The following is a 222605-nucleotide window of genomic DNA, read 5'->3' as shown; positions in this document are numbered from 1 at the left end:
CTGGTGCAACGACGTGGCCTCGCGTCCGAAGGAGCGCGGCGACGTGCACAACTTCGTCGTGCTCGCGATGCGCCAGCTCGGCCTGGGAGAGCGGGAGGCGACGGGCTGGGTGCTGGACAGGATCGCCCAGCGCTGCGAGGACATGCGCAAGGCGGCCAGGCGGCTGCCGCTGCAGGATCTGGCACCGAAGGCGGCCAGGGACGTCAGCAAGGTCGCCTGCGCGTACCTGGCGGCGCCCCGGGCGCACCTGGACTGGCTCCTGGAGTCGACGCGCTATGTGGGACCGGCGAGCATGTCACCGGCGGGGGTGCGGCGGTAGAGGACCTGCTTGCCGACCCGCATCCCCACCGCGAGCCCGCCGCCGCTGAGCACCCCGAGGTGCTGGCTGACCGCGCCGGGCGTGAGCGACATGCGGGTGGCCAGGGCGGTGGTGGTGCTGGGCTCGGCCAGCGCGAGCAGGATCTGCGCCCGGCTCCGGCCGATCAGCGCCGCCAGCGCCTCGGGCGCGGGCGGCGGGCCGTGCTCCCACAGCGTGCCGACGCCCCGCACGGGGTAGACGAGCATCGACTGGTACGGCGCCGACATGACGGCCACGGACGGCCAGTAGAACGCGCTCGGCACGAGCACGAGCCCGTCGCCGTGCAGCCCGCTCGTCGTGCACCAGGGCCGGTCGATGATCAGCCGCTCCCCCGTCCACTCCACGGCCGGGTCGAGCCCGGCGAACAGCTCGCGCGCCCCGCCCTGGGCGAGCTGCCGCGACCGGCGCAGGACGTCGCGTTCCAGCAGGGCGTACACGCGGGGCCAGTACTCGGCGAAGCACGTCTCCCAGTACGCCTGCAGCGCGTCCGTGACCCTGGCCACGCCGGCCTCGGGATCGGCACTGAACCGTGCGATCACGGCCGGGTCCGTGCCCCTGACCCGCCCGGCCTCCTCGCGGGCCCGCTCGGGAGCGGTGCGCCTGACCCGGTCGAGCTCGGCGGCGAAGTCGGGCATCGGCGTGTCGGGGGGCGGGGTGATGAAGTCGGCCAGGTATCCGGCCGGCGGCACGAGCGCGAGCAGCTCGGTCAGGTCGAGCGCGGCCGCCCGGGGCCTGACCGCCTTGAGCCACGGCAGGTGGATGGACTGCCGGGCGGGCTTCTGCAGGGTGCGCAGGCTGGCCACGAGCTCCCACATCGGGGAGAACGCGAACCGGATGCGCGCCACGTCTTCCGGCCGCAGCACCCACGTAACGGACATCCCTTTAGTGTGGGCTAAATCGTTCGCCCCATCAAAGCGGTAGATATCAATCTTGGTCGCGTGACGAGCGCCATCCATGAGAAGCCATCGTTCCTGCGGTCCCAGGTCGGCGGGCTGCCCCGCCCGTTCTGGGCCCTGTGGGGCGGCACGCTGGTGAACCGGCTGGGCACCATGGTCATGCCCTTCACCGGCGTCTACCTCACTCAGAGCCGCGGCCTGTCGGTGACCGCCGCGGGCCTGGTGATGGGCGTCTTCGGCGTGGGATCGCTGCTGTCGCAGCCGCTCGCGGGCGTGCTCGCCGACCGGATCGGGCGGCGCGCCACGTTATCGGGCGGCATGCTGGCCACGGCCGCGACCATGCTGGCGCTCGGCTACAGCACGTCGCTGCCGGCGATCGTGGCCTCGATGTTCGCGCTCGGCGTGGTGATGGACCTCTACCGGCCCGCGTCCAACGCCCTGGTCGCCGACCTGGTGCCGCCGGCGGAGCGGCCCCGGGCGTACGGGCTGCTGTTCTGGGGGATCAACCTGGGCTTCTCGGTGGGGATGACGGCCGGGGGCTGGCTGGCGGGGCTCGGGTTCATCTGGCTGTTCTGGATCGACGCGCTGTCGGGCGTGGTCTTCGCGGTGCTGGTCTGGCGGGCGGTCCCGGAGACGCGGCCTGAGGGGGCGAGGGAGTCGTCCGGGGGCTTCGGGGTGGTGCTGCGGGACCGGGTGATGGTGGCGTTCACGCTGGTGGTGCTTGGACAGGCGCTGGTGTACGCGCAGACGTTCACCATGCTGCCGGTGGCGATGACCGAGGTCGCGGGGCTGACGCCGGCACAGTACGGGCTGGCCATGGCGCTGAACGGGGTGCTGATCGTCGTCGTGCAGCCGCTGGTGTCCGGGTGGCTGGGCCGCCGGGACGCCTCCCGTACGTTCGCCCTGGGCGTGGCCGTGATGGGGGCCGGGTTCGCGATGACCGCGTTCGTCACCAGCACGCTGGGGCTGGCGGTGACGATCGCGGTGTGGACCGCGGGCGAGGTCGTCACGGCGGGCATCGCGGGCTCGATCGTGGCCGCGCTGGCGCCCGAGCACCTGCGGGGCCGGTACTCAGGGCTGTTCGGTTTCGCCTGGTCGGTGGCCGCGGCGCTGGCGCCGCTGCTCGGCGGGCCGTTGCTGGAGATCGGAGTGGAGGCGCTGTGGTTCACGGTCGGCGGGGTCGGCGTGGTCTCCGCGGCCGGCATGCTGGCGCTCGGGCCGGCGATTCGCCGCCGTTGAGAGAATTTTGATCGGTTGTTGGCTCATGCCCGATAATTTCCACCGAGTTCGGGGTGGAAAGGGCAGGTGGGATGCGCCGCGCGGGATGGCTGAGGAGCGTGGCGATCGGCATCGCCACGGTCGCCGTCGTCCTGGAGCTCATCGACATCTGGGTGACGGCGCAACTGCCGCAGCCGGCGTACACGCCGCTGCCCCTCGCGCCTGAGGACATGGCGGGCACCGCCTTCCCGGTCTTCGGCGCGATCCTCGTCTACAGCAGGCCGCGCCTGGTCATCGGGTGGCTGCTGTGCGTCGGCGGGCTGAGCGCCGCGGCCAACATCCTGTCGGCCAACGTCTTCCAGCTCCTGTACGGCAGCGCGAGCCACGGCAGGGTGATCGTCAACCTGACGTGGCAGGTCCTGGAGCTGACCCTCGGCGTGCTGCTCCCGCTGCTCTACCCGGTCGGATCGCTGCTGTCGAAGCGCTGGCGCCGGGTGATCTGGCTGGCCGTCTCGGGGATGGCGCTCGACTGGGCGGCGCTGGCGATCGGCCAGAAAGGGCTGAGGGACCCGGCGCACTGGATGGTGGCGGCCGCCATGGCATTGGCGTTCGCCTCCATCGTGGTGCGGTTCAAGCGCGGCGGCCCGGTGGAGCGGCGGCAGCTCATGTGGCTGCTGGTGGCGCTGCCGGGACTGCTGGTCCCGTGGATGCTGGGCGGCTCGGCGTGGTGGGTGGCGACGCTGACCATCCCGCTGGTCCCGGCCGCGATCGCGGTGGCGGTGCTGCGCTACCGGCTGTTCGGCATCGACACGCTGATCAGCCGGGCGCTGGTGGGCACCGGCCTGGCGATCGTGACCACGGGCGTGTACGTGGCCGTGAGCGCGGCGGGCAGCGTCTTCCTGTCGGAGGTGGACCGGGTCGCGGGGATCGGGGCGGCGGTGTTCGCCGGGGCGTTCTTCCAGCCGATGCGGCGCGGGCTGCAGCGTGGTGTGGACCGCCTGCTCTACGGCAGCACCGGCGTGCCGAGCGCGCTGGCCAGGCGGCTGCGGTACCGGCTCCAGCACGCCGACCCGGTGCACGGGCTGCTGGCCACGCTGGACGTGCTGCGCGAGGGGCTGTCGGTGACCGGCGTGGCGGTGGAGCTGGACGGCACGGTCACCACGTCGGGAGCGGTGGCGGCCGGACCGGACGCGGGACCGGCGCCACCCGCCGCCAAGACGATCGTGCTGGTGTGGCACGGGGAGCCGGTGGGCCTGCTGCTGATCGGGCCGACCGACCGGCGCAGGTTCGCCGCGGCGCACGACGAGCGGGTGATCGCGACGCTGACGCCGTACATCGCCGACGCCGCGCACGCCGTGCGCCTGACGACGGCCTTGCAACGCTCCCGCGAGCGCATCCTGACGACGCGCGAGGAGGAGCGGCGGCGGCTGCGCCGCGACCTGCACGACGGGCTCGGGCAGTCGCTCACGGGCATGGCCATGTCGATCAACGCCGCCCGGCTGACCATGCGCGCCGCGCCGGAGGACGCCGACCGGCTGCTCGCCGACCTGCGCGCCGGCATGGACGCGGTGAGCGGTGACATCAGGCAGCTCGTGTACGGCCTGCGCCCGCCCGCCCTCGACGAGCTGGGCCTGGCGGGCGCGGTGGAGGAGCTGGCGCGGGCGCCGATCGAGACCTCGGGCGACCTGGACCGGCTGCCCGCGGCCGCCGAGGTGGCCGCGTACCGAATCGTCCAGGAGGCCCTCACCAACGCCCGCAAGCACGCCCGCGCCACCAGGATCGCGGTCGCCCTGCGGCGCGACGACCGGCTCCGCGTGACCGTCACCGACGACGGCGTGGGGCTGCCGGCGGACGCCCGGCCGGGCGTGGGGCTGGCCTCCATGCGGGAGCGCGCCGCCGAGCTCGGGGGCACGTGCGTCGTGCGTGAGGCCGAAGGAGGGGGCACGGTGGTCCACGCCGAGCTGCCACTGTGACTTTTCGCCATGTACCAGGACCCATTCCTCCCTCTACAGTTACGCGTGAAATGCTGACATTCACCGCGCTAGGACCGTTCCAGGCATGGGCGGACGGCGACCCTCTCGACCTCGGCGGCCAGCGGCAGCGGGCGGTGCTCGCCCGCCTGCTCGTGGCGGGCGGCCGCGCCGTGCCCGTGAACACCCTCATCGACGAGCTCTGGCCGGGCAGTCCGCCCGCGCAGGCCCTGTCCACCATCCAGGGTTACGTCTCCCGCCTGCGCCGCGCGCTGGAGCCCGAGCGCGCGCCGCGTGAGGAGGCCGGCGTACTGGTGTCCGCGCCGCCCGGCTACGCCCTGCGGGCCGGGACCGGGCAGGTGGACGCCTGGCAGTTCGAGGGCCTGGTGAAGTCGGAGGGCTCACCCGCGCAGGTGTGGGTGGCCATGGACACCGCTCTGGGGCTGTGGCGCGGGCCGGCGCTGGCCGAGTTCGCCGAGCTGAGCTGGGCCGCGACGGAGGCGGGCCGGCTGGAGGAGCTGCGGTTGATCGCCGTCGAGCGGCGGGCCGGCGCCGGGCTCGCGCTGGGCCGGGCGACGTCGCTGGTGGCCGACCTGGAGGCGCACGCGTCGGCGCACCCGCTGCGCGAGGAGGCCTGGCGGCTGCTGGCCGTGGCCCTGTACCGGATGGGCCGCCAGGGCGACGGGCTGGCCGCGCTGCGCCGGGCGCGCGCGGTGTGGCGCGACGAGCTGGGCCTCGACCTGTCGGCCGGGCTCCGGCGCCTGGAGGCCGACATGCTCGCCCAGCGCCTGGAGGAGCCGCCGCCCGCCGAGGCGGCGCCCCGGGCGGATGGCGCCGGCGAGGACGCGGACGTGCTGCGGGTGCTGGTGGCCGACGACCAGGCCCTCGTACGGGCCGGGGTGCGGGCCATGCTGGACAGCGATCCCGGGGTGACGCTGGCCGGCGAGGCGGGCAACGGCGAGGAGGCGATCGCGCAGGTCCGCGAGACGCGGCCGGACGTGGTGCTGCTCGACATCCAGATGCCGCACCTGGACGGCCTGGCCGCCGCGCGCCGGATCCTGGCCGGGGAGCGGCCGCCGAAGGTCGTCATGATGACGACGTTCGGCAGCGACGAGAACCTTTACGGTGCCCTGCGGGCGGGCGTGAGCGGATTCCTGCTGAAGACGGCGGCTCCGGAGCAGTTCCTGGCCGCGATCAGGGCCGCCGCGGCGGGGGACGCGCTCATCGACCCGGCGCTCACCACGCGGCTGATCTCGGCGTTCGCCGGGCGCACCGACCCCGCCTCTCCCCCAGCGCTGGCCGGGCTGTCCGACGACCGGCTCGACGTGCTCAAACTCGTCGCCAGAGGGCTGACGAACCGGCAGATCGGGCAGACGCTCTCGCTGCCGGAGGAGGAGGTGGCGCTCCTGGTGAAGTCGCTGCTTGAGCACCTCGGGCTGTTCGACCGGGCGCAGCTGGTGATGGCCGCGTACGAGTCCGGATTGGTCACACCTGGCGACAAGGCACACTTTTCGTCGCTTTGACGATAAAAATCATGGCGTACTACGCTTGTCGCGTGGCACAACTCCGGATTGCCCTGGCACAGACGAACCCGACCGTCGGCGACCTGACCGCGAACGCGGAGCGGCTGATCGCGTGGACCCGCGACGCCGCCGACCGCGGGGCCCACCTCGTCGTCTTCACCGAGATGTTCCTCACCGGCTACCCCGTGGAGGATCTGGTGCTGCGCACGTCCTTCGTGGACGCCAGCATCAGGACCCTGGAGGAGGTGGCGCGCAGGCTGGAGCGCGAGGGCCTGGGCGAGCTGCCCGTCGTGGTCGGCTACGTCGACCGGGCCGGTCTCGCGCCCCGCGTGGGCCAGCCGAAGGGCGCCCCGCTGGACGCGGCCGCGCTGCTGCACAAGGGCGAGGTGGTGACCAGGACCGCCAAGCACCACCTGCCGAACTACGGCGTGTTCGACGAATACCGCTACTTCGTCCGCGGGGACCGGCTGCCGATCTTCCGGCTCCACGGAGTCGACGTGGCGATCGCCGTCTGCGAGGACCTCTGGCAGGAGGGCGGTCCCGTGTCCGTCGTGGGGCAGGCGGGGGCCGGGCTGGTGGTGGTGCCGAACGCCTCGCCGTACGAGAAGGAGAAGGACGACGTACGCCTGGAGCTGTGCGTGCGCCGCGCCCGCGAGGCCGGGTGCGGGCTCGTCTACGTGAACCAGGTCGGCGGGCAGGACGAGCTGGTCTTCGACGGCGACTCGATCGTGGTGGACGGCTCGGGCGAGCTGGTGGCGCGGGCGGGGCAGTTCCGCGAGGAGCTGCTGATCGTCGACCTGGACGACCTGCCGGTCTCGGACGCCTCGCCGGGGACGTTCCCGTACGACGCGGGAGACGGTTCCACGATCACCGTCGAGCGCCTGGTTTTGTCGGAGGAGCCGGTCGCGCCCTATCCGGCCGAGCCGGCGCGCATCGCCGAGCGGCTGGACCTGCACGCCGAGGTCTATGCGGCGCTGGTGCTCGGGGTCAGGGACTACGTGCGCAAGAACGGGTTCCGGTCGGTCATCCTGGGCCTGTCGGGCGGCATCGACTCGGCGCTGACCGCGACGATCGCCTCCGACGCCATCGGCCCCTCGCGTGTCAACGTGGTGCTGATGCCCTCCCGCTACTCGTCGGACCACTCGCTGGCGGACGCCGAGGACCTGGTGCTCCGGCAGGGGATCACCTCGCAGATCGTGCCGATCGCCGACATCGTCAACGCGTACGAGAAGGAGATCGAGCTGTCCGGCCTGTCCTCCGAGAACCTCCAGGCCAGGGTGCGCGGCATGATCCTCATGGGGCTGTCCAACCAGCACGGCCACCTGGTGCTGACCACGGGCAACAAGAGCGAGCTCGCGACCGGCTACTCCACCCTCTACGGCGACTCGGCCGGCGGTTTCGCGCCGATCAAGGACGTGCCGAAGACGATGGTGTGGGAGCTGTCCAGGTGGCGCAACGCGCACTCGGACCCGGAGTTCCTGCTCGAGGCCGACCGCCCGATCCCGGAGAACTCGATCACCAAGGAGCCGAGCGCGGAGCTGCGCCCGGACCAGCGCGACACGGACTCCCTGCCGCCGTACGAGGTACTGGACCGGCTGCTGGACGACTACGTGGAGAAGGACATGGGCTCGCAGGAGCTCATCGCGGCCGGGCACGATCCGGAGCTGGTGACGCGGATGATCAGGCTGGTGGACCTGGCGGAATACAAGCGCCGCCAATATCCTCCCGGCCCCAAGATCACGCCGAAGAACTTCGGCCGGGACCGCCGCCTGCCCATCACCAACCGGTGGCGCGAGAACACCGCCTGAGAGCCGCCCGCGGTCTCGGCCTGGGACAGGAACGGCACGGCGGCCCGCACGTCGCTCGTGACGCGCCGGTCGACCCAGATCACGCTCACGAGCCGGGCCCAGGCTGACCGGCTGCCTGGGGAACAGCCAGGCCATCATGCCCGCGCGCCGATCCCACTGCCTTTCCCCGGCTCCTGGAAAATACGTAACCTGTAGGTTACGCTTTATCCGTGGACGAGGTGGCAGGGGCGATCGCGGACCCGGTGCGGCGGCAGATCCTGGTGATGCTCCGGGACGGGCGGCTCTCCGCCGGCGAGGTCGCCGAGCGCTTCCCCATCAGCCGCCCCGCCGTGAGCCGCCACCTGCGCGTGCTCAGGGAGAGCGGGCTGGTGCGCGTGGAGCTCATCGGCAGGCAGCGCTTCTACATGCTCGATCCGGAGCAGTTCACGGAGCTCATCGCGTGGCTCGCCCAGTTCATCCGGCCCTCCGGCTGGGAGCACCGCTTCGACGCGCTGGAGACCGAGGTCTACCGGACGCGCCGCGAACGCCGCTCACGCGACACCGGAGACGACAGAGAGGAAAGCATGGCATGAACCGCTTCCCCACCGGCAAGCTCTTCCGGACCGGCGCCGGCAGTGATCTCGTCCTCACCCGGACCTTCCGCGCGCCCGCCGAGGACGTGTGGGCCAGCCTCACCGAGCCGGAGCGCACGGCCCGCTGGTACGGCCCGTGGGAGGGTCAGGCCGGCCCCGGCCGGACGATCAAGGTCCAGCTGCTGTTCGAGGAGCAGAAGCCCTGGTACGAGATGCGTATCGAAGCGTGCGAGCCGCCGCGGCGGCTGGAGCTGTCCGCGCGCGACGAGGCCGGGTCCTGGCACCTGGAGCTGCTGCTGGCGGAGTCGGACGGCGCGACCGAGCTGCGGTTCGTCCAGCACCTGGACACCGAGGAAGGGATCGGCGAGATCGGGCCCGGCTGGGAGTACTACCTCGACATGCTGGTGGCCTCCCGCGACGGCTCCCCCCTGCCCGACTTCGACGACTACTACCCCTCGATGAAGCCGTACTACGAACAGCTGACGGCGACGGAGTCGTAGACAGCCGGTCGCGATCACCTTTCCGAAGGTGCGCAGGCACAGGGTCAACGAGGTGTGCTTGGGCACGTCGTGCCGGCGGGTGTGCGCCCGGGGCGGGCACGAGGAGCTGCCGGCGAGCGACGACCTCTACCGGGAGCTCGTGGCGGCCCTGCGGATCGCCTCCGGAAAGGCCGTGGCCTGCCGCTGAGGATTGTCGGTGGCGGCTGGCACAGTGGCGTCGTGGCGCTACCACTGAAGGAAATGATCAATGCCGCGTCCGTGTCGGTGCTGGCCGGCGGGCTGGCCGCCGCCTGGGCGGCGTTCCCGCGGGACCGGTTCACGGCGCGGGCCCTGGACGGGCTCGACGGGCTGGAGCTCAAGGACCGGGTCCGGCACGTCGCCGCGGCGATGCACGACGCGCTGCCGCTCCCCTATCCGCAGGCCGCCGAGATCGTGCGCGAGTCCGCCTCGCGGGCGGCGCTGGACATGTGGAGCGGCTGGCCGGCCACCGACCACACGGCCGTCCACGGGGTCGGGCATCTGGACGCGGCGATGGACACGCTGGCCGTGCTGACGCCGCGCTCGTCGGGCGAGTTCGCCGTGCGGCCCTTCCTGGAGCGCTATCGCGACGACGCCATCAAGATCATGTACGGCTGGGCGGAGTCTCCTGACGAGCACCTGCGCCGGCTGGCGTCGGAGGGGTCGCGCCCGCGGCTGCCGTGGGCCACGCGGGTGGGCTGGCTGATGACGCCGGGGCCGACGTTGCCCCTGCTGGACCGGCTGCGGGACGACCCGAGCGAATACGTGCGCCGCTCGGTCGCCAACCACGTCAACGACCTGGCCAAGGACCATCCGGAGGCGGCTCTGGAGCTGCTGGGCCGCTGGCGTTCCGACGGCGGCTCGCACGTGGAGAAGGTGCTGCGGCACGCGGTGCGCGGGCTGGTGCGGGCCGGTCATCCCGGGGCGCTCGCGCTGCTGGGCGCCACGCCGGGCAGCGGCGCGGTGCAGGTGCTGGAGCTGGAGGCGGACACGGTGGCCGTGGGCGGCAAGCTGGGCTTCACGCTCACCGTCACGGCGGACGCCGCCGGGCCGCTGGTGCTCAAATACGCGATCCGGCGGCCGGGCTCGCGCCGCGTGTTCCATCTTGGGCAGCGTGAGGCGGGCGAGGCGGGGGCGGCGTTCACGTTGCGCAGAGCCCATTCCTTCCGGCCGGTGACCACCCGCGCCGAGCCGCCCGGGCCCAGAGAGCTCGACGTGATCGTCAACGGCAGGGTGGCCGCGACCACCGCGTTCACGCTGGTCGAACCCGCTGAGGCGGGCGGCTGAACACCCGCACCCCGGCCGCCGGGCACTGGCTCCCGCCTGCCACCCGCTCCGGCCCGGGGCACCGGGCTCAGCCTCCTGGCAAGGCGTCGAGGCCGCTGTGGAGGATCTCGTGGTTCCAGCGGCCACGGGGCTGTGTGTGGAGGTGCCAGTAGTGCTCGGCGATGGCGTCGGGGTCGAAGGGCGTGCCGGGGGCGACGGGGCCTGCGACGGTGACGGTGGCCACGTGGACGCCCGATGGGCCGTACTCCTGGTTGAGCAGCGCCACCAGCGTCCGCACGCCGCTCTTGCCGAGGGAGAGGCTGGCGTATTCGCGATTGGGCTCCGGCATGCCGCCGGTGATGATGATCGTGCCGTCGCCGCGCCGTGCCATCGCGGGCGCGACGTGCGCGGCCGTGATCAGCGCGCCGACCACGTTGACGGCCCAGGCGTCCAAGTGGGCGCGCATGGTCGCCTCCGCCAGCACGTCGGGGCGGATGACGGCGGCGTTGTACACCACGACGTCCGGCGTGCCCAGCTCCGCGGCGGCCGCGTCGAGCGCGGCCCGCAGCGCCGTCTCGTCGGTGACGTCCGCCCGGTACGCGTACACCCCGTCGAGCCCCAGTGTGCCGCCGGTACGCGAGACGAGGGCCACCGGCAGGCCCTCCCTCGCGAACCGGTGGGCCACCGACCGGCCGATCCCCGGCCCCGCCCCGGCAATCACCGCTCCTGGCATCATCTGCCCCTTTCCGTTGTTGCACCTGACGGACAGGACGGTAAGGCATCACATCGATGTGAAGGTCAAGAAAGCTCATGAAGATCGGCGACCTGGCCCACGAGACCGGGGTGAGCAGGCGGCTGCTGCGGTACTACGAGGAGCAGGGCCTGCTGCGGCCGCTGCGGCTGCCCAACGGCTACCGCGAATACCGCGACTCCGACGTCGCTGCCGTCCGCCACATCCGCGCCCTGCTGGCCGCGGGTCTGCCCACCGCCGTGATCGGCCGATTGCTGCGCTGTGTCCACGACGACGAAGGCGGGCGGATGGTGCCGGCGGCGTGCCCGGGGATGATCAGCCACCTGCGGGCGGAGCGGCGGCGCATGGCCGAGACGATCGAGCGGCTCCAGAACTCCCAGCGGCAGCTGGACACCATGCTCGCCGCCGTCCACGAGCAGGTCTGACAGCAGCGCCGGCGGCCCGGTGCAAGGAGCGTCGGGTGCGCAGAGTGCGGGGATTTGTCGTAGCGGTGGGGCACAATCGTCGCCTGTGAGCGAGATTTCCCCATCAACGACCACACCTCCGGCGGCCGAGGACCTGGATCGGGCACGTGAGGGGGACGATGCCGCCTTCACGCGCCTCGTGGGGCCGCTGCGCCGGGAGCTGCACGCCCACTGCTACCGCATGCTCGGCTCCGCCCACGACGCCGACGACGCCCTGCAGGACGCGCTGCTGCGGGCCTGGCGGGGGCTCGCGCGTTTCGAGGGCCGCAGCTCGCTGCGCTCCTGGCTCTACACCGTGGCCACCCGCACCTGCCTCGACCTCGTCGAGACACGCGGCAGGCGGGCCCTGCCGGTCGACCTCGGCCCGGCCAGCGACCGCACCGTGCTCGACGACGCCCCGAGGACCGACGTGGCCTGGCTGGGGCCATACCCTGACACGGACCCGGACGCGCGAGCCGAGCGACGGGAGGCCGTCGAGCTGGCGTTCGTCGCGGCCCTGCAGCACCTGCCGGGCAACCAGCGGGCGGCGCTGCTGCTGTTCGAGGTGCTGGGCTTCTCCGCCGCCGAGATCGCCGGCATGATGCGCACCACCACCATGTCGGTCAACTCCGCCCTCGCGCGGGCCCGCAAGATCGTCGCGGACCGGGTGCCGTCCCCCTCACAGCAGGAGACGCTGCGCGCGGTCGGCGACGCTCGCGTGCGGGAGATCGTCGCCGGCTACGCCGCCGCGCTCGAACGCGGCGACGCCGACGCCCTGGTGGCGCTGCTCACCGAGGACGTCACCTGGTCGATGCCGCCACTGCCACACTGGTACCACGGCGTGGCGGCCGTCACCGACTTCGCGACCCGGGTGCCGCTGGGCTCGTGCGGCTCCTGGCGGCACCTCCCGGCGCATGCGAACGGCCAGCCGGCCGTCGCCTGCTACCTCTGGGACGAGGCCGCCGGCGCGCACCTGGCGTGGTCGATCAACGTGATGACGCTGCGCGGCGAGCGCATCGCCGAGATCACCTCGTTCATCGGCGCCGGCCATTTCCCGCCGTTCGGGCTGCCCGCGTCACTGCCGTGACGGGGACAGGCCGGTCCTGGCCTCGCCGGTGGCCGGGTCCAGCGGGAACGACAGGTGCTGGTGGACCATCAGCCACGTGCCGTCACTGCGCTCGAACACGCGCGTGCCGCGCGACCACGTGTCGCTCGCCTGCCCGTCCTCCGCCACGACGCGGACGTGGTTGAGGCCTTCGCCGGTGGCCATGGATATGATCCTTCCGGGTCGACTACAACCCGCGGCGGGCCGGGAAATCATCGCGGCAATTCCGCAGGCAGGTCGAAAGCCGCGAAATCCGCCTCCAGGAACGAGACGACCTCGGCGATCCGCCCACCACGTACCACGACCAGATCCAGTCCGGCCGGGACGTAGGCGGCCCGATCGTCGTCCCACATGCACGTGCCGAACGCCGGCTGCCCGTTCGCCCGCGCCGGCAGCAGCTCGGCCAGCACTTGCGGGCCCGCTGGAGGGCGCTGTTGACCGCCGCGACCGTGGTGTCCAGCTGGTCGGCGGCCTCGGCGGCGGCGTACCCGAGGACGTCGCGCAGCAGCACGACGGCGCGCTGCCGGGCCGACAGGTGCTGCAGGGCCGCGACGAACGCCGGCTCCACGCTCTCCCGCGCCATAGCGCGCACCTGGGGGCCCAGCTCGGCCGTCCAGCCCATCAGCTGGTCACGGTACGGCTCCAGCCACGCCACCTCGGCCACCGGCGCGCCCTCCGGGCTCAGGTCGATGGGCAGCTCGCGCCGCCCGCCGCCCGATCAGCGTCTCGACGCCGTCGAGCAGCAGGTCGAGCCCGAAGCGGAAGTCGTCGTCGTCCACCCAGCCCTCGGCGCCGCGCAGCGCGCCCGAGCGCATCGCGGCCGACAGGGCCGGGTAAGTCTCGGGGTCGAGAACCCCGGCCAGCACCTCGCCGTAATCTGCGGCCCCGGCGATCCCGGCCTCCTCCAGCTGCGGGTCCCCGCCGCCGACGCTGTGGACGAGGGCGGCGTCGGTGAGCGCGTAGCCGGTCAGGGCGCTCGCCACGTTGATCTTCTCGCCGTCGTCGAGGCCGGTGCCGTCGAGGGCGGCCAGGGCGCGGTCCAGCCACAGCAGCCGCCGCGGGCCCAGCGGCGGGACGAGCCGGCCGACCGACAGCAGCCACGGGTGGTCGAGCAGGACGTCGCGGTGGGCCCGCGTCCACAGCGCCAGGTATACCCGCCACGACATGCCCCCCGGCTCGGGCGGCAGCGGGGCGGCGCTGTCGGCCATGATCGTGAGGAGGTCCTCCTTGCTGCCGACGTACCGGTAGAGCGCCGTCGCGGCCACCCCCACCCGGGAGGCCACGCCGGCCATGGAGACCCCGGCCAGCCCTTCGGCGTCGGCGATCTCGATGGCGGCGGCGGTGATCGTGGCCAGGTCCAGCCGCGGCCGCGGCCCCCGGCGCGTCACCGGCTCGCGCCCCCACATGCGCTCCACCACGGACGGCAACGACCGCTCCTGCGCCATCGCATCTCCTCCTTGACCCGCTCCTAGGATTGTGCATTACCTTAAAACTATGAACGCCATACACAGTACGCCATTAACAGATGCCATTCGCACCAGGGGCCTGACGAAGTCCTTCGGGGCGACCCGGGTGCTGACCGGGATCGACCTGACCGTGCCCACCGGCTCGCTGCTGGCCCTGCTCGGCCCTAACGGCTCCGGCAAGACGACCACCGTGCGCATCCTGACCACGCTGCTCGCGCCCGACGGCGGGACGGCCACGGTGGGCGGGCACGACGTGACGCGCGAGGGCGTCGCGGTGCGCCGGGCGATCGGGCTGACCTCCCAGCAGGCCACGGTGGACGACCTGCTGACCGGGCGGGAGAACCTGGAGCTGTTCGCCGGCCTCTACCACCTGGGCGGGCGCCGGGCGCGGCGGCGGGCCGGCGAGCTGCTGGAGCGCTTCGACCTGGTCGCGGCCGCGAACCGGCGGGTGGGGACGTACTCGGGCGGGATGCGGCGGCGGCTCGACCTCGCGGCCAGCATGGTGTCGGAGCCGCGGATCCTCTTCCTCGACGAGCCCACGACGGGGCTGGACCCGCGCAGCCGGGCCGAGCTGTGGTCGGTGATCCGCGAGCTGCTGGCCTCAGGAACCACGATCCTGCTCACGACGCAGTACCTGGAGGAGGCCGACCAGCTCGCCGACCGGGTCGCGGTGATCAACGGCGGGCGGGTCGTGGCCGACGACTCCCCCGCCGCGCTGAAGCGCCAGGTCGGCGCGGAGCGCCTGGTGCTGCGCCTGTCGCGGGCGGAGGACGTGCCGCGTGCCCGGGCGGCGCTCCGGACCCACGCCGGCGCGGAGGACGTGCCGCGCGCCAGGGCAGCGCTCCGGACCCATGCCGGCACGGCGGACCTGCCGCATGCCCGGGCGCCGCTCGGTGCCCACGCCGGCACGGCGGAACGGGCGATCACGCTGGCCGTCCAGGGCCCCGACCACCTGCGTCACGCGCTGGACGCCCTGCACCGGGCCGGCGTCGCGGTCGAGCACGTGGAGCTGCGCACCCCCACACTGGACGACGTGTTCTTCGAGCTCACGGCGGCCGCGGCATGAGCGGCGTCCGCACCGCGGCGGCCGATCTGCGCCGCCTCGCCGTCCGGGACCTGCGCCGCGAGGTGCGCATCCTCGACGGCCTCATCGTGAACACCGCCCTGCCCGTGATCATCATGGTGCTGTTCGTGTACGTCTTCGGCGGCGCGATCACCACCGGCTCCAGCGGGCTGGCGTACATCGACTTCGTGGTGCCCGCCGTGCTGCTCATGTCGGGCGGGTACGGGGCCGCGCTGACCGCCGTGAACATCGCCGAGGACATGACGGGAGGCATGATCGACCGCTTCCGCACCCTGCCGATCGGCGCGTGGGCCGTGCCGGCCGGCCACGTGGTCGCCTCGGTGATCCGGAACGTGGCGGCCTGCGGATTCGCCCTGGTCGCGGCCATCGTGATGGGTTTCCGCCCAGATGCCACGCTCGCCGACTGGGCGTTGGTGCTGGCGCTGGTGGCGGGGTACGTGCTGGCGATGTCGTCGCTGGCGGTGCTCTGGGGGCTGGTGGTGAAGTCGGTTCAGGCGGCGGGGGCGTTCAGCTTCGTCGTGCTCTTCCTGCCGTACCTGTCGGACGGGGTGGTGCCGGCCGAGACCATGCCGGGGGTACTGCGCGACTTCGCCTACAACCAGCCGGTCACACCGATCGTGGAGACGCTGCGAGCGCTCCTCCTGGATGTGCCGATGGGCTCGTCCGGGGTGGTGGCGGCGGTGTGGCTGGCGGGCGCGGTGGCGGTGAGCGCGCCGATCGCGGCGCTGCTGTTCCGCCGCCGGACCTCCGCCTGACACGAGGCGTGGGCTCAGGACCAAGAGATCAGCCATTATTACGATAGATTTGCAAATACTTGGCAATGGCAAAAATGACCTGAGCCCAGTACCGTGCTCGTGTGACCAGAGACTTCACCCTGTTCGCGGCCTCTCCAGGCGAGGGGGACGTAGTGGGCGAGATCCACGCGGCGTCATGGAAGGCGGCCTATGCCGGCTTCTTCGCTCCAGAGTTCTTCGCCGAAGCGGTACGGCAGCGGCGCCACAAATGGCACGGCCTGCTCGCCGAGGGCAAGAACACGGCCATGCTGGCCGCACTCGATGGGCGACCGCTGGCCTTCTCCTCCTTCGGCCCCTCGCCGACACGACCGGAGGCAGCGGAGATCTTCGGCTTCTACGGCCATCCGGACGGCTGGGGCACCGGCATCGCCGGCGCCTTGATGAGCGCTTCCCTGGACGAGATCCGCGAGAACGGCTTCAGCCTGGCGCACCTGTGGACGCTACGCGACACACCCCAGTCCCGCCGCTTCTATGCCAAGAGCGGCTTCACGGAGTCTGGCACGGTCCGCGACCACGACTACGGTGACGGCAACCCGATCGCGCAGGTCGAGTACGAGCTGATCCTCCCCTGACGACCCGAGCCTCCACGATCATCGACCCCTGCCCGGCGGCCGGATCGCCAAGAGAGGTCCGGCACGGGCGACCGGGACTCGCTCCCTCCATGAGGCGCTGGTCCCACGCCGCCCGGCGGCTAGGGGGCCATCCCGGCCAGGGCCGCGTCGACGACGCGTTCGGCCAGGTCGGCCGGCAGGTCCCCGGCCGGGCCCCACTTGGTGTGCCACAGCATGGTGCCGGTGATGACCGCCATGCCCATGTCGACGTCCAGGTCCGCCCTGAGCTCCCCGGAGGCGACGCCGCGCTCGATCACGTCCCGCATCGCCCGCTGGCGGGGCTCGATGGCCCGCTTGACGAAGCGCTCCATCAGCCGCGGATAGCGGTCGGCCTCGCTCATCGCGATGTTCATCACGCAGCGGTTACGCGAGTGACCGGCCTCCCTGCGCATCGCGTCGAGGAGGCTGATCAGATCGTCGCGCACGGACGTGCCGGAGAGCGGCGGCAGCGGTGCCTTGAGCGTGGCGAGGGCGTCGGCGACGAGGTCCTCCTTGCTGGACCAGCGCCGGTAGATCGTGGTCTTGCCGACGCCCGCCTTCGACGCGATCGCCTCGATGGACAACTCGGACACGCCCATGCCCTCGGCGATCAGATCGAGGGTGGCCTCGATGATCGCCTTCTCGGCCTTCTCACTGCGCGGACGGCCCGCGGGGCGGGCAGTCCCGGATTCCTGGATCGTCATCGCGGGCCTCACACTACCGCTGGTTCCTTCTTCTCGGCCTGCTGGACAGGCCGAGCCTTGCCGGGCATCCACTTGGCCACCACCGCGACGCCGAGCAGCGCGATCGCCGCCGACACCAGGGCGGTGACGTGCATGCCGTCGATGAACGCGGCGAACGCGGGCTTGATCAGCGCCTGGCCGCGCTCGCCGAGCGTCTCGACGACGCCCATCGTCGCCATGATCGACTCACCGGCGGAGTGCTGCACGTCGGCGGGGAGACCGGCCAGCACCGGCTCCATCTGGCCGCGGTAGCTCGACGACAGGACCGAGCCGAGGACGGCCACGCCGAGCGCGCCGGCGACCTGGCGGACGGTGTTGCTCATGGCCGATCCGACGCCGGCCTTCTCCCGGGGGAGCGACTCCATGATGGCGGTGGTGGCGGGCGGCATGATGTTGGCCATCGCGGCGCCCTGGACGAAGAAGATGACCTCGATCAGCACGACCGGCGTGTTCTGGTCCAGGAACGCGTAGCTGGTCAGCGCCAACGTCACGGTGATCATGCTGACCGTGGCCGACAGCTTGGCGCCGAACCGCTCGTTCACCCGCTGGCTGAGCGGCGCGAAGATGAGCTGCGCGGCGGCGAACGGGATCATCAGCGCCCCCGCCTGCAGCGCCGAGAAGCCGAGCACGACCTGCAGGTAGAAGGTCAGGAAGAACATCCCGCCCATCATCGCGAAGAAGACGATGCCCATCATGGCGATGGCCGAGCTGAACCGGATGTTGCTGAAGTTGCGCACGTCGAAGACCGGGTGGTCGATGCGCCGCTCCCACCACACGAACACGCCGAGCACCGCCACGCCGAGCAGCGTGGGGAGCAGCACTTCGGCGCTGGCCACGGTGCCGAGGAAACCACCGCGGATGATGCCGTACACGATGGCCACCAGGCCGATGATCGACAGCACCACGCCGAACGGGTCCAGCTTCGACGGCTTCGGGTCCTTCGACTCGGGCACGATGGTGCCGATGAGGATCATCCCGATGACGACGATCGGCACGTTGACGAGGAAGACCGAGCCCCACCAGAAGTGCTCGATCAGCAGGCCGCCCGTGATGGGGCCGATCGCCACCGCGAGCCCCACGCCACCGGCCCAGACGCCGATCGCCTTGCCGCGTTCGGCGGGCGGGAAGACGTTGGAGATGATGGCCAGGGTCGCCGGCATGATCGCCGCGCCGCCTATGCCCATCGCCGCCCTGGCCAGGATCAGCTGCGCCGGATCTTGGGAGTAGGCGCTGGCGAGCGAGGCCAGGCCGAACAGCGCCATGCCGATGAACAACATCCGCTTTCGCCCTGTCCGGTCACCGATCACACCGAACGTGAACAACAATCCGGCGAACACCAGCGTGTAGGAGTTGATCGCCCATTCCAGCTCGCTCTGCGTCGCGCCCAAGCCGGCTATGGGGTCGGCGATCGTCTTCATCGCCACGTTGAGGATCGTGTTGTCGAGCACGACCGCCAGCAAGCTGAACACGAGCACGCCGAGGATCGGCCATCGGCGGGGGTGCCCTGAGTTCGGGTCCATGGAAGCGTCCTTAATTTCGATACGTCTGAGTTTCGCAACGCCACCGTATCGCAAGATATTCCGATACGCAACGGTCCCGTTTCGTAAATTCCCGGCGAACTCCGGACGTCGGCCCTGCTTCCAAGCACCCACCGCCGGCCATCCCCGCAACGCGCCCGTAACCGGAAGGGAGGAGCCGGCTCACCCGGGAAGGGTGGTGACCGGCGCGGACGTCGTCGCCCCGGTCTCGGCCTCCTCGACCGGCGCCGGCGGCAAGGCCCTCGGCGGACGACGGCGCCAGAACGGCAGGGCGACCACCACCATGGCGACCCCCACCAGGCCCGCCACCAGGAACGCCCACGCCGGACCCGCTCCGTCGATGACGGCGCCGGCGATGGGGGCGGAGGTGGCGCCGCCGATCAGGAGGGCGGTGCCGTGGAAGCCCATCGCCTCTCCCCTCGCCCCCGAGGGGACCCGGCCGCTGACGGCGTCGACGGTGGACGACAGGGACGGAGCGCAGACGAGACCGGCGGGAAGCAGGGCGAGGACCAGCCACCGCCAGTCTCCGCTCGCCAACCCCACCGGCACGGTCAGCACACCCATGGCCGCGACGAGCGCCAGGGGCGAGAAGCCGTGCGACAGGCCGCCGTACACGAACCCACCCACGAGCGAGTAAACGCACCAGATGCCGACGGCGAGGCCGACCCACGCGGTCTGGTGGGCGTTCGTCATGGTGGCGACCAGGGCGAGCTCGCTCGCGGTGAGCACGAACGTGGCCGCCGCCGTCACCCCGAGCAGCGCCAAGAACGCCGGCGTGAACCACAGCCTCCTGGGCGCCTTCCCCTCCTGCCCCTCGTGCTCCTCCTGTTCCACGGCCGACCGGGTGGGCGGGTTGAGCACGATCAGGCCCAGCCCCGCGGCAGTGATCCCCACCCCGATGGCGGTCAGCGTCACGCCGCCGCCCAGCGTCGTCATGCCGGCCACCGCCAGCGCGGGCCCGGTCATGTACGACAGCTCGACCAGCATCGAGTCGAGCGTGAAACCGGTGCGCCGCTGCGGCTCCGGCACCAGAGCGGCCAGACACTGCCGGGTCACGCTGAACACCGGCAGCGCCAGCAACCCCGCCACCGCCGCCGCCACGACCAGGGCGGGGAACGGCAGCGCCCACGCGCACGCCCAGAACGCCGCCTGCGCCGCGGTGGTGGCGGAAAGTATGGGCCGCAGGCCGTGCTTGTCGACGAGCCTTCCCGACAGCGGGGAGCCGATGGCCATGCCGATGGTGCTGGCCATGGTGACCAGCCCGGCCTTGGCGTAGCCGAGCCCGAGCGCCTCGGCCACGTGCAGGGTCAGCGCCATGCCCGTGGCCGTGGCAGGGACCCGGGCCAGCAGCCCGACCAGCAACAATGTGGGGACGCCGGGGATTTTGAGCAGCCGCCGGTAAGGATCGAGAGCCATTTTTGTTCGTTACCTCCGCCGTCGATTCTGGCAAGAGGCACCGACAGTTTCCCCTGGTTTTCCGGGCGTGCCATCATCGGAAGGAGTCCGGGGACGCCACTGGGGCGCCTCGAGACGTTCCAGGAGGGTTTTCACATGTCCTCTTCAACCACCACGCTGTACGGCGGCGCTTCCGGACGCCGCGTCACCGTCCGCGACCTCACCGCCGCCAAGGAGCGCGGAGAGCGGTGGCCCATGGTCACCGCCTACGACGCGATGACGGCGAGGGTGTTCGACAGCGCGGGGATCCCGGTCCTGCTGGTGGGCGACTCCGCGGCCATGGTCGTCTACGGGTACGACTCCACGCTGCCGGTCACGGTCGACGACCTGCTGCCGCTCACGGCGGCCGTCGTCCGCGGGTCGTCGCGCGCGCTCGTGGTCGCGGACCTGCCGTTCGGCTCCTACCAGTCGTCGCCTCAGCAGGCGCTGGAGTCGGCGGCGCGCTTCATGAAGGAGGCCGGCGCGCACGCGGTCAAGCTGGAGGGCGGCCGCCGGGTCCTGCCGCAGGTGGAGGCGCTGGTCTCGGCGGGGGTGCCGGTCATGGCGCACCTCGGGCTGACGCCGCAGTCGGTCAACGTCCTGGGTGGCTATCGCGTGCAGGGGCGGGGGCAGTCGGGCGACGAGCTCATGGCGGACGCCAAGGACCTGGAACGGGCCGGGGCGTTCTCGGTGGTGCTGGAGTGCGTGCCGGCCGAACTGGCGCAGCGGGTGACGACGTCGCTGGCGATCCCGACGATCGGCATCGGGGCGGGTGCGGCGACGGACGCGCAGGTCCTGGTGTGGCAGGACCTGATGGGGCTGACGCCGCACCCGGCGAAGTTCGTCAAGCGGTACGCGGATCTGGCCGCCGAGATGGACCACGCCGTCCGCGCCTTCGCCCATGACGTGGCCACCGGCGCCTTCCCGGCTCCGGAACACACCTACACCTGATCACCCAGCACCGGGGCCACGGCGAGCGCGGGTCAGGGGCCGGTGAGCGTGGCGGGGTCGGTGTTGGAGCCGCACACCACCACCGCCACCCGCTCCCCCGCCCCCGGCCGGTACACCCCTGCCGGCAACGCCGCGTAAGCCGCGGCCCCCGCGTGCTCGGCCGCCACCCGATGCCGCTCCCACAAGGTACGCCGGGCCGCCACGATCGCCTCGTCGCTCACCAGCACGCTCTCCACCCGCGGCCCGGACAGGATCTCGAAGGCCAGCCCGCCGAGCTGGGTGGCGCCCAGAGCGTCGGCCGCCACCCCGCCCACGTCGACCGGCACCGGCTCACCGGCCCGCAGCGCCGCGTGGAGAGTGGGGATCCGCTCGGGCTCGACGGCGACGATCCGGGGTGAGGCCGCACCCTCGGTCCCCAGCGTGATCCCCGCGGCGAAGCCGCCGCCCCCGACGGCCACCACCACGGTGTCCACGCCCCCGGTCTGCGCCATGATCTCCAGCCCGGTGGTGCCCTGCCCGGCCACCACCTCCGCCTGGTCATACGCGTGCACGGTCAGCGCACCGGTCTCGGCGGCCCGCTTGCCCGCCGCCTCCGCCGCCTCGGAGTAAATGGCCCCCGTCTGGGTGATGTGCGCCCCCAAGGCCTCCAGCCCCGCCACCTTCACGGGGCTCGTCACCTCGGGCACGAAGATCTCCGCGCGCACCCCCAGCGCCTTGGCCGCGTACGCCACCGCCAGCCCGTGGTTCCCCCCGCTGGCCGCGATCACCCCGCTGTCCGGCAGCGCCCCCGCCGACACCATCCGGTTGAACGCCCCGCGCACCTTGAAGGACCCCGAGTGCTGCAGCAGCTCCAGCTTGAGGAACAGCCCGGGCGAGATCTCGAGCACGGGCGTGCGCAGCACGAGCCCGGAGATCCGCTCGGCGGCGGCCAGCACGTCCACATGGGCGACGGCGGTCATGAATTCCCCCTCATCGAAGACAGCGAGCATACTGTTCGGTCACATCCGGGTGCCTGAGCGGCGCCCGGTCCTCGCCCCCGCTGGTGTCCGCACCAACGGGACAGCGTCCGGCGGGGGCGGTGGCCCAAGAGCCGCACTCCATCCAGGAAGGCGGAGTCAGGGCCCCGATAACGCGGGTTCTCAGCCACGGTCCGCCCGGCCCGCCGGACGGACGCGGCGCCGGCTTCCACCGGATCGCTTGCCGGCCTCGGCCGGCAAGCGACGAGGCTACGCTGATGCCCGTTTTGCTCATGTGAACGCAGAGAGCCGAAGACGCTACGCCAGGGCCTGGGACACGTCGGCCCAGAGGTCCTCCGGGTGCTCGATGCCGACCGCGATCCGCACGGTGCCCTCCCCGATCCCGGTCCTGGCCAGTTCGTCGGCGCTGAGCGCCCGGTGCGAGGTGGTGGCCGGGTGCAGGACCAGCGTCTCGACGCCGCCGAGCGAGGGGGCGAGCAGCGCGAGGCGTACCGAGCTCATGAACTTCTCCCCGGCGGCCCGCCCGCCGGCCAGGTCGAACGAGAACACCCCACCGAAGCCGGGCAGCAGCTTCCCGGCCAGCTCGTACGACGGGTGCGCGGGCAGCCCCGGCCAGTGGACGGCCGTGACGGCGGGGTGCCCGGCGAGGCGGGTGGCCAGGAGCTCGGCGTTGGAACAGTGGCGTTCCATGCGCAGCGCGAGCGTCTGCAGCCCGCGCAGCGTCAGCCAGGCCGCGAACGGGTCCGCCGAGGCCCCCAGCTCGATCGCGAAGTGCCAGACCCGCTCGTAGAGGGCGGTGTCGGCGAAGACGGCCAGGCCCCCGACCACGTCGGTGTGCCCGGACAGGTATTTGGTGGTGGAGTGCACGACGATGTCCGCGCCGTGCTCGAGGGGCCGGCACAACATGGCCGTGGCGAACGTGTTGTCGACCACGGACAGGATCCCCAGCTCCCGGGCGGCCGCGCACATCCCGGGCAGATCGGCCACCAGCGTCATGGGGTTGCTGATGGTCTCCAGGTAGAGGAGCCGGGTCTCGGGCCGGACGGCGGCGCGCACGGCGGCGGGGTCGTTCTCCGGCACGTACGTGACGTCGATCCCGAACCGGCCGACCAGCTCCTTGATCATCGCCGCCGTCCCCCCGTACAGGGACCGCTGAGCGATCAGGTGGTCGCCGGGCTTGAGCAGGCAGAGCAGGACGGTGTTGATCGCGCCCATGCCGGAGCCGGTGGCGATGGCGGCCGTGCCGCCCTCCAGCCCGGCGACGGCCAGCTCCAGCGAGCGGACGGTGGGGTTGGTGTAGCGCCCGTACACGAACGGCCCGTCGGGACGCCCCATCGCGTCGGCCATCACGGCGGGATCGTCGAAGACGAACCCGGAGGTCTGGTAGATCGGCACGGAGATGGGACGGCTGTCCTGGACGGGCGGGTGGGGAACGTGTACGACCCTGGTCTCGGGACGGAACTCGGTCATGAGGAAATGATCCCCCGGTCCAGGATCCGATGTCAGAGCCAATCGGGCAGAATTGGTCCATGAATGGGGCCAATCTCGACGACCTCGTCGATCTGCTGGGCCGGTGGGCGTCGGGCCGCGGGCCGCTGTACCTGCTGCTGACTGCCAGGCTGCGGGCGCTGATCGACGACGGCGTGCTGCCGCCGGACGAGCCGCTGCCGCCGGACCGGGTGCTGGCCAGGCGGCTGGCGGTGGGCCGGGGCACCGTGGTGGCGGCGTACGACCTGCTGCAGCAGGAGGGCCGCGTGGTGCGCCGGCAGGGCAGCGGCACCCGGGTGGCCGCGCTGGACCTGCCCGCGACCAGGACCGCCGACGGCGTGCCCGCCAACCCGCTGCTGCTGCACATCCTGCACCCGCCGGACGGGGTGCAGCTGCTGACGTGCGCGGCTCCCGACGATCCGCCGCAGGCGATGTTCGAGGCGTACGAGGAGGCCGCGGCGCGGCTGGCCGGCGTCCGCGACCTCGGTTACCAGCCGGCGGGCAACTCCGCCCTGCGCGCGGCGCTCGCGGACTACTACTGCGCCCGCGGCCTGCCCACGACGCCCGACGAGATCATGGTGACGACGGGGGCGCAGCAGGCGCTCACGCTGCTCGCCGGGCTGCTGGTGGCACCGGGCGACACCGTGCTGACCGAGTCGCCGACGTACCCGGGGGCGCTGGAGGTGTTCAGGCACGCGTCGGCGGTCATCAAGCCGGGGACGCCCGAGCAACTGCGCGAGCGCCCCACGCTGGCCTACTTCGTCCCCACCGCGCGCAATCCGGACGGCGCCGTCATGCCCGACTCCGGGCGCAGGCGGCTGGCCGCGCTCGCCGCCGAGCACGACGTGCTGCTGATCGACGACGAGGTCTGCGCCGAGCTGTGCTTCTCGGGCGAGACGCCGCCGCCGGTGGCCGCGTTCGGGCGTGGCGAACAGGTCGTCACGGTGGGCTCGATGAGCAAGCTCGTCTGGGGCGGGCTGCGCCTGGGGTGGATCCGCGCGGCGGCCCCGCTGGTGTCGCGCCTGTCCAGGCTGCGGGCCGTGCACGACCTCGGGGGCGAGGTCCTCGGCCAGCTCGCCGCCGCGGCGCTGCTGCGGCGCCTGGACGAGGTACGCGGGGCCCGCGTGCGCACCCTGCGCGAGCGCCACGACCACCTGTGCGCCGAGCTGCGCGAACGGCTCCCGTCGTGGTCGTTCGAGCCGGCCCGCGGCGGCCAGACGATCTGGGTACGGCTGCCGCGCGGCGAGGTCGACGCGTTCGCCCAGGTGGCGCTCCGGCATGGCGTCGCGGTGCCGCCGGGCCGGTCGTTCGACCCCCTGGGCGGGCACGCCGACCACATGCGGCTGCACTTCCTGTTCCCGGCGGAGGAACTTTCGCGAGCGGTGAACAACCTGGCCGCGGCCTGGGCATCCTTCGACGGGGCGGGGAGGGCGGCCTCCCGTCACACCCTCATCGTCTGACAGTGTGGGTACGTGGAGACGACCTTCGTACTCGTGCACAGCCCCTCCGTCGGGCCGTCGACATGGGCTCCCGTGGCCGAGTCGCTCGAGCGCCGGGGGCACGCCGCCGTGGTGCCCGACCTGACCGGCATCTCGACGGGCGGGCCGCCCTACTGGCCGCGGGTGGTGGCGGCCGTGCGGGACGCCGCGCCCGCCGGTCCCGTGGTGCTTGCGGCGCACAGCAACGCCGGGTTCTTCCTGCCGCTGATCAAGGAAGGGCTGGGCGATCAGGTGGTGGCGTGCGTGTTCGCCGACGCGCACATCCCGCCGCGCGACGGGCTGATCAGGGTCGCGGAGGAGGAGTTCCTGCCGTTCCTGCGCGACCTGGCCGGCCCGGACGGGGTGCTCCCGCGCTGGACGGACTGGTGGGACGAGGAGGACGTGGTGGCCATGCTGCCCGACCCGGCCACGCGCGTGCGGGTCGCGGCGGAGCAGCCGCGGCTGCCGCTCGACTACTACACGCAGTCCATCCCCGTGCCCGCCGGGTGGGACGAGGTCAGGTGCTCATGCCTGTGGTTCGGGCCGCCGTACGACAAGGTCGCCGAGGAGGCGCACCGGCGGGGCTGGCCCGTGACCCGGGTGCCCGGCATGCACCTGCACCAGATCGTCGACCCGGAAGGCGTCACGGACGCGCTGCTGAAGCTCTCGCGGAAGCCGTGAGATGACGGGTCAGATGTCGGTGATCCGCAGCCCCGCGTGCGCCTTGTAGCGGCGGTTGACGGAGATGATGTTGGCGGTGAGCGCCTCGACCTGGAAGGCGTTGCGCAGCCGCCCGCCGTACACCCCGCGCACGCCCGGGATGGCCTCCGCCAGCGCCTGCACCGTGTCCGTCGCCTCACGGTCGTCGCCCAGCACCAGCACGTCCAGGTCCACCTTGTCCACTGCCGGGTCCATCAGCACGACGGCCGACACGTGGTGGAAGGCCGCCACCACCCGGCTGTCCGGCAGCACCGCCGCGGCCTGCTGCGCGGCGCTGCCCTCCTCGACCGGCAGCGCGTAGGCGCCCTGCTTGTCGAACCCGAGCGGGTTCACGCAGTCCACCACGATCTTCCCGGCCAGCTCGGACCTGAGGGATTCCAGGAGCGCCTTGTGGCCTTCGTACGGCACGGCCACGATGACGAGGCCGGCCTGGGCGGCGACGGCGGCGTTCTCACCGCCCGTCGCGCCCGCCCCGATGGAGTCGGCCGCCTCCTGGGCGCGCTGGGCGCTCCGCGACCCGATCAGCACCGGATGCCCGGCCAGCGCGAACCGCCGCGCCAGCCCCTTTCCCTGGTCGCCGGTGCCGCCGAGGATGCCGATGGAAAGTCCGCTCACATCTGTCATACGGCAGATCATGCCAGCCCTCGAATCCCGCCCTCCCGCCGCCCGCCCCTCTCCCCCGACCGGGGCGGGCGGCGACGGCCGGGCGGACGACGGCCGGGGCCCGGACAGACCGGGCCCCGGCCGCGGAATCGACGGCTAGCAGTTGCCGAACGCCGGCAACCCGAGTATCCGCAGGGTCAGCCACTCGATCGCGAGCGGCCCGCCCTCGATGGCCCCCGTGACGTGGTCGGGCGCGGGCAGCGCGACCCACCGCACGTTCGCCCCGGCCCGGCAGTACTCCGACCGCAACGTGGAACCCACCGCCGGCGGAATGATCTGATCCCCGTTGCCGTGGTACAGGAACATCGGCACCCGCGGCGCCACGCCCCCGAGCCGGTTCTCGCCCAGCCGAGCCTGCCACTTGGGCTGGTTGAGCAGGTCGATCGGGCTCAGATCGGAGAAGCGGAGCCCCGCGAGCCCGTCGAGGTCGCCCACGCAGGCGTCGGCGGCCTCGGCGAGCAGCGCGCGGCCCCGGTCGTTGAGGTCGGCGTCGAGGTCGAGTTCGGGGTAAGCGGCGTCGAGCCCGACGCCGGCCGCCGCGGCCAGCCCGAAGTTCTCGCCGCCGTCCAGGTGAGTCGCGACGGCGTGCAGGTCGGCGGGCACGCCGCCCGCGGCCACGCCCCTGAGCCTGAGCTCGGGCGCGTACGAGGGTTGCAGCTGGGCGGCCCACCCTGCCGACGCGCCGCCCTGCGAGTAGCCCATGACGGCGACGGGCGCCCGGGCCGACAGCCCGGCGCCCGGCACCCGCATGGCGGCCCTGATCGAGTCGAGCACGGCGTGGCCTTGGGAGATCCCGGCCATGTACGTGTGCCGGCCCGGCGTGCCGAGACCCTCGTAGTCGGTCACGGCCACCGCGAACCCCTTGAGCAGGAACAGGCTGATCAGCGCGAGCTCGGCCTCCCTGCCCTCGCTCATGCTGACGGAGGGGGCGCACTGGTCGCCGAGGCCGTGGGTGCCGACGGCGTACCCGATGATCGGGCGCGTGCCGAGCGGGTAGTCGCCCTTGGGCACGAGCAGCGTGCCGGAGACGGCGTTGAGCGCGCCGGTGGCGGAGGTGGAGTTGTAGAGGATGTGCCAGGCGTTGACCGGCACCTCCAGCAGCTTGCCCGGCAGGAGGTAGACGGTGGCGGGCTGTGCTGAGACCACGTTCCCCGGCGTCGCCGCGCGTGCCGGAGCCGCGGTGAAGGACATGATCAATAACAGGATCGCGGACATGCTGACGCGGACACGTAAGGTCATGTGCCGCCCCTCTCCCTGAGGTCCCTGAGGATCACCGACTTGGGACGGCGGCGCCGCGAGCCGATCGTTACCCGAGGGTAACTACATGTCAAGGCCCGAAATGACGGCGAAACACAGCACGTGTCAATACATCACTCGCGAAACAGCTCCCCCGCGCGAGGCACTGGGGCACCATGGACATATGGACTCCGGATCGGTGGCCCTCCTCCGCGAACTCCTCGCCCAGACCGGCTGGCTCGAGCGCGCCCGCGAGTTCGGCCACGCTCTGCGCGCCACCCGATCGCCCGGCGGCCTGCTGCTGGTGGGCACCCCGGACGACGAGCCCTGGCACCTGACCGCGCACCTCAGCGACGAGGCGGAGTTCTCGGGCCTGCCGCAGCTCACGCCCACCCTGGTGCGCTGGACGCCCCCCGCGGATGCGCCCGCCCACCTGCGCGTCGGGCTCGACCGCCTGGAGCGGGCGGCGCGCGGCGAGACGCTGTTCGTGCTGTCGGAAGGGCAGGCGCCGGTGCCGCTGCTGGAGCGGGTGAACGACGCCCGCCGCACGGGCGCGACCATCCTGGCGATCGAAGGCGGCGACGCGGAGCTGTCCGGCCTGGCGCACGACGCGATCGCGGTGCCGCGGGACGGGCTGGTGACGTTCGACGGCGCGCAGCACCTGGTGAGCGCGGCGGCCGGCGAGGTGGAGCGGCGGCTCGGCCTGCGCGGCCGCCTGGCCCGCCTCCTGGAGAAGGTCAGCGGCCCGCAACTGTCCGACTAGAACCCTCCGGCAACCGCCCCGCCTGTCCGCCGCCCGGCCGGGACCCTCCGGCGACGGCCGCTAGGACCCTCCGGCGACGGGCTGCCCGGCCGCTCGCAGGCGTCCGCTCAGCGACCCCTCCAGCGCCGCCGTGGCCTCCTCGATCACGCCGATCACCACGGCCTGCACGGGATCGGGCTCCCCCGACCGCGTACGGCTGACACGGGTCACGGCGTCCAGCCGGCGCGCGCCCACGTCGCGCAGCTCGCTCACCCGTACCTCGCCCTCGGGCACGTCGAGCAGGGCCAGCGTGGGCACGATCGCCACCCCGTGCCCGGCCGCGACCAGCGCCAGCGTGGGCCCGAACTCGGTGATGACGTGCACCTTGCGCGGCTCGAACCCGTGCAGCCCGGCCAGCCGCTCCAGCGCCTGCCCGGTCGCCTGGCTCGGATCCCCGGCCACCCACGGCACCTCCGTCAGGTCGGCGAAGTCACGCGGCGGATCGGGCCAGTCGGGCGGCAGCACGATGCGGTACTCGTCCACGTAGAGCAGCCGCGTGCTCAGCGACGGCTGCGCGAGCGCGGGCATCCCCATGTCCTGCTCGGCGAGCATCACGTCCACCGCGCCCAGCCGCAGCTCCTGCAGCGCGGACGCGCCGTAGATCTCGTGGATGATCGGCGTGATCTTGGGATGGCGTGCGGCGAGCTCGCGCATGGCGGGCACCAGCACGTGCGTGATCACCGTGGGGAACGCGGCGATGCGCACCGGCCCGGCCAGCCGCTCGGTGAACCGGGTCAGCTCCCGCCGGGCCTCCAGCAGCTCCTCCTCCACCCGTTCGGCGTATCCGGCCAGCACCCGGCCGGCCGGGGTGAGGGAGATCCGGCGCTGGGAGCGGTCGAGGAGCGCCAGCCCGACCTCGCGCTCCAGCTGGGCGAGCTGCTGAGAGACGGCGGAGGGCGTGAGGTGAAGTGCCTCGGCGGCCCGCATCACGCCACCGCGGCGGGCCACCTCGTGCAGCACGCGCAGGCGCCGAGGATCGATGTCCATGCAGCTCAGCTTACGTGCATGTTTAGCTTTCTTTATTTGTGCTTTACGACCCAACATCCGGACAATAGGGTGCATGGATCTCCTCCTCGCCGCCATCGGGTGGGCCGGAGCCGCCGTCCTGCTGGCCGGCTACGCCCTGGTCTCGTCGTCCCGCCTCTCGGGCGACGGAGCGGCGTATCAGCTGCTCAACCTCTTCGGCTCGGTCGCCCTCATGGTCAACAGCGCCTCCAGCGCCGCCTGGCCGTCGGCCGGCCTCAACCTGATATGGGCCGCCATCGGCGTGGTGGCCCTGGTCAAACTCACGGGCGTAGGAGTAACGAAATGATCGTCGAGCTCAGCCACCGCATCGTCGACGGCATGGTGACCTATCCCGGCATCCCGGCGCCGAAGCTGGGCGAGCACCTCAGCAGGGAGGACTCCCGCAAGGTGTACGCGCCGGGCACCGAGTTCCACATCGGCATGATCACCATGGCCGCCAACACCGGCACCTACCTGGACACCCCGTACCACCGCTACCCGGACGGCCCCGACCTGTCCCAGGTGCCGCTGACCAAGCTCGCCGACCTCCCCGGACTGGTCGTCCGCGCCCAGGGCGGCGGACGGGAGGTGGTCCTGGACCACCGGCTGGACGTACGGGGGAAGGCCGTGCTGATCCACACCGGCTGGGACCGCCACTTCGGCACGGACGCCTACGCCCACGGCCACCCCTATCTGGCGCCGGAGTCGGCGAAGTGGCTGGCCGGGCAGGGCGCGGCGCTGGCCGGGATCGACTCGCTCAACATCGACGACACCCCGCCGCAGGGCGAGCGCCCCGCCCACACGATCCTGCTGGAGGCGGGGATCCCGCTGGTCGAGCACATGACGGGACTGGCGGAGCTGCCCGACGAGGGCTTCCGCTTCCACGCCGCGCCACCGATGGTCGCCGGGATGGGGACGTTCCCCGTCCGGGCCTACGCGATCGTGCCTTAGTCGTCGTCCTGGTCGGCCTCGTCCCACGCCTTGTTGCGGTCGGCGGCGCGCTGCAGCGCCCCGGCCGCCTCCTGCTCGGACGCGTACGGACCCATCCGGTCCTTGTTGGGGCAGCCCTGTTCGGGCTCGACCCGCATGTGCTTGAGACAGAACCACCACTGGCCATCGCTCACATGGTCAATTCTGCCCCGTAGACTCATGGTTCATGACGACACTGCTCCAGCCAGGGCGAGTTTCGCCCTTGCGGAAGGTCCCCGCCCACATCGAGCGGCCGGAGTACGTCGGCAAGAAGCGCCCCAAGACCGGCGAGTCCGACGTGAAGACCCCCGAGATCATCGAACGCATGCGGGTGGCGGGCAGGATCGCCGCCCGGGCGCTCGAGGAGGTGGGCAAGCACGTCCAGCCGGGCGTCACCACCGACGAGCTCGACAGGATCGGCCACGAGTTCCTCATCGACCACGCCGCCTACCCCAGCACGCTGGGCTACAAGGGCTACCCCAAGTCCCTGTGCACCTCGATCAACGAGGTGATCTGCCACGGCATCCCCGACGACACCGTGCTGCGCGACGGCGACATCGTCAACGTCGACATCACCGCCTACATCGGCGGCGTGCACGGCGACACGGACGCGACGTACCTCGTGGGCGAGGTGGACGAGGAGTCGCGGCTGCTGGTCGAGCGCACCCGCGAGGCGATGATGCGCGCCATCAAGGCGGTGGCCCCGGGCCGGCAGCTCAACGTGGTGGGCCGCGTCATCGAGGCGTACGCCAAGCGCTTCGGCTACGGCGTCGTCCGCGACTTCACCGGCCACGGCATCGGCACGAGCTTCCATTCGGGCCTGATGGTCCCCCACTACGACGACCCGTCGCTGCGGGTGGAGCTGGTGCCGGGCATGACGTTCACGATCGAGCCGATGCTCACGCTGGGCACGATCGAGTACGACATCTGGCCGGACAAGTGGACGGCGGTGACGAAGGACCGCAAGCGCACGGCCCAGTTCGAGCACACGATCGTCGTCACGGAAACGGGCAGCGAGATCCTCACCCTCCCGTAGCCGGCCGGAGGGTCCGGCGCACGGTCAGTCCTTGGGCACCACCCCGGTGATCGTCGTGCCCTCGCCATGGACGCTGTTCACCGACAGGCTGCCCCCGACCTCCGCGAACGCCGCCCGCATCCGGGCGATCCCGCGCCCGGCCGCCGGTGCGGAGAAGCCCCGGCCGTTGTCGCTGACGGTCATGCGCAGCCCGCTCTTGCCGGCGGTCACGGCGATGGACACGGTCCTGGCTCTGCTGTGCCGTTCGACGTTGTCCAGGGCTTCGCGCATCGCGGCCATGACGCTGCGGGAAACGCGGGACGGCACGTCGGTGCCCGGCAGGGCCCAGGTCTCCACGGCGATGCCCGTGCGCTCCGACCATTCGGCGAGGTAGCTCTCGAGCGCCTCGGCCAGGCTTTGCCCCCCGCGCATGCGTGTCTCTTCCGACAATGGTTCTCGCCTTCCTTGGCACCCCGGAGCCTGCGCCGGTCCCCACTCCGGCGCCTCCACTCGCGCTGCGCAAATCCCCCCTCAAGGCCTACGCACGCTAGCTGATGAGGTTATGCCCGTATCCCCTACGAGAAAGGCTACCTGGCGGTACAGAGACGTGTGGTTCGAAGATAGAAGGGGGTGGCCGAACGGCTACTCGCCCTTGTCAGCGCGGTTGAGACGGGCGAGGTAGGCGTTGTAGGAATCGAGTTCCGGATCTCCGGCGCCGGTCCGGTCGGCCCTGCGGTCGGCGCGCCGGGCCTGCCGGTCGTCGTCTTTGTACCACTGCACGGCGATGGCCAGCAGCACGATCAGCGTGGGGATCTCGCCGAACCCCCACGCGATGGCGCCGCCGTCCCGCTGTGTCTGCAGCAGCGTGTCCCCCCAGGTGCGGCCGAGCTGTTCGTACCAGCCGGAGGCGATCACCGTGCCCATCATCATCAGCGCGATGCCGAAGAAGGCGTGGAACGGCATGGTGACGAAGAGCATGAGCAGCCGCCCGACGTACGGGAGCCGGTTGGGCCCCGGGTCGACCCCGATGATGACCCAGAAGAACAGGCACCCGCTGAGCAGGAAGTGCAGGGTCATCCAGATGTGCCCGAGGTGCTCGGTCATGGCGGACTCGAACAGCGACGTGAAGTAGAGCGCGTACGTCGACCCGATGAAGATCGACGTGGCGACGACGGGATGCGTGACGACCTTCGTGAACCGGCTGTGCAGGATCGTCGTGATCCACTCCCGCGGCCCCCGGTCGCCCTTCCTGGCGGCGGGCTTGAGCGCGCGCAGCGCCAGCGTGACCGGCCCGCCGAGGACGAGGAAGATCGGCACGATCATGGAGAGGGTCATGTGCTCGATCATGTGCACGTCGAACATGACCTGGGCGTACCTGGCCAGCCCGCTCTGCGTGGCGAACACCAGCATCGCCACCCCGGCGAACCAGGAGGCCGTGCGTCCCCAGGGCCAGGCGTCGCCGCGCCGCCTGAGCCGGCGCACGCCCACCGCGTACAGCCCGGCGAGGGCGGCGGCGACCGCGGCGAAGAACAGGTCGAACCACCACAGCGCGAACACGTTGCCGAGCGTGATCTCCTCCGGAAGGGGGAAACCGAGCAGCTCGTACGCCCGGTCGGCGGGAATGCTGAACTCGGGCGGCGGGGTGCGCGACAACGCGACGGCCAGCCCGACGGTGGCGAGCATGAGCAGCGTCTCGCCGCCGGCCAGCCGGGTGAACGCGTGCGGCCGGCCGGCCTGGAGCTGGACCAGCGTGCGCTGCCGGTGCCAGTAGCCGACGTAGCCGAGCAGCACGAACGCGACGATCTTCGCCACGGCGATCATGCCGTAGTCGGAGGTCCACAGGTCGGACACCGCGCCCAGTCGCGCGACCAGGCTGAACACCCCTGACAGCCCGACGCCGGCGTAGCACCACAGGGCCATCCGGGAGAACCGGTCGGCGGCCACGTCGAGCTGCGGCTCGCGTCGCAGGGCGTGGGCGGCCAGCACGATCAGGCCGCCCACCCACAGGGCGAGGGCGAGCAGGTGCAGCGACACCGCCGAGGTGGCCAGGTCGTGGTTGGGCGAGGAGGAGGTGTGCCCCGTGAGGGGTGGGGGCAGCAGTGTGACGAGCGCGAGCACCAGCAGTCCCGCCGCGGCGCCCGCGGTGATCGCCCCCCGCGAGAACAGCGCGATCGCCACGCCGAACAGCACGACCAGCGTGAGCGCCACGCCCTGCGTGGTCTGGGTGGCATAGCTGCTGAGGTAGGCGCCGGTGAAGATCTGGGGCACCGTCCGGCCCAGGGAATCGGCGACGCCGAACACGATGGCGAGGAACGCCGCCCCGGCCCAGGTCAGCGCGGCCCAGGAGGCGGCCTTGACGTAGTGGAGCGCGGGCTTGCCGAGCACGCCCTTGTCGTTGGGCAGCAGCGCGGCGGCCATCAGCAGCAGGCCGACGGTGAGCAGGCCGGCCACGTCCATGAGCAGCTTGGACAGTGGCAGCCCCCACCGGACGACCGCGCCGGAGTCGGGCAGCCCCGGGATGATCCTGGGGAACGCCCGGCCTCCGGCGATCATGCCGATCACCAGCGCGACGACCGCGGCCGCCGCTCCCGCGAGCGCGAGACGCGCCGCCCGGCTCATGGCTTGCTTCTCCGCGCGCTGAGCAGGAATCCGATGCCGATGCCGATGAGCGCGCCGACCACGACGATCAGCCAGACGGGGAACGACACATCCTGCTCGGCCGACGCCTGGTCGGTCTCCGGGCTCGTCTGGCCGGCCGGAGCGGACGGCCCGTCCGTCACGGCGGCCGAGGCGGACGGCGCCGGGCTCGCCAAGGCGTCCCCGGAAGGCTCGGGTCTGGGCGAGGGCGTCTCGGCGCCCTTCACCCGGAACGGGATCTCGCCCTCGATCGGGTGACCGTCGGACGACACGACCCGGTAGGCGATCGTGTATTTCCCGTCCGCCAGCGGCTCCTTCACCGCCTGCGTCACCACCGCGCCATCCAGCTCGGGCTTGCCGGACTGCACCTCGGCGCCCCCCGGGCCGCGCACGATGACGAACGGCACGCGCACCTTGGCGGTGAACTCGAGCCTGACCTCGTCGAGGGCCTCGACCTCGGCCCCCTTGGCCGGGGAGCTGCTCTTGAGCGCGTCATGCGCCAGCGCGGGCGCGGCGGTGCCGAACACGAGCAGGGCGGCGGCGACTATCGCGGTCAGGGCCGCGAGCGGGGATCTCTTCATGACACCCCCAAGGCTACCGACGCCACCGCCCGGTCCGGACCTCGCTACACCCCGGCGCAGGCCAGAGCCCGCCGGTACGCCTCCACGGCGCCCTCGGAGTCGCCGAGCTGCTCCATGGTCTCCGCCGTGGCGTACCAGGTGGAGGCCGAGCGGCGGGAGTCGGGCAGCGGCGCGAGCCACCCCTTCACGGCGGCGGTGTGCTCACGTCCCTCGTCCACCCGGCCGACCGCACCGTAGATCCTGCCGAGCAGCAGGTTGGCTTCCGCACCCAGCACGTTGCCGAACTCGGGCAGCAGGTTCCTGCCGGTGACGGCGTGCTGGACGGCCTCGTCCAGGTCGCCTGTCATGTACTCCGAGCAGGCCAGCTCCACGTGGAGGATCGCCCGGTCGATCGTGCTGGTCGAGGTCTGCTCGAACTCGGCGATCGCCGCGCGCAGCATGTTGCGCACGGCCACGGCGTCCCGCGTGCCGGACCGGAGCAGCGTCTTCGCGAGCGCGACCCGCATCCTGGCGATGTTGCGCGGCTGGCCGTGCTCCAGTTGCACGGCCATGGCCCGCTCGGCGAAGCTGACCGCCTCATGGCCGTGGCCGGTGACACGGGCGACGATGGAGGCGTTCCAGTTGGCCGCGACGATCGAGCGCGGTGTGCCGAGCGCGTCGGCGGCGTTGAGCAGCTCGGCGGCGAACTGCCTGGCGCGCAGCAGGTCGGCGCGTTCCAGGTAGGCCGCCAGCAGCGTGGCGCCCAGTTCGACGAGCAGGTCGGTCCAGGCCAGCCGGACGTTGCCGCCCAGCATCTGCTCGCCCACCTCGACGGCTTCGGTGAGCCGCTCGCTCTCCCGGTAGGCGCGGCACAGCGCGACGGCCACTTCGATGCCGCGCTCCGGGGTGAGCTCCTCCTTGCGCAGCTTGAGCAGGATCGAGATCGCCCGGTCGAGATCGCCGCCGGCCTCGGTGGCGAGGGCCAGCCCGAACTCGGCGTCTTGACGAAGGGCCGTCAGACCTGTCAGGTTGCTGTTGCCCAGCAGTTCCTCGAACCGCGTACGGGCCTCGGCGACCTCGCCGTTCTCGAGGGCCAGCCGCGCATAGCCGAGGGCGAGCTCGATGTCCTCCATCTGCTCGGCGGTCACGCCGTTGATCAGATAAGACAGCGAGCAGTCGAGTTTCTGCGCCAGAAGCTCCAGGACGGCGGGCGTAGGAGTACGCTTACCACTCTCGATCAACGAGACGTAACTGTCCGACAACTCGGGGTGCGCCAACTGCGCCTGCGACAGACCGCGCTGACGCCGAACGGTCTTGATACGGAGTCCGACCAGATCAGATGTGGTCACAGTAGTTGCTCCCTGAGAAGATGTGTCCGAGCAACCTCACATAGGCGAGGGAGAACCCCATGCGCATGCGCATTGCCCTGTCCGTCCTGGTTGCCGCGATCGCCGCCGCGGCAACCATTGCGGGTAATGTTACGGCCGCAAGTGCCGACCCGTCTTCCCTCTCTGTTGGGCAGGGAGAAATATTCTGCTGCTAGGAGATCCTCTAGGAGATCGTCGGTAAGAGGGGCAAGGCGGCGCATCGGGCACGTACCGCACTTCGTGTCCACCGCACCACCGCCGGGCCGGAGAGGCACATGTTCACCCATGTGCCCTCTCTTTCCGCCGTCCATCTCCTCCCCCACGCGACCTCGCCTGAGCCGCTGATCAGCCCCGGTTCGTGTAGCCCTGGCCCGCACCACAGCGGATCTTCAATCTAACGACCGCATCTACATTCCTTCTACAGAGCCTTTGGGCCCTTTACGCCCTTGCGAGCGTGATTAGGCTGCCTACGTGAATCTGTTTTCGTGATCACGGGGGAGGCGCATGGCGGCCGGTCTTACCATCCGTCTCTTGGGCCCGGTCGTCGGCGCGCTCGGCGACGAAGAAATCGACTTAGGTCCACCCCGCCAGCAGGCGATCATGGTGATGCTGGCGGCGCACTCAGGGCGAGTCGTCACCATGAGCCAGCTGATCGAGGGTTTGTGGGGAAGCTCACCCCCGCCCAGCGCCGAGCAGAGCGTCTACACCTACATCGCGGGATTGAGGCGTGCGTGCGAGCCGGGCCGCAAACGGCGTGAGCCGTCGAGAGTGCTGGCCGGCGCCGCCGGCGGGTACCGGTTGCACCACGATCTCTGCCGGGTGGACGCCCATGTCTTCGCCGAACGGCTCGGGACGGCGCGCGAGGCGGAGCGGTCCGATGACCTGGACCTGGCGTTGCGGCTGGTCGACGAGGCTCTCGCGGTATGGCGCGGCCCGGCGCTGAGCGGCGTGCCGGGCCCCTTCGCGGACGGTGAACGCGCCCGTCTGGAGGAGCTCCGCCTGACCGCCGTGGAAGCCCGGGCCCACGCGCTCATACGACTCCGCCGTCCGCAGGAGGCGCTCACCGACCTCCAGAACCTGACGCGCCGCCATCCGCTCCGGGAGCGTCCCCGCGAACTGCTCATGCTGGCCCTGCACGGGTGCGGGCGCCAGGCCGAAGCGCTGGCGGCCTTCGAGGAAGCCCGGCGCATCCTGTCCGAGGAACTCGGCGTGGACCCGGGAGAAGGCCTGCGCCGCGCGCACCACGTCGTCCTGTCCGGCGGGCAGGAGACCCAGGCGGTCACCCCTCCCCGGCAGTTGCCCCGCGACCTGATCGGTTTCGTCGGCCGGGCACAGGAGATCGTCCGGCTGAGATCCCTGCTGGATCCCTGGGGCGATGACCTGCCACATCCGTTCGTCGCGATTTCCGGCCCGCCCGGCGTCGGCAAGTCCGCCATGGCCGTCCACGTCGCCCACATGGTCAAGGACCGGTTCCCGAGCGGGCAGCTGTACGTCAACCTCCGCGGCGGCACGCCGAACGTCCCCCGGCTGTCCGCCCATGAGATCTTCAGCCGCCTGCTCCGAGGCGTCGGCACCCCGGACAGCGCCATTCCCGCGGACGCCGACGAGTCGGCCGCCTTGTGGCGAAGCAAGCTCCAGAGCAGACGCCTTCTCGTCCTCCTGGACGACGCCGCCGATCTCACCCAGGTCAGGCCGTTCCTGTCGACGCCCCTCGGCACCGCCGTCATGGTGACCAGCCGGGAATCCCTCATAGCCGGCGACGACTGCGTCCAGCTCCGCCTGGGCCCCCTCTCGGAGTCGGAGTCCACCACCATGCTGGCCAAGCTCGCCGGCGCCGGCCGCGTCTCCGCCGACCTCGGCCAGACCACCCGCCTGGTCCGCCTCTGCGACGGCCTCCCGCTCGCGCTGCGCATCGCGGGTGCCCGATTGACCGACCGCCCGGACTGGACCGTCGGCGCGCTGGTGACGAGGCTCACCGATGAACGACGGCGGCTCCACGAGCTGGAGGCCGGCGAGCTCGCCGTCCGGTCGAGCCTGACGGCGAGCTGGAACGCGCTCAACGGCAGCATGCGCGGGATCGACGGCACGGCCGCGCGCATGCTGGCCCTTCTGGGCCTTCTCCATGTGCCCGATGTCACGGTGGAGGAAGCCGCGGCGCTCGCCGGCTCCTCGCCGTCCGACGCCGAACGCGCCCTGGAACGCCTGTGCGACGCCCATCTTCTCGACGCCGGCGAGCCGGGGCGCTACCACCTCCATGATCTCGTCCGGCTCTTCGCCGGTGAGCTGATCCCCTCCGGCGAGAGAATCGCGCCGCTCACCCGCGTGCTCGGCTACTACGCCGCGTCCGCGCGGTCCGCCGCGAAGATCAGCGATCCCCACCGGGTGCACCCCGCGCACCCGGAGGTCGGGGCCCGGGGCCGCGGATTCGCCGGCGCGGAAGAGGCGGACGCCTGGCTCGGGAGAGAAGAGCCCATGCTGCTCGCCGCCGCTTTCCAGGCGCTGGCGGATCCGGACGACGACGTGGCCCGTCTGGGGGTGGCGATCGGCTTCGCCCTCTGGTGGTACCACCAGAAGGCGTATCGCGTCGCGGATCTGATCTCTCTCGGGGAACGGCTGCTCCGCACCGGACATCGCCTCAAGGACGACGTCATCACGATGGAGGCGCACGCCCACATCGCCACGGGCCTGTACTTCACGGGCGACGACGCCGCCACCGGCCACCACGAGCAGCATCTGCGCCTGGCAGAGCGGCTGGGCGATCGATTCAACCAGCAGCGGGCTCACGGCAATCTGGCCAACCTGCACGTGAAGGGGGAGAAATTCCACGACGCCCTGAACCACGCGCTCGCCCAGCGTGCGATCGCCCGTGAAATAGCGTCGGCTGTGGGGGAACGCTACGCGCTGCTGATGCTGGGCATAGCGTACGCGGGTATCGGCCGGCCGGAGGACGCCGCCACCGCGCTGGAAGAGGGGGCGACGATGGCCCGGCGCGCGGGCGACGTCATGCATCAGGCCATGTTCGGGTGGCGATGGGGACAATCCCTGCTTGAGCTTGGTGAACTCGAGAGAGGTCGCCGCGTGCTCGCAGAGGCGTTGGGAGCGGCGCGCGCCAGCAGGTCGAAAACCGCGGAGGTGGCCTGCCTCGTCTGTCAGGCACGAGCCCACCGCCTCCTCGGCGAGCCGGGAGCGGCCAAGCGAGGCATCGCCGAGGCGACGGCGCTCGCTGAGCGGATGGGCAGCGTGTACTGGCTTGACCGCGCGGCCGAAGAGCTCGAGGCCCTGGGGCTGGCCTGGCGATCGATTCCCTTGTGAAGACCCGCTCAGCGAGGCGGCGAGGTGTCCCGCAACGCCAGGAAGAAGTCCACGCGGTCGGCCATCCTCGACAGGTTCTTGCCGGTCAGCTCCTCGATCCTGCGGATGCGGTAGCGGACGGTGTTGACGTGCACGTGGAGCCGCTCGGCGCAGGCGTTCCACGAGCCCGCGCAGTCCAGGAAGATCCCCAGCGTGCGCACCAGGTCGGACTGGTGCCCGCGGTCGTAGTCGAGCAGCGGGGACAGCAGCCGCGCCGCGAACGAGCGGCGCACGTCGCCCGGGACCGTGGCCAGCAGCAGCGCGTGCGTGTAGATCTCGTCGCTGGTCACCACTCCGCCGGCGCGTGACTCGGCCAGCCGCCTGGCGTGCCCGGCCTCCTCCACGCCGCCCTTGATCGCGGCGGCGCCGGTGAGCGCGCCGCTCAGCCCGGCGCAGATCCGGATGTCGGGCAGTGCGGCCAGCACCTTGGCCCCGGCACGCAGCCGGTCGGCCAGCTCGGCGGTGGTGCGGCCGCGCAGCGGCACCACGGCGACCGCGCCGTCCGCGCCGGCCGCCGCGACGACCTCGCGGCCGAGCAGTTCCTCCACGACCTGGCCGCCCAGCGTGGCGGGGTCGGGGCCGCGGGTGGCGCCCGGGCGGGACGCCGTGGCGTTGACGATCGCGTACGGCTCCGCCGCGTCGATCCCGCACGTCCGCAGCCTGGCGTTGAGCTCGGCCACGTCGGCGTCGGCGAGCGCGGCCACGACGAGCTGCTCGGCCAGGCGGCGCTCGACCCTGCGGCCCTCCTCCATGCGGCCGCGTTCCAGCCCGACGCAGGCGGCCAGCTCGTAGCCGAGGTCGGCGCGGTCGATCAGGTCGCCGTCGCAGGCCAGGATCCAGCCGGCGGCCCGGTGCCCGCGCCCGACCGCGAAGATCGTGCTGCCGCCGACGCAGGCGGGCAGCCGCGGCGCCGAGAGGTACGCCTTGGCCAGGCGCACGGGGTCGTCGACCGTGCCGACGATCACGTGGCCGGACGCGGACAGCACGGCGCCGGTGACGCCCAGCTCGGCCGCGGTCAGCTCGAACAGCTCGCGCAGGTCGGCGCCCTCGGCGATGGCCGCCACGAGCCTGCGGTGCCGGCCGAGCGCGTCGCGCACGTCGCCGGACAGCCGGGGCACGACCAGCTCGGTCAGCGTGCGGAACGAGACCTCGGTCGGCACCTCCAGCAGCGGCAGGCCGGCCGCCCCGCAGGCGGCCACGAGGTCGTCGGGGACATGGCCCAGCCAGGCCGCGCCGGCGCCCAGCGCGGCGACCCCGGCGTCGGCCAGCGCGGCCACGAACCTGTCGGAGTCCTCCGGCGCGTGCCGCCACATGAGCCCGGTCAGCACCAGCTCGCCGCCGGACAGGTAGCGTCCCGGCTCCGGCAGGTCGGTGATGTGGACGGTGCTGAACTCGCGATCGGGGTCGCCGGCGAGCAGCGTCAAGCACAGGTCGTCGATGGCCAGCAGGTCACTGATACGCACTTGGAGGAATATACAAGCCGGATGTTACGTGCTTTGACAGGGATTTCACGTCGCGTGCATTGGACCCGGCGGGCGGCGGTGCTCTACTCGGAGGATGACGGAGACCGCGTACACCACCCTGCACGGCGTGGGCGAGAGTGCCAGACGCCCTGACGCGGCGCTGAAGGTGACCGGCGAGTTCGCCTACGCCTCCGACCTGTGGATCGACGGCACGGTGTGGGGGGCGACGGTGCGCAGCCCGCACCCGTCGGCGTGGATCCGCTCGATCGACGTGGGGCCCGCGCTGAAGATCCCGGGCGTGCTGACCGCGCTGACGCACGAGGACGTGCCGGGCGTGAAGTTCTACGGCCTTGAGCACAAGGACCAGCCGGTGCTGGCCATCGACCAGGTCCGCTACCAGGGTGAGCCGGTGGCGCTGGTGGCGGCCGACCATCCGGAGACGGCGCGCCGCGCGGCCGCCGCGATCGTGGTCGAGTACGAGGTCCGCGAGGCCGTCACCGACCCCCGCCGGTCCACGGACGTCGTGCGGCGCCAGCCGGTGCGCGTGGGCGACACGTTCGAGGCCGAGGTCGTGGTCACCGGCGAGTACGAGGTCGGCATGCAGGACCAGGCCTTCCTGGGCCCGGAGGCCGGGCTGGCGGTGCCGGCCGAGGACGGCGGCGTCGACCTCTACATCGCCACGCAGTGGCTGCACGTGGACCGCGACCAGCTCGCCCCCTGCCTCGGCCTGCCGCCGGAGAAGGTACGCCTGACGCTGTCCGGCGTGGGCGGGGCGTTCGGCGCCCGCGAGGATCTGTCCATGCAGGCGCACGCCTGCATGCTGGCCCTGCGCCTGAACCGCCCAGTCAAGATCGTCTACGGCCGCGAGGAGTCGTTCTTCGGCCACGTGCACCGCCATCCCGCCCTGATGCGCTACGAGCACGGCGCCACCCGCGACGGCAGGCTCGTCTACGTCAAGGCCGACATCCTGCTGGACGGCGGCGCGTACTGCTCCTCCTCCCCCGCCGTGGTCGGCAACGCCGCGTCGCTGGGCGTGGGCCCGTACGAGGTGCCGAACGTGGACGTCGTCGCCACCGGCGTCTACACCAACAACCCGCCGTGCGGCGCGATGCGCGGGTTCGGCGCGGTGCAGGCCTGCTACGCGTACGAGTCGCAGATGGACCGGCTGGCCGAGGCGTGCGGGCTGTCGCCGGTGGAGATCCGGATGCGCAACGCGGTCTCGCAGGGGTCGCGGCTGATCACCGGCCAGTTGATCGACTCGCCGGCGCCGCTCGCGGACATGCTGCGCGACCTGGAGGCCCTGCCGATGCCCGGGCCGCTGCCGGCCGGCGGGCCGGAGCCGGACCTGCGGGACCTGCCCGGCGGCGTCTCCCAGACCACGCATGGCGAGTCGGTGCGCCGCGGCGTCGGTTACGGCGTCGGGATCAAGAACATCTGCTTCTCCGAGGGCTTCGACGACTACTCCACGGCCCGGGTGCGCGCCGAGCTGGTGGGCGGCGAACCGCACGTCACCGTGTACACGGCCGCCGCCGAGGTGGGCCAGGGCCTGGTGACGGTCCAGGCCCAGATCGCCCGCACCGAGCTGGGCGTCGCGAACGTCACCGTGGCCACCGCCGACACGTCGGTGGGCTCGGCGGGCTCGTCGTCGGCGTCCCGGCAGTCGTACGTCACCGGTGGCGCGGTGAAGGCCGCCTGCGAGGCCGTGCGCGAGCGGTTCAAGGGACTGCCGGCGCGTGAGGCGCTGGAGCGGTCCGGGCCGGTCGAGGAGACGCGCGAGTACCGGCACCGGCCCACGTACCCGCTGGATCCGCTCACCGGGCAGGGCGACTCGCACACGCAGCTGGCGCTGTGCGTGCACCGGGCGGTCGTGGACGTGGACGTGGAGCTGGGCCTGGTCAAGGTGGTCGAGCTGGCGGCGGTGCAGGACGTGGGGCGGATCCTGAACCCGCAGGCCCTCGAGGGCCAGATCCACGGCGGCTCGGCGCAGGGCCTCGGGCTGGCGCTGATGGAGGAGATCCAGGTACGCGACGGCAGGGTGCTCAACCCGTCGTTCACCGACTACCTCATCCCCACCATCCTCGACATGCCACCCATGCAGCTGAAAATCCTGGAAAATCCAGACCCTGCGGCTCCGTACGGATTGCGGGGCGCCGGCGAGCCTCCGACGCTCTCCTCCACCCCCGCCATCGCCGCCGCGGTCCGCGCCGCGACCGGGCTCCGGTTGACTCGCGTTCCGCTTAGGCCGGAAGATATCGCCCTGTTCAATAAGGGGTCGATCAACGGGGAGGCATCCGATGGCAAGCGCGCGTGAGGCGGCGGAGGCGGAGTTCAGGCGCTTCGACGCCGACGGTGACGGCCTGCTGACCGCGGCCGAGATCCGCAAGGCCAACGAGGCGCTGGGCGGGCAGGGCGCGTCCGAGAGCGAGATCGAGGCGTTCATCCAGTCCGCCGACCGCGACGGCGACGGCACGATCGGGCTCGAGGAGTTCGTCGGGCTCGTCGGCCACGGGCGGCACGAGAAAGCGTGACCTGGTCTCCGGCCGGGTAGGCAACGCCCATTCCCCCTGATCGGTAAGGGGGGAATGGGCGTTGCTCTTCGGCCTGGAGCCGGCCGTGCCGGCGTCCTGACGATGCTGTTCGCCTAGTTGGTGATGTCGGCGCTGTTGCAGGCCACGCCGTTCTTGTCGACGTCCTGGTACCAGCCGTATTCCTGGTGCGTGCCCTTGTAGTAGGGACCGTCGCCGGCCGCCACGGCGTCCTTGCAACTGGCGTAGCGCCGGTCGGGGGTGGGCCCGGCGTTCGTCACGGGATTCGTCGAACCCGTGGCCGCGGGCGGCGTCGACCCGGTCGTGGGCGTGGTGCCCGTGGGCGTGGCCGGCGGGGTACCGCCTGGCTGGCCGCTCGGCGTGCCTGTGGTGGTGGCGGTGCCGGTCGGCGTCGGGCCGCGCAGGCGGGCCGACAGCGCGTCGGCCTGCTCCTTGGTGAACCCGGTGATGCTCATGCTGTCACCCTCCATGGGCTGGGTGACGATGGGCGCGGCCAGCACGATCTTGGGCTGGTCGGGCTGCTCGGGGGCGAGCACGATCGCCACCTGCCGCTGGTCGACCACCATCTCGTCGATGAGCTGGACCAGCTTCTCCTTGTACGCCGGCGCGATCGCGATGCGCACGGAGTATTGGCCGTCCTTCTCGCGCACCGTCTCGATCTGCTGCACGGCGCCGACCGTGACGCCGTCCTCCAGCAGGTAGCAGGACTTCTGCTCCTCGTCCAGCACGGCCTGGTCGCCGGGGCACGGCGCCGGCTTCGTCTCCCTGACCGGGGCGAAGTGGAGCGGCACGGCCAGCCGCTGCAGCGTCGCAGGGCCTAACAGAGGCGTGTCGGGGCTCCTCGTCATCAGGACGGCGACCGTGCCGGCCACACCTGCGACGAGCACCACGAGGACCAGCGTGACGACCAACACGACGGTGGTGAATCTGCTGGCCTTCGGCTCCCCCGGATCCGCGAGTGGCGGCTCTTCGGGCTTGTCCATCGATGACGATCCCATCCTGATGTTCGGGCTGCGGTGAGCTTATCGAGGACCGGCCGAACCGGGTAATCAAGCGGGGAATCTCCGCCGCCCCCGGACATGCGAGGAAGAATGAGGGCAGGACCATAGATTGGCGGAAGTTTTCGCGCGAACGAGGGTTGTCCCATGAAAATCGGTGTTCCCCTAGAGGTCAAGAACAGCGAATATCGGGTGGCGCTGACCCCGGCGGGGGTGCACGAGCTGGTACGCCACGGCCACCAGGTCTACGTCGAGCGGGGGGCGGGCGAGGGATCCTCGATCCCGGACTCCGACTTCACCGCGGCGGGCGCCGTCATCGTCCCCGACGCGGACGAGGTGTGGGGCGCGGGCGACCTCGTCATGAAGGTGAAGGAGCCGATGGCCGAGGAGTACCACCGGCTGCGCAAGGGGCAGGTGCTGTTCACGTACCTGCACCTGGCCGCCTCCCGGGCGTGCACGCAGGCGCTGCTCGACGCGGGCTCCACCGCGGTCGCGTACGAGACCGTCCAGGCCCCGAACGGCGCGCTGCCGCTGCTGGCGCCCATGTCCGAGGTGGCGGGGCGGCTGGCGCCGCAGGTGGGCGCGTACCACCTGATGCGGTCCGCGGGCGGAAGGGGCGTGCTGATGGGCGGCGTGTCCGGCGTGCGGGCGGCGCACGTCGTCGTCGTCGGGGCCGGCGTGTCCGGCATGAACGCCGCCGCCATCGCCCTCGGCATGCAGGCCGAGGTGATGCTGCTCGACAAGAACATCGACAAGCTGCGCCAGGCCGACCTGATCTACCAGGGGCACTGCCAGACGGTCGCCTCCAGCACGCTGGAGATCGAGCGCGCGGTGCTGGAGGCCGACCTGGTCATCGGCGCGGTGCTGGTGCCCGGCGCCAAGGCGCCGAAGCTGGTGGGCAACGACCTGGTCAGCCGGATGAAGCCGGGCTCGGTGCTGGTGGACATCTCGATCGACCAGGGCGGCTGCTTCGAGGACTCGCGGCCGACCACGCACGAGGAGCCGACCTACCGGGTGCACGACTCGATCTTCTACTGCGTGGCCAACATGCCGGGCGCCGTGCCGCACACCTCGACGTTCGCGCTGACCAACGTCACGCTCCCGTACGCGCTGGCCATCGCCGAGCTGGGCTGGCGGGGGGCCATGCGCGAGGACCCGGCGCTGGCGCTCGGCCTGAACGCCCACGAGGGCCACCTGACCAGCCGCCCCGTGTCCGAGGCGCACGGGCTGGAGTGGACGCCGCCGGAGAACGTGCTGGTCTGACCTCCTCCCGAATCCGCGACCGAGCAATTACGCTTGGTATCGACCAGCTACTGAGCGTGACGATCGGAGCGATGAATGTCCCAGCAGGGCTTTCGCGAGAGCGCGGAGCACAACTTCAACGACCTCGACACCGACGGCGACGGCTTTCTGACCAGATACGACTACATGGCCCTCGCCCAGCGGCGGCTGGAGCAGAGTGGGGTGCCCGCCGGCACGCCCGAGGGGGAGGCGGTCGTCGAGGCGTTCCTCAACGCCTGGGACACCCACGTCCGCGCCCTCGACGCCGACCGCGACGGGCGGATCAGCAGGGAGGAGTACATCCGCTCCTTCGAGTCGCTGGTGCGCGGCGGCGACCTGGAGGCCGTGCTCACGCCGATCTCCGAGGCCACCTTCGCGCTGATCGACCGCGACCGCGACGGCTGGATCACCGCCGAGGAGTTCGCCTCCGTGTGGAGCCGCCCGGGCACCGACCTCACCGCGGTCTTCACCAGGGCGGACGCGGACGGCGACGGGCGCATCTCCTTCGAGGAGTTCGCCCGCGCCCGCCACGGCCTGCTCACCGGCCAGGCGTAGCGGGCGCGTCCGGGGCTCCGCTCGCCGCCCTACTGCTGGGACTGGCTGGGCGACGGGGAGACGGTCGCCGTCGGCTGCTGCTGGCCCGTCGGCTCGGGCGGCAGCGGGGCCTCCTCGGCCGTGGTCCTGATGGCGTCCTCACCGCCGCACGAGGCGCCGCGCTCCGGTGTGTCAGGGCCGCTCTGGTACCGCTTGATGAACGCGCCCAGCTTCGGGTCCGCCGGGTCGTTCAGCTTGAGCTGGTGGCCCCACGACGACACCACGATCGGCGCCGGCAGGTTCGGGAAGGGGCTGACCAGCATGTATTCCTGCTGGCCGGTGGACGACGCCACTTCCTTCAGCTTGTCGATCTGCGCCTTGGGCAGGTCGGGCCGGTAGGTGATCCAGGTGGCGCCGTGCTCCAGCGAGTGCACGGCGTGCTCGGGGTGGATCGGCTTGTCGTAGATCCCGCACTGCTGCCAGTAGTTGTTGTGCTGCCCGCCCACCGGCGGGGTCTCCTTGTACGTGACCGCGGTCCACACGTGATCGCCGCCGTCGTACTTGACGCTGGACACCGCGTCCAGCGAGGTCTCCTGGGCCTGCCTGATCAGGTAGAAGCCGACCACGCCGACGAGCACTACGATGATCAACCCGCCCGTTCCCCACATGAGCAGCGCGGCGCGGCGTTGTTTGCGCTTCTGGTCGGCCCGCATCTTCTGCAGATGCTCGCGCCGCGCCTGCGCCTTCTCCTTTGTCATCGTCCCTCCATCGGCGAATCAATCAGGGGTCACCCTATGCCCTCCGCACGTATGCGGAGAATAAGGGCCGCATAAGCGTCCGATCACGGGCCTTGCCCGCAGATGGGTACGCTGGACGAGCCATGGAAAAGCCCGTCACGAAACAAATCCTCGCCGTCGGCGCCGTGCTGGTGCTCGCCGCGGCCGCCTTTCTGCTCTTCGGCCGCTCTGGCACGCCCGGCGACTCCTCGCCCGAGGCCGGGTTCGCCCGCGACATGGCCACTCATCACGCGCAGGCCGTCGACATGGCCTTCACGATCAGGGACAAGGGCCCCGCCAAGGAGATCAGGAACCTGGCCTTCGACATCATCTACACCCAGGCCAACCAGCGCGGCATGTTCCTGGGCTGGCTGGATCAGTGGGAGCTCGGCCAGGTGACCGACCAGAAGCCGATGGCCTGGATGAGCGGCCACGGGCACGGCGGCGTCACGGTCAAGCCCGGCACGATGCCCGGCATGGCCACGCCGGAGGAGCTGACCAAGCTCAGGGAGGCGCAGGGCACGCAGGCCGAGATCCTGTTCCTGCAGCTGATGATCCGCCACCACGAGGGCGGCGTGCAGATGTCCGAGGGCCTGCTGAAGCTGTCCACGCGCCCCGAGGTGGTGCGCATGGCTCAGAACATCGTCAAGGGGCAGAGCGGCGAGATCAAGCTCATGACGGACCTGCTGAGCAAGCGCGGCGCCCAGCCCTATCCGTCGATACTCACTCCGCGGTAATGGACGCGGACGCCGTCGTCGTGGGCTCCGGGCCCAACGGGCTCGTCGCCGCCGTCACACTGGCCCGCACCGGTCGCCGGGTGCTGCTGCTGGAGGCGGCCGACCGGTTCGGCGGCGGCCTCCGCTCCGGCGAGCTGACGCTGCCGGGGCGGGTGCACGACCTCGGCGCGACCGTGATGGCGATGGCGCTGGCGTCCCCGGCGTTCCGGGCGCTGGAACTCAAGGGCGTCGAGTTCGCCCATCCGGCCGTGCCCGTGGCGCATCCGCTGGACGACCGTCCTGCCGTGCTCGTGCACCGCGACCCGCGCCGCACCGCCGAGGCGCTCGGGCGCGACGCGGGCGCGTGGCTGGCGACGGCCGGCGCGACGGCGCGAGCCGGGTTCCCGCTGGTGGAGCTGCTGCTCAAACCCTTGGGGCCGTGGGACGTGCCGGTGCGGGCGTTCGCGCAGGCGGCCCGGTTCGGGCTCGTCGGCGCGCTGCCGGCCACGACGTTCGCCCGGCGGGCGTTCCGGACCGTGGAAGGGCGGGCCCTGATCGCGGGCATGGCCGCGCACTCCATCCTCGACCTGCGTTCCCCCGTCACCGCCGGCTACGGCCTGCTGCTGGCGTCCCTGGCCCACCTGGTGGGCTGGCCGCTGGTGCGGGGCGGGTCGCAGGTGCTGGCCGACGCGCTCGTGGCCGAGCTGAGGTCGCTGGGCGGCGAGGCGGTCACCGGGCACCGGGTGCGCCGCCTGGCGGAGCTGGACGCGCCGATCGTGGTGCTCGACGTGACGCCCAGGCAGTTCCTCGCCATGGCGGATCTGCCCGCCGGCTACCGGCGGCGGCTCCAGCGCTTCCGCTACGGTCCCGGGGTGTTCAAGCTGGACTGGGCGCTGGACGGGCCGGTGCCGTGGCGGGACCCGGCGGTGGCCGGCGCGGGGACGGTGCACCTGGGCGGGACGCTGGAGGAGATCGCGCTCAGCGAGGCGGAGATGGCCGCCGGGCGGCACTCGCCCCGGCCGTACGTACTGCTCGTCCAGCCGTACGCGGCCGACCCGGCGAGGGGCGGGCACACACTCTGGGCGTACTGCCACGTTCCCCACGGGTCCACGGTCGACATGACGGAGGCCATCGAGAATCAGATCGAGCGGTACGCTCCCGGGTTTCGTGACCGGGTGCTGGCCAGGCATGCCATGGGGCCGGCTGAGCTCGAGGCGGGCAACCCGAACCTGGTGGGGGGCGACATCGGCGGTGGGATGGCCGGGCTGCTCCAGTTCGTGAACCGGCCCGTCTGGTCTCCGGCGCCGTGGCGTACCCCGCTGCCCGGGGTGTTCTTGTGCTCGGCCTCGACGCCGCCCGGGGCGTCGGTGCACGGGATGGGCGGCTGGCAGGCGGCCCGCCTGGCCGTGCGTTCCTGACGACCGCCGCGCGGCGCGACGCGGCGGCGGACAGGACCGGAATCGGGCCGTCACCCCGGCGTCAGGAGCCGGCGGCGGTCATCTCCTCGGCGATGGCGGCCGCGAAGGCGTCCACGTCGGCCTCCGTCGTGTCGAAGGCGCACATCCAGCGCACCTCCCCCGTCGCCTCGTTCCACGTGTAGAAGCGGAACCGCTTCTGCAGGCGCTCGGTCACGTCCCTGGGCAGGACGGCGAAGACGGCGTTGGCCTCGACGGGCCGGGGCAGCCCGACGCCCGGGATGTCGCGGACCGCGTCGGCCAGCCGCCGTCCCATGGCGTTGGCCCGGCGCGCGTTCCGGAGCCACAGGTCCCCCGACAGCAGCGCCTCGAACTGCGCCGACACGAAGCGCATCTTCGACGACAGCTGCATGAACGTCTTGCGGATGTAGTCGATCCCGGTGGCGGCGTCCGGGTTGAGGACGACGACGGCCTCGCCGTACAGGAGGCCGATCTTGGTGCCGCCGAAGGACAGCACGTCCACTCCGGCATCCGTGGTGAGCGCCCGCATGGGCACGTCCAGGGCCGCCGCGGCGTTCGTCAGACGGGAGCCGTCCAGGTGGACGAGCAGCCCCCGTTCGTGGGCGTGCGCGCAGATCGCGGCGATCTCGGGGGGCGTGTAGAGGGTGCCCAGCTCGGTGGTGTTCGAGATCGACACCACGCGCGGCTGGGCGCGGTGGACGTCGCCGAAGCCCCACGCCTGCCGGTCGATCAGCTCGGGCGTGAGCTTGCCGTCGGGCGTGGGGACCGTCAGGAGCTTGATGCCGCCCACGACTTCGGGGGCGCCTCCCTCGTCGGTGTTGATGTGGGCGGTCTCGGCGCAGATGACCGCCTCCCAGTGCGCGGTCATGGCGCGCAGGGAGACGACGTTCGCGGCCGTGCCGTTGAAGACCGGCCAGGCCCGCGCCTGCTCGCCGAAGTGGCGCTGGAAGACGTCCTGCAGAGCCTCGGTGTAGACGTCGTCGCCGTAGGCGATCTGGTGGCCGCCGTTGGCGGTCGCGATGGCCTGGAGGATCTCGGGGTGCACGCCGGCGTAGTTGTCGCTGGCGAACGTCTTGAGCTGGGGGTCGTGCCGGGGAATCAAGAAGTGAGGTCCAATCGCATGCCGTTGATCTCGGCGGCGGGACGGTCGTACAGGCCGCCGATCGCCGCCGCCAGGTCGTTGACGTCGGTGAAGCCGGTGAAGCGGGCGTCCGGCTTGGCCGCGCGCATGGCGTCGTTCACCAGGGCGTTCACGACCAGGATCGTGGCGGCGCTGCCCGTGCCGGAGAGCGCGTCGGCCAGCGCGAGGGTCCACGCCTCCGCCGCCGCCTTGGCCGCCGCGTACACGGCGCCGCCGGCGGCCGGCCGCTCGGCCGCCTTGGCGGAGACGATCACGAAGCGGCCGTTGCCGCTGCGGCGCAGCAGCGGCTCGAAGGCCAGCGACACGTGCTGGAGCGTGCGGATCAGCAGGTCGTGCAGGACGTCCCAGTCCTCGAGGCTGGTCTCGGCGAACGTGGCGGACCCGCGCCACCCGCCGACCAGGTGCACCACACCGTCCACGCGCCCGTACTCGCGGTCGACGCTCTCGGCCAGCTGCCGCACCGCCGCGCGGTCGAGGAGATCGACCTGCTCCTTGTCGACACCGATCACAGTGTGACCATTTTTCCGGAAATATCCGGTTACAGCCTCACCCGTGGGCCCTCCGGCCCCGGTCACCAGAATGATCATGCTCGGAGTCCCTTGGTCGATTCGACGACATCGGCCAGCTTACGGCGCAGCGCCTCGTAGAACATGCTCAGGGGGAACTCGTCCGGCAGCACCGCGTCCACCTTGGCCTTCTGCTCCTCCGGCAGCGCCTCGATCCCCTTCGCCCAGGTGGACGCCGGGTGCGGCGCCACGTACGCGCTCACCAGCTCGTACGCCGCCAGCCAGTGCGCCAGCTTGGACCGGTCGATGCTGTCGCGGTAGAGCTTCTCCACCTCGCCGCGCAGGCCGGCCACCCCGTCCGCGACCCGCTCCCAGCCGATCGACAGGCGGTTGTCCGTCCACCGCACGACGTCGTTGCGGTGCAGGCAGGCGAAGAGCAACTGGCCGCCGAGCCCGTCGTAGTTCCGCACCCGGTCCCCGCTGATCGGGAACCGGAACAGCCGGTCGAACAGGATCGCGTGCTGGACGTACCGGGCGTGCGGCACCCCCTGCCGCTCCAGCTCCACCGCCTCCCCGAACGCGGTCAGGTCGCAGCGCAGCTCCTCCAGCGAGTACAGCCAGTACGGCATCCGCTGCTTGATCATGAACGGGTCGAACGGCAGGTCGCCGTGGCTGTGCGTGCGGTCGTGGACGAGATCCCACAGCACGAACGTGTCCTGCGCGAGCTGCTGGCAGTCCAGCAGCCGGGCGGCGTCCGGCGGCAGGTCGAGCTTGAGCATGGCCACGGCGGCCGCGGACACCCGCCGGAACCTGGCGGCCTCCCGGTCGGCGAAGATGCCGCCCCAGGTGAAGCGGGCGGGCGTCTGGCGCACCGCGACCGTCTCGGGGAACAGCACGGCCGAGTGGGTGTCGTAGCCGGAGGTGAAGTCCTCGAACGCGATCGGCACGAACATCGGGTTGTCGTAGCCGTTCGCCTCCAGCCGGGCCAGCCAGTCCGGCCAGATCGTGCGGATCCAGACGGCCTCGAGGTTGCGGTCCGGGTTGCCGTTCTGGGTGTACATGGGGAACACCACGACGTGCTCCAGGCCGTCCACGCGCTGGGTGTCGGGGTGGAAGAGGTCGAGCGAGCCGAGGAAGTCGGGCACGCCCAGGTCCCCGTCGGCCCAGGCGGCGAGGTCACGCTGGACGGCCTGGAGGTACGCGGCGTCGTGGGGGAAATAAGGCGATATTTCGCCCACGTGCTCGGCGATCCGCCCCACCAGCGCCCTGGCCTCCTCCTTCGCCTCCTGCCGCACCGAGCCGTCCTTGACCTGCAGCGGCCTCAGCTCCTCGACGGCCGCCTTGAGCCGGGCGAACAGCGCGGCCTTGGCCTCGTCACGGGCCTCGTCACGCGCCCCTCCGGCCGCGACGGCGGCCGGGACGCGGGCGGCCCAGGTGACCACGTTGCCCCACAGCCTGCGGTGGTCGTGGTCGTCGATGGAGTCGTCGCCGAACAGGTCGGAGTCGGCGAACACGACGACCCTGCCCTTGCCGTGCCTGACGGCCACGGCGAGCGGCGCGCCCGCCGGGTCGGCCGTGGCGGACGTCCTGAACAGGACCGTCCCCTCGGCGGCCAGGGTCAGCACGCCCGTGCGGTAGAAGCAGGCGGTCCTGACGCCCGCCAGCAGCCCGTCCATGGTGGCGCGCGCGGCGAGCACCCAGGTGGCCACGTCCCGGTGCGCGTTCCCGGGGTCGCGCACGGTGGTGTGCCCGACCCCGACCCCGAAGCGCCCGAGCAGCTCGCGCAGGTTGTTGCCGTACTTGTCCTGCTCCTCCTCGGCCAGCACCACCAGCCCGCCGCCACCGGCGACATAGTCCTCGATGGCGTCCAGCTCGGCGTCGGAGAACACCGGGCTGCCCGCGCCGATGGTGCGTTCCCAGCGCTCCCCCGACGGGTGCGCGATCACCAGGACGTCCTGCCCGGCCAGGACCTCGGCGTCGAGCGGCCCCGAGGTGTGCGCGGCCACGGTGTGCCCCAGGTGCCGCAGCAGCCCGGCCGCGCGGGCGTAGCTGTTGTCGTCGGGGTGCGCGGGGTTGATGGCCTCGGCCACCTCGCGCCGGACCGTCCACGACTCGCTGTGCGCCTCGTCGAACAACACCCGGGGGAACGCTCGCATGAAATATCTCCTGCATCCATGGCCTATTGCAGGAAAATATACACATGAAAGGAGTCGTTTCACCAAACCCTCAGGCGGCTCCGGGCCGGACGACACCGGACTCGTACGCGAACACCACGGCCTGCGCCCGGTCGCGCAGCGAGAGCTTCATCAGCACGCGCGCCACGTGCGTCTTGACCGTCGCCTCCCCCACGTACAGCTCCCGGGCGATCTCCGCGTTGGTGAGGCCGCGCGCCAGCAGCCGCAGCACCTCCAGCTCGCGCGGCGTCAGCTCGCCCAGCATGGGCGAGGGCGTCGGGTCGGCGCGACCGGCGAACGAGGCGATCACCCGGCTGGTCACCGCCGGATCGAGCAGCGCGTCCCCGGAGTGCACCACCCTGATCGCCTCCAGCAGCTGCTCCGGCGGCGACACCTTGAGCAGGAAGCCGCTGGTGCCGGCGCGCAGCGCGGCGTAGAGGTTCTCGTCGGTGTCGAACGTGGTCAGCGTGACGATCTTGGGTGGCGACGGGGTCTCCAGCAGTTCCCTGGCCGCGGACAGCCCGTCGAGTCTGGGCATCGAGATGTCCATCAAGACGATGTCCGGGCGGGTGCGCCGGGCCACGGCGATGGCCTCCAGCCCGTCGGCGGCCTCGCCGACGACTTCCATGCCGGGGTCGCTGTCGACGACCATGCGTAACCCGGCCCTGACCATCGCCTGGTCGTCGGCGATGACTATGCGAATGCCCACATGCCGGAGGGTAGACGCCGGGCGCATGCCTTGAACACCCAGGTCAAGCCGTACACAAGTGAGTTCCAAGTCACGACACGTGGACGCTCTGCCTGATGCGGGTCTGGGTGGCGTCGTCACAGGTGGTCTTGGCGCAGAAGTACATCACGAGCATGGTCTTGGGCTCGCGGTCGATGACGTAGCTCACGAACGCGAGCCTGGCGCCGGTCGCGGGGTCGCGCAGCGAACCGTCGAAGCGGGTGGCGGGGCGGTTGCCGGCCTGGTCCTGCACGGGCTTGCCGACATCGACCTCGCCCGGGAGCATGACCTCCATCTTGGCCTTCATCTGCTCGGAGTCGCCGGCGGGGTCGAGGGTGTCGGAGATCTGCACGTACACGCCGGAGGCCGCGTCGGGGTCCTCGGCGACGATCTGGGAGACCGTCGACCAGTCGGCGCCGGGACCGGCCACGAACAGGGACTCGAACTCCTGGGCGTGCGGCGAGGCCACGGCGAACAGGTCGCGGTGGGTGCGTACGGTCCAGTCGCCCGGATAGTCGAACGTGAGCGGCGCGGCCGTGCTGGTCTGGTAGCGGGACCAGGTGTCGCCGCGGTGGCTCATGATGATGAACGCGACCAGGGCGAGCGCGGCGACGGCGGCGACCAGCGTGGCGGCCACGATCGGGACGCGGCCGGGCCGCTTGCGCCGCCCGGACGGCTGCGTGGGCGGCGCGACCCCACCGGGCGGCTGCCCGAACGGGGCCGCGTGGCCCGGCTCACCACGCCTGGGCCCCGGGTGCGGACCGGACGACGGTCCCGAGTGCGGCACGGGGTGGGCGCCCGAGCCCGGCACGGGATGCGGCCCGGAGTGCGGGCTGGTGCCCGGCCGGGGAATGAGAGGCGCCGCGCCTGCGACGTCGGACGGCAGGAACTCGTGCTGCCCGCTGATCGCGTCGCGCAGCGCGGAGACGAACTCGGTGCAGGTCGCGTAGCGCTGCTCGGGCGACTTGGCCAGGCCGCGCATCATCACGGCGTCGATCGCGGGCGGCAGCTCCGGCCTGATCTGCGACAGCGGCGTGGGCTGCTCGGCCAGGTGCGCCCACAGCAGCGCGATGTCGTTCTCCCGCTGGAACGGCAGCCGCGCCGACAGCGCCTCGTAGACCACGCAGGCCAGCGCGTACTGGTCGCACCGGCCGTCGATGTGCTCCTTGTTGATCTGCTCGGGTGACATGTACCGGGGCGTGCCGATGAACTGGTCGGTCTGGGTCAGCCCGGAGATCGACGAGCGGTGCTTGGTGATGCCGAAGTCGGTCAGGTAGACGTGGTTGTCGGCGAGCAGGATGTTGGCCGGTTTGACGTCGCGGTGGATGAGGTCGTGCGCGTGCGCGGCGTCGAGCGCGGCGGCCACCTGGGCGAAGATCTGGTTGGCCTGGCCGATCGGCAGCGGGCCGCGGTCGTAGATGAGGCGGCGCAGGTCGAGGCCGTCGACGTAGCGCATGGCGATGTAGAGCACGCCGTCGGCGTCCGCGTTGGCCTCGTAGATGGGGATGATGTTGGGATGCTCGATGCTCGCGACCGTCCTGGACTCCAGGATGAACCGCTGCCTGAACCGGTCGTCGACGCTGAGCACCGGGTTGAGGATCTTCAGCGCCACGCGGCGGCTCAACCTCGGGTCGAGCGCCAGGTAGACGACGGCCATGCCGCCCTTGCCGACGATGTCCTCGATGTAGTACCCGGCCACCTCCTGGCCGATGAGCGATCTTTCATTCAATTGCATCACGTCTCGATGGGGTGACCGCAGTAGCCGCAGAAGCGGTGCGCGGGCCCGAGCCTCATGCCGCACGAGGTGCAGTATTTGACCCCCGGATCCTGCGCCGTCATCACCTGCTGCTGCTGCGGGACCACTTGGAACGGCTGGGATCGCCGCACGACCACGGTCTGGTTGGCGCCGTCGTCGAGGTCGAGCGGTGGACCGGCCGCCAGCGGTTGCGGCAATTCTGTCGGTTTATCAGGAGTGCGGCGGCGCCACAACAAATACGCTCCACCGCTGGCGGCTATGAAAAGTATCGCCGCCGCCACGATGAACGGCCACAGCGGCATGGACCCCGCCGGCTCGGCGGCCGCCCGCTTGGTGCCCTGGTCCTCCGGACCGCCGCGCTTGGCCAGCGAGGTCTTCAGCAGGTCCGCGGCCACCACGTTCCCAGGATAGAGCTCCAGCACGCGCTGGAAGCCCGGGGCGGCCTCGGTGAAGTACTTGGTGTGGTAGCGGGTCAGCGCCGCCTCGAACGCCGTGTCGATCGCGCCCCTGCGCGGCACGACCTTGGCCTGGGACAGGATGCCGGTGATCTCCCTGACGCCGATCATCTTGCCTTCTTTGCCGCCGCCGACGAGCAGGCCTATGACGTGGCCGTTCTTGTCGCCGATCACCGGTGCGCCCACCAGCCCCTTGTCGGCCAGGCCGCCCAGCTTGACCGGCTCGTCCACCTTCTTCTCGGGGTCGGCGAACGGCCTGCCGGTCTCTCCCTGGCCGCCGCCCTTGCTCAGGTGGGCGATCTCGACGGTGTGCTGCACGTTCGGCCCCGGCCGGCCGAGGAAACCGGCGATGCCGGCGGGCGAGCCCTCCTGATCGGGCACCTTGTCGGCGAGCGGCGCGGTCGGCATGCCGAGGCTGCCCGCGAACGGGGTCAGCGGCACCAGCACGGCGGGGCTGTCGGGCGCCGGGCCCGCCTTGATGCACTTGACCTTGAAGCCGTCGGTGCTGGCCGGTGACACGTTGGGGAAGGCCGTGATCTCGGTGGTGACGTTGATGATGCAGGTGGCGGTGTCGCTCTTGGGCGGGTAGCACGCCTGCAGGTGGCGGTTGAGCTGGTCGTCGGAGAGCTTGTGCTTCTTGTAGTCGAGGGGGACCTTCACCTTGTGGTGCTCGGCGAAGACCTTGTTGGCAGCGTAGATCGCGACGTCGTTGGGGTTCACCGCCAGGCGCCGGAGCGCGACCATCGTCCCGTCGGGGTTGACCACGGTCGCCGTGCCCGACGCGAACGGGATGTCATAGGACCTCTCCACGTGTTTCAGCTCGCCGATGTGATCGAGCAGAGTGATCTCCACGTGGGACACGGCTTCCACCCGCACCACGGCCGGGGTCACCAGGTCGGTGATCCCGCTCGGGTGCTCGTGAGCCGCCACCGGCATCGCGGTCAGCACCAGTGCCACCGCGACGCCACCGGCCAGAGCTGTGAGGCGCGCCATCTCCGCTCCAAAGAACACAGGAATAGGACAAGGGTCCCAAGCACATGCCGTAAGTCAATAGACCGCTACGTAGACAAGCGCTTGCTAGGCGGAATAACGTACCCGGATGGGCTACGTGATCGGCGTCGATGTCGGCGGCACCTTCACCGACGTGGTCCTTCGCGACACGTCCGGCGCGATTGCCGTGGCCAAATGTTTGAGCACCCCCTATGACCCCATCGCGGGAATCGTCACCGGCGTTACACGCGCCCTCGCTGACCGCGACCCCGCGCAGGTCACGCGGGTGGTGCACGCCACCACCCTGGCCACCAACGCGGTCCTCGAGCGCAAGGGCGTGCGGGTCGCCTACGTCACGACCCAGGGTTTCCGCGCGGCCATCCCGCTCGGCCGCTACGCCCGCGTCGAGGAGGACCGGTACGATCTGCGCTTCTCGCCGCCCCCTCCCCCGGTGACCGCCGGGGACTGCTTCGAGGTGGTGGAGCGGATCTCGGCGCGCGGCGACGTCCTGACGCCGCTGGACCCCGGCTCGGTACGACGGGTCGCCGCGGAGATCACGCGACGGGGCATCGCGTCGGCGGCCGTGTGCCTGCTGCACGCGTACGCCAATCCGGACCATGAACGGCAGGTCGCCGCGATCCTGCGGGAATCGGTCGCGAACGTGGTGACCTCGTCGGAGGTGTGGCCGGAAATCCGTGAATACGAGCGCGCCACCACCACCATCATGTCCGCATATATCGGCCCATTGATGGCTTCTTATCTCTCGCGGCTGCGCGAGCGGCTGGCCGAGGCCGGCATCCACGCGCCCATCCACGTCATGGAGTCGAGCGGCGGCGTGATCTCCGCCGAGCTGGCCGCCAGGCGGGCGGTGGCCACGATCGAGTCGGGCCCGGCGGCGGGCGTGCTGGCGGCGGCCGGGACGGGGTTCGCGAACGTCATCTCGTTCGACATGGGCGGCACCACCGCCAAGGCATGCGTGGTGCGCGGCGGGCGGCCGGAGATCACCCACGAGTTCCACGTGGGTGGCAAGGGCAGCTTCGGCGGGCGGCGGGCGGGCACCGGCGTGCCGATCAAGACCCCGGCCATCGACCTGGCGGAGGTGGGGGCGGGCGGCGGCAGCATCGCCTGGCTCGACGCGGCGGGCGCGCTGCGCGTGGGCCCGCACTCGGCCGGCTCATCGCCTGGCCCGGCCTGTTATGGCCTGGGCGGCTCCGAGCCGACCGTCACGGACGCGAACCTGGTGCTCGGCTATCTCGCCTCGGCCTCCATCCCGCTGTCGCCGCCGCTGGCGGACAAGGCCCTCGACCGGCTCGCGGGGCCACTCGGGGTGTCGCGGGAGCAGGCGGCGTACGCCGTGCACGAGATCGTCAGCGCCTCGATGGCGTCGGCCGTGCACGTGGTGACGGTCCAGCGCGGGATCGACCCGCGCGGCTTCGCCCTGGTGGCCTTCGGCGGCGCGGGGCCGATGCACGCGGCCCGGGTGGCGGAGCGGTTCGGGATCTCCACGGTGGTGGTGCCCGCGTACTGCGGGGTGGCGTCGGCGGCGGGCCTGCTGGCCGGGGACCTCTCCACGGACCGCGTCCTGTCCCGGCTGGACGCCGACCCGGAGGCGGTCTTCACCGAACTGGCCGCGGAGGCGTCGTCCGACCTGGGCGTCTCCCTCGGCGATCCCGGGGTGCGGGTGCTGCGGTCGGTGGACGTACGTTTCAAGGGCCAGTCCCACGACCTGACCGTCGGCTGGTCCCCCTTGCGGGACGTCCTCGCCGCCCGCTTCTTCGAGAGGTACCGCCAGGTGTACGGGATCGCGCAGGAGGGCGAGATCGAGCTGGTCAGCTACCGCATCCGCGTCACCACCCCCGCCGAGCAGCACCGTCCCGCCGCCGGTGCGGCGGGAGGCGGTACGGCGGAACCCGCACCACCACCCTCCACCGCCAGGCGGGCGTACTTCCCGGAGACGGGCGGCTACGTCGAGATCCCGGTGCACACCAGGGACACCATGGACGGCCCGCTCCAAGGCCCGGCGATCATCGAGGACGCCGAGTCCACGATCGTCGTCCCGCCCGCCTGGACCGCCACCCTCACCGGGTCCCGCGCCGTCCACCTGACCCAGGGGACCGCCCCATGACCGACGCCCTCACCGCGGAGGTGCTCAGGAACGCGCTGGTGGTGGCCGCGGAGGAGGCCAGCATCGTGGTGGTGCGCTCGGCGTACTCCACGTTCATCGTGGAGGGCTCCGACGCCTCGGCCGCCGTCCTCGACGCCCGCGGACGCCTGATCGCCCATTCCATGGCCACCACGCTCATGAACAGCATGGCGCTCAAGGTCGCGCTCCCCGAGCTGATCAAGGACATCCCCTTGGAGACGATGCGCCCGGGTGAGGCGTACGTGCTCAACGACGCCTACCGGGGTGGCGTGCACACCAACGACCTGCTCGTCTACCGCCCGGTCTTCGTCGGCGGAAGCCCCGCCTACTTCACCGCCACCATGATCCACGTCTCGGACCTGGGCGGCCTCTCGGCAGGCGGGATGGCCCCGCTGGCCACGGACATCTTCCTGGAGGGCCTGCAGCTCCCTCCGGTCCGCCTGGCGACCGCGGACGGGATCGACCCGGCCATGGAGGCCGTCCTGCGGGCCAACAGCCGCACCCCGGACAAGGTCATGGGCGACGTACGGGCGCTCGTGGCCGGCACGGCGGTGGCCGCCGCCCGCCTTGAGTCGCTGATCGGCGAGTACGGAGTGCAGGGCCTGGCGGCGGGCGTCGACGACTACCTGGACTACACGGAGGCCAGGACCCGCGCCTCCCTGGCCGAGCTGCCCGAGGGCCGGTTCGAGGCGGCGTACCCGATCGATGACGACGGGATAAATCCCGAAAAATCGCATCACATCCGGGTCGCCGTCACCCTCGGCGCCACCGGCGCCGTGCTCGACTTCGCGGGCACGGACCCGCAGGTCCCGGCGGCGATCAACGCCTCGGCCTCGCAGTCCCTGGCGGCGGCCGTCTTCGCGCTCCGCTGTTTCCTGGACCCGACCGTCCCGATGAACGACGGCTGCCTGCGCGCCATCGACGTGCACCTGCCGGAGGGCTCCCTGCTGAACGCCCGCTCCCCCTACCCCTGCGGCGGCCGGTACGTCCCGATCTACGCCGCCATGGAGGCCGTCTTCCAGGCCCTGTCGGACGCGGTGCCCGAACGGGCGATCGCGCCCAGCGGGATCCTGCAGCCGTTCTCGATCGCCGCGGTGGGGGCTCCGTACTGGATCCACCTCTCGTACGACTTCGGCGGCGTGGGAGCCCGGCAGGGGCTGGACGGGCCGGACGCGACGGGCGTGCACTTCGGCATCGGCCGCAACTCGGTGCCGCAGGCGGAGCCGGTGGAAAGCCGCTGCCCGCTGATCGTCGAGTCGATCGAGACGATCCCGGACTCAGGAGGTCCTGGCCGGTTCCGCGGCGGTCTGGGCTCGCGGACGGTGTACCGCTTCCTGGCCGACTGCCATGTGACGACCCGCGGCGACCGCCTCCGCCTGCCGCCCCCGGGCCGGGACGGCGGCCTGCCGGGCCGGCTGGGCGGCTTCTTCAAGCGCCACCTGGACGGGACGGTGGAACGGCTCGCGTCGAAGGTCAACAATGTGCGGTTCGCGGCCGGGGAGGCGTTCATCGTGGAGACCACGGGCGGCGCCGGCCTCGGCCCGCCCGGCGAACGGGACCCGAAGGCGGTCCTGGCCGATCTCGAGGCGGGACGCGTCACGCATCGAGGAGCGGCCGAGGACTACGGGGCCGAGACTCAGTCCTCGATCAGGTCGGCAGGATTGAAGCTGATCGGGTAGGGCGTCGCCAGTGATGCGAGGGTCCCGGCCCTGTGGGCGACGGGTCCTCTGTAGGAGTCGCCGTCGAGGTCGTAGACGTAGAGCGTCGGCCCTTCGTCGAGCTCTACACGCCAGTAAGTGGGAATGCCAACCTTGGCATATGCCTCGACCTTGGTCGCCCGGTCACGTGTCTTCGTGCTCGGACTGACCACCTCCACAGCGAGCAGCACGTCCTCGGGCGTGAACATGAGTTTGACCGACTTGAACCTGCCCTTGGGCACCACGACCAGGTCCGGGATGTAGAAGTCCGTGTCCGACGCGCGCACGTTGACCGTCAACAGCACCTTCAGATGCGACGGCACCGTTCGGCGGAGAATCGTCCACAGCAGAGAGAGCGCGTCCTGGTGCTGGGGGGTGGGGGCAGGGCTCACTACTAGGCTCCCGTTGAAGAGCTCGTAACGGTTCCCGTCGTCGGGGAAGTTGAACAGGTCGTCGACAGTGAACGGCGCGATGGGAAAAGCCATGCGCTCCGTCGGTTCGATCGTCGCCATTGCGGTCACCCACTCAGTATCGGGAGTCTCGCCCTCGCCCACATGCTACTTCCCTGGATTTCCTCACTTTGGGTCACGAGGCCGCCACTCTTCGGCACCTTGTCGCACGACCGCATGCACAGCCCTCGCCACCCGAGCCCCCCACTCCGACCTAGGTCCCCCGAACAGCTCCGGCGTCCCCTCGACCGGCACAGCCACGCACACCGCGTCCGAAGCCGTCCCCGTGCACGGGAACCCGGCCTCGATCAACGCCTGCGACTTCGCCTCCGTGACCGTCATCACGGCGTTGACCAGAGCGGCGTCCGTCATCGGCACAGGTATCACGGCGACGATGTTGACGGTCCCGACCCGCATCGGAGCCAGCTCCGGATCCCGGAAACCCTCCGGGGCGGCCGCCCAAGTGGGGACGCGTAAGCCCACGGTCGCGGCGGCCTCCACGCCGCCGTCCGCCGCCCGCACGTACCGATCGACCGACGCGGCGGTCATCATCCCGACGCCCGGGCCTGCGGGCCCCAGCGAGAGCAGGTGATCGACCGGGTCCATCCGCGAATACCCGGCCACGACCTGCGCGTTCAGCACCCACTCCCGCTCCCCGATGCCCCCGCCGAGCATCGCCGAGGAGATCATCCGCCAGCCCGGCCCGAACTCCCACAACAGCGACCCGAGCCGGACCCCCTCCTCCACCCGATACGTCAGCTTCAAGGCCCTCCCCTGACCAGGTGCACGACGGGCCGGCCGTCCGGCCCAGGCTCGATCTTGACATGGGCGTCGAAGTGCCGTCCCACCAATTCCTCGGTCAGCACCTGGGCGGGCTCGCCGGAGGCGACGGCGCGGCCGTCGGCGAGGAGGAGCAACGCGTCGGCGTACAGTCCGGCCACGGTCAGGTCGTGCATGGTGGTGACGACGGTGAGCCCGTCGGCGCGCCTGAGCCGGTCCACCAGTTCCAGCACCTGCTGCTGGTGCCCGAGGTCGAGCGCGGTGGTCGGCTCGTCGAGCAGCAGCACGGGCGCCTGCTGGGCCAGCGCCCTGGCCAGCACCACCCGCTGCCGCTCCCCGCCGGACAACTCCCCGGCGCGGCGCGTGGCGAGGGCGTTCAGGTCGAGCCGGTCGAGCACGGAGGCGGTGACCTCGCGGTCGTGGCGGCTCTCCCGTCCCAAGTACGGGATGTACGGCGTCCGCCCCAGCAGCGCGTAGTCGAAGACCGGCATGTCGGGCGGCAGCGCGGGCGTCTGCGGCGCGTACGCCAGCAGCCTGGCCCGCTCACGCGGCTTCAGCCCCGCGATCAGCCGCCCGGACAGCGTGACGTCGCCCCGGTGCGCCACCAGCCCCATGACGGCTTTCAGCAGGGTGGACTTGCCGGCCCCGTTCGGCCCGATGATCGCCAGCCACTCTCCCCTGCGCACCCGCAGGCCGACGTCGTGGACGACCTCGCGCTCGCCGAGGCGTACCGACAGGCCACGGGTCTCGATCACGTGACCGCCCGCCTGGTCATGCGCAGGATCCCCACGAAGAACGGCGCCCCGACGAACATCGTGACCACGCCGATCGGCAGCTCGGCCGGGGCGACGACGGTGCGGGCGACGAGGTCGCCCAGCACGAGGAAGGCCGCGCCGCCGATCAGCGACAGGGGCAGCACGATCCGGTACGAGCCGCCCGCCAGCCGCCGTACGACGTGCGGGACGACGATGCCCACGAACCCGATCAGCCCGCTCACCGCCACGGCCGCCGCGGTGGCCAGCGAGGCCGCCAGCAGCACGGTGAAGCGCACCCTGGCCGCCCGCAAACCCAGGCTGGTGGCCTCCTCGTCGCCGACGGCGAGCACGTCGAGCACGCGCCCGTGCAGCAGGAGCAGCACGGAGGAGACGACCGCGTACGGGAGCACCAGCCAGAGCTGGTCCCAGCCGCCGCCGACGTCGCCGAGGATCCACGAGTAGATGCGCTGCAGCTCCTCGACCTTGAACTGCTGCACGAACGTCTGGATCGCGGTCAGGAACGACGTGACCGCCACCCCGGCCAGCACCAGCGTGGCGGTGCCGCCCGCACGCCCGGCCGTGTTGCCGAGCGTGTAGGCCAGGAACACGCCCCCCACGGCCCCGGCGAAGGCGGCGACGGGGATGCTGGCCGCCACGGACGGCAGCGCCACGATGGCGAGCGTCGTGGCCAGCCCCGCGCCGGCGGCCGCGCCCAGCAGGTACGGGTCGGCGAGCGGGTTGCGGAACACCCCCTGGTACGCGGCCCCGGCCATGGCCAGCAGCCCGCCGACCACGGCGGCGACGAGCACCCTGGGCAGCCGCAGCTCGTACAGCAGCCCCTGTTCTACGGGCGCCAGCCCCGAGTCGATGTGCACGAACGGCAGCCAGTCCGCGGCCTGGAGCACGACCCGCCACGGCGGGATGTCGGCGGCCCCGTCGAGAAGTCCGGCGATCATGGAGACGGCCAGCACGCCCAGGGCGCCCGCCACCCAGAGGGGTCTGGCCCTGGACGGGCCGTCCTGCGTCGCCATGGTCAGCTCGCGCCGGCCTTCGACACGGCGGCACCGATGGTCTCGGCGAGCTCCACGATGCGCGGCCCCCACCGGGAGGCGACGTCGTCGTCGAGCAGGATGACCCGGTCGTTCTTGATCGCCGACAGGTTCTTCCAGCCTGGCCGCTTGGCCAGGGCCTCCTTGTTCTGCTGACAACACTTGACGTCCGCCAGGAAGATCAGGTCGGGGTCGGCCTGGGCCACGAACTCGGCCGACAGCTTGGGGTAGCCGCCTGCCGCGTCGGGCGCCTTGTCGGCGATGTTGGTGAGGCCGAACATCGCGTAGATCTGGCCGATGAACGTCTGCGACGTCGCCGCGTACGGCGTCTGGTCGAGCTCGTGGTAGAACGTGAGCTTCTTGTCCTTGGGCGCCTGGGCGGCGAGCTTGTCCATGGCCGTCTTCATGCCGGCGACCACCTCGTCGGCCTTGGCCTTGTTGCCGGTGGCCGCGCCCAGCTCCGCGATCTCCTCGTACGCCTCGTCGATCTTGGTGGCGGCGGGCTCGAGGAGGACGGGCACGTTCAGCTTGCCCAGCTCGGCGACGACCTTGTCGAGATCGTCGGAGACGATGACCAGGTCGGGTTTCTTGGCGACGATGGCCTCGACGTTCGGCTTGAAGCCGGACAGGTCGGTCTTCGGGGCCTCTGGCGGGTGGTTGGACTGATCGTCAACGGCGACGACCTGGGGTCCCGCGCCGATGGCGAACAGCGTCTCGGTGTGGGTGGCCGAGAGCGAGACGATCCGCTCCGGCTTCTTGGTGAGCGTGACCTTGCCGTTGCCCGCCTCGATGGTGACGGGGAAGCCCTCCGCGGCCGGGGCCGCGGCGGAGGAGGTGGGGGCGGAGGTGGGGGTGGCCGTGGTGCCGGTCTGGCCGCATCCGGCCAGCACCAGCGTTCCCAGCAGCGCGCCCGCGAAGGCCGTGCGTACGGGCCTCACGAGAAGTCCTTTCACACTGTCGGAACCGAGAGACCCGCGATGAGCGACGGATCACCCTTTTCCACGAGGGTTGATGGCGTCAGCGCAGAGGCAGGCGACCTGGCTGTGACAGTTGCGGGACAGCGCCGGACTCGCACCGGACTTCGCTGCAACACTGCGCTTTCGACAAACCGTATCAATCTCCCAAATGCCCTGGACGTCAAGGGGCGAGTTGGGCCTCCGCCTCGGCGATGATCCGCTGCAGCCTCAGCCCGTGGGCGGCGTCGAGCGGGTGACCGCCGCCGTTGCGCACCGTCTGGGCGAACTCCTCGGCGACGACGTCCAGCGGGTCGTCGTCGAAGGGCAGGAGGACGGCGTTGCCGGTGCGGCCGTACACGGCGAACGTCGCGGGCGGCAGGTCGCCGACGGCGGCCATGCACAGCGACACCTCGGAGACCGCGCCGCCCTCGTGCTCCAGCAGCAGGCCGGTCCAGCCGAGCGGATTGCCGTGCGCGCGCACGCCGGCCACCGGGCCGAGCGCGGCGTCCAGCAGGTCGATCACGTGCGGGCCGACGTCGAGCAGCGCGCCGCGCTCCAGCCGCCAGGGGGTGGCGAAGGGGTGGTCACCGAGGAGGGCGCCGGAGATGTTCGCGGCGTGGCCGCCGAACGGCTGGATCTCGCCGCACCGGGCGAGGAACGTGCGGGTCTCCACGGCGTAGCGGAGGGTGAGCACGAGCTGGGAGGCCACGCCCGCCTCGGCGATCGCGCCGGCGAGGCGCCGGGCGGCGTCGAGGGATTCGCCCAGCGGCTTCTCCAGCAGCAGCGGCTTGCCCGCGCGGGCGGCGCGGACGCCGAGCGCGGCCTGGACGGCGGGCGGCACGCAGAACGCCACGGCCTCGCAGGCGTCGAACAGCTCCTCGATCCGCTCGAAGACCGGCGCTCCGAGACCGGCGGCCGCCTCGGGCCGCCGGGCCCAGACCCCGGCCAGGCGCGTGTGCGGGCCCTTGGCCAGCATGGGCGCGTGCGCCATCCGGGCCCAGGGCCCCGCTCCGACCAACCCGACCGCCACCGGTTCCATGAGACCTCCCAGGGTCACCTTAGGAGACACGGCGGCGTGATCCACTCAAGGGGGGCATATCACCGCTCTCCCCGCTTTCCGCCCAAGATCTTTGCAGCATTGCGGCCGTCCGGCCTTACCTCCAGTAAAGGCAACGGTGAGATTTGAAACGGGGATTTAATGCGGAAAAGTCTCATTAGCGCGCTTTTGGCGGGTTTAGTGCTCGCCATCTCCACGGCCGGAGCCGCCTCAGCGGCGCCGGACCGGCAGACCGCCGACCCGATCACGGCCGAGCAACTGCGCCTGTTCCTGTTCAGGGGCATGTACGACCCGGCGAGCAGCCGGCTCGAGGTGGCCGCGACCCTGAAGGCCCTCGAGAACGGCCAGGCCGCCGAGCTCCCCTCCACGGCCAGTACCGCAACAACACATGCGCCCGCGACCACATCGAGACGTACTTGACGAGCGTCTTCGGTTCTCTGTGTTTACCCAAGTAAAACGGACATCAGCGTAGTCTCGTCGCACGTCGGCCGAGGCTGGGCGGCGGCCGAGGATCGTCCCGTGTCGGTGACCGGCCGGCCGCTGCACTGATCGGCACGGCTGCACTGATCGGGCACGATGGGCGGGCGCCCCGCGCGGTGCCCGCCCATCGGCGTCATCGGGCGTCGCGCCACCGCTGGATGGCGTGCTGAGGGCGGTGGGCCAGGGTGCCGGAGTCGATGACGAGGGTCTGGCCGGTGACGCAGCGGCTCTCGTCGGAGGCCAGGAACGCCACCAGGTTCGCCACGTCCTCGACCGTGCACGGCCATGGCAGGAGGCGTTCGGCGGCCTTGTCGGCGAGTTGCTCCGGCGACAGGGTGTGCTGGGCGGCCGGAGTCATGACAAGGGCGGGGGCGACGGCGTTGCAGCGGATGCCGCGGGACCCGTACATGGTGGCGACGTAGCGGGTGAAGCCGATCAGCGCCGACTTGGACGCGCCGTACGCGGCATGAACCAGGTCGCCGACCAAGGCGGACACCGACGAGGTGAGCACGATGGCGCCGCCGTCGGGCATGGCGGGGATCGTGTGCTTGACCATGAGCATGGCGCCGCGCAGGTTGACCTCCATGGTGCGGTCCCAGACGGCGACGTCGAGCCCGTCCAGCTCACGGTCGCGGCCGTACACCTCGTAGTCGAGGGCGGCGGCGTTGGAGTGCAGGACGTCCACCCGCCCGAACGACGCCACCAGGGTCGCGACCGCCTCCTCCACCTGCTTCTCGTCGGAGACGTCGCAGGTCAGCGCCGTGGCGGTGCCACCGCGGGCGCGGATGGCGGCGGCGGTGCTCCTGGCGGAGGCCGCGCGCAGATCCAGCACGCCGACGCAGGCGCCCTCGGCGGCCAGCCGCCCCGCGCACGCCGCGCCGATCCCGGATCCGGCCCCCGTGACCAGCGCGACGCGCCCGTCGAAGCGGCCGGTCACCAGGCCACCTGGAGGGACGTCAGGCCCCGGCCGACGATCGACTTCCGGTGGGCGATCTGCTGTTCGGGAACCAGGCGCAGGCCGGGCAGGCGGCGGCCGAGCACGTCGAGCGCGGTGCGCAGTTGCAGGCGGCCGAGCGCGGCACCGACGCAGAAGTGGATGCCGTAGCCGAAGACCATGTGGTCGGCGGCGTTCGGGCGGTCGATCCAGAAGCGTTCCGGGTCGGGGAAGACGGTCTCGTCGTGCGCGGCGGAGTCGGTGGACAGCAGGACGAGGGCGCCCGCCGGGATCGTCACGCCGTGCAGGGAAACGTCGGCGGCGGCGTAGCGGAACGAGCCCAGCGAGGCGCCGTCGATGCGCATGCACTCCTCGGCCGCGTTCCCGGCCAGCGGCGGGGGCACCGGCCAGGCGTCCTCCCTGAGCAGGCGCAGGACGGTGTTGCCGAGCTGGTTCGGCACGGTGTCGTTGCCGCCGAGCAGGATCGTGGAGATCAGCTCGACCACCTCCCTGTGCGTCAGCTCCTCACCGATCAGCGAGGTCATCAGGGAGGTGAAGTCGTCCCGCGGGTCCTTGGCCCGGGCGGCGACCAGCCGGTCCACGTAGTCGAGATAGGTCAGGAAGCTGTCGGCCAGCTCCAGCTGGCGCCGCGGCGGCTGCGGCGCCAGGAAGAGCTGGAACCAGTCCTTGACGTGCGCCTGCACGAACGCCTCGTCGGACTCCGGCACCCCGATGAAGCGGGCGGTCAGCTTGATCGACGGCTCGTGCCCGATCTCGGCCACGAAGTCGGCCTCGCCGTGCGGCTGGATCCGGTCGAGGAGGTCCTCGTTGAGCCGCCGGAACGCGTCCTCCATGGCCGCGACCGCGCGCGGCGTGAACGCCCGCGACACCGACCTGCGCAGGCGGGTGTGGTCGGGCGGGTCGACGTTCGCGACGAAGCTGGACAGGAACGAGCCGTGCTCGCCCAGCTTCTCCCTCGTCTCGCCGGTGAGACCGCGGGAGATCGTCAGCGAGCCCTTGGAGGAGAAGCGCCGCGGGTCGCCGTACGCGGCCCGCACGTCGGCGTACCGGGTGAGCACGTACGCCTGGAGGTGCTCGCTCCAGAACACCGGCGACTCCTTACGGAGGCGGGCGAGGAACTCATACGGGGCGGCGACGTGCCAGTCCGCGTTGATGTCGAAGTCCTCGATCATGCGAAGATCCTCCGCGGGTTGTCGACGAGCATCTGGTGGATCTGGTCGTCCGTGACACCCCGTTTGCGAAGCTCGGGGACGACGTCGCGGGAGATGTGGAGAAGGTGGTAGTTGGGGTGGCGCACGCGGACGACGTCGGCGTCGAAACGATCGTTGAAGCAGTACGAGTCGTGCCCCAGCACCATCTTTCCGGCGTGCCCGCGCTCGCACATCGCGACCACCGCCGACACCCGCTGCTCGAACGAGCTGATCGTCTCGATCCCGAAGCGGTCCATGCCCAGGTAGGAACCGCCGGCGACCAATTCCTCCAGGTACGCCGGGTCGGCCGAGTCCCCGGCGTGCCCGATCACCACCCGGCCCAGGTCGACCCCGAGTGAGCCGAGCAGGCGCTGCTGCTCCAGACCGCCCTTGGAGGCGCTGTGCGAGTGCGTGGTGATCGGGGCGCCGGTCTCCAGGTGCGCCTCGGCCACCGCCCGGAACACCCGCTCGCACCCCTTCGTCATCCCCAGATGATCGGAGGCGCACTTGAGCATGGCGGCCTTGACCCCGGTCCGCCCGATGCCCTCGGCGATGTCCCGTACGAAGAACTCCGCCAGCCGGTCGGGCCCGCCGAAGAGCGATCCCGGTCCCCGGTTGGCGAAGTACGGCGGCAGCGTGTCGTAGGTGTAGAGCCCGGTCGCGACCACGATGTTGACGCTGGTCATCTCGGCCACCCGCTGTACCGACGGGATGTGGCGGCCCAGCCCGACCACGGTCAGGTCCACGATCGTGTCGACGCCCTCGGCCTTCAGCGCGTCGAGCTTGCCCGCCGCCTCCCGCGCCCGCGCCTCCGGGTCCCAGCCCTCCGGGATGTCCGGCCAGTTCCACAGGATCTCCGGGCTCAGCCCGAAGACGTGCTCGTGCATGAGCGTCGCCCCCAGATCGGCGACCGGGCCTCTCACGGTCTCAGGCACGGGAACCTCTCGTGCTCGAACGGCCGGTTGACCTGGAGCCCGAGCCCGTCGGTCTGCTGGTACGGCAGGCCGGTGTAGAGGGCGTCGGCGTCGAAGTAGGTGACCGTGAACGACAGCCGCGGGCTGTCGTGGCGGTTGGCGGGCGCGCCGTGCACGGTCAGCGAGTGGTGCACGGTGGCGTCGCCGGCTTTGAGGTCGAGCGGCGGCGACAGCTCCAGTTCCTTGAGCCACGGATGCTGGCTGAGCTGGTCGTCCCCGGGCCGGGTGAAGCTGCGCCCCAGCAGGCCGAAGCGGTGCGAGCCGTCGTAGAACCTGAGCGAGCCCATGCCGGCGGGCACGTCGGCCAGCGCCAGCCACACGGTCAGCATGGCCGAGCGGTCCATCGGCATCCAGGGGAAGTCCTGGTGGAACTCGGTGGCGCCGTGCTCGCCGGCCTCCTTGACCAGCAGGTTGGTGACCTGCACGCGGACTGCGCGGACGCCGCGCAGCAACCGTACGGCGTTGCGTCCCATCTGGGGGCTCATGGTCAGCGCGCCGAACAGCTCGTCGCTCGCCGCGATGTCCCTCGACTGCCCGAATGCCTGGTCGACCAGCGTCCGCTTGCCCTTGGCCCGGCCGCTCAGGTAGCCGGTGGCCCGCTCGCGCAGCTCGGCCACGGTGCCGGGGTCGACGAGCCGGCCGAGCCGCACCCAGCCGTGCTCATGGAAGAACGCCACCTCGTCGTCGGTGGTCTGGCGCACCGGGATCTCCATGGGGCCAGTCTCGCACCTAAAGCAAGCGCTTGGTAAGACTTGAATCGAGCAGCCCCGTACTCATGCGCGCGCCGCCGCCGTCATCCTGGCGCCGCCGATCGGCACGGACACCGACGCCGCGATCCACGCGGCGGCCTGAGCCCCGCGCCGAAGTTCTCGGCATAAGGTTGCACCCAAGCGCTTGCTCAACTTGCTGGGAGGACACGTGCGGCCGTTCAGGTTCGGGGCTGTGGTGCGGGAGGCGGAGTCCGGGAAGGCGTGGGCCGAGAAGGCCAGGCGGCTCGAAGGGGCGGGCTTCGACGTGCTGCTGGTGCCCGACCACCTCGTCGGCCCCCGGTTCGCGCCCATCGCGGCGCTGACCGCGGCCGCCTGCGCCACCGACCGGCTGCGTGTCGGGACGCTGGTGTTCGCGAACGACTTCCGGCACCCGGCGGTGCTGGCCAAAGAGGCGGCGACGCTCGACCTCCTGTCCGGCGGGCGGCTGGAGGCCGGGATCGGGACCGGGTGGATGGCGGGCGACTACGCGGGGGCCGGGATGGCGCTGGAGACGCCCGGGGTGCGGGTGGAGCGGCTCCAGGAGGCGATCGCCGTGCTCAAGGGACTCTGGGGGGACGGGCCGTTCCAGTTCGAGGGGCGGCACTACCGGATCGACGGGCTCGATCAGTGGCCCAAGCCCCTGCAGCGGCCGCATCCGCCGCTGGTGCTGGGCGGGGGCGGGCCGCGGGTGCTGCGGCTGGCGGCCGAGCAGGCCGACGTGGTCAACATCGGGATGCGGGTGAAGCGGGACGGCAGCGGGCCCGACAGGAAGGACGGCGGACTCGAGGCGTTCCTGGACAAGCTCCGGCACGTCCGCGCGGCCGCCGGCGACCGCTACGCCCACCTGGAGCTGGGTACGAGCGTGGTCCAGATGGGCGGAGCCCGGAAGGCGGAGGAGTCCTGGAGCGCGGTCGACAGCTCGTCGCTGGACGAGACGCCCCAGGTCCTCCTCGGTACACATCACGACATAGTCGACAAGCTCCGCTATTGGCGGGATGAGCACGATATTTCGTACTTCGTGGTGCACAACGAGCGCGACCTCCCCATCTTCGGCCCCGTCGTCGAGGAACTGGCTACGGCACGAGGATGACCTTGCCCATCGTGTTCCTGCTCTCCAGGGCCTCGTGCGCGTCAGCGGCCCGGGCCAGAGGGAACGACTGGACGGCGGGCGTGAGCGACCCGTCCGCGACCGCATCCAGGGCCCGGGCGCACAGGTCGGCCATGCCCCCGCGGCCGAGCAGATGGCCGATTCCGTCGTACACGGTCACGCCCCGAGCCGCCGCCTCCTCCGGCTCCGGGAAGAACCACTCCCCCGCCGCCGACCCGAACACCACGTGCCGCCCGCCCCGCCCGAGCAGCCCGTACGCCGCCCGCCCCAGCTCCCCGCCGACCCCGTCGAAGAGCACGCTCACCTCGCCGAACGCCTCCCGCACGGCCTTGTCCCAGCCCGGCCGCAGATAGTCCACGGCCAGGTCCGCCCCGAGCTCCTCGGCGCGAAGCACCTTCGCGGGCCCGCCGGCCGCCCCGACCACCCGCGCCCCGACGGCGCGCGCGTACTGCACGAGCAACGTCCCGATGCCCCCGGCCGCCGCCGTGGCCAGCACCACGTCCGAAGCGCTCAGCGGCGCGAGCTCCAGCAGGCCGAACGTGGTGGCGCCGGTGGTGTTCATGGCCACCGCCGCGCCGTAGTCCACATGATCGGGGAGCGTGGCCAGCGTATCGGCGCCCGCCACGGCCAGGGAGGCGTACCCGCCGGAGGTCACGTCGGATGTCACCACCCTGCGTCCCACGAGGTCGGCGGGCGCCCCCTCGCCCACGGACTCCACCACTCCCGCGACCTCTCCGCCCAGGACGGCGGGCAGCGGCGGCGCCGGGTGCGGCCCGACCGGCTTCCCCTGGCGGAGCAGGGTCTCGATGAAGTGCAGCCCGACGGCGTGCACGGCGATGCGCACCTCATCCGGCCCGGGCACGGGATCGGGCAGGGTTTCAAGGCGGAGGTTCGCGGCGGGGCCGTAGGCGTGCAGTCTGATCGCTTCCATGCGGACCACTCTGCTACCTCAAGTTAGATTGAGGTCAAGCGTGGCCCATGATGGAGTCCATGGACGAGATGCTGCTGCTCCGGCACGGTGAGACCGAATGGAGCAAGGCGGGCAAACACACCGGACGTACGGACCTGCCTTTGACGGAGCACGGCGAGGACCAGGCCAGGGCGCTGGCGCCCCTGGTCAAGGAGCGGGAGTTCGGCCTGGTGCTGGTCTCCCCCGCCCAGCGCGCCCGGCGCACGGCGGAGCTGGCCGAGCTGGCGGGCTACGAGGTGGACGCCGACCTGTGGGAGTGGGACTACGGCGGCTACGAGGGCATCACCACGCCGAAGATCCGCGAGACCCGGCCGGGCTGGTACCTGTGGCGCGACGGCGTGACCCCCGGCGACGCCGCGCACCCCGGCGAGAGCGCCGCGCAGGTGGGGGCCCGGGCCGACCGGGTGATCGCGCGGGCCAGGGCGGCCGGCGGGCGGGTGGCGCTGGTGGCGCACGGTCACTTCCTGCGCGTCCTGGCCGCCCGCTGGCTGGGCCTGGGGCCCGAGGAGGGCAGACTGCTCAAACTGGACACGGGCACCTACTCGCGGCTCGGGTTCGAGCACGCCGAGCCGGTGCTCCTGGCCTGGAACGCGCCCGTCAGCTGACCTTGGCCCGCAGGGCCGACTCGTGCAGCGCCCTGCTGACCAGCCAGCCGCGCAGCGAGCCGAAGGCCGGGTCGTACGCCAGGGGTTGCTCCCACAGGGCGACGAACACGCTCTGGGTGATCTCCTCGGCGTACTCCTGGCTCTTGGTGACCTTGACCGCGACGCCGTACACGTGCGATCCGTGCTGGTCGTAGACGTCGGCCAGCGTGTCGAGGTCCCCGGCGGCGAGTCGTGCGCACAGCTCCACGTCGCTATTCATCGGCCTCACTCCGTGAGGCGGGCGCGGTCGCCATCAGTCACACCCCAGGGTCGCGGCGGCACGGATCAGGTCGCGGGCGAGGGCGTTGTCGCCCTCGGCGGCGTACGGGAACGCGTCCGGGAGCCATCGGTTGGCCAGCAGCCGGCAGAAGTCCACCGCGTCGGCCGAGATGAGCACGGCGACGTGGTCGGAGGTGGGCGAGAGCGGGATCGTCCAGGTGCCGCCGCCCGGGCCGGCCAGCACCACGGTCGCCGAGACGTCGCGGCGCGGCTCCCGCATGGCGCGCGGCAGCAGCGCCAGGCCGAACTCGGCGATCATGTGCACGTGCTCCTCGCGGGGCGCGGCTCTGGCGCGGTCGGTGGCGGCCCTGATGTCGTCGGCGTGCGTCCAGGTCTCGAACGTGCGCTGCACGAGCGCCTGGCGCAGCGGCGCGCGGGCCGGCCGGGTGCCGGCCAGCGCCACCTCGACGCCGAGCAGCACCTCGCTGCTGGAGGAGACACGTTCGAGCAGGTTGCCGGCCTGCTCGCGCCAGCGCCGGTGCGGCGTCATCCCGCCGGTGACCGGCACGCCCATGAAGCGCGCGATGGCGGCGTCGTTGGCCACCAGATGCTCCAGCAGGCCGGTGACCGTGCCGTGCCGGGCGATGGGGGCGTCCCACTGCGACCGGCTCAGGTCGGCCAGCAGGTCGTCCATGAGCGCGATCTGCTCGGCGTACGGCACCGCCACGGTGGCCACCCCCACCACGGCCGGGCTCCGGCGGCGGCGCGCCTTGGACAGCACCGCCTCGCGCAGCGTGGGCGGCGGCGCCCCGGCCGTGCCGGGCTGGTCGAGGAGCGCGATGGCCGCCGCGCAGTCGGGGCAGGACGCGACGTGGTCGTCGGGGCTCTGCCCGTTGTAGAGGTACGAGTCCGTCATGGACACCTCCGCAGCCGAACGCTAGCCCGGCGAAGCCCCTGGGGCCAGGCGGCAGCCGGGGAACGGTGCCAGAAGCGTCTCACGCCAGGGGCCGTCAAGGTAGTCGCGCGCCCGTTTTCCCCAGTCCAGTAGCCGGGAATCGGGCGCAACCTCGTCGTCGAGGCCCAGGGCGGCGTCGCGGGCTCGCTGGGTGGCCAGGTGGTCGTCGAGCGAGACGGCCCAGAGGGTGACCACCTCGGTGTCGCAGAACAGCACCTCGTACAGGCCGGCCAGGGTGTGGCCGTGCTCGGCGAGCACCGGGGCGCGCTCGGCGTGGACCGCGGCCAGGTAGTCGAGGGCGGCGCCGGGGCGGACCCTGGCGCTCTCGAAGAGGTAGAGCTCGGCGGCGGGCGCCTCGGCCAGCGGCGGGCAGCCCGGCACGGCGCCGAGCGGCCGCGAGAAAGCGGAGAAGCGCAGGTCGTCGATGTCGGACAGGAACAGCTTGGCGTCGACTCCCTGGTAGATCTCCATCATCTGCCGCCACCCGCCCTCCCAGCCGCCGTGGCAGTCCCAGAGCGTGACGGCCTTGAACTGCGGGTGGCCGGTGATGCCGACGGCGTAGAAGGCTCCGACGAGGTCGATCTCGCGGGACCTGATGGACTTGCCGGAGGTGAGCGCCGGAGCGGTGCGCGTCTCGTCCTCGCGTTTGTAGTCGGTCAGCCAGGTCAGGTACTCCAGGGGCCGCCTGGAGTTCATCGGCCTGAAGTCGACCTCCTCGATCAGGTGGATCGCGCGACGCACCACGCCTCCTCTACCAAGCGGTTGCTTGGCTTGAGGATAGCGATCAGGTCAGCGCTTGGGAAGGCTGGGGTCCGCGGCCGGTGAGCCACTCGAGCACCCTGCGGTGCCCCGAGGTCGCGTCCTCGTAGTGGCCCCAGTGCCAGTACCGCGGCTGGTCGCGGATGCCGGTCACCCACGTCCGGTAGGAGACGGTGGCATTGATGGTGGCGGGCGCCACACCATAAGTGCGGATCACGACCTTGCCGCCCGGCGCGAACAACACGTCGTCGGCGATCGGATACAGGGTCATCTGATCGAGCATGACCTGAATCCTCGCCGCAGGACGAGGCCGGGCGGTTACGCCTCCGGCGCACCCCCGTTAAGCAGGCGCGCCGGAGGTTAACACGGCGTTAATTGAGCAGACCGTCGAACTCTCCGTCCTTCACCCCGAGCACCAGGGCCCGGATCTCGTCGCGGGTATAGATGAGGGCAGGGCCGTCGGGGAATCGCGAGTTGCGCACCGCGATCCCGCCGTCGGGAAGCTCCGCGAGCTCCACGCAGTTGCCCTGCGAGTTGCTGTAGCGGCTCTTACGCCACGCGACCTGAGTCAGGTCGGTCGCGGGCATGCCGTTGTAGGTCTGGTTCATCTACATCTTTCTGAGAAGACCGCCGATGAGCTCGACAGTGCCCCCTGGCGTGGTGCTCTCCACGCACAACTGCTCCATGGCGGTGAGGTAAGGATCGACATCCTCACGCTTGTCCAGGTACAGGGCACCCCAGAGCTGCTCGACGTAGACAACGTCCGACAAGTCGGACTCGGGAAACCGCAAGATGCTGAACGCACCCCCTTCGGCGGCGTGCTTGCCGAACCTGAAGGGCATCACCTGGATGGTGATGTTGGGCAGGGCAGCGACCTCCAGCAGATGCTGGAGCTGCTCGCACATGACCTCCCGCCCACCGATGGTGCGCATGAGCGCAGCCTCGTCGATGACGGCCCACAACCGGGGTCCGTCTTTCTGGCTGAAGCGCTCCTGGCGCTGCATGCGCATATGCACACGGCGCTCGATTCTGTCCGGGCTCGCATCGGGATTGCCCAGCTCGAAGACCGATCGCGCGTACGCGGCCGTCTGCAGCAGGCCGGGCACGAACTGCACCTCATAGGTGCGGATCACACTGGCGGCCTCCTCCAGGCCCACGTAGGTCGTGAACCACGAGGGCAACTCGGCGGAGTACTTGTGCCACCACCCGGGGGTGTTGGCCTCGCGAACCATCTCCAAGAGGGCTCGGCGTTCGGCATCGTCGACGACGCCGTACAGGGTGAGCAGGTCTTCTACGTCACGTGTCTTGAAGCCGACGCGACCGAGCTCCATGCGACTGATCTTGGACTCGGACGCCCGGATGTGAAATCCGGCCTGTGCCCGGTCGAGACCCTTGCGCTCACGCAGGCGCCTGAGACTCGCCCCCAGCATGATGCGCCGAACGGTCGAACCGGAACCGGGCGGATCAATGGACACGTGCTGCTCCTTGGTCGTTTCCTTGCGACACAGTCTGTCACTTCACGGCCGATAGATCATGGCCGCGGACAAGATCCCCTTTCCCCCATATCAACCATTTGGTGGCAACGGTAGCGCTTGCACGGGTTGTCTGCACGTGCATTCGCTCTTGCACCTGCACGAGAGTTTCCCGCAGAATGATCTATGTGCAATCCACTACGGCGCCCAGCCAGTGGACCGCGTTCGATTGGTGGCCCCCGATCGGCTGGTGGCCGGAGGCGGCTCGCGATCTGCTGGTCCCCGGCCCGTGCGCGAGCGCCACGTTCGTGCTCCCGCCCACCCCGGCCTCGGTCCACTCCGCCCGCAGCTTCACCGTGGGCGCCCTGACGGGATGGGGCCTCGCCGAGCTGATCGACAACATGGAGCTGGTGGTCTCGGAGCTGGCGACCAACGCGCTGCGGCACGGCCTGCGCCTGGCCGAGCCGCGCCGCGAGTGCCCCGTCCACATGTCCCTCGTCCGGCGGGGGCCGCTCGTGGCCAGCGCGTTCACCGATCCCGGGTCATCGGTGCCGGTGCTGCGATACCCTGGCCCCCTTGACACCGGCGGCCTCGGACTCCACATCGTCGAATCGCTCAGCCTCCGCTGGGGGTGGTCCGCACTCGCACCCCACGGAAAGATCGTCTGGGCAGTCCTCTCCTGACCGGGGGTGATCTGCATTACCGTGGATGGTCATGGCTCACGGTGAGTCCCGCGCGCGACCCCATGAGAGTGCTGACAGATGGAAGATCACCTGCTCGGCTGGCTGCGAACACTAGACGAAGACAGGCTTGCCCGCATCCTGGCCAACAGGCCCGACGCCATCGCCGCGCCCTGGCCGCGGCGGCTCGACACGCTCGCCCAGCGGCTGGGCAACGGCTTCGCCGTGATGGAGACCCTCCAGCGGCTGCCGCTGCCGTGCCTGCAGCTGGCCGAGGCGGCGCTCGCCATGCGCGACCCCACCGCCGAGCGGCTTGCGGCCTTCGTCGACGCGCCGGCCGACGACGTGATCCGCTGGCTCGAGCGCCTCTACGACCACGCGCTGGCCTGGCCCGGCGACGACGGCGTGATCCATCTGGCGGACGGCGTCGCGCGCTGGTGGACCGCGCCGCTCGGCCTGGGCGAGCCGCTCGACCACTACCTCAACTCCTGGACGATCAGCAATGACGCGCTGCGCGCGCTCGCCCGCAACCTCGGCCTGCCCGCCCAGGGCCACAAACGCCGCACGATCACCCGCGTGGCCGAGGCGCTCGGCGCCGCCGAGCGGATCAGGGCGCTGACCGCGAGCGCGCCCGAGGGCACGCTCGCGCTGCTCGACCGGTTCGCCTGGGAAGGGCCCGCGCTGCCCGTGGACGGCGGCAGGTTCGTCGCCCACGGCACACCCGAGAAATGGTGCGCCGACCACGGCCTGCTCTTCCGGCCCAGCTGGCACGTGGCGGAGATCCCCCGCGAGGTGGCGATCTGCCTGCGCGGCCCCGGCTACCACCCGCCCTTCACGCCCGTGGCGCCCGAGGTGGCCACGATCCCGGTCGACCCCGAGGAGGTCGACCACCTGATGACGCTGGCCGCGCCGCACGTGGTCGAGCGGTGCGCGGCCCTGCTCGACAACGCGTCCAAGACGCCGCTGCCGCTGCTCAAGACCGGTGGCGTGGGCGTGCGCGAGGTGCGCCGGGTGGCCAAGGAGACCGGCTGCGACGAGGACGAGACGCGCCTGCTGCTGGAGATCTGCGCGGTGGCCAGGCTGCTGGCCTGGGACGAGCCGTCCGGCGGTCTGATCCCCACCGAGCGCTTCGACCGGTGGCGGCTGGACGAGGGTTCGGCCCGGCTGCGGGTGCTGCTGTCGGCGTGGTGGCGCATGGAGCGCTCCTCGCTCCGCAAGACCGACGGCAAGTACGGCACCGTGCTCGGCGACGACCCCGCGGGCAGCGCCGTGGCCCGGGTGCGCAGGTCGGTGCTGTCGGTGTTGTCCTGCCTGCCCGCCGGCACGGCGTTCGCCGACCGCGACAGCCTCATCGCCGGCGTCCACTGGCACGCGCCGTTGCTCGACCGGCAGCTGCTGATGGACTGCGCGCCCGCCGTGCTCGACGAGGCCAGGCTGCTCGGCCTGCTGGCCAACGACGCGCTCACCGACCTCGGCCGGGCGCTGGCCGGCCTCACCGCCAAGCCCGGGGACGAGAACGACGACTCCGTCCCCATGGTCGAGCACGACCCGGTGCTGGTAGATGTGTCCACGAGGGCGCTGGCGAGCGTGCGCAGGAGCGCCCTGTTCGGCCCCGACCTGACCGCGGTCGTCACCGGGCCGCCCTCGGCCGAGCTCGCGGCCCTGCTCGACCGGGTGGCCGAGCGCGAGTCGCGAGGCGCCGCCTCGGTGTGGCGCTTCACCCCCGACAGCGTGCGCCGGGCCCTCGACCGCGGCCACGACGCCGACGATCTGCTCGACGAGCTGGCCGCGGTGGGCGTCATCCCGCAGCCGCTCGAATACCTGGTGCGCGACACCGCGCGCAGGCACGGCGAGGTGACGGTCACCACGGTCGGGTGCGTCATCCAGGCCGGCGACCCGGCCCTGCTCGCCGAGATCGCCGCCCACCGGCGGCTGGTCCGGCTGGGCCTGCGCCTGCTGGCCCCCACCGTGCTGGTCAGCGCGGCCGGGGCCGAGCGCACGCTGGGCGCGCTGCGCGAGGTCGGCTACGCGCCGGTGCCCGTCTCCGACACCGGCGAGATCACCATCCGCCGGGCCAGGAGCGCGGAGCTGTCCGCGAGCGAGGAGCCGAACAACGGCAAGCTGATCCTGCTGCCCGGCGGCCAGGTCGCCGAGCTCTCAGACTATCCGGGCGGCCTGGAGGCGCCGGCCCACCTGTTGGCCGAGCCGCCCCCCGATCCGCGCGAGCACGCCCGCCGGCTGATCGCCGCGAGCCGGGCCGACGCCGAGACGAGCGGCCGCACCTGGGCGATCATCGGCAGGATGGCGACCAGGCTGCCGACGGCCCAGCAGTCGCTGCTGGGCTTCGTGGTGGACCGGGGCGTGCGGGCCGGGATCACGCTCACCGACGGGCTGACGGCCACGATCAGTCACGGGGAGCTCAAGGGCGCCACGCTCGACGCCTGGTGCGAGGAGGCAGGCGACTACCTGGAGTTCCCCCTCGGGGAGATCGTCGAGGTCAGGGGAGCTTTTTAGCCTTCTTCAGGTTGGCCACGAGGCCTTCGAGGAAGGTCGCGTAGCCCTGGTAGCTGTAGGGGGCCTCGGCGTTCCACGGGTAGAGCTGGCCGGCCTCGACCGCGGGGAGCTTGGCGAAGGTGGGCTTCTTCAGCATCTCCTCGGGCTTGAGCGCCTGGGTGCGGGTGTCGTAGAGGATCACGTCCGCGTCGTACTCGTCGGCGTTCTCCCAGCTCAGGGTCTGGAAGAAGCCGCCCTCATCCACCTTGGACGGCTTGACGACGTCCAGGCCCGCGTCCATGAGGTGCACGATGTCCGGGTACTCGGGCGGGTTGACCACCCACATCGCGTCCGCGCCGCCCGACATCAAAAGGATCTTGAGGTCCTTGAACTGGGCGAACTCCTTGGTGGCGGCCTCCATGCGGGCCTTGGCCTCGGGCACGCCCTGCATGTCGGCGCCGAGGGACTTGGCGAGCTCCTCGTACTTGCCGATCACCTGGGTGGCGCTGCGGCCGGTGAGCATGATGCCGGCGGTCGGGGCGACCTGCTCGATGGTGTCCTTGGACTTCGCGGGGACGTACCAGAGGTCGCCCTTGATGTACATGCTGCTGACCAGGAGGTCCGGCTGGAGCGAGATGTACTTCTCGACGTTGAACTCGTCCCACACGTTGCCCAGGCCCTCGACCTTGGTGATGTCGACGTTGCCGGCCTGCGGGTCCTTGCTGCCGTCCTTGAGCTTGTGCGGGCCGAACACCGCGATGGGGCGCACGCCGAAGTCCCACAGGGCGGCGGCCGCGCCGACCTGGGCGACGATCCGGGCGGGGACCTTGGGCTGCTGGAGCTTCTTGTCACGGTCGTCGGTGAACGACCAGCTCTGCGCGGCGGAGGATCCGGCGGGGGCGGGGGTCGCCTGGGTGCCCCCGTCGCCGCACGCCGCGAGTGTCAGGGCCGCCGCGAGTCCCGCCGTGGCCGAGAGGAAGCCTCTGCGCGCCAGTACCGGTCCCGGCATGTCCATCTCCTTAGGTTAGGCTTGCCTTGCTATCAGGCCATTAGATTAGCTTTACCTAAGCTTGACTGCGACGAGAGGGGGGTCGGGTGCGCCCGGCTGAGGACACGGCGGCGCCCGCTGTCAGGGCGGAGGAGGCCGTGAAACGGCCGGTGTGGGCGCGTCCCGCCGTACTGACCGCCGGACTGGTCGTCACGCTGGCGGTGCTGGCCCTGGTGGCGATGGCCAGCGTGGCGCTGGGTGCGCGGTCCGTGCCGTTGTCCACGGTGATCGACGCCTTCCTCGCTCCCGACGGCTCCAACGACCACACGGTGATCCGCGAGCTGCGGGTGCCGCGTACGCTGCTCGGTCTCGGCGTGGGCGCCACGCTGGGGCTGGCGGGCGCGCTCATGCAGAGCCTGACCCGCAACCCGCTGGCGGACCCGGGGCTGCTGGGCATCAACGAGGGCGCCGCGCTGGGCGTCACGCTGGCGCTGGGCCTGTTCGGGCTGAGCGATCCCGCGATCTACGTGTGGTTCGCGTTCGGCGGGGCCGCGCTGGCCTCCGTCATGGTCTACGCGCTGGCCTCGGCGGGCCGCTCGGGCTCCAGCCCGGTACGCCTCACGCTCGCCGGCGTCGCGCTCGGCATGGTCGCCACGGCGCTGGCCTCGGCCATCCTGCGCATGGACACGCAGACCTTCGACCGGATGCGGTTCTGGCTGACCGGGTCGCTGGCCGGGCAGACGGCCGACGTGCTGGTGCGGCTGGCGCCGTTCATGATCGCGGGTCTGGTGCTCGGGCTGCTGCTGGCGCGGCCGCTCAACATGCTCGCGCTCGGCGACGAGGCGGGCAAGGCGCTGGGCGTGGCGGTCAACCGCACCCGGGTGCTCACCGGGGTGGCCGTCACGCTGCTGTGCGGCGCGGCCACCGCCGCGGCCGGGCCGCTGTGGTTCGTGGGGCTGATCGTGCCGCACGCCGTACGCGCCCTGGTGGGGCCCGACCAGCGGTGGGTGCTGCCGTACTCGGCGCTGGCCGCGCCGGTGCTGCTGCTGGGCGCCGACGTGGTGGGCCGGCTCATCGCCCGTCCCGGAGAGGTGCAGGTGGGGATCGTGTGGGCGGTGATCGGCGCGCCGATCTTCATCATGCTGGCCAGGCGGAAGCGGGTGGCGGCGCTGTGATCGTTCGTGTCGGCCCCTATTCCCTGCGTCTCGCGCCCCGAGCCCTGCTCGCCGGCCTCGCCCTCGTCCTGGTCGCCTGCGCGGTGGCCGTGGCGGCGCTCTCGACGGGCGAGTTCACCGTGCCCGTGCCCGACATCGTCACCGCGCTCTTCGGCCGGGGCACGCCGGTGGCCGAGCTGATCGTGAGCAAGCTGCGGGCGCCCCGCGTGGTGACCGGGCTGCTGGTGGGGGCGGCGTTCGGGGTGAGCGGCGCGATCTTCCAGAGCCTCACCAGGAACCCCCTGGGCAGCCCCGACTTCATCGGCTTCACCGCGGGGGCCTCGACGGGCGGCATCATGGCCGTGGTCGCGGGCGGCTCCGCCGCGATGATCGCCGGTGGCGCGCTGGCGGGGTGCGTGACCACCGCCGTGCTCGTGTACGCGCTGGCCTTCCGGGGCGGCGTCCAGGGTTACCGGCTGGTCCTGGTCGGCATCGGGGCGAACGCGCTGCTGCTGGCGGTCAACTCGTACTTGCTGACCCGGGCGAACATCAACGACGCGGCCACCGCCGGCGCCTGGCTCACCGGCAGTCTCGGCGGGCGCGGCTGGGACCACGCGATCCCGGTCGCGCTGGCGCTGGCCCTGCTGCTGCCGGTGTGCCTGTACCTGGCGCGGCCGCTGCGGATGATCGAGATGGGCGACGACGCGGCCAAGGCCATGGGCATCAGGATCGAGCCGGTACGCGCGGTGGCCATCGCGGCCGGTGTGCTGCTGTCCGGCGTGGCCACCGCCGCCGCGGGCCCCGTGGTCTTCGTCGCGCTCGCCGCGCCGCAGCTCGCCCGGCGGCTCACCCGCTCCCCCGGGGTGACGATGGGCGCGTCCGCCCTGATGGGCGCCGTGTTGCTGACCGGGGCCGACCTGGCGGCGCAGCGGCTGCTCGCGCCCACCCAGTTGCCCGTCGGCGTGCTGACCGCCGCCATCGGCGGCACGTACCTCGCCCTGCTCCTGCGAAAGGACCGTCACTGATGCCCGATGTACGTTTGTCCGGCACCGGCCTGACCCTCGCCTACGACCAGCGCGTCGTGGCCACGGACCTAAGCGTGGCGATCCCCGGCGAGTCCTTCACCGTGATCATCGGCCCGAACGCGTGCGGCAAGTCCACGCTGCTGCGGGCCCTGGCCAGGATGCTCAAGCCCAAGAGCGGCGCCGTCCATCTGGACGGGAGCGTCATCACGTCGCTGCCGTCGAAGGAGGTGGCGCGGCGGCTGGGACTGCTGCCGCAGACCTCGATCGTGCCGGACGGGATCACCGTGGCGGACCTGGTGGCCCGGGGGCGCTACCCGCACCAGCGGCTCATGCGGCAGTGGTCGCGGGCCGACGAGGCGGCCGTGGCCGAGGCCATGCGGGCCACCGACGTGGCGGAGCTGGCGGACCGGATCGTGGACGAGCTGTCCGGCGGGCAGCGGCAGCGGGTGTGGCTGGCCATGGCGCTGGCGCAGGAGACGCCGATCCTGCTGCTGGACGAGCCGACCACGTTCCTGGACATCTCCCATCAGATCGAGGTGCTGGATCTCTGCGCGGACCTGCACGAGGCGGGGCGGACCATGGTGGCCGTGCTGCACGACCTGAACCAGGCGTGCCGGTACGCGACCCATCTGATCGTGATGCGGGCCGGGGAGATCGTGGCCGAGGGCGATCCGACCGAGATCGTCACCTCCGAGCTCGTGCGCCAGGTCTTCGACCTCCGCTGCGAGATCATCCCCGATCCGCAGTCCGGCACCCCGCTCATCGTCCCGGAGGCCCGCCGCCGCGTCTCTCCGGCCTCCGCCTGACCCCTCAGCCTGACCTTGGAAGGCGAGATCGTCCGGGTCCGCCGATGCCGATGATCTCGACCGTCAGGCGGAGCCGGAGGTCAGCCACCGCAGCGGGTTGTCGCGGGTGATGAGGCGGATCGTGTCCTCGCCGGTCCCCGCCTCGCGCAGGCGCGGCAGCAACGCGTGGAACAGGTGGGCGTACCCGGGGCCGCCGTACCTGCTCAGCTGGCCCACCCGGCTCAGCCCGGTGCTGATCAGCAGGCGTTCGGCGTGGCCGTCCTCGATGAGGCCGAGCGCGATCCTGGCCGCCTGGTCGGCGCCCAGGCCGAGGACCCCCAGGCTCACGTACGCCCCCGCTTCGGCGATCTTGCGGGCGGCGCCGGCGTCGGTCCCGGCGTAGCCGACGGCCACGCGCGAGCCCGGCAGGTTGTGGCCGAGGAGGATCTCCAGCAGGGCCAGGGTGTTCCTGCCGTGGGTGGCGACGGGCAGGCGGGACTGGAGCGCGGCGCGGGCGGCGGCGACCAGGCAGCGTTCCTCGACCGGCGTGGGCTCCGGGCCCCAGCAGCCGACCTCGCCGATGACGCCGGGGAACACTCCCGTGCCGTCCACGCCGCTGGAGATGTCGTTCATCAGCCGCTGGGTGAGCGTGTCCACGTCCGCGTCACGCGCGTCCGTGAACGGCTCGGCGAACAGTCCGGTCGACGCGATCACCGGCACCCGGCCGCCGGCCGCCACGCGGGCCAGCGCGGCGGCGTCGCGGCCCATGCCCATGCAGGTCAGGTCCACCACCAGGCCGAGGTCGTCGGACTGGCGCAGCTCGCGCAGTTCGGCGGTGACGGCCGGTTCCTCGTCGAGCCACCGGTACGGGTCGGAGTCGATGCCGACCGCCCAGCGCATGTCGGTACGCAGGTGCTCGTGGGGCAGAACGGGGCCGGTGACGGCGGCGGCACGGACAGGGCCGGTGACGGTGCGGAGCAGGACCTCGGGCATAGCAGACATTAACCGATGTTTACCGTAAGAAGGCTGATCCGGCGGAAATTTTACGCTGTGTCGTGTTTGGTGATTTGCTAGCCGACTGCAAGTCGCACGGAAGACGGGGCCGTATCCTTGGGTGCACACCGACTGCCGGGGGGAATTGTGCAGCTTCAGAACTCCGAAACCGGCGACGCCGACGTGATCAAAGGGGAGGCCGCCGACCACTCCCGCATGCCCGGGCGCCGGGAGGGCATCCAGGGATGGCTCGACGGCATCAGGTCCACCCGCACGGGCGCGCTCACACTGAAGATCGTGATCGGCGTGATCGGGACGGTCATGGTGGTGGGCGGGCTCATCATGGTGCCGTTCCCCGGTCCGGGCTGGCTGGTGGTCTTCGCCGGGCTGGCGGTGCTCGCGACGGAGTTCCACTGGGCGCACAAGGTCCTGGAGTTCGGCAAGCGCACGCTGCACGCCTGGACGCAGTGGTACAAACGGCAGGGCTGGACGGTCCGCATCATCATGCTCGTCGTGACCGTGGCCGTCGCCGGTGTGATCGTCTACTTCGGCCTGCGCACGCTCGGCTTCGACGTCATCGAGATCGCGCGGCGCTACATCTAGACCCGGTCGTTATGGCCGCCCGGAATCGGGTGGGCGGCTGTCTAGTGTGCGGGGCGTGATCGCCGAACTCCGCGAAATCGCCCTCGCGCTGTCCCTGACGGTTTCCGCCCCGGTCGTGGCCCAGGCAGACCTCGCGTTGCCGGGCACCGGTGGCGTGAAATATCGCGAACAGACCGGCGATCCCGTCCAGCTCACCGCGTACGGCCTCGGCACCAGGCGCGCGTACCTCAGAGCCGCCAAGGGCGACGCCTTCACCTGGGAGAAGAGCCTGTCCGAGGTGTCCGTCGCGCCCGGCGGCCGGCTCGCGTCGGGCGTGCCGTCGGCGTACCGGTCCGGCTACGACGCCCTCGTCGTCACCGACCGCACCACCGGCACGTCCACCAGGATCCGCACGGTCAGGAAGCCGCTGACCGCCTCGTACGCCTCCTGGTCCCGCGACGGCACGAAGGTCGCGCTCACCGTCGAGCGGAAGGTGGGCGGAAAGTGGCAGGTGGCCGGCTTCACGGTCGTGGACGTGGCCGCGAAGAAGGCCCGCACGGTGCGGATCTCGGGGCTGAGCCCGGAGGCGGGCTTCTGGTGGAGCCCCGACGGCAACCTCGTCTCCAGGCACGGCACCGGCCTGCGCCTCTACCGGTCGTCCGACGGCGCGGTCGTGCGGACGCTGGCGGGCGTCGGCCTGCCGACCGGCCCAGAGGACGCGTTCTCGCCGTCGGGCAGGCGCCTGGCCACGTGGTGCCCGTCGCGGTTCGAAGAGCAACTGTGCCTGGTCGACCCCATCGCCGGCCGGATCGCCCAGCGGGTGAACGTACGGCCCGAGGCCCTGTTCGGCTGGTGGGACGAGAGCCATGTCATCGCGGTCATGGCGCACCGGGGCGCCTACCGCCTGTCGGTCGTCGACCTCAAGGGGAAGGTCACGCGCGTGCTCGCGAGCGTGCCGGCCAGGACGTGGGCCGCGGAACTGTGGCTCGCCTTCACCCGGACGTCATAGATAGAGACCGGTGCCGTGGTCGGTCTCCTGCGTGGCCACCGCGTGCAGGTCGCGCTCGCGCATCACCAGGTAGACCTGCGCGTGCACCTCGACCTCGAACTGGTCCTCCGGGTTGAACAGCACCTTGTCGCCCACCTTGACCGAGCGCACGTTCGTGCCCACGCCGCACACCTCGCCCCAGGACAGCCGGTTGGCCATCTTGACCGTCGCAGGGATGACGATGCCGGAGCCGCTGCGCCGCTCCTCCGCCTCCTGCTCCAGCTTGATCATGACCCGGTCGTGCAGCATCTGAATCTCGAACTTGGGCTGTTCCACAGGCCAAGTCTACGAGTCACGGCACCCGCGGACCTCCCGTATGCCGATCACGGCAGCCTGAGCTCCGCGAACACCGGCCGGTGGTCGGTGCGCCGCAGCGACAGCACCTCGAACGCGCGCACCGCCATCCGCGAGTCCGCCAGCACGTGATCGATCGTCACCCCCGGCGACTGGACCAGAGGGCCGTTCTGCGGCCAGGTCGCCACGAACCCCTTCCCCATGACGTCGGCCGCGTCCCGGTAGCCGGCCGCCAGCAGGTCGCGCATCGGCAGGTGGTCGAGCGTGGCGTTGAAGTCGCCGGCCAGCACCCGCAGCGCCTGGCCCCCGCGCGGCAGCGCGTCCAGCCCCGCCTGCCAGCACGGCTGCCGCCCGAGCCGTTTGGGCGCGCACGGGTGCACCGAGACGATCTCGATCCGTGCCCCGCCGGGATGGCTCAGCCAGGCCCTGGCCTGCCCGAACGCGCCCAGCTTGATCATCTCTCCGGCTGTGAGCGGGTGCCGCGCGTACACGGCGGACCCACCGACCCCCGGCAGGGGCCGCGTGACGGCGTGCGGCAGCATCTTGCGCACCCCCGCCTCGTCCAGCCGCTCCATGGCGGCCGGCGTGAACTCCTGCAGCGTCAGCACGTCGGGCCTCAGCCGGTCGACCAGCCGCATCAGCTCCGCCGTGTCCGCCTGGCCCACCAGCAGGTTTGCGGCCAGCACCCGCAGCACCGGCCCCTTCGCCTCCGGGTTGCCGTCGGTCAGGGCCCGCGGCAGCACGACCGGGACCAGCCCCAGCACCGCCACGAGCGCGACGGTGCCCGCCACCCGCCGCCGCAGCAGCACGGCCAGCAGCCCGCTCAGCGCCGCCGCCACGGTCGCGTACGGCGTGTACGCCACCAGCGGCACCCACGGCCAGTCCGGCTCGAACCCGCTCAGCCGCACGGCCGCCCACAGCGCGAAAGGGGCCACCGCGATCCAGCTCATCCATGTCCGCACGTCCTGTATCGCCACAAGCCCTAACATCGGTTCACATGCGTGATGTGGAAGCCCGTGTCCTGGACGCCATCGACGAGGCCGAGACCGTGAAACTCCTGGCCGAGACCGTGCGGACCCCCAGCGTCACCGGCACCGACGCCGAGTCCGAGCTGCAGCACCGCTTCGCCCGCCTGCTCACGGAGGCCGGCATGGACGTGGACGTCTGGAAGCTCGACCTCGCCGACCTGACCGGCCGCCCCGGCTTCCCCGGCGCCGAGGCCCCCAGGACCGAGGGGTACGGCGTCGTGGCCGTCACCGGCGGCGAGGGCCCGCCCGCGCTCGCGCTCCAGGGCCACGTGGACGTCGTGCCCGTCGGTGACCTGGCCAAATGGGAGGGCAGCGATCCGTTCGCGGCCAGGATCGGCGGCGACGTGCTCTACGGCAGAGGCGCCTGCGACATGAAGGCCGGCCTCGCCGCCAACCTGGCCGTGGCCAGGGCGATCCACCGGGCCGGAGTGCGGCCGGCGCGCCCGCTGGCCGTGCACTGCGTGATCAGCGAGGAGGACGGCGGGCTCGGCGCCTTCGCCACGCTGGCCAGAGGGCACACGGCCGAGGCCGCGGTCATCACCGAGCCGACCAGCGGCACGGTCATCACGGCCAACGCGGGGGCGCTGACGTTCCGGCTGGAGATCGCCGGCCGGGCCGCGCACGGCGCCACCCGGTACGAAGGCGTCAACGCGATCGAGGTGTTCTGGCCGGTGTTCGAGGCGATCAGGCGCCTGGAGGCCGAGCGCAACCGGGACGTCCCCGGCCTGTTCCGCGGCAACGCGATGCCGTACCCGATCGAGGTCGGCACCGTGCGGGCGGGAGACTGGGCCAGCACGGTGCCCGACCTGCTGATCGCCGAAGGGCGGCTCGGGGTGCGGCTTGAGGAGGACCCTGCGGACGCGCGCGCCGCGTTCGAGCAGGCGGTCGCCGAGGTCGCGCATCCCTGGCTGCGCGACAACCCGCCCGTGGTGACGTGGCCGGGCGGCCAGTTCGCCAGCGGCCGGCTGCCCGCCGGACACGAGCTGCTCGACGAGGTGGGCCGGGCGGTCGCCGACACGACCGGCGCGCGCCCGCCCGAGTCGGCGGCGCCGTACGGGAGCGACCTGCGGCTGTACGCCGCCGGCGGGATCCCGACGCTGCACTACGGACCCGGGGACGTGCGGTTCGCGCACGCCCCGAGGGAGCAGGTCAGGCTGAGTGAGCTGCGCGAGGTCACGCGGGCACTGGCACTGCTGGCTGTGCGCCGCTGCGGAGCACTTTGAGCAGCGAGCCGGGGCTCATCAGCGACGGCGGCGGGTCGTAGAGGTTCGCCACTCTCAGGAAGCGCAGCGCCAGCTCGGGATCGTGCGCGGCGGCCGCGAGGTAGCGCTCCAGGTAGGCGTTCACCATGCGGGTCTTCGGCGTCATGACGCCCTCGACGCCGGGCATCCTGAGGTCGCCGCCGACCGTGATGTCCCACGGCGCGTCCACGATCTTGGCGATGCGCCGGAAGAACGCCTGCGGCCGCAGCTCCGCGCCGAGCAGCACCCCGGCCTCCAGCGCGGCGACCGTCATGCCCTGCCCGTAGAGCGGGTTGAACGCGCACACCGCGTCCCCCGTCACGAGCAGCCCCTCGGGGAAGCGGGCCAGCCGCTCGTAGCGGCGCCTGACGGCCGCCGGGATCCGGTACGCGCGCGGCTCGCCGATCGGGGTGGCGGTGCTGATCAGCTGGTGCAGGTCGGGAGCCGCCAGCGTGGTCGCGTAGCCGGCGAACTCGCTCAGGCCGGGCCCGGGGCCCTCGCCGTACCCGCCCATGGTGACGATCCAGCGGTCGTCCTCCAGTGCCAGCGCCACCCCGGCGCGCGGCGACTCCGGCGTGGGGCCGATGATGGTGACCAGGTCTCCGCCGAGGTCGTCCGGGCCGCGGTGGAACTCGCGTGTGCCGTACCGCACGTCGATCGGCACCCGGTCCTCCCGCGGCGGATCGTAGCCCAGCTCGCCCAGCCAGAACGGCGTGCGCGAACCCCGGCCGCCCGCGTCCACGACGAGATCGGCGGGGATCGGCCGCCCGTCGGCCAGCCGCACGCCCGTGACGCGGCCCCGCTGCGACAGGAGTCCGGTGACGATCCTGTCCCCCAGCACCCGCACGCCCGGCAGCGCGCTCACCCGGCGGCGTATCTGTCCTTCGAGCAGCGGGCGGCTGACCAGCAGACCGTCCAGGCCGCTGGCACCGCGGGCGAGCCTCTGCCCGGAGTGGATCTGCCGGGAATGGCGTTGGATGTCGCCCTTGATCGCCCCCTGCGCCACGAGCTCGGCCGAGAGGCCGGGCAGGAGCTCGTCGATGACCTCGCGGCCCCTGGCGAGCAGGCCGTGCGCGTGGCGGCTCTGCGCGACGTTCCTCCGGTGGGTGTCCACGGTGGGCAGCGTGTCCCGGTCGAGCACCGTGACCTGGGCGAACAGGCGGTGCAGCGCGGCCGCGGCCAGCAGTCCCGACATGCTCGCGCCGATGACGACGGCGTGGTCCATTGGTGTCCCCCTGTTTTCGTATGACTTCGTCTGGCAGAGGGTCGCCTGCGCTCCGGATTCCTTCCAGGTCTTTTGGCGCGTTCCACGAAAAGGGCCCGGCCGCCCGGCCGGGCCCTTTTCGCTAGACGGTCTCCCTGGACTCCACCGGCAGGCCGGCCTGGACCCAGTCCTCGATGCCCTCGACGTACCTGCGGACGTTCGTGTAGCCGAGGGCGATCAGCCGGGCCGCCACCGCCTTGCTGTTGGAGCAGGACGGGTTGGTGCAGTACGTCACGATGGGGGCGTCCTTGTCGGGGAGCCGCGTGGGGGCGTGCTCGGCGACCTCGCTCTCGACCAGCGAGATGGCCCCCGGCAGGTGCTGCTGGCCGTAATAGTGGCCACCCAGGGTGTCGACCACCGTCACGGCGCCCAGGGCGGCGTGCAGTTCGTCGCGGGTGATGACGTTCATGGTGCGCTCCGAAAGAAAATGGACTACAGTCCGGTTTGTGGATGACGGGAAATTTAGCGGACCGAGGTCCGGTTCGTCAACGGAGCCGCTGGAGCTGTTGCGCGCACGTCCGCCGAAGGAGCGCGCCGACGCGGCACGCAACCGGGAGAAGGTGCTGGCCGCGGCGGCCAGGCTGTTCGCGGAAAAGGGCGTGGAGGCGGTCTCCATGGACGCCATCGCCGCGGCCGCCGAAGTGGGCAAGGGCACGCTTTTTCGTAGATTCGGCGACAAATCCGGCCTGGCCGTGGCGCTCCTGGACACCCGCGAACGCGACCTTCAGCAACGCATCCTGTCCGGCCCGCCACCCCTGGGGCCCGGCGCGCCCGCCCGTGACCGCCTGGCCGCCTTCGTCGCCGCGTACCTGGGCTACCTCTTCGACCACCTGGACCTGGTCCGCATGTCGGAAACCGCCAGCCCGGGCGCCCGCTACCGCATCGGCGCGTACCGCTTCTGGCACCGCCACGTGTCCATCCTGCTGGCGGAGTCCCGCCCGGGGATGGACGCCGACGTCCTGTCACATGTGCTGCTGGCGGCCGTGGGCGCCGAGGCGGCGGGCGTCCTGAGGGACGAGTACGGCCGAGACCGCGCGATCGACGGCATCACCGCCCTGGCCCTGGCCGTGGTGAACCCGCCCTGACTCCGGCCGGGTCGCGGCCGCCCCGGCGGCCTCTGCCCGGCGAAGTGCCGGAACCCTGCGAGGTGCCGGCCCGGGATGAGATCCTTGTCGCGGGGACCAGGCCGGACAGACACGATCGCCGGCCGGGCCGTCCCGGTTTGCTGGGATAGCTCTTAGGATCGGGCTACGACATTCTTCTTCGCCCTTGGGGGCCCAGGTGGGGGACAGTGGCTGAGCATACGGAGCGTGGCAGCCGATTGCGCGGGCCGCTCGCCGCTCTGTCGCGCCTGAACCGGTTGGGTGACATCCCGGTCGTGTTCATGCTGGCGTGGGCCGGCTGGCTGGCCGTCCCCTGGTCGTTCAGCGGCCTGGCCCAGGCCCGCGCCGCCGCCGCGGCGGCAGCCGCGGATGCCGAGCCGCCCCAGCTGTCCGCGGGCGCGGCCACCACCCAGCAGCCCGGGCTCCAGCCGGGTGCGGCGGCGGCGTTACGGGTCGCGCCCGCATCGGCGGCACGGCCCGGCACGACGGCGGAAACGCGGCATGACGGCACCAGCCGGGTGGCATGGGGCCTGCCCGCCGCACCTGCCGCTCCCCTGAAGACGGTGCGCTCTGCGGCCGGCGCGGACGCCGTCGCCTCGGAGCGGGCCAGGATCGCGGGCGAGGTGCACGACGCCGCGGGGCATGGGCTGGCGGCCATCGCCATGCAGGCCGGGCTCGCGCTGGTCACCCTCGACGACGACCCCGAGCAGGCGCGGGCCTCGCTGCAGGCGATCAGGGAGACGAGCACGACCGTGCTCGCCCAGTTGCGGGCGGCGCTCGACGGGATCGACCCGCCCGATGGCGACCTGACGAGCCTGATCGACGGCGTCCGGGCGGCCGGGCTGCCGGTGGACGTCCAGCCCGCCGAACTCCGCGTCCCCCACCACCTGCACGGGACCGTCTACCGGGTGGTGCGCGAGTCGCTCACCAACGTCCTGCGCCACGCGGGCCCGACCAGGGCGCTCGTCCGGGTGGCGAACGATCCCTGTGAGTTCGTGCTGGAGGTGGCCGACCGGGGTGTCGGCCGGCCGGGCGCGGCCGAGGGACGCGGGCTGTCCGGCATGCGGGCCCGGGTCACCCAGGCGGGCGGCTTCCTCGTCGCCGGGCCGCGCGAGGGCGGCGGTTTCCAGGTGGTGGCCAGATTCCCGCAGGTCTCGGTGTGAACGGTCGTGAGGTGCCGGGAGAGGTCGTGCGGGTGGCGATCGCCGACGATCAGGCGGTCGTGCGGATGGGGCTGCGGGCGTTGCTGGAGCGGGAGCCCGGCATGGAGTGCGTGGGCGAGGCGGGTGACGGGGCGGCGGCGCTCACGTTGATGCGGCGCGTCCGCCCCGACGTGCTGCTGCTGGACATCCGCATGCCCGGCATGGACGGCCTGGCCACCCTGCGGGCCATCGCCGAGGATCCGGAGCTGCGGGGCACCAGGATCGTGGTGGTGACCACGTTCGCCATGGACGAGTATGTCTTCGCCGCCCTCCAGGCCGGCGCCAGCGGCTTCGTGCTCAAGGACAGCGCCCCCGACGAGCTGGTCAACGCGGTGCGCGTGGTCGCCGCCGGCGAGGCCCTGCTGTCCCCGGCGATCACCAGGAAGGTCATCGGCCTGTTCGGCCGGCACGGGACGGAGCCGGTCGAGGGCATCGAGACGCTCACGCGGCGGGAGCGCGAGATGGTGGCGTGGGTGGCCACCGGCAGGTCGAACGAGGAGATCGCCAAGGAGCTGGTGATCAGCCCCGACACCGTGCGAACCCACGTGAGCCGCGCCATGGTGAAGCTGCGGGCCAGGGACCGGGCCCAGCTGGTGGTGTTCGCCATGCGGGCCGGCCTGGCCGGCCCGCCCTGACGGGACGGCTACCGCAGGAAGCCCTGGTAGTTGCGCTGCTGGAGCTGGGCCTCGATCTGCTTGACGGTGTCGAGCCCCACCCCCACCATGATCAGCACGCTGGTCCCGCCGAACGGGAAGTTCTGCTGGGTGGCGGGATCGCGCAGGATCGCGAACGCCACCAGCGGCAGCAGCGCGAGCGCCCCCAGATAGGCCGCCCCGGGCGCGGTCAGCCTGGACAGCACGTACGCCAGGTAATCGGCGGTCGCCCGTCCGGGCCGGATGCCGGGCACGAACCCGCCGAAGCGCCGCATGTTGTCGGCCACCTCCACCGGGTTGAACGTGATCGACACGTAGAAGTAGGTGAATGCGACGATCAGCAGCACGTACACGGCCATGTAGAGCGGGTGCGTCCCCGTGGCGAGGTTCTGCTGCACCCACGCCCCCACGTGGTCCCCGAGCAGGGGCGCCGCCAGCGTCGGCAGGTAGAGCAGGGACGTGGTGAAGATGACCGGCACGATGCCCGCCTGGTTCACCTTCATCGGGATGTACGTGCTGCCGCCCCCGTACATGCGCCGCCCCACCATGCGCTTGGCGTACTGCACGGGCACCCGCCGCTGCGCCTGCTCCACGAACACCACGGCCGCCACCAGGAACAACCCGGCCACCGTCATGACCACGGCGCCGACCGGCGTCAGCACGAAGATCCTCGACATGTACCCCGGGAAGACGGCCACGACCTGGGTGAACATCAGAATCGACATGCCGTTCCCGATCCCCCGGTCGGTGATCAGCTCGCCGAGCCACATGACCGCGCAGGCCCCCGCCACCATGGTGAGCACGATCACCATCACCGGCAGCAGGCCGTCGTCCCGCAGCAGCGGCCGGGGGCAGCCGGGCAGCAGCTGCCCGGTCCGGGCCAGCGCGACGACGGTGCCGGCGTTCAGCAGGGAGAGCCCGACGGTCAGGTAGCGCGTGTACTGGGTGATCTTCACCTGGCCTCGCTGCCCCTCCTTCCTGAGCGCGTCGAGACGGGGCACCAGCACGGCGAACAGCTGCATGATGATGCTGGCGGTGATGTACGGCATGACCCCGAGCGCGAACACCGACAGCTGCAGCATCGCGCCCCCGCTGAGCATCTGCGCCAGGTCGAAGAGCCCGCCCTGGGCCGAGCCCACGCATTCCCGCACCGTCACCACGTCCACCCCCGGGGCGGGCACGATCTGCCCCAGCCGGAACAGCGCGATGAGCGCGAGCGTGAACAGCAGTTTCTTGCGCAGCTCCGGAATGCGGAAGGCGCGGGTCAACACGGTCAGCATGAGCAAGGAGTCTGACCGGCCCGGCGGGCGGGGTCGTCCGCCCAGGCGAGGCACCCGTATACGCAAATCCGCGTAGGCGCGGCGCGAGCGCCGCTGCCCGCGGTGGACCGCTGAACGCGGCCCGCCATAGGTTGATCTCATGACCGCGGTGTGGGTGATCAGCGGCCCGCCGGGGGCGGGCAAGTCCACGGTCGCGGCCGCGCTGCTCGCCCGCCTCTCCCCTGTGCCCGCGCTCCTGGACAAGGACACCGTGTACGGCGACTTCGTGGCCGAGGTCCTGAGAGCCCACGGCAGGCCGGACGGCGAGCGCGAGGGCCCCTGGTACGACGCGCACGTCAAACGCCACGAGTACGCGGGGCTGACCAGGCTGGCCAGGCGGATCCGCGACCACGGCTGCCCCGTGATGCTCGACGGCCCGTTCACCACCCAGGTCCACGACGCCGCCAGGTGGGCGGAGTGGGTGACGGAGCTGGGCGGAGCGCCGGTGCGGCTGCTCTGGGTCCGCTCCGACGGACCGACCCTGCGCGAGCGCCTCCTGGCCAGGGGGTACGCGCGGGACGCGGGCAAGCTGGCGGCGTTCGAGGACTACCTGAGGAACATCCGGGTGGACGAGCCGCCGGTCGTGCCGCATCTGGAGATCGACAACAGGCGCGGCGCGCCGCCGGTCGGCGAGCAGCTCACCGAAGCGGGCATCCCGCCTCAGTCCACCCGGTAGTCGTCGTCCCTGACGTCCAGGATCGCCATGTGGCCCGGCAGGTGGCCGATCGCGTACTCGACCCCGCTGGCCATGATCGCCGCCTGCGGCGTCACCCCGCACGCCCAGAACAGCGGCACCTCACCGGCCCGCACCTCCACCGGGTCGCCGAAGTCCGGGCGGGCCAGGTCGCGGATCCCGATCGCGGCGGGGTCGCCGACGTGCACCGGCGCCCCGTGCACCCGCGGGTACCGGCCGCTCACCTCGGCCGCCGTCTTCACCAGCTCGTCGGGCACCGGCCGCATCGACACGACCAGCGGCCCCGACAGGCTGCCCGAACTCTCGCAGGGGACGTCGGTGACGTACATCGGCACGTTCGTCCCCAGCTCCAGGTGCCGCACCGGCACCCCGGCCGCGAGCAGCGCGCGCTCGAAGGTGAAGCTGCAGCCGATGAGGAACGGCACGAGGTCCTCGCGCCACTCGTCCACCACCTCGTCCAGGTCGGCGACGGGCACCCCGTCCCGGTAGAGCCGGTATCCCGGCAGGTCGGTGCGCAGGTCTCCGGAGAACAGCGCGGTGGACCAGGCGCCCGGCTCGCCCACGTCGAGCACCGGGCACGCCTGGGGATTGTGGTGGGCGAACAGCAGCAGCTCGTAGCGGAGCCGGGCGGGCACGGCGATCAGGTTGGCCTGCGTCCAGCCCCGGCACCAGCCGGCGGTGGGCACCCGCTCACCGCCGCGGAAGCGCTCCCGCGCCTGCGCGGGGCTCAGGTCGGCGACGTCCACAACACGACATTACGCCTTCCATGTGATGTCGTGATTTCTCGGGGTAGCGGCGTCTCCGTGCGACTCGACGTCAACCTCCTCGACTACGTCCTCATCGCCATCTACTTCGCCACCGTGCTCGCCATCGGCTTCGCCGCCCGCAGACGGATCAGTTCGAGCCTCGACTTCTTCCTGGCCGGTCGCGGGCTGCCCGCGTGGATCACCGGGCTGGCGTTCGTGTCGGCGAACCTGGGCGCGATCGAGATCCTCGGCATGGCGGCCAACGGCGCCCAGTACGGCGCGATGACCGTGCACTACTACTGGATCGGCGCGGTCCCGGCCATGGTGTTCCTCGGCATCGTGATGATGCCTTTCTACTACCGCTCCAAGGTGCGCAGCGTGCCCGAGTTCCTGCGCAGGCGCTTCAACGGGGCCACGCAGCTGCTGAACGCGATCATGTTCGCGGTCGCGCAGATCCTCATCGCCGGGGTGAACCTGTACGCGCTGGCGCTGGTCATGGAGGCCCTGATGGGCTGGCCGTTGCCGGTGTCGGTGGTGATCTCGGCGGTGATCGTGCTGTCGTACATCACGCTCGGCGGGCTCTCCTCGGCCATCTACAACGAGGTCCTGCAGTTCTTCGTCATCCTGGCGGGCCTGATCCCGCTCACCGTGCTCGGGCTGATCAAGGTGGGCGGCATCTCCGGCCTGTTCGACCGGGTACGGCAGAGCACGCTCGGCGAGGGCGGCCTGCACACGTGGGCGGGGACGGCGGGCGAGAACCCGATGCAGGCGCACTGGATCGGCATCGTGTTCGGCCTGGGGTTCGTGCTGTCGTTCGGTTACTGGACCACGAACTTCGCCGAGGTGCAGCGGGCCCTGTCGGCCAGGAACACGAACGCGGCCCGGCTGACGCCGATCATCGCCGCGTACCCGAAGCTGTTCATCCCGCTGGTGACGGTGCTGCCCGGCATGATCGCGCTGGTGCTGTTCGGCGACCTGGGCAAGGGCCAGGCGTACAACAACGCGATTCCGCTGCTGATGCGCGACCTGCTGCCGAACGGCGTGCTGGGGATCGCGGTGACCGGACTGCTGGCGTCCTTCATGGCGGGGATGGCGGCGAACATCAGCGGGTTCAACACCGTGTTCACCAACGACATCTGGCAGTCGCACCTGGTGCGGGACCGCGAGGACGGCTACTACCTGCGGGTGGGCCGGATCGCGACCGTGGTGGGCGTAGGGCTGGGGGTCGGGACGGCGTTCATCGCGGCCGGCTACTCCAACATCATGAACTACCTGCAGGCGTTGTTCTCGTTCTTCAACGCGCCGCTGTTCGCGACGTTCATCGTCGGCCTGTTCTGGCGGCGGATGACGCCGTGGGCCGGGTTCTGGGGGCTGCTCGCCGGCACGGTGGCGGCGTTCGCGTCGTACTTCTCGTACAAGGCCGGGTACGTGAACTTCGGCACCGAGCTGAACGCCAGCTTCTGGGGTGCGGGCCTGGCGTTCGCCGTGGACGTGGTGGTGTCCGTGGTGGTCACGCTGTTCACCACCCAGAAGCGGGAGGAGGAGCTGCGCGGGCTCGTGTACGGGCTCAGCGACGTCGACCTGGAGGACGACGCGCTGGCCGGGGACGCGAAGTGGTACCGCTCGCCCATGCTGCTCGGCGTGGGCGCCCTGATCCTGGCCGTTGCGCTGTACGGAGTGATCATATGAGCGACATCAGAATGGTGATCGGCGGGTTGTTCCTCGTGTACGGCGTGATCCTGATCGTCGCCGGCCTCGTGGGGAACAGCGTGAACCTGTGGACCGGGCTGATCATGGCCGTGTTCGGCGGCACGTTCGTGGTGTGGGCACGGGTCAAACGGATCTGACCGGCTCCGCGACGGCCTTCTCATAGGCCGCCGCGCGATTTGACATCCGGCCGCGCGTCAACCTACGCGAGCCGGCCGCCTGGCGCGCGGCCGGGGTGACCTCGCCCGCCGACGCCAGGCTGTGGCGCACCGCCGCCGCCGGCCCCGAGACGGTCATCGCCTGGCAACGCGCAGGCATGACGCCGGCGGAGGCGGTGCGCTGGCATGAGCTGGGTGTCGCCCCGCACGACGCGGCCCGCAGGCATCTGGTGGGCGAGCGCCCGCATCGCGTCCCGTGGTTCGCCCGGCTGACCGCGCCCAGCCCGGCGGAGACGCCCGCCCCCGCCTGGGCGGAGACGATGCGGCGGCTCCTGCGGGCGGGCGTGCCGGCCGACGTGGCCCGCGCCTACGCCGACGCCCGGTGGGACGGCGGCGAGGCGGAGAATTGGGCGCGGCGGCGGGTGGACCAGGGGGACGCACGCGTGTTCCGGGCTCTGGGGTTCACGGCCGAGGAGGCGGCGCGTATCCGGCTGAGCGCGGTCGAGGTCATGGCCGCCTGGTGGGGAGCCGTCCCGCTGGAGGAGGTGGCGGCCTGGTGCGCGGCCGGTTTCGCCCCGGGGGAGGCGGCCGGGCAACGGGCGGCGGGGGTCACGGCGGAACAGGCCGACGTGATCCGTGCGCTGTCCGGCTGACCTGACGGATCAGTACTCGACCTCGAACGTGTGCGGCCCCAGCCCGTACCCATCGCCCTTGGGCACGACGTACCCGTGCTCGATCAGCCTCGCGAGGCTCTTGCGCAGCTCGTCCTCCGCCAGCCCCGACGCCCGGACCAACAGGTCGAACCTGGCGCCGCCCGACTCGACCGCCTGGGAGGCGACGGCCTCGTACACGTGGATGTCGACGTTCGACAACGCCTGCACATCGTGGCCCTCGGACATCAGCGCTGCCTCGCTCCTTCCCTGAGCCGGAGGGGGTCCACCTCGCGGTCCGGGTAGCGGCGGAGGTATTCGGACTCGAGCTCGTTGGTACGTGACGTGTGCGTCGCCAACGCGTCGTCCGAGCCATGGAAGAAGGTGTCACTCCGGGTGGCGTGCAGTTGCCGCAACTCGCGTACGACGTCTTCGTCACTGAGCTGGGCTGGATCGATTCCCATCGTCGTCATGAGGGTTCCCCTACCCCAGAGTCCCTCGACAATATCTGTCACATTTCCTGACATATAGGGATTGTCTGTAAGATGTCCGAGCTTTACCTTCCCGTTATGGACCTCGAGCTCAGGCACCTCAGGATCGTCCGCGCGGTCGCGGACGCGGGAAGTGTGAGCAAGGCCGCCTCCCTGCTCGGGCTGGCACAACCGGCCCTCACTGCCCAGCTCAAGCGCATCGAGAGGGTGCTCGGCGGCGCCCTGTTCGAGCGCGACCGCCACGGCGCCAGGCCCACCCGCCTCGGCGAACTCGTGCTCGCCCGGGCACGGGTGCTCCTCCCTGCTGCCAAAGAACTGCAGGAGGAAGCCGTGCGATTCGCCAACGCCCCCTCCCCCGGCTACCGCATCGGCTCCACCAACGGGCCGATCCTCGGAGGGCTGGTCGACCGGCTGGCCGCGGAGCGGTCGGTCAGCACGTACACGTCCTGGTCGGCCCACGAGCTGACCAGCATGGTCGAGCTCGGCCGCCTCGACTACGTGCTCACCGGCGCCTGCGGCGACTCCGGCACTCCCACCGGCACGCTCGTCTGGGAGACGATCAGCCTCGACCCCGTGTTCTGCCTGGTCGCCGAGGCCCATCCCGCCGCCAAGGAGAAGGAGGTGGAACTGGCCGACCTGGCCGGCGAGCAATGGGCGGTGACGCCCGGCGACGGCTGCTTCGCCGACTGCTTCGCGATGGCGTGCGCCCGCGCCGGGTTCACGCCCGGCACGATCTACGAGACGGATGTGCCGACGTGCACGCACCTCGCGCAGGTCGGCCGTGCGGTGGTGCTCTGCCAGGCAACCCACCAGGCCGCCCAGGGCCTGGTCATGGTGCCGCTGGCCGGCGCGCCGCTGCGCTGGCGGCAACTCCTCGGCCGCCACCCCACCGCACCCGACGCCACCTGGGTGGTGGCGCAGGCCAAGGAGGCACATAGGGACGCGGTCCGCCGCAGCCCGGTCTACCAGGACTGGCTGGTACGAAATCCCGGCTACGGCACCGGGCCATAACACCGGGATAGGGGCAAAGACGTACTCCGCCACGCCCGGGCCCACGCCGTCACCGTGACGGCACCCCCAGCAGCGAGGAGACAGACCACGCTCCGCCCCGGCGCTGATCGCCATCGCCATCAGCACGTCAGTCGTGACGGCGCCCCCTACCGTCTCACCAGCACCTTCCGCGCCTTCGGTGCGTTGGATGCGTCGAATGCGTCGAATGCGTCGGGGACTCCTCGGCGCCCCCGCAACGGCGCGAGCACGCTCATCGTCATCCGCCGTGGCGGAATCGGTCTCATAGACGATCATGACAGCCATGCAGCGACCGTCCCCGGGCACAACCCGGCCTCCTACGCCCTAAGAGAACCGCGCCCACCCCAGACCCGCCGGTCCCCGCCGTACGAGAAGAGCCACCCCAGCGGATGCGCGGATATGATCGGCTTAAGCTCCGACAACACTGCGGGGCATGGAATGATGTCGGCGGAGACCCGTCTCCCGTTCGGTCGTCAGCACAACCGGATCCGATGCTCTAGCCTTAGCCATGCACGAGGCTCGGCATGATCCGCAGAAGGCCGAGCCGCATGTCACACAACTGAATCCAGGGGCGGTAGCTCAGCCGGTCAGAGCATCGGACTCATAATCCGTGGGTCGTGGGTTCAAGTCCCACCCGCCCTACTCACAAAACCGCTATTCGACCTGGGGTTTCTCGGTTTCGGTACGCTCGCGATCGAGTAGTTGATCATGTTTGGTTGCTCGCGTGCTGCTCTTGGGCGCGGACCGGGCGGATCGGTAGATCATTTAGTCGGCCAGTGTCAGTTCAGACCTAAAGAACGACCATCAGAAGGTCAAGACTGAACCCTCTATGGGCCACCCGGTCAGGCGAGGCCATGCAGCCGGTCAAGCTTCCGCCTTCCCGCCGCTCCGCCGCTCCGCAGGCATCGGAGACCAGCAGATAAATGGTCCGCTAGTGCTCGCCGTTCATGCTCTTCAGGACTAAGCCACAGGAGCCGGACCCGAGACACGACAACACGGACCCGGCCCTGGTTCCGGTGGTCAGGTGCTGGTTCCGGTCCGAGTCGGCAGGGCGATCAGACGCGCCTGGCGGGTGGCGTCTGACGTGGTGGAGATGAGGGCGGCGGTGGACTCGGCAGCAGCGCGAGCAACCTCGGGATAGACGCTGGTGTAGGTGTCGCGGGTGAAGGTGGAGGAGACGTGGCCGAGCGTCTCCTGCACGATCTTCAAGTCGACTCCGGCGGCCAGCATCAGCGATGCTGCGCCATGACGCAGGTCGTGCAACCGGACCGGCGGCAGCCCCGCCGCATAGGAGAGCAGGTAGAACAGGTCACTGACCTGTTGTGGGTGCAGCGGCTGGCCGATCTCGTCGGTGAAGACGAACCCGCTGTCCACCCATATCTCCCCTGCCGCGAGGCGTTCGGCGGCTTGGGTCTTGCGGTGGGCGCGAAGGGCGGTGACGGTATCGGCGTCCAGGGCGATGGTGCGGTCGCTGGCTTCCGTCTTCGGCTTGCCCTGGATGGTCTCCCAGCCGAGCTGGGTGATCTGCCAATGCACTCCGACAGTCCCGGCGTCCAGGTCGATGTCCTTCCAGCGCAATCCGACCGCCTCGCCCCGGCGCAGCCCGCGCAGAGCGATCAGCCGATACAAGACGAACAGGCGATGACCGGTCGCTTGGGCGAGGAAGGCCGAGGTGTGTGCTGGCGTCCACACCATCACCGGCGACGGACGGGGCGTAGAGATATAGACGTTGATCGGGTTGACGCGAGTGCTGCGGCGCTGCTGTTCGGCCGCCAGCCGTCGCTGGAGGTCCTGGCTCCAGTCGGCGACCCGTTCGTCGGTCCACACCAGTGCCTTCGGCCGGTCGGCGTCGGGAAGTTCGACGACCGCAGCCGGGTTGAAATCGATCAGTCGGTCCTGCTTGATCGCGATGTTCAGGGCGTGGCGGAGGGTGGCGCGGATGCGGTGCATGGTGCTCGGGCCGACCGGCCGCCGATACCGTACCTTCGCCCGCTGCTCCAAATCGTCGCTGGCGCGGGCGGTGGTGATGACGTCGTTGAACTCCTCGATCGCATCCAACATGCCCGCGATGTCGGAGACCCGCAGCCGGTCCAGCCGGATGTGACCGAGGTAGGGCACGAAGTACAGACGGATGTGCGCCTCGTAGGAACGACGCGTGGTGGCGTCGATCTTCCGCTTGCGCCGCAGGAACTCTTCCATCCACTCCGCCACGGTGACGGTGGGGTTGAGGTCTTGATGGGTGCGGACCTTACGCCGGACCTCTTCCACCGGTGGCAGGGCCTTGGTGTCTTTGAGGGTGGCCAGCATCAGCTCGCAGATCTTCCGCCGCACGTGTGAGTCCTCATCCAGCGTCAGCAGTGCGCGGGCGTGCTCGAGTTCCGCCTCGGCCTCTTTCAAGGAGGAGAAACCGCCGCGCCGTAGCGGGTTACGCCGCCTGCCGTCGGCGTGGGGCGGAAGCTCCAGCTGGTAGGCCCATTTGCCGTGGCCGTCGTTCCAGCGCTCCCCCGCAGCTCCGAGCCGGCGGAGTTTGGGGCAGTTCTTGCCCAGCCGCTTGCCGGTGTCGGCGTCTTTGCAGGCGCAGGTCTTGTAGGTGGATCCGTTTGCCACTACTCGGTCATCCCTTTCTCGTGCTCGTCGTGGGTGCGACGCTCCTCGTCGCGGTAACCCAGCAACGCCCGCAGCCCGCGCACCGGGACGGCGTACCGGCCACCGATCCGCAATATCGGACACGGGAACCGGCCGGTCCTGGCCAGGCGATAGGCCGTGGTGCGGCCCATTCCCAGTAGCCGCCCGGCCTCCACCAGCCCGATCACCAGCCGCCGATCCAGCGCCTCGGTCGCGGGTTGGGCCGCCGTTTCCCGCGGGACGGCCTGCCGGGCGCGGCGGTTCCGAGCGGATGGCGCCAGTCCGGATGTCTCGCTCATGATCACCTCCAAGAAAATCGGTTGACACGTCCTCACAGTCCAGAGGCCTGGTCCGACTGGGTCGGCGGGCGGGCGGCCCCGCAGATGTCGCCGCGTGGGCGGCTCCTCCGGGGGCCTGCCGCGGGCGCTGCGCCCCGGCTTCCCGTCCCGCGCCCTCGATGGGACGCCGGGGCCACGCCGCATCATCGACAGGGCGGCCCCAGCGGCCGCAGGAACACGCGGGAACCGGTCGGCCGGTAGCGCGAGAGGTATCGACGCCCACCTCCGCCCCGCCCGTCAAGCGAAATCCCCTGGTCAGCATCACCCGTCGCACCCCGAACCGACCCGGCCTTCCCTGCTCGCCGAACGTCTCGGTGACAACCGAGTCCCCGTGCATGCAAGACGCTCGGAGAGCAGAAGGTCAGCAGGTTTGCGGCACCATCGTGTGGGGTGGCAGCTCGCCGGCCGCTCTTGCGCGTTGTGCAGCGGCCAGAACGAGGCCCGGTTCAGCACCCGGCCTGGCACATGTATGAGGGCGAATGGCGTTCACAATGGTGTGGCCCGATCGCCTGGCCACCTGATCCCTGTCACTCATCAAATACCTGCGCCACAACCCAATTTCAGACATCGCCGCTGGTAAAGACTTAGTTGGATCCGCCCGCCAGACAGATCGAGCAGCCCCACGCCGACCTGCGCCCTATCGGTACGCAAGATGAGGTCGCGTTCTGGGTGTCCGTGGCCTTGCGCCTCTTGCCCACCGTGAGTGCCGTGACAACCAGCTCACCTCAAGTGCGGCTGTTGCTCTGGGGACCTACGTCCCCTCGTACTCTGCCAACGTGCTGTCACATCAAGCCGTATTCCCGCAGGTCATAGCGGTTTCGGACAAGTTTAGGACAATCGATGGACATGAGTGAGTGCGGGGGAGGCGCGGTGGTCACGTCGGCGCCTTTAGCACGCCAGGATCAAGACACTGAGACGCTGATCCCACCGCGAATCTGACAAGCACAGCATTCGAACGCCCCGTCGGATTACAAGAAAGATCTTTTAAAGGCTGCGCAGTGCCGCTTGGTGATAGTTCGTGCCGCCTCTGCGCGCTTTGTGCGTTCGGCAGTGCCGGGTCCTGACGGGGCGTACGAGCACGCACCGACCACGCCCACCATGCCGCTGACCACCCACACTGTCCCGTAGGAAGGCGCAACTCGCTGCGCCAAAACGACCGGTATCACCGCGCAGGCAGTCAGCCAGCGGCATGCCCCTCCACGTGGAGCGAGCCAAATGCTGTCTGGGCGCATGGCCGACAGCGGGCTACATTTGGTGAATGGTGCCTTCGACGCTGCTCAGCGTGGTGTCGCCTATAGTAGCCATTGCTATCGCGATCTGGGGATTCCGCCGTTCCACAAAGGCCGACAGATTGCGTGCCTTTTTCGAGGTCCAGGACCGCTACCTGGCTCCGACCGTCCGGGACGGGAGAAGAGTCCTCCACCAGGCTGTCGCGCACCGCAAGCCACATGAAGTGGCTGCCCTTGACAAGGCGTCGCTCAACAGTGCGGGATACACGCTGGCGGTGATGAATTCAGTGGCCATCGCCTGCGAGGGCGGCTATGTAGAACGTGATCTGATCCTACGTACCATGGGTCGTTCGTTCGTCAGCGCGGTAAAAGCCGCCCGGCCACTCATCGATCATGTCGAGAAGGTCCGTGGCTACCGCCCCTACCCGGCGGCGGAGCGCTTGGCGCAGGAGCTGGCCATTGTGTTGGGACTCCCAACATCACCGACGACCTCCATCCCACCAGGGGACGATCATGTCGACGCCAGCTAACACTCGCTTGCGCTTGGCCGTCGTTCAGCTTGATCGCATCCCATACTGCTTTACCGGTCAACAGCTCTGGATGCCTGTCGAGCCACTCAGCGGTCCTCACCCACTCCTTCCCGATTTATCAGTGAATCACCTTTTCGCGGTACAGCGACCAGACGTTTATCGTGAAATCGAATCCATGGCCGTCCAGGCGGCGGTTAAGAGCCTGCGTGAACTGCTTGATTTCCTCGAAACCCAGCAGGTGGACGTCGCAGTCTTTCCCGAATATCTGCACCCCGCGGCGTCCCTGCAAGACCTGATGGAGTTCTCCGCCGGGCGCGTGGTCGTGGCGGGACTGGAGGAGGTCCGCAACAACGAGCTGGCCGAGCAACTCGCGCAGGCTGACGAGCGCTCGACCGCTAGGTTGCTGCTCAAGCGAAATGTCTCGACGCTGATCGCGGATCGCAGGGTGCGTTTCATTACCAAGCGCTACCGCGCCAACTCGGAGTCGGCAGCCTCCGGTGCCGGGCCGGTCACGGTGGAGGCCGTCATACGCGGCCGCACCATACGCATCGGGGTGGCCGTCTGCCTCGACTACCTCCGGGCGGAAGATGAGGTGCGGGAGGCGAATGCCGAGATTCTATGCGTGCCCGCCTATACACCGACATTGAATGACTTCTATCCTGCGGCGCCTCGCGACCACGTACGCCTGCTCGCCAACTGCGCCCTGCACGGTGGGTCCCGCATTATGCTGCCCGGCTTGAAAGGCAGACTGGTCGACGATCTGGGCGTCCGGCCGCTACCCAAGGGTGCTGAAGGCGTAGTGATCGTCGACTACGACCGCTATCCCAGCCGTCCTTCTGGCTACAAATCTCCTGACAATACTCTTTACCTCCGAGCGGAGGTGATCGAGCGGTCCAATCAGGTCTGTTTGAACCTAATCAAGGAGTTGGCGAACGACCCGTCAGTCGAACAACTCACAGCGCTGATCAACCGGGTCCCACACCCAAGTCCTCTCCGCGACCTCCTGGTGGAATACCGACAGGCCAAAGCCGGGGATGCCCCCGACCCGGAACTGCGCAGGATGGTGCGTGACCATCCAATCGTAGGATCAGGGGCTCGCTCCGCCGCCGTTCGCCATCGCCAAGCAAAGCACGTTGTGGGCGCGCTGTCCTCCATGACCCCGGATCGGGAGATCAGTGTCGGTGCGGCGACTGATGCCTACCGCCGCCTGATCGATACACTGCCTGCCGGCTCTGAGCCCGCCGCATCCGTGGAGGACCAGGACGAGTGCCCGCTTGAGACGGAGCCGGAGGTTCCTGGCCAGGAAAGGCAACTTCTGGAAGATGTGCCCGATCTTGAGGCGGAGGGGCTTATCGCCGCTCTCGAGAGGCAACTGCTGGAAGACTTGATCGATAGAGCCGACGCTTTGTGGTCGAGGACACGGGCAGTCCGGGCGGCGCCCACCGCGCGCGAGCTATTGCGCAGATCTTTGTCCGCACAGGACACTCTGGCCGAGCTCACTGATCTGGTCGACAACGTTGTTCGCTTGTCGGAATCTGGTTCCGGCTTCACCTGGCACAACGAGCTGGGACACGTGAGAAGACAGCTTGGCGCGCTGCGCAATGGCCTGCCGACAGACCATCTCGCGGCTCGTGCGGCGATGAGAGAAGTTAGTCGCAGGCTACTGGTCGATGCCGCGGAGGCGCTGTACAACGCTCTGACCCGCCTGCGGAGGCCCGCGCCGTGACCACAAGCGGGCCCGACGTGGCCCGTTCGCTTAGATCCCTGGACACCGAACTGGAAACCGCCCACAACAGCATCGTGGACCGCACGATCGAGATTGAGGGCGTAGAAAAGATGCGCACATCCTGCAACAAGGCACACCAGTTGCTATATCAGCTAAGGCTGGGCAAGTTGAAAATCAACATAGATGACGCGGTTCTGCTCGCTCGAGTCACCGAGGCACTCGCTCTGCTGAAGCGAACGCGTGAGGCCATGGGGCGGCTGATCGAGGTTTTGAAAATCCGTGATAACCGACCGAAGCACAAATTACCCGCTGACTTCGAACGCAGGCACGGCGCGGTCGAGAGCGAGATCGAGGACTTGCGCCCCATACTAATCGATCTAGCCAAGAGTTTGGACCCCGGCCACCCGAGCCAGGGAGCACACAGCTACACCAACCCCAGGGTGTCCGTCAGAATCCCCCTTGACGAAGGGGGACATTGAGGCGGAGGGACTCCAATGTCGTTTAGAGGCTCTTCGCAGCTCGCCCGGGCGCGGGTTGTCAGTTAATCACCTTGGGTGATCTCGTGAGGTGACGGTCAGTCACGGGGCAGAGCGAACGAGGTCGGGAAGACGAAAAGGAGAACCCGTGGTGGTGGATCATGTCCTCGCCAAAGAATAAAGATCACAGCCACACGGGTGCATGGAGCAGCATACGGGTTCGGCCTGCTGGGGGCTGATAAGTGTGTCGGTGTTCGAGGTGGAACACGACGGGGACGGCGGCCGGGTGGTGCACGTCGTCCCGAAGCGGTCTGGGCCGCCGATATGCCCGGATTGCGGTCTTCCTGTAGGTCGGGCCAAGGAGTGGGTGGCGGCGCAGGCGGCGCATGTGCCGATCGGGCTGAAGCCGGTCACGCTGGTGGTGCATAAGCGGCGCTGGCGCTGTGACACACCGTGGTGTGAGCGGGCCTCATTCACCGAGCAGGTGCCGCCGATCGCCTGCAGCGCCCGCATCAGCGAGGCGTTGAGGAGTTGACTGAGATGCGGACCACACGCATAACGCTGCGCCCGAAACCGGCCACCCGTCCTGGGCCGGGAGTCGACCTGCGGACGCCTTCCGGACGCACGTTGCCGTACTGACCACCGCTCAGCGGAACAGCGCGTCGCCGATGGTGAAGCGGATGAACTCGCCCTCGGCCCACCGCGCCGTCCCCGGCCACCAGCCGCCCCGGATGCCCGCGGGCAGCGTGAACCCGTCGAACGTCGTCTCGCCCTCACACTCGACGCCAAACAAGTGCTCTCTGTACGGACCCTTGTCCGGTTTGCCCCAACGGCTCATGGTGACGCCCTCCAATCGGCCGTCCGCCGCCACGGCCAGCATCACCTCATAGTCCTCGCCACCCACCGGGAACCCGGCCATCGCGTGGCGCTCGTCCAGCGGCTTCCACCGCACGCGCGGGTCGAGCGCGGCCGCGGGAGACAGCACGAACTCGCAGGCCAGCCGCCCAGCGGCGCTCCTGGTGATGTCCGGCCCCATGCCCGACATCACGGGAAAGGCGTCGAGCAGCCGCCACCGCATCTCCCCCGTCCCCGCGCGATAACGGTCGTAGCCGTGCACCGGCAGGAGTCCGAGATACGCGCTCGCGCACCAGACGAACCCCTCCAGCGGCAGCAAGACTTGCGTGGCGTGGAATCGCCGCCAGGACCCCAGCCTGATCGTGCCGCGCATGCTCAACACGACCGCGCGCCGCAACGGCGTGCCGGGCGCGATCGTGCGCAGGATCCAGCGCCGCGCCGGTTCGGGCAGCAGGTCGGCGGCGGCCGGTTCGAAGGGGGACGCCGCCGCGGTCTGCCGTTGCAACAGTTCCCAGTCGTGCCGTGCCTGTTCTGTGAGGTACGGCGGGGCGAGGATGACGGTCATGCCCGCCTCCCCAGGGCGGGCACCACCGCTACCGGGCACCGCGCCCGATGCAGCACCCCGTGGCTGACCGAGCCGAGCACCATCCCCGTGAACCCGCCCAGCCCACGCGTGCCCACCACCACGAGATCGGCGCCTTTCGACGCCTGGACCAACGCGGGAACCGGGTGCCCGTCGACGATCGACTCGATCACCTCGGCATCCGGATATTTCTCCCGCCACGGCGTCAGCCGCGGCCCAAGTTCGGCCACCTCTCCGGCAGGTGACGGCCCGTACCCGGCGGGGTGCGGAGCAAGGACGGGATACCGGCGGGCGTGGAGAACACGAACCCGGGCTTGGCGGGCGGCCGCCTGATCCATGGCATATTCCAGCGCCAGATCTGCATGTGAGGAGCCGTCGTGGCCGACCACGATCTCTCCGTTGCCCTCATGCAGGGGCCTCCTGACAACGACCAGCGGGCAGCCCGCGTGCCCGGCGAGGCCGAGCCCGACCGAGCCGATCACCAGCCCGGCGAACCCGCCCAGTCCCCTGCTGCCTATCACCAAGGTGTCGGCCGTTTCGGACTCGGTCTTGAGCCGCTCGATCACGGCACCGGTGACCAGGGCGGTCGAGACTTGTACCCCTGGCGCGAGAACGCGGGCCCGCTCCGCAGCACCGGCCAGCAGCCCCTGGACCCGCTCGGTCAGGGTCTCCTGGTCGCCGGACGCGGTGAGCGGGTGCTCGGCCAGCCAAGGCTCGCGCACGTGGACGATGCGCAGCGGCAGGCGCCTGCGTCCAGCGTCGCCGGCCGCCCAGACCAGCGCGGACCTCGCGGCCTGCGACCCGTCGATCCCCACGACGATCGTTCTGTTCATCATCAACCTCCTCGGGAGGACGCCGAGCCGGGCAGGCGCCCCGCCCGCGCTCGGCCGGGCGTCAGTGCTCGACGGCGATCCGCCGGCCTTCCGCCTTCTTTCCTTCGGCCAGCCCCACGCTGACCTCCAGGACACCGTCCTTGTAGACGGCCTCGACGTCGTCGGTCTTGGCCGTCGCGGGCAGCGTCACCGAGCGGGATAGCGATCCGTAGGCGAACTCGGAGCGGCGCGGCTCGGTGGTCTTCCGGGTCTTCTCCGCCCGGATGTGCAGGACGCCGTCGTCCACGGTGACCTCGACGTCCTTGTCGGGGTCGATCCCGGGCAACTCGGTACGCAGGACGTACCGGCCCTCGGCGATGTAGTCCTCGACCCTGAGGATCTGGCCGAACGGCCGGAACCCGAACACTGGGTGCTCCAGCCACTCGAACAGCTCCGTGAACGGGAGCCTCATGTCCCGCCGCTCAGGCAGGCTCATCGCAGCCTCCTTCCATGGTCCCGATTCCCACACCTTCAGCACACACCCGACCGGCCCGCGCCCACAGAGGACGAAGTCCCTCATGACCAGGGACCATCGGCCTGTGCGGCGGTGAGGGGACGGCTGGGATAGAGAAGTATGAGAATTTCCGTCCTGGGCGCCGGTTCATGGGGCACCACGGTGGCGGCCCTGGTCTGCAAGCGGCACGACACTGCTGGTCTGGATCCGCGATCCCGGCATCGCCGAAGAGATCAACGTCAGACAATGCAACCAGGTGTATCTGGGGTGCTACCTGGCCACCCCACGGCCGCACTGATCGGGCCGAACCTGGCCAAGAAGATCCTGGCCGGGAAGGCCCTCGGCCGAAGTCATCGCCACCGGGAACGAGACCGTGGCCACAATGCTGCAGGAGATCTTCCAGCGTGGCCTGCTACGCGTCTACGCCAACGGCGACGTGACCGTCTGCGCGCTCGGCGGCGCGCTCAAGAACGTCGTGGCGACCGCGGCAGGGGTGGCCGAAAAGGCTGGGCGTGGGGGACAACACCAGGGTCGCTGTCATCACCCGTGACCTGGCCGAGCTCACCCGGCTCGGCGCGGCCATGGGAGGCGATGCGGCCGCGACCAGCACGGGCTGGAGCCGCCGATCTCCCGCACCATCCATCGGGTGCTCCCGGCGAGATCACCGCCCGCGACGCCTATTCGGGCCTGCGCCACTCGCCCACCGCCACGGAGTCCGGCCCGTGGTGAACCGGTTCGTGGTGAACCAGCCCGTAGTGAAACAGGCGCACCAGCGCGGCCCCAGTGAGCACCGCCACGGTGGCCGCCATGACGACCCCGCCGAGCACCCCGATCGCGACGATCAGCCAGGCCGGCTGCCCCTCCTGCCATAGCGGCGTGGTCACCAGCGCGAACACGCCCAGCGCGACCAGCCATGAGCCCGCGGTCGCGAGCACCCACCAGAACGCCCCGCGCACGTGCCGCCGCAGCAGCTGCCACTGCAGCAGCCCCATGGCCGCCAGCAGCATCAGCCCCAGCAAGGCGAGCACCACGGGAGACCATTGCAGAACGCGCTCACCTATCACGATCGGCAACGCGCCGACGGTCCACGCTATGGCGGCCCCCCACGCCGTCGCCCGAACCCAGTCACGGGTGGCGACCTCGGGAAGTGCCGTCCGGAGCGCGTACGCCTGCGCCAGGCCGAGGAACATGCCCTCCACCGCCCCAGCCAGGACGATCATCGCCGCCTGCAGCAGCGGTCCGATGCCCAGCATCCCCCACCCGGGTGCGGCCACCCAGGCCCCCGCCACCGCCGGCACCATGAATCCGACGATCTCCCCCAGCGTGACCGCTCTCGTCCAGCGCCACCACAAACCGGCGGACTCCCGTGGCAGGGCGGGCGCCTCCACCTCCACCGCCGCCTCCAGGCGGATGCTCACCATGGGCGATGGATCCCGGCGGACCTTCGCGTAACCCTCTCGGGCCTCGCCCTCCAGGACAATTCGCACCGGCGCGCCGCCCTCGAGGTTGCGCCACCACAGCCGCCGCGAGCTGCTCACCATGGTGAGCATGTCTCCGTCCTGCTCGTACTGGACGGGCAGGCGGATGGCGGCGCCGCTCCTGCGGCCGGTGACGGTCAACAGCGCGATCCGCCGCGACAGCAGGTCATGCAGCGGCGTGCGGAGCACCCAGGCGACGACCGGGTTCACCAGGCGGGTCTGGAACCGATCCAGAGCCTTCCAGATCATGATCGCCGCCCCCACAGCAGGTACGCGATGGGACCCACCGGCTGGACGAAGATCGCCAGCCACCACAGTCCCTTGCGCCCTCGCACGTCCCCCCTGGGCCGGAAGCAGAGATCCACCGCGGCGGCCGCGGTGAGGGCAACCTCTATGGACGTCAGTGCGATGAGCGCACCCTGCTGCTTATTCGACATCTCGTCCCAGCGCATCGGCGGACTCCCTTCACTCGCCCGTCGCCACCAGGGTGCCGACCTCCCCGGGGGCCGGTCAGGGGCAAAAGTCACACGTCCAGAGTCATTGGCCCTTCTTTCTTGCAGTTGGTGTTCATCACCTCGCCAGGTCGGAACTTCGCCCGCAGGCAGCCGTGCCGGGCGGTGCTGCGCTGGAAGGATGAGTACCTATCCCGTACGGGTCGAGGCCCGGCTCGAGGGAGCCGCTCAACCGGGGCCTCTGGATCGTCAAGTGGCTCCTGGCGATCCCTCACTACATCGTGCTGAGCCTGCTGCGGATCGCCTTCGCGGTCCTCACCGTCATCACGTTCTTCACGATCCTGTTCACCGGCCGGTTGGAGGGACTGATCGCGGGACTCGTCATCGCCACAGCGGTCCAGCTGATCATCGGAACCGCGCTCGCGTCATCCTGGTCACGCTCCAAGCACACCGCCCGCGTCCGTTCCGGAGCAGTGCCGTGCGATCCCCTCCCTGCGCGAGGCGCCGCCGTTCAGCGGCACGAGAGGACGAAAGCCCGCTACGCCACCGTCTTTCGGCACTGTCCCGCGCCACGCCCCCTTGATGCGATCGAGGCATGACGAGAACGCGCAATGCCGGAAGGCGACTACGACGGGCACTGCTGGGACAGGCGGCCGGGCTCGTGGCCTATGTGATGTTCGTGCGCCCGCGGCTGCTCCGCTGGGGAGCGACCCGGGAGGAGGTGCACGGCGCGCTTCCAGGCGACGCCGTCATTCCCCTCCCCCACATCATCGCGACCCGCGCCATCACCATTGACGCGCCGCCGGAGGCAGTGTGGCCCTGGCTGGTGCAGATGGGCGGATACACCCGGGCGGGATGGTACGGCTACGACGCGATCGACAACGGCGGCATGCCCAGCGCCCGGCGCATCGTCCCCGAGCTGCAGAAGCTCGAGGTGGGCGACCTGCTCCCGACCAGCCGCTCGGGCACCGGCTACCGGGTCGAGCAGGTGGAGCGCGAGCGCACGCTCGTCCTGGCGATTCGGGTGTTTCACGTCACGGAGACGTGGACGATCGTCCTGCGCGACCTCGGCGGGCGCACGAGGATGTTGTTCCGGCTCCGCGTGTTGTGCCGCCCCGGCTTCTTGGGCCTGATCTATCTGCTCCTGTCTCAGTCGGCCGACTACTTCACGGTCAAGAAGCAGATGACCACGATCAAGGCTTTGGCCGAAGGCGGGTGGTCTCCGGCCTCGCAAGACACGCCGTCGGCGTACTGGTCAGAGCATGTCGCCTCGTGAAGGGGGAAGGCATGCCCGTCGTTCGGCGAAGCACGCGGCGCTCGCTGCGGCTGTGGAGGCCGCTCGCTGGACGCCCTTCGCATACAGCACTCAGCCTTGTAACCTTCTCCGTGTCCGGTGAGGAGATCCCCCTTAGGGCCGACTCGGGCCAGGAAGCTCCAGGTCAGCGACGTGTCCGGGCGCGAACTGTCGATCAATTGTGGCACTGCCCTGTTCACCATGCGAACCGTCCTGCTGTACGAGGGATACGAGCCGGTGGTCCGAACCCTTCCCGACACCGACAGCCCGTCCCCGCTCGCCATCATCGCCCCAAGTGCCGAAGTCCGGGCCGATGAGCACACGTGGGCTCTCAGCGGCGAGATCGAGCGGCGCCGCACCCACCGGACGGACTTCGCCGACGTGCCGGAACCTGAGCGGCTCGTCGAGTCCCTCGTCAAAGGGGCGTCGAGCGAGAAAGCCAAGCTCACATCGATCCGCTCCTCATTGGCGGTGAACGTGCTCGCCGCGCTCACCCAGGCTGCACAGGACGTCCAGGCTCAGGATCAGAGGGTTCGGCCTGGAGTTGATCCGCTGGGCTCGCGATCCGGCGAGCATAGGCCAGGATGGGGTGCCGGTCGGGGAGCAGCCAGGGGCGACTGCGCCACCCGCGGAGTCACATTTCTCGCAGCGCGACTACTCCTGGCGGCACGGCTGGCCCGCTTCGGCCGGAGCAACCGCCACGGCCACGGCCGGCGTCGTGGCCGTGCTCATCACCAGCGCGGACACCCGCCAGGACTGGCTCGCCGCCGGCCAAGCCCTGCAACGTGTCCTGTTGCATACCGCCGCCCATGAGGTCATCGACGCCAAGTGCAACCAGCGCCGACGAGAGAGACCCTGCGTGGGCCGGCTGCCGGAGCCGCCTCCAGCAGATTACCGCTGATCGTGTGCCACGCGTGGAAATGCTCCCACCGCGAGTTCTTCCGGCGAACTAGTCCCGTTCGAGTTGGAACGTCGTGCGGCACTACGGCTGGTCCGAACGGCGGCAGACTAGGCGCCGCCCTCGGCACGACCATCACCGCCGCCGCAGACGACGACCCCACCATCCGGCAACTGGTCCGCAACCTCGACGCCGACCTCTCAGGCCGCTACGCCGTCAAGCTGTCGCTCCCGTAGTACGCGGCCCGCATGAGTGCTTGCATGTCGTCGAGCATCGGCATCCGCGGGTTGGCGGGCGCGCACTGGTCCTCGTAGGCGTTGCGCGCCTGCTGAGGGAGCGCGGTCAGGAAGGCGTTCTCGTCGATGCCGAGGGCCTGGAACGACGGCTCGATCAAGGCGGCGTCCCGCAGCCGCTCGACTGCGGCGGCCAGCGACTCCACGCCTTCGGCCGGGGTGGCGGCGGGCAGGCCGACGGTCTGGGCGATCTCCTGGAACCGTTCTGGAGCGCGGTAGTGCTCGTACTTGGGCCAGCCGGACAGCTTGGTCGGGGCCGTGCCGTTGTAGCGGATCACGTGGGGCAGCAGGACCGCGTTCGTCCGGCCGTGAGCGATGTGAAAAGTTGCGCCGAGCGTGTGCGACATGGCGTGGACGATGCCGAGGAAGGCGTTGCCGAAAGCCATGCCGGCGATGGTGCCCGCGTTGTGCATCCGCTCGCGCGCCCGCGGGTCCCCGGCCCCGTGATGGACGGCGCTCTCCAGGTTCGCGAAGATCAGCTTGATCGCGTGCAGGGCCAGGCCGTCGGTGTAGTCGCTGGCGTAGACCGACACGTACGCCTCGATCGCGTGGGTGAGGGCGTCGAAACCGCTGTCGGCGGTGACGACCGGAGGCAGGTCCGCCGCCAGGTGCGGGTCGACGATCGCGACGCTCGGCGTCAGCGCGTAGTCGGCCAGGGGATACTTCTTGCCCGTCACGGTGTCGGTGATCACCGCGAACGGCGTGACCTCCGCGCCGGTGCCCGAGGTGGTCGGCACGCAGACCAGGCGGGCCAGGTCGCCGAGCGGCGGGAACTTGAAGGCGCGCTTGCGGATGTCGAAGAACTTCTGCCGCATGTCGGCGAAGACGACCTCGGGGTGCTCGTAGCGCAGCCACATCACCTTGGCGGCGTCCATCGCCGACCCGCCGCCGAGGGCGATGATCGTGTCTGGCCGGAACTGCCGCATCAACTCGGCGCCCCGATCCACGGTCGCCACGGTCGGCTCGGGCTCCACGTCGTCGATGATCTGCAGCGCCACCCGCTCGGGGCGGCGACTGAGGACCGTGATGATCCGGTCGACGTAGCCGAGCCGGGTCATCGTCGGGTCGGTGACGACCGTCACCCGGTGTACGTCCGGCATGTCGGCCAGATAGCGGATCGCGTGCGGCTCGAAGTAGATCTTCGCGGGGATCTTGAACCACTGAAGGTTGTTGGTGCGCCGCCCGATCCGCTTGATGTTGAGCAGGTCGACGGCCGAGACGTTGTGGGAGACCGAGTTGCGGCCATAGCTGCCGCAGCCGAGGGTCAGCGACGGGATGAAGGCGTTGTACATGTCGCCGATGCCGCCCTGCGACGACGGGGCGTTCCAGATGATCCGGACCGCCTTGACGCGCCGCCCGAACTCCTCGGCCAGCCGCTCGTCCCGGGTGTGGATCGCGGCGCTGTGGCCCAGGCCGCCGAACTCCACCATCCGCTCGGCCAGGACGATCCCCTCCTCACTGCTGCCCGCGCGCAGCACGGCCAGCACCGGGCACAGCTTCTCCCTGGTCAGCGGCTCGGCCGGGCCGACCTGGGTGACCTCGGCGAGGATCACCGAGGTACCTTCGGGCACCTCGAACCCGGCCCGTTCGGCGATCCAGCTCGCGGGCCGGCCGACGACGTCGGGGTTGAGCCTGGCCTGAGAGCACGACTCGCCGGATGCGGTGACGCCGAACAGGAACTCCTCCAGCTTCCGCTTCTCCTCGGCATCGGCCCGGTAGGCGTGCAGCGCGCCGAACTCGGCCAGCGCGTCCTCGTACACCGTCGCGTCGATGATCGCCGCCTGCTCGGAGGCGCAGATCATGCCGTTGTCGAACGCCTTCGACAGCACGATGTCGTTGACGGCCTGCCGCAGGTCGGCTGACTGCTCGATGTAGGCGGGCACGTTGCCCGCGCCGACGCCGAGCGCCGGCTTGCCCGCCGAGTACGCCGCCCGCACCATGCCGTTGCCGCCGGTCGCCAGGATCGTGGCCACCCCGTCGTGGTGCATCAGCGCGCGCGTGGCGGTCAGCGACGGCTCCTCGATCCACTGCACGCAGTGCTCCGGCGCGCCCGCCGTCACCGCGGCGTCCCGGACGATCTTCGCCGCGGCGGCGCTGCTCTCCTGGGCGGCCGGGTGGAAGGCGAAGACGATGGGGTTGCGGGTCTTCAGGGCGATCAGCGCCTTGAAGATCGTGGTGGAGGTCGGGTTGGTCACCGGGGTGATCCCGCAGATGACTCCGACGGGTTCGGCGATCTCCACGATTCCGCTGATGTCGTCCCGTGAGATCACGCCGACGGTCTTGAGCGTGGCCATGCTGTTGGTGACGTGCTCACAGGCGAAGATGTTCTTCACCGCTTTGTCCTCGAACACCCCTCGCCCTGTCTCCCGCACGGCGAAGTCGGCTAGCGCCGCGTGCTCATCGAGCGCGGCGACGGACGCCTTCTTGACGATGTGATCGATCTGCTCCTGGCTGAAAGCGGCGTATTCGTCCAGTGCCTTGAGGGCGTTCCCCACCAGGGGGTCGATCATTTCCTTGACGGAGGTCGGCACGTCCGCGACCGTGTCGCTCATCTGGGTCACCTCGGGGACTCGTCGTGTTGGTCGCCTTCCAGCATCCCGATCCTCCGGTCACCACACCGGAGCGTTCCGACCCTGATCATGAGGCCGAAAGACACCGTGATCCTGGGACCTTTGGCTGTACTGAGTCGCTCCCGAATGGTGACTTTCAGCACTTCCCTGGTTCGGCGCCAGCCTTCCCGGGATGGGCAAAGCAGTGATCATCGGCCACGCCAGCCGCGCCGACGTCGCCGTTGACGTCACGGCCTCCGGGCTGGCGCTGACGGTGGCCGACAACGGCGTCGGCATGGCCGCGGGCGAGCAGGGAAAGCGCAGCGGCCTGCACAACATTGACGAGCGCGCCGCCCGGCTGGGCGGCACCGCCGAGCTTGAGACCCCGCCCGGCGGCGGCACTTGGTGCGCTGGCAAATCCCCCTCTCAAACGGGCAGATTCCTCTGTGAACTGCCATGATCGCGTTCCCGGGCAGCAGGCCGTGGTCACCTCGACGCGGCGCGTCATGTCACGTGCCCGGTCGCCGGCCGCCTCCAGCATCCCGGTGCAGTACCTTGTCGTGCCTTCATCGTTCGACCACTGTCCGCACATGTGTGCGACCCGCAGTCCCAGCCCTCTTCGCTGGGTGTCGGCGGCGACCCATTCCATGGCCGCCGTCGCCGGTGCGGATCCGTCCACGCCGACCACGATGTATCTGGCCATCACGCACCTCCGCCACTTTTACTTCCAGCCTTGCGCACAGCCACCAGCGCCGCCCGGAGACGAAGTCCCACATGCGACGGGCGTTGGTCCTCACCTGGCCTGATGTGCTGATAGTCGGCAAAGGGCGATGCCCGCTCGTCCGGCCGAGAGTGTCATTGGTCCTGCCCTGGGCTGCTGTTGGTCCCGGCCTCAGGTGTCGGAAGACCCTGCCCTCGCCGAGCGGGCCGGTTCAGGCTGGGTCACGAGGGACCCAGCTATCAGCGGTCATGTAAGCAAGGGGGCCGAAAATGAGACGGTCAATGATCGCAGGGATCGCCGCCGGATCGGTGCTCGCCACCGCCGCGGTGACCGGCGTCGCCGTCGCCGCAGGCAACGCCCAGCCACCACAGGCCACCGGATGGCATCGGAACGGACAAAACTACGGTCCGATGAGTGACATGTGGTCAATGGGCCGGATGCACGGTTCTCGCATCGGCAGTGAGTTCGACTACCTGTCCGAGATGGTGGCCCACCACCAGGAGGCCGTCACCGCAGCCGGACAGCTGCAGCGCTCGAGCCGGGCAGAGATGCGCGCCCTGGGTGCCTCGATCGTGAAGATCCAGACCGCCGAGATCGCCACCATGAACAAGTGGCTGGCCGCCTGGTACCCGGGACGTTCGACGGCGGTCGACTACCAGCCGATGATGCACGATCTGCCCAAGCTTTCGGGCGATGAGCTGGACAAGGCGTTCCTGCAGGACATGATCCACCACCACATGGTGGCGGTGATGATGTCCCAGCAGCTGCTCATGCGCGGGCAGGCGGAACACCAGGAGGTCAGGGCGTTCGCGGCCAGTGTGCGTGACACCCAGCACACCGAGATGTTCCAGATGCAGCAGTACCTGAGCAACTGGTTCGGCACCGACCGGTGGAACATGCCAGGCATGCGCGGCGGGATGGGCTGGTGACGACCCGGCGGGCCGAAAGTCCCGGTCTGGATCGGCACCGTCGCTCGTCCCTGCCCCAATCCGTAGAGTCCGCCCTCTCGCATTCTCAGGCGGTAGTTCCGCGATGGCCTAAATCGGCGAACTGTAGGACGTTCGCCAGTGTCGCCGAGCCATGGTGGCGTTCACGCTGGAATCAGGAGCACTCACGGGGAAAGAGATGATCATCATGCTCCCGATCCGCCCCCTCATCGCCACCGCGGTAGCCGCCTCAGCCACGGGACTGCTGGCCGTACCCGCGCAGGCCGCCCAGCAGGCCGCCATCTCCACGCTGGTGAACATCAGGGCCGCGCACCACTATGGCCTGGACCGGCTGGTTTTCGAGTTCCGCGGCCAGGTGCCGGCCCAGCGCGATGTCCGCTACGTGTCCAAGCTGATCGCCGACGGCTCCGGCCACACCGTCAACGCCGTCGGCAGCGCCCTGCTCCAAGTGCGCTTCAGCCACGCTGACGGCCATGACGGCCGCGGCAACGTGACCTACGGGACGACCCGCAGGACGTACGCGCTGCCCGGCGTCCTCCAAGTCGTCAACACCGGGGACTTCGAGGCGACGCTGACCTTTGGGGTCGGACTCGCCAAGCGGGTGCCCTTCCGGGTCTACACACTCGCCCGGCCGAGCCGCGTCGTCGTCGACATCGCCACGCCTTACCGGACCGTGCCGGTGCGCGACTACTTCCTCAACACGGCCAACTACAACCTCGGCCGCAGGCCATACACCACCGCCGTGCAGCGGCCGGTGATCCCCCCGGCCACTTCCTTCGGCGCGCTGCAGCGGCTGTTCGCCGGCCCCACCCAGGCCGAGCAGGCGCAAGGGCTGCGTTTCGTCAGCTCCAAGGCCACCGGCTTCAGCAAACTGACCGTCAAGAACGGCATTGTCAGGGTCTACCTGACCGGCCCCGTCACCAGCGGAGGATCGACGTTCACCATCGCCAACCTGATCAGGCCGACGCTCAAGCAGTTTCCGTCCATCAAGTGGGTGAAGATCTACGACGCTGCAGGCAGGACCGAGCACCCGACCGGACCGTCGGACTCCATTCCGCGGTCGCTGGAGCCATGAGCTCATTGAGCTCCGCTCCACACAGAACGGAATGATCAAGCTCGGACATATGCCGGGATCGGCGTCGGCCGTGACGGTCAGCGTGCCGGCTACCGAACGCTGGCGAGGCGGCCTGGCCGCCCTGCCAGACCGGGGCAGGTCGCGCAAGCCCTCCGGTCATCGGGTGGCTTGGACGACCCGCGCCTCGGGCCCGGGGAAGACGAGGCTTTCGTGCCCGTCGTCCAACCAGCGCACCAGGTAGGGCGGGGAACCATCCGCGTGAGCCACCTCCAGGATGAACCCCTCGCGTCGGGTGCTGTTGCCGCGCGTGCCCTCCACGATCAGCCGGTCTCCTACTGCAGCCTTCATCGCGGTTCCTCACATCTCCTGGGTGAAATCCTCCGTCCCTCCCACCCTCCAAGAGCCGGCCCCAACGTGGCAGGGCCAGAGGTCCCCACATCGGGGGACCTTCGGCTCGCCGACATGTCCCTGGTGATACCAGCGGCTGGCCGGTCTGTGACAGCGCATCGCAGGCTGAGCGCCTCGGGCTCGGCGAGTGTCAGTGGAGCGCCACGTCAGCGAGGCGCCAGGCGTATCGCCGTGGACCGCCGACCCTGGCCTACCATCGCGCGCTGCCTGTCCTTTCAGCCTGCGAGTGCCGAAGCTTACGCGGAAGGTCCTGAAGTGCGGCGCGTTGGTGCTCTCCGGCGCGCTGGGGAGTGGTGACGGTGCCGGTCAACGCTCTGACCAGGAATGGGCAAAGTCTTCAAGACGAAGCCGTCGTGGCCTGTCGTACGGCGCTGTGGTCTGCCAAGAGTGGATATGTGAACGAGACAAGGGGCGTGGTGATCGGCTACGACGGCTCCGACCACTCGGTGCAGGCCCTGGACTGGGCGATGGACGAGGCCGAGCTCCGCAAGCTTCCCCTCATCGTCTGCCACGCGTGGCAGTGGCCGTACGGCGACGGGGATCCGGCGGCTCGTGACTCGCTGCGCCACGCGGCCGAGCACGTGCTGTGGCACGGCGCCGACTGCGCGCGAGCCAGTTCCCCAGGACTGGATGTGCGCCCTGATCTGTACGAGGGTTCGGCGACCGGGCGGCTGGAGGAGCTGTCGGCTGATGCCGGACTGCTCGTGGTCGGCTCCCGCGGACTGGGCCCGGTGGCGCGATCGGTGACCGGCTCCGTGGCAGCCCATGCGGTGGCCCACGCGCAGTGTCCGGTCATCGTCGTCCGTGGCAGAGGCCCGCTGCCGCGAAGGCCCCACCCGGGACCGATCGTGGTGGGCCTGGCGGACGACGGCAAGGCCGATGCGGTGCTCGCCTTCGCCTGTGCGGAAGCGTCCGTGCGCGGCCTGCCGTTGCTCGTGGTGCACGCCTGGCACCAGCCTCCGGTGGCCTGGGGAGGGATTACGTTCCCAGCCCTCGACCCCCTGGCCGTTCGAAACGCGGCCGACAACTGGCTGGCGCAAGTGCTCAAGCCGTGGAGAGAGAAGCAGCCGAAGGTCGTGATCGAGGCGCGTACGACACAGTCACGGGCAGGCGAGGCGCTCGCCGCCGTCACCGACGCGACCCTGGTGGTCGTCGGGAGCCCGCACGGACGGTTCGGCTCCGTGACGGCGGCCATGTTGCGGCATGCTCCATGCCCGGTCGCGATCGTGCGTTAAGAACCGGCACTGCTGTAGCGCCGGCCTGTGGGAAAGCCTTGACAGTGAGAGCCACCGGCGCGATCGTCCAGCGGATGCTGGGCGGCGTCAACTACCCGGCATTCGGGCCGCTGGGCATGGTTGGCGTGGGGTGATGGCCGATCTGCTGGTTCCGGGTGCCGCCCGTCACCGACGCCGCACACATGATCGGCGAGCTGCGCTGCGCCCCGCTGCTGCACGGTTACCGCGGCTCGCCACCGGCCGACGTCGGCGCCCTAGCCGACCAGATCACCCCGAATCGGCGGGCTGCTCGACGACCTGTCGCAGGCGGCTGAGCTCGACTTCAACCCGGTCATCGTCACCCCGGACGGCGCGACGACGGTGGACGCCCGGATCAGGATCACCTCTGTGAGCCGCCACCCTCGCCGCTGCTGCGCCGCATGCGCTGACCAACGACTGCGCCGCTTGGGACTTCCGGCCCTAATCCTTGTCTCCTTCGCGAGATGTGATGAAAGCAACCGAACGGACGTCTTCCTGCTGGAGCCAGAAAAGAGCTGACCGCCATGCGCATGACCGTCGCAGACGTGATGACGAGGAAGGTCGTTTCCGTCACCGCCGCCACCCCGTTCAAGGACATCGCCGAAGCGCTCATTACTGGCAGCATCAGCGCCGTGCCGGTCACTGGCGACGACGGCCATGTGATCGGCATGGTGTCCGAGGCCGATCTGCTGTGCAAGGAGGAGTTCCGCGAGGAGTTCTACCGCGAGGGCTACCGTCCCCCGTTGCGCGCCCGGCTGCGCCACCCCAAAGGCAAGCAGAAGGCCAACGGCGACACCGCCGCCGACCTGATGACCAGTCCCGCGATCGCCGTCTCCCCCACAGCCTCGGCGGTCACCGCCGCCCGCCTGATGGACGCCCACGACGTCAAACGACTCGCCGTCGTCGCCCCCAACGGCCGCCTGGTCGGCATGGTCAGCCGCCGCGACCTGGTCAAGGTATTCGTGCGCAGCGACGCCGAGATCGCCGTCGAGGTTCGCGACGACGTCCTGGACCGCAGCCTGTGGGTGGACACCTCCGGCGTCACCGTCTCGGTGGACAACGGGGTGGTGACACTGTCCGGGCAGATGGACCGCCGTACCGAAGCGGGGATCGCCGCCCGCATGACCGGCCGCGTCAACGGCGTCGTCGAGGTGATCAACAAGCTCACCTGGAAACACGACGACTCCGCTTGGGAGGCCAGATAGCCATGCTTGTACGCGAGGTCATGAGCAGCCCGGCCATTACGGTCCGCCGTACCGACCCGGTGCGGCAGGCCATCCGGATGCTCCACGGCCACAACATCACCGCCGCCCCCGTCGTCGACGACAGCGACCGCCTCGTCGGCGTGGTCAGCGAGCTCGACCTGCTGCGCGGCGAGTTCGAGCCCGACCCCCGCGCAACCGTGACACCCGCCCCTCCGCTGGCTGAGTCTCCCCCTCGCCGGGTCATGGAGGTCATGACCAGCGAGGTCGTCACCGTCACCGAGACCACCGACGTCACCACTGCCATCGACCTCATGGTGGGCAGACGGATCAAGAGCCTGCCCGTCCTCCGAGGCGATCGAATCGTCGGCATGGTCAGCCGCCGCGACCTGATGGCGATGCTGGCCCGGCCCGACGAGGAGTTGCGCGAGGCGGTTGCTGCCGTACTGCGTGAGCAATATCCCTCGGGCCCGAGCTGGGACGTCGCCGTGCACAACGGCGTGGCCGAGCTGTCCGGGCCACCCCACGAGCACGCCGACCACATCGCCGGCCTGCTCGCCCGCACCGTGCCCGGCGTCATCCGGGTCAAGCACCTCAGGAGATCACCATGAGAACCATAGTTCAGGACGTGATGACCACCGACGTGGCCGCAGTCAACCAGAACGCCTCCTTTCACACCGTGGCCGAGCTGCTCATCAACCGAGGCGTCAGCGGCGTGCCCGTGCTCGACGACGACAACCGCGTCCTGGGCGTGGTGTCCGAGGCCGACCTGCTGGCCAAACAGGAGTTCAAGGAGCGCTACTACGGCGACGGCTACACCCCGCCGCTGCGTGCCCGCATCCGCCACACCGTCGGCAGTGAGGGCAGCGGTTTCTACAAGGCGCTCGGTGAGACCGCCGGCGCGCTGATGACCTCGCCGGCCCACACCACCAATCCCGACGTCGCCGTCGTGCTGGCAGCGCGGCAGATGGACAAGCACGGCGTCAAGCGCCTGCCCGTGGTCGACGCCGAAGGCAGGCTCGTCGGCATCGTCAGCCGCCGCGACCTGATCAAGGTCTTCCTCCGCGCCGATACCGACATCGACCGCCAAGTGCGGGATACCATCCACAGCGACGTGCTCGCCATAGAGGTCACGGTGGCCGACGGCGTGGTCACCCTGAACGGAACGCTCCCCGAGCACAGCCAGGCCATCACCGCCGTCCGCCTGGCCGAGAACCTCGACGGCGTCGTGGCCGTACACGACAACCTCGCCTGGAAACACGACGACATCGCGAACATGCCCATGTGGGGTGGAGCATGACATGGAACCGGCCATCCTGGACTCGCTGGACTCGCTGGACCCGCTGATCAAGGCACCGCGCGAGCGCGGGTACCCGTCGTGGGCCCGGCGGTCCGCGACGGCATGATCCGCTTCGCCGAATTGGACTCGGCCGCTGACCTCCCACCGGCTGGACCTACGAGCAGGCGCCGGGCGCTTACCGGCTGCGAGAGCCCAGCCCCAGGACGCGTCACCCGGCGAAGCACCGCGCGACGGTGAGCTGGTCTTCGGTTTCGCGGCGAGCCCCGACTCCGTCAAGCGTTACACCCATCCCGCCGCGTTCCACGCTGTTTCGCATGCGTGACGGCGTGCCGGGAGGCGGTTCCCGTGGGGGCGCCCAAGGTGGCGCCGTTGGGCGTGCGAGGGCGCGGTCCCGGGCGGACGTGCTTCTTCGCCTCCATGGGCACCGGTCCGCGCGCGACGTCCGGTTGCCCGACCTGCGGCAATTGCACGATGGTGTGCCCGGCCGCCAGGAAGGCATCCACTGACGCCGGCGGCGTCCGGAGCAACCAGGGGGCGACGACCGGGTTCACCAGGCAGATCTGGAGACGATCCAGCATCTTCCACGGCGAGATCACGTGCATGGCCGTCGTCGTCCCCACAGCAGGTAGGCAATGGGTCCGAAGGGCTGAACGAAGCTCCCCACCCACCACAGGCCCTTCCGTCCACGTACGTCGTCCTGAGGGCGGAAGGAGAGATCAACCACGGCAGCCGTAGTCAGCGCGACTTCCACGGACGCCAGCGTCAGCAGCATGCCCTGCTGCCTCTTCGACATCTCGTCCCAACGCATCAGCGGACCCTCTTCTCTCGTGCCCTTGGGCACCAAGGGTGGCGCTCTCACCGACCGCCGTCCGGAGAAAGAGGTCCCAAGTCTGAGGTCCTTGGACCCTTCCTTCGCGGCTGGTGTCCATCGGCGCCCAGATCGGGACCTTCGCCTCGAGGCATTTGCGCGGAATGGTGGTGCGCTCGAAGTATGAGTACTTATCCCGTAAGAGTGGAGGCCCGGCTCGAGGAGCCGCTCAATCGAGGCCTCTGGATCGTCAAGTGGCTCCTGGCGATCCCCCACTACATCGTGCTGAGCCTGCTGTGGATCGCCTTCGCGGTCCTCACCGTCGTCGCGTTCTTCGCGATCCTGTTCACCGGCCACTACCCCCGCGCGCTGTTCGACTTCAACCTCGGCGTGCTGCGCTGGACCTGGCGGGTGGCCTACTACACCTACGGCGCGCTGGGCACCGACCGCTACCCGCCCTTCACCCTCGGCCCGGCCCCGGACTACCCGGCCACGCTGGAGATCGACTACCCCGAACGGCTCTCCCGCGGTCTGGTGCTGATCAAGTGGTGGCTGCTGGCCATCCCGCACTACCTCATCGTGGGCCTGTTCACCAGCGGCAGCATCATCTCCTGGCGGAGCGACCTGCCCGACGGCGGCGGCGTGCTCTACACGCTCGACTGGGGCGGCCTCATCGGCCTGCTGGTCCTCATCGCCGCTCTCTTCCTGCTGTTCACCGGCCGCTACCCGCACGGGCTCTACGACCTCGTGCTCGGCATGAACCGGTGGGCGCTCCGGGTGGCCGCGTACGCCACCCTCATGACCGACACCTACCCGCCGTTCCGGCTCGAGCAGGGCGGGCACGAACTGCCGCGGATGCAGGCGCCGCCCGAGCCGCGGCACGCGCCCGTACAACACGGCGCCAGCTCGATCGTGGCGATCGTCGTAGGCGCGCTGCTGGCGTTCGGCGCAATCGGCACAGCGGCGGCCGGCTCGCTCTCGGCACTGCTCGCCCAGTCCCGTGCCGGCACCGGCTTCATCAGCACCACCAGCGAGCGGATCGCCACTCCGGCCTACGCGCTGACCACGGACGAGATCGCCATTGGCGGCCAGGGCGTGGAGTACCTGCGCGGCTTCACCGGCAAGGTCCGCGTCGAGACGGCCACCAGCGGCACCCCGCTGTTCATCGGCATCGGTCCGCGAGCCGACGTCGAGGCGTACCTGAAGAACGCCGGCCACGATCGCATCACCCACCTGGCCTTCGGCCCGGGCCCCAACGACATCTCCTACGCGCGGCACCCGGGCGGACAACCGGCCACGCCTCCTGCCACGCAAACTTTCTGGACGGCGACGGGGTCTGGCAGCCTCGAATGGGACATCGAGCCAGGCGACTGGACCCTCGTGATCATGAACCCGGACGCGAGCCCCACGATCTCGGCCGACCTCCGGCTGGCAGCCACGCTCCCGTGGCTGGACGGGCTGACCGCGGGGCTGTTCGTCACCACCATGATCCTGCTGATCTCCGGCACCGGGCTCATCCTGCTCGGCGTCCGTCTCACCAGAAAACCCGTCTCCGCCACCACGCATGCCGCACCGACGCCCCGGCCCTGAAAGACAATCGCTCACACAAGCAATGACGGATTCCCTACCGCGCCCATGGTCCCTCGCCCGATCACACCGGGTTCCGGGACCTTGGGCGGGACGTTCGTCCCTGGCGCGGGCGGCCCTGTCGACGTGGGCTGAGAGTGTCAGGCTCGATGGAAGGAGGCCATCATGGATTGGCCTGTCGCGATCGTCATCATCTCCGTGATCTTCGCGGTCACGGTCATCATCACGTCGTTTATTGCCCGCCCAAGGAGGTAGCGCTGGAAGGCCGCTAGGACGGGCAGAGGCGTGAGGCCGGAGGCAATCACCTGCCACCGGCCTCCGGCCTCGAACACAGTGGTCTTCTGGGCCAGCGGCCTGGCAGGAGCGGCGGCAGCGCGCGAACGGCCCGGAGCGTCGGCCCCGCGTGGAGGATCCCGCTGTGGCTCGAACCTTACGCGGGTTCCTTGTGGGGCTGGCGTACGACCATGACCGGCCGGTGGGCGTGGTGCAGGGTCGCCATGGCGACGCTGCCGGTGAGGATTTCCCGCGCCACCGAGCGCCCCCGTGATCCGAGAACCAGCGTGGCCGCGCCGCGACTGCGGCCGCAGGCGTCGAGCGCCTCGGCCACGGCGCGCCCCGGGGTTCCAGAGCCGCCGGTGACATCGAGCCGGTCCACGGTGATGCCGTCGGCGGGCGGCAGGCTGTCGGTAGGCGGCGGGATCTCCCCGCCGTCCACGGACACGATCACCATGTCCCGTCCCGCAAACAGCCGCCCCGCCGCCGCGAAGGCGGCTTCGGCTCCGGGCGAGCCGTCCCAGCCGATGAGCACCGGCCCGCTTGCCAGCGCGGTCTGCTCGGCGCTGAGCAGGGGGTGTGGCACGACCATGACAGGACGTGGCGTGTAGTGCACCACCATGTCCGAAACGCTGCCCAGGACCGCTCGGGCGCCGCCGAGGCCACGCGAGCCGACCAGGACCAGGTCGGCGTCCAACTCCTCCGCGAGTTGCGCGAAATACAGGCCTTCGCCACCGTAGGCGCGCCGCACCAGTGGCTCGGCGTCCCATCCGGCGGTGCGTGCGAGCCTGACACCTCTGTCGGCAAGCCGACGGGCCTCGGCTTCGCCTTCACGCTCGATCGCCTCGATGAAATGGTCGAGGTCGGCGGCGCCCGTCCACAGCCGCCGGCGCAGGCTTTCGCTGGCGAACGGCGGGGTCCATAGGTGAGTGATCCACACGTGTGCCTGCGGGAACAGCGCCGCACCGGCATCGATCGCCGCAGCGGCCGCCGGGGACCCGTCGTAGCCCACAATCACATCGATCGCCATCTTCGAACCTCCTTGGCATCCTGTTGGCCGCGGAACCGGAGTGTGCCCTCAGAAGGGCGCCACCAGCTTCACCGTCAGCATCACTGGAGCCAGCTACCCACAATGGGGGCGTTGGACATGTTTTGCCTGCCATTGGTCCTTTGCGTCTCGCGGCCCGACCGGTCAGCCAGAGGTGCGCTCGCCCTGATGGGGCGGTTGCCCGGCGGTGACGTTCCACAGGAAATGCCCGCCTGCGGTGAATGATGGCTGCATGGATGTGAACGAGGTGCTGTTGCCGGGCGTGGGCCTGCGGTATGAGTTCACCACCCAGGCGGGGGAGCGCATTGGTGTGGTGGCCCGGCGTACGGGCGAGTTCGAGGTGGTCGGCTATCTCGGCGGCGATCGGGACGAGGGCAGGCCGCTGTTTCGGCTGAATGAGGAGGAGGCCGAGGCGTTGGCCCAGATCTTGGGCGCGCCACGGATCGCCGAGCGGTTCGCCGACTTGACACGGGAGGTGCCCGGCCTCAGCTCTGAACCGGTGCGGGTGGCGCCGGGTTCGCCGTATGTGGATCGCCCGCTGGGCCACACGCGGGCGCGCACCCGCACCGGCGCATCGGTAGTGGCGATCGTGCGCGGCGCCGACGTGATCGCCTCCCCCGGCCCTGACCAGGTATTGCGGGCCGCCGACGTGCTTGTGGTGGTGGGCACCCGGGAGGGCATCGACGGCGTCAAGCGGATCATCCGGGACTGAGCGGGTGCACGTCTCGATCGCGCTGCTGCTGGAGCTGGGCCTTATTCTGGCTGTCCTCAGCGTGGTGGGTTCCTTGGCACGCCGCGTGGCCCTGTCACCGGTCCCGCTCTACCTGCTGGCTGGTCTGGCGCTCGGGCAGGGAGGCGTGCTGCCGGTCCCGGCCGCTGAACAGTTTGTCCAGGCCGGGGCCTCCATCGGGATCGTGCTGCTGCTGCTGGCGCTCGGTCTGGAGTTCTCCATCGCCGAGTTCACCACGAGCATGCGTCATCACCTGCCATCCGCCGGTGTGGATCTGCTGGTCAACGCCGTCCCCGGCGTCGTGGCCGGTTGGTTGCTCGGCCTGGACGGCGTCGGCGTTCTGGCGCTGGCCGGTGCCACCTACATCTCCTCCTCCGGGATCATCGCCCGGCTGCTGGGCGACCTGCGGCGGTTGGGCAACCGTGAGACCCCTTCGGTGTTGTCGGTGCTGGTGCTGGAGGACTTCCTGATGGCCGCCTACCTGCCGGTGCTGGCCGTGCTGGCCTCCGGTGGCACCTGGTGGCAGGCCACGACGGGCGCGCTGGTCGCGGTGGGTGCGGTGCTGGCCGCTTTCGCGGCCTCTTCCCGGTGGGGGCACCACATCGGCCGGCTCGTGGAGCACCCGGACAACGAGCAGCTGATGTTGCGCATGCTCGGGCTCACCATGGTCGTGGCGGCGCTGGCCGAGCTCGTGCGTGCCTCGGCGGCGGTGGGCGCCTTCCTCGTCGGCCTGGCCTTGACCGGGCAGACCGCCGAGCGCGCGCGTGCCGTCATCGCGCCGCTGCGTGACCTGTTCGCCGCGGTGTTCTTCGTGGCCATCGGCCTTTCGGTGGCTCCCGCCGCGCTGGTGCCGGTGCTGCCGGCCGCGCTGGCATTGGCCGTGGCCACCGGGCTGACAAAGATGTTCACCGGCCGGTACGCGGCCTCCCGCGACGGGGTGGGGCGGCGCGGGCGGCTGCGTGCGGGCGCCGCGCTGATCGCCCGCGGAGAGTTCTCCCTCGTCATCGTTGGTCTGGCCGGCACACAGCTCCCCGTTCTGGCGCCGCTGGTGACCGCCTACGTGTTCGTGCTGGCCGTCTCCGGGCCGCTCATCACCCGCCTCACCGGCACCCGGCCCGCACAGCGACCTTCTGACCAGTTGCAAGGGACTTAGGTCCGTAAGCCGGCGCCGCACAGGCTGTGGACTGGCGGTATGACGCAGACCGCCGTCGTACGCCCCGAGAACACCGCCCACCACACTCTGGTCCGCACGAAGTGGTGCTCCTGCTGGAGTCCGATCTGCACCACGGCCTGAGCGAGGAGGCCGATCTGCGGGGGCAGGACCACTGTACGGTCCCGCCCCGTTCCTGCGTTTCCGGACTGAGCCGGGCGGAGCAGCTCGGCCTTGCCGGCAGGGTGCTCATTCACCGCCTCCCCAGGCGACAGGCAGGGCTCGGAGCACGAGCGCGTCAGCCGCCATGGTGGGAGTGCGACAGTGGTCCACGTGTGGCGAAGGCGTCACGGCAGTGAGTGGAGCAGAACCAGTACGTGGTGCCGTCACGTTCGATTGACTCGGCGGCGGTGGCGGTGTCGACCTGCATGCCGCAGACGGGATCGACGGCCTGCTCGGTCTCGTTCCCGGTCTCGACGATGACGGCGAGGCTCGCCGGGACCTCCGGCGCGGGGCGCAGGCGCGGCGGGGAGAAGCGGCGCAGCCGGTTGGCGTTGCCGACCACCGACAGCGAGGACAGGGCCATCGCGGCGGCCGCGATGATGGGCGAGAGCCGCAAGCCCAGGAACGGGTACAGAACGCCGGCCGCGATGGGGATGCCGACCACGTTGTAGACGAAGGCCAGGAACAGGTTCTGGCGGATGTTACGCATGGTCGTGCGGGAGAGCCGGACCGCGGTGACGATGCCCTCCAGCGCCCCGGAGATCAGGGTGACGTCCGAGGCCTCGATCGCGACGTCGGTGCCCGTACCGATGGCGAAACCGACGTTGGCCTGCGCCAGGGCGGGAGCGTCGTTGACGCCGTCACCCACCATGCCTACCCGGCGGCCCTCGCCCTGCAGCCGGGCGATCTCGGCGGCCTTGTGCTCGGGAAGCACCTCGGCCAGCACACGCGTGATGCCGACCTGGCGGGCGATGGCCTCGGCGGTGCGCCGGTTGTCGCCCGTGATCATCACTACGTTGAGGCCGAGCCGGTGGAGCGCGGCCACGGCGTCGCGGGAGTCGTCCTTGACGGTGTCGGCCACGCCGAGCACCCCGGCGGGGTCGCCGTCCACGGCCACCATGACCGGCGTACGGCCCGCCGCGGCGATCTGTTCGGCGCCCGTCTCCAACTCCGCCACCTGTACTCCTTCAGCGGACAGCAGCCGGCGGCCGCCGACCAGCACGCGGTGGCCGTCGACGACGGCGGAGACGCCCTGGCCGGTCACCGACCCGAAGCCGGAGGGGTCTGCGAGCGCCAGACCCCGTTCGGCCGCGCCGGTGACCACCGCCTGGCCGAGCGGATGCTCTGAGGAGCGTTCGGTGGAGGCGGCCAACCGGAGCAGGTCTTCCTCGGTGCGCGCCCCGACGGGGAGCACGTCGGTCAACGCGGGCCTGCCGCGGGTGATGGTGCCGGTCTTGTCCAGGACGATCGTGTCGAGCCGATGCGCGGTCTCCAGCGCCGCCGCGTCGCGGATCAGGATGCCGGCCTGGGCGCCCTTGCCGGTGCCCACCATGATCGACAATGGAGTGGCAAGGCCGAGCGCGCAGGGGCACGCGATGATCAGCACCGCCACCGCCGCCACGAGGGCGAGGGTGACGGCGGGCGAGGGGCCCGCGACGTACCAGACCGTGAACGTCACCACGGCGATGGCCATGACCACCGGGACGAAGTAACCGGACACCAGGTCGGCCAGGCGCTGAATGGGCGCCCTGGACGCCTGAGCCGCCTGGACCAAGCGGATGATCTGGGCCAGCACCGTCTGGGCGCCGACCTTCTCGGCCCGGAAGGTGAAGGCGCCGGTCTGGTTGACGGTCGCGCCCACCACCTGGTCGCCTGGCTCCTTCTCCACCGGGATCGACTCGCCGGTGACCATGGACTCATCCAGCGTCGAGTGGCCCTCGACGACCACGCCGTCCACCGGAACCTTCTCGCCCGGCCGGACGATCACCAGATCGCCGGGCAGGACCTCGGCGATGGGGATCTCCCGTTCGGCGCCGTCGCGGCGGACCCTGGCGGTCCTGGCCTGCAGCCCGATCAGCTTGCGGATGGCCTCGCCGGTGCCGGCCTTGGCACGCGATTCCAGGAGGCGGCCGAGCAGGATCAGCGTCAGGATGACGCCGACTGCCTCGTAGTACACGTCCTGCAGTTCCGGTGGCAGCAGCCCAGGGGCTACGGTGACCAGCAGGCTGTAGCCATAGGCGGCGGTTGTGCCGAGAGTGATGAGGCTGTTCATCTCCGCCGCCCGGTGGCGCAGGCTCAGCCAGCCGACTCGGTGGATGGGCCAGCCCGCGTAGACCATCACCGGTGTGATCAGCATCAGCTGCACCCAGCGGTCAAGCAGGAGCGCCGGCACCCAGGCGGCGCCGAAGAACTCGTGCGCCATCACCGCCAGCGCCACCGGTGCGGTCAGCACCGCCCCGATCAGCACCCGGCGCGACAGGTCCCGGATCTCCGCCCGCCGCTCGGCCGCCTCGGCATCGTCCCCACCCTCCGAAGCGGCGGGGCTCGGCACGTCGATCCTCTCCTGGCCTGATGCGTTCTCGACGCGCCGGCTCACGGTCGCCTGGCCACGTGGAGGCTCAGCGTCTGTGCCTGGTTCGATGATGAGACGGCCGCGCACCATGTTCATGCCGCACGCGAAGCCGTACTCGCCGGCCTCGGATAGGGTCAGTTCGACGGCGGTGCGCTGGAACGCGGGCAGCACCCGGTCAACCCCGAAGTCGGGGAAGACCACGTGTGAGGTGCACTCACCGCCTTCCCGGCGGTCGAAGACCAGGCGCAGTGGGACGCCCTGGCGGGCGCGGATCACGTCGGGCGAATACCCGCCCTTGACGGTGACCTCGACCTCCTGCAGCCCCTCGTGCAGATCCGCGAGCCGGCTCTTTCTCGGGCCGAAGAAGTACCAGGCGATGAAGGCGAGCAACCCCGCTGAAGCGGCGATGACCACCCAGTCGGATGCGGTCACGACACATCGGTTCCCTTCACGTTCCGGGTTCGGTCGTCCTCAGGCGTCTGCTGGTGCTGGTGGCCGGCCTGGTCGCCGCCCATGGACCGCATCATCAGCAGCATCATCAGCGGGCACGCCAGAAGAAGTGCCACGAGGAGGACCGTGCTCACCGGTGCGCCGGCCCAGACGGCCACGACCGCGGCCACGGCCGCGACGGCAGCCAGCGCGAGATGTTGTTTCATCATGGTCTCCACCCCTTCTACTATTGGAAGTAGGAGTCATGTTGAGTGTGTTCGCCGGCGGCTCCCGATGGAACGGCAGAAAGTACCTAGAGGCAGGGCCAAAGGTCCCACGGGCAGCGCCTCCCCGAAGGAGATCCATACCCCCTCTCGCATGAGGCGGCCGGGCTTGCCGATGAGCCGTCCAGCGCGACCATGACTCGTGGCTCCGCGCAAGTTGTGGACGTGGGGCGCCGCCGTTCGCGTTCATACAGGCCACCACCTGCCTTGACACACATGCTATCCCCGGCTCCAGACGTGACATGAAGCGTGCCTGTCCACCGGCGAGGTGGTCCTGAGATCCGCAGCAGCAGCGGCGGACGAGATCGATGATCTTCGTTGGCGGTTGCCTTTTGCGGGCAGAGACAGGTGCATCACAAGGCCCGGAGAGGTTCTCCATGATCGCGGATTCTGGCCGTGGATTCCGCACATCCTCGTTCTTCTTTCCAAAGCCGCTATTCGTCGTAGTAGATGGAATAGTAAAGCTGGACCTCTCGGCCACCGAGCTTCCTAGAGCTGGCGAAGGTCGAGGGACGCTGTACCTGGGCCAGGGCTCACCACGCCGGGATTCAGTCCTGAAAGGCGGGGCAACGCAGTCGTCGCAGTAAGGACGTCGCCGGCCATGTTGATGAACCGAGTAGAAACCTTCGGCATCATCCATCGCATCCCCGACTGGCGAGCGACTCTGACCGAGATCGTCCGCGTCCTGGAGCCCGGTGCCAGTTGTTCTTCGAGGAGGTCACGGCGGTCGCTCTGGCGCATCCCACCTATCAGGGTCTCTTTGATCACCCTGCGGAAGACCGATTCGCCGCTGGTGAGTTCCCGGCCAAGCTCGCCCGCCACCATCTTGAGGTGGGCGACCGCTGAGTCACCCGCGTCGGCGGCGATTTCTTGATTGGCGTTGCCCGGTGCCGGAAATTCCCGGTGGCCTCGCGCACACTGAGTAACCCCGCAGGCATATTTCCAGCCGGCCGGAACGCGCCCTCCACCGGAGCAGGACTTCGGGTCGGCAGTCCGGTCTGGGGCCGGCGGACCTCCCATCCTGCCGGTCAGAGCAGTGGGGTTACCGTGGACGTAGGTGTCGGATCGGCGTTTGGGGGAGACGCATGAAGCGACGCTCTACGAAGACCAGAATCGCTGCAGGGGCATTCCTGGCCGCCATCACCGCAGTCTCGGGAGGCACCGCGGCGGCCCTGGAGTCTCCGCCGATGCCGTCCCCGAGTCCTTCTCCTACAGGTATGCAGCCGACGTGCCCGGGCATGGGGCCGATGCATCCCGTCACCAGCGAGTACGACTACCTGTCGCAGATGGTGCCGCACCACGAGGATGCCATCACCGCGGCGCGGCAACTGCAGCGTTCCGAGCGGTCCGACATGCGGCGGCTCGGGCAGTCGATCGTCACAACGCAGACTGCCGAGGTCGGCAAGATGAGGGGTTGGTTGGACCAGTGGTACCGGCGGAGCCCGACGCCAGGCCCGCGCCAGACCACGATGCCCGACCTCTCGGGGCTTTCGGGAGATCAGCTCGATAAGACGTTCCTGCAGCACATGATCCCGCACCACATGATGGCGATCATGATGTCGCAGCAGCTCCTCATGCACGGTGAGGTGCAGCATTCCGAGGCCGCCGACTTCGCCCGCACGGTGCGCGACGACCAGTGGGCGGAGGCACGCACGATGCGGCAATACCTGGTCCAGTGGTTCGGAGAGCAGAGCATGCCCTGCATGCCGCACATGCCTGGCATGCCTGACATGCCCGGCATGACGCCAGGGCCCCATATGACGGACATGACACCGGGGCCGCATGACACGGGCAGGCCCGGCCGGCCCACGCCCACGGAGCCCTCGCCGACGGGCACCTGATTCAGCGGACATCGTGGTTGGCGATGCGGTGGCGGTACCTCACACGGGTGCTCTGGCTCCTCGCTTGTGAGCCAGCGTTCCGACGTGGGTACCACGTCGGCGTGCCGCATGGGCCTGCCATCAAAGGCCCGCCACCCGCTGATCCGACCGGAATGCACGTCAAGACACGTCAGCACAGCGCGGCGCCCACCTCCGGTGGCCGGAGGTGGGCGCATGGCCGTTCGCATTACTTCAGGTACGGGTTGCGCTGGACGATCGGCAGGTTGCCGAGTCCGAGGGTGGTGCCCGCGTTGGCGAGGGCGAGACCGATGAGCACGATCGAATAGATGATGTGGTCGTCCATGAACGGGTTGTTGGCCAGGGGCAGCTCGGCTGCCCACATCAGGATCAGCATCAGGCTGCCGGTGACGGCGGCGATGCGGGTGCCGACGCCGAGGATCAGCGCGAGACCGATGCCGAGCAGGCCGGCCATGAACAGCCAGTCCACCCAGGCCTGGCCGGCCAGGGCGCTGAAGAAGCCGCCGAGCGCGTTCTCGCCGGTGCCCTTGAGGAAGCCGGTCGTGGGGCTGCCGCCCTCGATCCAGGCTCGGTTGGCCGGAGTGGCGAAGCCCCAGCCGAAGGTCTTGTCCAGGAACGCCCACAGGAAGACCCAGCCGATCGAGATCCGGGCGATCGCCCAGACGTAGTCGACCGGGTGCTTACCGGCGGTGGTGGCGGCGGTGTGCCTGGCGGGCGTGTTGATGGTGGCGGCCATGTCGGCCCCCTTTCGCTGCGGATGCGTCGTCCTTGTCACACCTCAAGCACACCGTCTGCGGCCTTTGAGGAGCAGTGCCGTACGGCCCTCAGCATCAGGACCTTCGTCCCGTCTATGCGTGGGGAGGAAGGGCGGCACAATTCAGCGGCGCGAGAGGATGAACGCCCGGTACTTCACCGTCTCTCGGCACTGTCCCGCGCCCCTACGATCAGCGGCAGCCTTCTGACGGCGGCTTCGGCAGCGCCCCATTGCAGGGCCTCTCTCGCCGACGGCGAACTTCAAAGCCCACAACCAGGCCGAATTCGTTCTTCATCGTCACCTCCGCCCGATCGTTCTCCCTTCACCGACTTCCTGACAGACTGATCCTCTAAGGGGCGTCCATCACGTTTTCATGGGAATTCGGTCCTATTACACGAAAATGGACGGGCGCCGGTCGGATGCGGGTGCCACTCGCGCCGGTAATCACGGCCGCGAGCTCGTTCAGACCCCCGATGATCGCCGGTCGTCCGGTGGCCCGGGTGAACGCGCAGACTGCCTCGATCTTCGGCCGCATGGAACCCGCCGCGAAGGACATGGCCTCCAACTCCTCCGGGGAGGCCAGCACGAGGGGGCGCTCGCGCGGGGTGCCGTAGTGGGCGTACACGTAGGGCACGTCGGTCAGGATGACCAGCAGGTCGGCCCGGACCTGCTCGGCGAGCAGCGCGGCGACCAGGTCCTTGTCCACGACCCCCTCCACCCCGGTCCGGTCGGCCGCGACCGGTGCTCCGCCTCCCCCGCCGGCGATCACCACGCAGCCGGCGTCCAGCAGCCGGCTGATGATAGGCAGCTCGATGACCCGGATCGGGCGCGGCGAGGGGACGACACGCCGCATGCCGTGCTCTTCCTTGGTGAACTCCCAGCCACGCTCATCGGACAGCCGCTCGGCCTCCTCCGTCAGGTAATAAGGCCCGATGGGTTTGTCCGGGCGGTCGAAGGCAGGATCGGCGGCGGACACGACGACCTGGGTGACCAGCGCGCCGACCGGTGTGTCCGGCAGGCGGCGGCCGATGCTCTGCGCCAGCCAGTAACCGATCATGCCCTGAGTCTCGGCCACCAGCGTGTCCAGCGGGTAGCCGCGTTCCAGCGTGGGGTCGCGCTCGCTCTCCTCGGCCAGCATCCCCACCTGGGGACCGTTTCCGTGCACGATGAGCACCTGGTGACGCTCGGCGACCCAGGCGATCTGCTCGGCGGCGGAGGCGACGTTGCGCAGCTGCGTCGCGGCGTCGGCCCGCTCACCGCGGTGCAGCAGCGCGTTCCCACCGATCGCGATGACGATTCTCACAGCGCGCCTGCCAGGTCGCGGTTGAGCAGTGCCTCGAGCACGGCCTGGGCGGTGGGGAGCCGGTTGGCGGCCTGGCGGAACACCTGAGACCCGGGGCCGTCGATCACCTCGGCGGTGACCTCCTCGCCGCGGTGGGCGGGCAGGCAGTGCAGGAAGATAGCGCCTGGCTTGGCGGCGGCCATCAAGCCGGTGGTGACCCGGTACGGGGTCAGTGCGGCCACGCGAGTGGTCTTCTCCTCGGGCCGGTCGCCCATGGACAGCCACACGTCGCTGTAGACCGCGTCTGCCCCCTTGACCGCTTCGTGCGGATCGTCTGTGAGCAGCAGTTCCCCTCCGGTGGATAGCTTCCTGGCCACCGCTTCGACGGCCGGGTCGGACGTGTACGCGGCCGGTGTGGCGACGGCGATGGACAGCCCGGCCAGGGCGGCGGCCTCCATGAGGCTGTGGGTGACGTTGGTCGCCGCGCCGACATAGGCGATCTTCCGTCCCCGCAGGTCGCCGACGACCTCGCGCAGCGTCATGAGATCGGCGAGCGCCTGCAGCGGGTGATGGCCGTCGGTGAGCGCGTTGATCACCGGTACGTGGGCCGCACGGGCGAAGCTTCTCACCTCCTCGTCGTCGAAGGTGCGGATGACCACGGCCGCCGTGTACGAGCTGACGACGTGGGCGGTGTCGGCGATGGTCTCACCACGGCCGAGCTGCAGCTCGGCGGGGCCGACGGTGAGCGGTGTCCCGCCGAGGCGGACCACTGCGGTCTCGGCGGAGATCCGGGTGCGGGTGGACGGCTTGGCGAAATAGAGCAGGACGGTCCGGCCGCGCAGCAGCTCCTTCGCGTCGGCTGGATGCCGTTGGAAGTGGTCGGCGCGGTCGAGCAGGTGGGCGAGATCGTCCGGGGTCAGGTCGGCGATGCGCAGCAGGTCTTTCACAGAGGGTTCCTTTCGATGGGGCAGCTCATGCAGCGCGGGCCGCCGCGACCCCGGCCCAGTTCGGCGCCGGCGATGGTGATGACCTCCATGCCGTGCTTGCGGAGCATGGTGTTGGTGGTGACGTTGCGTTCGTAGGCGATGACCACGCCGGGGGCGATGGCGAGCACGTTGGTGCCGTCGTCCCACTGCTCGCGCTCGGCCGCCCACACGTCCTGCTCCGCACGCAGCACGCGGGACGCGCCGAGAGCCGTGAACAGGTCGTCGTTCTCGCGCACGCGCAGGCCGGGGGTGAGGGTGAACGAGCGCAGCGGTGGCAGTTCCGGGTAGGCCACGAGGACGCCCCGGTCGACCATGGTCATGACGGTGTCCAGGTGCATGAAAGCCCGCTTCTTCGGCAGGGCGGCGACGACGACGCGCTCGGCGGCCCCTGCCTCGAACAGGCGACGGGCCAGCAGCTCGATCGCCTGCGGCGTGGTGCGCTCGCTCATCCCCACCAGCACCGCGCCGTCGCCGACGACGTGGATGTCACCGCCCTCGATGCTGGCCGGCTGCTCGGCCTCCGCCGGGAACCACACCGGCGCCCGCCCGGCGAACATCGGGTGGAAGGCATACACGGCCGCCACGTGCGTGGTCTCGCGACGGCGGGCCGGTTTGGCCATCGGATGCAGGGACACCCCGCCGTAGATCCATGCCGAGGCGTCGCGGGTGAACAGGTGGTTGGGCAGTGGCGGCAGGATGAAGTCGTCGTCGCCCAGCCCGGCCAGACGCAGGCTGTCCGTTGCCAGGCCGAGCTCGCGCTTCGTCAGCCCGCCGATGAGATGGCGGGTGAGGACGTCTACCGGCATTGACTCCAGCGCCTGCCGGAGTGGCGGGGCGAGCGTGGGGCCGAAGGCGGGTTCCGTGACCACCCGGTCCAGCACCCACGCGCGGGCCTCGTCCAGCTTGAGTGTCTCAGCCAGCAGCTGGTCGAACAGGTGGACGGTCACGCCGCGTTCGCGCAGGGTGTCGGCGAAGGCGTCGTGTTCCTGGCGGGCGCGCTTGACCCAGAGCACGTCGTCGAAGAGCAGCTCGTCGCAGTTGCTCGGTGTGAGCCGCTTCAGCTCCAGCCCGGGGCGGTGCAGGATGACCTGCCGCAGCGTGCCCACCTCACTGTCGACGTGAAACACGCTTATGCCGCCTTCCTGTCGATGCTGACGGTGTCGTCGCGGTCGCGGTACTTCAACCACACGTAGACCGGAATGCCGGCAAGCATCAGCAGCGTGCCCTTGTAGACCACCTCGTAGCCCGATCCGGCGATGGTCCACAGCGCATAGGCGAACGCCACGACGGCGATCGCGCCGTCAACCGTCAGCCGCTTGCCGGAGAACCGCTCCCGGTCGGTGATAGCCAGCATGAGCTGCGCCGCCGCCGCGTACGCGTACGGGATCAAGGTGGTGAGCGTGGCCAGCAGGATCACGAAGTTGAACTGCTCGACCAGGCCGGCGTTGTAGTTCAACAACATCAGCCCGGTGACCAGAACACTGGAGACGACCAGCCCCACGGCCGGCGTGCCCCAGCGCGAAGTCTTGGCGAACACTTGCGGGAACAGTCCGTCGCGGGCGGCGGCCATCGGCACCTGGCCCTGCAGCAGGATCCAGCCGTTGAGCGCGCCGAACGCGCTGACGATCGCGCCGATCGCGACCGCGGTGCCCGCCCAGCCGCCGAACATCGTCTCGGCCGCGTCCGCGAACGGCGCCGTGGACTCCGTCAGCAGCGCACGAGGCACGGCGGCGAACACTGCGACGGTGCCCAGGATGTAGACGGCCGCGGTGACGATCGTGCCGATCACGGTGGCGCGCGGGATGGTCCGCTCCGGGTCGTCGACGTCCTCGGCGGGCACGGTGGCCGACTCGATGCCGATGAACGCCCACAGCGTCAGCGCGGCGGCGGCCGTGACGGCCCCGAACGTGCCCTGGCCGCTCGGATTGAAGGGGGTGAAGTCGGCGGCGTCGATGAAGAACGGCGCGGCCACGGCCAGCCCGACCAAGGGGAGGAGTTTGGCGATCGTGGTGACAACCTGGATCCAGCCGCCCAGGCGTACGCCTCGAACGTTGACGGCGGTCAGCAGCCAGATCGCCGCCAGCGCCACGGTCGCGGCGAGCAGGGCGGTGTCGGTGAGCGCGGGCCAGAAGTAGCCGAGGTAGCTGACGAACGCCACCGCGATGGCGGCGTTGCCCACCCACACCGCGATCCAATAACCCCATGCGGTCTGGAAGCCGATGAAGTCACCGAAAGCGCGCCGGGCGTAGGCGTACGGGCCGCCGGTCTTGGGGTAAGCGCGGCCGAGCCGGGCGAAGACCAGTGCCAGCAGCAGCGCGCCGGTCGCGGTGAGCGCCCACGCCAGCAGGCTCGCGCTGCCGAAGGCGGCCAGCGATGCGGGCAGGAGGAACACTCCCGAGCCGATCATGTTGCCGACGACCAGAGCGGTCGCCATCCACGGCCCCAGCTTGCGGCGCCGTGGTAACGGGGTGACGGACATGGTGATCCCCTCTCGTACGATCACCACCAGCACATCAATCACTGTGGTTCGGGTACTGAGGCTTAAGGCATCGATGCGCCAGGACTTTCGTCCCTATCAGCCGGCTCGCCTGTCAGCTCATCGCGGTGAGTTCGTCGTGCAGCGCGCGGGTGAGGTGGGGCAGGTCGGGAACGCGCTCCGCGTCAGCGACGATCGTGATGGTCAGGATGCGTGTGTAGGAGAGCACGCTGAAGGCGATGGTCACGTTCCCTCTGGCGAGTGAGATCGGAATGATCGTTCGCACGCGGGCGCCGTTGAAGAACAGCGACTCCTCGGGCCCACGCAAGTTGGTCACGACGGTATGAATCAGGTGCTGGTGGTTGAGCAGCCAGCCCATGAGGTGGATGCGGGCAAGGATTCGGCCGATGCCCGAGAGCAACTGGGCCGAGGCTCCAGGAGTCGTGGATCTCCGGGCCCGGGTGATCATCGCAGTGCGTTCGAGCCGCTGCGCGAGACCGCCTCCGGTGGACAGGCGGACGGGCATGACACCCACCTGGTTGCCGAGCCGGGCGGCGGTGGCAGAGGTCCGTGCCGACACAGGGACGGAGACCACCAGTTCAGGTACGCTCTCCCCGCGGCGAGCCAGCAGGGTGCGCACAGCACCGATGATCGCGGCGAGCACGGCGTCGTTGACGGTGCCGCCATGGACGTGGGCGAACCGGCGGACGTCGTCGAGCTTCGCCGTGACGGTAACCAGCCGCTGGTTCGCACCAGCGGGTGCGTTCAGCGAACAGATCGCCGACCGCTGCGGAGCACCGATTTCGGCGGCGGCGCGCTTGACGGCACGCCAGGCGTGAGGGAGACGGGCCAGAGCGTGCAGCCGGGCACTCCACGCGTCGGCAGCCACCCGGCGAAGAGAGGGCGCGGGAACGAGAAACGCGCGTACGGTCCGCGCGGGCATCCCGTCGGTGAGGCAGCCGAGCACGGCCAGGCCGCCGATCCCGTCGGCGAGCACGTGGTGGAAGCAGGCGATCATGCCGATCCGACCATCCGCCAGGCCCGTCACCAGGGTCATGGACCACAAGGGCCGGGACGCCGGCACTGGCCGGCCGATCACCGCGGCGGCGAGGTCGAGCAGCGCGGTGTCGTCGCCGGGTGGCGGGCATGTCGTGACGTGCAGATGGCGGTCGAGGTCGAAGGCCGGGTCGTCGATCCAGAGCGGCCGGCCGCAGCCGGGTGGGGTGAGCACCAGCCGCTGACGCAGCCGCGGCACCGCGCCGACCCGCTCGGCGATCAACTGCCGCGCGCGCGTCAGGCCGAAGTCCGGCCCCGCATCCAGGATCAGACAGGCACCGACCTGCATGGGAACGGGGCCGAGATCGACCGCGAGGTTGAACAGGTCACCCGCACTGGCCCGATCCATATCGAGCGAAGCCGTCCTCGCCTCACAGCCGTTCGCCGTCATGGCAAGGTCCCGCCGCTGATCTCGGGGACGTCCTCTCCGTGCTCGCGGGTGTGCGCGCGGGCCTGGACCTGGGCGTCAGGGGGTTGCCCAGCAGGTAGATCTGCCCAATGGACAGGTAGTTCGCGGCACGCCAGTAGGCGTCGACGTGCTTCATCGTCGTCATGGTGCCGATGATGTCCCGGTCCGTCCCCGTGCCCTAGGGACCTTGGTCCCCTTCCCGTGGGTCGCCGGACCTCACAGAGGGACGTGCCAGCGTAGCCGCGCACCTCCCCCATCCGGGCCAGGGCTCTCCAGCTCCGCGGCGCCGCCCAGGCGGCCGGCCCGTTCCTCGATGTTGCGCAGGCCGCTACGGCGTCCGGTCTCTCCGAGGCCGACGCCGTTGTCCGAAACCGTGAGGGTGAGGCCGTCGCTCGCCACCTCGACGGAGACGTCGGCGCGGGTGGCGTGGGAGTGGCGGACCACGTTGGACAGGGCCTCACGCAGGACGGCCAGCAGATGCTCGGCGACGGATTCGGGCACCAGCGTGTCGATCTGCCCCTCCATCCGCAAGCCCGGCATGAACCCCAGATGGCTGCCGGCGCCCTCCACCAGGTCCACGATCTGCGCCCGCAGGCTCGGCGTGGCATGGTCGTGGGAAGCCTGCAGGGCGAAGATGGACGAGCGGATCTGCCGGATCGTCCCATCCAGCTCGTCGATACCGTGCTGCAGCCGTTTGGCCGCCTCTGGATGGTCCACCAGCCGGACTGTGCTCATCAAGGTCATCGCGGTCGCGAACAATCGTTGGATCACCACATCGTGCAGGTCCTTGGCGATCCGATCCCGGTCCTCCAGCAGGCCGAGCCGTTCGGCGTCCCGGCGCGCGTCGGCCAGCTCCAGCGCGATCGCGGCCTGGTCGGCGAATGCGTGGAGCATCTGCTGGTCCGCCCCGCTGAACGGCAGCCGCCCACTCCGCTTGGCCAGCGCGAGCACCCCTCGCAGGTTCGGCGGGGTGCCCAGCGGAACCATGAGCCCGGGGCCGTAACCCAGCCGCCGCAGTGGCGAGTCCGGGTAGGGAGCGCTCTGCATGTCCGCGTCGGACATCGGCTCCCCCTGGGTGAACACGTCACCCGCGAGCGTGGCCGACACCTCGAAAGCGGTTCCCAGCACTTCCTCGGCGCCCTCTCCTTCGGCAACCTCCACACGCAGCGAGTCCCCCGCCGGGTTCGGCAGCAGCACCTGGACCAGGTCGGCGTCGCTCATCTGGCGGGCGCGGGCGGCCACCACGGTGAGCACCTGACCCGGCTCAGCGCCGGACAGCAGGCTCGTGGTGACCTCCGAGGAGGCTTGCAGCCAGGTCTCGCGCCGCCGCGACTCCTCGTACAGGCGGGCGTTCTCGACGGCGACGCCGGCCGCGGTGGCCAGCGCGATCACGATCGCCTCGTCCTCTTCGTCGAACTCCCCACCGCCGCGTTTCTCGGTCAGGTAGAGATTGCCGAACACCTCGTCGCGCACCCGCACCGGGACACCAAGGAAGGTGCCCATCGGCGGGTGGCCGGGCGGAAAGCCGTACGACTCCGGGTGATCCGAGATGCGGCCCAACCGCAGCGGCCGGGCGTCCTTGATCAGCAATCCGAGCAGGCCGAGGCCGTGGGGCCAGTGTTCGATGCGGGCGATCTCCTCCTCGCTCAGCCCGACCGGGATGAACTGAAGGAGGGTGTTCTCTTGCCCCACCACGCCGAGCGCGCCGTAGCTGGCGTCGACCAGCTTGGTCGCGGTCTCCACGATGCGCCGCAGCACTGTTTCCAGGTCGAGGTCGCTGCCTACGGACACGACGGCTTCGAGCAGCGCGTGCACCCGGTCCCGGGTGGCCAGCACGGCGTTGAGCCGGACCTGCAGTTCGGTCAGCAGTTCATCGAGCCGCATCTGCGGCATCAACGGACGGTGCTCGCTTTCCATGTCGATCAGTTTCGCACTGCGGCAGAACGCCGCCTACCCTCCAGGCTTCCCGGGACTTTCCGCCCGTCAAAAGTCAAGGTCTCCAGGGTCTTCCGTCCCTGCGAATCCGCCTTGGAAGGCGATGCCATGGAAGGGAACCGATAGGAGAAGAATCATGCGGATCACGGTGAGAGAGGTCATGACGACGCGAGTGACCTCAGTCAAGGCGGACACTCCGTTCAAGGACGTTGCCCAGGTACTCGTGACGAACGGAATCAGCGCCGTGCCGGTGCTGGATGCCGGCGATCGGGTCGTCGGCGTCGTCTCCGAGGGAGATTTGGTGCGCAAGGAGGAGTTCCGCGAGCAGTACTGCGGCGAAAGTTACCAGCCGCCGCTGCGGGTCTGGCTGCGCCGACGTATCACCGGGGCACGATGGGGAAGGCGCGAGGAAGGCGGCCGGGCATACCGCCGCCGACTTGATGACCACTCCTGCGGTGACGATCTCGGCGTCCGCCTCGACCGTCAGGGCCATCCAGATCATGGACGAGAGCGGCGTCAAACGGCTGATCGTCGTCGATGCGGACGGCCGTCTGGAGGGAGTCGTCAGCCGTCGGGACCTGCTTCGGATGTATCTACACGCGATGACGACGAGATCAGGCGCCGCGTCGTGGAAGGAATCCCGCCGCATGCCAGATGGAACGATCGGGACGGGATCATCGTCGAGGTCCACGACGGCATCGTGACGCTGTCCGGATGCACGGACCGACGCAGCGAGGCGGCAGCCGCCGTCCACACGGCCGAGCGTCTCGACGGGATTGTCGGCGTCCAGAGGGCTCTTGACTGGCGAAAGGACGACATCCTGGAGCTGCCGTTCACGTGGGACCGTCTCTGACTTCAGGGCCGCCTCATCCGGGAACGACGGCAGGGACCAGTTCGTAGCCGGTGATGATCTCCGGACGGATGCGGATCACCTGTTCCATCTCCCCCATCACCCACGGCTGGATCATGGACTTGAATCGAGCCGTCTCCTCAGGGTCCTTCACGAGCTGGGCGACGCCGGTGACGACCACGCTCCAGCCGAGGCGTTCCTTGACGTCCAGCTCGTCCGCTTCGAAGGCCACCACGGCCTCGAACGCCGCCAATTCCGTACTCAGGATGGTTCCCGCGCTGGAACGGATGACGATCTGCCCGTCGGCGACGATGTGATTAACCGGCCGTACGGCCGGAAGTGCGTGCCGCGTGAACACGACACGTCCGAGCGGCACACTGGCCAGCCTCCGAAGTGAGTCCACCGCGGATAGTTCCTTGAGATTACGGCCGTTCATGCCACCAGACCGCCTGTTGTACTGGAATTCACCGCAACAGCCTGATGCACGGACGGCGCCGGGAGTAGGGTCCAACGTCCCTTCTTGTCGTTTTCTTCTCCGAGGGCTGCCGTGGTCGGATGGGTCCGGCGGTGACGCGTCATGCCACGGTTCGACTGGCGGCGCGTATGCCGGTTTCCTTGAGGGCGAGGACCGCGGCACCGGCCAGCGTCCAGGCCGCGACCACGGCGAGGTCCATCCAGGGCCACGGCCGGCCCGCCGGGTCCAGTACGGCGAGCAGGGTGTGGGAGACGTGCTTGAGCGGGAAGACGTCACCGATCGCGCGCAGCGCAACCGGCAGTTCCCCGCCGATGACGAACACGTCGGAGACGAAGGCCAGCGGCAGGAAGGTGCCCAGAGTGATCGCGTTCGCGGTCTGCTGCTTGCTCACGAACGTCACCACGAGAGCGCCGAGAACCGCGAAGCACGCGCCCCCGAGGACGATCGCGGCGAGCATCCCGGGAATCATGGCAGGCTCGACGGTGACGCCATAGCCCAGCGCCGCCACCAGTGCCAGCACGGCAGCGGTCACCAGGGTGACCAGGAGCGCCGTAGTGAGACTGCCCGCGCGATAGGCCCAGCGCGGGAGCGGGGTGCCGGTCAGCCGCTTGAGCACGCCGCTCTCGCGGTCGCCCGCAATGGTTTCGGCGATGTTGACGTAGGAGGCCACTCCCACCGTGTACGTGATCATCGCGGCGAGCATGAACACCGGCAGTCGCACCCCCGAGACCCGAGCCTCGCCGAAGACCAGTGAGACCAGCACGAGGAGCAGCACCGGCAGGATCACCGTGAAGAACGCCGTGGACGGGTCGCGGCGTAGCCGGATCGCCGCGTGCACGGCCTGGCCGGCCAGCAGGCGCCACGACGCCGGGCGGCCCTGCCGTCGCACGAACCGGCTGCGTGCCGCCCGACCCGTCGTCGTCCGGGCCGGGGGTCGTTCCCAGCGGAAGCGCCACACGGCCACGGCCGCGCCGCCGATCCCCCAGGCGGCCAGCACCGCCAGGTGATCGCCGGCAAATCCGGAGCCGCCGAGCAGCGGATTCATGGCGTCGCGGACGGCATTGGCGAAGTGCCGCAACGGGAAGGTCCATCCGACGATGTCCAGCCAGGCCGGCAGCCGGGCGCCCACGAGCATGATGTCGGAGATGAACGCCAGCGCCAGCAGCAGCCCCGTGCCGAGCAACTGCACCGCGGCACCGCTTCGTACCAGCGCGACCACGGCGAAGCCGAGCGCGGTGAAGCAGGCGGCACCGGTCAGCAGGGTGAGCAGCAACGCGGGCAGCGTGTGCCACACCATCTGCAGATCGTAGAAGAACAGGCCCGCCGCCAGCAGCACGGCGACGGTCGCCGCCGCCATCACCAGTGACGCCCCGACCAGCCCGGTCAGGACAGCCCAGGCGGGCACCGGGGTGCCGCGCAGCCGCTTCAGCCAACCGCGGTCGCGCAGGTCGGCCAGGTGAATGGCCAGCGCGCCGAAACAGCCCTGTGCCACGCCGAACACGGCCATGACCGGGATGACGAACTGCATCACCCGCACGCCCGTGCGCGGCTCGACGATCTGGTTGCCCACCGCGGCACCCACGATCACCGTCATCAGCAGCGGGATCGCGACGGTGAAGATGGCGGCGACCGGGGTGCGGAAGAAGGATCGGGTCTCGTGCCAGACCAGTCGGCTGATCATGATGTCGCCTCGTTCACCAGGTCGAGATAGACGTCTTCCAGCGATGGCCGGGCCAGCGTCAGTGAGGTCAGCTCGGTGCCGCGCTCCAGCGCCCAGCCGGTCAGGACGTGCATGTCACGGGCGGGTTGGGCGGTCTGGACCGACACGACTGGACCGTGCGCCTCGACGCGGCCCGTCAGGATGGGCAGATCCGCGGGGACCGTTCCCTCCGGGAGCCGGAAGGACAGCACGCTGGCACCCTCGGCCGCGATGAGGGTATCCGGCGCGCCGATGGCCACCAGGCGGCCTTCGCGCAGCACCGCCACCCGGTCCGCCAGCTGCTGCGCCTCGTCCATGTAGTGCGTGGTGAGCAGGATCGTGGTGCCGGACGAGCGCAGCCCGTCGATCAGCTCCCAGGCGTGGTGCCGGGCCGAAGGGTCGAAGCCGGTGGTGGGCTCGTCCAGGAAGAGCAGCTCCGGCCCGCCGACCAGGCCGAGCGCCAGGTCCAGGCGGCGCCTCTGCCCTCCGGACAGCGTCCGTACGCGGGCGTCGCGCTTGTCCTTGAGGCCTGTCTGTTCGATGACCTCGTCCGGGTCGCGGGGGCGCGGGTAGAAGCCGGCGTACAGGCGGACCAGCTCCGCGACGGAGAACTCCTCCTCGAACCCGGCCTCCTGCAGCACTATGCCGATGCGCTCACGATAGGCCCGGCCGCCGGTGGCCGGATCGAAGCCGAGAACCGACACGCGACCGGCGTTCCGGCTGCGGTGCCCTTCCAGGATCTCCACCGTGGTGGTCTTGCCCGCGCCGTTGGGGCCGAGCAGTGCGAACACCTCTCCCTGCGCCACGGTGAAACTCACCTCGTCGACCGCCTTCACCGCCCCGTAGTGCTTGCCTAGCCCTTCCACGATCACCGCTGACATGTCGACTCCTTCCGTCGGCCTTGAGCGTCTCCCGCGACCGCCGGACGCGGCAGGGCCGAAAGGCACGACCTTGGGCCCTATGAGGAGGGGGTAATGCGGAAGACGGGGACCCGAGCCACGATCCGCTCGTACTCCTCCAGCGGTGCGTGCCGGTCCACGGGCACATGCGGGCGCGCGCCCGGCGCCAGGTCCAGATAGCGGCGCAGGATGGAAGCACGTAGCGCGGGCTCGACCTCTTCCAGCCGGACGGGCCGGCGACGGCCATGGCGCAGCACCGCCCGGCCTCCAGCCGCACGCACGTTGAGCACCCAGTTGGCGTTGGACCCCAGCATCGCCACCAGGTAGCGCTCTCCTCGGTAGTCGGCGGCCACCAGCGGGAAGGAGATGATCCGGCCGGTACGCCACCCGGCCACCTCCAGAGTCACCAGGCACTTCACCAGCCCGGACGAGTGCAGCACGCGCCAGGCCCGGTTCATGGCCCGGGCCACGCGGTTCGGCCGCCCGCCACGATAGAGCCAGTGGTGCCAGCGTCCTGACCGTTTCACGAGTTCACCTTCTCGGGTCAGCTCGCCCAAGCGCGCAGCCCTCGACGGCTTCCGCGCCCGCGCATGTGGGCCAGCGATTCCTTCTCCAGTTGGCGCACCCAATGCGGGGTCAAGCCGAGCTTCTCAGCGACCTGGCGCGGCGTGTGCTCGGCGTGCCCGTCCAGCCCGAACCGCAACCGCATGATCAACGCCTGGCGCGGCGCCAGCCCGTCGATGAGCGAGGCGAGCAGGTCCTTCAGTGCCTCGTGTTCGACGAGGTGCTCGGCCGGCAAGGCCGCCACGTCCTCTACCAACTCGCCCAGCGTCGTCTGGTGCCGCCCCTCTCCTACGATCACGTCGAGGCTGGCGCATCCCTGCGGCAGCCGGCGCAGGGCGGCGAGTTTGGCCTGCTCCAGTCCTGCCTCCTCGGCCAGCTCATGCTCCGTCGGGAGGCGTCCGAGCCGGTGCGTGGCCACGATCTCCGCCCGCACGACCTTGGCGAGCTCGTCCTGCACGCCGATCGGCAGCCGGATCGTGTGCGCGTACTCCAGCCCTCGCTGGATGGCCTTGCGGATCCACCAGGTGGCGACCGTGGAGAACCGGTTGCCCCGGGTGTGGTCGAAGCGCTCCACGGCCTCGATCAACCCCAGGTTGCCGTCCTGGATCACGTCGGCGAGCGAAAGGCCGCGATGCGCGTATCGCCTGGCGATCGACACGACCAGGCGCAGGTTCGCCTCGATCATGTGCTTCCTGGCGGCCCGCCCGTCGGCGGCCACCGCTTCCAGCTCGGGCTCCCCACCGCCTTGCGCGATCAAGCGGGCGGCGTAGGCTCCCGCCTCGATCCGTTTGGCGAGCTCCACCTCCTGCTCGGCGGTCAGCAAGGGAGTTCTACCGATCCGTGCCAGATAGTCGCTCAGCTGATCGTGCGGAGCCGGCTCCGCGTCGGCGTGGATGCTCACCGGACGCTCCTGACCACGGCCAGCGGGCAGGGGGACTGGTGGAGCAGTTCCTGGCTGACCGAGCCCAGGACCATCCCGGCGAACGTGCCGTGCCCGTGCGAACCCGCCACCAGAAGGTCGGCACCGGTAGCGGCCTGGCGGAGCACCTCGACGGGATGGCCGTGCACCATCTCGTCGACGAGGGCGACGTCCGGGTACCGTTCGGCGAACTGCCTTGTCACCTGGAGCACCTCATCAAGGGCGGCAGGGCCCGGCTGAGCATAGGTCCTGGCGTGGACGGCACGCAGCCGCGCTTCCCGCAGCCGCGCCTCCGCGAAGGCGAACTCCAACACCCGGGCCGATGCCGGCGAGCCGTCGATCCCGGCGACGATCTCTCCGCGCGGCAGCGAGGGCAGCTCGCGCACCACCACGACGTCACAGGGCGCGTGCCCGGCCACACCGTGGGCGACCGATCCGACGAGCATCCCGCGGAAGCCCCCGATCCCGTGGCTGCCGACCACCAGCAGCTCAGCGTCCACCGCCGCGGCGATCAGTGCGGCCCGCGGATCATCGGGCAGGAACGCCGTCTCCACAGTGATCTTCGGTTGCTCCCTGCGTGCCCGTTCCTCGGCCGCCGCCAGGACGCTCCCGCCGCCCTCGCGCATCCATCCCGCCACTTCTGCATAGCGGCCGGTCTCGGTCTCGTACGCCCACCGCGGCATGGCATGCGCCACCTTCAGCGGCACATCCCTCAAGGCGGCCTCCCGTGCGGCCCACCCGACGGCATCCAGCCCGGCCCGCGAGCCATCCACTCCGACGAGAATCATGGTTTCCTCCCTGTGTCCCCACCAGCACACGTTGGAAAGGGCATCGCTCCCAAGCGCCGAAAGACCTCCACGGGACGGGACTTTCGACCCCAGTTCGAGCTCGATGCCGCGGCGCCTCCCCCAAGGCGCCTCAAGGGACGGCACGCTCAACGGGCGGACCGGGTCTCCCGACGCGGTCAACGGCCAGGGATTCCACGGTCACGTACCTCGGGCGCGCACGGATTGGGACTTTGGCCTCTTTGGGATCGTGGATCGTGTGACTAGTGTCGGAGGCATGATTCGTGTATTCCTCCTCGATGATCATGAGGTCGTACGGCGCGGGGTCGCCGCCCTGCTTGACTCCGAGGACGACATCGAGGTGATCGGCGAGGCGGGTACAGCCGAGTCGGCCATCGCCCGCATCCCCGCGCTCAAGCCCGACGTTGCGGTGCTCGACGTGCGGCTACCGGATGGCAACGGGGTCGACGTGTGCCGGGAGGTGCGGTCCCGGGTGCCCGGGCTGGCGTGTCTGATGCTGACCTCGTTCGCCGACGACGACGCCCTGTTCGACGCGGTCATGGCAGGTGCTGCCGGCTACGTGCTCAAGCAGATCCACGGCTCGGACCTGGTCGGCGCGGTGCGCACGGTCGCCTCGGGCCAATCCCTGCTCGACCCTCAGACCACCGCGGCCATGCTGCAGCGCCTGCGCGACCAGGCCGCCCGCAAGGACCCTCTCGCCGCGCTGTCGGAGCAGGAACGCCACATCCTCGACCTGATCGGCGAAGGCCTGACCAACCGCCAGATCGGCGAACGGCTCTTTCTGGCCGAGAAGACGGTCAAGAACTACGTCTCCAACCTGCTGTCCAAGCTCAACATGCAGCGCCGCACCCAGGCCGCCGCCCTGTCCGCCCGCCTGCGAGCCGACAGGCCAGAATGACGGGGTCCATCTCGCTCACCATCCCTTCCGACGTGCCTGGGCAGATGACAGCCTCGCCGCCGCAACCGCCGCCTGTCCGTAGCTGATGCCGCCGTCGTTGACCGGGACCCGCTCGCCGATGTACGGCTCGAAGCCGGCCGTGGACAGCCGGACGAGCACGTCCGTGGCCAGCAGCCGGTTCTCGAACACGCCGCCCGACAAACACACCTGGGTGACGTCGTGCTCGGCTGCGGCTCGTTCGCACATCAGCACGGTCACGGCCGCGATGGTGGCGTGGAAGGCGGCGGCGATGCGGCCGATCGGATCGCCGCCCTCCTTGGCCTCCAGCAGGTCGCGCAGTGTGGCCAGGCCGTCGTACACCCACAGCCCGCCCAGCCGCTCCAGCCGCCATGCCAGCGGATCGGCGCCGGCGTAGGCGGTGGCGGCCTGCTCCAAGCGCATCGCCGCCTGGCCCGCGAACCCGTTCACCTCGCACAGCCCCAGCAGCGCCGCGGCGGCGTCGAACAGGCGGCCCGCGCTGGAGGCGACCGGACAGTTCACGCGTCGCGCGATCATCCGTCCGATGACGTCCGCATCGGGCAGGCCGGCGACGAGACCACTGGGGATGGGGCCCGTGGTGGTCTCGCCGCCGAGCAGGTAACCGAGCGCCATGCGGGCAGGTCGGCGTACGGCCGCGTCGCCGCCAGGCATCGGAGCATGGGAGAAGCGGCCCAGCCGCTGGTAACCCGTGTATCCGGCCAGCAGCAGCTCACCGCCCCAGAACGTGCCGTCGTCGCCGAGGCCGAGCCCGTCATAGGCCACGCCCAGGAACGGCGGCTCCAGCCGGTGTTCGGCCGCCACCGCGGCGACATGCGCGTGGTGGTGCTGCACGGCCACACGGTTGGGCCAGCGGCGCGCCAGCCGGGTCGACAGGTAGCCGGGATTCAGATCGTGCACTGCGTGTACGGGCTCGATGCCGTGGATGTGGCGTAGGTGGTCGAGCGCCTGCTCGTACGCCTCCAGCGTCTGGGCGTCGGACAGATCACCGATGTGCGGCCCGAGCACCGCCTCGTGGCCGTCGGCCAGCGTGAACGTGCTCTTGAGCTGGGCGCCCACGGCAACCAATGGCGGGCCGGCGACAGGGAGGCTCAGCATGGCCGGAGCCAGCCCGCGGGCGCGGCGGACCGTCGTGGCGTGCGACCCGAACGAGCGGATCACCGAGTCGTCGTAGCGGGCCACGATGGGCCGATCGTGGGTGAGCACGCCGTCCACGTCCAGCTCGGAGACGTCGTCGATCAGCATGGGGCTGTCGGCCTGATTGGCGCTGGTCACCACCAAAGGACGGCGTAGCGCGTCCAGGAGCAGATGGTGCAGTGGCGTGTACGGCAGGAACAGCCCGACGTCCGGCATCCCATGGCACACGCCCGGCGAGAGCACCCCATGCCGTCGCGGGGCCAGGACGATGGGCGCGGACGGATCCTGGAGCAGGCGGCGATCGGCCTCCGACAGGTTGGCCAGCGCGCCGGCGGTGATCGTGTCGCGCACCATGACGGCCAGTGGCTTGGCGTCGCGCGCCTTGATCTGCCGCAGCCGGGAGACGGGCTCGTCGTTGATCGCGTCGCAGACGAGCTGGAACCCACCCAGCCCTTTGATCGCGATCACGCCGCCACCGGCGATGAGGTCCACCGCCGCCCTCAGGGCCGCTTCCCCCGTCAGACTGGAGAATCGCAGCCGAGGGCCGCAGGATGCGCAGGCGATCGGCTCGGCGTGGAAGCGCCGGTCGTCGGGGTTTCGGTATTCGGCGGCGCAGGCGGCGCACATCTCGAAGTCGCGCATGGAGGTAAGGGCCCGGTCGTAGGGCAGGTCCTCGATGATTGTTGCGCGGGGCCCGCACGCCGTGCAGTTGATGAACGGGTAGCGATAGCGCCGGTTGGCCGGGTCGAACAGCTCGCGCAAGCAGTCGGCGCAGGTGGCCATATCCGGCGGGATCTCGCGGGCGGCGGCCACGGCCTTGCTTTCCGTGATCTCGAACCCGACGGCCTCCTGATCGAAGATCCCGGGAGTGACGACAACGTCACGGACATGCGCTGCCTGGGGCGGCAGAGCCCGCAATCCGGAGACGAATTCCTCCAGCCGGGCCGGCGGCCCGCTCGCGGAGATCACGACGTGCCCGCCGGCGTTCCTGACGTGCCCGCGGATCCCCATCCCGGTCGCCAGCCGGTGGACGAACGGCCGAAAGCCAACGCCCTGGACGGTCCCGTGTATCTCGATCCGCCATGCCGTATCCATCTTCGGCTCCTACAGCAGTGGGGGAACGATGAGAAGATCGTCCTTGTCGGAGGCCACCTCACAGATCACGTCGACGACGCCCTCGACGGCGCGTACCGCCTCCGCCACCGCAATGGCCTGGGATCTCCACTGCACGCGGCCGCTGACCTTCACCACACCCTGGTCGATCTCGATGGAGAACGCCTCGGGGTCCCGAAGCACCGCTCGGACGTCCGCTTCCAGCTCCGCGGTCGGACGGGTGAACACCCGCAGCACGTCACGCTGGTGCAGCGTGCCGATGATCCGGCCGGTCACCGGGTCGATCACGGGCAGTTGTTTGATGCGCTTGTCGTGCATCAGCCGGGCCGCATCCCGCACGCAGGTGCCCGGCGTGACCGTGATGGCGGGAGAGGTCATCAGCTGACCCGCCGTCACCGCCGCGGCCTTGTCGTGTTCGTGCCGCCGGCGACGGGACTCGAACATCGACACGCTGTGCCGTACCGGATCGATCTCTTTGAGCAACAGATCGTCCTCTGACACCACGCCCACCGGCCGACGGTCGGCGTCCACGACGGTGACCGCGCCCACCGCGTACCGCTTCATCGCGGCCACGATGTCGGCGAACGACGCGTCCTCCAGCACGGCGATGGCCACCCGGCCCATGACGTCCTTGACTTCGATCGACATGACACGCCTCCTCACTTCCGCTCCTACGCTCCTCTTCGTTGGCCTCGCCGCGCACCGGCGAACGTCCCGAATGCGAGGCCATAGGTCCTATGCGCGAACCACCGCTACCGGGCAGCGGGCATGGTGCAGAACGCCGTGGCTGACCGAGCCGAGCAGCATCGAGCCCACGGCGCCACGCCCGTGCGAGCCCACCACCAGCAGGTCCACCCGCCCGGACGCCTCGACCAGGGCATCCACCGGGTGCGCGGAGACGGTGTCCTCGATGACCGTCACCTGCGGGTAGTCCTTCCGGGCGGCCTCCACCCGGTCGCGGACGACCTGGTGCTGCGCCCTGCGGACCTCGTCCATGTCGTAGGCGGCCTCCGGGGCGAAGGCGTGTACCGGCAGCTGCCAGGCGTGCACCACCCGCAGCGTGGCGCCGCGCAGCTTCGCCTGCTCGAAGGCGTAGGCCAGCGCTGGCTCGCACTCGGGCGAATCGTCGACCCCGGCCACAACCTCCCCGTGCGCTGGCCGCAGCTCGCCGCGTACCACCACGACCGGGGCGTGTACGTGCCCGGCCACGTGCATGCTGACCGAACCCAGCAACGCGCTGGCGAACCCGCCCAGCCCGCGGCTGCCGACCACCAGCTCGGCGGCGTCTTTGGCCTGCTCGCGCAGGACCATGCCGGGTGTACCCTCGACGTCCTGCGTGGTGACCTCGACCGTGGGCTGACGTTCGTGGACGAGCGCCTCGGCTTCGCGCAGAATCCTTCGGCCCTCGCGCAGCAGCGCATCCGGCACCATCGGAATCGGATATTTACCGACCTGGTACCAGTCGCGGTCCACCGCGTGCACGATCCGCAGCGGCATTCGCATGCGGAAGGCGTCGTTGGCCGCCCACTCCACGGCGGCTCGTGAGGGCACGGAGCCGTCCACTCCTACGATGATCATGATGCGTCCTCCTTCGTTCGCGCATTCATCAGACCTCGCTGGTGCCTTTCGGTTGCAGGGCCGGAGGTCAGTCCGCCAAGGGCCGAAGGACCTTTCTCCCGCATGAGCCGGTGGCTGGCTTCGGCATCATGCCGAGGGAGCGCATGCTCATGACCGGCACCGGTGACTCGGACGTCGCATCCGCTACCACCGCACCGCCTACGGCGGGCCCATGGACCAGGACCTGCGCACCGGGCGGGAAGGCGTCGTCCCGCACCAGATCACCGGCCGCCGTATCCACGGCCTCTGAGGAACGGCCGGCTGTCTCCGCCCGCCCTCGGAGGCCGAAATACCGATGCTCGGATGTGGTCCTTCTGGAGCCACGTCCCTGGTCACGCCATCCGCTGGGCCATCTCGACAAGCCGGTTGGCGTAGCCCCACTCGTTGTCGTACCAGCCGAACACCTTCACCAAGTCCCCGCTCGCCTGGGTCAGCGCCGAGTCGAACACGCATGAGGCGGCGTCTCCGATGATGTCGCGGGAGACGAGCGGGTCGGTGCTGTAGCGGAGGACGCCGTGCAATTCACCTTCAGCGGCCGCGGCGAAGGCGTCGTTGACCTCCTGGGCGGTGACCGGGCGGCTGAGCTGGGCGGACAGGTCGGTGATCGAGCCGTCCTCGACCGGCACCCGGATGGCGACGCCGTCCAGCCGGCCGTTCAGCTCGGGCAGCACCTGGCCGACCATGCGGGCGGCCCCGGTGGTCGTCGGCACGATGTTGACCGCCGCCGACCGAGCGCGGCGCGGGTCCTTGTGCGGGGCATCCAGCAGCATCTGGTCACCGGTGTAGGCGTGGATCGTGGTCATGAAGCCGCGGACCAGGCCGAAGCGCTCGTGCAGCACCTTGACCATGGGCGCAACGCAGTTCGTGGTGCACGACGCCAGGGAGACGATCTCGTCCCGGTCCGGGTCGTAGGCGGCGTCGTTGACGCCCGGCACGATCGTGGCGTCCAAGCCCTTCCCCGGGGCTGAGAGCAGAACCCTGCGCGCACCGGCCTTGAGATGGCTCGCCAGCGCGTCCCTGGTCCGGAAGCGACCGGTGGCGTCGATGACCAGCTCGACACCGTGGGCGCGCCAGTCGATCTCCGCCGGGTCGGCGTGCCTGCTGACCGCGATCGTGCGGCCGTTCACTTCCAAGGCGGTGGCCGAGGCGGCGACCGGCAGATCGAGCCGGCCGTAGGTGGAGTCGTGCTTGAGCAGGTGGGCCAGCGTGGCCGGGTCGGTGATGTCATTGATGGCGACGATGTCCAGGTCGGTGCGCAGCGCGCGGCGCAGGACGGCCCGGCCGATCCTGCCGAACCCGTTGATTCCGATTCTCATGCCTGCATCGTCCGGCGCTCGGGGACCGATGCTTAGAGGCGACGGTCCCTCTTGTCATGGGACCTTCGGCCCCTCATCGGCGCAACGCGCCGGGTGGCGTCGCCCCCAGCCTGTGCCGCTCCAGCTCGCCCTCCACCAGAGGTCCCTGGCCGCCGGTGACGTAGAAACTCTGTGCCTTCGCCACCGCGCCGATATCGAGGCGGCGCAGTCGCTTGGCGATGCCACGCGCGGCCGAGCCGGGCATGCGCGGCTTGGCGATGCGGGTATCGAAGGCGGCGGAGCCGAGCCTCGCCGACGAGGTGCGCAGCGTGGCCAGCCATTCGCGCACGCCGTGCCTCAGGGAGACCAACGGCTCTGTGGCCTGCTCGGCGGCGGACCGGCGGGTGGACGCCCGGCTCATGGAGAAGGCGTGCGTCGGCCCGCCCACCACGAGCAGCCCGACTTCCGGCCCCACCTGTGCGGGCGCGGAGCCGACCTCGACCACCTCGGTCCGCACCCGGGAAGCCAGCCCTTCGGCCACCGCTTCGGCGATCTGCTTGGTGTTGCCGTACATGGATTCGTAGACGACCAGCGCGTCCATCACGCGCCTCCTCATCGGTTGTCGTGGGGTAGAACCGGTTCGAGATGGAACATCCCGGTGACCACTTCGCCGGGCCCTTCGATGGGCCTGGCACGTCCGGCGACGGCCGCCAGCACGTCACGAGCCGTCACCATGCCGACCAGCCCATCGTCCGACAGCACCGGCACGGCATCACAGCCGGCGTCGAGCATGATGGCCGCGACCCGGGCCAGCGGGGTGTCCGGACGGACCAGCGGCTTGCGCTCGCGGCCGAACAACGTCCGAACCTGGCGGGTGGACTGCTCCTGCGGCCCGCCCGACCAGGACGCGGCCAGCTGCTCGCGTGTCAGGATGCCCAGCACCCGCTCGCCGTCGACGACCGGCAGGTGGTGAACGTCGGCACGACGCATCAGCTCCCAGGCCATCAGCGGCGACTCCTCCGGCCTGACGGCCACCAGGATGCGGCTCATCACCTGCTCGGCGGTCAGCGACTCGGCGCTCATGACGTCTCCCTGATGTACGGCCGTACGACCGCGACGGGGCGGGTCACGTGGTGCAACACCCCATGGCTGACCGAACCCAGCAGGGCCGAGGCCAGACGGCCCACGCCGCGCGAGCCGACCACGACCAGATCCGCCGACCGGCCCGCCTCGATCAGCGCGGTGACAGGATGCGCGCATCGCTGGTCGTCGCTGATGTCGACGTCGGGGTTGCGGACGCGCCACGACTCGACCCGCTCGCGCGCCGCGCGCATCGCATCCTGCATGGCGACTTCGATCAGGCTGTTGTATGTGACGGCGTACGGCGAGAACATCGGCACCCGCCAGGCGAAGACGACGCGCAGCCGCGCCTTCCGAGCCCGAGCCTGCTCGACGGCGTAGGCCATCGCAGCTTCCGAATGCCCCGAGCCGTCATATCCGACCACGACGGTGTCGTAGCGCTCCACAGCGGGAGCGGGGACGATGACGACTGGTCCCGCGGCGTGCCCCGCCACGGCCAAGCCGACCGAGCCGACCATCATCCCGGCGAATCCGCCGAGCCCTCTGCTGCCCAGCACCAGACTGTCCGCCGACTCCGATTCCACGATCAGGTTCTTGATCTCGTTGCCGCTGAGCAGCTCCGTCATCACCTTGACATCGCCGGTGAGCCGCCGGGCTCGGTCGGCGGCGGCCTCCAGCGCCCCCGTGCAGTACTCGATGCCGTCGCTGTGCGGCCGCTGCTCGCATACATGCACGATCCGTAAGTCCAGTCCGCGCCGCTGCGCGTCGGCGGCGGCCCACTCCACTGCCGCGGTCGCCGGTGCGGACCCGTCCACGCCGACCACGATGTGACTGGCCATCACGCCTCCCATCCACGAGTTGCATCTCTCCCTTCACCTTCGCGAGAGCGAACTCTGCGCGCAGCGGGCCTAAGTCCCCTACGAGGGCGCCGTTGGTCCTCAGCCGACACGGATTGGCCTTGACGAATGCGTGCCCAAAGAGGAAGGGTGTGGCTCTGCTTTCAGTGACCGGAGCGACCGCCTGCAGCGCTTGCTCACACACGCGGGGCCTCTACCGGGTCGAGGACTTCCAACACCGGGCGGCGGGGCACGCGCGGGACCGGCGAGCCGTACCCGAACCTGATGAGCATCTGCACGTGTCCGAAAGGCCCGGCCTGGTCACCGCGGTGCGGCGCGGGCCGCAGGTCGAGCGGCTGACTGAACATCGACGCCGCCACGCCGTGGGCGGTCGCGGTGAGCAGCACGCGCTGCAGCGCCTGCCCGGCGCCCAGCCAGTCGCATGGCCCGTCACCTCTGGTGAACAGAGCCGCGAGATGCGGATCGGCCTCGAAGTCGGCGCTCGGCCGCGTGCTGTCCGCGCCGGGCGTGCCGTGCCGGCCCGCCGCCGTGTGCCGCCCGTAGCCCACATCGTGGCCGCCCAGGTGGAAGTCCCGCATGGGCAGCTCGCCGTTCCTCGGGCGGGGGCCGAAGGCGTGCTCGGGCACGCCGTCGAAGGTCCTTACCGGATCCGTCCAGCGGGCAAGCTCGGCCCGGTAGGGCTCCTCGGCGACCAATGTGTCCTCGGCCGCGCCGATCATGTTGAGCACGCGTCGCGCCGTACGTCCCTTCACCAGGACCAGCGTGCCGCCCTCCGCGTGCGCGGCATGCACCAGGTCGACAAGGACCTCCCTGGGCAGCTGCCGGCCGTCGAACGGGAAGCGGTTGGTACGCCGGTGCGGGATCATGTCGTACAGCAACCGCTCGTCCTGGTCCGGCGGGTCGCCCGGGATTGCGTGCACCGTGGCCAGGAGATCGGGGTGGCCGGCCGGGTCGGGCAGCGTCGTGACGTGGGCGTCGTGCCCAGTCATCCGGGTCGCCAACCGCAGGTTGAACAGTGCGGCCCCGCAGCTGATGCCGAGCCCGCGTCCCATCGGGTCGGTGACGGGGAGCAGCCGGTCGAGATCGGCGTACAGATCCATGGTCGCGTCGTCGACGCGGTGGAAGCGCCACGGCTGGGTGTTGTGCACCGATGGCGCCGCGATGGCGGCGTTCACCATTCTGCTCACGCCGCCGGGCGTCGCGAACGGGAGCTCTCGGGCGGCGAGGGATCCGGCATCAGGGGTTACAGCGGACATGAGATAAAGATCACGTGGCCCGTCATGATCACGACAGGGACCAAGGTCCCTGGGTACGCGTCCGATGGACCGTTTCCCAGCCTGGCCCGGGCACCGCGGCCGACTACCAGCTGGTGGAGTGACCTAGCCGGCGGCACGGTCAAGCCCTGCTGTCGCACCTCGTCCCACGTTGTTGTCTTTGAGCGTCCTCCTGCGGGGTAGCGGACGCCAAATGATCCATACGATGAGCGCCTCGATGCGAGGAATTCATGGCCGTGGGTGAGAAAGGGGTGTCCGTCTCCAGTCGGATGCCCTGGGTGATGCTGGGTGTGGCGACGTTGGGGTTTGCGGTGAATTTCTGGGCTTGGGCGCTGCTCAGCCCGTTGGGGCCGCGGTTTAAGGAGTTGCTGGGTCTGTCGGCGCCGCAGCAGGCGTTGCTGGTGGCGGTGCCGGTGATCGTCGGCTCGCTGGGGCGGATTCCGGTGGGGGCGCTGACCGACCGGTACGGCGGCCGGGTGATGTTCCCGCTGGTATCGGCCGCCACCATCGTGCCGGTGCTGTTCATCGGTGTCGCGGGGCAGGGCTCGCTGGTGGCGTTGCTGGTCGGTGGGTTTTTTTTGGGCGTCGCCGGTACCGCGTTCGCTGTTGGGGTGCCGTTCGTGAATGCGTGGTTTCCGCCGCATCGGCGGGGGCTGGCGGTGGGGGTCTTCGGTGCGGGGATGGGTGGCACCGCGATCAGTGCGCTGACCACCGTCCCCCTGGTCAGGACGGGCGGCGCGGCCGCGCCGTTCGTCGTCACGGCGGTCGTGCTCGCGGTCTACGCGGTCGTCGCGTGGTTGGTGCTGCGGGATGCTCCCGGGCGGAGTGTGGCCGGGCAGCCGCTGATGGCTCGGCTGGCGGCCACGACCCGGTTGCCGATCACGTGGCAGGCGTGCCTGCTGTATGCCGTGGCGTTCGGCGGTTATGTCGCTTTCTCCGTCTACATGCCGGCCTATTTGCAGACGGGTTATGGGCTGGAGCAGGGGGATGCGGCTTTCCGGATGGCCGGGTTCGTGGTGCTGGCGGTCCTGGCGCGCCCGGTCGGCGGGTGGTTGTCGGATCGGATCGGCGTGGTGCGGGTGCTGGTGGGGGTGTTCGCCGTGGTCGCCGTCATGGCGGCGATCCAGGCGCTGACGCCCGCTTTGATGCCAGTGGGTACGGTCGCGTTCTTGTCCATGGCGGCGGCGCTGGGTGCGGGCAGTGGTGCCACGTTCGCACTGGTTGCCCAGATTGCCCCGGCCGACAAGGTCGGCTCGGTGACCGGGCTGGTCGGCGCGGCCGGTGGGTTGGGCGGGTTCGTGCCTCCGCTGGTCATGGGCTTCATCTACGGCCGGCTCGGCTCCTACGGGCTCGGCCTGGCACTGCTGGCCGTCACCGCCGCGCTGTCCATCGTTCTGACCCTGACCGCGGTACGCGCCCTGACCGCCGCACGAGCACCCGTCCGCTGATCACGCCTTGCGCCGCGGCCAGGCGCTGTCCGCGTACGCCAGAGGACCGCGGCCCCGCTCGCGCCTTGGGCCGCGGTCCGGCTCGGGGCGACGCCCCCGTCAGCTGTCGTGAACGGTGCTGACCAGGCCGTAGTCCCCGTCGTCCCGGCGGTAGACGAGACCACCGCCGCCGGTGTCGGCATCGGCGAAGAAGACGAACGGGAACCCGGTCAGCTCCAACCGCTCGATCGCCTCCTCCGGTGCGAGCCGCGGGGCGGGCAGCGGGCTGACCGAGATCGCGGCGCACGTCGGCGTCGGCAGGTCCGGCTGGGGCACGAGCTGGGCGAGTCGGTAACCGTCGCCGGCGCGGTAGACGACGCTGTCCTGGCCCGTGGTGGCCTCGGTGAACAGCAGGAAGTCATAGTCGAGCTGCTCCATGTCCACCACCGCCTCGTCGGGCACGGCGCGGGCCGCCGTGAAGGTCCGTACGATCCGCTGCTGGCCACCGGACCGGCCGGGCGGTTGCTGCTGGTGGTGGCGCCCCCGCCGGTTCTCCCAGTCCCTGGTGCTCTCCAAAAGCCGCGCCCGCAGCCGGTCGCCGAGCAGGTGAATGGCCGCGCGCGTGGAGACGGCGCTGGCCTGGGCCCTGATGAGCCGCCCCTGGACGTCCAGCACGGCCTCCGCCGTCCGTCGCTCCACTGCGAGCCCCGGCGCGGTAGCGAGCTTGACCTTCGCGCCGAGCACCGGCTCATGGGCGAGCCGTGCCAGCTCGGCCACGGTCTGCCTGGCACGCCGGACGTCGGCGGACCGGATCCCGCCACGGATCTTGACCTGCACGTCCGCGGGATCAAGAGCGATGGGCCTGTGCCTCATGGGTGAGCACCTTCTTCGCATCCGATTCTGACGCCTTCACCCTCTGATCAGTTCGGAGGCCGCCGCCAGGGACTTTCGTCCCCACTGCGCAAGGACGTTGGGCTCCTGCGACGGAAGGGACCTGAGGGGCGGGAGCGATCACATGGAGGTCTCCAGCCCGCCGCTGAATGGACTTTGGTCCCTGCTCGAGGTCGACGGCAGACGACAGGGTGGTCGCATGCGGATCCTGATGACGGAGTCGGACCCCTCCGGCGGCGCGGTGGCCGGGGCGTTGCTCGCCCTCGAAGGACACGAGGTGGCCTACTGCCATCCTCCCGGCGCGCCGGCGTCCACCGCGCCGTGCGCCGGGATGGCCCTGGAAGGGCATTGTCCGCTGGCCGACGGGGACGTGGATTTGCTGGTCGACGTCAGGCTGGCGCCGGGGCCGTTCACGCTCAGAGAGGCCGGGGTCATGTGCGCCTTGCGCGCGCAGGTCCCGGTATTGGTGGCAGGGCCCACACCGTCGGGCACCGCGCTGGACGAGATCGCGTCCAGATGTGATCCCGTCGACCTGGTCGAGACCTGCGCGGAAGCGGTATCGCCGGCCGGCCCCGCAGCCCGCCGGGCCATCGCCGACGCGGTCCGGCCCCTGCTGCACCGCGCGGGCACACGCCCCCAGGTACAGCTCGTGGAGGTGGACGGCACGGTGCACGTCTACCTGTCGTTCCTGAGCGAGATCAGCACCGTCCTCGCCGAAGAGATTCGCCAGGCGGCCGCCCAGGCCTACACGCGGGTGACCCGCGACCGCTTCCGGACCGTCGCCCACGTGGCGCTGCTGGCCGGAGCATAGATGGTGCGTGTGGCGATCGGATCAGCCCCGAGTCAGCGTCATGGCTCCCAGCCGCGCCGGGCGGGGGGCCGGCGTTTGGTCCCTGCTGCGGTAGACGATGGACGGCCGGACGAGGTAGCCAATGGGCGCGATGAGCACATGAACCCGCCGGGTGAGGGGCCAGATCGCGAAGAGCAGCAGGGTGCCGAGCGCGTGCAGCTCGAACAGCAGGCCGGTCGTGATCGCCACCCGGGCCGCCAAGCACCGAGCCGAGCAAGCCCGAAGCGGCCTCTCCGAAATGAAGGACATCATCGTGAGGCCTGCGATCATGAGCGTCGGCATCCAGCGACTTGAGGTGCGGTGATGTCACCGGGCTGGAGCCGCCCTTTCAAGCCCGTCAGGCCTGTTCGTCGGCAAACCGCGGGATCGGTTCAGCCGCTCTGGCCGGAGGTGAGGACGGCGGTGATGGCCTGCTCGACCGTGGCGTGCACGGGCAGGTGCGCGTCGATTCCGGTGATCTGCAGCAAGCGGGCGGGCTTCCCCTGGGCGGCTGCCAGATGGACGCTAGGGCCGTCAGCGCCGCCGCGGCGGATGCATGCGAGCAGGACCTGCAGGCCGGCGCTGTCCAGGAACGACAACTCGGTCAGATCGAAGATCACATCGTCGCCGGGTCGGCGGACACGGTCGATGTAGCCGGCCAGCTCGGCGCTCGTGGTGTGGTCGACCTCGCCGCCGATCGCGATCACGCTCATGCCGGGCAGATGCTGGTGGGTCATCGTCAGCGACGCCGTGGAATCCCTCGCCGGGCTGGGCGAGGGCTTACGCGGCCAGGAGACGCCCATGCGGGCACCATAGACCTTCCACGTCGGCGCCGATACCCCCTGTTATGTCCCGATGTGGCGATGGGGCGCCTGACCGCCTGACGCGGATCAGGTTACGGCCCGAGTTTTTCTGTGGCGGGCAATGAAAGCCGATATGTCGGGTAAGGCGGCTTTGTGGCGCTTGGGGAGAGGGGTAACGATGTCGGCGATGGACGGGCCGGTCAGCGACGCGTTGCTGCGGATGGGGCGGCATCTGCGGTCGGGCGCGGTCTCAGCGGACCTGCGGACGCTGCACCAGATCGGCGGGCGCCAGGCCGACGCCTTCTACCGGGACCGGTGGAGCCATGACAAGGTGGTGCGCTCCACACACGGGGTGAACTGCACGGGTTCGTGCTCCTGGAAGGTGTACGTCAAGGACGGGATCATCACCTGGGAGGCGCAGCAGACCGACTATCCCAGCGTGGGTGGCGACCGGCCGGAGTACGAACCGCGCGGCTGCCCCCGCGGCGCGGCCTTCTCCTGGTACACCTACTCCCCCACCCGAGTGCGCTACCCGTATGCGCGCGGCGTCCTGGTGGAGATGTACCGCGAGGCCAAGGCCAGGCTGGGCGACCCAGTCGAAGCGTGGGCGGAGATCACCGCAGACCCGGACAAGCGTCGCCGCTATCAGTCGGCCCGCGGCAAGGGCGGCCTGGTGCGGGTCACCTGGGACGAGGCATGTGAGATCATCGCGGCGGCGCATGTGCACACCATCCAAGCGTACGGCCCCGACCGGGTGGCCGGGTTCTCCCCCATTCCCGCGATGTCGATGGCCTCGCACGCGGTCGGCGCCCGGTTCATCTCGCTGATCGGCGGCGCCATGCTGTCGTTCTACGACTGGTACGCCGACCTTCCGGTGGCCTCGCCGCAGGTGTTCGGCGACCAGACGGATGTGCCCGAGTCGGCGGACTGGTGGGACGCCTCCTATCTGATGTTGTGGGGCTCGAACGTGCCGGTCACCCGGACGCCGGACGCCCACTTCATGGCCGAGGCGCGTTATCGGGGTCAAAAGGTGGTGGTGCTCGCGCCTGACTACAACGACGCGGCCAAGTTCGCCGACGAGTGGCTGGCCCCGCACCCGGGCACGGACGGCGCGCTGGCCATGGCGATGGGGCATGTGATCCTCAAGGAGTTCTTCGCCGGCCGCGAGACGCCCTACTTCGCCGACTACGTCAAGCGGTTCACCGACCTGCCGTTCCTGGTCCGGCTCCGCGAGCACGACGGCGGCGCGTACGTGCCGGACAAGTTCCTCACCGCGGCCGATCTCGGCCAGGAGGAGCAGGAGGCGGCGTTCGCCACGGTGCTGCTGGACGCGCGCACCGGTGAGCCGGTCGTGCCGAACGGGTCGCTCGCCTTCCGCTACTCGCAGCAGGGGCAGGGACGCTGGAACCTCGACCTGGGCGAGGTGGACCCGCTGCTGACCTGCCTTGGACAGGAGGCGGCGGCGGTCGCGCTGCCGCGTTTCGACGGTCACGGCGACGGGGTGCTGGAACGTGGGGTGCCGGTGCGGCGGGTCGGCGGCCACCTGGTCACCACGGTCTACGACTTGATGCTCGCCCAGTACGGGGTGGCCCGCGACGGGCTCCCCGGCCGCTGGCCCGCCTCGTACGACGACGCGGCCGAGCCGTACACCCCGGCCTGGCAGGAGGCGATCACCGGCGTGCCGGCCGCGGCGGCTGCCCGCATCGCCCGTGAGTTCGCCGCCAACGCCGAGGAATCCCGCGGCCGATCGATGATCATCATGGGGGCGGGGACGAACCACTGGTTCCACTCCGACACCATCTACCGCTCGTTCCTGGCGCTGACCACGCTGACCGGTTGCCAGGGCGTCAACGGCGGCGGCTGGGCGCACTACGTCGGCCAGGAGAAGTGCCGGCCGATCACCGGGTGGGCGCAGCTGGCCTTCGGCCTGGACTGGTCGCGACCGCCCCGACAGATGATCGGCACCGCCTACTGGTACCTGCACACCGACCAGTGGCGCTATGACACGTACTCGGCCGACGTCGTCTCCTCGCCGCTCGGCGGCGGCGCGTTCACCGGCAAGGCCACCGCCGACCTGCTGGCCGCCTCGGCCCGCATGGGGTGGATGCCGTCGTACCCGACGTTCGACCGCAACCCCCTGGATCTGGCCGACGAGGCCGCCGCGGCGGGTGTCGAGACGGGGCCGTACGTGGCCGGACAGGTCGCCGACGGGCGGCTCGGCTTCGCCTGCGAGGACCCCGACGCGCCCGCGAACTGGCCGCGCGTGCTGACCGTGTGGCGGGCCAACCTGCTCGGCTCCTCGGCCAAGGGCAACGAGTACTTCCTGCGCCACCTGCTGGGCGCCGACTCGGCCGTCCGCGCGGAGGAGGCCGCGCCCGGGCAGCGGCCCGACAGCTTGGCCTGGCCGGCTGAGGCGCCCCGAGGCAAGCTCGATCTGCTGCTGTCGCTGGACTTCCGGATGACGTCCACGACGCTGTTCTCCGACATCGTGCTGCCGGCCGCCACCTGGTACGAAAAGCACGACCTGTCCTCGACCGACATGCACCCGTTCGTGCACGCCTTCACCCCGGCGATCGACCCGCCCTGGCAGACCCGGACCGACTTCGCCGCTTTCCACGCCATCGCCAAGGCGTTCAGCGGTCTGGCCAAGGCCCGCCTCGGTACGCGCACGGACGTGGTTGCCGTGCCGCTGCTGCACGACACGCCCGACGAGCTGGCCACCCCGCACGGGCGGGTGCACGACTGGCGCACGACGGGCCGGCCGCCCACGCCAGGACGCGACTTCCCCAAACTGGTCACCGTCGAGCGCGACTACGGGGCGGTGGCGGAGAAGATGGCCGCCCTCGGCCCGCTGCTGGAACGGCTCGGCGCCACGACCAAGGGGCTGACGTTCGACGTCTCCGGCGAGATCGACCGGCTGGGCAGGATGAACGGCACCGTCCGCGGCGGCGTCGCCGGCGGCCGCCCGTCTCTGGCCCGCGACAGCGACATGTGCGAGGCCATCCTGGCCCTGTCGGGCACCACGAACGGGCACCTGGCCGCCCAAGGGTTCGCCACGCTGGGCCGGCGTACCGGGACGTCGTTCGACGGGCTGGCCGACGAGCACAAGCAGATCTCCTTCGCCGACACCCAGGCCCGGCCGGTGCCGGTGACGACCTCGCCGGAGTGGTCGGGCAGCGAGACCGGCGGGCGCCGCTACTCTGCGTTCACGATCAACGTCGAGCACCGCAAGCCCTGGCACACGCTCACCGGCCGCCAGCACTTCTACCTCGACCACGACTGGATCCACGAGGCCGGCGAGGCGCTGCCGGTCTACCGGCCGCCGCTGAACATGACCGCAATGTTCGGCGAGCCCGGCGTGGGAGAGTCCGGCGAGAACGGCATCACCGTGCGCTACCTCACCCCGCACTCCAAGTGGTCCATCCACTCCGAATACCAGGACAACCTGCTCATGCTCACCCTGTCGCGTGGCGGGCCGACCATCTGGATGAGCCCAGCCGACGCCGCCAAGGCGAAGATCTCCGACAACGACTGGGTGGAGGCGGTCAACCGCAACGGCGTCGTGGTGGCCCGCGCGATCGTCTCGCACCGCATGCCCGAAGGCACGGTGTACATGTACCACGCCCAGGAACGGGTGGTGGACGTGCCGAAGAGCGAGACCTCCGGTCTGCGTGGCGGCATCCACAACTCTCTGACCCGGCTGCTGGTCAAACCCACGCACCTGATCGGCGGCTACGCCCAGCTGTCGTTCGCGTTCAACTATCTGGGGCCGACCGGCAACCAGCGCGACGAGATCACCGTGATCCGCCGCCGCAGCCAGGAGGTCGACTACTGATGCGTGTCATGGCGCAGCTGGCCATGGTGATGAACCTGGACAAGTGCATCGGCTGCCACACCTGCTCAGTCACCTGTAAGCAGGCCTGGACCAACCGGGCAGGCACCGAGTACGTCTGGTTCAACAACGTCGAGACCCGGCCCGGACAGGGCTATCCCCGTACCTACCAGGACCAGGACAAGTGGCAGGGTGGCTGGGAGCTCAACCGGCGCGGCCGGCTCCGTCTGAAGGCCGGCGGCCGGCTCAAGAAGCTCTTCTCCATCTTCGCCAACCCGCTGATGCCGTCGATCCAGGACTACTACGAGCCCTGGACCTACGACTACGACCGGCTCTTCTCCGCCCCCATGCAGGCCGACACCCCGGTGGCACGACCCCGCTCGCTCATCACCGGCCAGCCCACCAAGATCAGCTGGAGTGCGAACTGGGATGACAACCTGGCCGGCGGGCCCGAACTGGCGCCCGCCGACCCGGTGCTGCGCAAGCTGTCGGACCAGGTGAAGCTGGAGTTCGAGCGGGCCTTCATGTTCTACCTGCCGCGCATCTGCGAGCACTGCCTCAACCCCTCCTGCGTGGCCTCCTGCCCGTCCGGCGCGCTCTACAAGCGCTCCGAAGACGGTATCGTGCTGGTCGACCAGGACCGGTGCCGTGGCTGGCGCATGTGCGTGACCGGCTGCCCGTACAAGAAGGTGTACTTCAACCACCGCACCGGCAAGGCCGAGAAGTGCACGTTCTGCTTCCCGCGCGTCGAGGTGGGCATCCCCACGGTCTGCTCGGAGACGTGCGTGGGGCGGCTGCGCTACATCGGCCTCATCCTGTACGACGCCGACCGCGTCGCCGAGGCGGCCTCCGTCCCTGACGAGAAGGACCTGTACGAAGCGCAGAAGAGCGTACTGCTGGATCCGCATCACCCCGAGGTGATCGCCGCCGCCCGTGCCGCCGACATCCCCGAGGACTGGCTGGAAGCCGCCCGCCGCTCCCCCATCCACCGGCTGATCTTCGAGTACGGCGTCGCACTGCCGCTGCACCCGGAATACCGCACCATGCCGATGGTCTGGTACATCCCGCCTCTGTCACCCGTGGTGGACGTGCTGGCGAACACCGGCCACGACGGCGAGGACGCAGGCAACCTGTTCGGTGCCATCGACGCCCTGCGCATCCCGATCGGCTACCTGGCCGAGCTGTTCACCGCCGGCGATGCGGAGCCGGTCCGGGCGGTGTTGCGCCGCCTGGCCGCGATGCGCTCCTACATGCGCCGCATCAACCTCGGCCAAGACACCGACGAGTCGATCGCCACGGCGGTCGGGATGAGCGGCGAGCAGATCGAAGGCATGCACCGGCTGCTGGCCCTGGCCCCCTACGACGAGCGATACGTCATCCCCAAGGCTCACGCCGAGCAGGGCGCGCAGCTGGAAGAGCTGGCCACCGGCTGCAGCCTCGACTACGAGGGCGGCCCCGGCATGAACGGTCCCTTCGGCGAGGCATCCGGGATGCCCGCCCCGGTGGCGGTGGAGAACTTCCACGCGCTGCGCGAGCGGCAGACAGGCGAGGACCTGGACGACGCCGACGAACTGCGCGGCCGCGTCAACCTGCTCAACTGGGACGGCAAGGGCACACCCGACGGGCTGTTCCCCCGGAGGAAGAAATGAACGAGCGTGACCTGCGCAGCGCCCACATGGTGGCCTCGGTGCTGCTCGGCTACCCCGACGAGCGCCTCTACGACGGGCTTGACGTGCTGTCCGCCGAGGTGGCCGGCTTGCCGGCGGGCGAGGTACGAGAACGGCTGGCGGCCTTCCTCGCCCACGTGGCCACCACCGCCCCCGCTGAGCTGGCCGCCCACTACGTGGCGACGTTCGATCTGAAGCGGCGCTGCTGCCCGTACCTCACGTATTACGCCTACGGCGACACCCGCAAACGAGGCGCGGCGCTGCTGCGCTTCAAACATGCGCTGCACCAGGCAGGGTTCGAGCTCACCGACGGCGAGTTGCCTGACCACCTGGCCGTGGTGTGCGAGCTGTTGGCACGCGGCGCCGTCCGCGAGGCCCGGCGGCTCATGTTGGAACATCAGGCCGGGTTGGAGGTGCTGCGGGCGGCGCTGGAGGAGGAGCACTCGCCGTACGCCGGCGTGGTCGCCGCCGTGCTGGCCACGCTGCCCCCGGCCGGCGCGCGCGAGCAGGAGGCCGCGCTTCGGCTGGCCGCCGAGGGGCCGCCCGCCGAAGCTGTCGGCCTGGAACCGTATGCGATCATGGAGGCGGGCCGATGAGCATCCTGCTATGGGTGATCTTGCCGTATGTGGCGCTGACCGTGTTCGTGCTCGGCCACGTGTGGCGCTACCGCTACGACAAGTTCGGCTGGACCACCCGCTCCTCCCAGATGTACGAGTCGCGGCTGCTGCGCATCGGCAGCCCGCTGTTCCACTTCGGCATCCTGGTGGTGGCGCTCGGCCACGTCGGCGGCCTGGTGATCCCCAAGAGCTGGACCGAAGCCATGGGGGTAAGCGAGGAGCTTTACCACGTGTCCGCCGTCGTGCTGGGCACGATCGCGGGCATCGCCACGGTGGGCGGCCTGGCCATCCTGATCTACCGGCGCCGTACCGTCGGCCCGGTGTTCAGCGCCACCACCCGCAACGACAAGCTGATGTACGCCGTCCTGGCCCTCACCATCGCCCTCGGCCTGGCCGCCACCGTCCTGGCCAACATCACCGGCGGCGGCTACGACTACCGCACCACCGTCTCGCCGTGGTTCCGGTCGATCTTCTATTTCCAGCCGGATCCCGCGCTGATGGCGGGCGCGCCGCTGCTGTTCCAGCTGCACGCGCTCAGCGCGCTGGTGCTGTTCGCGATCTGGCCGTTCACCCGGCTGGTGCACATGCTCACCGCGCCCGTCGGCTACCTCACCCGGCCCTACATCGTCTACCGCAGCAGGGACGAAGGACGGCCCACCGCCCGGCGCGGCTGGGAACCCTCGCGCTGATCAGCGAACGGGTGCCCGCGCGGCGGTCAGGGCGCGTACCGCAGTCGTCGCGCAGAGCGCGCCCGTACCGGCGCGGTCGGTGACACCGAAGGACGGGTTGATCCCCAGGGCCACCATGCGGAACCGGTGCGGGTGACGCACCGTCAGGCTGGCCGGTCCCAGGACCCAATGGTCTTCGATGAAGTACCGCGCCTCGTAGAACGACGCCTCGATCGCGTACCGGAGTGTCACCAGGTCCAGCAGTTGCGGGCCGTCCAAGACGCCATACCACAAGGCGTGAACAAGCGTCGGCGTGAACGGAACCAGCTGATCGCCCGACCCGAAGCTCGAACCGGCGAGAATGAACGAGGTGGGGGTGAGTTAGCGAGGTAGCGCTTGAGGCAACGAATTGATTGCCGTCGCTCGTGCGTCTGGCCAGGTAGTCCCGAGTTTCGGGATCGCATCGCTCGAGAGTGAGAGCGATGGGGTGCAGGGCGCGGTTCAGCGCCCGGTCTCCGAAGGGGTTGAGCGGGGTGGCGGGTGTTCTTGCCGCTGCTGGCCTCGATGGGGCCGACGCCGGCGAGGGTGGCGAAGGCCGCCTCGTCGCGAAACGGCCGGGGCCTGACCAGGACATCCAGCATTGGGCTGCGGTGATCCCCCGCGCATCTGCAGCAGGTGGCCGGCATGCTCGTCGACGAGCTTGGCCAGTTCCTCATCGGCGGCGTGCACCTCGTCGGGCGTCAGCGGCTCCCAGCCCTCGGGTGAGCTCCCCGACCGCGGTTGCCGCGTCGTCCCCGATGCTGATGACCGGGTCCGCGCCGAGCTGCTTGCCGGGCCTCCATCTGGGCTGGGGCCGGATCGACGGCGACAAAGTGCTCGGAGTGAACAGGTGCGCTGTGGTGATCGCCGCCGGGCCGATCGATCCGGCCGCGACGACCATGACCGTGTAGCCCGGCCGGACCCGCCTGTTCAGTTCCGGCCTCGCGGGAAAGGACTATCGCCTCTGTTTGCCGGCGTCAAGGTTCACGAGCATGAGTACGCAGACCCATACGGGCATCAATTCGCCGACCGGGAGAAAGGGCGAGCATGAAGGATCTGGAAGTGACGTCTTCGTCTGGGCTGTCGTCGGCAGAGGCGGCCTTGAGGCTTGAACGGGACGGAGCCAATCTGCTCCCGCAGCAGCCGCCCGTGCCTTTGTGGCGGCGTATCGCCGCGCAGCTTCGCGATCCGCTCATCGTCGTCCTGCTCATCGCGGCGGTGCTGACCATCACGACAGGTGATTGGGCGGACGCGGCCGTGATCATGCTGGTGATCGTGGTCAACACCACGGTCGGGGTGGTGCAGGAGATTCGGGCCGATCGGGCGATCACGGCCCTGGCGCAGCTCGCGAGCCCGGAGGCACGGGTGGTTCGTGATGGTCGCCAACAGCAGATCCCGTCCGGTGACGTGGTGGTCGGGGACCTTCTGGTGCTGGCCGAGGGCGACATTGTCCCCGCCGATGCCGTGGTGGTCGAGTCGGCGGCCCTGCTTGTCGACGAGTCAGCGTTGACGGGCGAGTCGGTGCCGGTGGACAAGGGCGGCGAATCGCCGGTCTCGTCTGGCACCGTCGTGGTGCGCGGCCGGGGCCGGGCGGTGGTCACCGCGGTCGGCGCGGCGAGTGCGAGCGGTCGCATCGCATCCCTCATGGTCAAGGGGGCCGGGCTCACACCGCTGCAGCGCCGCCTGGTGGGAGTGGGCCGACTGCTGGCCGGCGTCGCCGTGCTGCTGTCAGCGGTGGTCCTGGCACTGGGATTGGTTCAGGGACAGCCGGTCGAACTGATGGTGATCACCGCGATCAGCCTGGTGGTCGCCGCCGTACCCGAGTCCCTGCCCGCTGTCGTGACGTTGAGCCTGGCCTTGGGCGCTCGCCGGATGGCCGCACGCCATGCCCTCGTACGCAAGCTGCCCGCCGTGGAGACGCTGGGCTCGGTCACCGCGCTCGCCACCGACAAGACCGGCACCCTGACCGAGGGCCGGATGGTGGCCCGGCACCTGTGGACTCCGGCGGCGGAGGCCACGATCAGCGGCACCGGATACGCGCCCGACGGCCAGATCGTCAGCGATCAGGCGTCGGACCCCAGCGCCTTCAGCGAGTTGCTGACCGCGGCGGTGCTCTGCAACGACGCACGGCTGTCGCCGCCGCAAGACACACATGGCGAGCATGGTGAATGGACGGCGCTGGGCGACCCCACCGAAGCGGCCCTGCTGGCCGCCGCCGCCAAGCTCGGCTTCGACCGCAAGGACGTCCAAACGCACTTCCCCAGGGTGGCCGAGCTTCCCTTCGACAGCGACCGCAAGCGGATGAGCACCGTGCATCGTCTGCCCACCGGAGACGCCCGGCTGATCTGCAAAGGCGCGCCCGAAGCCCTGCTCCACCAGCCTGTTCTGGTGGATGATCCGGAGCTGCTCGCCGCTGCTGCGGAGCGTGCCGACCAGTTCGCCAGGGCCGGATACCGGGTTCTGGCGGTGGCGAGCACGGATCTGCCCGCCGTTCCACTCACGGTTGAGGAGAGCGGTCTGTCGCTGCTCGGGCTGATCGCGATCCTGGATCCACCACGTCCCGCGGCGGCCACCGCCGTCGCCGACTGCAAACGGGCCGGGATCAGACCGATCCTCATCACTGGAGATCATCCCGGCACCGCCCGCGCCATCGCCACTGACCTGGGCATCATCGAGGCCGGTGACCGGGTCGTCGACTGCCGCGAGCCCGGAGCGCTCGATCAGGGCCAGGCCGGCGTCTACGCGCGAGCCACGCCGGAGCAGAAGCTCGACATCATCCAGAGCCTGCAAGCCCGGGGAGGTGTCCTGGCCATGACCGGCGACGGGGTCAACGACGGCCCGGCGCTGCGACGTGCGGACATCGGCGTAGCCATGGGCAAGCGCGGCACCGAGGTCGCGCGTCAGGCGGCGGATCTGGTGCTCGCCGACGACAATCTGGACACCGTCGTCGCGGCCGTAGAGGAGGGCCGCCGGGTCTATGCCAACATCCGCCGCTTCCTGGTCTACGGCCTGTCCGGGGGCGCGGCCGAGATCGCCGTGATGCTGCTGGGCCCGTTCGTGGGGCTGCCGCTGCCTCTGCTTCCCGCTCAGATCTTGTGGATCAACCTGCTCACGCACGGGCTGCCCGGCGTGGCCCTGGGTGGCGAGCCGACCGTGCCGGGAACCATGGCGGGGCCGCCCCGACCTCCGAGCCAGAGCATCCTCGGCGCGGGGCTGTGGCAGCGTGTCATCCGGATCGCCGTCGTGCTCACCGCCGTCACCCTCGGCGTCGCCCTCTGGGCTTCCCACACCGGACGGCCGTGGCAGAGCATGGCCTTCTTCGCCCTCGGCGCCACCCAACTCGGGGTCGCCCTCGGTTCGCGAACTCGTCCAGGGTCTCTGGCCAACCCCATGCTGCTGTTCGCCGTCGCCGGCGCATTCGTCTTGCAATTGGCGGCGCTGTACGTGCCGCCGCTGCGCCAGCTGCTCAGCACCCAACCACTGGGGGCAGGTGACCTGCTGATCGTCACCGGGCTGTCCGTACTCGGCTATGCCGCAGCACGCCTCGACCGGATTTTGCACCCCTCCCCCGCGCCCAAGGAAGTCCAGCCGAGCCATCCGCAGACAGCCGCCGAACCACCGCGCCGGACCGGCGATGACGAAGAGCCTCAGTGACGCGACACAACCTGCGCGGGTAGTCACCTACCGAAATCACGCAGTCCGCCCATGAAACCTTCGATACAGGAGTGAGCACATGATCGTAGTTGGAGTCGACGGCTCTCGTGCCGGACTGGAGGCCGCCGGCTGGGCCGCCAGGGAGGCGGCGTTGCGCGGCGTCATGCTCAAGGTGGTGCACGCGATGCCCGGGTGGGCGCTCGAGACCCCCGAGCGCGGCCAGTACGGCGGTGTGGCCCGGTGGATGCGTGAGAACGCTCACGTGGTCCTGGCAGCCGGGGTGGACCGGGCACGCCGGGAGGCGCCGGAGGTCGATGTGAAGTTCGAGCCCTTGCCGGGAGATCCTCGTCCGGCGCTGGTCCGCTGTGCGGCGGACGCGGAACTGCTCGTCGTCGGAAGTCACGGTCTGGGTGGTTTTCGCGGGCTGCTCCTCGGCTCGGTCGCCCAAGGCGTGGCCGGGCATGCTCCGTGTGACGTGGTCGTGGTCAGGGAGGTGCGTCCGCCGAGAAGTGAGGTGGTGGTCGGCGTGGACGGATCTCCCGCCGGCGACAAGGCGGTCGGATTCGCTTTTGCGGAGGCCGCGTTGCGCGGTGTGCCCCTGCGTGCCGTACACGGCTGGTCATCGCTCGATCTGCGCGACGGGTTCATGCCTCTGCCGGATGACGGCGAGGTTGAGAAGGGAGAGGTACGGCTGCTCGACCAAGCGCTGTCGGGCTGGATCGACCGCTACCCCGGAATCGAAGTGGTGCAGGAGGTCGTCCATGGCCATCCGGCCGATGTCCTGAGACATGCGTCGCAGGACGCCGCGCTCCTGGTGGTCGGATCCCATGGGTACGGCCAGCTCGCCGGCATGTTGCTCGGCTCGGTGAGCCAGGCAGTACTGCATCACGCGTACTGCCCAGTGGCCGTCGTACGGACGCGAACATCGGGCTGACGACTGCACACTCCGCCCGGGAGCATCCCGCAGCACCAGCCACGCGACGCCCGCGTAGACCGCGAGCACGACCGCCGTGACGACGAACGGCGCGGCCGTGCCGCCGGCGCGCACCAGGGGGCGGTGGTCAGCGCACTGATCGCGGTGCCACCCATCCCCGCACCGAAGACCCCCACCGCCAGCCCCCATGCTGAGCCCGTTGGGGCCGCGGTCGCCTGGCTACCCACCTCGCCCGATTGTCTCCTGCCGGTCTCCGTCGTGGGGTTCTGCCTCATTCCGACTGCCTCGCCGGCCGGGCTCCGCCGCCGCGCATCCTTGGGGCGATCGTTCGCGGCGGGCCTCACCGGGCCTGAATCTCCGGCTTCCCTACCCCCAGCCCCGCCACACAAAGCAGGCATATCCCCCGATGGACATCGGCGGGGCGGCGTGTCAGTGGCTTATAGCCCCTTCCACCTCGTCCTCACGGTCGGCGTTCAGTTCGTCGTCGCGTACCTGGGCGGCGGTGATGGCCACGGTGGTGACGATGTCGGCGACGGTGGCACCGCGGGACAGGTCGTTGACGGGCTTGCGCAGTCCTTGGAGCACCGGCCCCACAGCCACCGCCCCCGCGCTGCGCTGGACGGCCTTGTAGAGGTTGTTGCCGGTGTTGAGGTCGGGCACCACGAACACGGTGGCTCGCCCGGCCACCTGGCTGTCGGGCATCTTGGTCCGCGCCACCGAGGGATCGACTGCGGCGTCGTACTGGATTGGTCCTTCCACCGGCAGGTCGGGGCGGCGCTCGCGGACCAGGTCGGTGGCGGTGCGGACCTTGTCTACATCGGCGCCGGCGCCCGAGGCGCCCGTCGAGTACGACAGCATGGCGATCTTGGGGTCGACGCCGAACAGGGCGGCGGTGCGAGCCGAGGAGATCGCGATGTCGGCGAGCTGCTCGGCGCTCGGATCGGGGTTGACCGCGCAGTCGCCGTACACCAGCACCCGATCGGCCAGGCACATGAAAAACACGCTGGAGACCAACCCCAGGCGCAGGATCTCGAACGCCGGCCTGATGGTGTGCGCGGTGGTGTGCGCCGCACCCGAGACCATGCCGTCGGCCATGCCGGTGTGAACCATCAGCGTGCCGAAGTAGGACACGTCGGTAACGGCGTCGCGGGCCAGCTCAACGGTCATCCCCCGGTGCGCCCGGACTCTGGCGTACTCGCGGGCGAACCGCTCGCGCAGTTGGGCGTCGAACGGGCTGAGCACCCTGGCCTCGTCCAGGTCCAGGCCGAGCTGGGCGGCCTGCGCCCTGATCCGCTTCTCGTCGCCGAGCAGGGTGAGCTCGGCCACGCCACGGCGCAGCAGCACGTCGGCCGCGCGCAGGATGCGCGGCTCCTCGCCCTCGGGCAGCACGATGTGCCGCCGCCGGGCACGCGCCCGCTCCAGCAGCTCGTACTCGAACATCAGCGGCGTGACGACGTCGGTCTTGGCGATGGCCAGCCGGTCGAGCAGCAGCCGGCCGTCGACGTGTTCGGCGAACAGCCGCAACGCCGTGTCGATCTTCCCGCTGGCCTCGGGGGTGAACTGGCCTTCCACCGCCGACAGACGGGTCGCGGTGTCGAAGGTGTCGTGGTCGGTGGCGATGACCGGCAGCGGAATGGCCATGCTGCGCAGCAGCCGGTCCACCGGGGCGGGCAGATCCGTCCCGCCCGTCATGATCACCGCCGACAGGGCGGGAAAGCCCGGCGCCGCATGCGCCGCGACCAGCCCGGGCAGCAGCGCGGCGGCCCGATCGGACGGGATGATCACCGCTGCGCCCTCGGTATAGCGGTCCAGGATGCTGGGCAGCGACATCGCGCCCACCATCAGAGCGCTCACCTCCCGGCCGAGCCCGTCACGCTCGCCGAGGAAGAACCTGCCCTCGCAGGCATCCAGCAGATCGGCGACGGTGGGCGCGCGCAGGGAGGGAGCCTCGGGCAGCACGAACACCGGCGTGGGATGCTCGATCGCGAGGTGCCCGGTCGCCGCCCGGGTGACCACGACCGCGAGCTCCCGGGCGTGGTGCTGCGCCAGCTGCCGGGACGACAGCTCGACCGCGGCGGCGATCTCCGAGACCGTCCTTCCTCGCCCGCTCACCACGTTCAGCACGGGCGTTCCCAGGTCCGCGGCGAGCCTGGCGTTGAACTCGAACTCGGTCGGCGCACCCACGTCGGTGTAATCGGTGCCGACCACGACCACCGCGTCGCACCGCACCGCGAGCGCACGGTAGCGGGCCACGATGTCACCGGCCGCACGTTCGGCGTCGGCGTGCACCTCGTCGTAGGTGACGCCGGCGTACCTCTCGTAGGGCAGGGCGAGCTGGAACCTGCTCCGGATGGTGTTGATCAGGTTGTCCCCACGACCCGCCCGCACCACCGGACGGAACACACCGACGGTCTCCACCTGCCGGGACAGCAGCTCCACTATGCCCAGGGCGACCGTGCCCTTGTTGCTTCCCGCCTCGGCCGCCGCGACGTACACCGCACGTGTCATGTTCACCATTCTCGACGGGCGCGGCAAGCCCCCACACATCGGGGAGGCGACTCAGATCAGCCAGCGGCTACGGCGCACCACGGTCAGCGGAGTCCAAGCCTTGCCCAGGCCCACGCAACGCTGGCGTAGCAGGCGGAACGCGCGGCGTGTCGTCCCCGCGGATCTCGCGTTCCCGTGTCGGCTGAGGGGTGAGGAGTGCCGGTGGCCGGACAGGTTCTGCAAGGCACGCGAGGGCAGGATCGATCGCACCTACGCCTACCTGCTGGTGGATCACCTGCGACGGCTGGAGTTCCGGGTCTGAGCTGCGGCCCGAGACCGTCAAGATGGCCAAACCTGGGGCGGTACATGGCGGCGATGGGCGCGGAGTGCGCCGGCCCGCTCGGGGCGGCGCCGTTCGTCATAGCATCTTCAGCAAAGGAGGATCGTCCGCCCCTTCAACAGCCGGGAAGGCCAGGGGCGGGAGAGGTGAAGCGAGCCGTGAATGCATCCGACACCGATGGGCATCGCATCACTTGGACTTTCCTCACCCATCACGCCCGGGTACTGGTGGAGATTGCCCGTGACCCCGAAGTGCGCATGCGCGACATCGCCGCCAGGATCAACATCACCGAACGCGCGGTGCAGACCATCGTTACCGACCTGCACGAGGCCGGGTACCTGACCCGCGAGCGCATCGGCCGGCGCAACCGCTACAACCTCGACCTCGACATGCACTTGCGCTATCCCACCGAGGCCGGGCTGCCCGTTCGCCTGCTGATCACCATCTTCACCGACCGCGACCTGCACTCTCACGCGGATTGATCGGCCGCTCTTGCGCGCCTCAGGCGGCTGACCGGGGAACCGTGACCGGCATGGGCGTCCGGGGAACACCGTGGTGACTCGCGTTTCCAGACGCCCATGCCCTGCACGAGCCGACTCCCCCTCCGCAGCCAGCCGCCACTCATACATACCAGTAGTCATATGGACACGTAAAGTGAAGTCAGGCCAGGGCGCCACAGACTTCAGGAAGGGGGCCGTTTCCCGTTTACTCCCGCAAGCGACGATCTCCAGATCGGTCAGCCGCCTGTCAGCCAAGCCCCCGCCAGCGCCGAAGGGGGCTGATCATCTGATGCCGTAAGGCCACCGCCGAGTTCTTTGTCGTGGAGGACCGAGAGTTGGTGACCGACCGACTGAACGTGTTTCCCGACCGCCAAAGGCCTTTGCATGACCGAAGGTTCATACTCAAGATGACATATGACCTTACGCCGGACTCCTGGGGTGTTCATCGCGCTGGTCTTCGCCCTCGCTGTGCCGTTCTGGCTGGTGGGAGCGTTCTCCGGAAGCATTCCTGGCATGCCCATGGAACTGCCCGTCAGCGCACTGATGGTCGTCTGCCCGATCGTCGCCGCTGTGATCCTGCTGCGTAGGCAGGACGGACGGGGTGCGACGCGGCGGCTGCTGCTGAAGTCCCTCGCCCCCGGAGGCATGCGGCGGACGCCCTGGCTCGTCACCGCGTTTCTCTTGGTGCCCGCGATCGGGCTGGTCGCCTTCGGGTTGGCGTCGATCGGCGGGATCCCCGCCGGCACGCACGCCTCACTGCTCGCCACGCCGGCGCTGTTCGCGACGTTCTTCGTCGCCGCCGCGTGCGAGGAAGCGGGCTGGATGGGGTACGCGGCCGAAGGCCTGCGGCAACGGTGGGGCGCTTCCGGCACGGGAGTCGTTCTGGGCGTGGCGTGGGGTGCCTGGCACTTGGTGCCACTGGTCCAGGCCGGTCGCTCTCCGTGGTGGATTGGCTGGTGGTTCCTCAGCACGGTCGCGGCGCGGCTGGTCATCGTCTGGCTCTACGACCGCACCGGCAGGAGCGTGCTGTCGGCGGTGATCTTCCACGCCATGCTGAACGTCACGCAATCGGTGCTGCCGGGCTACACCTCTAACACGCTCCTCGTCGCCTGCACCGCGCTGGTCACCACCGCCGTCGGCGTGGCACTACTCGCACTGGCCCCGAGGTGCTCTGCGCCATCGCCGACACCATGACCGGAATTGTCGGCGGCCTCCGGAAGGCCCTTATCAGCGGCTGGTTGGGAAGGAAGGTGTACGACGACGCGGCAGGACCCGCCTAGCCGCAAACAGCTACCAGTCCCCTGGGCTGTTGGGTCTTGCCCAGGCCCTACCGCGGGCCGCGGACGGCTGTGGCGGACAAGGACATGAGAGAGCTGCGCAAGGCGACGCCCACCCCTGGGGCATCGGGGTGGGCGTGTGGTCTTCCGCACTACTTCAGCCAGGCGTTTTGCTGCACGATCGGCAGCTTCCCCAGGCCGAGCGTGGTGCCGGCGTTGGCGAGGGCGAGACCGATGAGCACGATCGAGTAGATGATGTGGTCGTCCATGAACGGGTTGTTGGCCAGGGGCAGCTCGGCTGCCCACATCAGGACCAGCATCAGGCTGCCGGTGACGGCGGCGATGCGGGTGCCGACGCCGAGGATCAGCGCGAGACCGATGCCGAGCAGGCCGGCCATGAACAGCCAGTCCACCCACGCCTGGCCGGCCAGGGCGCTGAAGAAGCCGCCGAGCGCGTTCTCACCGGAGCCCTTGAGGAACCCGGTCGTGGGGCTGCCGCCCTCGACCCAGGCGCGGTTGGCCGGAGTGGCGAAGCCCCAGCCGAAGGTCTTGTCCAGGAACGCCCACAGGAAGACCCAGCCGATCGAGATCCGGGCGATCGCCCATACGTAGTCGACGGGGCGGCGTGCCTGCGTGCCCGTGCTGGCCGGGGTCACGGGCCGGTTGATGGTGGTGGCCATGACGGTCCCCTTTCATTGCTGATTGGTCGTCTCCGTTACACCTCAATCACACCGTCTGCGCCCCTTTCGGGGCAGTGCCGTACGACCCGCAGCGCCAGGACCTTGGTCCCATAAGTTGCCGCGGCATGACCAACGCCTGAGCGCCACCATCCCTCGGCACGACTCGCCGCCGCGATACCGCCAACCGGCCCGGCGGGCACCGGCTAGCGGTGCGAGGGACCTTCGGCAGGACTTCCGTCCCTGGCAGCACCCGCACTCACGGGCAAGCCTGGGGCCCTAGGAGGTGCGTCATGACTACTGCACACACCATCGACCTCGCGGTCAGGCGGCTTCTGGTGGCGGCTGGGGAGGCGCCTTCGGCGCTCAACACTCAGCCGTGGCGCTTCAGAGTGCGCAACGAGAACATGATCGAGATGCTGGCCGACTGGGACCGGTGGCTGCGGGTGAGCGATCCACGCGGACGTTCCCTGCACGTGAGCTGTGGCGCCGCGCTGTTCAACCTGCGCGTCGCGGCCCAGGCAGCACGACGCAGACCCGCCGCTGAGCTGCTCCCCGAACCGGGGGAGGCGTCCGGCCTGCTGGCCACGGTCCGGTTCGACGCGCAGGCGCCGTCGTTGGCCGACATGCGGGAGCTGTATGAGCTCATCCCGCACCGGCGCACCAACCGGGAGCCTTTCAGCGAGCGGCTCATCCCGGCATCGGTGCTGAGCGAGATGCGCACCGCCGCCTCGCTTGAGCGCGCCAGGCTGCTCTTCCTGGACCGGCGCAGTGCCATCGACCTGCTCGACTATGCCGCCATCGCCGAGAGCGAGCTGGCCGGCAATCCGGAGTACCTGGCCGAGCTGGCGGCTTGGAGCACGGGCCAGGGCGTGCCCGCTCATGTCCAAGGACCACAAGCCATCGGCGACATGGACCCGGTCCGCGACTTCGGCCGCCGTACCGGCAGCGCGCGCTTTGAGGCCCGTCCTCAGCTGGCGGTGCTCACCACCGCCGGCGACGAGCCGCTGGACTGGCTACGCGCCGGGCAGGCGCTGCAGCGCGTGCTGCTGGTGGCGGCCAAGCATGCGGTCTCGGCGTCGTTCCTCAACCAGCCTCTCGACCTGCGCGACATGCGGCGCCACAGCGATCCGCATCATCGGCGCGGCCACCCACAGATGATCATGAGGCTCGGCTACGGCCCGATGGTGCCCCGCGCGCCACGCCGGCCCGTGGCCGACCTTCTAGTCGAGAACTGACCAGAAGGCCACCTGAGAACAGTGCTTGCGAGTGGTGGGCGGCATGGAGGATCCGCGCGTCCGGCCTGGGGAAGATTAGGCTCTTGTGTCCGTTGTCCAACCACCGCACCAGGTAGGGCGGCGATCCGTCCGTGTGGCTCACCTCCACGATGAGCCCCTTGCGGCGGGTGCTGTCGCCGCGCGTACCCTCCAGGACCAGCCGATCGCCCACTGTCGCCTTCATCGCCGTCTCCTCAGGAGCGTGGGCCTGTCCTTCCCTTTCACCCTCCAAGCCCCGCCCGGGCCGGGGCGGGGCCGGAGGTCTCCGCGGCGAAGGACTTTCGGCCCTCACCCAGGAGCCGTACGGCTCTGCAGTTCCCGCCTGGCTCCTCTCACAGTGTGCTGAAGGAGGTTGTCCGATGAAGAGCTCGATTCATCCGTTGCTGCTGCGTGTGCGCCTGTACCGGCACGACGACAATCCATTGCGCCGCCGTTCCGATCGGCTGGAGTCCTTTTTCATGCTGGCGACTGTGGTCCTGGTGCTGGTCAGTCTCTGGCCTGCCGTGGTCACCGGGCGGGCGGTCTACGAGGGCGCTGTGCGAGATCAGAGCGTCGGGACCGGAGTTCGACGGCAGGTCATGGCCACGTTGACGCAGGACGCTCCAGCCGCCCGCGTGTCGTTCTCGGAGGTCCCCGCCGCGAAGCCGGAGGCTATGGCGCGCTGGACGACCCCTGAGGGCGCGGCGCGAAGCGGCCTGGTGCCCGCACCCCCGTTGGCCAAGGTGGGCTCGGTGGTCCCGGTGTGGATCGATGCCGCCGGGGCACCCGCCTCACCGCCCGCTGACGGTGCGGTACTCGCCGGGCGAGGAATGGTGATGGGGCTTCTGGTCGTGCTCGGGACCGGGTTGCTCGTGCTGACGGCGTTCTTGGTCTTCCGCCGGCGGCTGGACCTGGTCCGGTATGGCGAGTGGGAGGCCGGATGGGTGCGGGCCGCCGAGCAATGGCGCCACCCCAGGCAACCGTAAGACTTTCCTCCCGAGTTCATGCGGCGGCGGCCGGGTGGACGAGCCTGCCGAGCTCGTCCTGGATGGCGCGCGCGAACTGCTCGACCTCGGGCACGGTGTCGTAGTCGCCGGTCACGCCGAAGGTGACCTGGTCACAGTAGGAGAAGACGGAGACGCCGGTGCGCAGCCTGGCGATGATCGGGACGTATGGGAAGAGCTCCAGGGCGCGGCGGCCGAGGAGGTACAACGGCACGGGCGGCCCGGGGACGTTCGTGGTGACCGTGACCACGGTGCGCTGCGGAAGGCGGGCGAGCAACCGGGTCACCCAGGATACGGGAGGGAACGGCTCGTGGCGGGCCAGCGTGGTCATCGCCTCACCGGCCTGCGCCTGCATGCTGGCCTTCAGCTCCGTGAGGTGCGCGCGCACAGCTTGGAGGCGCTCGTCGGGGTCGGCCAGATGCACGGGGAGGAACGCCAGCATGACCGAGATCCGGTTCTCGCAGACGCCTTCCTCGCCACGGGACCGTACCGACACCGGCACCGCCGTGCGCACGGCGTGCGGGTCCGGATCCTCGCCGCGCTGGAGCAGCAGGGAGCGGAAGGCGCCGGTGATGGCAGACAGCGCCACGTCGTTGAGGCTCGCGCCGGCTTGGTGGGCGGCCTGCTTCATCTCAGCCAAGGACGCGCGGGCGACGGCGTAGCGGCGGCGCTCGCCGATGGGGCCGTTGAGCGTGGAGCGGGCTGTCGGCCAGAGTGAACCCGCAAAGGTCAGCAGACCGCGGGCGGTGTCCGCGATGCGCTGCGCGGTGGCGTGTGGCGTGCGGAGCGCCTCGCCGATCATGCGGAGCTGCTCGATCGGGTTGAGCAACAGATCACGCACCGCGTCGGCGATCAGGCGCGGCGTCGATGGCTCCGGATCGGGGGCATAGGCATCAAGCGGCGCCTCGCTGCCGTTCCCGTCGGGCGACAGATCGAAGAGCACGTAGTACAGGTTGGCGCCGGAGACGCCGTCGACCAGGCAATGGTGCACCTTGGACACCAGCGCCCAGCGCTCACCGGACAGCCCGTCCAGCAGCCAGTACTCCCACAGCGGCCGGTCTCGGTCGAGGCGCCGCGACATGATCTCGCCGATCCGCTCGCACAGCGCCGCATCGTCTCCCGGCTCTGCCACGCTCGCGTGCAGGATGTGCCGGTCGAGATCGAAGTCCGGATCGTCGACCAGGACGGGCGCGCCGAGGTCGAACGGCACCTGCCGGGCCTTCTGCCGGTACAGGGGGACCAGCGGTAACCTGCGCCGCATGGCCGCGACGAGCTCTTCCTTGGACGGCGGTGGGCCCTCCATGACGGCGATCGACGCGATCGCCATCGAGACCTCCGGTTCCTCGTCTTCGACTTCGAGGAAGGCCGCGTCCAGTGGGCTGAGGTGGTCGGTCATTGTCGGCCCTCCCCTTGGTCTTGTGTGGGTTTCCTCAAGCCTCCGAGCGGGACGCGTGGGTGCACAGAGTCTTAAGTCCTGGTCCGACCCGCCATTTGCCACGCCCTTGCCCCCAATCCGAGGGTCAGCTTTCGGACACCACCGCCACCGGGCAGGGCGCGTGCTGGAGAAGGTAGTTCGCGGGGCCGAGGCGGGTGGCGCGCGTGCGGCCGATGACCATCAGAGTGGCGCGATCGACCGCGTCGCCCGCCTGGGTCCGAACCTCAGGATGGCGTGTCACCCACTCGGTCAGGTCGGCTGTGGAGGCGAGGGGAAGCCGGCGCAGGGCGGCCTCGCCGAACGCGAACTCCAGCACGGCCGTGTCCGGCTCCTTGCCGGCGACGACGATCGGCCCGGGGTCGGTGGGTGCGGGCAGTGGTCCTGGGCCGCGTACGACGATCACGGGGCAGTCGGCGTGGGCGGCAACGTATCCGGCGACCGAGCCGACGACCGCCCGGGGCAGCACGCTGAGGCCGCGGGAGCCGACCACGACGAGTTCGGCGGTGCTGGAAAGCTCGACGAGGCGCTCCGCGGCGGGGCCTTCGTACAGGTCGGTCTCGACGCGTACGCCCGCGCTGGTCGAGCGGGCGCAGTCGGCGCCGTGCCATAGCACGTGCTCGGCCGCCTTGCGCAGGTGGGCCTTGGCTTCCTCTTCCGCCTCGCCGTACGGCCATTGCCAGGCGTGGGCGACAGTCAGTGTCAGCTTCCTCAGCTCGGCCTCGTCGAGCGCCCAGTCCAGGGCCTGCATGGAGAAGTCCGAGCCGTCGTAGCCGAGCACGATGTGGTTCATGTCAGCGGCCCCCTTCGAACGTCCATGGGACCAGCCTCACGTATCCATGGCTCGATGAGCAGGGACCTTCGGCCCCAAAGGCGAGGGTCCTACGGCACTGTCCGCCGCACGAGGCCGGCGGACAACCTCGGGATCGAGAGCCATATCGCGGAAGAGAGACCGGCATGCCCGAGGGATACGACGTACTGCTGCGTGACGGTGGCATCGCCCACGTGCGCCCACTGCGCCCCACCGACCGCGACGCCTTGCACGAGCTGATCGACCGCTCCTCAGAGCGCTCGGCGTACCTGCGCTTCTTCACTGGTGGCCGCAAGACCGCACACTCCTATATGGACCGCATCACCAGCGACAAATACGGCGGACACGCTCTGGTTGCCGGCTTCGGTGGGCGACTGATCGGGGTAGCGGAGTACATCTCCAGCTGCGATGGCAGTGCCGATCTGGCGATCCTCATCGACGACGCCGTGCACGGGCACGGCCTGGGCACCTTGCTGCTCGAGCACGTCGCGCTGGACGCCGCCGCGCATGGGGTTCGGGAACTGGTGGCGGACGTGCTGGGTGAGAACCGGCCGATGCTGCGGGTGCTGCAAGACCTCGGCCTGGAGCTGACGCAACGCTTCGAGGAGGGCATGCTGCACGTCACCATCGCCGCCGAACCCACCCCTCGGTTGCACGAGGGGATCGCGGCTCGCGATCACGAAGCGGGACGGGCGTCACTGGCATGGGTGCTCGCGCCCCGCTCGGTAGCGGTGATCGGCGCCAGCCGCGACGAGCGGGCCGTCGGGCACAAGGTGCTGCGCAACCTCATCGACGGCGGCTTCCGCGGGCCGATCCACCCCGTCAATCCGAACGCCACCGAGATCGCCGGACTGGCCTGCCATGCCAAGGTCCCTCATGGCGTGGATCTTGCGGTCGTGGCGGTGCCTGCCCGGCACGTGCTGGACGTGGCCCGCGACTGCGCGGATGCGGGCGTGGCCGGGCTTGTCGTGCTGTCGTCCGGGTTCGCCGAGACCGGACAGCGCGACGTGGAGTCCGAATTGCTGAAGATCTGCCGTGCGGCTGGCATGCGCCTGGTCGGGCCGAACTGTCTGGGCGTGGTGAACACCGGTGCCTGGCTGAATGCCAGCTTCCTGCCGCACCGCCCCGTCCGTGGCCGGGTGGCGCTGATGTCGCAATCGGGCGCGGTGGGTGCCGCGTTGCTGGAGCGGCTGGATGTCTCCTCGTTCGTGTCGGTCGGCAACAAGGCCGACGTCAGTGGCAACGACCTCCTCGAGTATTGGGAGGACGACCCAGGCACCGATGTGATCGCGTTGTATCTGGAGTCGTTCGGCAACCCGCGTAAGTTCGCCCGCATCGCCCGCCGGGTGGGGGCACGAAAGCCGGTGCTGCTGGTCAAGAGCGGCCGCGGCGGAGCGGGTGACCGGGCGGTGCGTTCGCACACCGCCGCCGCGGCCACCCCCGACGTGGCGGTGGATGCGCTGGTCCGCGCTGCCGGTGTGATCCGGCTCGACAGCGTGCACGAGCTGATCGACACCGCCAAGCTGCTGGCCGCCCAGCCGCTGCCCGCCGGCCGCCGGGTCGCGATCGTCGGCAACTCCGGCGGACCGCAGGCGATGGCCGCCGACGCCTGCGAGCGTCACGGCCTCGTCGTTCCGGAGCTGCCGCCCGGGCTGCTGGACGCCCGTGCCGCCGCCTCGGTGGGCAACCCCGTCGACCTGACGGCCGATGCCAGCGCCCCCGAGATCGGCGCCGCCGTCAAGGCGCTCGTCGAGGCACCGGACGTGGACGCGGTCCTCGTTGTCTACACCCCGCCGTTCGGCGATGGCCTCGACGCCACCCGCCAGGCCATCGCCGAGGCTGCCAAGGATACGGACAAGACGGTGCTGGCCTGCGTCATCGGCCACGACGGCCTCATCGACGGCCGCATGCCCAGCTACGGCTTCCCCGAGCAGGCCGTGCAGGCCCTGGCGCACGCGGTCCGCTACGCCGAATGGCGCCGACGCCCTATTGAATCCACCGCCGCGCCGATGTCGGTGGACGTGGCTACGGCCCGCGAGATCGTTCAGGCGGAGTTGGCGAAGCATCCTGAGGGCTGCTGGCTCTCGCCCGCAGCCACCGCCCAGCTGCTGCGCAGCTACAGCATTCCCTTTGCGGAGACGCTAGATGCGCACAGCCCTGAGGCCGCGGTGGAGGCGGCAGTTCGCGTCGGCCTGCCCTGCGTGCTCAAGGCCGTGGGTCCGGTGCACAAGAGCGATGTCGGCGGTGTCCTGCTCAACCTGCGGTCACACGATGAAGTGCGGCAGGCCTACCACGCGATGTCGGCGCGGATCGGCCAGGAGATGACGGGCGCAGTCGTCCAGCGCATGCTGCCAGCGGGCGTGGAGATCATCGTCGGTGGGGTCAACTACCCGGCGTTCGGACCACTCGTCATGGTGGGCATGGGCGGGGTGACGGCGGACCTTCTGGCCGACCGCGCCTTCCGCGTGCCGCCCATCACCGACGCCACCGACATGATCGGCGAGCTGCGCTGCGCCCCGCTGCTGCGCGGCTACCGTGGCTCCCCGCCCCTGGACGTCCAGAGCCTGGCCGACCATGTCACACGGATCGGCAGGCTGCTGGAAGACCTGCCGCAGGTGGCCGAACTGGACCTCAACCCCGTCATCGTCACACCGGACGGCGCCACCACGGTGGACGCGCGAATCAGAGTGGCGCCGTGCGAGCAGCCGCCCTCGCCACTGCTGCGCCGCATGCGCTGACCAACGACCGTCCTGCTCGGGACTTCCGTCCCTACTTCCTGGGCCGTCCAGGAGATGTGATGAAAGCGACCACCAAGGAGGTAAGCATGCATATGACCGTCGCGAACGTGATGACAGAGAAAGTCGTCTCCGTCACCGCCGCCACCCCGTTCAAAGACATCGCCGAAGCGCTCATCACCGGCGGCATCAGCGCCGTCCCGGTCACCGACGACGACAACCACGTGATCGGCATGATCTCCGAGGCCGACCTGCTGCGCAAGGAGGAGTTCCGGGAGGAGTTCTACCGCGAGGGCTACCGGCCGCCGCTGCGCGCCCGGCTGCGCCGCCCCAAGGGCCGTCAGAAGGCTGACGGCGACACCGCCGCCCAGCTGATGACCAGCCCCGCGATCACCATCCACCCCGCGGCGACTGCCGTCGCGGCCGCCCGCCTGATGGACGCCCACGGCGTCAAGCGGCTCGCGGTGGTCGACTACAACGGCCGCCTGCAGGGCATTGTCAGCCGCCGTGACCTGGTCAAGCTGTTCCTGCGCGGTGACCAGGAGATCGCCGTCGAGATCCGCGACGACATCCTCGGCCGCACCCTGTGGGTCGACACCGACGGGGTCACCGTCACGGTGGAAGGCGGAGTGGTCACGCTGACCGGCTGGATGGACCGCCGCACCGAGACCGGCGTCGCCGCCCGCATGGCCGCCCGGGTCAACGGCGTCGTCGACGTCGTCAACAAGCTGACCTGGAAGCAGGACGACTCCAAGTGGGAGGTCGGCTAGCCGTGCTCGTGCGCGAGGTCATGAGCAGCCCGGTCATCACGGTCCGCCGTACCGATCCGGTGCGGCGGGCCATCCGGATCCTGTACAGCCATGACATCACCGCCGCTCCCGTCGTGGATGACAGCGACCGCCTCGTCGGCGTGGTCAGCGAGCTGGATCTGCTGCGCGGCGAGTTCGAGCCCGACCCCCGCGCCACCGTGCTCCCCCTCGCCACCGTTGGCGAGCCGCCGCGCCGCGTGATGGAGGTCATGACCGGCGACGTGGTCACCGTCGCCGAGACCACCGACGTCACCACCGCCATCGACCTCATGGTGGGCAGACGGATCAAGAGTCTGCCTGTGCTGCGCGGCAAGGAGATCGTCGGTATGGTGAGCCGCCGCGACCTCATGGCCATGCTCGCCCGCTCCGACGAGGACCTGCGCGACGCCGTTGTAGCTGCGCTGTGCGAGCAGTATCCCTCCGGCCCGGGCTGGGACGTCGCCGTGCACAACGGCGTGGCCGAGCTGTCCGGGCCACCCCACGAGCACGCCGACCACATCGCCGGCCTGCTCGCCCGCACCGTGCCCGGCGTCATCCGGGTCAAGCACCTCAGGAGATCACCATGAGAACCATAGTTCAGGACGTGATGACCACCGACGTGGCCGCAGTCAACCAGAACGCCTCCTTTCACACCGTGGCCGAGCTGCTCATCAACCGAGGCGTCAGCGGCGTGCCCGTGCTCGACGACGACAACCGCGTCCTGGGCGTGGTGTCCGAGGCCGACCTGCTCGCCAAACAGGAATTCAAGGAGCGCTACTACGGCGACGGCTACACCCCGCCGCTGCGTGCCCGCATCCGCCACACCGTCGGCAGTGAGGGCAGCGGCTTCTACAAGGCGCTCGGCGAGACCGCCGGCGCGCTGATGACCTCGCCGGCCCACACCACCAATCCCGACGTCGCCGTCGTGCTGGCGGCGCGGCAGATGGACAAGCACGGCGTCAAGCGCCTGCCCGTGGTCGACGCCGAAGGCAGGCTCGTCGGCATCGTCAGCCGCCGCGACCTGATCAAGGTCTTCCTCCGCGCCGACATCGACATCGAGCACCAGGTGCGAGAAGCCCTCCAAGCCGTCCCCGGCGAGGTCACCGACCTCGGCGTCACCGTGGCCGACGCCGTCGTCACCCTGACCGGGAAGTTCGACAAGCACAGCCACGCCATCGCCGCAGTCCGTATGACCGAGCGCATCGACAGCGTGGTCGCCGCCCACGACGAGCTCACGTGGAAGCACGACGACATCGTCAAACTCCCTGTCGCCTGGGGCGGGGCCTGATCTGATGGGGTATCCGTTACTCCCCCGACCTGGCCACTACCGGGTCGGGGTCGGCGTCAAGGCGTCAAGCAGCCGCCAACGCGTCTCTTCCGCCTAGTCCGAAAATCAGTGAGTAAGCAGGCAGGCGGCAGCGAACCCTGGCATACAGTGACGTGCCCGGGCCGATGATTAGCTCAAGCTGGTCAGGCGGCTGGTTCCAGGCTGACCCGGTAGCCGAGGGCTTCGAGCTCGCGGATGTGCTTGCGTTTGCGACGTTCGGTGCTAATGCGTTTGTCGTAGAAGTCCGAGCCCAGGTCGACGAAGTGGGCGTCGGGTGTGGACAGCAGGTGCCAGACGATGGTCAAGATGGAGCGCCCCACGGCGACGATGGCGCGTTTGGTACCTCGCCGACGGGCGATGCGCCGGTAGCGCTCGCCCAGGAAGGTGTCGGTGCGGCCGACTACCACGGCCGCTTCGCCGAGTACGCGGGCCAGATAGGGGTTGCCGTGCCCGGTGGTGCCGCGGCCCTTCTTCTTGCCCGCCGATTCCTTCACCCCGGGAGCGAAGCGAGCCCAGGAGGCCAGGTGGCCGGCGGTGGGGAAGCGGCTCATGTCCAGCCCGATCTCGGCCAGGATCATCGCGGCGGCGGTGCGACCCACGCCGGGGATCTCATCCAGCCGCTCCACCGCCTGGGCGAAAGGGGCGACGTGCTCCTCGATCCTGGCATCCACCTCGGCGATGTCCCGGTTGAGCTGATCGACGTGGGCCAGCATCTTGGCCAGCAGGAAAGCGTGGTGGTCGGTGAAGTGGCCGGTGAATGCCTCCTCAAGCGCGTCGATCTTCTTGCGCAGGCTGGAGCGGGCCATCTGAGCCAGGGTCCGCGGGTTGCGCTCCCCGGCGATCAGCGCCGCCATCATCGCCCGCCCGGAGACGCCGAAGATGTCGCTGGCCACCACCGACAGTTTGATCTGCGCGTCTTCCAGCAGTTTCTCAGCGCGCTGCTTCTCGGCGGTGCGCGAGACGACCAAGTCGACCCGGTAGCGTGTCAGATCACGCAGGCGGCGGATCTCGGCCGGCGGCACGAAACTGGGACGCAGCATCTGCCGCTCGGCCACCTTGCACAGCCATGCGGCGTCGATCCGATCGGTCTTGGCGCGCCCGGGCAGGTGCTTGACATCGCGCGCGTTGACCAGCCAGGTCTCGAATCCGGCGGCTTCCAGCAGGTAGAAGACCGGCTTCCAGTAGTCGCTGGTCGCCTCCATGACCACCCGGGTCACCCCGAGCGCCCGCAGGTGATCGGCCATGCCCAGCAGCGAGCGGGTCATCGTGGCGTAGGAGGTGATCTCCTGCACGCGGCGGCCGGAACGCCGCTCGTCGGGTGCTCGCACGCAGCACACCAGGCTGGCCTTGCCGATATCGAGGGCGGCGATCCGCTCGATGATCTCTTCATGGTCCCTGACCTCTTCCAGCATTCCGCCCTCCCTACTCCGCGCTCCACCTCGGTGAACCCCGCACGGTGCCCGCAAGAGCCGCATGGGGACGGAGCGAATCTAGTCCGCGTGCTCGAGGCAACAGTGAAGGGCCCATGGCGCGGCTCCCGGCGTCCGACTAAAGACCCCATGCCACTTCGTGGCGCCCGCGGATAGGTGAAACTTGGGGTGCGTCGCCCGCTGACGTCGTACTCGCTTGGACCTGCGAGGCTGTTCTAAAGACTGACGCTGGAGCCTGCCCGGTAGGTACCCCGGATTGCCGCTACGAGCGCGTGTCACAGCATCTCGATGTTGTCGCGGGCTCCGCGGACGACGCACCTCATCCATCCTCGGGGGCAGAGCATGGAGGCGCAATGGAGGTCGTCCACCCGGCGGTGGCCGGGATCGACGTGCACAAGAAGATCTTATGGGTGGCCATCCGGTTGCCCGGCGAGCACCAGCCGTTCGTCCGGAGCTACCGCACGTTCTGGAGAGCGCTGCAGAAAATGGCCGCCGAACTGGTCGAGCTCGGCGTCACCGACGTGGCGATGGAATCGACCGGCGTGTACTGGTGGCCCGTCTACCACGCGCTGGCCCAGACGGGCCGGATCGAGGTGTGCGTGGCCAACGCCGAGCACCTCAAGAGCGTCCCGGGTCGCAAAACCGACATCCGTGACTGCCAGTGGATCGCTGAACTGCACCAATTCGGCCTGCTGCGCCCGAGCTTCATCCCCGCCCAGAACGTGGCAGCGCTACGGCACCGCACCCGCTATCGCAAGAAGCTCATCGAGGCCCGCATGAGTGAGGGACAGCGGCTGGCCAAGGTGCTGGAGGACGCAGGGATCAAAATCGACTCGGTCGCCTCCAAACTGCTGTGCATTTCCGGCCGGGACATGATCGAAGCGCTGATCGCCGGAGAACGCGACCCGCACCTGCTGGCAGGTCTGGCCCGCGGCGTCCTTCGGCACAAGCACGAGGACCTGGTGGCGGCCTGCGACGGGCGCTTCACCGCCACCCACGCCGCCATGTGCCGACTCCATCTGGACGCCTACGACCACACCACCGGCAAGATCGCCGAACTCGATGGCCTGGTCGCCGAAGCCGCCACCGTCTTCGAGCCGGTCATCACCCGGCTGATGACCATCGTCGGGATCGGACGGCGCACCGCCGAGGTGATCGTCGCCGAGACCGGCGCGGACATGTCCCGCTTCCCCACCCCCGAGCAACTGGCCGCCTGGGCCGGGCTGGCCCCCGGGAACCGGGAATCAGCGGGCAAGCGCCGGCGGGCCACCACTCGTAAGGGCAACAAGCACCTCAAGGCCGCCATGGTCGAAGCCGCCTGGGGCGCCTCCCGCACCCGATCCAGAATCGGAGCCCGGCTGCGCCGCCTGGTACGCCGTTTCGGCAAGCAGCACGCCAAGAAGGCCGCGGTCGCCACCGCTCACACGCTGCTGCGCGTCTGCTGGGTGGTCATGGCCCGAGGCGAGGATTACCGCGAAGACGGTGGCGACTTCTACGACCGGCGCGAAGCCCGCCAGGCCCACTACCTGGCCGCCCGCTACCAAAAGACCCTCGAACGTCTCGGCTACCAGGTCACCCTAATCGCGCCCAGCCCCGGCCCGGCAGATCAACCCGACCCCGACCAACCACAGGAACCGGCGGCCTGAAATCCGGCAGGTCAGTGGCCGGTCACACCATCACGACCGCGCCACCGATCCCGTCTGCCCATCCACTGTTCGCTGCCGCGCGATGGCCGGGACCCAAGTTTCGTCACAGCACGACCTCAAACGGGCCAAGGAGACACGACGTCGGCGGGCAACCACCCCGATTTTCAGCCCGGAACGGGCATCCCCGCAGGGATATCAGAGCCTAAAGCCGCTAAAGCCGCTAAAGCCGCTCCCCCACCGGCGATCACCACGCAGCCGTCGTCCAGCAACGATCTGACGAGATGACCGCCGCCGGCCGGCAGGCCTGGGTCCTCACCAGATGATCTCGGACAGCGGACGGCGCATCGAGCCCTTCTCGTCGAAGGTGACGCCCAACCGCATGATCATCTGCGGGTATTCGCCCGAGCAGAGCTCCTGCCTCATGAACTCGCGCAGCAACTCCATCTCGAGGGCCTGTGTGTGGAAGGCGGCGCTGACGCCGTACGCCGAGGCGTGTAGGAGCACATGTTGCAGCGCCTGCCCGGCGTCGATCCAGTCCTGGCGGCTGTCGCCCCGCGTGGTGAGCAGCGCCGCGACCCCGGTAGCCGTCGAGGCTCCCTGGTTCGTCTGGCTGCCCCAGTCATGTCCCCAGGCGTAATCGCGCTGCGGAAAGTGCGGCTCGGTACGCGCTGCCTCGCGGGGATAGCCCTCCGCGGGCACCCCATCGCTGCGACCGCTGCCCGGTGGCCTGGCCCAGCGGATCACCTCCAGGCTGAAGCGCTGGTCCTGCGCCTGCACGCCCTGCGCGGCCTGAGTGAGCGCGGCGATCACGTTGACCGCTGCGTCCGAGCGAACGGGCGTCAGCTTGGCGCCCTCGTCCGCGGCCGCGCTGACCAGCCTGTCGATGAGCTTGTCCGGCACCGGCACGTCGGCGAAGCCCGCCCGGTGTGTGCGGCGGCGCTCGATCTCGCCGCTCAGAGCCTTGATGGATTCGTCGGCCTGCGTCTCGGCACCCGGCTGGAGCGTCGCGAGCAACGACGGGCGGTCCGGATCCGGCAGGACGCGCACGACAGGCTCGAACCCCTCACAGCTCATGACCGTACGCATGGTGTACAGGGCCGCGCCGCAGCTGATCAGCAGCTCCCGCCCCGAGGCATCCTCGACGCGTAGTTTCCTGTCCGTGTCGGCCCGCAGGCTGATCTCGTTCTCCGATATCGAGAAGGTCCAGGGCTGCGTGTTGTGAACGGAAGGCGCCCAGCGCGCGGCATCCACCGCAGCGTCCAGCGCGTGCTTGACCGAACGGATGGCCATGGCACTCACCTCCATGGGTCTCACTCTCAGTCCATCACGCGGAGGCCTCCACTGTCAGGGGCGAAGGTCCTTCGCCCCAGGGACGTAGGGCCCCTCTGATAGCGAACATGGGCATTCTCTTGGGCGGCCCCGTTATCGACTCGAATGGGGCGGCAACCATGCGATCAGCGCCCCGCCTGCCTACGCCATCCGCGAGTGACTTCGCGTACAGGCTAAACGGCCTGCTCCGATGACGCTTTCCGCAAGACGCCGCCCACCGCTGCCCGCCCCCACGACGGGCTGATCGTGCCGTCCCCCAACACCAGTTCGCGGGTACGTCAGGCAGCCGGAACCGGGAATGACGCAGCAAGGCTCTCTCCCCACTGCCTGGCCCGCTCCAACTCACCCTCGACCAGCGGCCCTTGCGTGCCGGAGACGTAGAAGCTCTGTGCCGGCGCCACCGCCCGGATGCCCAGGCGGCGCAGCCGCTTGGCAACGGCACGGGCGGCCGAGCCCGGCATACGCGGCTTGACGATGCGGGTGTCGAACGCGGCCGAGCCGAGCCCGGCCGAGGAGGTGCGGAGCGTCGCCAGCCATTCCCGCACGCCGTCCCCACGGGAGACCAGTGGTCTTTCAGCTTGCTCGGCAGCGGATTTCCGGGTGGAGGCCCGGCTCATGGAGAAGGCGTGCGTGGGCCCTCCGACCACGAGCAGTCGCACCTCCTCCCCCACGGCGGAGGGTGCGGAGCCGACCTCCACCACTTCGGCCGGCATCCGGGCGGCCAGCCCTTCGGCCACTGCCTCGGCGATCTCCTTGGTGTTGCCGTACATGGATTCGTAGACGACCAGCGCATGCATCGCATGCCTCCTCTCGGGGGCTCGGGTGCAGGGCGGGATATCCCACCTGGCCGCACCCGCGACCGAACTCTCGGCCAAGTCGGACTGCCACCTCCACCATCGCGAAGAGTGCTCGCCAGGACCCGAGGCCAAAGTCCCGGTTCAGGTCGTCGTTGGTCCTGAATTCACCCAGCCGGGGGCACGAAGTCGAAAGGCATCGATCTTCGGGGACCTTCGTCCCTCCTGCTGATGTCCTTGGACCGATGTGACGGCGCACCCCTTCAACAAGAGTGAAAGCGAACATTCGAGGCGAAGGGGAAACGATGAAAGCCACGACGTCCGAACTCGGGGCATGGCGGGGCTTCCACGGTGCGGCCTGGCGGTCGACCGTGGACGTGCGTGCCTTCATCCAGGACAACTACACGCCGTACGAGGGTGATGAGAACTTCCTGGCAGGGTCGACGGAGCGGACGCGGGCCGTGTGGGCGGCAGTGTCGGCGCTGTTCCCCAAGGAGCGTGAGCGCGGGATCCACGATGTCGACACTTCGACGCCCTCGTCGATCATCGCGCACGCGCCCGGCTACATCGACCGTGACCGTGAGCTGATCGTGGGGCTGCAGACCGACGCGCCGCTGAAGCGGGCCATCATGCCCGCCGGTGGGCTGCGCATGGTGGAGAACGGCCTGGCCGCCTACGGCTACAAGCTCGACCCGGCGGTGAAGGAGATCTTCACCAAGTACCGTAAGACCCATAACGACGGCGTCTTCGACGCCTACACCCCCGAGATCCTGGCCGCCCGCCGCTCCGGCATCATCACCGGCCTGCCCGACGCCTACGGCCGCGGCCGGATCATCGGCGACTACCGCCGCGTGCCCCTCTACGGCGTGGACCGGCTGGTCGAGGCCAAGCGCGCCGAGTTGCGCTCCCTGGATGACGAGCCTGCCATCGACGCGGTGATCCGCGATCGGGAAGAACTGGCCGAACAGATCCGCGCGCTGGAGGAGCTCAAGCGCATGGCGGCCTCGTACGGCTACGACATCTCCCGTCCGGCTGCCACCGCCCGCGAGGCCATCCAGTGGCTGTACTTCGCCTACCTGGCCGCCATCAAGGAGCAGAACGGCGCCGCCATGTCGCTGGGCCGCACTTCCACCTTCATCGACATCTACCTGGAGCGGGACCTCGCCGAGGGCCGAATCACCGAGGAGCAGGCGCAAGAGCTCATCGACGACTTCGTCATCAAGCTGCGCATCGTCCGCTTCCTGCGCACCCCCGAATACGACCAGCTGTTCTCCGGCGACCCCACCTGGGTGACCGAGTCGATCGGCGGCATCGGCGCCGACGGCCGCCCCCTGGTCACCCGGACGAGCTTCCGCTACCTGCAGACGCTGCGCAACCTCGGCCCCGCGCCCGAGCCGAACCTGACCGTGTTCTGGTCGCCGCGGCTGCCCGAGCCGTTCAAGCGGTTCTGCGCCGCCCTGTCGATCGAGACCAGTGCCCTGCAGTACGAGAGCGACGAGCTGATGCGGCCCCGCTTCGGCGAAGACACCGCGATCGCCTGCTGCGTGTCGGCCGCCCCGGTCGGGAAGCAGATGCAGTTCTTCGGCGCCCGCGTCAACCTCGCCAAGACCCTCCTGTACGCGATCAACGGCGGCCGCGACGAGATCACCGGCGCCCAGGTCGGCCCAGAACACCCGCCCCTGACCGGCGAGTACCTGGACTATGAAGAGGTCGGCAAGGCGCTGGACCGGATGATGGACTGGCTCGCCGCCACCTACGTCAACGCGCTCAACATCATCCACTACATGCACGACAAGTACGCCTACGAACGCATCGAGATGGCCCTGCACGACTATCCGGTAAAGCGCACCCTGGCCTGCGGCATCGCCGGCCTGTCCGTGGTCGCCGACAGCCTGTCGGCCATCAGGCACGCCCGCGTCAAGGTCCTCCGCGACGCCACCGGCCTCGCCGTCGACTACCAGGTCGAAGGCGACTACCCGGCCTACGGTAACAACGACGACCGCGCCGACGCCATCGCCGTCGACCTCGTCCGCTCCTTCATGGACAAGATCCGCCGCCACCCCGCCTACCGCGACGCCGAGCACACCCAGTCGGTGCTCACCATCACCTCCAACGTCGTCTACGGCAAGCACACCGGCAATACCCCCGACGGCCGCCGCGCCGGCGAACCCTTCGCTCCCGGCGCCAACCCGATGAACGGCCGCGACCGCCACGGCGTGATCGCCTCCGCCTTGTCCGTCGCCAAACTCCCCTACGACCAGGCCCTCGACGGCATCTCCCTGACCAACACCGTCACCCCCGAAGGCCTCGGCCGCACGCCTCAGGAGCGGGTGGGCAACTTGGTGGGGGTGCTCGACGGCTACTTCGACGCCGGCGGCTTCCACATGAACGTCAACGTGCTCACCCGCGCCGTTCTCCTGGACGCCATGGAACACCCCGACCGCTACCCGCAGCTGACCATCCGCGTCTCGGGCTATGCGGTCAACTTCGTCCGCCTAACCCCCGACCAGCAGCGCGACGTCATCAACCGCACCTTCCACGGCTCCCTGTGAGCGGCCGGCCATGAACGGCGTCATCAGCTCCTGGGACCTGTCGATCGGGGTGGACGGCCCCGGCACCAGGTTCGTCGTGTTCACCTGCGGCTGCCCGCTGCGCTGCCTCTACTGCCAGAACCCGGAGACCTGGCGGATGCGCGACGGCCGCCAGGTCAGCACCGACGAGGTGATGGCCGAGATCGGCAAGTACCGGCGCTTCATCTCCATCGCCGGTGGCGGCGTGACGATCAGCGGCGGCGAACCGCTGCTCCAGTCCCGCTTCACCGCCGAACTGCTGCACCGGTGCCACGACAGCGGCCTGCACACCGCTCTGGACACCTCAGGCCTGCTCGGCATCCGCGCCACCGACGCCATGCTGGCCGACACCGACCTGGTACTGCTCGACATCAAATCCTACGACCCGGCCACCTACCGGCAGGTCACGGGCGGACCCGTAGAACCGACGCTGCGCTTCGCCCGCCAGCTCGCCCGGCTCGGCAGGCCCACCTGGGTGCGGTTCGTCCTGGTCCCTGGACTCACGGACGCCATTGAGAACGTGGACGGGCTGGCCCGCTTCGTCGCGGACCTCGGCAACGTCGAACGGGTCGACGTACTACCGTTCCACCGTATGGCCACCGGCAAGTACCAGCGGCTCGGCCTACGCTTCCCGCTGGCCGACGTGACGCCGCCGGACGACGCGCTGCTGGATCGTGTCCGCGCCCAGTTCCGCGACCAAGGGCTCAACGCCGTCTAGCTTGATTTTTAGTCACGGCGCTCAGTGCAGTCACGCTACCCAGCGCGGCTGACGAGCGGCTGTGCTCGCGGTGGATGCCGCTCTGGATCAGGACGGGAAGCGCGACCTCAGAGGCACCGGCCCGGATCGTACGTGCCCAGGTCAGCAGGTCGATGTTAGTTTCCATGGCCACGTCGCGAGTGGCCAGGGATGTGCACGACGTCGTCCTCGGACAGTGTCTTGACCATGAGCGAAAGGCCGTTGCAGTCGCTCACGTACGGCAGGATTTCCCGCGCCATCTCGATCCCCCACTCGGCCTGGCCATCGCTGATCTCCTCCAGGTTGCTGACCAGCGCCAGCTCCGCCACCGAGGGCGATTGGCAGCTGTCACGGGACTTTCGTCCCTAACCCGGCCGGCAGGGACGCTGGCAGGCTGACGATATGAAACTCGACTCGGCCGGTCTGCAGGTGCTCTCCCACGAGGAGTGCATGCGCCTGCTGCCCTCACGCCCGATCGGGCGGATCGTCTTCACCGACCGCGCCCTACCGGCCGTGCAACCGGTCAACTTCTGCATGGACGGGCAGGACATCGTCATCCGCACGGCGGCCGGTTCCAAGCTGGCGGCCGCCACCCGCCGTGCGGTCGTGGCCTTCGAGGTCGACGACTTCGACCCAAAGGAACGTAACGGCTGGTCGGTCACCGTCGTAGGGTATGCACGTGTCGCCGACGACCCTGCAGAGATCGCCCGGCTGGAAGGATTGCAGCTGACGCCGTGGACAGGCGGCCGCGACCACTTCATCGTCATCGCCACAGTGGAGGCCACCGGTCGGCGCATCCAGCAGCCCACCTGATCATCCAGATCAAGCAAGCAGCCCTCCAGACGTTGGACGGCCTTCAGGGTGGCACATGAGGCACCCGCTCACCGTAAGGCTGCCAAGCCTGGAGAATTCGGTCCTACGCCTCAATGCGAATTGGTCGTCACGGGTTGGGACTTTAGTCCCTGGCGTGAGCTGGGCGCGTCCCTCATGCTGGAACGACATCGGCCGACGGGCTCAAGGGAGCGCGGCTCATGAGCACGTATTCGAGGATTGTGCATGGATCGGCACGCTACGCTGCGTGAGCGCCGTGACCGGCTGCATCGCCATTGGGCGGGGTGGGTCGCGGGCGACCGGGCGAGCAAGCAGGCCAGCCTGCGCGAGGAGATCGTCGCGTCGTGGCGGCGGTCGATCCGATGGATTTCCCCTGAACGTGGCTGCGCGCCCGTGGATGCCGCCGCCGACGACCGGTGGGCCCGTTCAGTGCTCCGCGAGCCCGTGCAAGCGGTCTCGGATGGGTTGCGCACGATCGCCGAGGATGGTGGATTCGTTGCCGCGGTCACCGACGAGTCGGGCACCATCTTGTGGACATGCGGGGGACGGGTCATGCGCCGCCGCGCCGAGACGGTGAACTTCGCGCCCGGCGGCCGATGGGACGAGCTGGCGATGGGCACCAACGCGCTGTCGCTGGCGCTGCGGCACGGGCTGCCGGCCACCGTATTCTCGGCCGAGCATCTGGTGGAGGCCCTGCACGGCTGGGTCTGCTACTCAGCTCCGATCAAGGCACCGGACGGGCGGGTGCTGGGCGTCCTGGACCTGTCCAGCACCTGGGATCGGTCCCACCCCTTGGCCATGCCCGCGCTGACTAATCTGGTCACCGGCATCGAGCAGCGGCTCGCCGAAAGTCTGACCCCTGGCCGGCCGGGCCTGTACCTGCGCTGCCTGGGGGACGCGGAGCTGCTGCGAGACGTCGCCCCGGTACGGCTGCGGCCCCGCCAGTTGGAGATCCTCACTCTGCTGACGCTCGATGGGCACGCGATGTCCCCCGAGCGGCTGCGCGATGCGCTCTACGGCGAGCGGCGCGTCACGGCGGCCACGCTGAAGGCGGAGGTGTCTCACCTCAGGAGCGCGCTGCGCGGGGCGCTGTCGATGCGGCGGTACGAACTCACTGAGCCGATCGCGTGCGATGCGGCCGAGGTGCTCTCCCTGCTGGCGGCCGGCCGGGGCGAGCAGGCCGTCGCCGCCTACAGCGGCCCCTTACTGCCGTCGTCGGATGCGCCTGGCATCCGGATGTGGCGCGAGCACCTCGAGGTGGCCGTACGCGAGGTCGTGCTCCGGTCCGGGCGGCCGGAGCCGTTGCTCGCCTACGGCGCGTTGCACCCCTACGACCTGGAGGTCCACGAGCGAGCCCTGGCCCTGCTGCCCGCCGGCGATGCACGCCGCGGAGTAGCGTTGGCGCGCCGCCGAAGTGCCCTGGGCGACTGAGCGGCGATTCTGCCGAGGCGACCTTCGCCGCCTACCGCTGCTCCGCTCCCGCACACCACACCGCCGCACACCGTCCTGCGCTCTCGCCCTTTTCGGCCGTGACCGGCTCGCCACGCCTTCCCGGACACCCGCCAACCTTTCGCCAACCTCACGTGGTCACCGTGGGCTTTGTCAGCGCCGCGTGAAGGAGAGACGACATCATGGCTTACGCACCCCCAGGCTCCGAGGGCAGCATCGTCACCTACGCCCAGCAGTACGAGAACTTCATCGGCGGGGCGTGGGTACCCCCGGTGGGCGGCGAGTACCTCGACGACCTCAGCCCGATCAACGGACAGGTCTTCACCCAGGTGCCGCGCTCCACCGCCGCCGACGTCGAGCTGGCCCTGGACGCGGCGCACGCCGCCGCCGACCGGTGGGGGCGCACCTCCCCGGCCGAGCGGGCGAACATCCTCAACAAGATCGCCGACCGCATCGAAGCCAACCTGGAGCGCCTCGCCGTCGCCGAGACCTGGGAGAACGGCAAGCCGGTACGCGAAACCCTCGCCGCGGACCTGCCCCTGGCGGTGGACCACTTCCGGTACTTCGCCGGGGTGCTGCGCGCCCAGGAGGGCGGCGTCAGCCAGCTCGACGACGACACCGTCGCCTACCACTTCCACGAGCCGCTCGGCGTCGTGGCGCAGATCATCCCGTGGAACTTCCCGATCCTGATGGCCGCCTGGAAGCTCGCCCCGGCGCTGGCGGCCGGCAACTGCGTGATCCTCAAACCGGCCGAACAGACCCCCGCCAGCATCCTGCTGGTGATGGAGCTGATCGCCGACCTGCTCCCGCCCGGCGTCCTCAACATCGTCAACGGCCTGGGCACCGAGGCGGGCAAACCGCTGGCCGAAAGCCCCCGGGTGGCCAAGGTGGCCTTCACCGGCGAGACCACGACCGGGCGGCTGATCATGCAGTACGCCGCGCAGAACATCATCCCGGTCACCCTGGAACTTGGCGGCAAGAGCGCCAACATCTTCCTGCCCGACGTCCTGTCTGCCGACGACGACTTCCTGGACAAGGCCGTCGAGGGATTCGTGATGTTCGCCCTCAACCAGGGCGAGGTGTGCACCTGCCCCTCCCGCGCCCTGATCCACTCCTCCATCTACGACGAGTTCATGGCCCGCGCGATCACCCGGACCGAGGCCATCGTCGGCGGCGACCCCCTCGCCCCCGCCACCATGATCGGCGCCCAGGCGAGCAACGACCAGTACCAGAAGATCCTCTCTTACATCGACATCGGCAAGAAGGAAGGCGCCGAACTCCTCACCGGCGGCAGCCCCCGTACAGTCCCGGGTCTGGAGGGCGGCTACTACATCCAGCCGACCGTCTTCCGCGGCACCAACGACATGCGCATCTTCCAGGAGGAGATCTTCGGCCCGGTGGTCTCGGTGACCACCTTCGATTCCGAGAACGAAGCCCTCAAGATCGCCAACGACACCCCGTACGGCCTCGGCGCGGGTCTGTGGACCCGCGACATCAACGCCGGCTACCGGCTCGGCCGCGGCATCAAAGCCGGACGCGTGTGGACCAACTGCTACCACGCCTACCCGGCCCACGCCGCCTTCGGCGGCTACAAGCAGTCCGGCATCGGCCGTGAGAACCACCGCGCCATGCTGGATCACTACCAGCAGACCAAGAACCTGCTGGTCAGCTACTCGTCCAAGCGACTCGGCTTCTTCTGACAACCACCGCCGAGAGGGCGTACCCGCCCGCAGGCCAGGCGGGTGCGATCTCTCGGGGATCCGGCCCTCCCCGATCGCAAGACCGAACTCCGCACACCGAACCTTCGTCCCAAGCCCGCCTCCCGCCTTTCTCTGAGGCTGAAGCTTCCCCGCTTTCCCCGTCCAGTCCGCTCTCCCGGTCAGAAGGAGTGTTTTCATGCGCGCCACGATCGTCACCGCCTTCGACAAGCCTCTGGAGATCCGCGACTTGCCCGTGCCTACCCCTGCCGCCGACCAGGTGCTCGTCCGGATCGAGGCGAGTGGCCTGTGCCACACCGACATCCACGCCGCTCGCGGCGACTGGCCGATCAAGCCGACGCTGCCGTTCACTCCCGGACACGAGGGGTCGGCATCGTCGAACAGGTCGGCGCGGCCGTCACCGAGCACGCCGTCGGCGACCGGCTCGCCATCCCGTGGCTCGGCTACGCCTGCGGCGCCTGCGACTACTGTGTCAGCGGCCGGGAGACCCTGTGCGAGGCGCAGTAGAACACCGGCTACGCCATCGACGGTGCCCGTGCCGAATACGCCGTCGCATACGCCCGCCAGGTGGTCAACGTCCCCGACGGAGTCGACCCGCTGGAGGCCGCCCCGTTGGCCTGCGCCGGCGTGACCACCTACAAGGCCGTAAAGGTCTCCGGCCTGCGCCCCCTCACCCGCTCCTCCACGGACGTCGATGTGTCTGGATTGGTTAGATATCCCTGTGTAAGGGGGTGATCCGCAGGGCTGTTGTCCAAGGTCACCGCAGTGACCTAAGGGGGCAGGTGACCACACAGCAGGCACTGAGGTCCTCAACCGCTAACTTCGATGAGCTCCCCATTGCCTCGTCTTCATACAGGGTGCGGGCGAGATGACACCGAATCCTGTCCTCGCACCTCGAGGATGGTTGGTGAGCTTGGCCGCGTGGGCGTTCCGACCGCGAAGTGACGCTAGCCGAACAGTGCCCAGCCGTACTTGAGCACGACGGCCAGGATCAGGATCAGGATCCAGATCGTGACGGCGATGGCGTCCAGGTCGGCGTCGATGACCCTGGACATCGACGCCTGCACGCGGCGGGGGAGGAACAGGTTGCCGTCGCGGACGTTCACGTGCGTCAGCGTCGACCACACCAGCGTCGTGGACACGGTCACCAGCAGGCACCACGGGCACAGCGCGCCGATCACGTACATGGACTGGTAGAACAGCCAGTACGCGAAGATCAGGCCGAACGTATAGACCATCTGCGCGGCGAACATGAACCAGCGCGGGAACCGTACCCGGCCCAGGCTCGCCACCGCGATCGTGATCACGACCGGCTCGGCCACCAGCCCCAGGAAGGCGTTCGGGAAGCCGAGCAGATGCGCCTGCCAGGAGCTGCCGACCGTGCCGCAACTGATGACGCTGTTGATGTTGCAGGACAGATCCGCGCCCGGGTCGGCCGCCAGGCGCACCGCGTCGATCGACAGCACGAAGGACGCGGTCAGACTCAGGCACGCCGACAACATCATGGTTCCGAAGATCCAGGCGTTGGAGTGCCGGAGCGCGTGCAGGCGCGGCAGGACCGCGGTCACCGCTACTGGCCCTTGGCCGCGGTCACGGCCGCGGTCAGCGGGCCGGCCGTGTAGAGGTCGCCCTCGAACACCTTGCCGTTGATCTTCACGGTCGGTGTGCCCGAGATCCCCGTGTCGAAAACGGCCTTTGTCGAGGTCGCGATCCACGACTCGAAGCTGCGGCCGGTGAAGGCGGCCACCACGTCCGCCGGGACCCCGGCATTGCGGGCCAGCGTGGCGATCTCGTCGTCGGACAGGCCGCGGCTGCCCTCCGCGGGCTGTTTGGCGAACAGCGCCGTGTTGAGCGCCAGGACCTTGTCGGGCGCCCGGTCGGCGACGGTGGCGACGGCGTTGGCCGCCCGCGTGGAGTACTTGGCGCCGCTGGATGCCTGGTCCAGGAACGACAGCGGGTACAGCTCCAACCGCACCGTTCCGTCGGCCACCAGCTTGTCCAGTTCGCCGCTGTTGGCCTGCTCGAAGCGCCCGCAGTACGGGCACATGTAGTCAAGGTAGACCTCGAGCTTCACGGGAGCCACCGCGTTGCCCACGGCCAGCGCCCCGCCGGCCGTCGCGATCGCCGGGGCCTTGCCGCTGCCCTGGGCTGCCGGGGAGCTGCCGTTACCCGCCGCGTTGATCAAGCTGATCACGATGGCGACCAGCAGGCCCACGATGATCAGGCCGCCGCCGGTGGCGACCAGGCGGGTGCGCTTCTTCCTGCGCCGCTCGGCGGCGGCCAGGGCGTTGCGTAGCTCGCGGGACTTGGTTCGTGCCTCGGTGCTCATGGTCTCGTTTCCTCGCTGGACAAGGGATCGAGCGCCAGACGGCCAACGCGTTGTCATCAGCGCGTTCGTCACCATTCCTGACCGGCGCTCGGCCCTGGCCAGAGGCCTGTCGCTGGCGCTCGCGTCCAGCTTGGAGGACACCGCCGCACCCACACCCGGGCCGAAAGTCCCAACCCTGTGGACCTTGGTCCCGGATCGGATGTCGTCCGCGCTTCCGCCATCCTGACCACGACCCGGACCTGTGCCCGGAGACGTAGATCCCGCCGGAAGAGGACCAGCGCGCCGCGTTCAGCGGGCTCCGGGCCGTGGGTACGGCCTGGTGAATGGCGACTTCGACTCCATAGCGGATCGCGTACAGCATCTGCCACTGTTCGGTGGCCCGATCTGTGCGGATCTGCTGCAGACGTGGACGGTGGTGGTCGTCAACGGTGCCGAGTGAGGGCTGCGCGGGTGTTGAAGACTTCATGGAGGGGGCGGCGCGGCACGGCGGGCACCGGCGGGCCGTAGCCCAGCCGCAGCAGCATCTGCAGATGGCCGAGCGTCCCGGTGGGCTCGCCGCGGTGCCCACTGTCTGGTAGATCCAGCGGTTGGCTGAACAGCGACGCCGACACCCCGTGGGCGGTAGCGGTGAGCAGCACCCGCTGCAGCGCCTGTCCGGCAACCAGCCAGTCGCGCGGACTGTCGCCGTCGGTGAACAGGGCAGCAATCTGCGGGTCTCTCTCGAACCTGGCCACCTCCCTGCTCGCCCCAAGACCGAAGTCGCGCAAAGGTAGTGCGGTGCCGTCGGGGCGAGGGCCGAAAGCTTGGCGGGGGACGCCTTCCGCGCGGAGGCCGTCTCTCGTCCACGGGGCCAGCTCGCAGCGGTAGGCCTCATCGCAAGAGAGCGCCCGGTCTGCGGTGGCAACCATGTCGAGGACCCTGCGTGCCGCGCGGCCGTCGAGCATGACAAGGGTGGCGCCCTCTTGGCGGGCCGCGAGGACCAGGTCGACGACGGTGTTACGAGGCAGGGAACGGCCGTCGAAGGGGAAGCGGTTGGTGCGCCGGTGCGGAATCACGGCATGTAGCCGCTGCTCGTTCGGTGACGGTGGCTGCCCTTGGACGGTGCGGATGACGGCGAGGAGGTCGGGCGCGGCGCGCGGCGCGGGCAACGGCAGGACACGGGCCTCGTAGCCGGTCATTCGGATGGTCAGCCTCATGTTGAACAGCGCCGCCCCGCAGCTCATGCCGAGGCAGCGTCCGAGGGGATCGGTGACGTGCAGTTGCCGGCGAAGGTCAGCGTAGACGGTCATGCTGTCCTTGAGGTGGTAGAACAGCCACGGCTGGGTGTTGTGCACGGAGGGCGCGGCGACCGCGGCCTCGACGATCCGGCGTACATCGGAGGGAGTGGCGAAAGGCTTGACCATTGTCACGTGGCGAGGGCGAGCGTGGTGCTCGCGGATAGCAGGGCGGCGCCGGTCAGGGTCAGCAGCGCGCCCAGGCCGATGACCAGTGTGGTGAGCTGCCAGGCCTGGTAGGCGTTCAGTAGCGAGGCACGCAGCATCTGGCCGGTGAAGGCGGTTTGCCGTAGCCCTTCCAGCTTCTCTTCGTCGCCGCCCGCGGCATACAGCTCGGCGCTGATCTCGCCGTACGTCCGGCCGCCCGTCGTCATCAGCACGTTGTTCCCGATCACTTGGGCGAAGTCGCGGGCTTGTGAGCCCGTCAGGACCGCCCGGCCCTGGTGAGCGGCGAGGTCATCGGGCAGCCCCTTGTCGGGGAAGCTGATCGACTGCCCGCGCAGTTCCGCCTGGATCTCGGCACGCGCCTTAATCCCCCGCGCGGCCATGATCGGGCCCGCCGCCATCATCGCGGCACCGGCGGCACCCAGCAGGGCCACCGCTATCGTTCGAACAACGCTCATGTCGTACTCCCTCGTACATGCGGCATCGGGCCTCGGCCGCGGACGGTCATCGGGCTTCGCCCCTGAGCGGGGTGCGCCGCCGGTAGACGACGTAGGGCCGCCACAGGTACGCGATCGGCGCCGACCAGACGTGGACGAGTCTGGTGAACGGCCAGATCGCGGCGAGCACCCAGGCTGACATCGCATGCAGCTGGAAGATCAGCGGCACGTCCGCCATAAGGTTCGGGTCGGGGCGGAAGGTAAGGACGCCGCGGAACCAGACGGCGATGGTGGCGCGGTAGTCGTAGCCGCCGCCGAGCAGGTTTTTGCCAACGGTCGCGGTCATGCCGAGGAGGATCACCACGGCCAGGACGGCGAACAGGACCTTGTCCGCACGGGTGGTGGTGCGGCGCACGCGCGGGCTGGTGAAGCGGCGGGCAAGCAGCAGCGCCAGGCCCGCGATGACCATGAGCCCGGCCACGGTTCCGGCGCTCACCGACACCAGGTGGTAGAGGTGCTCGTCGACGCCGACCGCCTCGGTCCAACTCTTCGGGACGAGCAGGCCGAGCACGTGGCCGCCGATGGCGGCGAAAGCGCCAAGGTGGAACAGCGGGGAGCCGAGCCGCAGCAGCCTGCTCTCCAGCACCTGGGTGGTGCGGGTGGTCCAGCCGAACTGGTCGACGCGCCAGCGCCAGACGTGACCGACAACGAAGATCGTCAGAGCGATGTAGGGGACGACCACCCAGAGCGCGACGTTCACGGCCGCACCTCCATTTCGTTCAGGGGCGGACCGTACGGGGCCAGCCCGACCTCCTCGGCGGGCGGGCCGGCCAGCGCGAGATCGGCCACCGCGGCTCGCTCGGCCTCCGACAGGCTGGGCAGCTCCGCGCACAGCGCGTCCAGTACGAGCGAGTAGGACGAGCCGGCCTCGTGCAGCGCGGTGCGGATGAGCTCCAGGCCCTTGCGGTGCTGGCGCAGCGGCGCCTCCCCGATGGCGGGCCCGGCCAGGGCGGCGAACTCGCAGACCACCGGCAGGAAGTCGGGCAGTTCCCCGTCGGGCGGGGTCAGCCCGGCCACCCGGTAGCGCTGCTTGAGCGTGAGCAGGGCCATACCCCGGCGGCGGGTGTCGCCGTGCAGATAGTAGGTGAGGTACAGACTGGACTTGCGGCGCAGGTCGAACGTCTCGACGTAGTGGCGGGCCAGCCGCATCGGCTCGCACTCGCGATACCAGTCGGTGAAGGCAACGAGCGCGTCGCGGGCCGGCGACTCGGGCAGAGCGTCCGCGGCGCGGCACAGCTCGGCGCGGGCGGCGAATAGGTCCGCGTCCGGGTACTGCAGGAGAAGGGAAACCAGGCGAAGGAGCGAGGCACGGTCCTCGTGCCTTGCAGCGGCTGCGGACGCACGCCGGTTGAGGAGCTTCATGCCGTGCCTCCCTTGCCGACGAAGAGTTTCAGTCCCAGGCGTCCGTCGCCGCGGCGGCCGGTGACGCCGGTCGGGTGGAACTCGCTCATGCCGGGGCCTCCGTCGCCGTCCAGGCTGCATCCGTCCGCTTGGGCGGACAGCGCGGCGGCGTCTTCGCGGTGGGCGGCGGGCACGACGTAGCGCTCGTCGTACTTGGCGATGGCCAGCAGCCGGTACATCTCCTCCATGTCCTCGGCTGTCATCCCGGCTGACTCCAGGAGGTCCGCGGCGACGGTGCCGTCGATGGTGCGGGCCCGCATGTAGGAGCGCATGGCCGACAGCTTCATCAGCACCCCGGCCACGACCTCGGTGTCCCCGGCGGAGAAGAGGCTCGCCAGGTATTCGAGGGGGATGCGCAGGTCGGTGATGGCGTGGAAGACGTTGTCCGGGTCGTCGGCGTCGGCGCCCACGCCGGTGACGGCGTCCAGCACGGGCGACAGCGGCGGGATGTACCAGACCATGGGCAGCGTGCGGTATTCCGGGTGCAGCGGCAGCGCCACCCGGTAGCGCATGGCCAGCTGGTAGATCGGCGAGCGGCGCGCGGCCTGGATCCAGTCCTCGCTGATCCCGCCCGCCCGGGCGGCCGCGGCCACCTCGGGGTCGTCGGGGTCGAGGAAGACCTTGCGCTGGGCCTCCAGCAGGTCGCGCGGGTCGGCGACGCGGGCGGCGTCCAGGACGGCGTCGGCGTCGTACAGGATGAGGCCGATGTAGCGCAGCCGGCCGACGCAGGTCTCGGCGCACACCGTCGGCTGGCCCGCCTCGATGCGAGGGAAGCAGAACGTGCACTTCTCGGCCTTGCCGGTCTTGTGGTTGACGTACACCTTCTTGTACGGGCACGACGAGACGCACATGCGCCAGCCGCGGCAGCGGTCCTGGTCGACCAGGACGATGCCGTCCTCCTCACGCTTGTACATCGCGCCGGACGGGCAGGCGGCGACGCAGGCCGGGTTGAGGCAGTGCTCGCAGATGCGCGGCAGGTGGAACATGAAGGTCTTGTCGAACTCCATCTTCACCTTCTCGGCCATGGCCGCGAGGTTGGGGTCGGCCGGGGCGTGCTCGGGGGCGCCGCCCAGGTCGTCCTCCCAGTTCGCGCCCCATGTGATCGCCATGTCCTCCCCCGTGATGGCCGACTTGGGGCGGATGACCGGGACGTGCGGCCCGGCGGGGGCGTTGATCAGAGTGTCGTAGTCGTAGGTGGCCGGCTCGTAGTAGTCGTCCATGTCCGGCAGATCTGGATTGGCGAACAGGCTGAGCAGCCGCTTGATGCGGCCGCCGGCGCGGAGCTTGAGCCGACCGCGCCCATCCAGCTGCCAGCCGCCGTGCCAGCGGTCCTGGTCCTCATACCGTTTGGGGTAGCCGACGCCGGGTTTGGTCTCGACGTTGTTGAACCAGACGTACTCGACGCCGTCCCGGTTGGTCCAGGTCTGCTTGCAGGTGACGGAGCAGGTGTGGCAGCCGATGCACTTGTCCAGGTTCATCACCATCGCGACCTGTGCCATGACGCGCATCAGTAGGTCACCTCCTGGCCGCGGCGGCGGATCACCGTGACCTCGTCACGCTGGTTGCCGGTCGGGCCGTAGTAGTTGAAGGCGTAGGTGAACTGCGCGTACCCGCCGATGAGGTGGCTGGGTTTGAGCAGCAGCCGGGTGAGGGAGTTGTGCACGCCGCCGCGTCGGCCCGACTTCTCCGTCAGCGGGACGTTCACGTTGCGGTCTTTGGCGTGGTACATGTACACGGTCCCGGCCGGCATGCGGTGCGAGACGACCGCCCTGGCCACGACCACGCCGTTGCGGTTGTAGGCCTCGATCCAGTCGTTGTCGGCGACGCCGATCTTGGCGGCGTCCTCGACGCTCATCCAGATGTCGGGGCCGCCGCGCGACAGGGCCAGCATGTAGGCGTTGTCCTGGTATTCGGAGTGGATGGACCACTTCGAATGCGGGGTCAGGTAGCGCACGGTGACCTCGGCCGCTCCGTCGCCGTCGCCCTGCTCGCCGTAGTGGCGGCTCATGTTGAGCGGTGGCCGGTAGGCGGGCAGCTGCTCGCCCAGTTCGATGATCCAGTCGTGGTCGAGGAAGAACTGCTGGCGTCCCGTCAGGGTGTGCCAGGGCTTGTCCCGCTCGACGTTGATGACGAAGGCGGAGTAGCGGCGCCCGCCGGTCTCCGATCCGGACCATTCTGGCGAGGTGATCACCGGTTGCGGCCGCGCTTGGGTGTCGGCGAAGGTGATGCGCTTGCCCTCGTGCTCGGCGGCCAGGTCGGCCAGCTTCGTGCCGGTGCGCCGCTCCAGGCTCTCGAACCCCTGGGTGGCCAGGCGGCCGTTGGTGGTGCCCGACAACGCGAGGATGGCCTCGCACATCCGGTCGGCCGTGGCCAGCGAGACGCGTCCTTCGCCGGTGGTGCCGTTCTTGCCGGCCAGGTAGTCGAGCTCCGGGCCGACCCGGTAGGTCACGGCTTTGGTCGTCAGCCCCAACTCGGCGAAGAGCGGCCCGATGGAGCGCATGCGCTCGCCGACGGCGGCGTAGTCGCGCTCGATCGTGATGATCTTCGGCATGGTCTTGCCGGGGATCGGCTCGCATTCGCCGTGTTTCCAGTCGCGCACCCGGCCACCCGGCTGGGCCAGCTCGTCGGAGGTGTCGTGGGTGAGCGGGACGGCCAGCACGTCGGTGCGTTTGCCCAGGTGGTCGGCGGCCAGCTCGGAGAAGCGGTCGGCGAGGGTGAGGAAGGCGTCGTAGTCGCTGCGGGTCTGCCAGGGCGGGGCGATGGCGGGGTTGAAGGCGTGCACGAACGGGTGCATGTCGGTGCTCGACAAGTCGTGCTTCTCGTACCAGGTGGCGGCCGGGAGCACGACGTCGGAGAACAGCGCGGTGGAGGTCATGCGGAAGTCGATCGCGGTGAGCAGGTCGAGCTTGCCTTCGGTGGCCTCTTCGCGCCAGGTCACCTCGGCCGGGTGCAGCCCTTCCTGGTTACGGGTTTCGGCGTCGGTGCCGAGCAGGTGGCGCAGGAAGTACTCGTTGCCCTTGCCGGAGGAGCCGAGCAGGTTGGCCCGCCACACGGTCAGCACACGGGGGAAGTTGGCGGGGTCTCCCGGGTCCTCGGCGGCGAAGCGGAGATTTCCGGCCTTCAGCTCGTTCACGACGTGCTCGGCCACCGGGATGCCGGCCCGGCCAGCCTCGTCGGCGAGGGTGAGCGGGTTGCGGTTGAACGTCGGGTGCGAGGGCAGCCAGCCGAGCCGTGCGGCCTGGGCGTTGCAGTCGGCGAACGACTTGCCGTCGAAGGCGCCGGAGCCGAGCGGGCTGGCGAGTTCACCCGCCCCGAACTGCTCGTAACGCCACTGGTCGGTGGCCAGGTACCAGAACGCGGTGCCGGCCATGTGCCGGGTCGGCCGCTGCCAGTCGAAGGCGAAGGCCAGGTGCTGGAAGCCGGTGATCGGGCGGACCTTCTCCTGGCCGACGTAGTGGGCCCAGCCGCCGCCGTTGACGCCCTGGCAGCCGGTCAGCAGCACCAGGGTCAGGAAGGAGCGGTAGATCTGGTCGGAGTGGAACCAGTGGTTGGTGCCCGCGCCCATCGCGATCATCGACTTGCCCTGGGTGCGCTCGGCGTTGCGGGCGAACTCGCGGGCGATCCTGGCGATCGTCGCGGCGGGCACCGAGGTGATCTCCTCTGCCCACGCCGGCGTGTACGGCTGGCTCGCGTCCAGGTACGACTCCGGCCACTCCCCCGGCAGGTCGCGGGCCACGCCGTACTGGGCCATGAGCAGGTCGAAGACGGTGGTGACGAGCTTGCCGGCCACCTCGGTGACCGGTACGCCGCGGCGCATGACGGAGCCGCCCTCAGTGGCGCCCTCGTCGAAGCGCGGCAGGTCGACGGGGACCGCGCGCCCGGACCGGTCGAACAGGGTCAGCGCGGGGCTCGCGCCGTGCAGGTCGAGGTTCCAGCGGCCCTCGCCCTCCTCGCCCCAGCGGAAGCCGAGCGAGCCGTTCGGCACCTCCGCCTCGCCCGTCTGCTCGTCCAGGAAGACGGTCTTGAACTCGGCGTTCTCGCTCTCCTCACCCAGATCTGCGGCTGTCAGGAAGCGGCGCGGCACGTACGCGTCACCGCGCGGCTCCAGCGTCACCAGGAACGGCAGGTCGGTGTATTTCCGGACGTAGTCGGTGAAGTAGGGGACCTGACGATCGCGGAAGAACTCGGTCAGCGTCACGTGCCCCATCGCCATCGCCAGCGCGCCGTCCGTGCCCGGGTGCGGCGCCAGCCAATCGTCGGCGAACTTGACGTTGTCGGCGTAGTCCGGGCTGACCGCCACCACCTTGGTGCCCTGGTAGCGGGCCTCGGTCATGAAGTGCGCGTCCGGGGTGCGGGTGACCGGGATGTTGGAGCCCCACATGATCAGGTAACGGGAGTTCCACCAGTCGGCCGCTTCCGGCACGTCCGTCTGGTCACCCCACACCTGCGGCGAGGCGATCGGCAGGTCGGCGTACCAGTCGTAAAACGACAGCAGCGTGCCGCCGATCATCGACAGGAACCGCGTCCCGGCCGCGAACGACGCCATCGACATCGCGGGGATCGGCGAGAAGCCCACCACCCGGTCCGGCCCGTACTCCTTGACCGTGTGCACGTGCGCGGCGGCCATCAACTCGACAACCTCGTCCCAGCTGGAGCGGACGAACCCGCCCTTGCCCCGCGCCCGCTTGTAGGCGCGAGCCCGCTCGGGGTCGCCGGTCAGCTCCGCCCACGCCAGCACCGGGTCGCCCAGCCTGGCCTTGGCCTCGCGCCACATCTCCAGCAGCACGCCCCGCACGTACGGGTAACGCACTCGCGACGGCGAATAGGTGTACCAGGAGAACGACGCGCCACGCGGACAGCCGCGCGGCTCGTACTCCGGCGACTCAGGCCCCACCGACGGGTAGTCGGTCGCCTGGTGCTCCCACGTGATCAGCCCGTCCTTGACGAACACCTGCCACGAGCACGAGCCCGTGCAGTTCACCCCATGGGTCGAGCGCACCACCTTGTCGTGTGCCCACCGGTCCCGGTAGAAACGGTCCCAGCCGCTCGGGTCTATCTGATGCAGGGTGCGGCCGTCGGCCGACACCTCGGACTTGGTGAAGAACGCACGGGCGGCCAGCAGCGGACCCATGCCGGGGACCGCATCTATGTCAGTCACAGGATATTCCTCGCCACAGCGGTAACAACGGACATGGCTCAAGCCTCGGGCCTGCCGCCTATTCCGCGGCAGGGACCAAAGTCCCTTGGTACGGGCCCGATAGGCCCGCGATCAGTCGGCGGCCAGCCAAAGGTCAGGGCCGAAGACCTCGTAGTGAATGTCCCGAGCCGCCACTCCGGCCTTCAGCAGCTGGGCGCGCACGTCGCGCATGAACGGCACCGGGCCGCACAGGTAGGCGATCGCGCCCTCCGGGATCTCGACGCCCTCCAGGTCCATCCGGCCGTCGCGGTCGGGGGCGGTGGCGCCGGTCTCGTACCAGAAGGTCCGCTCGGGGGCGAGGTGCCGCATGTCCTCGCGCAGCGCGTGCTCGGCCGGGGAGCGGTCGGCGTGCAGCAGCAAGAGGCGGCGGCGCGAGCCGGTGGCCGCCAGGTGTTCCAGCATCGCGACGATCGGTGTGCCGCCGATGCCCGCCGACACCAGCACCAGTGGCGCGTCGCCGTCGCCCAACGCCACGTCGCCGAACGGTGCCGACAAGGTCAGCCCGTCCCCCGGCCGCACGGTTTCGTGCAGCAGCGTCGACACCTCTCCATCGGGGACACCGCGCACCCGCTTGACGGTGATCCTGCGCAGGTCGCCCGCGCTGGACAGGGTGTACTGGCGCAGCTGGTGCACGCCGTCGGGCATGCGGACCCGGACGCTGACGTACTGGCCCGGGCGGGCCGGCGGCACCGGGCCGTCGTCGGCCGGGCGCAGCAGAAAGGAGACCACGTCCGGCGCCTCCTCCTGACGGGCGGTCACCCGCCACTGCCGCCACGTGGCGCCGTTGCACGCGCCGACCTCGGCGTAAATCCGCGCCTCCTGGGCGATCAGCGCCCCGGCCATCAGCCAGTACACCTCGTCCCAGGCCGCCGCAACCTCCGGGGTGACAGCCTCCCCCAGCACATGGGCGATCGCGCCGAACAAGTACTTGTGCACGATCGTGTACTGGTCGTCGGTGACGCCGACCGCGGTGTGCTTGTGGGCGATGCGCGCGAGGAGCTCGTCGGGCCGCTCGTCCGGATGCTCGAGCAGCCACGTGGCGAACGCGGCGATGGAGCCGGCCAGAGCCCTGCGCTGCTCGCCGTTGGCCTGGTTGCCGCGGTTGAACAGGCCGTCGAGCAGCTCGGGCCGCTCGGCGAACATCGTCTCGTAGAACCGCGTGGTGATGGCGTCGAGCGAGGCGCCGACCACCGGCAGCGTGGCACGGACGATCGCGGCTGAATCCGCGGACAACATGGAGAACCCCCGTACGGATGGTGGACATGAGGCCCACGAGATTGAGCGGGCCGCGAATCAGGCTAAGAGCCCAAGCACTCCGTTCAGCAGGCCGAACGTCAGCAACTGCAGGGCCGAAAGTCCTTTATCGGACGTAGCCTCTACGGGTGCGCGGCATGACCCAATAGCGCCAGAAGCATGATTCGTGTGTTTCTCCTCGACGATCTCCGGCGAGGCGTGGCCGCCCTGCTGGACGGCGAGGACGACATCGAGGTGATCGGCGAGGCCGGAACCGCCGAGTCGGCCATCGCCCGCATCGATGAGCCAACCGAAACCGGGACCGGCAACCGACTCCCGGTAGCGGTCGGCCACCGCTCACGCGGCGCCCTGCCCGCGGCGGTGACCGTCGGCGAGCCTCTGAATCATGCCGGATCTCGTCGCCAGTCTCCGCGCAGCGCCCAGCCGTCCTCCTGGGACCATGGAACGACCTCTGCTTTCACTCCTGGGGTGTGATGTGCGATGTCCTGCCGGTGCCGTCAGCCCTTCAAAGAGCCTTGGAGCAGGGCCTTGACGAAGTGCCGCTGGAAGAGGAGGAAGATCGCGAGCGTGGGGCCAGGATCAGCAGCGATCCGGCGGACGGCAGGGGATGTCGGTGCCCCACTGGCCCCTGGAAGGCGCCCAGGGCGCCGGACATTGTGCAGCGACTCCTGGTCTTCTCACCAGACCAGCCGCAGGCTGAGATCCGGGAGCGGAAGGCCGAGCTGGACCAGGGTGCCGGAGCGGAGGCTGTCGGCGACTGCGAACCGGGGTAGCAGCGAGATTCCGAGTCCGTGCTCGTCCCATGTGCGCATCACCGGGACGCCTCCGACTTTGATCCGTTTGGGTCCGGAACCGAGAATCTTGTTGCCGGCCATCCAGAACGAGCACTCGGGGACGTTAACCAGGAGCCGTTCGTCCTTGAGGTCACCGGGAGTCAGAGCGGCTCGGGTGGCGAGCGGGTGCCGCTGGGTGGCCTACCCCCCAGGCGGCCGCTCCGGCGGAAGATGCATGAAATACCGTTTACAAGTTCGACTAAGCCACGCTCAGTTACCCCTCACACTCTCAACACGCTGGGCTTCACAGGGAACGATGTGAATCGTGGCTGTCCCTGCTTTCGGTGGCGGCAAGCAGGATGCCGGTATGGTCGAGGCGGTCGCGGGCAGCGGCGATGGCCTCGGGAGTCGTGCTGAAGACACGGCCGGCCTGGTTGAGGCGGGCGATGACGCCGAGGGCTTCCAGGGGCTGGTGGTGGCTGTCGCGGATGCCGGAGACGAAGACCGTGATGCCGCGGCGTTCGAGCCGTTCGATGGCATCACCGAGGACCAGGGCGCCGCTGGCATCGATGGTGGTGACGCGGGACATGCGCAGGATCACCACGGAGACGTCGGCGACCTCCGACAGCTCCAGCAGGAAGCGGTGGGCCGCGGCGAAGAACAGCGGCCCGTCCAGGCGGTAAGCGACGATGTGCTCGGCGAGCAGGGCGTGCTCTTCCTCGGTGTGGTCGGCAGGCAGGTCCGGGCTCAAGGGCATCTCGTCGAGCCGTACATTGCGGGCGATGGCGCGCAGGGCCAGTGCCCCGGCCACGATAAAGCCCAGGATCACGGCTTGGACCAGGTCCAGCGCCAGCGTGGCCAGCGCGGTCAGCACCAGGACCACGGCGTCGCCGCGGGTGGAGCGGAGCATGGCCTTGACCGAGCCGACCTCGACCATGCGCACGGACGTGGCGAGCAGGACCCCCGCCAGGGCGGCGAGCGGGATCCGCGCGACCAGGTCGGCGGCGGTGTAGATGATCACGGCGAGGATGCCGGCGTGGGCCAGGGCGGCCAGCCGGGACTGAGCGCCGGAGCGCACGTTGACGGCGGTGCGCGCGATCGCCCCGGTGGCCGGGACGCCGCCGAACAGCGGCGCCACCAGGTTGGCCAGTCCCTGACCGAACAGCTCCCGGTCCGGATCGTGCCGATGATTGACGCTCATGCCGTCGGCGACGGCGGCCGACAGCAGGGACTCCAGCGCGGCCAGCGCCGCCACCGCGACCGCCGGGGTGATCAGCGAGGCCAACGCCGCCGGATCCAGGAAGGCCAGTGAGGGCGCGGGCAGCCCATCGGGCAGGTCGCCGATCCGGGCCACCGGCATGCCGGTCAGCTCGGCCGCAAGGGTGGCGGCGGCGACGGCGATCAGGGAGAAGGGCAGGCTCGGCCGCCAGCGCACGCCTGCCAGCATCACCGCCGCAACCGCCAGCGCGATGCATGGAGTCTGCCAGCTCGGATGAGCGATGAAGTCCAGCACCGCCTGCCAGGCCACGGCGATGACCTTCTCCCCGTCGGGCGTAGGCACGCCCAGGGCGGCCGGAATTTGCTGCAGGCCGATGACGCAGGCAATGCCGACCGTGAAACCCTCCACGACCGGGGCCGGCACCAGGGCCATGTATCTGCCGGCCCGGGCCAGCGCCAGCCCGATCAGCAGCAGCCCGGCCAGCACGCCGACGGTCAGCACCCCGGAGGCCCCGTGCGCCTGCATGATCGGCACCAGCACCACCGTCATCGCCCCGGTCGGCCCGGACACCTGCAACCCGGACCCGCCGAACAGGGCCGCAAGCGCCCCGGCGACCACCGCCGTGACCAGGCCGGCATCGGCGCCCATGCCCGAGGAGATCCCGAACCCGAGCGCCAGCGGCAACGCGACGATCGCCACCGTGAGCCCGGCCAGCAGGTCACGCCGGGGACGGCGGCCCATCGCAGCCAGCTCGCCCCGCTCCGGCAACACGCCGCGGACGCGCGCCCACCCCCCGGAACGCGTCACCGGGCCTGTTCCTGAGCCTTGAGCAACTCACTCAGCAGCTCGTTCTGTCCGGCCAGCATCTGCGTCAGCAACTGACGGGCCGCGCGCAGCAGCTCGGCCACATCGCCCCCGGCCAGGGCGTACACGACGGTGGAGCCGTCCCTTTGCGCGGTCACCATGCCAGAGCGTCGCAGCACGGCCAGGTGCTGTGACAGCCCGGTGGGCTCCACGTCGATGGCGGCCAGCAGGTCCCGCACCGACCTCGGCCCATCCTGCAGCAATTCCAGTACGCGGATCCGCACCGGGTGCCCCAGCAGCCGGAACAACTCCGCCTTGGCCTGATACAGCGGCACCGACATCACAACACCGTGCCCTGATCCGGCTCGGCGCCGTCAGAATCGAGCCGCACCCCGTGGGAGCGAGCCAGCCGGAGCAGGTCCTCCCACTCGCCCTCGGCCAGTATGAGCGCGTCGGCGTCATCATCGCGGCGCGCCGCTTCCAGCGCCGCAGCCGCCAGGCGCGCCCGCGCTCTGACCTCGGCAGCAAAAGACTCGCTCACCTCACACCCCTCTCCCGAATCCATCCATCATCTAACGAATTGCGAAAATTCGCAATTTCATTGTTATGCAGAGGCGTCCTGGTAGCGATGGTCGTGTGTCCAGCAGGCGGTCGAAGAGGGACTGCACCATCACATCGGAGCCAACCTTGGGCACATACAGATCAAGGTCCGGCGTTCCCCACCGCGAAGACCATCAACGACCCCATCGATCCCGCCAGAGAGCGTGAGAGCTGGGCCGCTGCGCCCCGACCGACGGAAGAATCCGCGCACAGGACCTTGTCGAGGGAAAGAAAGGACTTTGGTCCCTATTTCAGCGAGGGCTGGGGACGGCAGGATGTTGGGATGGTTTCCCAGTACGGCGAGCGGCTCGACGGGATGAGTGCGCGGCATCTCCAGGAACTGCCCGAGGCCGAGGCCATGCGCCTGCTGGCCGGTGTGCCGTTCGGCCGGATCGTGTTCACCCGCCATGCGCTGCCCGCGGTGCGGCCGGTCAACCACCTCGTCGTGGACGGGCAGATCATCATCCGCTCCAATCCCGGCACGATCCTCAGCAACCACGTGGCGCCGTCAGAAACCGTGGTTGCTTTCGAGGCCGACGACCTGGACGGGCACGAGCGCCTGGGCTGGAGCGTGATCGTCACTGGAGTGGCCCGCCTCGTGACCGATCCGAGGGAGACGGTCCGGTTCAAGGCCATGCTCAGCCCGTGGGTGGCGGGCGATATGGACCAGGTGATTCGCATCCAGCCCGAGATCGTCACCGGGTTCATGCTGGTTCCCGCCGCTGCGGTGCCCGGCTCGGCCTCGGACTAGCCGCGTAGAGGCGCGAAGCCGGCGAATTCGCGTGCGGCCAGGTGCGCCTGCCGCCCATGAGCCGTTCTGCAGGAATGATGGGACTTTCGTCCCTACTGCAGAAGGGGCGCAAACGGGGATGTTGAGAGGTATGCAGCTCGACTCGTCAGGACTTCAGGTGCTCTCCCGCGAGGAGTGTCTTACCCTGCTGTCCACCACACCGATCGGGCGCATCGTGTTCACCGATCGCGCCCTGCCGGCCGTCCAGCCGGTCAACTTCCATCTCGACGGCCACTCCATCGTGATCCGCACCTCGATCGGATCGAAGCTGGCTGCCGCCACCCGCCGGGCCGTGGTGGCCTTCGAGGCCGATGAGTTCGACCCTGAACTGCGCACGGGCTGGTCGGTCACGGCGGTGGGACACGCCCGCGCTGTCACCGACCCCGCCGAGATCAACCGGCTGGCCGCGCTTCCCCTGATCACCTGGGCTCCCGGCAGCCGGGATCACTACATCGTGGTCGAGGCCGAGCAGGTGTCCGGCCGCCGCATCGTCGGCCCGCGACTCAACGGAGCAGCTCTACAACATTGACACGGGGAGCCACCCGGGCGCTCGGCGGGACGCAGCCCGCCGGGCATCCTGCTGTCGGACGGCATCCATCAAACGACGGCGCCCGCCGATGTGGTGCTCAAGATCATCGCATACGTGCTCGCCTGACGGTCAGCGCGCGTGCTGCGGTCATAGTCAGCACGACAGACAGCACGGTGAACGCCGCTTTCTCACCCTCAGCCATGAATCCCTCAGACCGAAGCATCACCGTAGGGATCGCCTGGCGTCCGCACCCCGCAGGATCGCATTCAAAGAGGAGCGAAGCCGGACGGGGTGGGGACGGTAGGGCTTGACCGTGTCGTCAGGTGGTCATTCTGTTCCGGTCGTGTCGTGGTCATGCGGTATGTCCGCGTGGGCCGGACGGGATGTGGCCGGTGGAAGCGTCACCTGCATGCGGGCGGCGGCCGGGGCGGTCGGCGGGCGGGTGGCGAAGCTGATCCCGTTCGGCTCGTCGCCCACCTCGACGGTGGCGATGGCCTTACGGGCAGGCAGATCGAGGACGGAGACGGTGCCGTCGTAGACGTTCGTCACCCAGGCTCGGCGGCCGGTGGGCTCGACGACCAGGCCGTGCGGGCCGGAGCCGGTGGCGATCCGTCCGGTGACCGTCATGCTCTCGGTGTCGATGAGGGAGATCGAGCTGCCCGGCTTCTCTTCCGTTCCCTGGTCGGCAGACAGCAGCGTCCGCCCATCCGGCATGAGGTACGTCTGCGCGGGCGCAGCCGGCACGGCGGTGCGTGCGACGACCTTGGCGGCCTGCAGGTCGATCTTCACCACGCCGGCGGGCCGGGAAATGGTGGCGTAGGCGTAGCGGCCGTTGCAGGAGATCGCCACCTGCACCGGTGGGCCTCCCACCGGCACGGCGGCGCTCTTGACGTGCGCCCGGGTGTCGATGACGTCGACCGTTTCGGCCTTCATGTTGGCCACGACCACGGCGTTGCCGTCCGGGGTTGGCCGGGCGCCGTGCGGGCCACCGCCGACACGGATCATCTTCGCCGACGCCAGATCGCCCTGCTGGTATGCCGACACCGTGCCGTCGCCATAGTTGGTGACGTAGGCTTTCGCGCCGTCGGGAGTCACGACCACGTGGGCCGGGGCCCGGCCGGTCGGCCCCGACGCCTTGAGCCGGTAGGTGGCCGCGTCGAGCTCCGCCACCACGGCGGCGCCACTGACGGCGTACACGCGGTCACCGCCGGGAGAGACCTGCACATTATGCGGTCCGCTGATGCCGCCCACGGTGGTGACCACGCCGTTCGTGGCCGCGTTGATCGCCACCAACGCGTCTCCGCCCTCCACGGCCACCCACACAGTCCCGCGTGGTGTCTGCGAGGGTGACGACCCGCCAGCGGAAGCATCCTTCTCTGAAGGGGCGCACGCGACCACCGCCGTTGCCATGACGGCCGCGCAGCCCGCGCCAATGATCGCCCTCCATGACCGTGGGCTCATGCCGATGTTCTCCTAGCCTTGCTGTAGAGGCCACCGATTGCCGGGCGGAGATGCCGCGACCCGGCGTTCGATCACGCTGATGGATGCCACACTTGCCGCTTCGGTAGCTACTTCGCATGTGACCAAGGTCCTCAGTAGTGAGCCGAAGGTCACCCGGACCGCCGCTCGCACCGCGCCGGCGGCGGCGAACGCCGGCTCGTCAGGTCGCGCCGGTGAGTCGGCGGCGGAACACCCAGTACGTCCATGCCTGGTAGGCCAGGACCACCGGGGTGAAGATGGCCGCGACCCAGGTCATCACCGTCAGCGTGTACGGCGTGGAGGCGGCGTTGGTCACCGTCAGGCTGTTGGCCGGGTCCAGGGCGGGCAGCACGTTCGGCCACAGCCCGGTGAACAGCGCGGCCACGACGGCGACCACGGCGATGGCGCTGGCGGTGAACGCCCACCCGTCACGGCCGCGCAACGTCGCGACCACCGCGCCGGTCAGGCCGAGCGCGACGAGCGCCACAGCGGTCCACCACGCCAGCCTGCCGCCACCGCCTGCGGCCAGCAGGAACGCCATCACCACCCCGATCGTCACCGGTGCCAGGCTCTTGGCCATGCGTGAGGCGCCCTGGCGCAGCTCGCCCGTGGTGCGCAGAGTCAAGAAGATCGCGCCGTGCAGGGTGAACAGCAGCAGGGTGGCCAGCCCGCCGAGCAGCGCAAACGGGTTGAGCAGCGTCAGCAGCGTGCCGGTGTACTCGTGGTCGGCGTCCAGGGGAACGCCGCGCACGATGTTGGCGAAGGCGACGCCCCACAGGAAGGCCGGGCCGAGCGAGCCCCAGAAGAAGGCTCGGTCCCAGCCGCGCGTGCTGTCGGATTTGCTGCGGTACTCCAGCGCCACCCCACGCGCGATCAAGGCCAGCAGGATGAGGAACAACGGCAGGTAGAAGCCGCTGAACAAGGTGGCGTACCACTCGGGGAACGCGGCGAAGGTCGCCCCTCCGGCCACCAGCAGCCACACCTCGTTGCCGTCCCACACCGGGCCGATGGTCTTGACGATGGTGCGCCGCTCCACCTCCCCCTTGCCGAGGAAGGGCAGCAGAATGCCGACGCCGAAGTCGAAGCCCTCGAGAACGAAGTAGCCGGTCCACAGCACGGCGATCAGCACGAACCAGACAGTGGTGAGTTCCATGGTCGGATGTCCTTCAGTAGCTAAGAGCCGGCTCGGAGACTTCCGGAGCGGGCTCCTCGTGCGGCCCGATGCGGATGAACTTGATCAACAGCCGCACCTCGATGACGGCCAGCACGGCGTAGACGAGGGTGAAACCGACTAGCGTGATCGCCACCGACGCGACGTCCACGCCCGGCGAGACGGCCGCGGCGGTGCGCATCAAGCCGAAGACGGTCCAGGGCTGGCGGCCCATCTCGGTGAAGATCCAACCCAGGGTGTTGGCCAGGAACGGCAGCCCGATCCCGGCGATGGCCAGGCGGTAAGCCCACCGCCCGGCCGGGAGCCTGCCGCGACGGGTCAGCCAGAGCCCGGCCACGGCCAGCAGTGCCGACAGCGCCCCGAAGCCGATCATCAGCCGGAACGACCAGTAGGCCAGGCCGACCACCGGCCGGTAGTCGCCGGGGCCGTAGAGCGTCTGGTAGCGGGCCTGGATGTCGTTGATGCCCTCGACCTTGCCGTCCAGGGTGTTGGTGGACAGCAGGCTGAGGCCGTACGGGATCTGCAGGTTGATGTGGTTGCGGCCGTTCTCCACATCGCCGACGGCGAACAGCGAGAACCCAGCCGCGCTCTCGTCCTCCCACAAGGCCTCGGCGGCGGCCATCTTCATCGGCTGCTGCTCGGTCATGATCTGCGCCTGCCAGTGCCCGGAGAACGACACCCCGACCGCGGAGACCAGCGCGACGACCAGCGCCAGCCGGGCCGAGATCCGGAACAGCGAGACGTCCCGCTTCTTCAGCAGGAACCACGCGCTGATGCCGAGCACGAACGCCGCCGCCGTGAGGAACGCCCCGAAGATCACATGCGGGAAGGTGACGAGGGTGGTCGAGTTGGTGAGGACGGCCCAGATGTCGGTCAGCTCGGCCCGGCCGTTGTTGATCCGGTAGCCGACCGGGTGCTGCATCCACGAGTTGGCCGCGAGGATGAAATAGGCGGAGATATTGGTCCCGATGGCGGCCAGCCAGATCGTGGCCAGGTGCAGCTTCGGCGACAGCTTGTCCCAGCCGAAGATCCACAGCCCGAGGAACGTGGACTCCAGGAAGAACGCCATCAACCCTTCCATGGCCAGCGGTGCCCCGAACACGTCACCGACGAAGCGTGAGTAGTCACTCCAGTTCATCCCGAACTGGAACTCCTGCACGATCCCGGTCACCACGCCCATCGCGAAGTTGATCAGGAACAGCCGTCCCCAGAACCGGGTCAGCCGCAGATACTCCGGCTTCCTCGTCCTGTACCAAGCGGTCTGCAACCCGGCCACGATGATCGACAAGCCGATCGTGAGCGGTACGAACAAGAAGTGGTAGACGGTCGTGATGCCGAACTGCCAGCGCGAGAGGTCGAGCACATCCATGCGGCCAGAGTGGAGGCTGGCCGCTTCGGCGCGTAGGGCCGAGCGGCTCTGCCCCGAAGGACCTTAGTCCCATGCCAATCTGTGTGTCCTGTCGACGGTCGACGTTCTGCATGCCTCTCGTACGTGAGGCCGGATCCGCGTGCCGCAAGCCGGTGACCATGAGCGTCGGCGACTCGGAGTGGAGGCCAAAGGAGCCGAGATGACGGACCTTTGCCCCTAAATGGCGGCCAGTGCCACGGGTGAGTGTGGAAGCGAACTCGAGGTGGTCCTGACCCACGAGAGAGCGGGCCCCGGGGAGGTACGTCATGATCGAGCGGCTGAGCACCGGCGACCTGATGACGATCTGGGCTGAGGAGCCCGGTTCCGCGGCGAACATGAACATCGGCGTGACCGGCGTCCTGGAGCATCATGGCCCGGTGGCCGCCGAATCGTTGCGGGCAGCCGTGGATGCCCGCTTGGACCGCGTACCGATGCTCCGGCGGCGGCTCCTGCGCACGCGATTCGGGCAGGGACGGCCCTTGTGGGTGGACGACGACGACTTCGACCTCGCTCGCCACGTGCAGATCACACCGCTGCCACCGAACGTGGACTTCCTGGACTGGGCCGCCACGCGCGTAGCCGAGCCACTGGACCTGGACCGCCCGCCGTGGCGCCTGATCTTCGTCACCGGCCTCGGCCAAGGGCTCGGGCTGGTGATCGCGCTACACCACGCGCTCGCCGACGGCACCGCCGCAGTCGCCCTCGCCTCAGCGCTGCTGGACACCTCGCCCGATGCGCCCGTGACGCCGTCGTCGTGGACCCCGGTCCCGATCCCGTCCCCGGGCAGCCTGGTGCGAGACGCGACCGTGGCGAAACTCACCGCCCTGCGCCGGGCAGTGATCGGACTCCCCCACGCCCCGCGCACGCTGCGTACGGCACGCGCCGGCCTGTCGGCGATGTCGGCCGCACTCGGCACCCACGTGGCTCTGGCGATCTTTGTGTGATGCCGTCACAGGCAGTGGTCGAGGCTCCCGCCCGTGACTGATCGCAATCGTGTAACTGGCCGCGTATAGGAG

Annotated in this window: 219 protein-coding genes, 1 tRNA gene, 4 pseudogenes and 1 riboswitch (1 of these 225 running past the window's edge); of the genes and pseudogenes, 104 read left to right on the top strand and 120 right to left on the bottom strand. The window is 70.1% G+C overall.

All coding sequences use genetic code 11. The features are described 5' to 3' along the window. A protein-coding gene (locus ACIBX3_RS17075; RefSeq protein ID WP_397117825.1) for a terpene synthase family protein crosses the window boundary here: on the top strand, positions 1–319 show its 3' portion. 692 nt of this gene lie to the left of the window's left edge; only the last 319 of its 1011 coding nucleotides appear in the window; the start codon falls outside the window, past its left edge; it ends in the stop codon at positions 317–319. Here ACIBX3_RS17075 and ACIBX3_RS17070 read toward each other — a convergent pair. Then, entirely contained in the window at positions 274–1236 is a 963-nt protein-coding gene (locus ACIBX3_RS17070) for a DUF5937 family protein (RefSeq protein ID WP_397117823.1), read from the bottom strand. The genes ACIBX3_RS17075 and ACIBX3_RS17070 overlap by 46 nt on opposite strands. 60 nt (positions 1237–1296) lie before the next feature. On the opposite strand from ACIBX3_RS17070, the gene ACIBX3_RS17065 reads away from it, so the two are divergent. The 8 genes from ACIBX3_RS17065 (at position 1297) to ACIBX3_RS17030 (ending at position 10150) form a co-directional block, all read left to right on the top strand. Beyond that, positions 1297–2493, top strand: coding sequence for an MDR family MFS transporter (locus ACIBX3_RS17065; RefSeq protein ID WP_397117822.1), 1197 nt, complete (start codon positions 1297–1299; stop codon positions 2491–2493). 98 nt (positions 2494–2591) lie between these two features. Continuing rightward, positions 2592–4445 carry a sensor histidine kinase gene (locus ACIBX3_RS17060; protein ID WP_397117820.1) on the top strand — a complete coding sequence of 618 codons (1854 nt, stop codon included), beginning with the start codon at positions 2592–2594 and terminating at the stop codon, positions 4443–4445. A gap of 50 nt (positions 4446–4495) precedes the next feature. After that, positions 4496–5965: a BTAD domain-containing putative transcriptional regulator gene (locus ACIBX3_RS17055; RefSeq protein ID WP_397117818.1), complete on the top strand. Its 1470-nt coding sequence runs from the start codon at positions 4496–4498 to the stop codon at positions 5963–5965. 32 nt (positions 5966–5997) lie between these two features. Next, positions 5998–7773 (top strand): NAD+ synthase, encoded by a 1776-nt coding sequence (locus tag ACIBX3_RS17050; protein ID WP_397117816.1) that lies wholly within the window; start codon positions 5998–6000, stop codon positions 7771–7773. 209 nt (positions 7774–7982) lie between these two features. Continuing rightward, on the top strand, positions 7983–8345 hold the full coding sequence (locus ACIBX3_RS17045; protein WP_397117814.1) for a metalloregulator ArsR/SmtB family transcription factor: 363 nt from the start codon (positions 7983–7985) through the stop codon (positions 8343–8345). Beyond that, positions 8342–8845 carry an SRPBCC family protein gene (locus tag ACIBX3_RS17040; RefSeq protein WP_397117812.1) on the top strand — a complete coding sequence of 168 codons (504 nt, stop codon included), beginning with the start codon at positions 8342–8344 and terminating at the stop codon, positions 8843–8845. The genes ACIBX3_RS17045 and ACIBX3_RS17040 overlap by 4 nt, the downstream gene beginning before the upstream one ends. Positions 8846–8873: 28 nt before the next feature. Next, entirely contained in the window at positions 8874–9032 is a 159-nt protein-coding gene (locus ACIBX3_RS17035; RefSeq protein WP_397117811.1) for a hypothetical protein, read from the top strand. Between the two features lie 32 nt (positions 9033–9064). Further along, positions 9065–10150, top strand: a complete 1086-nt coding sequence (locus tag ACIBX3_RS17030) for a hypothetical protein (RefSeq protein WP_397117809.1) — start codon at positions 9065–9067, stop codon at positions 10148–10150. A gap of 67 nt (positions 10151–10217) precedes the next feature. Here the strand turns inward: ACIBX3_RS17030 and ACIBX3_RS17025 are convergent, their stop codons facing one another. Beyond that, the gene (locus ACIBX3_RS17025; RefSeq protein WP_397117807.1) at positions 10218–10850 is read right to left on the bottom strand and encodes an SDR family NAD(P)-dependent oxidoreductase; all 633 of its coding nucleotides are present in this window, start codon (positions 10848–10850) and stop codon (positions 10218–10220) included. An 89-nt stretch (positions 10851–10939) separates the two neighbouring features. On the opposite strand from ACIBX3_RS17025, the gene ACIBX3_RS17020 reads away from it, so the two are divergent. Beyond that, positions 10940–11305 carry a MerR family transcriptional regulator gene (locus ACIBX3_RS17020; RefSeq protein ID WP_397117805.1) on the top strand — a complete coding sequence of 122 codons (366 nt, stop codon included), beginning with the start codon at positions 10940–10942 and terminating at the stop codon, positions 11303–11305. Positions 11306–11390: 85 nt separating this feature from the next. Next, the gene (locus ACIBX3_RS17015; RefSeq protein WP_397117804.1) at positions 11391–12410 is read left to right on the top strand and encodes a sigma-70 family RNA polymerase sigma factor; all 1020 of its coding nucleotides are present in this window, start codon (positions 11391–11393) and stop codon (positions 12408–12410) included. Here ACIBX3_RS17015 and ACIBX3_RS17010 read toward each other — a convergent pair. Genes ACIBX3_RS17010 through ACIBX3_RS17000 form a run of 3 tightly spaced genes read right to left on the bottom strand, consistent with a single transcriptional unit; the run spans position 12399 to position 13873 of the window. Further along, positions 12399–12593, bottom strand: coding sequence for a nuclear transport factor 2 family protein (locus tag ACIBX3_RS17010; RefSeq protein WP_397117802.1), 195 nt, complete (start codon positions 12591–12593; stop codon positions 12399–12401). The genes ACIBX3_RS17015 and ACIBX3_RS17010 overlap by 12 nt on opposite strands. Positions 12594–12615: 22 nt before the next feature. Continuing rightward, positions 12616–13092, bottom strand: a complete 477-nt coding sequence (locus ACIBX3_RS17005; protein ID WP_397117800.1) for a sigma factor-like helix-turn-helix DNA-binding protein — start codon at positions 13090–13092, stop codon at positions 12616–12618. After that, positions 13058–13873, bottom strand: coding sequence for a TetR/AcrR family transcriptional regulator (locus ACIBX3_RS17000; RefSeq protein WP_397117798.1), 816 nt, complete (start codon positions 13871–13873; stop codon positions 13058–13060). The genes ACIBX3_RS17005 and ACIBX3_RS17000 overlap by 35 nt, the downstream gene beginning before the upstream one ends. Positions 13874–13922: 49 nt before the next feature. On the opposite strand from ACIBX3_RS17000, the gene ACIBX3_RS16995 reads away from it, so the two are divergent. The 3 genes from ACIBX3_RS16995 to ACIBX3_RS16985 all read left to right on the top strand — a co-directional run bounded on the left by ACIBX3_RS16995 (position 13923) and on the right by ACIBX3_RS16985 (position 16344). Further along, on the top strand, positions 13923–14960 hold the full coding sequence (locus ACIBX3_RS16995) for an ATP-binding cassette domain-containing protein (protein WP_397117796.1): 1038 nt from the start codon (positions 13923–13925) through the stop codon (positions 14958–14960). Continuing rightward, complete coding sequence (locus tag ACIBX3_RS16990; protein ID WP_397117794.1) at positions 14957–15733, top strand: ABC transporter permease; 777 nt, start codon at positions 14957–14959, stop codon at positions 15731–15733. The genes ACIBX3_RS16995 and ACIBX3_RS16990 overlap by 4 nt, the downstream gene beginning before the upstream one ends. Before the next feature lie 101 nt (positions 15734–15834). Next, complete coding sequence (locus ACIBX3_RS16985) at positions 15835–16344, top strand: GNAT family N-acetyltransferase (protein WP_397117792.1); 510 nt, start codon at positions 15835–15837, stop codon at positions 16342–16344. A gap of 119 nt (positions 16345–16463) precedes the next feature. Here ACIBX3_RS16985 and ACIBX3_RS16980 read toward each other — a convergent pair whose 3' ends face one another. From ACIBX3_RS16980 to ACIBX3_RS16970, 3 genes are all read right to left on the bottom strand, one after another. Next, positions 16464–17066: a TetR/AcrR family transcriptional regulator gene (locus ACIBX3_RS16980; RefSeq protein ID WP_397117790.1), complete on the bottom strand. Its 603-nt coding sequence runs from the start codon at positions 17064–17066 to the stop codon at positions 16464–16466. Positions 17067–17074: 8 nt separating this feature from the next. After that, positions 17075–18625, bottom strand: a complete 1551-nt coding sequence (locus tag ACIBX3_RS16975) for an MFS transporter (protein WP_397117788.1) — start codon at positions 18623–18625, stop codon at positions 17075–17077. Between the two features lie 180 nt (positions 18626–18805). Continuing rightward, positions 18806–20059 (bottom strand): MFS transporter, encoded by a 1254-nt coding sequence (locus ACIBX3_RS16970; RefSeq protein ID WP_397117786.1) that lies wholly within the window; start codon positions 20057–20059, stop codon positions 18806–18808. Between the two features lie 135 nt (positions 20060–20194). Between ACIBX3_RS16970 and panB the strand changes: the two genes are divergently transcribed. Further along, complete coding sequence (gene panB, locus ACIBX3_RS16965) at positions 20195–21028, top strand: 3-methyl-2-oxobutanoate hydroxymethyltransferase (protein WP_397117784.1); 834 nt, start codon at positions 20195–20197, stop codon at positions 21026–21028. 32 nt (positions 21029–21060) lie between these two features. On the opposite strand, the gene ACIBX3_RS16960 is transcribed toward panB, so the two are convergent. Together ACIBX3_RS16960 and ACIBX3_RS16955 are read right to left on the bottom strand one after the other, a co-directional pair. Next, positions 21061–21987: a serine/threonine dehydratase gene (locus tag ACIBX3_RS16960; protein ID WP_397117782.1), complete on the bottom strand. Its 927-nt coding sequence runs from the start codon at positions 21985–21987 to the stop codon at positions 21061–21063. A gap of 315 nt (positions 21988–22302) precedes the next feature. Then, positions 22303–23475 (bottom strand): trans-sulfuration enzyme family protein, encoded by a 1173-nt coding sequence (locus ACIBX3_RS16955; RefSeq protein ID WP_397117780.1) that lies wholly within the window; start codon positions 23473–23475, stop codon positions 22303–22305. Positions 23476–23534: 59 nt separating this feature from the next. On the opposite strand from ACIBX3_RS16955, the gene ACIBX3_RS16950 reads away from it, so the two are divergent. Together ACIBX3_RS16950 and ACIBX3_RS16945 are read left to right on the top strand one after the other, a co-directional pair. Next, complete coding sequence (locus ACIBX3_RS16950) at positions 23535–24953, top strand: PLP-dependent aminotransferase family protein (RefSeq protein ID WP_397117778.1); 1419 nt, start codon at positions 23535–23537, stop codon at positions 24951–24953. A gap of 12 nt (positions 24954–24965) precedes the next feature. Continuing rightward, the gene (locus ACIBX3_RS16945) at positions 24966–25652 is read left to right on the top strand and encodes an alpha/beta hydrolase (RefSeq protein ID WP_397117776.1); all 687 of its coding nucleotides are present in this window, start codon (positions 24966–24968) and stop codon (positions 25650–25652) included. A 9-nt stretch (positions 25653–25661) separates the two neighbouring features. Here the strand turns inward: ACIBX3_RS16945 and npdG are convergent, their stop codons facing one another. Both npdG and ACIBX3_RS16935 read right to left on the bottom strand, forming a co-directional pair. After that, complete coding sequence (gene npdG / locus ACIBX3_RS16940; protein WP_397117774.1) at positions 25662–26315, bottom strand: NADPH-dependent F420 reductase; 654 nt, start codon at positions 26313–26315, stop codon at positions 25662–25664. 135 nt (positions 26316–26450) lie between these two features. Further along, positions 26451–27593, bottom strand: coding sequence for a lipase family protein (locus tag ACIBX3_RS16935; protein ID WP_397117772.1), 1143 nt, complete (start codon positions 27591–27593; stop codon positions 26451–26453). Positions 27594–27774: 181 nt separating this feature from the next. Between ACIBX3_RS16935 and ACIBX3_RS16930 the strand changes: the two genes are divergently transcribed. After that, complete coding sequence (locus ACIBX3_RS16930) at positions 27775–28353, top strand: hypothetical protein (RefSeq protein ID WP_397117771.1); 579 nt, start codon at positions 27775–27777, stop codon at positions 28351–28353. A 60-nt stretch (positions 28354–28413) separates the two neighbouring features. On the opposite strand, the gene ACIBX3_RS16925 is transcribed toward ACIBX3_RS16930, so the two are convergent. Further along, positions 28414–29379 (bottom strand): LysR family transcriptional regulator, encoded by a 966-nt coding sequence (locus ACIBX3_RS16925; RefSeq protein ID WP_397117769.1) that lies wholly within the window; start codon positions 29377–29379, stop codon positions 28414–28416. A gap of 73 nt (positions 29380–29452) precedes the next feature. On the opposite strand from ACIBX3_RS16925, the gene ACIBX3_RS16920 reads away from it, so the two are divergent. Together ACIBX3_RS16920 and ACIBX3_RS16915 are read left to right on the top strand one after the other, a co-directional pair. Beyond that, positions 29453–29704 carry a hypothetical protein gene (locus ACIBX3_RS16920; RefSeq protein ID WP_397117767.1) on the top strand — a complete coding sequence of 84 codons (252 nt, stop codon included), beginning with the start codon at positions 29453–29455 and terminating at the stop codon, positions 29702–29704. Beyond that, positions 29701–30348 carry a cyclase family protein gene (locus ACIBX3_RS16915; protein ID WP_397117765.1) on the top strand — a complete coding sequence of 216 codons (648 nt, stop codon included), beginning with the start codon at positions 29701–29703 and terminating at the stop codon, positions 30346–30348. The genes ACIBX3_RS16920 and ACIBX3_RS16915 overlap by 4 nt, the downstream gene beginning before the upstream one ends. Here the strand turns inward: ACIBX3_RS16915 and ACIBX3_RS16910 are convergent. Then, on the bottom strand, positions 30345–30548 hold the full coding sequence (locus ACIBX3_RS16910) for a hypothetical protein (protein ID WP_397117763.1): 204 nt from the start codon (positions 30546–30548) through the stop codon (positions 30345–30347). The genes ACIBX3_RS16915 and ACIBX3_RS16910 overlap by 4 nt on opposite strands. 5 nt (positions 30549–30553) lie before the next feature. Between ACIBX3_RS16910 and map the strand changes: the two genes are divergently transcribed. Beyond that, on the top strand, positions 30554–31402 hold the full coding sequence (gene map / locus ACIBX3_RS16905; protein ID WP_397117761.1) for a type I methionyl aminopeptidase: 849 nt from the start codon (positions 30554–30556) through the stop codon (positions 31400–31402). Between the two features lie 24 nt (positions 31403–31426). Here the strand turns inward: map and ACIBX3_RS16900 are convergent, their stop codons facing one another. The 4 genes from ACIBX3_RS16900 to ACIBX3_RS16885 form a co-directional block, all read right to left on the bottom strand. Further along, entirely contained in the window at positions 31427–31813 is a 387-nt protein-coding gene (locus ACIBX3_RS16900) for a sensor histidine kinase (protein WP_397117759.1), read from the bottom strand. A gap of 210 nt (positions 31814–32023) precedes the next feature. After that, positions 32024–34000, bottom strand: a complete 1977-nt coding sequence (locus tag ACIBX3_RS16895) for a cytochrome c oxidase assembly protein (protein ID WP_397117757.1) — start codon at positions 33998–34000, stop codon at positions 32024–32026. Next, on the bottom strand, positions 33997–34599 hold the full coding sequence (locus tag ACIBX3_RS16890) for a copper resistance protein CopC (RefSeq protein WP_397117755.1): 603 nt from the start codon (positions 34597–34599) through the stop codon (positions 33997–33999). The genes ACIBX3_RS16895 and ACIBX3_RS16890 overlap by 4 nt, the downstream gene beginning before the upstream one ends. A 44-nt stretch (positions 34600–34643) precedes the next feature. Beyond that, positions 34644–35927 carry a helix-turn-helix domain-containing protein gene (locus ACIBX3_RS16885; RefSeq protein WP_397117753.1) on the bottom strand — a complete coding sequence of 428 codons (1284 nt, stop codon included), beginning with the start codon at positions 35925–35927 and terminating at the stop codon, positions 34644–34646. A 549-nt stretch (positions 35928–36476) separates the two neighbouring features. Here ACIBX3_RS16885 and ACIBX3_RS16880 point away from each other — a divergent pair. Then, positions 36477–39257 carry a BTAD domain-containing putative transcriptional regulator gene (locus tag ACIBX3_RS16880; protein WP_397117751.1) on the top strand — a complete coding sequence of 927 codons (2781 nt, stop codon included), beginning with the start codon at positions 36477–36479 and terminating at the stop codon, positions 39255–39257. A gap of 8 nt (positions 39258–39265) precedes the next feature. On the opposite strand, the gene ACIBX3_RS16875 is transcribed toward ACIBX3_RS16880, so the two are convergent. Beyond that, the gene (locus ACIBX3_RS16875; RefSeq protein ID WP_397117749.1) at positions 39266–40759 is read right to left on the bottom strand and encodes a helix-turn-helix domain-containing protein; all 1494 of its coding nucleotides are present in this window, start codon (positions 40757–40759) and stop codon (positions 39266–39268) included. A gap of 94 nt (positions 40760–40853) precedes the next feature. On the opposite strand from ACIBX3_RS16875, the gene ACIBX3_RS16870 reads away from it, so the two are divergent. Continuing rightward, positions 40854–43070: a xanthine dehydrogenase family protein molybdopterin-binding subunit gene (locus ACIBX3_RS16870; RefSeq protein WP_397117747.1), complete on the top strand. Its 2217-nt coding sequence runs from the start codon at positions 40854–40856 to the stop codon at positions 43068–43070. Further along, on the top strand, positions 43054–43287 hold the full coding sequence (locus ACIBX3_RS16865) for an EF-hand domain-containing protein (RefSeq protein WP_397117745.1): 234 nt from the start codon (positions 43054–43056) through the stop codon (positions 43285–43287). Before ACIBX3_RS16870 ends, ACIBX3_RS16865 begins: the two co-directional genes overlap by 17 nt. A gap of 113 nt (positions 43288–43400) precedes the next feature. Here ACIBX3_RS16865 and ACIBX3_RS16860 read toward each other — a convergent pair whose 3' ends face one another. Further along, positions 43401–44288 carry an excalibur calcium-binding domain-containing protein gene (locus tag ACIBX3_RS16860; protein ID WP_397117743.1) on the bottom strand — a complete coding sequence of 296 codons (888 nt, stop codon included), beginning with the start codon at positions 44286–44288 and terminating at the stop codon, positions 43401–43403. Between the two features lie 162 nt (positions 44289–44450). Here ACIBX3_RS16860 and ald point away from each other — a divergent pair, with 162 nt between their 5' ends. Together ald and ACIBX3_RS16850 are read left to right on the top strand one after the other, a co-directional pair. Next, a complete protein-coding gene (ald, locus tag ACIBX3_RS16855) occupies positions 44451–45566 on the top strand; it encodes an alanine dehydrogenase (RefSeq protein WP_397117741.1) in 1116 nt (371 codons plus the stop codon). A gap of 75 nt (positions 45567–45641) precedes the next feature. Beyond that, positions 45642–46139 (top strand): EF-hand domain-containing protein, encoded by a 498-nt coding sequence (locus ACIBX3_RS16850; protein WP_397117739.1) that lies wholly within the window; start codon positions 45642–45644, stop codon positions 46137–46139. A 29-nt stretch (positions 46140–46168) separates the two neighbouring features. Here ACIBX3_RS16850 and ACIBX3_RS16845 read toward each other — a convergent pair whose 3' ends face one another. Next, positions 46169–46876 carry a DUF3105 domain-containing protein gene (locus tag ACIBX3_RS16845; RefSeq protein ID WP_397117737.1) on the bottom strand — a complete coding sequence of 236 codons (708 nt, stop codon included), beginning with the start codon at positions 46874–46876 and terminating at the stop codon, positions 46169–46171. A 122-nt stretch (positions 46877–46998) separates the two neighbouring features. Here ACIBX3_RS16845 and ACIBX3_RS16840 point away from each other — a divergent pair, with 122 nt between their 5' ends. Beyond that, entirely contained in the window at positions 46999–47631 is a 633-nt protein-coding gene (locus ACIBX3_RS16840) for a DUF305 domain-containing protein (RefSeq protein ID WP_397117735.1), read from the top strand. Continuing rightward, positions 47631–49028 (top strand): phytoene desaturase family protein, encoded by a 1398-nt coding sequence (locus ACIBX3_RS16835; RefSeq protein WP_397117733.1) that lies wholly within the window; start codon positions 47631–47633, stop codon positions 49026–49028. Before ACIBX3_RS16840 ends, ACIBX3_RS16835 begins: the two co-directional genes overlap by 1 nt. A 61-nt stretch (positions 49029–49089) precedes the next feature. Here ACIBX3_RS16835 and ACIBX3_RS16830 read toward each other — a convergent pair whose 3' ends face one another. The 6 genes from ACIBX3_RS16830 to ACIBX3_RS16805 form a co-directional block, all read right to left on the bottom strand. After that, positions 49090–50148 (bottom strand): threonine aldolase family protein, encoded by a 1059-nt coding sequence (locus tag ACIBX3_RS16830; RefSeq protein WP_397117731.1) that lies wholly within the window; start codon positions 50146–50148, stop codon positions 49090–49092. Beyond that, the gene (locus tag ACIBX3_RS16825; protein WP_397117729.1) at positions 50145–50774 is read right to left on the bottom strand and encodes an SDR family NAD(P)-dependent oxidoreductase; all 630 of its coding nucleotides are present in this window, start codon (positions 50772–50774) and stop codon (positions 50145–50147) included. Before ACIBX3_RS16825 ends, ACIBX3_RS16830 begins: the two co-directional genes overlap by 4 nt. Beyond that, on the bottom strand, positions 50771–52849 hold the full coding sequence (locus ACIBX3_RS16820; protein WP_397117727.1) for a DUF6421 family protein: 2079 nt from the start codon (positions 52847–52849) through the stop codon (positions 50771–50773). Before ACIBX3_RS16820 ends, ACIBX3_RS16825 begins: the two co-directional genes overlap by 4 nt. A 70-nt stretch (positions 52850–52919) precedes the next feature. After that, the gene (locus ACIBX3_RS16815; protein ID WP_397117725.1) at positions 52920–53576 is read right to left on the bottom strand and encodes a response regulator; all 657 of its coding nucleotides are present in this window, start codon (positions 53574–53576) and stop codon (positions 52920–52922) included. Positions 53577–53646: 70 nt separating this feature from the next. Next, positions 53647–55329 (bottom strand): serine/threonine protein kinase, encoded by a 1683-nt coding sequence (locus tag ACIBX3_RS16810; protein ID WP_397117723.1) that lies wholly within the window; start codon positions 55327–55329, stop codon positions 53647–53649. Further along, positions 55329–56798: a zinc ribbon domain-containing protein gene (locus ACIBX3_RS16805; protein ID WP_397117721.1), complete on the bottom strand. Its 1470-nt coding sequence runs from the start codon at positions 56796–56798 to the stop codon at positions 55329–55331. The genes ACIBX3_RS16810 and ACIBX3_RS16805 overlap by 1 nt, the downstream gene beginning before the upstream one ends. 106 nt (positions 56799–56904) lie before the next feature. On the opposite strand from ACIBX3_RS16805, the gene ACIBX3_RS16800 reads away from it, so the two are divergent. Further along, positions 56905–58920 carry a hydantoinase/oxoprolinase family protein gene (locus ACIBX3_RS16800; RefSeq protein WP_397117719.1) on the top strand — a complete coding sequence of 672 codons (2016 nt, stop codon included), beginning with the start codon at positions 56905–56907 and terminating at the stop codon, positions 58918–58920. Further along, the gene (locus ACIBX3_RS16795) at positions 58917–60617 is read left to right on the top strand and encodes a hydantoinase B/oxoprolinase family protein (RefSeq protein WP_397117717.1); all 1701 of its coding nucleotides are present in this window, start codon (positions 58917–58919) and stop codon (positions 60615–60617) included. Before ACIBX3_RS16800 ends, ACIBX3_RS16795 begins: the two co-directional genes overlap by 4 nt. Here ACIBX3_RS16795 and ACIBX3_RS16790 read toward each other — a convergent pair. From ACIBX3_RS16790 to ACIBX3_RS16765, 6 genes are all read right to left on the bottom strand, one after another. Further along, positions 60575–61147 carry a Uma2 family endonuclease gene (locus ACIBX3_RS16790; RefSeq protein WP_397117715.1) on the bottom strand — a complete coding sequence of 191 codons (573 nt, stop codon included), beginning with the start codon at positions 61145–61147 and terminating at the stop codon, positions 60575–60577. The genes ACIBX3_RS16795 and ACIBX3_RS16790 overlap by 43 nt on opposite strands. A 63-nt stretch (positions 61148–61210) precedes the next feature. After that, positions 61211–61849, bottom strand: coding sequence for an adenosylcobinamide amidohydrolase (locus ACIBX3_RS16785; protein ID WP_397117713.1), 639 nt, complete (start codon positions 61847–61849; stop codon positions 61211–61213). Next, positions 61846–62619: an ABC transporter ATP-binding protein gene (locus tag ACIBX3_RS16780; protein WP_397117711.1), complete on the bottom strand. Its 774-nt coding sequence runs from the start codon at positions 62617–62619 to the stop codon at positions 61846–61848. Before ACIBX3_RS16780 ends, ACIBX3_RS16785 begins: the two co-directional genes overlap by 4 nt. Further along, positions 62616–63650, bottom strand: a complete 1035-nt coding sequence (locus ACIBX3_RS16775) for a FecCD family ABC transporter permease (RefSeq protein ID WP_397117709.1) — start codon at positions 63648–63650, stop codon at positions 62616–62618. Before ACIBX3_RS16775 ends, ACIBX3_RS16780 begins: the two co-directional genes overlap by 4 nt. Before the next feature lie 2 nt (positions 63651–63652). Beyond that, on the bottom strand, positions 63653–64606 hold the full coding sequence (locus ACIBX3_RS16770) for an ABC transporter substrate-binding protein (protein WP_397117707.1): 954 nt from the start codon (positions 64604–64606) through the stop codon (positions 63653–63655). Positions 64607–64677: 71 nt separating this feature from the next. Further along, positions 64678–64785: riboswitch (cobalamin riboswitch) on the bottom strand. Positions 64786–64805: 20 nt separating this feature from the next. Continuing rightward, complete coding sequence (locus ACIBX3_RS16765) at positions 64806–65663, bottom strand: Gfo/Idh/MocA family protein (protein WP_397117705.1); 858 nt, start codon at positions 65661–65663, stop codon at positions 64806–64808. Positions 65664–65849: 186 nt separating this feature from the next. Here ACIBX3_RS16765 and ACIBX3_RS16760 point away from each other — a divergent pair, with 186 nt between their 5' ends. After that, positions 65850–66101 (top strand): hypothetical protein, encoded by a 252-nt coding sequence (locus tag ACIBX3_RS16760; protein WP_397117703.1) that lies wholly within the window; start codon positions 65850–65852, stop codon positions 66099–66101. A 193-nt stretch (positions 66102–66294) separates the two neighbouring features. Here ACIBX3_RS16760 and ACIBX3_RS16755 read toward each other — a convergent pair whose 3' ends face one another. Genes ACIBX3_RS16755 through ACIBX3_RS16740 form a run of 4 tightly spaced genes read right to left on the bottom strand, consistent with a single transcriptional unit; the run spans position 66295 to position 69993 of the window. Further along, complete coding sequence (locus tag ACIBX3_RS16755) at positions 66295–67098, bottom strand: SDR family NAD(P)-dependent oxidoreductase (protein ID WP_397117701.1); 804 nt, start codon at positions 67096–67098, stop codon at positions 66295–66297. Beyond that, entirely contained in the window at positions 67095–68288 is a 1194-nt protein-coding gene (locus tag ACIBX3_RS16750; RefSeq protein ID WP_397117699.1) for a cytochrome P450, read from the bottom strand. Before ACIBX3_RS16750 ends, ACIBX3_RS16755 begins: the two co-directional genes overlap by 4 nt. After that, positions 68285–69241, bottom strand: a complete 957-nt coding sequence (locus ACIBX3_RS16745) for a phosphotriesterase (protein ID WP_397117697.1) — start codon at positions 69239–69241, stop codon at positions 68285–68287. The genes ACIBX3_RS16750 and ACIBX3_RS16745 overlap by 4 nt, the downstream gene beginning before the upstream one ends. After that, complete coding sequence (locus ACIBX3_RS16740) at positions 69226–69993, bottom strand: phytanoyl-CoA dioxygenase family protein (protein ID WP_397117695.1); 768 nt, start codon at positions 69991–69993, stop codon at positions 69226–69228. Before ACIBX3_RS16740 ends, ACIBX3_RS16745 begins: the two co-directional genes overlap by 16 nt. 205 nt (positions 69994–70198) lie before the next feature. Here ACIBX3_RS16740 and ACIBX3_RS16735 point away from each other — a divergent pair, with 205 nt between their 5' ends. Next, complete coding sequence (locus tag ACIBX3_RS16735; RefSeq protein ID WP_397117693.1) at positions 70199–71119, top strand: TIGR03621 family F420-dependent LLM class oxidoreductase; 921 nt, start codon at positions 70199–70201, stop codon at positions 71117–71119. Here ACIBX3_RS16735 and ACIBX3_RS16730 read toward each other — a convergent pair. Further along, positions 71103–72068: a zinc-binding dehydrogenase gene (locus ACIBX3_RS16730; protein WP_397117691.1), complete on the bottom strand. Its 966-nt coding sequence runs from the start codon at positions 72066–72068 to the stop codon at positions 71103–71105. The genes ACIBX3_RS16735 and ACIBX3_RS16730 overlap by 17 nt on opposite strands. Positions 72069–72127: 59 nt before the next feature. Between ACIBX3_RS16730 and ACIBX3_RS16725 the strand changes: the two genes are divergently transcribed. After that, on the top strand, positions 72128–72712 hold the full coding sequence (locus ACIBX3_RS16725) for a histidine phosphatase family protein (protein ID WP_397117689.1): 585 nt from the start codon (positions 72128–72130) through the stop codon (positions 72710–72712). On the opposite strand, the gene ACIBX3_RS16720 is transcribed toward ACIBX3_RS16725, so the two are convergent. The 6 genes from ACIBX3_RS16720 to ACIBX3_RS16695 form a co-directional block, all read right to left on the bottom strand. Continuing rightward, positions 72705–72971 (bottom strand): sigma factor, encoded by a 267-nt coding sequence (locus tag ACIBX3_RS16720; protein WP_397117687.1) that lies wholly within the window; start codon positions 72969–72971, stop codon positions 72705–72707. The two genes, ACIBX3_RS16725 and ACIBX3_RS16720, sit on opposite strands and share 8 nt — an antisense overlap. Positions 72972–73004: 33 nt before the next feature. Next, positions 73005–73886, bottom strand: coding sequence for a maleylpyruvate isomerase family mycothiol-dependent enzyme (locus ACIBX3_RS16715; protein ID WP_397117685.1), 882 nt, complete (start codon positions 73884–73886; stop codon positions 73005–73007). 21 nt (positions 73887–73907) lie between these two features. Further along, positions 73908–74666, bottom strand: coding sequence for a hypothetical protein (locus ACIBX3_RS16710; RefSeq protein ID WP_397117683.1), 759 nt, complete (start codon positions 74664–74666; stop codon positions 73908–73910). Between the two features lie 43 nt (positions 74667–74709). Further along, positions 74710–74967 (bottom strand): hypothetical protein, encoded by a 258-nt coding sequence (locus ACIBX3_RS16705; protein WP_397117681.1) that lies wholly within the window; start codon positions 74965–74967, stop codon positions 74710–74712. 88 nt (positions 74968–75055) lie between these two features. Then, positions 75056–75292, bottom strand: coding sequence for a DUF397 domain-containing protein (locus ACIBX3_RS16700; protein WP_397117679.1), 237 nt, complete (start codon positions 75290–75292; stop codon positions 75056–75058). Next, positions 75293–76114 carry a helix-turn-helix domain-containing protein gene (locus ACIBX3_RS16695; RefSeq protein WP_397118384.1) on the bottom strand — a complete coding sequence of 274 codons (822 nt, stop codon included), beginning with the start codon at positions 76112–76114 and terminating at the stop codon, positions 75293–75295. It abuts the gene before it with no gap. A gap of 221 nt (positions 76115–76335) precedes the next feature. On the opposite strand from ACIBX3_RS16695, the gene ACIBX3_RS16690 reads away from it, so the two are divergent. After that, a complete protein-coding gene (locus ACIBX3_RS16690; protein ID WP_397117677.1) occupies positions 76336–76839 on the top strand; it encodes an ATP-binding protein in 504 nt (167 codons plus the stop codon). A gap of 78 nt (positions 76840–76917) precedes the next feature. Further along, positions 76918–79350, top strand: a complete 2433-nt coding sequence (locus ACIBX3_RS16685) for a helicase-associated domain-containing protein (protein ID WP_397117675.1) — start codon at positions 76918–76920, stop codon at positions 79348–79350. Here ACIBX3_RS16685 and ACIBX3_RS16680 read toward each other — a convergent pair. After that, complete coding sequence (locus ACIBX3_RS16680; RefSeq protein WP_397117673.1) at positions 79334–80338, bottom strand: ABC transporter substrate-binding protein; 1005 nt, start codon at positions 80336–80338, stop codon at positions 79334–79336. The genes ACIBX3_RS16685 and ACIBX3_RS16680 overlap by 17 nt on opposite strands. Positions 80339–80475: 137 nt before the next feature. On the opposite strand from ACIBX3_RS16680, the gene ACIBX3_RS16675 reads away from it, so the two are divergent. From ACIBX3_RS16675 to ACIBX3_RS16665, 3 genes are read left to right on the top strand one after another with little or no spacing between them, the layout of a single operon-like run. Then, entirely contained in the window at positions 80476–81492 is a 1017-nt protein-coding gene (locus tag ACIBX3_RS16675) for a FecCD family ABC transporter permease (protein ID WP_397117671.1), read from the top strand. Continuing rightward, the gene (locus ACIBX3_RS16670) at positions 81489–82496 is read left to right on the top strand and encodes a FecCD family ABC transporter permease (RefSeq protein WP_397117669.1); all 1008 of its coding nucleotides are present in this window, start codon (positions 81489–81491) and stop codon (positions 82494–82496) included. The genes ACIBX3_RS16675 and ACIBX3_RS16670 overlap by 4 nt, the downstream gene beginning before the upstream one ends. After that, positions 82496–83302, top strand: a complete 807-nt coding sequence (locus ACIBX3_RS16665; protein ID WP_397117667.1) for an ABC transporter ATP-binding protein — start codon at positions 82496–82498, stop codon at positions 83300–83302. Before ACIBX3_RS16670 ends, ACIBX3_RS16665 begins: the two co-directional genes overlap by 1 nt. 63 nt (positions 83303–83365) lie before the next feature. Here the strand turns inward: ACIBX3_RS16665 and ACIBX3_RS16660 are convergent, their stop codons facing one another. After that, a complete protein-coding gene (locus ACIBX3_RS16660; RefSeq protein WP_397117665.1) occupies positions 83366–84274 on the bottom strand; it encodes an aryldialkylphosphatase in 909 nt (302 codons plus the stop codon). A gap of 147 nt (positions 84275–84421) precedes the next feature. On the opposite strand from ACIBX3_RS16660, the gene ACIBX3_RS16655 reads away from it, so the two are divergent. Then, positions 84422–84877, top strand: a complete 456-nt coding sequence (locus tag ACIBX3_RS16655) for a TIGR02611 family protein (protein WP_397117663.1) — start codon at positions 84422–84424, stop codon at positions 84875–84877. 55 nt (positions 84878–84932) lie between these two features. Next, entirely contained in the window at positions 84933–85865 is a 933-nt protein-coding gene (locus ACIBX3_RS16650; RefSeq protein ID WP_397117661.1) for a hypothetical protein, read from the top strand. Here ACIBX3_RS16650 and ACIBX3_RS16645 read toward each other — a convergent pair. Together ACIBX3_RS16645 and ACIBX3_RS16640 are read right to left on the bottom strand one after the other, a co-directional pair. Beyond that, a complete protein-coding gene (locus ACIBX3_RS16645; protein ID WP_127931718.1) occupies positions 85860–86180 on the bottom strand; it encodes a co-chaperone GroES in 321 nt (106 codons plus the stop codon). The genes ACIBX3_RS16650 and ACIBX3_RS16645 overlap by 6 nt on opposite strands. Positions 86181–86227: 47 nt before the next feature. Continuing rightward, complete coding sequence (locus tag ACIBX3_RS16640) at positions 86228–87148, bottom strand: endonuclease/exonuclease/phosphatase family protein (RefSeq protein WP_397117659.1); 921 nt, start codon at positions 87146–87148, stop codon at positions 86228–86230. 47 nt (positions 87149–87195) lie between these two features. On the opposite strand from ACIBX3_RS16640, the gene ACIBX3_RS16635 reads away from it, so the two are divergent. Beyond that, the gene (locus tag ACIBX3_RS16635) at positions 87196–88449 is read left to right on the top strand and encodes an ArgE/DapE family deacylase (RefSeq protein ID WP_397117657.1); all 1254 of its coding nucleotides are present in this window, start codon (positions 87196–87198) and stop codon (positions 88447–88449) included. Here ACIBX3_RS16635 and ACIBX3_RS16630 read toward each other — a convergent pair. After that, a complete protein-coding gene (locus ACIBX3_RS16630) occupies positions 88400–89692 on the bottom strand; it encodes an FAD-dependent oxidoreductase (protein ID WP_397117655.1) in 1293 nt (430 codons plus the stop codon). The genes ACIBX3_RS16635 and ACIBX3_RS16630 overlap by 50 nt on opposite strands. A 121-nt stretch (positions 89693–89813) precedes the next feature. Further along, positions 89814–90140 carry a rhodanese-like domain-containing protein gene (locus ACIBX3_RS16625; protein WP_397117653.1) on the bottom strand — a complete coding sequence of 109 codons (327 nt, stop codon included), beginning with the start codon at positions 90138–90140 and terminating at the stop codon, positions 89814–89816. A 97-nt stretch (positions 90141–90237) separates the two neighbouring features. On the opposite strand from ACIBX3_RS16625, the gene ACIBX3_RS16620 reads away from it, so the two are divergent. The 3 genes from ACIBX3_RS16620 to ACIBX3_RS16610 all read left to right on the top strand — a co-directional run bounded on the left by ACIBX3_RS16620 (position 90238) and on the right by ACIBX3_RS16610 (position 92671). Then, positions 90238–90816 (top strand): TetR/AcrR family transcriptional regulator, encoded by a 579-nt coding sequence (locus tag ACIBX3_RS16620; protein WP_397117651.1) that lies wholly within the window; start codon positions 90238–90240, stop codon positions 90814–90816. Positions 90817–91022: 206 nt separating this feature from the next. Then, on the top strand, positions 91023–91997 hold the full coding sequence (locus ACIBX3_RS16615) for a sensor histidine kinase (RefSeq protein WP_397117649.1): 975 nt from the start codon (positions 91023–91025) through the stop codon (positions 91995–91997). Further along, positions 91994–92671 carry a response regulator gene (locus tag ACIBX3_RS16610; RefSeq protein WP_397117647.1) on the top strand — a complete coding sequence of 226 codons (678 nt, stop codon included), beginning with the start codon at positions 91994–91996 and terminating at the stop codon, positions 92669–92671. The genes ACIBX3_RS16615 and ACIBX3_RS16610 overlap by 4 nt, the downstream gene beginning before the upstream one ends. 8 nt (positions 92672–92679) lie before the next feature. Here ACIBX3_RS16610 and secY read toward each other — a convergent pair whose 3' ends face one another. Next, a complete protein-coding gene (secY, locus tag ACIBX3_RS16605) occupies positions 92680–93969 on the bottom strand; it encodes a preprotein translocase subunit SecY (protein ID WP_397117645.1) in 1290 nt (429 codons plus the stop codon). Between the two features lie 139 nt (positions 93970–94108). Between secY and ACIBX3_RS16600 the strand changes: the two genes are divergently transcribed. Further along, positions 94109–94684, top strand: coding sequence for an AAA family ATPase (locus ACIBX3_RS16600; protein WP_397117643.1), 576 nt, complete (start codon positions 94109–94111; stop codon positions 94682–94684). Here the strand turns inward: ACIBX3_RS16600 and ACIBX3_RS16595 are convergent. Then, positions 94669–95448 carry a putative hydro-lyase gene (locus ACIBX3_RS16595; RefSeq protein WP_397117641.1) on the bottom strand — a complete coding sequence of 260 codons (780 nt, stop codon included), beginning with the start codon at positions 95446–95448 and terminating at the stop codon, positions 94669–94671. The two genes, ACIBX3_RS16600 and ACIBX3_RS16595, sit on opposite strands and share 16 nt — an antisense overlap. A gap of 57 nt (positions 95449–95505) precedes the next feature. Here ACIBX3_RS16595 and ACIBX3_RS16590 point away from each other — a divergent pair, with 57 nt between their 5' ends. The 3 genes from ACIBX3_RS16590 to ACIBX3_RS16580 all read left to right on the top strand — a co-directional run bounded on the left by ACIBX3_RS16590 (position 95506) and on the right by ACIBX3_RS16580 (position 97966). After that, positions 95506–97137 (top strand): sodium:solute symporter family protein, encoded by a 1632-nt coding sequence (locus ACIBX3_RS16590; protein WP_397117639.1) that lies wholly within the window; start codon positions 95506–95508, stop codon positions 97135–97137. Continuing rightward, positions 97134–97295: a hypothetical protein gene (locus ACIBX3_RS16585; RefSeq protein WP_397117637.1), complete on the top strand. Its 162-nt coding sequence runs from the start codon at positions 97134–97136 to the stop codon at positions 97293–97295. Before ACIBX3_RS16590 ends, ACIBX3_RS16585 begins: the two co-directional genes overlap by 4 nt. A gap of 95 nt (positions 97296–97390) precedes the next feature. Further along, the gene (locus ACIBX3_RS16580) at positions 97391–97966 is read left to right on the top strand and encodes a hypothetical protein (protein ID WP_397117635.1); all 576 of its coding nucleotides are present in this window, start codon (positions 97391–97393) and stop codon (positions 97964–97966) included. A gap of 9 nt (positions 97967–97975) precedes the next feature. Here the strand turns inward: ACIBX3_RS16580 and ACIBX3_RS16575 are convergent, their stop codons facing one another. Both ACIBX3_RS16575 and ACIBX3_RS16570 read right to left on the bottom strand, forming a co-directional pair. Further along, positions 97976–98212, bottom strand: a complete 237-nt coding sequence (locus tag ACIBX3_RS16575; RefSeq protein ID WP_397117633.1) for a hypothetical protein — start codon at positions 98210–98212, stop codon at positions 97976–97978. Further along, positions 98212–98436, bottom strand: a complete 225-nt coding sequence (locus ACIBX3_RS16570) for a DUF6158 family protein (RefSeq protein WP_397117631.1) — start codon at positions 98434–98436, stop codon at positions 98212–98214. Before ACIBX3_RS16570 ends, ACIBX3_RS16575 begins: the two co-directional genes overlap by 1 nt. Before the next feature lie 96 nt (positions 98437–98532). Here ACIBX3_RS16570 and ACIBX3_RS16565 point away from each other — a divergent pair, with 96 nt between their 5' ends. Continuing rightward, positions 98533–99465, top strand: coding sequence for a LysR family transcriptional regulator (locus ACIBX3_RS16565; RefSeq protein ID WP_397117629.1), 933 nt, complete (start codon positions 98533–98535; stop codon positions 99463–99465). A 586-nt stretch (positions 99466–100051) separates the two neighbouring features. Continuing rightward, positions 100052–100125, top strand: a tRNA-Ile gene (locus ACIBX3_RS16560). A 378-nt stretch (positions 100126–100503) separates the two neighbouring features. Here the strand turns inward: ACIBX3_RS16560 and ACIBX3_RS16555 are convergent. Then, positions 100504–101814 (bottom strand): tyrosine-type recombinase/integrase, encoded by a 1311-nt coding sequence (locus ACIBX3_RS16555; RefSeq protein WP_397117627.1) that lies wholly within the window; start codon positions 101812–101814, stop codon positions 100504–100506. A 275-nt stretch (positions 101815–102089) separates the two neighbouring features. Next, on the bottom strand, positions 102090–102407 hold the full coding sequence (locus ACIBX3_RS16550) for a helix-turn-helix transcriptional regulator (RefSeq protein ID WP_397117625.1): 318 nt from the start codon (positions 102405–102407) through the stop codon (positions 102090–102092). Positions 102408–103704: 1297 nt separating this feature from the next. Here ACIBX3_RS16550 and ACIBX3_RS16545 point away from each other — a divergent pair. The 4 genes from ACIBX3_RS16545 to ACIBX3_RS16530 all read left to right on the top strand — a co-directional run bounded on the left by ACIBX3_RS16545 (position 103705) and on the right by ACIBX3_RS16530 (position 106942). Further along, positions 103705–104205: a hypothetical protein gene (locus ACIBX3_RS16545; protein WP_397117623.1), complete on the top strand. Its 501-nt coding sequence runs from the start codon at positions 103705–103707 to the stop codon at positions 104203–104205. A 175-nt stretch (positions 104206–104380) separates the two neighbouring features. Next, positions 104381–105931 (top strand): hypothetical protein, encoded by a 1551-nt coding sequence (locus tag ACIBX3_RS16540; RefSeq protein ID WP_397117621.1) that lies wholly within the window; start codon positions 104381–104383, stop codon positions 105929–105931. After that, a complete protein-coding gene (locus ACIBX3_RS16535; RefSeq protein WP_397117619.1) occupies positions 105928–106410 on the top strand; it encodes a hypothetical protein in 483 nt (160 codons plus the stop codon). Before ACIBX3_RS16540 ends, ACIBX3_RS16535 begins: the two co-directional genes overlap by 4 nt. 199 nt (positions 106411–106609) lie before the next feature. Then, a complete protein-coding gene (locus tag ACIBX3_RS16530; protein ID WP_397117617.1) occupies positions 106610–106942 on the top strand; it encodes a transposase family protein in 333 nt (110 codons plus the stop codon). A gap of 111 nt (positions 106943–107053) precedes the next feature. On the opposite strand, the gene ACIBX3_RS16525 is transcribed toward ACIBX3_RS16530, so the two are convergent. The 3 genes from ACIBX3_RS16525 to ACIBX3_RS16515 form a co-directional block, all read right to left on the bottom strand. Continuing rightward, positions 107054–107827, bottom strand: coding sequence for a DUF6544 family protein (locus tag ACIBX3_RS16525; protein WP_397117615.1), 774 nt, complete (start codon positions 107825–107827; stop codon positions 107054–107056). Beyond that, on the bottom strand, positions 107824–108678 hold the full coding sequence (locus ACIBX3_RS16520) for a universal stress protein (protein ID WP_397117613.1): 855 nt from the start codon (positions 108676–108678) through the stop codon (positions 107824–107826). The genes ACIBX3_RS16525 and ACIBX3_RS16520 overlap by 4 nt, the downstream gene beginning before the upstream one ends. Before the next feature lie 61 nt (positions 108679–108739). Continuing rightward, complete coding sequence (locus tag ACIBX3_RS16515) at positions 108740–109153, bottom strand: Hsp20/alpha crystallin family protein (RefSeq protein WP_397117611.1); 414 nt, start codon at positions 109151–109153, stop codon at positions 108740–108742. Between the two features lie 391 nt (positions 109154–109544). On the opposite strand from ACIBX3_RS16515, the gene ACIBX3_RS16510 reads away from it, so the two are divergent. Next, complete coding sequence (locus tag ACIBX3_RS16510) at positions 109545–109721, top strand: hypothetical protein (protein ID WP_397117609.1); 177 nt, start codon at positions 109545–109547, stop codon at positions 109719–109721. A gap of 127 nt (positions 109722–109848) precedes the next feature. Here ACIBX3_RS16510 and ACIBX3_RS16505 read toward each other — a convergent pair whose 3' ends face one another. Both ACIBX3_RS16505 and ACIBX3_RS16500 read right to left on the bottom strand, forming a co-directional pair. Then, the gene (locus ACIBX3_RS16505) at positions 109849–110898 is read right to left on the bottom strand and encodes a nitroreductase/quinone reductase family protein (RefSeq protein ID WP_397117607.1); all 1050 of its coding nucleotides are present in this window, start codon (positions 110896–110898) and stop codon (positions 109849–109851) included. After that, the gene (locus ACIBX3_RS16500) at positions 110895–111101 is read right to left on the bottom strand and encodes a PLD nuclease N-terminal domain-containing protein (protein WP_397117605.1); all 207 of its coding nucleotides are present in this window, start codon (positions 111099–111101) and stop codon (positions 110895–110897) included. The genes ACIBX3_RS16505 and ACIBX3_RS16500 overlap by 4 nt, the downstream gene beginning before the upstream one ends. 281 nt (positions 111102–111382) lie before the next feature. On the opposite strand from ACIBX3_RS16500, the gene ACIBX3_RS16495 reads away from it, so the two are divergent. The 3 genes from ACIBX3_RS16495 (at position 111383) to ACIBX3_RS16485 (ending at position 113296) form a co-directional block, all read left to right on the top strand. Beyond that, on the top strand, positions 111383–111700 hold the full coding sequence (locus tag ACIBX3_RS16495) for a hypothetical protein (protein WP_397117603.1): 318 nt from the start codon (positions 111383–111385) through the stop codon (positions 111698–111700). Then, complete coding sequence (locus tag ACIBX3_RS16490) at positions 111697–112377, top strand: hypothetical protein (protein ID WP_397117601.1); 681 nt, start codon at positions 111697–111699, stop codon at positions 112375–112377. Before ACIBX3_RS16495 ends, ACIBX3_RS16490 begins: the two co-directional genes overlap by 4 nt. A gap of 607 nt (positions 112378–112984) precedes the next feature. Beyond that, positions 112985–113296 (top strand): hypothetical protein, encoded by a 312-nt coding sequence (locus tag ACIBX3_RS16485; protein ID WP_397117599.1) that lies wholly within the window; start codon positions 112985–112987, stop codon positions 113294–113296. A gap of 205 nt (positions 113297–113501) precedes the next feature. On the opposite strand, the gene adhE is transcribed toward ACIBX3_RS16485, so the two are convergent. After that, positions 113502–116138, bottom strand: a complete 2637-nt coding sequence (gene adhE, locus ACIBX3_RS16480) for a bifunctional acetaldehyde-CoA/alcohol dehydrogenase (protein WP_397117597.1) — start codon at positions 116136–116138, stop codon at positions 113502–113504. 190 nt (positions 116139–116328) lie between these two features. Between adhE and ACIBX3_RS16475 the strand changes: the two genes are divergently transcribed. The 3 genes from ACIBX3_RS16475 (at position 116329) to ACIBX3_RS16465 (ending at position 118878) form a co-directional block, all read left to right on the top strand. Further along, the gene (locus ACIBX3_RS16475) at positions 116329–116595 is read left to right on the top strand and encodes a hypothetical protein (protein ID WP_397117595.1); all 267 of its coding nucleotides are present in this window, start codon (positions 116329–116331) and stop codon (positions 116593–116595) included. A 542-nt stretch (positions 116596–117137) separates the two neighbouring features. After that, complete coding sequence (locus ACIBX3_RS16470) at positions 117138–117785, top strand: DUF305 domain-containing protein (protein ID WP_397117593.1); 648 nt, start codon at positions 117138–117140, stop codon at positions 117783–117785. A gap of 196 nt (positions 117786–117981) precedes the next feature. Then, complete coding sequence (locus ACIBX3_RS16465; RefSeq protein ID WP_397117591.1) at positions 117982–118878, top strand: GerMN domain-containing protein; 897 nt, start codon at positions 117982–117984, stop codon at positions 118876–118878. A 156-nt stretch (positions 118879–119034) separates the two neighbouring features. On the opposite strand, the gene ACIBX3_RS16460 is transcribed toward ACIBX3_RS16465, so the two are convergent. Next, positions 119035–119226 (bottom strand): DUF1918 domain-containing protein, encoded by a 192-nt coding sequence (locus tag ACIBX3_RS16460; protein ID WP_397117589.1) that lies wholly within the window; start codon positions 119224–119226, stop codon positions 119035–119037. Between the two features lie 455 nt (positions 119227–119681). Here ACIBX3_RS16460 and ACIBX3_RS16455 point away from each other — a divergent pair, with 455 nt between their 5' ends. The 5 genes from ACIBX3_RS16455 to ACIBX3_RS16435 all read left to right on the top strand — a co-directional run bounded on the left by ACIBX3_RS16455 (position 119682) and on the right by ACIBX3_RS16435 (position 123041). After that, positions 119682–120521 carry a universal stress protein gene (locus ACIBX3_RS16455; RefSeq protein ID WP_397117587.1) on the top strand — a complete coding sequence of 280 codons (840 nt, stop codon included), beginning with the start codon at positions 119682–119684 and terminating at the stop codon, positions 120519–120521. A 276-nt stretch (positions 120522–120797) separates the two neighbouring features. Continuing rightward, positions 120798–121058: a hypothetical protein gene (locus ACIBX3_RS16450; RefSeq protein ID WP_397118382.1), complete on the top strand. Its 261-nt coding sequence runs from the start codon at positions 120798–120800 to the stop codon at positions 121056–121058. An 11-nt stretch (positions 121059–121069) separates the two neighbouring features. Beyond that, positions 121070–121744: a CBS domain-containing protein gene (locus ACIBX3_RS16445; protein ID WP_397117585.1), complete on the top strand. Its 675-nt coding sequence runs from the start codon at positions 121070–121072 to the stop codon at positions 121742–121744. A gap of 2 nt (positions 121745–121746) precedes the next feature. Beyond that, complete coding sequence (locus tag ACIBX3_RS16440; RefSeq protein ID WP_397117583.1) at positions 121747–122352, top strand: HPP family protein; 606 nt, start codon at positions 121747–121749, stop codon at positions 122350–122352. Further along, complete coding sequence (locus ACIBX3_RS16435) at positions 122349–123041, top strand: CBS domain-containing protein (RefSeq protein WP_397117581.1); 693 nt, start codon at positions 122349–122351, stop codon at positions 123039–123041. Before ACIBX3_RS16440 ends, ACIBX3_RS16435 begins: the two co-directional genes overlap by 4 nt. Before the next feature lie 592 nt (positions 123042–123633). Here ACIBX3_RS16435 and ACIBX3_RS16430 read toward each other — a convergent pair. Beyond that, a complete protein-coding gene (locus tag ACIBX3_RS16430; protein WP_397118380.1) occupies positions 123634–123813 on the bottom strand; it encodes a PLD nuclease N-terminal domain-containing protein in 180 nt (59 codons plus the stop codon). Positions 123814–124032: 219 nt separating this feature from the next. Here ACIBX3_RS16430 and ACIBX3_RS16425 point away from each other — a divergent pair, with 219 nt between their 5' ends. Then, positions 124033–125439 carry a DUF4389 domain-containing protein gene (locus tag ACIBX3_RS16425; RefSeq protein ID WP_397117579.1) on the top strand — a complete coding sequence of 469 codons (1407 nt, stop codon included), beginning with the start codon at positions 124033–124035 and terminating at the stop codon, positions 125437–125439. A 137-nt stretch (positions 125440–125576) separates the two neighbouring features. Here the strand turns inward: ACIBX3_RS16425 and ACIBX3_RS16420 are convergent, their stop codons facing one another. Both ACIBX3_RS16420 and ACIBX3_RS16415 read right to left on the bottom strand, forming a co-directional pair. Next, positions 125577–125768 carry a hypothetical protein gene (locus ACIBX3_RS16420; protein WP_397117577.1) on the bottom strand — a complete coding sequence of 64 codons (192 nt, stop codon included), beginning with the start codon at positions 125766–125768 and terminating at the stop codon, positions 125577–125579. A gap of 98 nt (positions 125769–125866) precedes the next feature. Further along, positions 125867–126739, bottom strand: coding sequence for a universal stress protein (locus tag ACIBX3_RS16415; RefSeq protein ID WP_397117575.1), 873 nt, complete (start codon positions 126737–126739; stop codon positions 125867–125869). A gap of 250 nt (positions 126740–126989) precedes the next feature. Between ACIBX3_RS16415 and ACIBX3_RS16410 the strand changes: the two genes are divergently transcribed. Further along, positions 126990–127469, top strand: coding sequence for a cation:proton antiporter regulatory subunit (locus ACIBX3_RS16410; RefSeq protein WP_397117573.1), 480 nt, complete (start codon positions 126990–126992; stop codon positions 127467–127469). 4 nt (positions 127470–127473) lie between these two features. Then, a complete protein-coding gene (locus tag ACIBX3_RS16405; RefSeq protein WP_397117571.1) occupies positions 127474–128640 on the top strand; it encodes a cation:proton antiporter in 1167 nt (388 codons plus the stop codon). On the opposite strand, the gene ACIBX3_RS16400 is transcribed toward ACIBX3_RS16405, so the two are convergent. The 3 genes from ACIBX3_RS16400 to ACIBX3_RS16390 are packed head-to-tail and all read right to left on the bottom strand — an operon-like array spanning position 128637 to position 131871. Next, positions 128637–128894, bottom strand: a complete 258-nt coding sequence (locus tag ACIBX3_RS16400) for a hypothetical protein (RefSeq protein WP_397117569.1) — start codon at positions 128892–128894, stop codon at positions 128637–128639. The two genes, ACIBX3_RS16405 and ACIBX3_RS16400, sit on opposite strands and share 4 nt — an antisense overlap. Before the next feature lie 41 nt (positions 128895–128935). Next, positions 128936–131644 carry a heavy metal translocating P-type ATPase gene (locus ACIBX3_RS16395; protein ID WP_397117567.1) on the bottom strand — a complete coding sequence of 903 codons (2709 nt, stop codon included), beginning with the start codon at positions 131642–131644 and terminating at the stop codon, positions 128936–128938. After that, positions 131641–131871: a DUF2933 domain-containing protein gene (locus ACIBX3_RS16390; RefSeq protein ID WP_397117565.1), complete on the bottom strand. Its 231-nt coding sequence runs from the start codon at positions 131869–131871 to the stop codon at positions 131641–131643. The genes ACIBX3_RS16395 and ACIBX3_RS16390 overlap by 4 nt, the downstream gene beginning before the upstream one ends. A gap of 756 nt (positions 131872–132627) precedes the next feature. On the opposite strand from ACIBX3_RS16390, the gene ACIBX3_RS16385 reads away from it, so the two are divergent. Beyond that, on the top strand, positions 132628–132771 hold the full coding sequence (locus ACIBX3_RS16385) for a hypothetical protein (protein WP_397117563.1): 144 nt from the start codon (positions 132628–132630) through the stop codon (positions 132769–132771). Positions 132772–133172: 401 nt separating this feature from the next. Beyond that, positions 133173–133766, top strand: coding sequence for a DUF305 domain-containing protein (locus tag ACIBX3_RS16380; protein WP_397117561.1), 594 nt, complete (start codon positions 133173–133175; stop codon positions 133764–133766). A gap of 226 nt (positions 133767–133992) precedes the next feature. Here ACIBX3_RS16380 and ACIBX3_RS16375 read toward each other — a convergent pair whose 3' ends face one another. The 8 genes from ACIBX3_RS16375 to ACIBX3_RS16340 all read right to left on the bottom strand — a co-directional run bounded on the left by ACIBX3_RS16375 (position 133993) and on the right by ACIBX3_RS16340 (position 142664). Beyond that, positions 133993–134520 (bottom strand): hypothetical protein, encoded by a 528-nt coding sequence (locus tag ACIBX3_RS16375; protein WP_397117559.1) that lies wholly within the window; start codon positions 134518–134520, stop codon positions 133993–133995. Between the two features lie 367 nt (positions 134521–134887). Further along, a complete protein-coding gene (locus tag ACIBX3_RS16370) occupies positions 134888–135841 on the bottom strand; it encodes a carbamate kinase (RefSeq protein WP_397117557.1) in 954 nt (317 codons plus the stop codon). Beyond that, positions 135838–136767, bottom strand: coding sequence for an ornithine carbamoyltransferase (gene argF, locus ACIBX3_RS16365; RefSeq protein WP_397117555.1), 930 nt, complete (start codon positions 136765–136767; stop codon positions 135838–135840). Before argF ends, ACIBX3_RS16370 begins: the two co-directional genes overlap by 4 nt. After that, positions 136764–137939, bottom strand: a complete 1176-nt coding sequence (locus ACIBX3_RS16360; RefSeq protein ID WP_397118378.1) for an arginine deiminase — start codon at positions 137937–137939, stop codon at positions 136764–136766. The genes argF and ACIBX3_RS16360 overlap by 4 nt, the downstream gene beginning before the upstream one ends. Next, entirely contained in the window at positions 137936–139318 is a 1383-nt protein-coding gene (locus tag ACIBX3_RS16355) for an amino acid permease (protein ID WP_397117553.1), read from the bottom strand. The genes ACIBX3_RS16360 and ACIBX3_RS16355 overlap by 4 nt, the downstream gene beginning before the upstream one ends. Positions 139319–139397: 79 nt before the next feature. Continuing rightward, the gene (locus ACIBX3_RS16350; protein ID WP_397117551.1) at positions 139398–140687 is read right to left on the bottom strand and encodes a wax ester/triacylglycerol synthase domain-containing protein; all 1290 of its coding nucleotides are present in this window, start codon (positions 140685–140687) and stop codon (positions 139398–139400) included. 22 nt (positions 140688–140709) lie between these two features. Next, the gene (locus tag ACIBX3_RS16345) at positions 140710–140892 is read right to left on the bottom strand and encodes a hypothetical protein (protein ID WP_397117549.1); all 183 of its coding nucleotides are present in this window, start codon (positions 140890–140892) and stop codon (positions 140710–140712) included. Positions 140893–140963: 71 nt separating this feature from the next. Further along, the gene (locus ACIBX3_RS16340) at positions 140964–142664 is read right to left on the bottom strand and encodes a GAF domain-containing protein (protein WP_397117547.1); all 1701 of its coding nucleotides are present in this window, start codon (positions 142662–142664) and stop codon (positions 140964–140966) included. Between ACIBX3_RS16340 and ACIBX3_RS16335 the strand changes: the two are divergent. From ACIBX3_RS16335 to ACIBX3_RS16325, 3 genes and pseudogenes are all read left to right on the top strand, one after another. After that, positions 142663–142977, top strand: a pseudogene (locus tag ACIBX3_RS16335) (CBS domain-containing protein); the annotation flags it as partial. The gene ACIBX3_RS16340 and the pseudogene ACIBX3_RS16335 sit on opposite strands and share 2 nt — an antisense overlap. Next, complete coding sequence (locus tag ACIBX3_RS16330; RefSeq protein WP_397118376.1) at positions 142940–143386, top strand: CBS domain-containing protein; 447 nt, start codon at positions 142940–142942, stop codon at positions 143384–143386. The pseudogene ACIBX3_RS16335 and the gene ACIBX3_RS16330, both read left to right, overlap by 38 nt. Beyond that, positions 143296–143535, top strand: a complete 240-nt coding sequence (locus tag ACIBX3_RS16325) for a BON domain-containing protein (RefSeq protein ID WP_397118374.1) — start codon at positions 143296–143298, stop codon at positions 143533–143535. The genes ACIBX3_RS16330 and ACIBX3_RS16325 overlap by 91 nt, the downstream gene beginning before the upstream one ends. A 13-nt stretch (positions 143536–143548) precedes the next feature. On the opposite strand, the gene ACIBX3_RS16320 is transcribed toward ACIBX3_RS16325, so the two are convergent. The 6 genes from ACIBX3_RS16320 to ACIBX3_RS16295 form a co-directional block, all read right to left on the bottom strand. Then, on the bottom strand, positions 143549–143935 hold the full coding sequence (locus ACIBX3_RS16320; RefSeq protein ID WP_397117545.1) for a pyridoxamine 5'-phosphate oxidase family protein: 387 nt from the start codon (positions 143933–143935) through the stop codon (positions 143549–143551). A gap of 172 nt (positions 143936–144107) precedes the next feature. Further along, on the bottom strand, positions 144108–145688 hold the full coding sequence (locus tag ACIBX3_RS16315; RefSeq protein WP_397117543.1) for an ABC transporter permease: 1581 nt from the start codon (positions 145686–145688) through the stop codon (positions 144108–144110). Further along, positions 145685–146587 (bottom strand): ABC transporter ATP-binding protein, encoded by a 903-nt coding sequence (locus ACIBX3_RS16310; protein WP_397117542.1) that lies wholly within the window; start codon positions 146585–146587, stop codon positions 145685–145687. The genes ACIBX3_RS16315 and ACIBX3_RS16310 overlap by 4 nt, the downstream gene beginning before the upstream one ends. Positions 146588–146664: 77 nt before the next feature. Next, the gene (locus ACIBX3_RS16305) at positions 146665–147132 is read right to left on the bottom strand and encodes a nitroreductase family deazaflavin-dependent oxidoreductase (protein ID WP_397117540.1); all 468 of its coding nucleotides are present in this window, start codon (positions 147130–147132) and stop codon (positions 146665–146667) included. A gap of 17 nt (positions 147133–147149) precedes the next feature. Beyond that, complete coding sequence (locus tag ACIBX3_RS16300; protein ID WP_397117539.1) at positions 147150–148070, bottom strand: RNA polymerase sigma factor RpoD/SigA; 921 nt, start codon at positions 148068–148070, stop codon at positions 147150–147152. After that, a complete protein-coding gene (locus ACIBX3_RS16295; RefSeq protein ID WP_397117537.1) occupies positions 148067–148876 on the bottom strand; it encodes a universal stress protein in 810 nt (269 codons plus the stop codon). Before ACIBX3_RS16295 ends, ACIBX3_RS16300 begins: the two co-directional genes overlap by 4 nt. Before the next feature lie 274 nt (positions 148877–149150). Here ACIBX3_RS16295 and ACIBX3_RS16290 point away from each other — a divergent pair, with 274 nt between their 5' ends. After that, positions 149151–149792 (top strand): response regulator, encoded by a 642-nt coding sequence (locus ACIBX3_RS16290; protein WP_397117535.1) that lies wholly within the window; start codon positions 149151–149153, stop codon positions 149790–149792. A 15-nt stretch (positions 149793–149807) separates the two neighbouring features. On the opposite strand, the gene hypF is transcribed toward ACIBX3_RS16290, so the two are convergent. The 8 genes from hypF to ACIBX3_RS16250 all read right to left on the bottom strand — a co-directional run bounded on the left by hypF (position 149808) and on the right by ACIBX3_RS16250 (position 158183). Next, complete coding sequence (gene hypF / locus ACIBX3_RS16285) at positions 149808–152060, bottom strand: carbamoyltransferase HypF (RefSeq protein ID WP_397117533.1); 2253 nt, start codon at positions 152058–152060, stop codon at positions 149808–149810. Between the two features lie 9 nt (positions 152061–152069). Further along, a complete protein-coding gene (locus tag ACIBX3_RS16280) occupies positions 152070–152726 on the bottom strand; it encodes a CBS domain-containing protein (RefSeq protein WP_397117531.1) in 657 nt (218 codons plus the stop codon). Between the two features lie 87 nt (positions 152727–152813). Then, on the bottom strand, positions 152814–153656 hold the full coding sequence (locus ACIBX3_RS16275; protein WP_397117529.1) for a universal stress protein: 843 nt from the start codon (positions 153654–153656) through the stop codon (positions 152814–152816). 371 nt (positions 153657–154027) lie between these two features. Further along, the gene (gene gap, locus ACIBX3_RS16270; protein ID WP_397117527.1) at positions 154028–155011 is read right to left on the bottom strand and encodes a type I glyceraldehyde-3-phosphate dehydrogenase; all 984 of its coding nucleotides are present in this window, start codon (positions 155009–155011) and stop codon (positions 154028–154030) included. 73 nt (positions 155012–155084) lie between these two features. Beyond that, positions 155085–155591 carry a flavodoxin family protein gene (locus ACIBX3_RS16265; RefSeq protein ID WP_397117525.1) on the bottom strand — a complete coding sequence of 169 codons (507 nt, stop codon included), beginning with the start codon at positions 155589–155591 and terminating at the stop codon, positions 155085–155087. 11 nt (positions 155592–155602) lie between these two features. Further along, positions 155603–156073, bottom strand: a complete 471-nt coding sequence (locus ACIBX3_RS16260; protein WP_397117524.1) for an HPP family protein — start codon at positions 156071–156073, stop codon at positions 155603–155605. Next, positions 156070–156909, bottom strand: a complete 840-nt coding sequence (locus tag ACIBX3_RS16255; RefSeq protein WP_397117522.1) for a universal stress protein — start codon at positions 156907–156909, stop codon at positions 156070–156072. Before ACIBX3_RS16255 ends, ACIBX3_RS16260 begins: the two co-directional genes overlap by 4 nt. 194 nt (positions 156910–157103) lie before the next feature. Continuing rightward, a complete protein-coding gene (locus ACIBX3_RS16250; RefSeq protein WP_397117520.1) occupies positions 157104–158183 on the bottom strand; it encodes an Acg family FMN-binding oxidoreductase in 1080 nt (359 codons plus the stop codon). Between the two features lie 248 nt (positions 158184–158431). On the opposite strand from ACIBX3_RS16250, the gene ACIBX3_RS16245 reads away from it, so the two are divergent. Continuing rightward, a complete protein-coding gene (locus ACIBX3_RS16245; RefSeq protein ID WP_397117518.1) occupies positions 158432–159649 on the top strand; it encodes an MFS transporter in 1218 nt (405 codons plus the stop codon). A gap of 99 nt (positions 159650–159748) precedes the next feature. On the opposite strand, the gene ACIBX3_RS16240 is transcribed toward ACIBX3_RS16245, so the two are convergent. After that, complete coding sequence (locus ACIBX3_RS16240) at positions 159749–160501, bottom strand: sigma 54 modulation/S30EA ribosomal C-terminal domain-containing protein (RefSeq protein WP_397117516.1); 753 nt, start codon at positions 160499–160501, stop codon at positions 159749–159751. A gap of 217 nt (positions 160502–160718) precedes the next feature. Here ACIBX3_RS16240 and ACIBX3_RS16235 point away from each other — a divergent pair, with 217 nt between their 5' ends. Continuing rightward, positions 160719–161330 (top strand): hypothetical protein, encoded by a 612-nt coding sequence (locus tag ACIBX3_RS16235; RefSeq protein ID WP_397117514.1) that lies wholly within the window; start codon positions 160719–160721, stop codon positions 161328–161330. Between the two features lie 21 nt (positions 161331–161351). On the opposite strand, the gene ACIBX3_RS16230 is transcribed toward ACIBX3_RS16235, so the two are convergent. Further along, positions 161352–161558 carry a respiratory nitrate reductase subunit gamma gene (locus tag ACIBX3_RS16230; RefSeq protein ID WP_397117512.1) on the bottom strand — a complete coding sequence of 69 codons (207 nt, stop codon included), beginning with the start codon at positions 161556–161558 and terminating at the stop codon, positions 161352–161354. Positions 161559–161740: 182 nt separating this feature from the next. Further along, the gene (locus tag ACIBX3_RS16225) at positions 161741–162151 is read right to left on the bottom strand and encodes an STAS domain-containing protein (protein WP_397117510.1); all 411 of its coding nucleotides are present in this window, start codon (positions 162149–162151) and stop codon (positions 161741–161743) included. 178 nt (positions 162152–162329) lie between these two features. Here ACIBX3_RS16225 and ACIBX3_RS16220 point away from each other — a divergent pair, with 178 nt between their 5' ends. The 4 genes from ACIBX3_RS16220 to narI (ACIBX3_RS16205) are packed head-to-tail and all read left to right on the top strand — an operon-like array spanning position 162330 to position 168956. Beyond that, complete coding sequence (locus ACIBX3_RS16220) at positions 162330–165986, top strand: nitrate reductase subunit alpha (protein ID WP_397117508.1); 3657 nt, start codon at positions 162330–162332, stop codon at positions 165984–165986. Then, positions 165986–167632: a nitrate reductase subunit beta gene (narH, locus tag ACIBX3_RS16215; protein ID WP_397117506.1), complete on the top strand. Its 1647-nt coding sequence runs from the start codon at positions 165986–165988 to the stop codon at positions 167630–167632. The genes ACIBX3_RS16220 and narH (ACIBX3_RS16215) overlap by 1 nt, the downstream gene beginning before the upstream one ends. After that, positions 167629–168246 (top strand): nitrate reductase molybdenum cofactor assembly chaperone, encoded by a 618-nt coding sequence (gene narJ / locus ACIBX3_RS16210; RefSeq protein ID WP_397117504.1) that lies wholly within the window; start codon positions 167629–167631, stop codon positions 168244–168246. The genes narH (ACIBX3_RS16215) and narJ (ACIBX3_RS16210) overlap by 4 nt, the downstream gene beginning before the upstream one ends. Beyond that, positions 168243–168956, top strand: a complete 714-nt coding sequence (gene narI, locus ACIBX3_RS16205; protein WP_397117502.1) for a respiratory nitrate reductase subunit gamma — start codon at positions 168243–168245, stop codon at positions 168954–168956. Before narJ (ACIBX3_RS16210) ends, narI (ACIBX3_RS16205) begins: the two co-directional genes overlap by 4 nt. On the opposite strand, the gene ACIBX3_RS16200 is transcribed toward narI (ACIBX3_RS16205), so the two are convergent. Then, positions 168957–169214 (bottom strand): hypothetical protein, encoded by a 258-nt coding sequence (locus tag ACIBX3_RS16200; protein WP_397117500.1) that lies wholly within the window; start codon positions 169212–169214, stop codon positions 168957–168959. It abuts the gene before it with no gap. 482 nt (positions 169215–169696) lie between these two features. Here ACIBX3_RS16200 and ACIBX3_RS16195 point away from each other — a divergent pair, with 482 nt between their 5' ends. The 3 genes from ACIBX3_RS16195 to ACIBX3_RS16185 all read left to right on the top strand — a co-directional run bounded on the left by ACIBX3_RS16195 (position 169697) and on the right by ACIBX3_RS16185 (position 173562). Next, the gene (locus ACIBX3_RS16195; protein WP_397117498.1) at positions 169697–169885 is read left to right on the top strand and encodes a hypothetical protein; all 189 of its coding nucleotides are present in this window, start codon (positions 169697–169699) and stop codon (positions 169883–169885) included. Positions 169886–170036: 151 nt separating this feature from the next. Continuing rightward, the gene (locus ACIBX3_RS16190; protein ID WP_397117496.1) at positions 170037–172628 is read left to right on the top strand and encodes a cation-translocating P-type ATPase; all 2592 of its coding nucleotides are present in this window, start codon (positions 170037–170039) and stop codon (positions 172626–172628) included. A gap of 79 nt (positions 172629–172707) precedes the next feature. Then, complete coding sequence (locus ACIBX3_RS16185) at positions 172708–173562, top strand: universal stress protein (protein ID WP_397117494.1); 855 nt, start codon at positions 172708–172710, stop codon at positions 173560–173562. 429 nt (positions 173563–173991) lie between these two features. Here ACIBX3_RS16185 and pta read toward each other — a convergent pair whose 3' ends face one another. Then, on the bottom strand, positions 173992–176070 hold the full coding sequence (gene pta, locus ACIBX3_RS16180; protein ID WP_397117492.1) for a phosphate acetyltransferase: 2079 nt from the start codon (positions 176068–176070) through the stop codon (positions 173992–173994). Between pta and ACIBX3_RS16175 the strand changes: the two genes are divergently transcribed. The 3 genes from ACIBX3_RS16175 to ACIBX3_RS16165 all read left to right on the top strand — a co-directional run bounded on the left by ACIBX3_RS16175 (position 176069) and on the right by ACIBX3_RS16165 (position 178083). Beyond that, the gene (locus tag ACIBX3_RS16175) at positions 176069–176371 is read left to right on the top strand and encodes a hypothetical protein (RefSeq protein ID WP_397117490.1); all 303 of its coding nucleotides are present in this window, start codon (positions 176069–176071) and stop codon (positions 176369–176371) included. The two genes, pta and ACIBX3_RS16175, sit on opposite strands and share 2 nt — an antisense overlap. 164 nt (positions 176372–176535) lie before the next feature. After that, the gene (locus tag ACIBX3_RS16170; RefSeq protein WP_397117488.1) at positions 176536–176871 is read left to right on the top strand and encodes a helix-turn-helix transcriptional regulator; all 336 of its coding nucleotides are present in this window, start codon (positions 176536–176538) and stop codon (positions 176869–176871) included. Between the two features lie 432 nt (positions 176872–177303). Next, positions 177304–178083 carry a CPBP family intramembrane glutamic endopeptidase gene (locus ACIBX3_RS16165; protein ID WP_397117486.1) on the top strand — a complete coding sequence of 260 codons (780 nt, stop codon included), beginning with the start codon at positions 177304–177306 and terminating at the stop codon, positions 178081–178083. A 235-nt stretch (positions 178084–178318) separates the two neighbouring features. Here the strand turns inward: ACIBX3_RS16165 and ACIBX3_RS16160 are convergent, their stop codons facing one another. Then, positions 178319–178846 carry a hypothetical protein gene (locus ACIBX3_RS16160; protein WP_397117484.1) on the bottom strand — a complete coding sequence of 176 codons (528 nt, stop codon included), beginning with the start codon at positions 178844–178846 and terminating at the stop codon, positions 178319–178321. A gap of 290 nt (positions 178847–179136) precedes the next feature. On the opposite strand from ACIBX3_RS16160, the gene ACIBX3_RS16155 reads away from it, so the two are divergent. Continuing rightward, complete coding sequence (locus ACIBX3_RS16155) at positions 179137–180081, top strand: Acg family FMN-binding oxidoreductase (protein WP_397117482.1); 945 nt, start codon at positions 179137–179139, stop codon at positions 180079–180081. Here the strand turns inward: ACIBX3_RS16155 and ACIBX3_RS16150 are convergent. Continuing rightward, positions 180005–180304 carry a DUF1918 domain-containing protein gene (locus ACIBX3_RS16150; protein WP_397117480.1) on the bottom strand — a complete coding sequence of 100 codons (300 nt, stop codon included), beginning with the start codon at positions 180302–180304 and terminating at the stop codon, positions 180005–180007. The two genes, ACIBX3_RS16155 and ACIBX3_RS16150, sit on opposite strands and share 77 nt — an antisense overlap. A gap of 175 nt (positions 180305–180479) precedes the next feature. On the opposite strand from ACIBX3_RS16150, the gene ACIBX3_RS16145 reads away from it, so the two are divergent. Next, on the top strand, positions 180480–181085 hold the full coding sequence (locus ACIBX3_RS16145; protein WP_397117478.1) for a hypothetical protein: 606 nt from the start codon (positions 180480–180482) through the stop codon (positions 181083–181085). A 16-nt stretch (positions 181086–181101) separates the two neighbouring features. On the opposite strand, the gene ACIBX3_RS16140 is transcribed toward ACIBX3_RS16145, so the two are convergent. Both ACIBX3_RS16140 and ACIBX3_RS16135 read right to left on the bottom strand, forming a co-directional pair. Next, complete coding sequence (locus ACIBX3_RS16140) at positions 181102–182499, bottom strand: wax ester/triacylglycerol synthase family O-acyltransferase (RefSeq protein WP_397117476.1); 1398 nt, start codon at positions 182497–182499, stop codon at positions 181102–181104. 124 nt (positions 182500–182623) lie between these two features. Next, complete coding sequence (locus ACIBX3_RS16135) at positions 182624–183328, bottom strand: universal stress protein (RefSeq protein ID WP_397117474.1); 705 nt, start codon at positions 183326–183328, stop codon at positions 182624–182626. 164 nt (positions 183329–183492) lie between these two features. Here ACIBX3_RS16135 and ACIBX3_RS16130 point away from each other — a divergent pair, with 164 nt between their 5' ends. From ACIBX3_RS16130 to ACIBX3_RS16115, 4 genes are all read left to right on the top strand, one after another. Then, the gene (locus ACIBX3_RS16130) at positions 183493–186084 is read left to right on the top strand and encodes a GNAT family N-acetyltransferase (protein ID WP_397117472.1); all 2592 of its coding nucleotides are present in this window, start codon (positions 183493–183495) and stop codon (positions 186082–186084) included. Positions 186085–186170: 86 nt separating this feature from the next. After that, positions 186171–186851: a CBS domain-containing protein gene (locus tag ACIBX3_RS16125; RefSeq protein WP_397117470.1), complete on the top strand. Its 681-nt coding sequence runs from the start codon at positions 186171–186173 to the stop codon at positions 186849–186851. Further along, positions 186836–187456 carry a CBS domain-containing protein gene (locus ACIBX3_RS16120; RefSeq protein ID WP_397117468.1) on the top strand — a complete coding sequence of 207 codons (621 nt, stop codon included), beginning with the start codon at positions 186836–186838 and terminating at the stop codon, positions 187454–187456. Before ACIBX3_RS16125 ends, ACIBX3_RS16120 begins: the two co-directional genes overlap by 16 nt. Then, positions 187453–188157 (top strand): CBS domain-containing protein, encoded by a 705-nt coding sequence (locus tag ACIBX3_RS16115; protein WP_397117466.1) that lies wholly within the window; start codon positions 187453–187455, stop codon positions 188155–188157. The genes ACIBX3_RS16120 and ACIBX3_RS16115 overlap by 4 nt, the downstream gene beginning before the upstream one ends. A gap of 182 nt (positions 188158–188339) precedes the next feature. Here the strand turns inward: ACIBX3_RS16115 and ACIBX3_RS16110 are convergent, their stop codons facing one another. After that, entirely contained in the window at positions 188340–189608 is a 1269-nt protein-coding gene (locus ACIBX3_RS16110) for an IS110 family transposase (RefSeq protein ID WP_397117464.1), read from the bottom strand. 371 nt (positions 189609–189979) lie between these two features. Between ACIBX3_RS16110 and ACIBX3_RS16105 the strand changes: the two genes are divergently transcribed. After that, entirely contained in the window at positions 189980–191272 is a 1293-nt protein-coding gene (locus ACIBX3_RS16105; RefSeq protein WP_397117462.1) for an IS110 family transposase, read from the top strand. Positions 191273–191584: 312 nt separating this feature from the next. On the opposite strand, the gene ACIBX3_RS16100 is transcribed toward ACIBX3_RS16105, so the two are convergent. Next, entirely contained in the window at positions 191585–192562 is a 978-nt protein-coding gene (locus tag ACIBX3_RS16100; RefSeq protein ID WP_397117460.1) for an Acg family FMN-binding oxidoreductase, read from the bottom strand. 317 nt (positions 192563–192879) lie between these two features. Further along, positions 192880–193398, bottom strand: a complete 519-nt coding sequence (locus tag ACIBX3_RS16095) for a flavodoxin family protein (protein ID WP_397117458.1) — start codon at positions 193396–193398, stop codon at positions 192880–192882. 302 nt (positions 193399–193700) lie between these two features. Between ACIBX3_RS16095 and pflB the strand changes: the two genes are divergently transcribed. After that, on the top strand, positions 193701–195947 hold the full coding sequence (gene pflB / locus ACIBX3_RS16090) for a formate C-acetyltransferase (protein WP_397117456.1): 2247 nt from the start codon (positions 193701–193703) through the stop codon (positions 195945–195947). Between the two features lie 10 nt (positions 195948–195957). After that, a complete protein-coding gene (gene pflA / locus ACIBX3_RS16085; protein WP_397117454.1) occupies positions 195958–196683 on the top strand; it encodes a pyruvate formate-lyase-activating protein in 726 nt (241 codons plus the stop codon). A gap of 155 nt (positions 196684–196838) precedes the next feature. Here the strand turns inward: pflA and ACIBX3_RS16080 are convergent, their stop codons facing one another. Then, positions 196839–197030, bottom strand: a complete 192-nt coding sequence (locus tag ACIBX3_RS16080) for a hypothetical protein (protein ID WP_397117452.1) — start codon at positions 197028–197030, stop codon at positions 196839–196841. Positions 197031–197103: 73 nt separating this feature from the next. On the opposite strand from ACIBX3_RS16080, the gene ACIBX3_RS16075 reads away from it, so the two are divergent. From ACIBX3_RS16075 to ACIBX3_RS16060, 4 genes and pseudogenes are all read left to right on the top strand, one after another. Continuing rightward, on the top strand, positions 197104–197514 hold the full coding sequence (locus tag ACIBX3_RS16075) for a pyridoxamine 5'-phosphate oxidase family protein (protein WP_397117450.1): 411 nt from the start codon (positions 197104–197106) through the stop codon (positions 197512–197514). A gap of 243 nt (positions 197515–197757) precedes the next feature. Next, positions 197758–198963 carry a transcriptional regulator gene (locus ACIBX3_RS16070; protein ID WP_397117448.1) on the top strand — a complete coding sequence of 402 codons (1206 nt, stop codon included), beginning with the start codon at positions 197758–197760 and terminating at the stop codon, positions 198961–198963. Between the two features lie 200 nt (positions 198964–199163). Continuing rightward, entirely contained in the window at positions 199164–200681 is a 1518-nt protein-coding gene (adh, locus tag ACIBX3_RS16065; protein ID WP_397117446.1) for an aldehyde dehydrogenase, read from the top strand. Positions 200682–200877: 196 nt separating this feature from the next. Then, a pseudogene (locus ACIBX3_RS16060) lies at positions 200878–201206 on the top strand (alcohol dehydrogenase catalytic domain-containing protein). Positions 201207–201646: 440 nt separating this feature from the next. Here ACIBX3_RS16060 and ACIBX3_RS16055 read toward each other — a convergent pair. The 9 genes from ACIBX3_RS16055 to ACIBX3_RS16015 all read right to left on the bottom strand — a co-directional run bounded on the left by ACIBX3_RS16055 (position 201647) and on the right by ACIBX3_RS16015 (position 212798). Further along, positions 201647–202267: a vitamin K epoxide reductase family protein gene (locus tag ACIBX3_RS16055; RefSeq protein WP_397117444.1), complete on the bottom strand. Its 621-nt coding sequence runs from the start codon at positions 202265–202267 to the stop codon at positions 201647–201649. A gap of 2 nt (positions 202268–202269) precedes the next feature. After that, positions 202270–203028: a DsbA family protein gene (locus ACIBX3_RS16050; RefSeq protein WP_397117442.1), complete on the bottom strand. Its 759-nt coding sequence runs from the start codon at positions 203026–203028 to the stop codon at positions 202270–202272. A 422-nt stretch (positions 203029–203450) separates the two neighbouring features. Continuing rightward, positions 203451–204431 carry an Acg family FMN-binding oxidoreductase gene (locus ACIBX3_RS16045; protein ID WP_397118372.1) on the bottom strand — a complete coding sequence of 327 codons (981 nt, stop codon included), beginning with the start codon at positions 204429–204431 and terminating at the stop codon, positions 203451–203453. A gap of 2 nt (positions 204432–204433) precedes the next feature. After that, entirely contained in the window at positions 204434–204925 is a 492-nt protein-coding gene (locus ACIBX3_RS16040) for a hypothetical protein (protein WP_397117440.1), read from the bottom strand. Positions 204926–204971: 46 nt separating this feature from the next. After that, positions 204972–205664 (bottom strand): respiratory nitrate reductase subunit gamma, encoded by a 693-nt coding sequence (gene narI / locus ACIBX3_RS16035; RefSeq protein ID WP_397117438.1) that lies wholly within the window; start codon positions 205662–205664, stop codon positions 204972–204974. Next, entirely contained in the window at positions 205661–206326 is a 666-nt protein-coding gene (gene narJ / locus ACIBX3_RS16030) for a nitrate reductase molybdenum cofactor assembly chaperone (protein WP_397117436.1), read from the bottom strand. The genes narI (ACIBX3_RS16035) and narJ (ACIBX3_RS16030) overlap by 4 nt, the downstream gene beginning before the upstream one ends. Next, positions 206323–207873: a nitrate reductase subunit beta gene (gene narH / locus ACIBX3_RS16025; protein ID WP_397117434.1), complete on the bottom strand. Its 1551-nt coding sequence runs from the start codon at positions 207871–207873 to the stop codon at positions 206323–206325. Before narH (ACIBX3_RS16025) ends, narJ (ACIBX3_RS16030) begins: the two co-directional genes overlap by 4 nt. Then, entirely contained in the window at positions 207873–211496 is a 3624-nt protein-coding gene (locus ACIBX3_RS16020; protein WP_397118370.1) for a nitrate reductase subunit alpha, read from the bottom strand. Before ACIBX3_RS16020 ends, narH (ACIBX3_RS16025) begins: the two co-directional genes overlap by 1 nt. 138 nt (positions 211497–211634) lie before the next feature. After that, entirely contained in the window at positions 211635–212798 is a 1164-nt protein-coding gene (locus ACIBX3_RS16015; protein WP_397117432.1) for a globin domain-containing protein, read from the bottom strand. Between the two features lie 177 nt (positions 212799–212975). Between ACIBX3_RS16015 and ACIBX3_RS16010 the strand changes: the two are divergent. Then, a pseudogene (locus tag ACIBX3_RS16010) lies at positions 212976–213095 on the top strand (DNA-binding response regulator); the annotation flags it as partial. A gap of 398 nt (positions 213096–213493) precedes the next feature. Here ACIBX3_RS16010 and ACIBX3_RS16005 read toward each other — a convergent pair. From ACIBX3_RS16005 to ACIBX3_RS15990, 4 genes and pseudogenes are all read right to left on the bottom strand, one after another. Continuing rightward, positions 213494–213775 (bottom strand): annotated as a pseudogene (locus tag ACIBX3_RS16005) (LysR substrate-binding domain-containing protein); the annotation flags it as partial. A 118-nt stretch (positions 213776–213893) separates the two neighbouring features. Continuing rightward, positions 213894–215549, bottom strand: a complete 1656-nt coding sequence (locus ACIBX3_RS16000) for a SulP family inorganic anion transporter (protein ID WP_397118368.1) — start codon at positions 215547–215549, stop codon at positions 213894–213896. 62 nt (positions 215550–215611) lie between these two features. Further along, the gene (locus ACIBX3_RS15995; protein ID WP_397117430.1) at positions 215612–215953 is read right to left on the bottom strand and encodes an ArsR/SmtB family transcription factor; all 342 of its coding nucleotides are present in this window, start codon (positions 215951–215953) and stop codon (positions 215612–215614) included. Next, complete coding sequence (locus ACIBX3_RS15990; protein ID WP_397117428.1) at positions 215953–216153, bottom strand: hypothetical protein; 201 nt, start codon at positions 216151–216153, stop codon at positions 215953–215955. Before ACIBX3_RS15990 ends, ACIBX3_RS15995 begins: the two co-directional genes overlap by 1 nt. Positions 216154–216495: 342 nt before the next feature. Between ACIBX3_RS15990 and ACIBX3_RS15985 the strand changes: the two genes are divergently transcribed. Further along, a complete protein-coding gene (locus tag ACIBX3_RS15985; protein ID WP_397117426.1) occupies positions 216496–216963 on the top strand; it encodes a pyridoxamine 5'-phosphate oxidase family protein in 468 nt (155 codons plus the stop codon). A gap of 130 nt (positions 216964–217093) precedes the next feature. Further along, a complete protein-coding gene (locus tag ACIBX3_RS15980) occupies positions 217094–217531 on the top strand; it encodes a pyridoxamine 5'-phosphate oxidase family protein (protein ID WP_397117424.1) in 438 nt (145 codons plus the stop codon). Between the two features lie 327 nt (positions 217532–217858). Here the strand turns inward: ACIBX3_RS15980 and ACIBX3_RS15975 are convergent, their stop codons facing one another. From ACIBX3_RS15975 to ACIBX3_RS15965, 3 genes are all read right to left on the bottom strand, one after another. Further along, complete coding sequence (locus ACIBX3_RS15975; RefSeq protein ID WP_397117422.1) at positions 217859–218821, bottom strand: YncE family protein; 963 nt, start codon at positions 218819–218821, stop codon at positions 217859–217861. A gap of 370 nt (positions 218822–219191) precedes the next feature. Next, the gene (cydB, locus tag ACIBX3_RS15970) at positions 219192–220163 is read right to left on the bottom strand and encodes a cytochrome d ubiquinol oxidase subunit II (RefSeq protein ID WP_397117421.1); all 972 of its coding nucleotides are present in this window, start codon (positions 220161–220163) and stop codon (positions 219192–219194) included. Positions 220164–220176: 13 nt separating this feature from the next. After that, a complete protein-coding gene (locus ACIBX3_RS15965; RefSeq protein ID WP_397117419.1) occupies positions 220177–221550 on the bottom strand; it encodes a cytochrome ubiquinol oxidase subunit I in 1374 nt (457 codons plus the stop codon). Positions 221551–221855: 305 nt separating this feature from the next. On the opposite strand from ACIBX3_RS15965, the gene ACIBX3_RS15960 reads away from it, so the two are divergent. Beyond that, positions 221856–222533 (top strand): wax ester/triacylglycerol synthase domain-containing protein, encoded by a 678-nt coding sequence (locus tag ACIBX3_RS15960; RefSeq protein WP_397117417.1) that lies wholly within the window; start codon positions 221856–221858, stop codon positions 222531–222533. Positions 222534–222605: the final 72 nt, after the last annotated feature.

It is taken from the genome of Nonomuraea sp. NPDC049480, from assembly GCF_044465905.1.
Lineage (GTDB): Bacteria > Actinomycetota > Actinomycetes > Streptosporangiales > Streptosporangiaceae > Nonomuraea.
The sequence above is the reverse complement of the archived record's forward strand: the minus strand, read 5'-3'. Positions and strand labels throughout refer to the sequence as shown.

What these genes read in the sequence shown, in the direction of transcription:
- ACIBX3_RS16810 (WP_397117723.1), bottom strand. Translation starts at nt 55,329, where the DNA reads ATGCAATTGAATGAAAGATCGCTCATCGGCCAGGAGGTGGCCGGGTAC.
- npdG (WP_397117774.1), bottom strand. Translation starts at nt 26,315, where the DNA reads ATGACAGATGTGAGCGGACTTTCCATCGGCATCCTCGGCGGCACCGGC.
- secY (WP_397117645.1), bottom strand. Translation starts at nt 93,969, where the DNA reads ATGCTGACCGTGTTGACCCGCGCCTTCCGCATTCCGGAGCTGCGCAAG.
- ACIBX3_RS16980 (WP_397117790.1), bottom strand. Translation starts at nt 17,066, where the DNA reads ATGACGATCCAGGAATCCGGGACTGCCCGCCCCGCGGGCCGTCCGCGC.
- ACIBX3_RS16075 (WP_397117450.1), top strand. Translation starts at nt 197,104, where the DNA reads ATGAAACTCGACTCGGCCGGTCTGCAGGTGCTCTCCCACGAGGAGTGC.
- ACIBX3_RS16140 (WP_397117476.1), bottom strand. Translation starts at nt 182,499, where the DNA reads ATGACCGACCACCTCAGCCCACTGGACGCGGCCTTCCTCGAAGTCGAA.
- cydB (WP_397117421.1), bottom strand. Translation starts at nt 220,163, where the DNA reads ATGGAACTCACCACTGTCTGGTTCGTGCTGATCGCCGTGCTGTGGACC.
- ACIBX3_RS16050 (WP_397117442.1), bottom strand. Translation starts at nt 203,028, where the DNA reads ATGAGCACCGAGGCACGAACCAAGTCCCGCGAGCTACGCAACGCCCTG.
- ACIBX3_RS16540 (WP_397117621.1), top strand. Translation starts at nt 104,381, where the DNA reads ATGGCCGTCCAGGCGGCGGTTAAGAGCCTGCGTGAACTGCTTGATTTC.
- ACIBX3_RS16070 (WP_397117448.1), top strand. Translation starts at nt 197,758, where the DNA reads ATGGATCGGCACGCTACGCTGCGTGAGCGCCGTGACCGGCTGCATCGC.
- narH (WP_397117434.1), bottom strand. Translation starts at nt 207,873, where the DNA reads ATGCGCGTCATGGCACAGGTCGCGATGGTGATGAACCTGGACAAGTGC.
- ACIBX3_RS16550 (WP_397117625.1), bottom strand. Translation starts at nt 102,407, where the DNA reads ATGAGCGAGACATCCGGACTGGCGCCATCCGCTCGGAACCGCCGCGCC.
- ACIBX3_RS16475 (WP_397117595.1), top strand. Translation starts at nt 116,329, where the DNA reads ATGGGCAAAGCAGTGATCATCGGCCACGCCAGCCGCGCCGACGTCGCC.
- ACIBX3_RS16225 (WP_397117510.1), bottom strand. Translation starts at nt 162,151, where the DNA reads ATGGGCGTCTCCTGGCCGCGTAAGCCCTCGCCCAGCCCGGCGAGGGAT.
- ACIBX3_RS16490 (WP_397117601.1), top strand. Translation starts at nt 111,697, where the DNA reads ATGACGAGAACGCGCAATGCCGGAAGGCGACTACGACGGGCACTGCTG.
- ACIBX3_RS16660 (WP_397117665.1), bottom strand. Translation starts at nt 84,274, where the DNA reads ATGCCCGAGGTCCTGCTCCGCACCGTCACCGGCCCTGTCCGTGCCGCC.
- ACIBX3_RS16295 (WP_397117537.1), bottom strand. Translation starts at nt 148,876, where the DNA reads ATGATTCTCGTCGGAGTGGATGGCTCGCGGGCCGGGCTGGATGCCGTC.
- ACIBX3_RS16040 (WP_397117440.1), bottom strand. Translation starts at nt 204,925, where the DNA reads ATGAGCGTTGTTCGAACGATAGCGGTGGCCCTGCTGGGTGCCGCCGGT.
- ACIBX3_RS16765 (WP_397117705.1), bottom strand. Translation starts at nt 65,663, where the DNA reads ATGGAACCGGTGGCGGTCGGGTTGGTCGGAGCGGGGCCCTGGGCCCGG.
- ACIBX3_RS16110 (WP_397117464.1), bottom strand. Translation starts at nt 189,608, where the DNA reads ATGCTGGAAGAGGTCAGGGACCATGAAGAGATCATCGAGCGGATCGCC.
- ACIBX3_RS16955 (WP_397117780.1), bottom strand. Translation starts at nt 23,475, where the DNA reads ATGACCGAGTTCCGTCCCGAGACCAGGGTCGTACACGTTCCCCACCCG.
- ACIBX3_RS16315 (WP_397117543.1), bottom strand. Translation starts at nt 145,688, where the DNA reads ATGATCAGCCGACTGGTCTGGCACGAGACCCGATCCTTCTTCCGCACC.
- ACIBX3_RS16410 (WP_397117573.1), top strand. Translation starts at nt 126,990, where the DNA reads ATGGATGTGAACGAGGTGCTGTTGCCGGGCGTGGGCCTGCGGTATGAG.
- ACIBX3_RS16310 (WP_397117542.1), bottom strand. Translation starts at nt 146,587, where the DNA reads ATGTCAGCGGTGATCGTGGAAGGGCTAGGCAAGCACTACGGGGCGGTG.
- ACIBX3_RS16350 (WP_397117551.1), bottom strand. Translation starts at nt 140,687, where the DNA reads ATGGATCGGGCCAGTGCGGGTGACCTGTTCAACCTCGCGGTCGATCTC.
- ACIBX3_RS16820 (WP_397117727.1), bottom strand. Translation starts at nt 52,849, where the DNA reads ATGCGAGCGTTCCCCCGGGTGTTGTTCGACGAGGCGCACAGCGAGTCG.
- ACIBX3_RS15965 (WP_397117419.1), bottom strand. Translation starts at nt 221,550, where the DNA reads ATGGATGTGCTCGACCTCTCGCGCTGGCAGTTCGGCATCACGACCGTC.
- ACIBX3_RS16445 (WP_397117585.1), top strand. Translation starts at nt 121,070, where the DNA reads ATGACCGTCGCAGACGTGATGACGAGGAAGGTCGTTTCCGTCACCGCC.
- ACIBX3_RS16920 (WP_397117767.1), top strand. Translation starts at nt 29,453, where the DNA reads ATGGATCTCCTCCTCGCCGCCATCGGGTGGGCCGGAGCCGCCGTCCTG.
- ACIBX3_RS16275 (WP_397117529.1), bottom strand. Translation starts at nt 153,656, where the DNA reads ATGATCATCGTAGGAGTGGACGGCTCCGTGCCCTCACGAGCCGCCGTG.
- ACIBX3_RS16345 (WP_397117549.1), bottom strand. Translation starts at nt 140,892, where the DNA reads ATGACGACGATGAAGCACGTCGACGCCTACTGGCGTGCCGCGAACTAC.
- ACIBX3_RS16680 (WP_397117673.1), bottom strand. Translation starts at nt 80,338, where the DNA reads ATGCCGGGACCGGTACTGGCGCGCAGAGGCTTCCTCTCGGCCACGGCG.
- ACIBX3_RS15980 (WP_397117424.1), top strand. Translation starts at nt 217,094, where the DNA reads ATGCAGCTCGACTCGTCAGGACTTCAGGTGCTCTCCCGCGAGGAGTGT.
- ACIBX3_RS16690 (WP_397117677.1), top strand. Translation starts at nt 76,336, where the DNA reads ATGATCTATGTGCAATCCACTACGGCGCCCAGCCAGTGGACCGCGTTC.
- ACIBX3_RS16520 (WP_397117613.1), bottom strand. Translation starts at nt 108,678, where the DNA reads ATGAACAGAACGATCGTCGTGGGGATCGACGGGTCGCAGGCCGCGAGG.
- ACIBX3_RS16730 (WP_397117691.1), bottom strand. Translation starts at nt 72,068, where the DNA reads ATGGAAGCGATCAGACTGCACGCCTACGGCCCCGCCGCGAACCTCCGC.
- ACIBX3_RS16895 (WP_397117757.1), bottom strand. Translation starts at nt 34,000, where the DNA reads ATGAGCCGGGCGGCGCGTCTCGCGCTCGCGGGAGCGGCGGCCGCGGTC.
- ACIBX3_RS16530 (WP_397117617.1), top strand. Translation starts at nt 106,610, where the DNA reads ATGGAGCAGCATACGGGTTCGGCCTGCTGGGGGCTGATAAGTGTGTCG.
- ACIBX3_RS16800 (WP_397117719.1), top strand. Translation starts at nt 56,905, where the DNA reads ATGGGCTACGTGATCGGCGTCGATGTCGGCGGCACCTTCACCGACGTG.
- pflA (WP_397117454.1), top strand. Translation starts at nt 195,958, where the DNA reads ATGAACGGCGTCATCAGCTCCTGGGACCTGTCGATCGGGGTGGACGGC.
- map (WP_397117761.1), top strand. Translation starts at nt 30,554, where the DNA reads ATGACGACACTGCTCCAGCCAGGGCGAGTTTCGCCCTTGCGGAAGGTC.
- ACIBX3_RS16915 (WP_397117765.1), top strand. Translation starts at nt 29,701, where the DNA reads ATGATCGTCGAGCTCAGCCACCGCATCGTCGACGGCATGGTGACCTAT.
- ACIBX3_RS16635 (WP_397117657.1), top strand. Translation starts at nt 87,196, where the DNA reads ATGCGTGATGTGGAAGCCCGTGTCCTGGACGCCATCGACGAGGCCGAG.
- ACIBX3_RS16860 (WP_397117743.1), bottom strand. Translation starts at nt 44,288, where the DNA reads ATGGACAAGCCCGAAGAGCCGCCACTCGCGGATCCGGGGGAGCCGAAG.
- ACIBX3_RS16750 (WP_397117699.1), bottom strand. Translation starts at nt 68,288, where the DNA reads ATGATCGAGGACTTCGACATCAACGCGGACTGGCACGTCGCCGCCCCG.
- ACIBX3_RS16625 (WP_397117653.1), bottom strand. Translation starts at nt 90,140, where the DNA reads ATGAACGTCATCACCCGCGACGAACTGCACGCCGCCCTGGGCGCCGTG.
- ACIBX3_RS16950 (WP_397117778.1), top strand. Translation starts at nt 23,535, where the DNA reads ATGAATGGGGCCAATCTCGACGACCTCGTCGATCTGCTGGGCCGGTGG.
- ACIBX3_RS16390 (WP_397117565.1), bottom strand. Translation starts at nt 131,871, where the DNA reads ATGATGAAACAACATCTCGCGCTGGCTGCCGTCGCGGCCGTGGCCGCG.
- ACIBX3_RS16930 (WP_397117771.1), top strand. Translation starts at nt 27,775, where the DNA reads ATGGACTCCGGATCGGTGGCCCTCCTCCGCGAACTCCTCGCCCAGACC.
- ACIBX3_RS16790 (WP_397117715.1), bottom strand. Translation starts at nt 61,147, where the DNA reads ATGGCGACGATCGAACCGACGGAGCGCATGGCTTTTCCCATCGCGCCG.
- ACIBX3_RS16155 (WP_397117482.1), top strand. Translation starts at nt 179,137, where the DNA reads ATGACTACTGCACACACCATCGACCTCGCGGTCAGGCGGCTTCTGGTG.
- ACIBX3_RS17055 (WP_397117818.1), top strand. Translation starts at nt 4,496, where the DNA reads ATGCTGACATTCACCGCGCTAGGACCGTTCCAGGCATGGGCGGACGGC.
- ACIBX3_RS16115 (WP_397117466.1), top strand. Translation starts at nt 187,453, where the DNA reads ATGAGAACCATAGTTCAGGACGTGATGACCACCGACGTGGCCGCAGTC.
- ACIBX3_RS16465 (WP_397117591.1), top strand. Translation starts at nt 117,982, where the DNA reads ATGATCATCATGCTCCCGATCCGCCCCCTCATCGCCACCGCGGTAGCC.
- ACIBX3_RS15995 (WP_397117430.1), bottom strand. Translation starts at nt 215,953, where the DNA reads ATGTCGGTGCCGCTGTATCAGGCCAAGGCGGAGTTGTTCCGGCTGCTG.
- ACIBX3_RS16725 (WP_397117689.1), top strand. Translation starts at nt 72,128, where the DNA reads ATGGACGAGATGCTGCTGCTCCGGCACGGTGAGACCGAATGGAGCAAG.
- narJ (WP_397117504.1), top strand. Translation starts at nt 167,629, where the DNA reads ATGAACGAGCGTGACCTGCGCAGCGCCCACATGGTGGCCTCGGTGCTG.
- ACIBX3_RS16130 (WP_397117472.1), top strand. Translation starts at nt 183,493, where the DNA reads ATGCCCGAGGGATACGACGTACTGCTGCGTGACGGTGGCATCGCCCAC.
- ACIBX3_RS17010 (WP_397117802.1), bottom strand. Translation starts at nt 12,593, where the DNA reads ATGGCCACCGGCGAAGGCCTCAACCACGTCCGCGTCGTGGCGGAGGAC.
- ACIBX3_RS17020 (WP_397117805.1), top strand. Translation starts at nt 10,940, where the DNA reads ATGAAGATCGGCGACCTGGCCCACGAGACCGGGGTGAGCAGGCGGCTG.
- ACIBX3_RS16575 (WP_397117633.1), bottom strand. Translation starts at nt 98,212, where the DNA reads ATGTCCGAGGGCCACGATGTGCAGGCGTTGTCGAACGTCGACATCCAC.
- adhE (WP_397117597.1), bottom strand. Translation starts at nt 116,138, where the DNA reads ATGAGCGACACGGTCGCGGACGTGCCGACCTCCGTCAAGGAAATGATC.
- ACIBX3_RS15960 (WP_397117417.1), top strand. Translation starts at nt 221,856, where the DNA reads ATGATCGAGCGGCTGAGCACCGGCGACCTGATGACGATCTGGGCTGAG.
- ACIBX3_RS16890 (WP_397117755.1), bottom strand. Translation starts at nt 34,599, where the DNA reads ATGAAGAGATCCCCGCTCGCGGCCCTGACCGCGATAGTCGCCGCCGCC.
- ACIBX3_RS15985 (WP_397117426.1), top strand. Translation starts at nt 216,496, where the DNA reads ATGGTTTCCCAGTACGGCGAGCGGCTCGACGGGATGAGTGCGCGGCAT.
- ACIBX3_RS16290 (WP_397117535.1), top strand. Translation starts at nt 149,151, where the DNA reads ATGATTCGTGTATTCCTCCTCGATGATCATGAGGTCGTACGGCGCGGG.
- ACIBX3_RS16975 (WP_397117788.1), bottom strand. Translation starts at nt 18,625, where the DNA reads ATGGACCCGAACTCAGGGCACCCCCGCCGATGGCCGATCCTCGGCGTG.
- ACIBX3_RS16460 (WP_397117589.1), bottom strand. Translation starts at nt 119,226, where the DNA reads ATGAAGGCTGCAGTAGGAGACCGGCTGATCGTGGAGGGCACGCGCGGC.
- ACIBX3_RS16870 (WP_397117747.1), top strand. Translation starts at nt 40,854, where the DNA reads ATGACGGAGACCGCGTACACCACCCTGCACGGCGTGGGCGAGAGTGCC.
- ACIBX3_RS16340 (WP_397117547.1), bottom strand. Translation starts at nt 142,664, where the DNA reads ATGGAAAGCGAGCACCGTCCGTTGATGCCGCAGATGCGGCTCGATGAA.
- pta (WP_397117492.1), bottom strand. Translation starts at nt 176,070, where the DNA reads ATGACACGTGCGGTGTACGTCGCGGCGGCCGAGGCGGGAAGCAACAAG.
- ACIBX3_RS16470 (WP_397117593.1), top strand. Translation starts at nt 117,138, where the DNA reads ATGATCGCAGGGATCGCCGCCGGATCGGTGCTCGCCACCGCCGCGGTG.
- ACIBX3_RS16000 (WP_397118368.1), bottom strand. Translation starts at nt 215,549, where the DNA reads ATGGGCCGCCGTCCCCGGCGTGACCTGCTGGCCGGGCTCACGGTGGCG.
- ACIBX3_RS16175 (WP_397117490.1), top strand. Translation starts at nt 176,069, where the DNA reads ATGTTCACCATTCTCGACGGGCGCGGCAAGCCCCCACACATCGGGGAG.
- ACIBX3_RS16775 (WP_397117709.1), bottom strand. Translation starts at nt 63,650, where the DNA reads ATGGCGACGCAGGACGGCCCGTCCAGGGCCAGACCCCTCTGGGTGGCG.
- gap (WP_397117527.1), bottom strand. Translation starts at nt 155,011, where the DNA reads ATGAGAATCGGAATCAACGGGTTCGGCAGGATCGGCCGGGCCGTCCTG.
- hypF (WP_397117533.1), bottom strand. Translation starts at nt 152,060, where the DNA reads ATGGATACGGCATGGCGGATCGAGATACACGGGACCGTCCAGGGCGTT.
- ACIBX3_RS16565 (WP_397117629.1), top strand. Translation starts at nt 98,533, where the DNA reads ATGGACCTCGAGCTCAGGCACCTCAGGATCGTCCGCGCGGTCGCGGAC.
- ACIBX3_RS16245 (WP_397117518.1), top strand. Translation starts at nt 158,432, where the DNA reads ATGGCCGTGGGTGAGAAAGGGGTGTCCGTCTCCAGTCGGATGCCCTGG.
- ACIBX3_RS16960 (WP_397117782.1), bottom strand. Translation starts at nt 21,987, where the DNA reads ATGACCGCCGTCGCCCATGTGGACGTGCTGGCCGCCGCCGAGCGGATC.
- narH (WP_397117506.1), top strand. Translation starts at nt 165,986, where the DNA reads ATGCGTGTCATGGCGCAGCTGGCCATGGTGATGAACCTGGACAAGTGC.
- ACIBX3_RS16545 (WP_397117623.1), top strand. Translation starts at nt 103,705, where the DNA reads ATGGTGCCTTCGACGCTGCTCAGCGTGGTGTCGCCTATAGTAGCCATT.
- ACIBX3_RS16970 (WP_397117786.1), bottom strand. Translation starts at nt 20,059, where the DNA reads ATGGCTCTCGATCCTTACCGGCGGCTGCTCAAAATCCCCGGCGTCCCC.
- ACIBX3_RS16380 (WP_397117561.1), top strand. Translation starts at nt 133,173, where the DNA reads ATGCATCCCGTCACCAGCGAGTACGACTACCTGTCGCAGATGGTGCCG.
- ACIBX3_RS16165 (WP_397117486.1), top strand. Translation starts at nt 177,304, where the DNA reads ATGACCTTACGCCGGACTCCTGGGGTGTTCATCGCGCTGGTCTTCGCC.
- ACIBX3_RS16585 (WP_397117637.1), top strand. Translation starts at nt 97,134, where the DNA reads ATGAGCGACATCAGAATGGTGATCGGCGGGTTGTTCCTCGTGTACGGC.
- ACIBX3_RS16570 (WP_397117631.1), bottom strand. Translation starts at nt 98,436, where the DNA reads ATGACGACGATGGGAATCGATCCAGCCCAGCTCAGTGACGAAGACGTC.
- ACIBX3_RS16375 (WP_397117559.1), bottom strand. Translation starts at nt 134,520, where the DNA reads ATGGCCGCCACCATCAACACGCCCGCCAGGCACACCGCCGCCACCACC.
- ACIBX3_RS16990 (WP_397117794.1), top strand. Translation starts at nt 14,957, where the DNA reads ATGAGCGGCGTCCGCACCGCGGCGGCCGATCTGCGCCGCCTCGCCGTC.
- narJ (WP_397117436.1), bottom strand. Translation starts at nt 206,326, where the DNA reads ATGAAGCTCCTCAACCGGCGTGCGTCCGCAGCCGCTGCAAGGCACGAG.
- ACIBX3_RS16850 (WP_397117739.1), top strand. Translation starts at nt 45,642, where the DNA reads ATGTCCCAGCAGGGCTTTCGCGAGAGCGCGGAGCACAACTTCAACGAC.
- ACIBX3_RS16015 (WP_397117432.1), bottom strand. Translation starts at nt 212,798, where the DNA reads ATGTTGTCCGCGGATTCAGCCGCGATCGTCCGTGCCACGCTGCCGGTG.
- ACIBX3_RS16705 (WP_397117681.1), bottom strand. Translation starts at nt 74,967, where the DNA reads ATGCTCGATCAGATGACCCTGTATCCGATCGCCGACGACGTGTTGTTC.
- ACIBX3_RS16600 (WP_397117643.1), top strand. Translation starts at nt 94,109, where the DNA reads ATGACCGCGGTGTGGGTGATCAGCGGCCCGCCGGGGGCGGGCAAGTCC.
- ACIBX3_RS16900 (WP_397117759.1), bottom strand. Translation starts at nt 31,813, where the DNA reads ATGCGCGGGGGGCAAAGCCTGGCCGAGGCGCTCGAGAGCTACCTCGCC.
- ACIBX3_RS16250 (WP_397117520.1), bottom strand. Translation starts at nt 158,183, where the DNA reads ATGTCCGCTGTAACCCCTGATGCCGGATCCCTCGCCGCCCGAGAGCTC.
- ACIBX3_RS16330 (WP_397118376.1), top strand. Translation starts at nt 142,940, where the DNA reads ATGCCGGCGATCGGGTCGTCGGCGTCGTCTCCGAGGGAGATTTGGTGC.
- ACIBX3_RS16415 (WP_397117575.1), bottom strand. Translation starts at nt 126,739, where the DNA reads ATGGCGATCGATGTGATTGTGGGCTACGACGGGTCCCCGGCGGCCGCT.
- ACIBX3_RS16095 (WP_397117458.1), bottom strand. Translation starts at nt 193,398, where the DNA reads ATGCATGCGCTGGTCGTCTACGAATCCATGTACGGCAACACCAAGGAG.
- ACIBX3_RS16825 (WP_397117729.1), bottom strand. Translation starts at nt 50,774, where the DNA reads ATGATCATTCTGGTGACCGGGGCCGGAGGGCCCACGGGTGAGGCTGTA.
- ACIBX3_RS16440 (WP_397117583.1), top strand. Translation starts at nt 121,747, where the DNA reads ATGCTTGTACGCGAGGTCATGAGCAGCCCGGCCATTACGGTCCGCCGT.
- pflB (WP_397117456.1), top strand. Translation starts at nt 193,701, where the DNA reads ATGAAAGCCACGACGTCCGAACTCGGGGCATGGCGGGGCTTCCACGGT.
- ACIBX3_RS16720 (WP_397117687.1), bottom strand. Translation starts at nt 72,971, where the DNA reads ATGAATAGCGACGTGGAGCTGTGCGCACGACTCGCCGCCGGGGACCTC.
- ACIBX3_RS16280 (WP_397117531.1), bottom strand. Translation starts at nt 152,726, where the DNA reads ATGTCGATCGAAGTCAAGGACGTCATGGGCCGGGTGGCCATCGCCGTG.
- ACIBX3_RS16145 (WP_397117478.1), top strand. Translation starts at nt 180,480, where the DNA reads ATGAAGAGCTCGATTCATCCGTTGCTGCTGCGTGTGCGCCTGTACCGG.
- ACIBX3_RS16235 (WP_397117514.1), top strand. Translation starts at nt 160,719, where the DNA reads ATGCGGATCCTGATGACGGAGTCGGACCCCTCCGGCGGCGCGGTGGCC.
- ACIBX3_RS16185 (WP_397117494.1), top strand. Translation starts at nt 172,708, where the DNA reads ATGATCGTAGTTGGAGTCGACGGCTCTCGTGCCGGACTGGAGGCCGCC.
- ACIBX3_RS16500 (WP_397117605.1), bottom strand. Translation starts at nt 111,101, where the DNA reads ATGCGCTGGGACGAGATGTCGAATAAGCAGCAGGGTGCGCTCATCGCA.
- adh (WP_397117446.1), top strand. Translation starts at nt 199,164, where the DNA reads ATGGCTTACGCACCCCCAGGCTCCGAGGGCAGCATCGTCACCTACGCC.
- ACIBX3_RS16430 (WP_397118380.1), bottom strand. Translation starts at nt 123,813, where the DNA reads ATGCTGCTGACGCTGGCGTCCGTGGAAGTCGCGCTGACTACGGCTGCC.
- ACIBX3_RS16045 (WP_397118372.1), bottom strand. Translation starts at nt 204,431, where the DNA reads ATGGTCAAGCCTTTCGCCACTCCCTCCGATGTACGCCGGATCGTCGAG.
- ACIBX3_RS16925 (WP_397117769.1), bottom strand. Translation starts at nt 29,379, where the DNA reads ATGGACATCGATCCTCGGCGCCTGCGCGTGCTGCACGAGGTGGCCCGC.
- ACIBX3_RS16265 (WP_397117525.1), bottom strand. Translation starts at nt 155,591, where the DNA reads ATGGACGCGCTGGTCGTCTACGAATCCATGTACGGCAACACCAAGCAG.
- ACIBX3_RS16805 (WP_397117721.1), bottom strand. Translation starts at nt 56,798, where the DNA reads ATGGCGCGCCTCACAGCTCTGGCCGGTGGCGTCGCGGTGGCACTGGTG.
- ACIBX3_RS16995 (WP_397117796.1), top strand. Translation starts at nt 13,923, where the DNA reads ATGAACGCCATACACAGTACGCCATTAACAGATGCCATTCGCACCAGG.
- ACIBX3_RS16020 (WP_397118370.1), bottom strand. Translation starts at nt 211,496, where the DNA reads ATGGGTCCGCTGCTGGCCGCCCGTGCGTTCTTCACCAAGTCCGAGGTG.
- ACIBX3_RS16695 (WP_397118384.1), bottom strand. Translation starts at nt 76,114, where the DNA reads ATGCTGGGGGCGAGTCTCAGGCGCCTGCGTGAGCGCAAGGGTCTCGAC.
- ACIBX3_RS16845 (WP_397117737.1), bottom strand. Translation starts at nt 46,876, where the DNA reads ATGACAAAGGAGAAGGCGCAGGCGCGGCGCGAGCATCTGCAGAAGATG.
- ACIBX3_RS16640 (WP_397117659.1), bottom strand. Translation starts at nt 87,148, where the DNA reads ATGAGCTGGATCGCGGTGGCCCCTTTCGCGCTGTGGGCGGCCGTGCGG.
- ald (WP_397117741.1), top strand. Translation starts at nt 44,451, where the DNA reads ATGAAAATCGGTGTTCCCCTAGAGGTCAAGAACAGCGAATATCGGGTG.
- ACIBX3_RS16935 (WP_397117772.1), bottom strand. Translation starts at nt 27,593, where the DNA reads ATGACCTTACGTGTCCGCGTCAGCATGTCCGCGATCCTGTTATTGATC.
- ACIBX3_RS16255 (WP_397117522.1), bottom strand. Translation starts at nt 156,909, where the DNA reads ATGGCCAGTCACATCGTGGTCGGCGTGGACGGGTCCGCACCGGCGACC.
- ACIBX3_RS16435 (WP_397117581.1), top strand. Translation starts at nt 122,349, where the DNA reads ATGAGAACCATAGTTCAGGACGTGATGACCACCGACGTGGCCGCAGTC.
- ACIBX3_RS16525 (WP_397117615.1), bottom strand. Translation starts at nt 107,827, where the DNA reads ATGACCGTCATCCTCGCCCCGCCGTACCTCACAGAACAGGCACGGCAC.
- ACIBX3_RS16865 (WP_397117745.1), top strand. Translation starts at nt 43,054, where the DNA reads ATGGCAAGCGCGCGTGAGGCGGCGGAGGCGGAGTTCAGGCGCTTCGAC.
- ACIBX3_RS16740 (WP_397117695.1), bottom strand. Translation starts at nt 69,993, where the DNA reads ATGGAGATCCCGGTGCGCCAGACCACCGACGACGAGGTGGCGTTCTTC.
- ACIBX3_RS16505 (WP_397117607.1), bottom strand. Translation starts at nt 110,898, where the DNA reads ATGATCTGGAAGGCTCTGGATCGGTTCCAGACCCGCCTGGTGAACCCG.
- ACIBX3_RS16220 (WP_397117508.1), top strand. Translation starts at nt 162,330, where the DNA reads ATGTCGGCGATGGACGGGCCGGTCAGCGACGCGTTGCTGCGGATGGGG.
- ACIBX3_RS16795 (WP_397117717.1), top strand. Translation starts at nt 58,917, where the DNA reads ATGACCGACGCCCTCACCGCGGAGGTGCTCAGGAACGCGCTGGTGGTG.
- ACIBX3_RS16135 (WP_397117474.1), bottom strand. Translation starts at nt 183,328, where the DNA reads ATGAACCACATCGTGCTCGGCTACGACGGCTCGGACTTCTCCATGCAG.
- ACIBX3_RS17000 (WP_397117798.1), bottom strand. Translation starts at nt 13,873, where the DNA reads ATGGCGCAGGAGCGGTCGTTGCCGTCCGTGGTGGAGCGCATGTGGGGG.
- ACIBX3_RS17070 (WP_397117823.1), bottom strand. Translation starts at nt 1,236, where the DNA reads ATGTCCGTTACGTGGGTGCTGCGGCCGGAAGACGTGGCGCGCATCCGG.
- ACIBX3_RS16125 (WP_397117470.1), top strand. Translation starts at nt 186,171, where the DNA reads ATGCATATGACCGTCGCGAACGTGATGACAGAGAAAGTCGTCTCCGTC.
- ACIBX3_RS16105 (WP_397117462.1), top strand. Translation starts at nt 189,980, where the DNA reads ATGGAGGTCGTCCACCCGGCGGTGGCCGGGATCGACGTGCACAAGAAG.
- ACIBX3_RS16665 (WP_397117667.1), top strand. Translation starts at nt 82,496, where the DNA reads ATGCCCGATGTACGTTTGTCCGGCACCGGCCTGACCCTCGCCTACGAC.
- ACIBX3_RS16260 (WP_397117524.1), bottom strand. Translation starts at nt 156,073, where the DNA reads ATGAGCGCCGAGTCGCTGACCGCCGAGCAGGTGATGAGCCGCATCCTG.
- ACIBX3_RS16515 (WP_397117611.1), bottom strand. Translation starts at nt 109,153, where the DNA reads ATGAGCCTGCCTGAGCGGCGGGACATGAGGCTCCCGTTCACGGAGCTG.
- ACIBX3_RS16150 (WP_397117480.1), bottom strand. Translation starts at nt 180,304, where the DNA reads ATGAAGGCGACAGTGGGCGATCGGCTGGTCCTGGAGGGTACGCGCGGC.
- ACIBX3_RS16160 (WP_397117484.1), bottom strand. Translation starts at nt 178,846, where the DNA reads ATGGCCACCACCATCAACCGGCCCGTGACCCCGGCCAGCACGGGCACG.
- narI (WP_397117502.1), top strand. Translation starts at nt 168,243, where the DNA reads ATGAGCATCCTGCTATGGGTGATCTTGCCGTATGTGGCGCTGACCGTG.
- ACIBX3_RS16685 (WP_397117675.1), top strand. Translation starts at nt 76,918, where the DNA reads ATGGAAGATCACCTGCTCGGCTGGCTGCGAACACTAGACGAAGACAGG.
- ACIBX3_RS16700 (WP_397117679.1), bottom strand. Translation starts at nt 75,292, where the DNA reads ATGAACCAGACCTACAACGGCATGCCCGCGACCGACCTGACTCAGGTC.
- ACIBX3_RS16630 (WP_397117655.1), bottom strand. Translation starts at nt 89,692, where the DNA reads ATGGACCACGCCGTCGTCATCGGCGCGAGCATGTCGGGACTGCTGGCC.
- ACIBX3_RS16425 (WP_397117579.1), top strand. Translation starts at nt 124,033, where the DNA reads ATGAGTACTTATCCCGTAAGAGTGGAGGCCCGGCTCGAGGAGCCGCTC.
- ACIBX3_RS16835 (WP_397117733.1), top strand. Translation starts at nt 47,631, where the DNA reads ATGGACGCGGACGCCGTCGTCGTGGGCTCCGGGCCCAACGGGCTCGTC.
- ACIBX3_RS16715 (WP_397117685.1), bottom strand. Translation starts at nt 73,886, where the DNA reads ATGACGGACTCGTACCTCTACAACGGGCAGAGCCCCGACGACCACGTC.
- ACIBX3_RS16100 (WP_397117460.1), bottom strand. Translation starts at nt 192,562, where the DNA reads ATGGCCATCCGTTCGGTCAAGCACGCGCTGGACGCTGCGGTGGATGCC.
- panB (WP_397117784.1), top strand. Translation starts at nt 20,195, where the DNA reads ATGTCCTCTTCAACCACCACGCTGTACGGCGGCGCTTCCGGACGCCGC.
- ACIBX3_RS16840 (WP_397117735.1), top strand. Translation starts at nt 46,999, where the DNA reads ATGGAAAAGCCCGTCACGAAACAAATCCTCGCCGTCGGCGCCGTGCTG.
- ACIBX3_RS17040 (WP_397117812.1), top strand. Translation starts at nt 8,342, where the DNA reads ATGAACCGCTTCCCCACCGGCAAGCTCTTCCGGACCGGCGCCGGCAGT.
- ACIBX3_RS16240 (WP_397117516.1), bottom strand. Translation starts at nt 160,501, where the DNA reads ATGAGGCACAGGCCCATCGCTCTTGATCCCGCGGACGTGCAGGTCAAG.
- ACIBX3_RS16910 (WP_397117763.1), bottom strand. Translation starts at nt 30,548, where the DNA reads ATGAGTCTACGGGGCAGAATTGACCATGTGAGCGATGGCCAGTGGTGG.